The 169,841-nt window shown below is 62.9% G+C and carries 178 protein-coding genes, 2 tRNA genes, 4 pseudogenes and 1 riboswitch (1 of these 185 running past the window's edge); of the genes and pseudogenes, 81 read left to right on the top strand and 103 right to left on the bottom strand.

Going from position 1 to position 169,841, the window contains the following annotated elements; translation table 11 throughout:
* The coding region (locus NKJ15_RS09860) for an integrase core domain-containing protein (protein WP_352815000.1) at nt 1-394 on the top strand (394 nt) is incomplete at its 5' end.
* A gap of 119 nt (nt 395-513) precedes the next feature.
* Here NKJ15_RS09860 and NKJ15_RS09855 read toward each other — a convergent pair.
* The 4 genes from NKJ15_RS09855 to NKJ15_RS09840 all read right to left on the bottom strand — a co-directional run bounded on the left by NKJ15_RS09855 (nt 514) and on the right by NKJ15_RS09840 (nt 4,868).
* Nucleotides 514-1,266, bottom strand: coding sequence for a heme ABC transporter permease (locus NKJ15_RS09855; protein ID WP_352449240.1), 753 nt, complete (start codon nt 1,264-1,266; stop codon nt 514-516).
* Between the two features lie 146 nt (nt 1,267-1,412).
* A complete protein-coding gene (locus tag NKJ15_RS09850; protein ID WP_502906885.1) occupies nt 1,413-2,483 on the bottom strand; it encodes an ISAs1 family transposase in 1,071 nt (356 codons plus the stop codon).
* Between the two features lie 104 nt (nt 2,484-2,587).
* A complete protein-coding gene (locus tag NKJ15_RS09845; protein WP_352814996.1) occupies nt 2,588-3,685 on the bottom strand; it encodes a CobW family GTP-binding protein in 1,098 nt (365 codons plus the stop codon).
* 4 nt (nt 3,686-3,689) lie between these two features.
* Nucleotides 3,690-4,868 carry a D-alanyl-D-alanine carboxypeptidase family protein gene (locus tag NKJ15_RS09840; RefSeq protein WP_352815014.1) on the bottom strand — a complete coding sequence of 393 codons (1,179 nt, stop codon included), beginning with the start codon at nt 4,866-4,868 and terminating at the stop codon, nt 3,690-3,692.
* A 270-nt stretch (nt 4,869-5,138) separates the two neighbouring features.
* Here NKJ15_RS09840 and NKJ15_RS09835 point away from each other — a divergent pair, with 270 nt between their 5' ends.
* The gene (locus NKJ15_RS09835; protein ID WP_352451192.1) at nt 5,139-6,302 is read left to right on the top strand and encodes a M20 aminoacylase family protein; all 1,164 of its coding nucleotides are present in this window, start codon (nt 5,139-5,141) and stop codon (nt 6,300-6,302) included.
* 72 nt (nt 6,303-6,374) lie between these two features.
* Here the strand turns inward: NKJ15_RS09835 and NKJ15_RS09830 are convergent, their stop codons facing one another.
* The 4 genes from NKJ15_RS09830 to NKJ15_RS09815 form a co-directional block, all read right to left on the bottom strand.
* A complete protein-coding gene (locus NKJ15_RS09830) occupies nt 6,375-6,518 on the bottom strand; it encodes a glycine zipper domain-containing protein (protein WP_198023575.1) in 144 nt (47 codons plus the stop codon).
* 41 nt (nt 6,519-6,559) lie between these two features.
* On the bottom strand, nt 6,560-6,850 hold the full coding sequence (locus tag NKJ15_RS09825; protein WP_352451191.1) for a hypothetical protein: 291 nt from the start codon (nt 6,848-6,850) through the stop codon (nt 6,560-6,562).
* 135 nt (nt 6,851-6,985) lie between these two features.
* Nucleotides 6,986-7,516, bottom strand: coding sequence for a hypothetical protein (locus NKJ15_RS09820; RefSeq protein WP_352814994.1), 531 nt, complete (start codon nt 7,514-7,516; stop codon nt 6,986-6,988).
* Between the two features lie 115 nt (nt 7,517-7,631).
* Nucleotides 7,632-7,958, bottom strand: coding sequence for a DUF1330 domain-containing protein (locus NKJ15_RS09815; protein WP_023677873.1), 327 nt, complete (start codon nt 7,956-7,958; stop codon nt 7,632-7,634).
* 339 nt (nt 7,959-8,297) lie between these two features.
* On the opposite strand from NKJ15_RS09815, the gene NKJ15_RS09810 reads away from it, so the two are divergent.
* The gene (locus tag NKJ15_RS09810; protein ID WP_352451189.1) at nt 8,298-8,990 is read left to right on the top strand and encodes a winged helix-turn-helix transcriptional regulator; all 693 of its coding nucleotides are present in this window, start codon (nt 8,298-8,300) and stop codon (nt 8,988-8,990) included.
* A gap of 47 nt (nt 8,991-9,037) precedes the next feature.
* Nucleotides 9,038-9,114: transfer RNA gene (locus tag NKJ15_RS09805), tRNA-Arg, on the top strand.
* Here the strand turns inward: NKJ15_RS09805 and NKJ15_RS09800 are convergent.
* A complete protein-coding gene (locus NKJ15_RS09800) occupies nt 9,109-10,014 on the bottom strand; it encodes an alpha/beta fold hydrolase (RefSeq protein ID WP_352471462.1) in 906 nt (301 codons plus the stop codon). The genes NKJ15_RS09805 and NKJ15_RS09800 overlap by 6 nt on opposite strands.
* A gap of 373 nt (nt 10,015-10,387) precedes the next feature.
* Between NKJ15_RS09800 and NKJ15_RS09795 the strand changes: the two genes are divergently transcribed.
* From NKJ15_RS09795 to NKJ15_RS09785, 3 genes are all read left to right on the top strand, one after another.
* Nucleotides 10,388-10,903 carry a hypothetical protein gene (locus tag NKJ15_RS09795; RefSeq protein ID WP_352814992.1) on the top strand — a complete coding sequence of 172 codons (516 nt, stop codon included), beginning with the start codon at nt 10,388-10,390 and terminating at the stop codon, nt 10,901-10,903.
* An 89-nt stretch (nt 10,904-10,992) separates the two neighbouring features.
* Nucleotides 10,993-11,880, top strand: coding sequence for a DUF1259 domain-containing protein (locus NKJ15_RS09790; RefSeq protein WP_352471465.1), 888 nt, complete (start codon nt 10,993-10,995; stop codon nt 11,878-11,880).
* 224 nt (nt 11,881-12,104) lie between these two features.
* The gene (locus NKJ15_RS09785; protein WP_352471466.1) at nt 12,105-12,878 is read left to right on the top strand and encodes a sulfite exporter TauE/SafE family protein; all 774 of its coding nucleotides are present in this window, start codon (nt 12,105-12,107) and stop codon (nt 12,876-12,878) included.
* 199 nt (nt 12,879-13,077) lie between these two features.
* Here NKJ15_RS09785 and NKJ15_RS09780 read toward each other — a convergent pair.
* Together NKJ15_RS09780 and NKJ15_RS09775 are read right to left on the bottom strand one after the other, a co-directional pair.
* Nucleotides 13,078-13,513 (bottom strand): annotated as a pseudogene (locus NKJ15_RS09780) (YqaA family protein).
* A 24-nt stretch (nt 13,514-13,537) separates the two neighbouring features.
* A complete protein-coding gene (locus tag NKJ15_RS09775) occupies nt 13,538-13,807 on the bottom strand; it encodes a hypothetical protein (RefSeq protein WP_352471467.1) in 270 nt (89 codons plus the stop codon).
* 295 nt (nt 13,808-14,102) lie between these two features.
* Between NKJ15_RS09775 and NKJ15_RS09770 the strand changes: the two genes are divergently transcribed.
* Both NKJ15_RS09770 and NKJ15_RS09765 read left to right on the top strand, forming a co-directional pair.
* A complete protein-coding gene (locus tag NKJ15_RS09770; protein ID WP_352814990.1) occupies nt 14,103-15,092 on the top strand; it encodes a hypothetical protein in 990 nt (329 codons plus the stop codon).
* Between the two features lies 1 nt (nt 15,093).
* Complete coding sequence (locus tag NKJ15_RS09765) at nt 15,094-16,569, top strand: FAD-dependent oxidoreductase (RefSeq protein WP_352814988.1); 1,476 nt, start codon at nt 15,094-15,096, stop codon at nt 16,567-16,569.
* 24 nt (nt 16,570-16,593) lie between these two features.
* Here the strand turns inward: NKJ15_RS09765 and NKJ15_RS09760 are convergent, their stop codons facing one another.
* Together NKJ15_RS09760 and NKJ15_RS09755 are read right to left on the bottom strand one after the other, a co-directional pair.
* The gene (locus NKJ15_RS09760; protein ID WP_352814987.1) at nt 16,594-17,064 is read right to left on the bottom strand and encodes a YbhB/YbcL family Raf kinase inhibitor-like protein; all 471 of its coding nucleotides are present in this window, start codon (nt 17,062-17,064) and stop codon (nt 16,594-16,596) included.
* 49 nt (nt 17,065-17,113) lie between these two features.
* Complete coding sequence (locus NKJ15_RS09755) at nt 17,114-17,551, bottom strand: DUF2267 domain-containing protein (protein ID WP_023677864.1); 438 nt, start codon at nt 17,549-17,551, stop codon at nt 17,114-17,116.
* A gap of 279 nt (nt 17,552-17,830) precedes the next feature.
* On the opposite strand from NKJ15_RS09755, the gene NKJ15_RS09750 reads away from it, so the two are divergent.
* On the top strand, nt 17,831-18,310 hold the full coding sequence (locus NKJ15_RS09750; RefSeq protein WP_352471471.1) for an Hsp20/alpha crystallin family protein: 480 nt from the start codon (nt 17,831-17,833) through the stop codon (nt 18,308-18,310).
* 87 nt (nt 18,311-18,397) lie between these two features.
* Here the strand turns inward: NKJ15_RS09750 and NKJ15_RS09745 are convergent, their stop codons facing one another.
* Entirely contained in the window at nt 18,398-18,826 is a 429-nt protein-coding gene (locus NKJ15_RS09745) for a CBS domain-containing protein (RefSeq protein ID WP_023677862.1), read from the bottom strand.
* Between the two features lie 325 nt (nt 18,827-19,151).
* Between NKJ15_RS09745 and NKJ15_RS09740 the strand changes: the two genes are divergently transcribed.
* The 7 genes and pseudogenes from NKJ15_RS09740 to NKJ15_RS09710 form a co-directional block, all read left to right on the top strand.
* Nucleotides 19,152-19,886: a phosphoribosyltransferase gene (locus NKJ15_RS09740; RefSeq protein WP_352814985.1), complete on the top strand. Its 735-nt coding sequence runs from the start codon at nt 19,152-19,154 to the stop codon at nt 19,884-19,886.
* An 11-nt stretch (nt 19,887-19,897) separates the two neighbouring features.
* Entirely contained in the window at nt 19,898-20,398 is a 501-nt protein-coding gene (locus NKJ15_RS09735; RefSeq protein WP_352814983.1) for a dienelactone hydrolase family protein, read from the top strand.
* On the top strand, nt 20,395-20,571 hold the full coding sequence (locus tag NKJ15_RS09730) for a hypothetical protein (RefSeq protein WP_352814981.1): 177 nt from the start codon (nt 20,395-20,397) through the stop codon (nt 20,569-20,571). Before NKJ15_RS09735 ends, NKJ15_RS09730 begins: the two co-directional genes overlap by 4 nt.
* A gap of 122 nt (nt 20,572-20,693) precedes the next feature.
* The gene (locus NKJ15_RS09725) at nt 20,694-21,194 is read left to right on the top strand and encodes a DUF6496 domain-containing protein (RefSeq protein ID WP_023678569.1); all 501 of its coding nucleotides are present in this window, start codon (nt 20,694-20,696) and stop codon (nt 21,192-21,194) included.
* A gap of 376 nt (nt 21,195-21,570) precedes the next feature.
* Nucleotides 21,571-22,458: an arginase family protein gene (locus tag NKJ15_RS09720; protein WP_352768170.1), complete on the top strand. Its 888-nt coding sequence runs from the start codon at nt 21,571-21,573 to the stop codon at nt 22,456-22,458.
* Between the two features lie 190 nt (nt 22,459-22,648).
* Nucleotides 22,649-25,180, top strand: coding sequence for an NAD-dependent epimerase/dehydratase family protein (locus NKJ15_RS09715; protein ID WP_352768173.1), 2,532 nt, complete (start codon nt 22,649-22,651; stop codon nt 25,178-25,180).
* Nucleotides 25,181-25,405: 225 nt separating this feature from the next.
* A pseudogene (locus NKJ15_RS09710) lies at nt 25,406-25,671 on the top strand (substrate-binding domain-containing protein); the annotation flags it as partial.
* A gap of 20 nt (nt 25,672-25,691) precedes the next feature.
* Here the strand turns inward: NKJ15_RS09710 and NKJ15_RS09705 are convergent.
* The 4 genes and pseudogenes from NKJ15_RS09705 to betI form a co-directional block, all read right to left on the bottom strand.
* Nucleotides 25,692-26,486: an inositol monophosphatase family protein gene (locus NKJ15_RS09705; RefSeq protein WP_352768176.1), complete on the bottom strand. Its 795-nt coding sequence runs from the start codon at nt 26,484-26,486 to the stop codon at nt 25,692-25,694.
* A gap of 314 nt (nt 26,487-26,800) precedes the next feature.
* Nucleotides 26,801-26,992: pseudogene (locus tag NKJ15_RS09700) on the bottom strand (aspartate aminotransferase family protein); the annotation flags it as partial.
* A 12-nt stretch (nt 26,993-27,004) separates the two neighbouring features.
* On the bottom strand, nt 27,005-28,303 hold the full coding sequence (locus NKJ15_RS09695; protein ID WP_352540229.1) for a flavin monoamine oxidase family protein: 1,299 nt from the start codon (nt 28,301-28,303) through the stop codon (nt 27,005-27,007).
* Between the two features lie 76 nt (nt 28,304-28,379).
* Nucleotides 28,380-29,096 (bottom strand): transcriptional regulator BetI, encoded by a 717-nt coding sequence (betI, locus tag NKJ15_RS09690; protein WP_502895733.1) that lies wholly within the window; start codon nt 29,094-29,096, stop codon nt 28,380-28,382.
* A 113-nt stretch (nt 29,097-29,209) separates the two neighbouring features.
* On the opposite strand from betI, the gene NKJ15_RS09685 reads away from it, so the two are divergent.
* Together NKJ15_RS09685 and NKJ15_RS09680 are read left to right on the top strand one after the other, a co-directional pair.
* The gene (locus NKJ15_RS09685) at nt 29,210-29,428 is read left to right on the top strand and encodes a hypothetical protein (protein ID WP_352540343.1); all 219 of its coding nucleotides are present in this window, start codon (nt 29,210-29,212) and stop codon (nt 29,426-29,428) included.
* 2 nt (nt 29,429-29,430) lie between these two features.
* Nucleotides 29,431-29,691, top strand: a complete 261-nt coding sequence (locus NKJ15_RS09680) for a hypothetical protein (protein WP_352814978.1) — start codon at nt 29,431-29,433, stop codon at nt 29,689-29,691.
* 42 nt (nt 29,692-29,733) lie between these two features.
* On the opposite strand, the gene NKJ15_RS09675 is transcribed toward NKJ15_RS09680, so the two are convergent.
* The 4 genes from NKJ15_RS09675 to NKJ15_RS09660 form a co-directional block, all read right to left on the bottom strand.
* Nucleotides 29,734-30,792 carry a dipeptidase gene (locus NKJ15_RS09675; protein ID WP_352814976.1) on the bottom strand — a complete coding sequence of 353 codons (1,059 nt, stop codon included), beginning with the start codon at nt 30,790-30,792 and terminating at the stop codon, nt 29,734-29,736.
* A 186-nt stretch (nt 30,793-30,978) separates the two neighbouring features.
* A complete protein-coding gene (locus tag NKJ15_RS09670) occupies nt 30,979-31,278 on the bottom strand; it encodes a GNAT family N-acetyltransferase (protein ID WP_352451160.1) in 300 nt (99 codons plus the stop codon).
* Nucleotides 31,271-31,906 carry an alpha/beta hydrolase gene (locus NKJ15_RS09665; protein ID WP_352451159.1) on the bottom strand — a complete coding sequence of 212 codons (636 nt, stop codon included), beginning with the start codon at nt 31,904-31,906 and terminating at the stop codon, nt 31,271-31,273. Before NKJ15_RS09665 ends, NKJ15_RS09670 begins: the two co-directional genes overlap by 8 nt.
* 10 nt (nt 31,907-31,916) lie before the next feature.
* On the bottom strand, nt 31,917-32,849 hold the full coding sequence (locus tag NKJ15_RS09660) for a VOC family protein (RefSeq protein WP_352540230.1): 933 nt from the start codon (nt 32,847-32,849) through the stop codon (nt 31,917-31,919).
* A gap of 208 nt (nt 32,850-33,057) precedes the next feature.
* On the opposite strand from NKJ15_RS09660, the gene NKJ15_RS09655 reads away from it, so the two are divergent.
* Entirely contained in the window at nt 33,058-34,656 is a 1,599-nt protein-coding gene (locus tag NKJ15_RS09655; protein WP_352814973.1) for an alkaline phosphatase family protein, read from the top strand.
* Between the two features lie 52 nt (nt 34,657-34,708).
* Here NKJ15_RS09655 and NKJ15_RS09650 read toward each other — a convergent pair whose 3' ends face one another.
* Nucleotides 34,709-36,076 carry a PRC-barrel domain-containing protein gene (locus tag NKJ15_RS09650; RefSeq protein ID WP_352540232.1) on the bottom strand — a complete coding sequence of 456 codons (1,368 nt, stop codon included), beginning with the start codon at nt 36,074-36,076 and terminating at the stop codon, nt 34,709-34,711.
* Between the two features lie 251 nt (nt 36,077-36,327).
* Here NKJ15_RS09650 and NKJ15_RS09645 point away from each other — a divergent pair, with 251 nt between their 5' ends.
* Entirely contained in the window at nt 36,328-37,248 is a 921-nt protein-coding gene (locus tag NKJ15_RS09645) for a diacylglycerol/lipid kinase family protein (RefSeq protein ID WP_352471119.1), read from the top strand.
* A 58-nt stretch (nt 37,249-37,306) separates the two neighbouring features.
* Here NKJ15_RS09645 and NKJ15_RS09640 read toward each other — a convergent pair whose 3' ends face one another.
* Nucleotides 37,307-37,480 carry a hypothetical protein gene (locus NKJ15_RS09640; protein ID WP_292659198.1) on the bottom strand — a complete coding sequence of 58 codons (174 nt, stop codon included), beginning with the start codon at nt 37,478-37,480 and terminating at the stop codon, nt 37,307-37,309.
* 146 nt (nt 37,481-37,626) lie between these two features.
* Here NKJ15_RS09640 and NKJ15_RS09635 point away from each other — a divergent pair, with 146 nt between their 5' ends.
* A complete protein-coding gene (locus NKJ15_RS09635) occupies nt 37,627-39,153 on the top strand; it encodes a sensor histidine kinase (protein ID WP_352613535.1) in 1,527 nt (508 codons plus the stop codon).
* 48 nt (nt 39,154-39,201) lie between these two features.
* Here NKJ15_RS09635 and NKJ15_RS09630 read toward each other — a convergent pair whose 3' ends face one another.
* Together NKJ15_RS09630 and NKJ15_RS09625 are read right to left on the bottom strand one after the other, a co-directional pair.
* Entirely contained in the window at nt 39,202-39,681 is a 480-nt protein-coding gene (locus NKJ15_RS09630) for a hypothetical protein (RefSeq protein ID WP_352540234.1), read from the bottom strand.
* Nucleotides 39,682-39,691: 10 nt separating this feature from the next.
* Complete coding sequence (locus NKJ15_RS09625) at nt 39,692-40,018, bottom strand: ElaB/YgaM/YqjD family protein (protein WP_023678546.1); 327 nt, start codon at nt 40,016-40,018, stop codon at nt 39,692-39,694.
* 110 nt (nt 40,019-40,128) lie between these two features.
* Between NKJ15_RS09625 and NKJ15_RS09620 the strand changes: the two genes are divergently transcribed.
* Nucleotides 40,129-40,620, top strand: coding sequence for a response regulator (locus tag NKJ15_RS09620; protein ID WP_352814971.1), 492 nt, complete (start codon nt 40,129-40,131; stop codon nt 40,618-40,620).
* A 29-nt stretch (nt 40,621-40,649) separates the two neighbouring features.
* On the opposite strand, the gene NKJ15_RS09615 is transcribed toward NKJ15_RS09620, so the two are convergent.
* Nucleotides 40,650-41,201: a sigma-70 family RNA polymerase sigma factor gene (locus NKJ15_RS09615; protein WP_023678544.1), complete on the bottom strand. Its 552-nt coding sequence runs from the start codon at nt 41,199-41,201 to the stop codon at nt 40,650-40,652.
* Between the two features lie 3 nt (nt 41,202-41,204).
* Nucleotides 41,205-41,408 (bottom strand): NepR family anti-sigma factor, encoded by a 204-nt coding sequence (locus tag NKJ15_RS09610; RefSeq protein WP_023678543.1) that lies wholly within the window; start codon nt 41,406-41,408, stop codon nt 41,205-41,207.
* 217 nt (nt 41,409-41,625) lie between these two features.
* Here NKJ15_RS09610 and NKJ15_RS09605 point away from each other — a divergent pair, with 217 nt between their 5' ends.
* From NKJ15_RS09605 to NKJ15_RS09580, 5 genes are all read left to right on the top strand, one after another.
* Nucleotides 41,626-42,420, top strand: a complete 795-nt coding sequence (locus NKJ15_RS09605) for a response regulator (RefSeq protein ID WP_352471123.1) — start codon at nt 41,626-41,628, stop codon at nt 42,418-42,420.
* A 226-nt stretch (nt 42,421-42,646) separates the two neighbouring features.
* A complete protein-coding gene (locus tag NKJ15_RS09600) occupies nt 42,647-42,811 on the top strand; it encodes a DUF1328 domain-containing protein (protein WP_023678541.1) in 165 nt (54 codons plus the stop codon).
* Nucleotides 42,812-43,002: 191 nt separating this feature from the next.
* A complete protein-coding gene (locus tag NKJ15_RS09595) occupies nt 43,003-44,037 on the top strand; it encodes a sensor histidine kinase (protein WP_352451150.1) in 1,035 nt (344 codons plus the stop codon).
* A gap of 125 nt (nt 44,038-44,162) precedes the next feature.
* On the top strand, nt 44,163-44,342 hold the full coding sequence (locus NKJ15_RS09590) for a hypothetical protein (RefSeq protein WP_352814969.1): 180 nt from the start codon (nt 44,163-44,165) through the stop codon (nt 44,340-44,342).
* Nucleotides 44,343-44,686: 344 nt separating this feature from the next.
* Nucleotides 44,687-44,932 (top strand): YMGG-like glycine zipper-containing protein, encoded by a 246-nt coding sequence (locus NKJ15_RS09580; RefSeq protein WP_006328050.1) that lies wholly within the window; start codon nt 44,687-44,689, stop codon nt 44,930-44,932.
* A 98-nt stretch (nt 44,933-45,030) separates the two neighbouring features.
* Here the strand turns inward: NKJ15_RS09580 and NKJ15_RS09575 are convergent, their stop codons facing one another.
* From NKJ15_RS09575 to xylF, 4 genes are all read right to left on the bottom strand, one after another.
* Nucleotides 45,031-46,653, bottom strand: coding sequence for a CHASE domain-containing protein (locus NKJ15_RS09575; protein WP_352814967.1), 1,623 nt, complete (start codon nt 46,651-46,653; stop codon nt 45,031-45,033).
* Between the two features lie 129 nt (nt 46,654-46,782).
* Nucleotides 46,783-47,583: an ATP-binding cassette domain-containing protein gene (locus NKJ15_RS09570; protein WP_352471126.1), complete on the bottom strand. Its 801-nt coding sequence runs from the start codon at nt 47,581-47,583 to the stop codon at nt 46,783-46,785.
* A gap of 15 nt (nt 47,584-47,598) precedes the next feature.
* Nucleotides 47,599-48,963, bottom strand: a complete 1,365-nt coding sequence (locus NKJ15_RS09565; protein WP_352540237.1) for a sugar ABC transporter permease — start codon at nt 48,961-48,963, stop codon at nt 47,599-47,601.
* Nucleotides 48,964-49,104: 141 nt separating this feature from the next.
* A complete protein-coding gene (gene xylF / locus NKJ15_RS09560) occupies nt 49,105-50,145 on the bottom strand; it encodes a D-xylose ABC transporter substrate-binding protein (RefSeq protein WP_352685929.1) in 1,041 nt (346 codons plus the stop codon).
* A 285-nt stretch (nt 50,146-50,430) separates the two neighbouring features.
* Between xylF and NKJ15_RS09555 the strand changes: the two genes are divergently transcribed.
* A complete protein-coding gene (locus tag NKJ15_RS09555; protein ID WP_352685931.1) occupies nt 50,431-51,675 on the top strand; it encodes an ROK family protein in 1,245 nt (414 codons plus the stop codon).
* Between the two features lie 9 nt (nt 51,676-51,684).
* Here the strand turns inward: NKJ15_RS09555 and phoB are convergent, their stop codons facing one another.
* The 6 genes from phoB to pstS are packed head-to-tail and all read right to left on the bottom strand — an operon-like array spanning nt 51,685 to nt 56,896.
* Nucleotides 51,685-52,374, bottom strand: coding sequence for a phosphate regulon transcriptional regulator PhoB (gene phoB, locus NKJ15_RS09550; RefSeq protein ID WP_031212149.1), 690 nt, complete (start codon nt 52,372-52,374; stop codon nt 51,685-51,687).
* A gap of 16 nt (nt 52,375-52,390) precedes the next feature.
* A complete protein-coding gene (phoU, locus tag NKJ15_RS09545; protein ID WP_023678534.1) occupies nt 52,391-53,098 on the bottom strand; it encodes a phosphate signaling complex protein PhoU in 708 nt (235 codons plus the stop codon).
* 32 nt (nt 53,099-53,130) lie between these two features.
* Nucleotides 53,131-53,934, bottom strand: a complete 804-nt coding sequence (gene pstB / locus NKJ15_RS09540) for a phosphate ABC transporter ATP-binding protein PstB (protein WP_352451144.1) — start codon at nt 53,932-53,934, stop codon at nt 53,131-53,133.
* A complete protein-coding gene (gene pstA, locus NKJ15_RS09535; protein ID WP_352814964.1) occupies nt 53,931-54,782 on the bottom strand; it encodes a phosphate ABC transporter permease PstA in 852 nt (283 codons plus the stop codon). Before pstA ends, pstB begins: the two co-directional genes overlap by 4 nt.
* A 3-nt stretch (nt 54,783-54,785) precedes the next feature.
* Entirely contained in the window at nt 54,786-55,775 is a 990-nt protein-coding gene (gene pstC / locus NKJ15_RS09530; protein WP_352634128.1) for a phosphate ABC transporter permease subunit PstC, read from the bottom strand.
* A gap of 59 nt (nt 55,776-55,834) precedes the next feature.
* The gene (gene pstS / locus NKJ15_RS09525) at nt 55,835-56,896 is read right to left on the bottom strand and encodes a phosphate ABC transporter substrate-binding protein PstS (protein ID WP_352814963.1); all 1,062 of its coding nucleotides are present in this window, start codon (nt 56,894-56,896) and stop codon (nt 55,835-55,837) included.
* Between the two features lie 654 nt (nt 56,897-57,550).
* On the opposite strand from pstS, the gene NKJ15_RS09520 reads away from it, so the two are divergent.
* Nucleotides 57,551-57,904 (top strand): hypothetical protein, encoded by a 354-nt coding sequence (locus NKJ15_RS09520; RefSeq protein ID WP_352814961.1) that lies wholly within the window; start codon nt 57,551-57,553, stop codon nt 57,902-57,904.
* Between the two features lie 83 nt (nt 57,905-57,987).
* On the opposite strand, the gene NKJ15_RS09515 is transcribed toward NKJ15_RS09520, so the two are convergent.
* Nucleotides 57,988-58,959: a DUF2865 domain-containing protein gene (locus NKJ15_RS09515; protein ID WP_352814960.1), complete on the bottom strand. Its 972-nt coding sequence runs from the start codon at nt 58,957-58,959 to the stop codon at nt 57,988-57,990.
* 333 nt (nt 58,960-59,292) lie between these two features.
* On the opposite strand from NKJ15_RS09515, the gene NKJ15_RS09510 reads away from it, so the two are divergent.
* A complete protein-coding gene (locus NKJ15_RS09510) occupies nt 59,293-59,508 on the top strand; it encodes a hypothetical protein (protein WP_352768213.1) in 216 nt (71 codons plus the stop codon).
* A 137-nt stretch (nt 59,509-59,645) separates the two neighbouring features.
* On the opposite strand, the gene tolA (NKJ15_RS09505) is transcribed toward NKJ15_RS09510, so the two are convergent.
* The 4 genes from tolA (NKJ15_RS09505) to NKJ15_RS09490 form a co-directional block, all read right to left on the bottom strand.
* The gene (gene tolA, locus NKJ15_RS09505) at nt 59,646-60,050 is read right to left on the bottom strand and encodes a cell envelope integrity protein TolA (RefSeq protein WP_352471136.1); all 405 of its coding nucleotides are present in this window, start codon (nt 60,048-60,050) and stop codon (nt 59,646-59,648) included.
* 364 nt (nt 60,051-60,414) lie between these two features.
* Complete coding sequence (locus NKJ15_RS09500) at nt 60,415-61,281, bottom strand: glutathione S-transferase family protein (protein ID WP_352768216.1); 867 nt, start codon at nt 61,279-61,281, stop codon at nt 60,415-60,417.
* Nucleotides 61,282-61,308: 27 nt separating this feature from the next.
* On the bottom strand, nt 61,309-61,890 hold the full coding sequence (locus NKJ15_RS09495; RefSeq protein ID WP_352540244.1) for a VOC family protein: 582 nt from the start codon (nt 61,888-61,890) through the stop codon (nt 61,309-61,311).
* Nucleotides 61,891-62,297: 407 nt separating this feature from the next.
* Nucleotides 62,298-62,738 carry an SRPBCC family protein gene (locus NKJ15_RS09490; RefSeq protein WP_008873905.1) on the bottom strand — a complete coding sequence of 147 codons (441 nt, stop codon included), beginning with the start codon at nt 62,736-62,738 and terminating at the stop codon, nt 62,298-62,300.
* A gap of 115 nt (nt 62,739-62,853) precedes the next feature.
* Here NKJ15_RS09490 and NKJ15_RS09485 point away from each other — a divergent pair, with 115 nt between their 5' ends.
* On the top strand, nt 62,854-63,921 hold the full coding sequence (locus NKJ15_RS09485) for an adenylate/guanylate cyclase domain-containing protein (RefSeq protein WP_352703759.1): 1,068 nt from the start codon (nt 62,854-62,856) through the stop codon (nt 63,919-63,921).
* Between the two features lie 512 nt (nt 63,922-64,433).
* On the opposite strand, the gene NKJ15_RS09480 is transcribed toward NKJ15_RS09485, so the two are convergent.
* The 3 genes from NKJ15_RS09480 to NKJ15_RS09470 form a co-directional block, all read right to left on the bottom strand.
* Nucleotides 64,434-64,508, bottom strand: a tRNA-Glu gene (locus NKJ15_RS09480).
* Nucleotides 64,509-64,598: 90 nt separating this feature from the next.
* Nucleotides 64,599-65,006 carry a VOC family protein gene (locus NKJ15_RS09475; protein ID WP_352768220.1) on the bottom strand — a complete coding sequence of 136 codons (408 nt, stop codon included), beginning with the start codon at nt 65,004-65,006 and terminating at the stop codon, nt 64,599-64,601.
* Complete coding sequence (locus tag NKJ15_RS09470) at nt 65,003-65,386, bottom strand: fimbrial protein (protein WP_352540246.1); 384 nt, start codon at nt 65,384-65,386, stop codon at nt 65,003-65,005. The genes NKJ15_RS09475 and NKJ15_RS09470 overlap by 4 nt, the downstream gene beginning before the upstream one ends.
* A 26-nt stretch (nt 65,387-65,412) precedes the next feature.
* Between NKJ15_RS09470 and NKJ15_RS09465 the strand changes: the two genes are divergently transcribed.
* The 3 genes from NKJ15_RS09465 (at nt 65,413) to NKJ15_RS09455 (ending at nt 68,498) form a co-directional block, all read left to right on the top strand.
* Complete coding sequence (locus NKJ15_RS09465) at nt 65,413-66,453, top strand: RluA family pseudouridine synthase (RefSeq protein ID WP_352814957.1); 1,041 nt, start codon at nt 65,413-65,415, stop codon at nt 66,451-66,453.
* A gap of 186 nt (nt 66,454-66,639) precedes the next feature.
* On the top strand, nt 66,640-67,551 hold the full coding sequence (rpoH, locus tag NKJ15_RS09460) for an RNA polymerase sigma factor RpoH (protein WP_023678514.1): 912 nt from the start codon (nt 66,640-66,642) through the stop codon (nt 67,549-67,551).
* Between the two features lie 434 nt (nt 67,552-67,985).
* On the top strand, nt 67,986-68,498 hold the full coding sequence (locus NKJ15_RS09455; protein ID WP_352471143.1) for a hypothetical protein: 513 nt from the start codon (nt 67,986-67,988) through the stop codon (nt 68,496-68,498).
* Nucleotides 68,499-68,680: 182 nt separating this feature from the next.
* On the opposite strand, the gene NKJ15_RS09450 is transcribed toward NKJ15_RS09455, so the two are convergent.
* The 4 genes from NKJ15_RS09450 to NKJ15_RS09435 all read right to left on the bottom strand — a co-directional run bounded on the left by NKJ15_RS09450 (nt 68,681) and on the right by NKJ15_RS09435 (nt 71,181).
* Nucleotides 68,681-69,553, bottom strand: a complete 873-nt coding sequence (locus NKJ15_RS09450; RefSeq protein WP_352471144.1) for an MBL fold metallo-hydrolase — start codon at nt 69,551-69,553, stop codon at nt 68,681-68,683.
* Between the two features lie 150 nt (nt 69,554-69,703).
* Complete coding sequence (locus tag NKJ15_RS09445) at nt 69,704-70,363, bottom strand: peroxiredoxin (RefSeq protein WP_023678511.1); 660 nt, start codon at nt 70,361-70,363, stop codon at nt 69,704-69,706.
* Nucleotides 70,364-70,538: 175 nt separating this feature from the next.
* Nucleotides 70,539-70,904 (bottom strand): cell division protein ZapA, encoded by a 366-nt coding sequence (locus NKJ15_RS09440; RefSeq protein ID WP_254816554.1) that lies wholly within the window; start codon nt 70,902-70,904, stop codon nt 70,539-70,541.
* A gap of 4 nt (nt 70,905-70,908) precedes the next feature.
* Nucleotides 70,909-71,181 carry a DUF4164 domain-containing protein gene (locus NKJ15_RS09435; protein ID WP_006200774.1) on the bottom strand — a complete coding sequence of 91 codons (273 nt, stop codon included), beginning with the start codon at nt 71,179-71,181 and terminating at the stop codon, nt 70,909-70,911.
* Between the two features lie 260 nt (nt 71,182-71,441).
* Between NKJ15_RS09435 and tkt the strand changes: the two genes are divergently transcribed.
* From tkt to NKJ15_RS09420, 3 genes are all read left to right on the top strand, one after another.
* Nucleotides 71,442-73,433, top strand: coding sequence for a transketolase (tkt, locus tag NKJ15_RS09430; RefSeq protein ID WP_352814955.1), 1,992 nt, complete (start codon nt 71,442-71,444; stop codon nt 73,431-73,433).
* Nucleotides 73,434-73,591: 158 nt separating this feature from the next.
* Nucleotides 73,592-74,602 (top strand): type I glyceraldehyde-3-phosphate dehydrogenase, encoded by a 1,011-nt coding sequence (gap, locus tag NKJ15_RS09425; RefSeq protein WP_023678507.1) that lies wholly within the window; start codon nt 73,592-73,594, stop codon nt 74,600-74,602.
* A 217-nt stretch (nt 74,603-74,819) separates the two neighbouring features.
* On the top strand, nt 74,820-76,709 hold the full coding sequence (locus NKJ15_RS09420; protein WP_352685952.1) for a potassium/proton antiporter: 1,890 nt from the start codon (nt 74,820-74,822) through the stop codon (nt 76,707-76,709).
* 169 nt (nt 76,710-76,878) lie between these two features.
* On the opposite strand, the gene NKJ15_RS09415 is transcribed toward NKJ15_RS09420, so the two are convergent.
* Complete coding sequence (locus NKJ15_RS09415) at nt 76,879-77,796, bottom strand: polyprenyl synthetase family protein (RefSeq protein ID WP_352457948.1); 918 nt, start codon at nt 77,794-77,796, stop codon at nt 76,879-76,881.
* Between the two features lie 79 nt (nt 77,797-77,875).
* Between NKJ15_RS09415 and NKJ15_RS09410 the strand changes: the two genes are divergently transcribed.
* From NKJ15_RS09410 to NKJ15_RS09400, 3 genes are all read left to right on the top strand, one after another.
* Nucleotides 77,876-78,634 carry a biosynthetic peptidoglycan transglycosylase gene (locus NKJ15_RS09410; protein ID WP_352500827.1) on the top strand — a complete coding sequence of 253 codons (759 nt, stop codon included), beginning with the start codon at nt 77,876-77,878 and terminating at the stop codon, nt 78,632-78,634.
* A 139-nt stretch (nt 78,635-78,773) separates the two neighbouring features.
* Nucleotides 78,774-78,956, top strand: coding sequence for a 50S ribosomal protein L32 (gene rpmF / locus NKJ15_RS09405; protein ID WP_006203806.1), 183 nt, complete (start codon nt 78,774-78,776; stop codon nt 78,954-78,956).
* A gap of 200 nt (nt 78,957-79,156) precedes the next feature.
* Nucleotides 79,157-79,558 (top strand): hypothetical protein, encoded by a 402-nt coding sequence (locus NKJ15_RS09400; RefSeq protein ID WP_352500775.1) that lies wholly within the window; start codon nt 79,157-79,159, stop codon nt 79,556-79,558.
* Nucleotides 79,559-79,568: 10 nt separating this feature from the next.
* Here the strand turns inward: NKJ15_RS09400 and NKJ15_RS09395 are convergent.
* From NKJ15_RS09395 to NKJ15_RS09385, 3 genes and pseudogenes are all read right to left on the bottom strand, one after another.
* Nucleotides 79,569-79,983: pseudogene (locus tag NKJ15_RS09395) on the bottom strand (GlcG/HbpS family heme-binding protein).
* A gap of 97 nt (nt 79,984-80,080) precedes the next feature.
* Entirely contained in the window at nt 80,081-80,311 is a 231-nt protein-coding gene (locus NKJ15_RS09390) for a hypothetical protein (RefSeq protein ID WP_023678501.1), read from the bottom strand.
* Between the two features lie 75 nt (nt 80,312-80,386).
* Entirely contained in the window at nt 80,387-80,911 is a 525-nt protein-coding gene (locus tag NKJ15_RS09385; RefSeq protein WP_352451127.1) for a winged helix-turn-helix transcriptional regulator, read from the bottom strand.
* Nucleotides 80,912-81,008: 97 nt separating this feature from the next.
* On the opposite strand from NKJ15_RS09385, the gene NKJ15_RS09380 reads away from it, so the two are divergent.
* Entirely contained in the window at nt 81,009-81,860 is an 852-nt protein-coding gene (locus tag NKJ15_RS09380) for an alpha/beta fold hydrolase (RefSeq protein WP_352471302.1), read from the top strand.
* A 61-nt stretch (nt 81,861-81,921) separates the two neighbouring features.
* Nucleotides 81,922-82,578 carry a glutathione S-transferase family protein gene (locus NKJ15_RS09375; protein ID WP_352771901.1) on the top strand — a complete coding sequence of 219 codons (657 nt, stop codon included), beginning with the start codon at nt 81,922-81,924 and terminating at the stop codon, nt 82,576-82,578.
* 142 nt (nt 82,579-82,720) lie between these two features.
* Here NKJ15_RS09375 and NKJ15_RS09370 read toward each other — a convergent pair whose 3' ends face one another.
* From NKJ15_RS09370 to NKJ15_RS09360, 3 genes are all read right to left on the bottom strand, one after another.
* Complete coding sequence (locus NKJ15_RS09370) at nt 82,721-83,008, bottom strand: ArsR/SmtB family transcription factor (protein ID WP_023678497.1); 288 nt, start codon at nt 83,006-83,008, stop codon at nt 82,721-82,723.
* 31 nt (nt 83,009-83,039) lie between these two features.
* A complete protein-coding gene (locus tag NKJ15_RS09365) occupies nt 83,040-84,287 on the bottom strand; it encodes an MFS transporter (RefSeq protein ID WP_023678496.1) in 1,248 nt (415 codons plus the stop codon).
* A gap of 96 nt (nt 84,288-84,383) precedes the next feature.
* A complete protein-coding gene (locus NKJ15_RS09360) occupies nt 84,384-84,578 on the bottom strand; it encodes a DUF1192 domain-containing protein (RefSeq protein ID WP_352814953.1) in 195 nt (64 codons plus the stop codon).
* A 124-nt stretch (nt 84,579-84,702) separates the two neighbouring features.
* Between NKJ15_RS09360 and NKJ15_RS09355 the strand changes: the two genes are divergently transcribed.
* The 3 genes from NKJ15_RS09355 to NKJ15_RS09345 all read left to right on the top strand — a co-directional run bounded on the left by NKJ15_RS09355 (nt 84,703) and on the right by NKJ15_RS09345 (nt 87,036).
* Nucleotides 84,703-85,713, top strand: coding sequence for an NAD(P)H-quinone oxidoreductase (locus NKJ15_RS09355; RefSeq protein ID WP_352452476.1), 1,011 nt, complete (start codon nt 84,703-84,705; stop codon nt 85,711-85,713).
* A gap of 132 nt (nt 85,714-85,845) precedes the next feature.
* Nucleotides 85,846-85,986 (top strand): DUF1127 domain-containing protein, encoded by a 141-nt coding sequence (locus tag NKJ15_RS09350; protein ID WP_023678493.1) that lies wholly within the window; start codon nt 85,846-85,848, stop codon nt 85,984-85,986.
* 354 nt (nt 85,987-86,340) lie between these two features.
* Nucleotides 86,341-87,036, top strand: a complete 696-nt coding sequence (locus NKJ15_RS09345; protein ID WP_352814951.1) for a DUF1013 domain-containing protein — start codon at nt 86,341-86,343, stop codon at nt 87,034-87,036.
* A 59-nt stretch (nt 87,037-87,095) separates the two neighbouring features.
* On the opposite strand, the gene NKJ15_RS09340 is transcribed toward NKJ15_RS09345, so the two are convergent.
* The 3 genes from NKJ15_RS09340 to NKJ15_RS09330 form a co-directional block, all read right to left on the bottom strand.
* Nucleotides 87,096-87,815 (bottom strand): helix-turn-helix transcriptional regulator, encoded by a 720-nt coding sequence (locus NKJ15_RS09340; RefSeq protein WP_023678491.1) that lies wholly within the window; start codon nt 87,813-87,815, stop codon nt 87,096-87,098.
* A gap of 18 nt (nt 87,816-87,833) precedes the next feature.
* Nucleotides 87,834-88,241 carry a hypothetical protein gene (locus NKJ15_RS09335; protein ID WP_352471152.1) on the bottom strand — a complete coding sequence of 136 codons (408 nt, stop codon included), beginning with the start codon at nt 88,239-88,241 and terminating at the stop codon, nt 87,834-87,836.
* A 141-nt stretch (nt 88,242-88,382) separates the two neighbouring features.
* A complete protein-coding gene (locus NKJ15_RS09330; RefSeq protein WP_023678489.1) occupies nt 88,383-88,550 on the bottom strand; it encodes a hypothetical protein in 168 nt (55 codons plus the stop codon).
* A 203-nt stretch (nt 88,551-88,753) separates the two neighbouring features.
* Here NKJ15_RS09330 and NKJ15_RS09325 point away from each other — a divergent pair, with 203 nt between their 5' ends.
* Nucleotides 88,754-88,915 carry a hypothetical protein gene (locus NKJ15_RS09325; RefSeq protein ID WP_008873884.1) on the top strand — a complete coding sequence of 54 codons (162 nt, stop codon included), beginning with the start codon at nt 88,754-88,756 and terminating at the stop codon, nt 88,913-88,915.
* 13 nt (nt 88,916-88,928) lie between these two features.
* Here NKJ15_RS09325 and NKJ15_RS09320 read toward each other — a convergent pair whose 3' ends face one another.
* From NKJ15_RS09320 to NKJ15_RS09290, 7 genes are all read right to left on the bottom strand, one after another.
* Nucleotides 88,929-89,660: an SGNH/GDSL hydrolase family protein gene (locus NKJ15_RS09320; RefSeq protein ID WP_352613482.1), complete on the bottom strand. Its 732-nt coding sequence runs from the start codon at nt 89,658-89,660 to the stop codon at nt 88,929-88,931.
* 82 nt (nt 89,661-89,742) lie between these two features.
* Nucleotides 89,743-90,483 carry a DUF899 domain-containing protein gene (locus NKJ15_RS09315; RefSeq protein WP_352471154.1) on the bottom strand — a complete coding sequence of 247 codons (741 nt, stop codon included), beginning with the start codon at nt 90,481-90,483 and terminating at the stop codon, nt 89,743-89,745.
* A gap of 150 nt (nt 90,484-90,633) precedes the next feature.
* Nucleotides 90,634-91,659, bottom strand: coding sequence for a class I fructose-bisphosphate aldolase (locus tag NKJ15_RS09310; RefSeq protein ID WP_352814949.1), 1,026 nt, complete (start codon nt 91,657-91,659; stop codon nt 90,634-90,636).
* Nucleotides 91,660-91,799: 140 nt separating this feature from the next.
* On the bottom strand, nt 91,800-92,996 hold the full coding sequence (locus NKJ15_RS09305) for a phosphoglycerate kinase (RefSeq protein ID WP_352471156.1): 1,197 nt from the start codon (nt 92,994-92,996) through the stop codon (nt 91,800-91,802).
* A 162-nt stretch (nt 92,997-93,158) separates the two neighbouring features.
* Nucleotides 93,159-94,013 carry a transglycosylase SLT domain-containing protein gene (locus NKJ15_RS09300; RefSeq protein WP_352452482.1) on the bottom strand — a complete coding sequence of 285 codons (855 nt, stop codon included), beginning with the start codon at nt 94,011-94,013 and terminating at the stop codon, nt 93,159-93,161.
* Between the two features lie 4 nt (nt 94,014-94,017).
* Nucleotides 94,018-95,271 carry a flavodoxin-dependent (E)-4-hydroxy-3-methylbut-2-enyl-diphosphate synthase gene (gene ispG / locus NKJ15_RS09295; RefSeq protein WP_352814947.1) on the bottom strand — a complete coding sequence of 418 codons (1,254 nt, stop codon included), beginning with the start codon at nt 95,269-95,271 and terminating at the stop codon, nt 94,018-94,020.
* A gap of 200 nt (nt 95,272-95,471) precedes the next feature.
* The gene (locus NKJ15_RS09290; protein WP_023678481.1) at nt 95,472-95,651 is read right to left on the bottom strand and encodes a YdcH family protein; all 180 of its coding nucleotides are present in this window, start codon (nt 95,649-95,651) and stop codon (nt 95,472-95,474) included.
* Between the two features lie 239 nt (nt 95,652-95,890).
* Between NKJ15_RS09290 and NKJ15_RS09285 the strand changes: the two genes are divergently transcribed.
* Nucleotides 95,891-96,094 carry a YdcH family protein gene (locus tag NKJ15_RS09285; protein ID WP_023678480.1) on the top strand — a complete coding sequence of 68 codons (204 nt, stop codon included), beginning with the start codon at nt 95,891-95,893 and terminating at the stop codon, nt 96,092-96,094.
* 33 nt (nt 96,095-96,127) lie between these two features.
* Here NKJ15_RS09285 and NKJ15_RS09280 read toward each other — a convergent pair whose 3' ends face one another.
* The gene (locus tag NKJ15_RS09280; protein ID WP_352814946.1) at nt 96,128-96,931 is read right to left on the bottom strand and encodes an IclR family transcriptional regulator; all 804 of its coding nucleotides are present in this window, start codon (nt 96,929-96,931) and stop codon (nt 96,128-96,130) included.
* 128 nt (nt 96,932-97,059) lie between these two features.
* Here NKJ15_RS09280 and NKJ15_RS09275 point away from each other — a divergent pair, with 128 nt between their 5' ends.
* From NKJ15_RS09275 to NKJ15_RS09220, 12 genes are all read left to right on the top strand, one after another.
* Nucleotides 97,060-97,941, top strand: coding sequence for a transporter substrate-binding protein (locus NKJ15_RS09275; protein WP_031212143.1), 882 nt, complete (start codon nt 97,060-97,062; stop codon nt 97,939-97,941).
* A 66-nt stretch (nt 97,942-98,007) separates the two neighbouring features.
* Nucleotides 98,008-98,673, top strand: coding sequence for an amino acid ABC transporter permease (locus NKJ15_RS09270; RefSeq protein ID WP_023678477.1), 666 nt, complete (start codon nt 98,008-98,010; stop codon nt 98,671-98,673).
* 1 nt (nt 98,674) lies between these two features.
* Entirely contained in the window at nt 98,675-99,325 is a 651-nt protein-coding gene (locus NKJ15_RS09265; RefSeq protein ID WP_352814944.1) for an amino acid ABC transporter permease, read from the top strand.
* A gap of 4 nt (nt 99,326-99,329) precedes the next feature.
* Nucleotides 99,330-100,124, top strand: a complete 795-nt coding sequence (locus NKJ15_RS09260) for an amino acid ABC transporter ATP-binding protein (RefSeq protein ID WP_352613466.1) — start codon at nt 99,330-99,332, stop codon at nt 100,122-100,124.
* A gap of 34 nt (nt 100,125-100,158) precedes the next feature.
* Complete coding sequence (locus NKJ15_RS09255; protein WP_023678474.1) at nt 100,159-100,620, top strand: RidA family protein; 462 nt, start codon at nt 100,159-100,161, stop codon at nt 100,618-100,620.
* A gap of 23 nt (nt 100,621-100,643) precedes the next feature.
* On the top strand, nt 100,644-101,849 hold the full coding sequence (locus NKJ15_RS09250) for an aminotransferase class V-fold PLP-dependent enzyme (protein ID WP_352814943.1): 1,206 nt from the start codon (nt 100,644-100,646) through the stop codon (nt 101,847-101,849).
* 168 nt (nt 101,850-102,017) lie between these two features.
* Nucleotides 102,018-102,962, top strand: coding sequence for a metallophosphoesterase family protein (locus tag NKJ15_RS09245; RefSeq protein ID WP_352815012.1), 945 nt, complete (start codon nt 102,018-102,020; stop codon nt 102,960-102,962).
* An 11-nt stretch (nt 102,963-102,973) separates the two neighbouring features.
* Entirely contained in the window at nt 102,974-103,321 is a 348-nt protein-coding gene (locus NKJ15_RS09240) for a cupredoxin domain-containing protein (RefSeq protein ID WP_352540268.1), read from the top strand.
* A 25-nt stretch (nt 103,322-103,346) separates the two neighbouring features.
* On the top strand, nt 103,347-103,907 hold the full coding sequence (locus tag NKJ15_RS09235; RefSeq protein WP_352817726.1) for a sigma-70 family RNA polymerase sigma factor: 561 nt from the start codon (nt 103,347-103,349) through the stop codon (nt 103,905-103,907).
* Nucleotides 103,904-104,752: an anti-sigma factor family protein gene (locus tag NKJ15_RS09230; protein WP_352767654.1), complete on the top strand. Its 849-nt coding sequence runs from the start codon at nt 103,904-103,906 to the stop codon at nt 104,750-104,752. Before NKJ15_RS09235 ends, NKJ15_RS09230 begins: the two co-directional genes overlap by 4 nt.
* 124 nt (nt 104,753-104,876) lie before the next feature.
* Nucleotides 104,877-105,374 carry a 5-(carboxyamino)imidazole ribonucleotide mutase gene (gene purE / locus NKJ15_RS09225; RefSeq protein WP_023678468.1) on the top strand — a complete coding sequence of 166 codons (498 nt, stop codon included), beginning with the start codon at nt 104,877-104,879 and terminating at the stop codon, nt 105,372-105,374.
* Nucleotides 105,371-106,447: a 5-(carboxyamino)imidazole ribonucleotide synthase gene (locus NKJ15_RS09220; protein ID WP_352814942.1), complete on the top strand. Its 1,077-nt coding sequence runs from the start codon at nt 105,371-105,373 to the stop codon at nt 106,445-106,447. Before purE ends, NKJ15_RS09220 begins: the two co-directional genes overlap by 4 nt.
* Nucleotides 106,448-106,539: 92 nt before the next feature.
* Here NKJ15_RS09220 and NKJ15_RS09215 read toward each other — a convergent pair whose 3' ends face one another.
* Nucleotides 106,540-106,962 (bottom strand): lysozyme inhibitor LprI family protein, encoded by a 423-nt coding sequence (locus tag NKJ15_RS09215; RefSeq protein ID WP_352471167.1) that lies wholly within the window; start codon nt 106,960-106,962, stop codon nt 106,540-106,542.
* A gap of 225 nt (nt 106,963-107,187) precedes the next feature.
* Between NKJ15_RS09215 and ykgO the strand changes: the two genes are divergently transcribed.
* Both ykgO and NKJ15_RS09205 read left to right on the top strand, forming a co-directional pair.
* Nucleotides 107,188-107,313, top strand: a complete 126-nt coding sequence (gene ykgO / locus NKJ15_RS09210; protein WP_006327841.1) for a type B 50S ribosomal protein L36 — start codon at nt 107,188-107,190, stop codon at nt 107,311-107,313.
* Between the two features lie 94 nt (nt 107,314-107,407).
* Nucleotides 107,408-108,007 carry a tetratricopeptide repeat protein gene (locus NKJ15_RS09205; protein ID WP_352471168.1) on the top strand — a complete coding sequence of 200 codons (600 nt, stop codon included), beginning with the start codon at nt 107,408-107,410 and terminating at the stop codon, nt 108,005-108,007.
* 103 nt (nt 108,008-108,110) lie between these two features.
* Here the strand turns inward: NKJ15_RS09205 and NKJ15_RS09200 are convergent, their stop codons facing one another.
* The 3 genes from NKJ15_RS09200 to NKJ15_RS09190 all read right to left on the bottom strand — a co-directional run bounded on the left by NKJ15_RS09200 (nt 108,111) and on the right by NKJ15_RS09190 (nt 111,283).
* The gene (locus tag NKJ15_RS09200) at nt 108,111-109,193 is read right to left on the bottom strand and encodes an NAD(P)H-dependent flavin oxidoreductase (RefSeq protein WP_352814940.1); all 1,083 of its coding nucleotides are present in this window, start codon (nt 109,191-109,193) and stop codon (nt 108,111-108,113) included.
* A gap of 216 nt (nt 109,194-109,409) precedes the next feature.
* Nucleotides 109,410-110,840, bottom strand: coding sequence for a pyruvate kinase (gene pyk, locus NKJ15_RS09195; protein ID WP_352454861.1), 1,431 nt, complete (start codon nt 110,838-110,840; stop codon nt 109,410-109,412).
* Nucleotides 110,837-111,283 carry a DUF1036 domain-containing protein gene (locus tag NKJ15_RS09190; protein ID WP_352815010.1) on the bottom strand — a complete coding sequence of 149 codons (447 nt, stop codon included), beginning with the start codon at nt 111,281-111,283 and terminating at the stop codon, nt 110,837-110,839. Before NKJ15_RS09190 ends, pyk begins: the two co-directional genes overlap by 4 nt.
* Before the next feature lie 286 nt (nt 111,284-111,569).
* On the opposite strand from NKJ15_RS09190, the gene NKJ15_RS09185 reads away from it, so the two are divergent.
* The 4 genes from NKJ15_RS09185 (at nt 111,570) to NKJ15_RS09170 (ending at nt 114,502) form a co-directional block, all read left to right on the top strand.
* Nucleotides 111,570-112,367, top strand: a complete 798-nt coding sequence (locus NKJ15_RS09185; RefSeq protein WP_352814938.1) for an N-formylglutamate amidohydrolase — start codon at nt 111,570-111,572, stop codon at nt 112,365-112,367.
* A gap of 26 nt (nt 112,368-112,393) precedes the next feature.
* A complete protein-coding gene (locus NKJ15_RS09180) occupies nt 112,394-112,720 on the top strand; it encodes a DUF1244 domain-containing protein (RefSeq protein WP_352814936.1) in 327 nt (108 codons plus the stop codon).
* The gene (locus tag NKJ15_RS09175) at nt 112,713-113,174 is read left to right on the top strand and encodes a cupin domain-containing protein (protein WP_352768285.1); all 462 of its coding nucleotides are present in this window, start codon (nt 112,713-112,715) and stop codon (nt 113,172-113,174) included. The genes NKJ15_RS09180 and NKJ15_RS09175 overlap by 8 nt, the downstream gene beginning before the upstream one ends.
* Before the next feature lie 146 nt (nt 113,175-113,320).
* Entirely contained in the window at nt 113,321-114,502 is a 1,182-nt protein-coding gene (locus NKJ15_RS09170) for an MFS transporter (protein WP_352814934.1), read from the top strand.
* Here NKJ15_RS09170 and NKJ15_RS09165 read toward each other — a convergent pair.
* A complete protein-coding gene (locus tag NKJ15_RS09165) occupies nt 114,460-115,371 on the bottom strand; it encodes a LysR family transcriptional regulator (protein WP_352452500.1) in 912 nt (303 codons plus the stop codon). The two genes, NKJ15_RS09170 and NKJ15_RS09165, sit on opposite strands and share 43 nt — an antisense overlap.
* A gap of 93 nt (nt 115,372-115,464) precedes the next feature.
* Between NKJ15_RS09165 and NKJ15_RS09160 the strand changes: the two genes are divergently transcribed.
* Complete coding sequence (locus NKJ15_RS09160) at nt 115,465-116,424, top strand: SDR family oxidoreductase (RefSeq protein ID WP_352814931.1); 960 nt, start codon at nt 115,465-115,467, stop codon at nt 116,422-116,424.
* 66 nt (nt 116,425-116,490) lie between these two features.
* Here NKJ15_RS09160 and NKJ15_RS09155 read toward each other — a convergent pair whose 3' ends face one another.
* The 6 genes from NKJ15_RS09155 to NKJ15_RS09130 all read right to left on the bottom strand — a co-directional run bounded on the left by NKJ15_RS09155 (nt 116,491) and on the right by NKJ15_RS09130 (nt 124,632).
* Complete coding sequence (locus NKJ15_RS09155) at nt 116,491-116,649, bottom strand: DUF3309 family protein (protein WP_023678456.1); 159 nt, start codon at nt 116,647-116,649, stop codon at nt 116,491-116,493.
* 98 nt (nt 116,650-116,747) lie between these two features.
* Nucleotides 116,748-119,924, bottom strand: a complete 3,177-nt coding sequence (locus NKJ15_RS09150) for an efflux RND transporter permease subunit (protein ID WP_352613442.1) — start codon at nt 119,922-119,924, stop codon at nt 116,748-116,750.
* Between the two features lie 2 nt (nt 119,925-119,926).
* Nucleotides 119,927-121,138: an efflux RND transporter periplasmic adaptor subunit gene (locus tag NKJ15_RS09145; RefSeq protein WP_352540279.1), complete on the bottom strand. Its 1,212-nt coding sequence runs from the start codon at nt 121,136-121,138 to the stop codon at nt 119,927-119,929.
* A 281-nt stretch (nt 121,139-121,419) separates the two neighbouring features.
* A complete protein-coding gene (locus tag NKJ15_RS09140; protein WP_352747698.1) occupies nt 121,420-122,550 on the bottom strand; it encodes a patatin-like phospholipase family protein in 1,131 nt (376 codons plus the stop codon).
* 26 nt (nt 122,551-122,576) lie between these two features.
* On the bottom strand, nt 122,577-123,359 hold the full coding sequence (locus tag NKJ15_RS09135; protein ID WP_352767644.1) for a 3-hydroxybutyrate dehydrogenase: 783 nt from the start codon (nt 123,357-123,359) through the stop codon (nt 122,577-122,579).
* Nucleotides 123,360-123,543: 184 nt separating this feature from the next.
* On the bottom strand, nt 123,544-124,632 hold the full coding sequence (locus NKJ15_RS09130) for a citrate synthase/methylcitrate synthase (RefSeq protein WP_352814929.1): 1,089 nt from the start codon (nt 124,630-124,632) through the stop codon (nt 123,544-123,546).
* Between the two features lie 92 nt (nt 124,633-124,724).
* On the opposite strand from NKJ15_RS09130, the gene NKJ15_RS09125 reads away from it, so the two are divergent.
* Nucleotides 124,725-125,873: a citrate/2-methylcitrate synthase gene (locus NKJ15_RS09125; protein ID WP_352452507.1), complete on the top strand. Its 1,149-nt coding sequence runs from the start codon at nt 124,725-124,727 to the stop codon at nt 125,871-125,873.
* Nucleotides 125,874-125,946: 73 nt separating this feature from the next.
* On the opposite strand, the gene phaR is transcribed toward NKJ15_RS09125, so the two are convergent.
* Nucleotides 125,947-126,555, bottom strand: coding sequence for a polyhydroxyalkanoate synthesis repressor PhaR (phaR, locus tag NKJ15_RS09120; protein WP_023678449.1), 609 nt, complete (start codon nt 126,553-126,555; stop codon nt 125,947-125,949).
* Between the two features lie 278 nt (nt 126,556-126,833).
* Here phaR and NKJ15_RS09115 point away from each other — a divergent pair, with 278 nt between their 5' ends.
* The 6 genes from NKJ15_RS09115 (at nt 126,834) to NKJ15_RS09090 (ending at nt 134,822) form a co-directional block, all read left to right on the top strand.
* On the top strand, nt 126,834-128,018 hold the full coding sequence (locus NKJ15_RS09115; protein WP_352452508.1) for an acetyl-CoA C-acetyltransferase: 1,185 nt from the start codon (nt 126,834-126,836) through the stop codon (nt 128,016-128,018).
* A gap of 103 nt (nt 128,019-128,121) precedes the next feature.
* The gene (gene phbB, locus NKJ15_RS09110) at nt 128,122-128,847 is read left to right on the top strand and encodes an acetoacetyl-CoA reductase (RefSeq protein WP_352767641.1); all 726 of its coding nucleotides are present in this window, start codon (nt 128,122-128,124) and stop codon (nt 128,845-128,847) included.
* 731 nt (nt 128,848-129,578) lie between these two features.
* Nucleotides 129,579-132,986: a helicase-related protein gene (locus tag NKJ15_RS09105; protein ID WP_352814926.1), complete on the top strand. Its 3,408-nt coding sequence runs from the start codon at nt 129,579-129,581 to the stop codon at nt 132,984-132,986.
* Nucleotides 132,987-132,998: 12 nt separating this feature from the next.
* Nucleotides 132,999-133,385, top strand: coding sequence for an RNA-binding S4 domain-containing protein (locus NKJ15_RS09100; RefSeq protein WP_352814924.1), 387 nt, complete (start codon nt 132,999-133,001; stop codon nt 133,383-133,385).
* 148 nt (nt 133,386-133,533) lie between these two features.
* Nucleotides 133,534-133,872, top strand: a complete 339-nt coding sequence (gene fdxA / locus NKJ15_RS09095; protein WP_292664799.1) for a ferredoxin FdxA — start codon at nt 133,534-133,536, stop codon at nt 133,870-133,872.
* A gap of 368 nt (nt 133,873-134,240) precedes the next feature.
* Nucleotides 134,241-134,822, top strand: a complete 582-nt coding sequence (locus NKJ15_RS09090; RefSeq protein WP_006327799.1) for a CarD family transcriptional regulator — start codon at nt 134,241-134,243, stop codon at nt 134,820-134,822.
* A 77-nt stretch (nt 134,823-134,899) separates the two neighbouring features.
* Here NKJ15_RS09090 and NKJ15_RS09085 read toward each other — a convergent pair whose 3' ends face one another.
* The 3 genes from NKJ15_RS09085 to NKJ15_RS09075 all read right to left on the bottom strand — a co-directional run bounded on the left by NKJ15_RS09085 (nt 134,900) and on the right by NKJ15_RS09075 (nt 137,246).
* On the bottom strand, nt 134,900-135,673 hold the full coding sequence (locus NKJ15_RS09085; RefSeq protein ID WP_352814922.1) for an amino acid ABC transporter ATP-binding protein: 774 nt from the start codon (nt 135,671-135,673) through the stop codon (nt 134,900-134,902).
* The gene (locus NKJ15_RS09080) at nt 135,670-136,350 is read right to left on the bottom strand and encodes an ABC transporter permease subunit (RefSeq protein ID WP_352471183.1); all 681 of its coding nucleotides are present in this window, start codon (nt 136,348-136,350) and stop codon (nt 135,670-135,672) included. The genes NKJ15_RS09085 and NKJ15_RS09080 overlap by 4 nt, the downstream gene beginning before the upstream one ends.
* A 122-nt stretch (nt 136,351-136,472) precedes the next feature.
* A complete protein-coding gene (locus NKJ15_RS09075) occupies nt 136,473-137,246 on the bottom strand; it encodes an amino acid ABC transporter substrate-binding protein (RefSeq protein ID WP_352768306.1) in 774 nt (257 codons plus the stop codon).
* A 324-nt stretch (nt 137,247-137,570) separates the two neighbouring features.
* Here NKJ15_RS09075 and NKJ15_RS09070 point away from each other — a divergent pair, with 324 nt between their 5' ends.
* Nucleotides 137,571-138,428 carry an RNA polymerase factor sigma-32 gene (locus NKJ15_RS09070; RefSeq protein WP_254816490.1) on the top strand — a complete coding sequence of 286 codons (858 nt, stop codon included), beginning with the start codon at nt 137,571-137,573 and terminating at the stop codon, nt 138,426-138,428.
* 13 nt (nt 138,429-138,441) lie between these two features.
* Here NKJ15_RS09070 and NKJ15_RS09065 read toward each other — a convergent pair whose 3' ends face one another.
* The 4 genes from NKJ15_RS09065 to thiB form a co-directional block, all read right to left on the bottom strand.
* Nucleotides 138,442-139,911 (bottom strand): M48 family metalloprotease, encoded by a 1,470-nt coding sequence (locus tag NKJ15_RS09065; protein WP_352814920.1) that lies wholly within the window; start codon nt 139,909-139,911, stop codon nt 138,442-138,444.
* Between the two features lie 254 nt (nt 139,912-140,165).
* Nucleotides 140,166-140,957 (bottom strand): thiamine ABC transporter ATP-binding protein, encoded by a 792-nt coding sequence (thiQ, locus tag NKJ15_RS09060; protein WP_352814918.1) that lies wholly within the window; start codon nt 140,955-140,957, stop codon nt 140,166-140,168.
* A complete protein-coding gene (thiP, locus tag NKJ15_RS09055) occupies nt 140,954-142,573 on the bottom strand; it encodes a thiamine/thiamine pyrophosphate ABC transporter permease (RefSeq protein ID WP_352814916.1) in 1,620 nt (539 codons plus the stop codon). The genes thiQ and thiP overlap by 4 nt, the downstream gene beginning before the upstream one ends.
* Nucleotides 142,574-143,061: 488 nt before the next feature.
* A complete protein-coding gene (gene thiB, locus NKJ15_RS09050; protein ID WP_352768316.1) occupies nt 143,062-144,075 on the bottom strand; it encodes a thiamine ABC transporter substrate binding subunit in 1,014 nt (337 codons plus the stop codon).
* Nucleotides 144,076-144,118: 43 nt separating this feature from the next.
* Nucleotides 144,119-144,233: riboswitch (TPP riboswitch) on the bottom strand.
* A 127-nt stretch (nt 144,234-144,360) separates the two neighbouring features.
* Between thiB and NKJ15_RS09045 the strand changes: the two genes are divergently transcribed.
* The 4 genes from NKJ15_RS09045 to NKJ15_RS09030 all read left to right on the top strand — a co-directional run bounded on the left by NKJ15_RS09045 (nt 144,361) and on the right by NKJ15_RS09030 (nt 147,459).
* Nucleotides 144,361-145,005, top strand: a complete 645-nt coding sequence (locus tag NKJ15_RS09045; protein WP_352489273.1) for a thiamine diphosphokinase — start codon at nt 144,361-144,363, stop codon at nt 145,003-145,005.
* Between the two features lie 15 nt (nt 145,006-145,020).
* On the top strand, nt 145,021-146,841 hold the full coding sequence (locus tag NKJ15_RS09040; RefSeq protein WP_352768320.1) for an ABC-F family ATP-binding cassette domain-containing protein: 1,821 nt from the start codon (nt 145,021-145,023) through the stop codon (nt 146,839-146,841).
* Nucleotides 146,842-146,917: 76 nt separating this feature from the next.
* Nucleotides 146,918-147,160 carry a type II toxin-antitoxin system CcdA family antitoxin gene (locus tag NKJ15_RS09035; protein WP_254816484.1) on the top strand — a complete coding sequence of 81 codons (243 nt, stop codon included), beginning with the start codon at nt 146,918-146,920 and terminating at the stop codon, nt 147,158-147,160.
* Nucleotides 147,160-147,459, top strand: coding sequence for a CcdB family protein (locus NKJ15_RS09030; RefSeq protein WP_352450813.1), 300 nt, complete (start codon nt 147,160-147,162; stop codon nt 147,457-147,459). The genes NKJ15_RS09035 and NKJ15_RS09030 overlap by 1 nt, the downstream gene beginning before the upstream one ends.
* Nucleotides 147,460-147,490: 31 nt before the next feature.
* Here the strand turns inward: NKJ15_RS09030 and NKJ15_RS09025 are convergent, their stop codons facing one another.
* Together NKJ15_RS09025 and NKJ15_RS09020 are read right to left on the bottom strand one after the other, a co-directional pair.
* A complete protein-coding gene (locus NKJ15_RS09025; protein WP_352814913.1) occupies nt 147,491-149,149 on the bottom strand; it encodes a hypothetical protein in 1,659 nt (552 codons plus the stop codon).
* A gap of 73 nt (nt 149,150-149,222) precedes the next feature.
* A complete protein-coding gene (locus NKJ15_RS09020; RefSeq protein WP_023680654.1) occupies nt 149,223-150,521 on the bottom strand; it encodes an adenylosuccinate synthase in 1,299 nt (432 codons plus the stop codon).
* A gap of 321 nt (nt 150,522-150,842) precedes the next feature.
* Between NKJ15_RS09020 and NKJ15_RS09015 the strand changes: the two genes are divergently transcribed.
* Nucleotides 150,843-151,745, top strand: a complete 903-nt coding sequence (locus NKJ15_RS09015) for a DMT family transporter (protein ID WP_352454884.1) — start codon at nt 150,843-150,845, stop codon at nt 151,743-151,745.
* Nucleotides 151,746-151,804: 59 nt separating this feature from the next.
* On the opposite strand, the gene serA is transcribed toward NKJ15_RS09015, so the two are convergent.
* The 5 genes from serA to glmM form a co-directional block, all read right to left on the bottom strand.
* Nucleotides 151,805-153,403 (bottom strand): phosphoglycerate dehydrogenase, encoded by a 1,599-nt coding sequence (gene serA, locus NKJ15_RS09010; protein ID WP_352814911.1) that lies wholly within the window; start codon nt 153,401-153,403, stop codon nt 151,805-151,807.
* A 183-nt stretch (nt 153,404-153,586) separates the two neighbouring features.
* Nucleotides 153,587-154,762, bottom strand: coding sequence for a phosphoserine transaminase (locus NKJ15_RS09005; RefSeq protein ID WP_352814910.1), 1,176 nt, complete (start codon nt 154,760-154,762; stop codon nt 153,587-153,589).
* A 182-nt stretch (nt 154,763-154,944) separates the two neighbouring features.
* Nucleotides 154,945-155,694, bottom strand: coding sequence for an outer membrane protein (locus NKJ15_RS09000; RefSeq protein ID WP_352613401.1), 750 nt, complete (start codon nt 155,692-155,694; stop codon nt 154,945-154,947).
* Between the two features lie 234 nt (nt 155,695-155,928).
* Entirely contained in the window at nt 155,929-156,768 is an 840-nt protein-coding gene (locus NKJ15_RS08995; protein ID WP_352814908.1) for an outer membrane protein, read from the bottom strand.
* A gap of 226 nt (nt 156,769-156,994) precedes the next feature.
* Nucleotides 156,995-158,347 (bottom strand): phosphoglucosamine mutase, encoded by a 1,353-nt coding sequence (glmM, locus tag NKJ15_RS08990; RefSeq protein WP_352471193.1) that lies wholly within the window; start codon nt 158,345-158,347, stop codon nt 156,995-156,997.
* An 874-nt stretch (nt 158,348-159,221) separates the two neighbouring features.
* Between glmM and NKJ15_RS08985 the strand changes: the two genes are divergently transcribed.
* Nucleotides 159,222-159,884, top strand: a complete 663-nt coding sequence (locus NKJ15_RS08985) for a hypothetical protein (RefSeq protein ID WP_502893708.1) — start codon at nt 159,222-159,224, stop codon at nt 159,882-159,884.
* Between the two features lie 586 nt (nt 159,885-160,470).
* Here the strand turns inward: NKJ15_RS08985 and ftsH are convergent.
* The 9 genes from ftsH to tolQ form a co-directional block, all read right to left on the bottom strand.
* Nucleotides 160,471-162,396 carry an ATP-dependent zinc metalloprotease FtsH gene (gene ftsH / locus NKJ15_RS08980; RefSeq protein ID WP_023677989.1) on the bottom strand — a complete coding sequence of 642 codons (1,926 nt, stop codon included), beginning with the start codon at nt 162,394-162,396 and terminating at the stop codon, nt 160,471-160,473.
* Nucleotides 162,397-162,502: 106 nt separating this feature from the next.
* Nucleotides 162,503-163,936, bottom strand: a complete 1,434-nt coding sequence (gene tilS, locus NKJ15_RS08975; protein WP_352683364.1) for a tRNA lysidine(34) synthetase TilS — start codon at nt 163,934-163,936, stop codon at nt 162,503-162,505.
* Between the two features lie 54 nt (nt 163,937-163,990).
* The gene (gene ybgF, locus NKJ15_RS08970; RefSeq protein ID WP_352540300.1) at nt 163,991-165,100 is read right to left on the bottom strand and encodes a tol-pal system protein YbgF; all 1,110 of its coding nucleotides are present in this window, start codon (nt 165,098-165,100) and stop codon (nt 163,991-163,993) included.
* A gap of 175 nt (nt 165,101-165,275) precedes the next feature.
* Complete coding sequence (gene pal, locus NKJ15_RS08965; RefSeq protein ID WP_023677992.1) at nt 165,276-165,782, bottom strand: peptidoglycan-associated lipoprotein Pal; 507 nt, start codon at nt 165,780-165,782, stop codon at nt 165,276-165,278.
* A gap of 238 nt (nt 165,783-166,020) precedes the next feature.
* Nucleotides 166,021-166,398, bottom strand: coding sequence for a four helix bundle protein (locus NKJ15_RS08960; RefSeq protein WP_352814906.1), 378 nt, complete (start codon nt 166,396-166,398; stop codon nt 166,021-166,023).
* A 58-nt stretch (nt 166,399-166,456) separates the two neighbouring features.
* The gene (gene tolB / locus NKJ15_RS08955; RefSeq protein ID WP_245274748.1) at nt 166,457-167,728 is read right to left on the bottom strand and encodes a Tol-Pal system beta propeller repeat protein TolB; all 1,272 of its coding nucleotides are present in this window, start codon (nt 167,726-167,728) and stop codon (nt 166,457-166,459) included.
* 78 nt (nt 167,729-167,806) lie between these two features.
* Nucleotides 167,807-168,964 (bottom strand): cell envelope integrity protein TolA, encoded by a 1,158-nt coding sequence (gene tolA, locus NKJ15_RS08950; protein WP_352768348.1) that lies wholly within the window; start codon nt 168,962-168,964, stop codon nt 167,807-167,809.
* 7 nt (nt 168,965-168,971) lie between these two features.
* A complete protein-coding gene (gene tolR, locus NKJ15_RS08945; protein ID WP_352522864.1) occupies nt 168,972-169,430 on the bottom strand; it encodes a protein TolR in 459 nt (152 codons plus the stop codon).
* Between the two features lie 9 nt (nt 169,431-169,439).
* On the bottom strand, nt 169,440-169,841 hold the 3' portion of the coding sequence (tolQ, locus tag NKJ15_RS08940; RefSeq protein ID WP_023677997.1) for a protein TolQ. The gene runs 309 nt beyond the window's last position; the window shows 402 of its 711 coding nt (coding positions 310-711); its start codon lies beyond the right edge, outside the window — the gene reads right to left on this strand; the stop codon is at nt 169,440-169,442.

Genomic DNA, 169,841 nt, shown 5'->3' with positions numbered 1-169,841 from the left:
GCGCTTTCACCGCACGCTCAAGGCCGAGGCGCTGCAGGGACCGCCGTTCGAGAACCTGGCGGCGGCCCAGCGGGCCTTCGACCGCTGGCGCCACATCTACAATGCAGAGCGCCCGCACGAGGCGATCGCCGGCGCCGTGCCGCTCGACCGCTACCGGTCTTCCCCGCGCGACTTCAGGGAGACCCAGCAGCCCTTCGACTATGCGCCCGGCGACCATATCCGCAAGATCCAGCAGAAGGGCGCGACCTCGCTGTTCGGCCGCCACTTCAAGATCTGCAATGCCTTCGCCGGGCGCGCCGTCGCCTTCCGTGCGACCGACAAGGACGGCGTCTTCAACGTCTTCTTCCGCCATCAGAAAATCCAAACCATCGACCTCAACCTCGTCGAGAGATAGCATGGAGCACTGTTCGCGATGTCCTCGCACACCTGTTCGCGATGTCTCCGGTCCAAACACCCCCTTGAGGGGGAGATGTCCGGCAGGACAGAGGGGGGCGCGAAGGAACTCGACGGCGGTCAGTTAGCCTGCCTTGCCGCGACGCGCCGCATCGAAATGACTCGGCGGCGGAGGATTTCCGTGCGCATCGCCGCTAGGTGCAGCGCGAAGAAAAGCACGGTGAAGCCGAGTGCCATCACCAGCAATGGCCACAACAGGCTTGGGTCGATGGTCGGGCCGCCGAGCCGGAACACCGACGCCGGCTGATGCAGCGTGTTCCACCAGTCGACCGAAAATTTGATGATCGGAATGTTGATGAAGCCGACCAGGGTGATGATGGCGGCGGCCCACGCGGCGCGCCCGGCATCGTCGAGCGCGCGGGTCAGCGCGATGATGCCGAGATACATCAGGAACAGGATGAAGACCGAGGTCAACCGCGCGTCCCATACCCACCAGGTGCCCCACATCGGCTTGCCCCAGATCGAACCGGTGATCAGTGCAAGGGCGGTGAAGACGGCGCCGATGGGTGCCGCCGATTTCAGCGCCACGTCGGCCAGCGGATGGCGCCAGACCAGCGTGCCCAGTGCCGAGACCGCCATCAGCGTGTAGCACATCATGGCGAGCCAGGCGAAAGGCACGTGGATATACATGATGCGAACGGTGATGCCTTGCTGGAAGTCCTCGGGCGCCGCGAAGCTCATGTAGAGGCCGACAGCGAGGATGATGGCGGCAACGCTCGCCAGCCACGGCACGACCTTGTCGGCCAGCCCGACGAACCGCGTCGGGTTGGCAAGGTCCATCCAGCCGGAGAGGCGTGAAGTCGTGTCGCTCATGCCGCCTTACATAGACCGCCGGCGGAGTTGCGGCAACCGCAGCGGCGGTACGGCGTCTCCCGTTCTCCCCGTGAACGGCGGGGCAATCGCATTTGGATTCTTACGAAGATGGACCCCCTACCCTAACCCTCCCCACAAGGGCAGGGCTATCGCATATGAGTGATGGCATTGATGAGATAGTCGTCGTTCCAGGCGCATTTCTTGATGCGATGGCTGATGGGAACTTTGGCAGCATCGGCGGCCTGAAGGATGTTTCTGGCGAGGCGGTTGAGAAGGGCCGTGTTGGCGGGGGCATTGTCCTTGCGGGCACGGCTGAGATCCTCATCGAGATGGACATCGAGCATCCAATGCAGGCCGTTCTCGATCTGCCAATGAGCTCTAGTGAGGTCGAGCGCCCGCTGCGGCGACATGAGCGTGGAGGCCATGAACAGGCGCATCAACGGCTTGGCCTGATCGCGTCGGCTGGTGATGCGGATGAAGGCCAGGTGGCCGGGCATCAGCGGCTCGGCCGCCGCCACGATCTCGGCCCGCCGCCACTCGTTGCGGCCGTGGCTGGTCTCGGTCCGCTCGGCAATGGAAGGGGTGGCGTCGGCCAGTTGCAGGTTGGCACGGCGCAGCCAATGACGACGGTTGCCCTTCAGCGCAAGCAGGTAATCGCCACCTCTTTGGGTAATGGCCGCAGCCATGCGGGTGTGGCAGTGGAGCGCGTCGGCGGTGACCAATCTGCCCGTAAGATCAATGAGTTCGACGACTTTGAGCGCGGCCTCGACTTCGTTCTCACCATCGCTCGGCGAGACTGCCGCCAGGCACAGCCGGGTCTCGGCGGCGAAGGCCGACACCGTCAACGGCGGACTGGCTGCCAAGCCCTTCTCGTAGGCTCGCCGCAAAGCCTTGCCGTCAAGCGACACCACCTCGGGCGTTTCTCGGCTGGCTCGGGCGAAAGCTGCGGCAAAGGCAGCAAAGGCGCGACCAAAGGCCTCCGGGTCGAGCAGACGCAGCAGCCGCGAGAAGGTGTCGTGGCTGGGAGCTGCGTCATAGTCGATCAGCCGCGACAGCGCCTGCTTGCGCTCCTGCGCGAACAGGGCAAATTCCGTCGCATTGCTGGCGCCGCACAGGCTTGCTGCGATCATCATCACGATCAGGTCGCCAAGCCGGTGTGTGGCGTTGGGCGCGCGTGGATCAGGCACCGCGCCAAAGTAGCTCTCAAGGCAGGAAATGGCAGTCGCTCCTTCGCTCAACTGCCTCTCCAAAGAATCCTTTCTCAGCCTAAACTCAACCCCAAAATCGCCATATGCGATTCCCCTGCCCTCGAGGGGGGAGATCACGATCCGGCAATAGCCAGCGGGTTGCTTTCCAGTGCTGCGCGATCCGGCGTGTCGATCGACGGCCGGTTGGTGAAGGCGGCGAACAGCCGCCGGACATAGTCTTCGGGCATGTCGAGCGTGATCAGCATCAGTCTGGTGCCGCGCTGGCTGTCCGGCCAGGCCGGCAGTTGCACCGGCGGATGCAGGATCTTCTGCACGCCATGGATAACCAGCGGCCGCGACCGGTCTTCTGCAAGCTCGATGACGCCTTTCATCCGCAAAAGGCGCTCGCCATGCGCCGAGCGCAACAGATCGAGGAACATCTCGATTGCCGAAAACGGCACCGGCCCGTCATGAACCAGCGAATACGAACGCACGCGGGAATCGTGCCTGTGGTCATGGTGATCATGGTCGGCATGGTCATGCCCGCCGTGGTCATGGTCGTGGCCGGCTTGTTCGCCCAGCCAACGCTGCACATCGACGGATTTGGTGGCCGGATTGTAGAGGCCGCTATCGAACAGGGTCGCGGTGCTTGCCTCGCCCGCGTCGAGCACCACGGCGCCCGGGTTGAGCTGCCTGAGCCGCGCCCGCAACGCCTCGACATCGCCTGCATCCGTGGTCAGGTCGGCCTTGCTGAGCACCATGCGATCGGCGACGGCCACCTGCTTCACCGCCTCGACATGCGCATCGAGCGTCGCATTGCCGTTGACGGCATCGACCAGGGTGATGACGCCGTCGAGCCGGAAGGCCTGGACCAGGGCGGGGTGTGCCATGATCGACTGCAGTACGGGGGCGGGATCGGCGAGCCCGGTGGTCTCGACGATGACGCGGGCAAGCCGGTCGATGCGGCCGGTCTGCAGCCGGTCGACGAGGTCAGCCAGCGTATCGACCAGCTCGCCGCGCACCGTGCAGCAGAGACAGCCGTCGGAGAGCTGGATGATGCCGTCGGAGGCCTGCTCGACCAGGAGATGGTCGATCGCCACCTCGCCGAACTCGTTGATGATGACGGCGGTGTCGGCGAGCGCCGGATCCCGAAGCAGCCGGTTGAGCAGCGTCGTCTTGCCGGCACCGAGAAAGCCGGTGAGCACCGAAACGGGGATCGGGAAGCCGGCCATGCGGCTAGTTCAGCGCCTTGGCCGGCTGCTGGACCTGCGCGGCGGTGGCGGATCCGGCCACAACTGGCTCGGCGCCGGCCGGCGGCGCCCGGTCCGGCCGCCATGTCGGCAGCGGCACGTCGGCATATTCCTGCCCGGAAGCGTCGACCATCGCCTTCGGCTTCGGCCCCGTGGCGCCGCCGAGGCCGACGGCGATCAGCGTCGGCACATGGTCGAGCTTTTCCTGATAGGGCGATTTCGGCACGTCCTTGCCCTTGTCGCCGACCGCGGGGGCGGCCTCCGACTGCTCCTCGACCGGCTTCTTCTTGCAGATTTCGTCATTCATGTCGTTGGCCGACATGGTGTCCCCATAGGCGGGCAGCGCCGCGACCGTCAGCCAGCTCGGCGCCGGGGTTGCAAAACCCTGGTCGAGCAGTTTTGCCGCCGCCTCGGCGCGGGTGACTGCCGATCGTTCGCCGAGCACCACGGCGACCAGGGTGCGGCCGTTGCGGGTCGCCGAGCCGATCATGTTGAAACCGGACGAGCAGACGAAACCCGTCTTCATGCCGTCGGCACCCTGATAGCGGCCGATCAGCAGGTTGTAGTTGGAGATCGCCTTCTTGCCGACGGCAAGGCCTTCGATCGAGAACCAGGGGGCATATTGCGGAAATTCCTTGCGAATCGCCATCACCAGCAAAGCGAGATCGCGCGCTGTCGTATACTGGTCCGGCGAATAGAGCCCGTTCGGATTGACGAAATGGGACCCGCTCATGCCGAGCCTCTGCGCTTCGGCGTTCATGCGTTCGGCGAAAGCCGCTTGCGAACCGCCGATATTCTCGCCGACCGCCATGGCGATATCGTTGGCCGATTTGACCAGCATCATCTTCAGCGCATTGTCGAGCCGCATCACCGAGCCCGGCTTGAAGCCCATCTTGCTCGGCGGCTCGCCGGCGGAATGTTTCGTCACCTTGATCGGCGAATCGAGCTGGACCTCACCCGCGGCAATCGCACGAAACGCCACATAGGCGGTCATCAGCTTGGTCAGCGAAGCCGGGTACCAGCGCCTGAACGCCTCCTGGTGCTGCAGGATCTTGCCGCTGTTCAGGTCGAACAGGATTGTCGGATTGGCCAAGGCAGGCCCGGCCAGCGACGCAAGCACCACCGTGCCCGCCACCAACAGTTTGAGGAAATGCCTGTAGCGCATCATGAAAACCGAAATAGCCTCTTGCCGCAGTCCCACCTGGCTCCGTAAGATTTCGTTACACGATCGCCAGGATAATGGTCCGGCCCTCTGTTCCCGGACCACAGTCGCGGTGCTATTTACTCTATGTGACGTCAACATGGCAAAGTGCTGCCGATCACAATGTGGAAGCAGCAGCACAATGCAAAGCAGCGTGCATGGTTGCAAGGCAGCAGGCACAATTGCAAAGCAGCAGGCCAAGACCGCCTGCTCCAACAGCGAAATGGAACCATCATGCCGATCCTGAACCGAGCCGCCGAAATGCAGGACGAGGTGGCCGGCTGGCGCCGCCATTTGCACCAGACGCCGGAGCTGAATTTCGACGTCTTCAAGACCGCCGCTTTCGTCACCGAGAAGCTGAAGGCTTTCGGCTGCGACGATATCGTGACAGGTTTGGGCAAGACCGGCGTCGTCGGCATCATCCGCGGCCGCCACGGCGAAGGCTCGACCATCGGCCTGCGCGCCGACATGGACGCGCTGCCGCTCAACGAGATCACCGGCAAATCCTATGCCTCGACCGTCCCCGGCAAGATGCACGCCTGCGGCCATGACGGCCACACCGCGATGCTGTTGGGTGCCGCCAAATACCTCGCCGAAACACGCAATTTCGCCGGTTCCGTCGCGGTCATCTTCCAGCCGGCCGAAGAGGGCGGCGGCGGCGGCAACGAGATGGTCAAGGACGGCATGATGGAGCGCTTCGGCATCTCCAAGGTGTTCGGCATGCATAACATGCCGGGCCTGCCGGTCGGCCAGTTCGCCATCAGGCCGGGTCCGATCATGGCGGCGACTGCCGAATTCACCATCACCGTCAAGGGCCGGGGCGGCCACGCGGCGATGCCGCACGGCACCATCGATCCGATCGTCATCACCAGCCAGCTCGTCGGCGCATTGCAGACGATCGCCTCGCGCAGCACCGATCCGGTCGAGGCGGTGGTCGTCTCGGTGACGAAATTCCACGCCGGCGACGCCTATAACGTCATTCCCGAGACCGCCGAGATCGCCGGCACCGTACGCACGCTGAAGAAGGAAGTCGCCAAGAAGGCCGAAGAGCGCATCCGCGCACTTTGCCAAGGCCTGGGCGCTGCCTTCGGCGCGACAATCGAGGTTGATTACAATGCCAATTACCCCGTCACCTTCAACCATCCGGAAGAGACGGTCTTTGCCAGCGACATCGCGGCCGACGTCGCCGGCGACAGCCATGTGCACCGCGCGATCCAGCCGGTGATGGGCGGCGAGGATTTCTCCTACATGCTTGAAGCGCGGCCGGGCGCCTTCATCTTCATCGGCAATGGCGATACCGCCGGCCTGCACAACCCAGCCTACGACTTCAACGACGAGGTCATCCCGCACGGCATGAGCTATTGGGTGAAGCTGGCGGAAACAGCGCTGGCGGCGTAGCCATTCGGCATCGGCGGTGCGGCAACCGCCGCACCTCTGGGTGGCAAAACCGGGCAGGACATGTTCTGCTGGTCACTTCCGGCCGGACGACTTCCGGGCAAGGCCGAAGGCAATGCCCAGAGCAATACCTATACCAATGCCCGCAACAATGTTGTCCAACACGACGCCGATAGCCACGCCGATCACGACGCCGAGTGTGAGGTGTTTGGCATCCATTATGCCCGGTCATGTAGCGTGGAAGGGAAGAGCCGCAACCGCTACGGTCCGCTCTTCGGATCCTCGACCTCCAGCGCCTCCATGACCGGCGCCAGCTCATTGTCGTCGGCAGCCTGCGGCTCTTCGCCTGTCCTCGCCTTCGTCAGGGCTGCCTCGATCGCCTCCTGGATATTGCCGAGTTCGTCTTCGCGAACCTCGTGGCCATAGCCGGCAGCATCGGCATCCTGCTCGAATTGCTGCGCCAGGACGGCGACGCTCACCTCGCTCTCGGCCGGCAGATTGCCGACATTCTCCTGCAGCCAGGTTTCAAAGAACTCTTTGGTGGCGCTCATGCGGTGTCTCCTTCGGGACACTAAAGCGCGCCGGCATCCCGAAAGTTCCGCTATCTGAGCCGTCTTTGCGCCCGTTGCCGGCTGCCCCGCAATTCAGCGCGGCCAGGCGGCGTCGGCGCCGCCTGGCTCGGCTGCTTACTGGCTGACAGCAGTCGTCGGTTCGCACGACACGTTCGGGTTCATATCGGCGAACGCGCCGGTCGGGTTGCCCTTCCAGGCCCAGACATGCAGCTCGTAGAACGGGCCGAGGCCGTAGCGGTTGGGGGCGCTGTTGAAGTTGAACAGATGTCCATCGAGCGAGGCCGGGCCTTTCGAGGTGATGTATTCGACCGCGATCAGTTTTAGCGTGCCGTCGGCCATCGGCTCGTACATCACCGCTTCCGGCTTGGCGACATCGACAGGGTCGTCCTTGAGGTAGCCGGGATTGACGTAATGGATGCCCATGGCGCCGCCGGTGATGCCGCTGGCGCAGGGGATCGGCGCATAGCCCTCAGCCGTCGCCGCCGCCACATTCTCGAAGCGGCTGTTGGCGGCGCGTACCATGTCGGCCAGCGGATTGGGACCGGACGCGGGCGCTGCCTGATGCGCCTGCGCCAACGCAGTGCAGGCCGACAGCAGCGCCGCGGCAGCGAGAACTCTATTGCGAAAGTTGATTGTCATAGTCATTCCATTCTTCTTGAAAAGCACAGCCCGGCCGGCCGCCGGAGGTAAGGAGGTCCGGCAGGTGGGCGCTGTGGCTGTTGTTGCTGGGAGATCCCTGTCCCGATGCGACGAATGCCGATCATCCCTTCGGCAGATACGGGATGGTTCCGGCCAGATCGGAATTGTCGATCAGCTGGAAACGGCTGTCGCTGCCGCCCTGACGGGCCGAAACGAAGGGTGCGTAGGCAGGATCGTCGGTGAAGGCGCGCGCCGCTGCCTCGGTCGGGAACGCCATCAAGGCGATCAGCGTCGTGTCGAGCGGCTTGCCTTCGAGCGTCTTCACATTGCCGCTGCGCGACAGATATCTGCCGCCGTGCTTGTGAACGAGGTCGTGGACCGACGCGGCATAGGCCGGCATCCACTTCGGGTCCCTCACCTTGATGTCTGCGATAACGTAAGCGGTCATGGGTCATGTCTCCTGGTCGTGCACAGGGGTATCCCGTGCAGCGGCAGAGGGGTCGCATGGCAAGGGTCGCGCCAGCCAGTCCCCGATCTGTACTGGTGTGGCGAATCCGAAATTCGCATTCACTTTGGAGCTACGCAGCGAGCGAATTTCGGATTCAAAAGCCACACCAGCAAGTGCTTGGATTTCCAGTGTGGTTTTGGATTTGAAGTTCCTAACGCTGATGCCACCCAGAAAGCAGGAACGTCGATTCCACCGCACTGGGCCGGTACAGTTTCTGTACTCGCCGTGCCGCCGGAGAAGGCCTATGATCCCGGCTGAGTTTGAGGGGAAGGCAACATCATGACCCAATCCGGATACAAACAGTTCTGCCCGTTATCGATGGCTGCCGAGGTGCTGTGCACCCGCTGGACCATGGTTCTGCTTCGCGAATTGGTGGCGGGCTCGACCCGTTTCAACGATCTGCGCCGCGGCGTCCCCAAAATGTCGCCGACCCTTCTGTCGCAAAGGCTCAAGGAGCTCGAACTGGCCGGGATCGTCGAGCGCAAGGAGGTGCGCGGCGAGAAAGGCATCTTCGAATACCGGATGACCGAGGCAGGCAGGGATTTGCGGTCCGTCGTCGAGGCGATGGGCTTTTGGGGGCAGAAATGGGTCGAGTCGCGGCTGTCGCTGAAGAACCTCGATCCGTCGCTGCTGATGTGGGACATGCGGCGCAATCTCAACGCGTCGCCGCTGCCCGACGGGCGCACGGTGATACAATTTCTGTATCAGGAGCTCCCCGCCTCCAAACGGTCATGGTGGCTGATCGTCGAGAAGCACGGCGAGGTCGACCTCTGCTGGTACGACCCGGGCTTCGATGTCGATCTCTACGTCTCGACCGACCTGCACACCATGACCGAAATCTGGATGGGGCTGATCACCGTCGAGAAGGCAGGGGCGAAAGTCATCTTGACGGGAGACCAGGATATCGCCCGTAAAATGCAGACCTGGCTGGGCCTGAGCCCGTTCGCGGTCGAACCCAAACGAGCGGCCTAGCTGCCTCTTGGCGAAACGATCCGAAGCGGTTATGTGTCGGGCGCGATGGTCCCGTAGCTCAGTAGGATAGAGCGGCAGATTCCTAATCTGTAGGTCACAGGTTCGATTCCTGTCGGGATCACCACGCTTTCAACTGGTTACCTGACGGTCGCGTCGGTGCTCGGCTGTGAACGCGTGCGAGGAAGTCGCGCACCAACGCAAGCGCCTCATCGAAATGGGTTTCCAGTAGCCAGTGGCCGGCGCCATCGAGGAGATGGAGCTCTGCTTGCGGCAAGTCGCGCTTGTAGGCGCGGGCCGATGCGGCCGGCATATAGCCATCCTCGGGACCCCAGACGATCAGTGTCGGTGGTTGCCGTTCGCGCAGATAAGCCTGGTATTTCGGGAACCAGTTGAGGTTCGCCTCCAGCTTCTCCATCAGGCCGACCGCAAGCCGCCGACGGGGCGGCGTGTCCATCAGAGGCCAATGGAGTTTCCACAGATCCGGTGGCACGCGCTCGGCCACGGCCTCGCCAACCTCACCGATGAACTCGTGCCGGAAGCCCTCCTCGCTCACCGCTTCTTCCAGCGGGCGATGCTTGTCGGGCGTCTTGTCGTTCCAATACGCCTTGATGGCTGCGTATTTCGGGCCGAGCACGTCTTCGTAGATGTCGCCGTTTTGGATGATAAGCGCGGCAACGCGCTCCGGATAGGCGATGGCGTGGCGCAATCCGATCTGCGAGCCGTAATCGTGCAGCCAGAGCGCATAGTGAGACAGGCCGAGCGCGTCCGCGAAAGCCGCCAAAAACCCGGCATAGGTCTCGAAATCGTAGCCGAATGCAGCCATGTCGGGCGTAGCGCTGTAGCCGAAGCCAGGAAAATCCGGGGCGAACGTGTGCCAGCGATCAGCCAGTCCGGGCATCAGCCTTCGAAACTGATAGGACGAACAGGGATAGCCGTGCGGCAGCAGAAGCACGGGAGCGTCGGCCGGGCCTTCCTCGCGAAAGAAGACAGTAATTCCGTCAACTCTGATTTGGCGGTGTCGCAACTTTGCCTCCTCGATCGAAAGGCTCCGAAAATGACTGGTAACCCCCGCATCCCGTTGTGAGCGCCTGGATCCGAAACTCATGATCAGGTCGAGGGTTCCCGGTCGCGCCGGTGACAGCGGCCAAGGAACCTGCCGCCGATCAGATCGTTTCGCGGTATCTGGCTAAGGCCAATCGGAGCGGAGGCAGACATGCCGCATGCTCACAATCGCGGGACACCGAACACGGGCCGGCTCTGCCAGTTCGGGGCTTGGCGCGATGCTGCGTGACGATGCTGCGTGACGTCGACTATGTCCTGCAAAAACTCGACTGGATGCGCGCCGAAGGCATCTGGCCCAACGGCTGGCGTTATCTCTGGACCGATGCCTTGGGGTCGTGCTCTACGTCTCGCTTTATGCGGAAACTGGCGAAGAGCGCTGGCTGGGCGAAGCCGCGCGGCTGGTGGCCGATGTCGAGCGTGTGCTCGGCCGCCGGCGCGGACTGAGGATCGGCGAAGCGGCCGATCGCGACGGCCAGTATTTCCACTATCTGGCGATGTGGCTGTTCGCCCTGGCGCGTCTCGGCGATCTGAAGCCGGAATACCGCAAGCGCGGCATTGCGCTGGCGCGCGGCATTCACCCGGCATTTGTGGTCCCTGGCCGCGGCGTGATCTGGAAGATGCAGGAGGATCTGAGCAGCCCATATCCCGGCTACCGTCTCGGCAGCATGGATGCCTATGACGGCGACGTGGCGAAGCGGTTTGCCGAACTGGAAAAATGGGCGAGAAAGAACCTTACGGTCGGCGACGTCGTGGGGCGCTGGTGCAATGAGGATTATGATACGGCCGACAGGATTCCATATGCCCGCGAGCCCGATCCAAAAATGGGCTCGAGCGCGACCCGGCGATCGTAATCATTGCCGCGATCATGCGCGGCGCCGACCCTCCCGCCACGAAGCCAGCAGCCGCATGACAAATTGGGCAGATCACAAGGAGAAATCCCATGCATGCAAAACTCGTGACCGGAGCAATGCTGATCGCGATGTCGGCGCTGCTCCAACCGGCATCGGCGGCACCCGATTGGCAAACAATCGCTAAGGCGCTCGGCAAATCCGGAACCGAGACGCCTGATGGCGTCTACCGGGTCGGGCTGCCGCGAACGGACCTGAAGGTTTCGCTCGACGGCGTGGCCCTGAAACCCGGATTTGCGCTTGGAGGCTGGATTGCGTTCGAACCCATGGGAGATCAGGCAATGGTTATGGGCGACATCGTTCTGACGCAGGACGAGGTGAACCCGGTCATGAAGAAGCTTGAAGAAAGCGGGATCGAGATCACTGCGGTACACAACCACTTGCTGCGCGCGGAGCCGATGACACTCTACATGCACGTCTTCGGCCAGGGCGACCCGGTTACGCTCGCCACAGCGCTTCATGCCGGATTGGCGCTGAGCAAAACACCGATGGGAGGCGGCGCCCAGCCGCAAGCCGCACCACAGATCGAGTTCGACACGGCCGGTGTCGACCAAACCATCGGTTATAAGGGTAAGGCCAATGGCGCGGTCTACCAGTTCACGATCTCGCGCGCTGAGCCGGTCGAGGAAAATGGAATGGAAGTGCCGGCGGCCATGGGCTCGGCAATAGCGATTAACTTCCAATCGACAGGTGGCGGCAAGGCGGCGATCACGGGTGATTTTGTGCTGACAGCAAAGGAGGTCAATCCGGTTATCAAAGCCATGCTGGATAACGGCATCGAGATCACCGCGTTGCATAGCCACATGCTCGATGAGCAACCGCGGCTCTTCTTCATGCATTTCTGGGCGTACGACGATGCGCAGAAGCTGGCGAAAGGACTGCGCGCAGCCCTCGACAAGGTCGCCGTCAAAAAGAGCTAGATTGGGCGTCCGCGCGCGCGTCCAACGGCGGAGTTCGGCCGACTCGGAGCGATCGTCGGCCTTCTTCCCGCCGCCTCGGGAATGGTTCTCTGGCACGGCGTCTCTCCGCCACCAGCATTGCGCCTGAGATCACCTTTCCATCGCACACGAGACTCAAGGGGCGGGCCGGGCTTTTGCGAACTAACGCGTTCGGAACGATCAAAGGTCCGCTTCGTTCTGATCGGATGGACTGGATTAGACTAGGCCTCCTGGCGTTGGCGGGGTTCCTCACCTGGACACTGAACACCCTCTCGGCCGGAGGCGGAGGTCTATTGCTGATCCCCGCCGTGACTTTCATCACAGGGAGCGCGGCGGTTGCGCCGGTCATCACCTTGACCGAGCTCATCGGCAATCCCATCCGCGCCCTGGCCTTCCGGCGCGACATCGATTGGAGCCTGGTCCGTTGGTACCTGCCCGGCGCCATCGCCGGTGCCGCTGCGGGCTCCTGGCTCTTCGCCAACAGTCGGGCGGAATGGCTCCAGATACTCATAGGGATCTATCTGATCAGTGCAGTCTGGGAATTTCGCGGCGGCGCGCGCGAGCGGAGCTACCGAGCCCGCCGCTGGTGGTTCCTCCCGGCCGGCCTGATCGTCGCGCTGTTGTCGGCGCTGATGGGCACGGTGGGACCCGTCTTGAATTCGCTCTATCTGAACTACGGTTCGGAGAAGGAGACGTTGGTCGCCACGAAATCCGTGAACTCGTTTGTGACCGATGTCGTCAAGATCGCGGTATTCACCGGACTCGGCGCGCTCGGTGGTCAGGCGGTCATGTACGGCGCAGCCGCGGGTTTGGGCGCTGCGCTTGCCAATCTGCTGGCCAAGCGCTGGCTCGAACGCCTAAGTGGACGACAGTTCCGCGGCCTTGTGGTCGCGCTCATGGCTGTGAGTGGAGCGCTGATGATCTGGAACCAGCACAGCTTCGTTGTGCAGGCCTGGCGCGCGGCCACAGGAATGTCTTAACAATGTCGATGTTGGCTGGAGCGCTGCGCCGTAGCTTGGTTGACCGGTCGCGCGATACGCAGAAGCTGGCAAAAGGCCTGCGCGCAGCCCTCGACAAGGTCGCCGTCAAAAAGAGCTAGCGCTTCCCGTCCGCGCGCATCATACAGGGCTCTTCGAACCAGCCGACCTAACCAGCTCAGCTTCGAGAAGCTTCGTGAGATTAGATCGCGCTCAGGGTCACGGCGGCAAGAACCAGATAGCGGCCGACCTTGGCGGCAGTGACCAGCAAAAGGAAAACCCGAAAAGGCTCGCGCGCAGGACGCCCGCGACGACGGTTAGCGGATCACCGACAACCGGCAGCCAACTCAGCAGGAGCGACCACTTTCCATAGCGGCGATACCACACTTGCGCGCGGTCCAGTTGCGCTGGTTCATCGGAAACCACCGTTGGCCCCGAAAGCGCTCGATGCCTCGCCCGAGCCGCCAGTTGATCACCGATCCAAGCACGTTGCCGACGCTCGCGACTCCGATGAGCAGCCAGGGCGAGTAATCCGCAAGCACGAGCTCGACCAGCACTGCTTCCGATTGCATCGGCAGGATCGTAGCGGCGAGCAAGGCCGCCAGGAACAGACCAGCACAGGCCGCGAGATCGGTCATTGAACCGCATATCCGCCAGTCGACCTAATGATGGTGACCTTCGGGTTCGACCATCTTGAACGGCAGCACCTGTTCGCGATCTTTCGCGGTCAGCACCAGACCTGCCTGGAACTCATGCGGTTCGGCAGGGGCGACGGTGCTCTCAAGGCGGTGATGGTTGTCGCCGACAGGTTCGAGGCGAAGCGTCTCCGGCCCGCCGGGCCGGTCGATGATCACCGTCGCTGCCAGATCGTCGGCCTGGCGATCGATGGTCAGCCGCGTCCGCTCGCCGGCCGGTGTGTCGACGATTTCCAACGTCCCCGCAGCCAGACCGCAGGCGACCTTAAAGGGCTCCGGCGCAGCGTCAGTTGCGATACCGGTCCGTGGCCAGCGCAGCGCATCATAATTCTGCTGTTCCTTCAGCCTGCAAAGTCTCCGCGAGAATCGTGAGGGTCGCGCCGGTGAAAGCGGCCAAGGAACCTGCCGCCGATCAGATCGTTTCGCGGTATCTGGCTAAGGCCAACCGGAGCGGAGGCAGATATGCCGCATGCCCGCAATCGCATGGAACCGAACATCGGCAAAGTCTGCCGTGGATTCGGGGCTTGGTGCAATGCTGCGTGACGTCGATTATGTCCTGCAAAAACTCGACTGGATGCGCGGCGAAGGCATCTGGCCCAACGGCTTGCGGTATCTGTGGACCGACGCATTCGGGGTCGTGCTCTACGTCTCGCTTTGCACAGAAACTGGCGAACAGCGCTGGCTGGACGCGGCCGAGCGGCTGGTGGCCGATGTCGAGCGTGTGCTCGGCCGCCGGCGCGGACTGAGGATCGGCGAAGCGGCCGATCGCGACGGCCAGTACTTCCACTATCTGGCGATGTGGCTGTTTGCTTTGGCGCGTCTCGGCGATCTGAAGCCGGAATACCGCAAGCGCGGCATTGCGCTGGCGAGGGACATTCACCCGGCGTTTGTGGTCCCTGGCCGCGGCGTGATCTGGAAGATGCAGGAGGATTTGAGCGGTCCTTACCCCGGCTACGGCCTCGGCAGCATGGATGCCTATGACGGCTACGTCTCTTACCGAATGCTCGACGACGAGGAACTGGCGCCCGAGATCGCGCAGATGCGTGCCCTGATGGAGCGCGATTGGCGCAGCCTCGACATCGACCAGGACCTCGGCCTCGGCATGATGCTGTGGCTCGCCCATTTCTCTCCCGACGAGCCGTGGGCCGAGGCCCAGACGAGGCGTTCGCTGCGAACCCTGGAAACGATGTGGGTCGACCCGCCCGGTTATTTCAGCCGCGCGCCATGGCTGCGCGATACCAAGTTCGCCTTCACCAATTACGGCGTTTCGCTCGGCCTGCAGGCCGCCGGTATCTGGCCGGGGCGTGTCGATAGGCTGAACGCCTTCTTCGAGGACTGGCGCTCCGGCGACGAATACGACCGCGAGGCGATCACCTGGGTGATGGCCTGCACCTCGCACCTTCCCGGCGCTTTTCTGACCCGGGGTGGCGAGACAATGATTGAAAGCGACCAAGCTCGGGAACGTTCCTCCGCCGGCGCGGTTGTCGATGGAAGTGCATGGAGACGCAAGGGGCGCGGTTGAAATGGCCATTCTCTTGGGAAAACCGGGAAGCTGTTGGGTGGCGGCAGCCGCCTCCACGAACTATCCCCAGCTCGAAGGTTCGATCCGTGCGGACGCCGTTGTCGTGGGTGCTGGAATTGTCGGGCTGACGACGGCGCTTCGGCTTTGCGAGGCGGGCCGGTCGGTGGTCGTCCTCGAAGGCCTGCGCACAGGCGGCCAGGTGACCGGCCGCTCGACGGCCAAGATCACCACGCAGCATGCGCTGATCTATCGTCATCTCATCGACAGCGTTGGCCGGGACCTGGCGCAGACCTATGCCGATGCGAATTCCGCCGGCGCGCGCCAAATCCGCGATTGGGTTAACAACTGCGCCATCGCCTGCGATTTCGAGAGCAAGGACGCCTATACCTACACCTGCAGTGAAAGCCGCTGCGCGGAGATTGCGGCCGAGGCGGAGGCCGCGCGCCAGGTCGGGCTGGAGGCCGAGATCCTCGACCGCGCACCGCTGCCTTTCGTAACGGCCGCCGCGCTACGGTTCCCCGACCAGGCGCAGTTCAATCCGGCGATGTATCTGGTTGGCCTGGCGGAAGCGGTGACGGCCCGTGGCGGTCGGATTTTCGAAAACAGCCGCGCCACCTCGATCGACGAGGCAAGCCGCTGGCGCATCGTCACCGATGGCGGCGCCGTTGATGCCGGGCATGTCGTCGTCGCCACCAACATGACGGTGAAGAGCCCGATCGGCATGGCGAACCGGACGCAACCGCGCTGCCACACCGCCATGGCCTTTCGGATCGACGATCCCCTCCCTGTCGACGGCATGTTCATCGGCATCGACGACCCGACGCATTCCATCCGCACGGGCCGTGATGCCGAAGGGCCACTGCTGGTCACGCTCGGCCCCAAGTTCAACACCGGCTGGGACGGCGACGTGGCCAAGCGGTTTGTCGAACTGGAAAACTGGGCAAGAAAGAACCTTCCGGTCGGCGACGTCGCCTGGCGCTGGTGCAATGAGGACTATGATACGGCCGACAGGATCCCATATGCCGGCGAACCCGATCCCGCCAAGGCCGCCGGCTTCCACATTGCCACGGGCTTCAACGCCTGGGGCATCACCAACGGGACGGCCGTGGGCGCGATGATCGCCGACCTGATCTGCGGCCGCCCGAGTCCATGGCAAAAACTCTACGATCCGGCCCGGCCCTATCCTGAGGCCTTCCACAAGAACGGCCGCAGTCAATCGATCGTCTCGAGCACCCACGACATTGCGCCTGGTATGGGCGGCGTGATCGTCAGGGGAGACGAAAAGATTGCGGCGTGGAGAGACACCGAAGGCGCACTCCAGGCGGTTTCGGCGATTTGCACCCACAAGGGCTGCACCGTAACCTGGAACAATGCGGACCACACCTGGGATTGTCCCTGCCACGGCTCGATCTTCGCCGCCGACGGTTCGGTCATCCACGGCCCTGCCCGAAAACCGCTTGCCCAGATTACATTGTGAAGGCGGCGACCGACACGGCCCGCGTCACGCCGGCCGTTCGTAGGTTCCGACCAACTCCGTCTCCTCCAATGCGTGTTTCTGGGCTTGCTTCCAGACCTGATGCACGCCCGCCTGTCCTGGTACGCTGAGGCTCGGCACATCGAGCGCGGCCAGCAGGAGGTGGTAATGGTGGACGCCGTGCCCTGCAGGCGGCTGCGGACCATCGTAATACGCATTGCCGAAATCGTTGGTGCCTTGCCTGAGTGCCGACGGGCCGGGCTTGCCGTCTTCGGCCTCGGCTAGTCCCCCGGCATCCGGCGGGATGTTGAACACCGCCCAGTGCCCGAAAATCCCGCTTGGTGCATCGGGATCCCGCACGACAAGAACAAGGCTCTTGGTACCATCCGGGACACCGGACCACTTCAGCGGCGGCGAGACGTTCTGGCCGTCACGCGCATATTTTTCGGGAATTCTTCCGCCTGCCCGGAACGCCGGGCTGATAAGGGTGAGTGGCATTGCTATTTCCCCAAGGAGGTTGCGACCGAGAAGCCCGCGCCTGCGCCGTTCACGCCGCTTGCTGAGCTTCGGCGACGCGTCTTATCTCGCCCGGCAGGGATTCCCAGACCTTGTGCATCTGTCCTTCTCCGACGTGATGGGCGAGTACCTTGGACACGACCCTGAATGCATCCTTGGAATCGACCGGGCGGGTAAATTCCAGCTCCGCCTTGATCTTGGCCAGAAACTCGTCGAGCGACCGCATCTTCTCGGGAGCTTTGGAAGGCTGATATTGGTCATAGAAGGCGCCGCGCACCAGGATCGGCAGCTGCGAGCCGAGGTGGGCTGCAAGATCCGGCTGCATACGGTCGCGCAGGGCGTGCAGCACCGCTCCGAGAACGTGCCAGGCGACCTGCCGATCCGGTCCAATCTCGTCCATGATCTCGTCGAGCCAGATGTTCGTGGTCTGCAGTGTCTTGTCGAATACGTCGAGTCCGGTGGCGTTCATCGAGATCCTCCTTCCGTTCAAATCCGACTAGGTGATGTGACCAAACAGCCGTACCTGCCCGTTGTTCCCCCATGCGCATGTCCTGATGCGCATTTATTGTCGGAGGTCCCGTCTGTTGTCGGCCCGTCATGAGGGGATTCGGGCCGGCTTTTTTGCCGCTGTTTTTCGACCACCTTTCTTGGCCGGCACCGGAACATCCTCATGGGTGGACGAGTTTTGTTTGCCGTCGCCGATCACATGGCGACGAGTGATGCAGACACAAAAAACAGGAGAAGAACCATGGCACATCACGATTTGGCGCCCCGGACGCCATCGCGCAGCCTCTACCCATCCGCGCGCGACCCGCTCACGTCATTCCACCGGCAGATTGACCGCCTGTTCGACGACTTCTTCGCGCCGATGGCCGAAGCGACTACGGCCGGCGATCTTTGGCCGAGCGTCGACGTACATGAAACAGACCAAGCCTATAAGGTCACCGCCGAATTGCCGGGGCTCGAGCAGAAGGACGTTGAGCTCAAGCTGCGCGAAAACACCCTCTTTATTACGGGCGAGAAGCGTTCGGAGCACAAGGAAGGCGAAGGCGGCCGCACCTACAGCGAACGCAGTTATGGCCGGTTTCAGCGGACCATCCCGCTGGAAGCGGAGATCGATGCCGACAAGGTGCAGGCCACTTTCAGAAACGGCATTTTGGCTGTCGAGCTTCCGAAGAACCCCGCTGCAAAGGACAAGACACGCCGCATAGAAGTGAAAGCGCGATAGTTGCCAAACTGAAGGCTGCCTGAGCAGGCGGCGTTCAGCCCAGATGGAGAAGAACGGCGAGCACGGCGGCAACCGCCCAGCGAGCGTCTAGCGCCGGGGATCGTCCGTTGCCTCGGAAACGCCTTCGAGAGCGATTTTGGCGGCTTCCTCATCGGTCCGCCCGAGGTCGGCCAGGGCGATGACGCCGACGAGGCGCTTGTCGTGATTGATCACCGGAAGACGACGCACCTGATGCTTGGCCATGATCTTCGCCGCATCGGTGATATCGGCGTCATCGAAGCACCAATAGACATGCTCGGACATGACCTCGCGAACGGTCGTGTTGCCGGCTGAGCGCTCCTCGGCGACGCCGCGCATCACGATGTCGCGGTCTGTCACCATGCCGACCAGCCTGTCATTCTCGCCGACCGGAAGGGCGCCGAGATTGTCGGCCCGCATTTTCCGGGCGGCATCCCTGATTGTCGTGTTCGGGCCGACCAGTTCGGTCCGACGGCTCATGATCTCCTGAACTTGCATGGGATCTTCCTTTCCCTGATTGCTGAGGCAACAAGTCGCCTCCCTGATTGCTGCGGCAACAAGTCGCCAGACGGACCTGTTGCGACGCATCGCTAGATTGCCAGCTGGCCGGACGAGGCATGTACGGATCACTATCTTCGATCTTCCCGATCCGCGCTGAGGCGCGTGCCGGTGCCGGCACCTCGCGATCGAAACTATTCTTGGAACGTCCAGGCAGCGAGCGAGTTCCAAAATGGTACCGGTGCCGCAGCCATCCCACGGAATGTGGACGCAGGCTGGTGAAAAAACATCCACCGGGAAAACAGATGCACGCGGATTGAAGGTCATGGCTATCATCTTTTCAGATCGCCGCGAGGCCGGGCGGCAACTTGCCGGGGAACTCGTTCGCTTTGCCGGCCGCGACGATGTGATCGTATTGGCGCTGCCCCGAGGCGGCGTGCCGGTCGGCTACGAGGTCGCGCAGGCACTCAAGGCACCGCTCGACGTCTTCGTCGTGCGCAAGCTCGGCGTCCCCGGCCACGAGGAACTGGCCATGGGGGCGATCGCGCCCTCAGGCGTACGTGTCCTGAACGACGAAATCGTCAGCGGTCTCGCGATCCCGCCACATGTCATCGACGCGGTCGCTGCAAAGGAGGAAAAAGAGCTTCTGCGCCGCGAGCACCTCTATAGGGACGGGCGACCCCCACCGCAGTTGAATGGACGAACCATTATCCTCGTGGATGACGGGCTTGCGACCGGATCGACCATGCGGGCCGGGATCAAGGCGCTGCGAAAAAACCACGCCGCCTATATTGTCGCGGCCGTTCCCGTCGGTAGCCCCGACACTTGCGACGCGATGCGGGCGGACGCCGACGAGGTCGTTTGCGCGACGACACCAGAGCCGTTGCTGGGTGTCGGGCGCTGGTACGTGGATTTCTCGCAGACGAGCGATGAAGAGGTCCGCGCGCTCCTCGCCAGGTCCGTGCCCAAGCCTGCGGCTTCCCACAAGCCTGCCGCTTCCGAAGAGGAATTGGCTGGGCGCGCGAGCGCGGGTCCGGCGCCTGGCACCAGATCGACATAGCGGAGGTGGATATGGACCGGGATAGCGAGCACATCGTGCATGTTCCCGCGGGGCTTGTCACGCTTGAGGGCAATCTTTCGTTGCCCCCGGATGCTCGCGGCCTTGTGCTCTTCGCCCACGGCAGCGGAAGCAGCCGCCACAGCCCGCGCAACCGCCACGTGGCCGAAAGGCTGAACGAGGCGAACCTCGCCACCTTCCTCATCGACCTGTTGACGGCCGAAGAGGAGCGGATCGACCAGGTCACGGCCGAGTTGCGCTTCAATATCGGACTGCTCGCCGACCGGCTGGTCGGCGTCACGGATTGGCTCGGCGCCTCGCCGGACACGTCGGGGTTGCGTCTTGGCTATTTCGGCGCGAGCACGGGCGCCGGTGCCGCCCTGGTGGCGGCGGCCGAGCGGCCCGACCAGGCCGCGGCCGTAGTTTCGCGTGGTGGCCGGCCAGATCTTGCAGCACTCGCCCTGCCGCGCGTCCGGGCGCCTTACTCGTCGTCGGAGGCGCGGACACGCAAGTGATCGCACTCAACCGCTCGGCGCTGGCGGCGCTCCTCTGCGAGAAGGAGCTCGCCATCGTCCCTGGCGCGACACATCTGTTCGAGGAGCCCGGCGCCCTGGACGAAGTCGCGGGTCTGGCGAGCCGATGGTTCTTGCGCCATCTGATTTCGGACAGATCGGCGTCGACGTCCTGACAGCTGGGGCTTGGATCACCAGTCCCGGGATCATTTGCGTCCTCAACGCGTTATGATTCTCATAAGACCGCGCGCAGCTGCAACCCGAATGGCTGTCGCAACCCGTATGAGGGAGAAAGACAATGCCGGACAAGAAAACCATCGAGAAGGCCCGAAAGGACAAGCGCGAGGGCAAATCGCCGAGCACACAGGCCGGCGAGTTCGTGCACGAGGAGATCGATAAAATCCGCCGCGGCGAGCACGGCGCGCGCTCGACGCAGCAGGCCATCGCCATCGGGCTTTCCGAGGCAAGACGCGCAGGCGTAGACCTGCCCCCGCCCAAAAAGGGCAAGGTGAAGGAGAGCACGCGCAAAAGCGCCGAATACGCCTATGAGGCCGGCCAGGGTGAACGCACGCCGAAACGCCGCCCGCGGGTGTCGAAAGCCGTCTCCAAGGTGCTCGAGCACGAGCCGAAGAGCACGGCTTCGCACGAGGCGCTGGCGCAGCAGGCCAAGCGTGCGGCCTCGCGCCGGACGGCTGAGGAGCGCTCGGCCGCCGCCAAGAAGGCCGCCGAGACGAAAGGCGCCAGCGGAAGGAAGGCGGCGGCGCAGAAGGCCGCCAGAACGCGCGCGCACCACGCATAGTTCAAAGACGGCAGTTCGCCTCCTGGAAATCCGATATGGCCCAAGCGACCGGTATCGAGATCTGCCCCGGCAGCGCGGGACAACGCCGCTGCCCAAGGCGAACCAGAGCCTGCATCTGCGGGACAACATCGACTTCGAAATCACCGCTGACGACACGGTGGCGCTGAACGAGCAATACGCGTCACTCGCGACGCTGCCTGACGCGTGACACCGACCGGAGGTACTCGGCGGCAAGGGCAGCGGGAGACCGGTCAGGAAAGCGCAGCCTGTTTCTTGAGCATGATGCGTATCGCCCATAACGCGGAGAACTCTGATCATGACCTCAGCTGCCAGCACGACAATGCCGCGAGACACCACTCAGACGAGACATATCGCTTTGCTCGGCGCGCCCTCTAATCTTGGGCTGATGCCGCAGGAGGGTGAGCCGGAGCCCGGCGTGTGGAAGGCACCGGAGACACTTCAATCGCTTGGTCTCGCCGACCGTTTAGGCGCCGGTCCGTTGCGCTCGGTTCGGGCTCCGCCTTATCGGCCTGAGGTGGATCCTGCGACGGGCGTGCGCAATGCCCAGGCCCTGCGCCAGTATTCCAAGACGCTTGCCGAAGCGGTCGACGAGGAGCTGAACTCGGGAGGGTTCCTGCTCATGCTCGGCGGCGATTGCAGTGTGTTGCTTGGCCCTGCGCTCGCGCTGCGGCGTCGTGGCCGCTACGGCCTTATCTTCTTCGATGGGCACACCGATTTCAAATTGCCGGATACCTCGCCGTCAAAGGGAGCCGCGGGCATGGATTTGGCCTTCGTGACCGGCCATGGCCCGACGCTCCTGACCGATTTCGGCGAGCACACTCCTTTGGTCCGTGAGGCCGACGTAGTCGCGTTTGGCTATCGCGATGTGCAGGACCCCGCGACTTACACGTCCAAGGCCGTCTTCGAAACCGATGTTCACCGGATGGATTTGGCTGACGTGCGGCAGCGCGGCTTCGCCGATGCGGCACGCATAGCGCTTGACGCGATCACAGGGCAGGACGTCGAGGGTGTATTCGTTCACTTCGATGTCGACGTGCTGGACAGCGAGATCATGTCGGCTGTCGATTCGCCGGAGGCCGGCGGTGTCTTGCCCGACGAAGCTGTCGAAGCCCTTCGCACATGGTGCAACGATCCACGCGTGATTGGGATGGAGGTGACGATCTATGATCCCGACCGCGATCCGGATCGTCGCTGCGGCAAGCTGCTGATCGACATTCTGGTCGCTTCCCTTCGCGGCCGGTAGACCAATGGGAGTCCTGCACTTGTGCACGAACGCAATCCGCCGGCACGAATGGCCGTCGGTCTGACGGATCGCCGCGCGCACCCATTCTGTGGTGCTACCTCATCGGGAACCGTTCTCAACGAACATGGTTCCGAGTGTGCGACCGAAGCATTCGGCTTCTTCTACCCGGCTATCGCCAAGGAGATTCGCCATGACCGGCAAAACCCGTCCCACCGTCCTGATCACAGGCAGCAGCGGGTTTCTGGGCCAAGCCATCGCTCGCGGCTTGATGGAGCGCTACGACATCATCGGCCTTGATGTTGCCAGACGATCCTTGCCCGGCGTCGAGACGATCGAGATCGACCTTACCTCGGACGCGAGCGTGGCGAAGGCACTGGCCGAGGTGCGCGAGCGGAGCGGCGGCCGCGTTGCCTCGGTAATCCATCTCGCGGCTTATTACGACACGACCGGCGAGGATAATCCGAAATACGGCGCGGTGACCGTCGAGGGAACGCGCCGGCTGCTGAACGCGCTGAGGGGGTTCGAGACGGAGCAGTTCGTGTTTTCGAGCACGTTGCTGGTGCATGCGCCGAGCCCGGCGAAGGGCGCCAGGATCGACGAGCGATCGCCGATCGATCCGGCCTGGGCCTATCCGAGATCGAAGGCCGAGACCGAGACGCTGATCCTGAAGGAGCACGGCGACATCAAGGTTGCGATCCTGCGACTGGCGGGTGTCTATGACGAGGATTGTCACGCGGCCTTCATCGCCCAGCAGATCGCCCGCATTTTCGAGCGCATGCCGACCGCCTATCTTTTCACCGGCGACATCACCACCGGCCAGCCCTACCTGCATCTGGACGATCTCGTCGACGCCGTGGTGCGCACCGTCGACCGGCGTAGCGCGCTTCCCAACGAGACCGTACTGCTGATCGGCGAAGAAGAGACGCCGTCCTACGACGACATGCAGAAGCAGATCGGGCAGCTCCTGCATGGCGAAACCTGGCGGACCCTGTCCCTGCCAAAAGAGGTGACGAAGCTCGGCGCCTGGATGCAGGAGAAGGTTCTCGATCAGGAGTCCGACATCAAACCATGGATGATCGAGAACGCCGACGATCACTACGAGATCGACATCTCCCGCGCCAGGCGCCTGCTTGGCTGGAACCCGCGGCACAGCCTGACCGCTACCTTGCCGGAAATGATCCGGCGGCTGAAGGCGGATCCTACCGACTGGTATAAGAAGAACAAGCTTGAACCGTCGGCGGCCGCCGCTTCCGCGCCCGAGCTCGACCAGGCCGCCGAACGGCTGCAGCGCCCGCTCGAGCGCTCGGACGACGAGGTCGAGGCGGAAACCGAACGCCGCCGGGCCGCAACGCTCTGGGCGCCGCTGACCAACGTTGCGATCGGGCTGTGGCTCGTGGCGTCGCCCTTCACGCTCGGCCTGTTCGATCCCGCTTCAGCACCGATTCCGCCGGCGCTCGGACATGAGATCGCCTCGCCGGAGACGCGCGACGGCAGGCTCGGCATCAGTGAGATTGTATCCGGCCTCGCCATCCTGTCGCTGGCGCTAGTCGGCACGCGCCGGCGCTGGCACGGGCTGCAATGGATCACCGCCTCGATCGGGGTTTGGGTGATGTTCGCGCCGCTGCTGTTCTGGACCACCAGCGCCGGAGCCTACGCGACCGACACGTTGGCCGGCATGCTGATCGTCGCGTTCGCGGTGATGATCCCGCCGACGCCGGGTATCAGCCGGCGTGCCCTTGCCGCCGATGACGACCGCCCGCTCGGCTGGAGCTATTCGCCCTCCCTCTTCACCCAGCGCATTCCCATAATCGGCCTCGCCTTTGTCGGCCTGTTCGTCTCGCGCTATCTCGCTGCCTATCAGCTAGGGCACATCGACAGTCTTTGGGATCCGTTCTTCGGCCCGGGCGAAACGCCGGCCGGCAATGGCAGCGAGGCGGTGGTCACCTCCTGGGTCTCCAAGGGTTTTCCGATCGCCGATGCCGGGCTGGGCGCCTTCGCCTATGCGCTGGATATCCTCGCGGGCGCGATCGGCGATCGCCGCCGCTGGCGCACCATGCCGTGGATGGTGCTTTTGTTCGGCTTGCTGGTCGTTCCGCTCGGTGTGGTCAGCGTCGGCTTCATCATCATCCAGCCACCGCTCATCGGGGCGCTGTGCACGCTCTGCATCGTCCAGGCTGCCGTCACCGTCGTCCTCATCCCTTATTCGGTCGACGAGGTGCTGGCGAGCTGCCAGTATCTTTGGCACGCGAAACAAGCGGGAGAGCCGTTCTGGCGCACATTCTGGTGCGGAGGTCCGGCACTTTCGGAGGACCAGACGCCAACGCCGGATCTCGACCGGCCGCTATCGGCAGTGGCGCGGGACTTCATCACTGGCGGTGTGAATTTCCCCCGGACCCTTGTCGCCAGCACACTCGCCGGCGCCCTGCTGATGATCACGCCGCTTGTCTTCGGCACCAGCCCGCCGCTCTACTTCAGTGACCATGTCACCGGCTGCCTGGTCATCATGATCGCCGTTACGGCGATGGCCGAGGTGGCGCGCGCCGTCCGTTTTGTGAACATAGCGCTTGGAGCCTGGATCGCCCTCTCTCCGTTCATGCTCGCCGGCGGCGCGGCGGCGAGCCTCGCCAATCTGGCGATCGGAGCGCTGCTGGTCGGGCTCAGCCTGCCGCGCGGCACGCGCAGCGCTGCGCATTATGGCGGCTGGGACCGGGCCATCGTCTGAGAATGTTCGGCGGCGCAGGACGGTCGGCCAGGTGGCTGCAAAGATTGATCCGCATCAACCTGTCGAACACATCGAGCGGGAAGTCGGCGAAAGGCGCAAAGGCGGCCGTACCCTTCCAACTTAAATTTTCCGCGTATCTGCATTTCATAAGTCGGCAAATAAATTAGGGAGGAATTTCAACATGATAAAAGGGCAATTCTCTGCGCCGGCATCCTCGCCGCCGGTATGTGGGCCGCGTCGTCATCGGCGTCCGCCGAAAGCCTGACCATGTCTTGCGGCGTTGACGAGGTCTGGTGCCAGCAGACGGCGCGGGCGTTCGAGGAGAAGACCGGCATCACGTCAATATGACCCGCAAGAGCGCTGGCGAAATCTATGCGCAATTGCGCGCCGAGGCCGCCAACCCAAAGGGAGACATCTGGTGGGGCGGAGCCGGCGATCCGCATCTGCAGGCAGCCGAGGAGGGCCTGACAGTGGAATACAAATCGCCGCTGCTCATGCGGACCGGTTCTGATCAAAGCTTGAAGGATTGCACGCAGAGCTGGCGGACCTGGGCGAACACGCCGCTGCCGGCGCAAATCACCAGCGCGCCGTTTTCCAGCACCGTCTTTGGGTCGGGCTTGACTATAGTGCCGCCGGCTTCTTCCACCAGCAGCATGCCTGCCAGGCAGTCCCAGGCGTTCATATGCTCTTCGACATAGCCGAGCAGCCTGCCGGCGGCCGCATAGGCGAGCATCAACGCGCCGGATGCGTTACGGAAAAACACGCCGCCCTTTGAAAACAGCAAGCCGATGAGCGTTGCGACGTTCTGAATTTCGGCGCGGTTGGAAAAGCCGGTGCCCAACGAGCCGTCGGTCAGGCTGGTGGCCGCGCTTGCCCTGATCGGCTTGCCGTTGAGAAAAGCGCCGCCGCCCTTGCGGCAATGGAACGTTTCGCCGGTAGAGGGCTCGTGGATGACACCCACGACAGTGTCGCCGTCCTTGGCGCAGGCGATGACCACACACCAGGCCGGAATGCCCCGCACGAAGTTCGCAGTGCCGTCGATCGGATCGATCACCCATACATGCCCGCTCGATCCGGTGACCGAGGCATGCTCCTCGCCGACAATTCCATCGGTCGGGTAAGCGGCTTTCATTGCCGCACGGATGAACAGCTCGACCTCGCGGTCAGCCTGCGAGACCATGTCCTGATGACCTTTGCTCTCGATGGCGAGGCTGTCGAGGTCGCGAAAATACTTCAGGCCGAGCGCGCCGGCGCGCCGCGCGAGATCGATGGCGAACTGTTCGCGCGTTGCTGTGTCGGGTGTCATGAGATCCTTGGGATGGCGAATGTGATCTGAGGAAAATACCCCAGCCAAAGAAGCTTAGCGGTGAAGCTAAGAGCGTGCAAATGACGAGCCCTGCCTTTTGCGGGGCGGCCCCGAGGCCGACCGGTCTTCCATGCGCCCGACAGCGACAGTCGCGCTCATACGGGTCCGGTCATGTCGCCTTCGATATAGATGATCTGGCCGGTCATGAAGCTCGACGCGTCGGAAACCGGGAAGATCGCAGCACCGCCCAGTTCATCGACCTCGCCCACCTTGCCAGCGGCCGACCAATGCCACGGCTTGCCGGCGATAAACGCCTATCCCCGCCAGACATCTTCGCGGCGCAGATCGTCCATCGCGCGCGAAATGCCTTCGCGCAGGATCGACACCATATCGTCGATCTACTGGCGCTTGATGATTAATGGCGGCGACATCACGCACATGTTGATCAGTAGCCGGACCAACAGGCCGAGCTCGTGGCAATGCGCGTCGATGCCGGTCGGCACCTCGATCCGCCTCGCTTATGACCCTGAGGCTCTGCTGGCGATAACCTGAATAATTTTTTGCGCAGCAGTGCGACCGGCGACGATCGCGCCCTCGACATAGCCCGGAAATGACGGCGACAGCTCCGACGAAGCAAAATGCACCGGCGGGGCGCCCGCCCGGATAATGCATTCGGCATCCGTTGCCGCCGCATCGACGATCGAATCGCTGTAACCGCCGCCGCTCCAGTGATCCCCGGTCCAGTCGCGATAGCTGAGATCGGTGACGCCGGCCGCCTCGATACCGAGCGCATCTTGCAGCTTTGATGTCACCGTTGCGCGTAGCGCCGCGCTGTCCATATCCCGCCAGCGCTGCGCCAGCGGCCCGCCGATGAAGACGACAAGTGCTGCATGATCCTCGTCCTTGCTGGCATCGCAGGCAAAAAGTCCGTGCGGCTCCCGCCACATCACCATGCCGCTCAAGCCCCTGTCGCGCCAGAAAGCCTTGGGATAGCGCACAAGCATTTTGATAACTGCGCCGCTTTCCCAGACGCCGAGGGCTCTCTCCAGCGCAGCCGGCAGCGGTGGCACGAAATCGACTCTCGAGGCCATCATCGGCGGTAGCGCGACCAGTACCGCTCGTGCCTCGGTCACGCCGGCAGGCGAAACGACGCGAACCCCTCCCGGGCCGTGCTCAATAGCCTCGACGGCTGTATTCAGCCGCAGTCGATCGCCGAGATCCCGCGCAAGATCATCTGCCAGCGAATGCATGGTTTCGCCCACGAAATACTGCAGCTCCGACACCTCGTTAGTGATGCGGCGATCATTGTCGATCAAGTACCACAGCGGCAGCCTTTCCATTGCCAGGCACCACAGGCCCTCGATCATCGACCGAAAGGCGGCCTTGGCATCGTCGGGATCGTTCTGGCGATCGAGCCATGCCGCGACTGTCAAGCCGGCGATGGCCGGGTCGGTCGGTGCGATCGCGTTCATCCGCTCGCGCATTCGCATCGCGGTGCCGTAAGTGCGCCCGGCTTGCGCCTCGCTCATTCGCGGCTGCGTGACGAATTCGCCTGCGACATGGGTCTCGACCAATGTCTTGCCGCGCGCTCGCACCAGCGCCATTAATTCCGGCATGTCTTCGCACAAGAACTGGCCGCCGCTGTCGATCCGCTCGCCGAGCCCGTTCTGCACGGCTTCGACGCGGCCGCCGACACGGTCGCGGGCTTCGAGTAGCACGACATCGATGCCGGCGTGGTTCAATTCACGCGCGGCCGACAGGCCGGTGAAGCCGGCGCCGACGATGGCCACATCGGCTCGTTCGATCTTGAACTTCATTAGCCGGCCTTGATCTTCTCGAATGTCAGGCGCCGGATCATTGTCTTCATTGCTGATCCACCCTCTTTTTGATGGTTCACGCCGGCCTGGCACCGCGGGCTGCTGAGTTCGGATAGTGCTTGGGGAATGCCGCAGACAGGAACTCGTTCGCGGCCTGCAGCGCCGTCTCGCGTGTGGCGTCCTCGGTGCCCATCATCAAATGCAGCCACAGACCATCCAGCATGGCGCTGAGCGCCAGCGCCATGACTTGCGGCTCATAGGCATAGAAGCCGCTCTGCTTGAGCGCCGCGCAAAGATCGATGAATATGTTCTGGTAGACGGCATCACGTGCGCTGCTCAGCGCCTGATATTTCGGTCGCGATTTGGCCTCGCCCCAGAAGGCACACCAAGCAGCCAGCTTGCGCTTGTTGCAGATCGAGCGGTTGAAATCGGCTGCCACCAATGCCTGCAGCTGGCGGGCGGGATCATCGCCGGCCCTTTGCAAGGCGCTGCGCCAATGCGCCGAATACTCGTCATGCATGTATTGCAAAGTGGCGACGAGCAGCTTCTCCTTGCTCTCGAAATGGAAATTGACGATGCCGCGCGACAGGCCGGCGCCGTCGGCGACGTCGGCCATAGTCGTTTCCGAATAGCCGCGCTTGGCCAATGAATCGATAGTCGCTTCGATCAGTTGAACCTGCCTTGTCTCTTTCGACGCTTTGCGGCCGCGCTTTTCGGAATCGCTTTTTCGCGCCGGTTCGAGGAGGGCTTCGCGCGCCTCTGTTGTCTTCATCGGGGTGATGGTCTCCAGCATCGCCGGCTAGCCGACCGGCATCGGCCGCGAAGATCAGTGGGACGGTGTTTGCCACTGTCAAGCACCTTCTGCATGGCTGCCCATATTCGAATGTTCTCGTCGAGATTGCATCCTTGGAGAAAACGTCGTCGAAGGCACCGTCGGCGAAGGGCAGCAGTCCCGGCGATGCAAACCAGATCAGCGCCGCCGGGCCCGCCTGCAGCGGACCTTGGCTCGAGATCCACGCCAGGCGCGAGCTGCAATATCAAAAGCTGCTGAAGCGTGCCAAACTGGTGCCGCGGCTGGTCGTCAGGCTCGGCCGCCGCACTGCCAATCCGCCTGCGGATTTCTAAATATGGCCGACGACACCGACAGTCCCAAACTCGCCGCCGAAGCCGCCGAACAGTGGCAGCTGATCAACACACCGCTCGGCGAAAAATGGTCGGGCCGCACCCGCTATGCTGCGGCCATGTTCTTCTACAAACGCGGTGAGATGAGCGCTGAAACGCTGGAGGCCTACCGTATTTGTGCCAGGCTGGATTCGACCGATCCGCTGCCGATCATCCGCGACCGCGGCATTGGCCAGGACTGGCTTAAACGCATGGGTTTCGAATAGTCGGCCTCCAAATCGCATTCCGGTCAAGCCGGCATCACCCGCTTAGCCGATGGTCTTTTCCAGCATGCCGAGCCAGTTGCGATAGGCGATCTTCTCGATCAGCGCGCGCCCGAAGCCGCGAGCCGCGAAAGCGTCGAGCAATCTTGGCAGGCCGGCAACGTCGCCTATCACGGCCGGGATCATGGCGCCGTCGGAATCCGAGCCCAGGCCGACGCCGTCTTCGCCCAGCGCCTGCAGCAGCGAATCGACATGGCGCACCATGATGTCGAGACTGGTGTCGGCGTTCATCCTGCCGTCCTCACGCAGGAACCCGGTGGCGAAATTCAGCCCGACCATGCCGCCGGAGTCGCGGATCGCGCCGAGCTGCCATTCGGTGAGGTTGCGCGAATGGCCGCAGATCGCGTGCACGTTGGAATGGGTCGCGACCAGCGGTGCGTCGCTGATCTCGACGACGTCGCGGAAACCTTTTTCGTTGAGATGCGAAAGATCGATCATGATCTTCAGCTGGTTGCAGGCTTTCACCAGCGCCTTGCCGGCATCGGTCAGCCCCGGCCCTGTATCGGGCGACGACGGGAAACGGAACGGCACGCCGTGGCCGAAGGCATTGGGACGGCTCCAGACGATACCGAGCGAGCGCAGGCCGGCTGCGTGGAGGACATCGAGCAGGGTGAGCTCAGGGTCGATCGCCTCGACCCCTTCGATGTGGAAGACCGCCGCGATCGAGCCTTGCGCCATCGCCTTCCTCACATCGCCGGCGGTGCGGCAGACAGTGAGCGCCGAAGCCCGCTCCAGCCTGAACAGGATCGAGGCCATCGCTATGGTGGAGTTGAGCGCATCGGCGCGCGGAACCTCGGGCGGCATGGGCTCGCTGTCGCTCGGCGCCAGCGGCACCGCGCCGCGCTTGGATTTCTCGACAGGCGGCGGGAAGATCGCGAACATGCCGCCGGCAAATCCGCCTTTCTTCGCGCGCGGCAGGTCGATATGGCCACTCGGCGTCCCCTCGACGAACAGCTTTTCGACGTCCGCATCCTTCGACTGGTAGAGCCTGAGCAGCGTGTCGTTGTGGCCGTCGAAGACGGGAATGAGATCGGATTCGGTCATGGAGGGCCATTCGGTTGAAGTGGTCGGGCCGCGGAGGGCGAGCCGGTTGTTGCCAATACTTAGGCAAGGCGAGCGCTCTGCGCAAATCCCGCATGTTTGCCTTATGTTTGTACGCCGCCAATGGTCGAAGCGGCACGCGGTAAAGCCGCGCACCCTTTGTCCTGTCATTCATCGAGGGGCAGTCTCTTACCGCTTCAGCACGTCCGCCCATTCCGGATGGCGGCGGAACTGAGCATTGGCGAACGGGCAAAGCGGGATGATCGTCTTGCCCGCCGCACGTGCATCCTCGACGGCACGGGTGACGAGGCGAAGTCCCGCGCCCTGGCCGCGAAATGCATCCGGCACTTCGGTATGGTCGATGATGATCTGGTGCTCGCCGACCTTGGTGAAGGTCATCTCCGCCTCGGCGCCGCTCGGCCCACGCAGGAAGTAGCGGCCCTTCGAGCCGCGGTCCTCCAGCTCGATCTCCGGCAATAGGTCAGACATGGCTTGCGGTCCTTTCATCCGGCGCTACGGCGAACAACTGCCGCGCCGCCTCGATCTCGCTCGGCCGCACCTCATGGCCGCCGTCATGCCACTCGACTGTGACATCGGCACCATCGGCGCGCAAATAGGCTTCAAGCCGCGCCGTCAAATCAGGCGGACAGATCGGGTCTCGCCTGCCGGCGGTGACCAGGATGCGGCTGCCGTCAAGGCTGCCCTTGACCTCCGGCTCGAACGGGATCAGCGGATGCATCAGCACCGTTGCGTCGAACAGCGAGGGTTCGGCAAACAGCACCGAGGCCAGGATGTTGGCGCCGTTGGAATAACCGAGGCCTAGCACCAAAGATGGCTTTGCCGCCTCGACATGTGCCTTGACGAAGCCGGCCATCTTGTCCGTCGCTCGCGTGAGATCGCCCATGTCGTAAACGCCCTCGCCGGTACGGCGAAAGAAGCGTGCGGCGCCTTGTTCCGAGACATCGCCGCGCGGGCCGACGATCGTCGCTTGCGGCGCAAGATCGCGCCCAAGCGACAGAAGCTGATCCTCGTCGCCGCCAGTGCCATGGAAGACGAAGAGCAACGGTCCGCCCAGCGAACCGGGCAGCACCTTGTGAATATACGAATCCTTGCTCATAACCCTGCCCTCAGTCTTCCAGTTTCTGCAGATGCTGCTCGAGATAGGGCCGCAAATGCTGGTGTTGCGACGGCAGTTTCAGCGCCTCGCCGAGATGGGCGGTATCCTCGTCGCGGTCGAAGCCCGGCTCGTTGGTGGCGACTTCGAACAGCACGCCCCCCGGTGTGCGGAAGTAGATCGCCCAGAAATAATCGCGGTCGATCACCGGCGTCACCTGATAACCTGTGTCGAGGAGTGCCTTGCGCACTTCGAGCTGCTTGGTGCGGTTCTCGACGGCGAAAGCAACATGGTGGACCGAGCCGGCGCCGAGATTGGCGAAGCCGGCCCCTGGCAGCGATTCGATATCGACGACGTCGGCGCCGTTGCCGTTCTTCACCGCCAGCCGCCTGATGTTGCCTGACTTGTCGACCTCCTCATAACCCATGAATTTCAGCAGCTCTTCGGTGGCGCCGCCATCTTTCAGCCTGAGCGACACCGAGTGAAAGCCGCGGATCGCCACGTCGGTGGGAATGCCACCCTTGGCCCATGGCGCACGGTTGTCCGCTCTGTCTTCGACCAGCGCAAACCCGTCGCCGTCGGGACCGGCGAACGCAAGACGCTTCTCGCCGAACGTCTCCTCGCGGGACAGCCCGGTGACGCCTTGCTCGGCAAACCGTTTCTCCCAATAGCCGAGCGTGCCCTCAGGCACCGAGTAAGCGGTGGTGCCGACCTCGCCAACGCCATGGCGGCCCTTGCCGATGTTGGGAAACGGGAAATAGGTCATCACCGAGCCGGGTGTGCCGACCTCGTCGCCGTAATAGAGGTGGTAGACATCGGGTGCGTCGAAATTGACGGTTTTCTTGACCCGCCGCAGACCGAGCGTCCCGGTGAAGAATTCATTGTTCTGGCGCGCATCGCTGGCCATCGAGGTGACGTGATGCAGGCCCTTGACCTGGTCGAGCATGTTTCTGCTCCTTTCCTTGTGCCGGTGCGGCCCTTGCCGCTGTCCACGCAAATATGAGCATCCGCCTCCTGGCCGCAAAGGCGGCAAACACAGAATGGACTGTGCTGTTAAAGTGAACGACGAAGCAGGTTTTGTTCACCATTCGGCAAACTGGACCGGCTTGCATACTCGCCGAAATTGCGCTCCATGAGCGACGCATGTAGCCAGCATGAGGATACAGCGGTTGAGTGGAAAACGCCCCAATATTCTCCTGATCACCTGCGACCAGTGGCGGGGCGACTGCCTGTCAGCTGCTGGTCACAAGGTGGTAAGGACACCGAATGCCGACGCGCTGGCTGCCGAGGGCGTTTTGTTCCAGAAGCACTATGGCGGCGCCGCACCTTGCTCGCCGGCGCGCGCCTGCCTCTACACCGGCCTCTACCAGATGAACAATCGTGTCTGCCGCAACGGCACACCGCTCGACGCCCGCCACGGCAACATAGCCCTCTGGGCACGCGCCCTCGGCTATGATCCGACGCTGTTCGGTTATACCGACATGGCGCGCGACCCGCGCACGCTGGCGCCTGGCGACCCGCAGCTGAAAAGCTATGAAGGCGTGCTGCTCGGCTTCACCGTGCGCCAGCTTCTGCCCGAGCACCAGAAGCCCTGGCTGTCATGGCTCAAGGCGCGCGGCGTCGATGCCGGCGCCGGCTCCGGCTCCCCCGCCATTCACCGCCCGGCGGGCGAAATCCTGGAAAACGACGGCGCGATCAGCAACGGTCCGCCAATCTATTCGAAGGACGAGACGCCGTCGGCCTTCCTGGCCGGCGAATTCATCCGCTGGCTCGGCGAGCAGGAGCGCGATGCCCCGTGGTTCGCGCATCTTTCCTTCATCAGCCCCCACCCGCCCTTCATCGTGCCGGCGCCTTACAACGCCATGTACGATCCGGCCATCGGTCCAGCTTTTGACCGCGCGGAAAGCTGGCAGGCCGAAGCAGCAAGCCACCCTTATCTCGCCTATGAACTTAACCGGCAGGAACGGTCGAAATTCCGTCCCGGCTCGGAGGGCAAGGTGCGCGACTGGGGCGACGACAATTTTCGCCGCATCCGGGCGCTCTATTACGGCATGATCTCGGAGGTCGACGCGCAGCTTGGCCGTGTCTGGCAAGCGGTCAAGGCGGCCGATGCATGGGACGACACCGTCATCGTGCTGACCTCCGATCACGCCGAGATGATGGGCGATCATTTCATGCTGGGCAAGGGCGGCTTCTTCGACGGCAGCTTCCATATTCCGCTGGTCATTCGCGATCCGCGCCGCCACAAGGCGGCCGGCAGCAGTGTCGACCGCTTCACCGAGGCGGTCGATTTGGCACCGACCTTGGTCGAGCTCACTGGGCTCGAGCTCACTGGCGGCGAAGTCCTGCCGCATCTCGACGGCCGCTCGCTGGCGCCTTTCCTGGACGCAACGGAGCCGGACAATTGGCGCGATGCGGCGCATTGGGAGTTCGATTTCCGCTCGATTGCGGATGGTGATGCAGAACGCTATTTCGGCATCGGTCCGCGTCAGTGCAATCTCGCCGTCATCCGCACCCAAAAGTTCAAATATGTGAATTTCGGCGGCGGCCTGCCGCCCTTGCTCTTCGACCTGGAAAAAGATGCCGGCGAGCTGACCAACGTCGCTGACGACCCAGCCTATCTGCCGGTGCGGTTGGAATTTGCCGAGAAGTTGCTCGCCTGGCGGGCCGAGCATCTCGACCAATCTCTGGCGCTCGCCGAATTGACGGACAATGGCGTTGCCGGCCATGTCGCGGGCTTTCCCTCGACATAAACAAAGCCCGCGCCGTTGCCGGCGCGGGCTTCTCTGTCGGCCTGTGTGCTGCTTAGCGCATGATCATGCGCTGTTTGTCGCGATTTTGCGCATAGCTGGCCTTGTCATAGGGAGCCTGCGCCTCAAGCTGCTCCTTGGTGAAGTTCGTGTAGAGATAGCGCTTGCCGTTCTTGTCGGTCATGAATTTCAGGTTGTCCATGCCGACCGCCACCTCCTTCTCGCCGACGCCAAGGAAGCCGCCAACGTCGATGATGACTGCGTCGACCTTCTTGTCGCTGCCCAGCACGATATCGCCGATCTCGCCGACGTTGACATCGTTGGCGCCATAAACGGTGGTTCCAACCAGATCCTCGGCCCGGATTTCGCCCATCGGCATTTCGGTTAGCGTCGACTTGTCGATCGACCCGGTCTTGGTCTGGTCGGCCGTGGAATTAGCCGGAGGCGCCGCTGCCGGAGCGTTTTGAGCCGTCTTGCCGGCTTGGTCAGCGTTGTTAGTCGTTGCGGTGTTGTCGTTCGGCGCAGTGTTGCTGGCCATCACGGTGGGCGTGACGGTAGCAGGCGCATTGGCATCGTTCGACGCAGTGGTTGCCGGCGCCGGATCATAGGCCTTGCGGTTGAAGTCTGGCTGCGCCTGCAGCTCTTCCTTGGTCGTTTGCGCGACCAGCCAGCGATCGCCGTTCCTCTCGGCCCACTGCGCCTTGTCGAAGTCATAGGCGACGTTCTTTTCGCCGATGCCGAGGAAGCCGCCGACACCGATGATCAGCGATTGCGCCTTGGCTTCCTTGTTGATGACGATGTCGTTCACGTCACCGATGTTTTGGGCGTCGTCGCCGGTGCCGTTATAGACGGTCTCGCCGATGATATTGGTGGCGAGATTGCCTTCGGCGCGCTTCACTGGCTCAGCCGGCGCGGCAGGCGCCGGGGTTGTATTTTGCGCGCTGGTGGAAGGGGCGGCAGGCGCCGCATTATCCGCCGAAGCTGGTGGCGGAGTCGGATCGTAAGGCCTCCGGTCGAAATCCGGCTGAGCCGTCAACTCATCCTTCGTCGTTTGCGCTATCAGCCAACGGTCGCCATTTCTTTCGGCCCATTGCATCTTCTTGTAGTCGAAAACGACGTTCTTGGTTCCTATGCCAAGAAAACCGCCAACGCCGATGACGACGGATTTTACCTCGCCGCGCTCGTCGAAGACGACATCGGTGATCTTGCCGATATTCTCTGCATTGTCGCCGGTGCCGTTATAGACCGACTCGCCGATGATATTGGTGACAAGGCTGCCCTCGGCGCGTTGCACCGGAGCGGCTGGAGCGGAATTCTCTACGGCGGGTGGTTGCGCCGGCGCCGGGGTCGTCGCCGACTGCGCAAATGCACCCGTCGCAATCAATGTTGCGACTGCTGTCGTGGTTAAAAGGGTGCGGATCATCTTAGTGTCTCCTCGTCGGTGATTTCGTGCACGCCATGCCCGCCTGGCGTCACTGCGGGCGCAGCGTCTTCTGCATGTTCACAACGTTGTGACCACACTGTTGTTCCGAAAAAAGCCGTGGTGCACCCGGTGCGATGTCAATGGTTCTCGGATTCGCCGCGTTGGTGAAAGGAACATTTTCTCGGCCGCCCCGTTCCACTCCCGGCTGGGGCTCCGTCCCGGCCCGATAGGTGCTGGAAAATGGAACGGCCATGCGGTTTGCAGCGGTGCTGAACAAGGACGGGGGCACCCTGCGCACCATCGATCTTGAGGCCTTCGCCAGTCGGATGCGCAGCACACTTGAGACTGCCGGCCACTCGATTGATATCGAAATCGTCGCCGGCAAGGATATCGTCGCCACGCTGGACGGCGTAGCTTCCAGGCGCGGCATCGACGTCGTGCTGGCTGGCGGCGGCGACGGCACCATTTCGGCCGCGGCAGCCCGTTTGATGAATGGGGAGAAGGCGCTGGCAATTCTGCCGGCTGGCACAATGAACCTTTTTGCGCGCGGCCTCGGTATCCCGCAGACCCTCGATGCGGCACTGAAATCGTTTGCCGACGGCGAGGTGATGGCGATTGACATTGCAACAGCCAACGGCCGGCCCTTCGTGCATCAATTCTCGATCGGCATGCACGCCAGGATGGTGCAACTGCGCCAGAAGATGGAATTCGGCTCGCGGTTGGGGAAGATGCGCGCCTCGGTGCGAGCCGCTTGGGCGACGATCAACAATCCACCGGCGATGAACGTAACGCTGATGATCGGCGAGGCCGAGATCAGAACCCGGATCACCGGTATCGGCATCACCAACAATCTGTTTGGCGAGGGCCACCTGCCCTATGCCGATAATCCGGCAGGCGGCGTGCTGGGCATCTATGTCACCGTGGCGCGGCGGCGCGGCGAATTGATCAGGTTCCTCTTTGACGTCGCCCGTGGGAAATGGCGCGGCAACGAGCATGTCGAAATCCATCAGGCAAACCGCGCCGTTTTGAAAATCCATTCGACTAACAGGAAAGTTCAGGCCGTCATGGACGGCGAACTGGTAAAGCTCGATCGCGAGACGACCGTCGAAATCCATCCGCGCGCGTTGAATGTTCTCGTCCCGGCGCGCGCTGTCGAGGCAAAGGTTGCCTGACGTGGGATGCGTGATGTGGGGTTGCGTGATGCAAACTGGCGCGAGCGATGGAGAGAACCTAGCCGCTGGGCGTGTTGCCCTGTTCGGTCTTCGGCGTTTCGATCATCCAGCCGTAGATTTCGGCGACGCCCCAGGCGATAAAAGCCAGCAACAGCGCGGCGATCAGGATACGAAGGACATGCCGACCCCGCCGCCCTTGACGGGCTTTGTTTTCAGGAATGGTTTTTGGCATTGTCTGGCTCCATATTTGGCGCCGGCAGGCGTAACTGGCGGGGCGTTGGCTGGTAACGGTCCCCCGCCGCGAAAGTTCCGGCACTGCAAGGCGGCAGACGGGCCGGTTGGCCTGACCAATCAGCGGAGCCGGCCTCCGGGGGCATAGTGGACGACAATAGCCAGAACACGCCGGGCCTGCCGGCCGATATTCGCCGTGTGGTGGGCGCCGCGGACCGTCTTGCCGTGCTGCACGGCCTCGACACGCTGGACGGGGCTGCCGACCCTGATTTCGATCGTATCGGCGGTCTTGCCGCTTCGGCTATGCAAACGTCTGTCGCACTGATCACGCTGGTCGATGCCGAGCGGCAGTGGTTCAAGTCCTGTATCGGCCTCGACGAGACCGAAATCGCAACCGAGACATCGTTCTGCGCCTATACCATCGCAGCCGGCGACGTGCCGATGGTGGTGGCCGACGCGGCGGCGGATCCGCGGTTCAAAGCCAATCCGCTGGTCACCGGCGAGCATCATATCCGCTTTTACGCAGGCGTGCCCATCGTAGTCGACGGCGCGCTGATCGGCACGCTGTGCGTGCTCGACCGGAAGCCGCACGCACGTCCTTCCTCTGTCCAGCTCGACCAGCTGTCGGCGCTAGCCGGCCTCGCCGCGAGCCTGTTCACGCTGAAGGATGCAACCCGCAGTGCGGCGATTGCCAAGGCAGCACTGGTTCGAGAGGAAAAGCGGCGCGCTATCGCGCTCGACGCGGCTTCGCTTGCCAGCTGGGCATGGGATATCCGCAGCGATATGATCGACTGCGATGTCCTGCTGTCCGAATTGTTCAACCTGCCGAAGTCGAACAGGCTGAGGGCGCGCGACATCCTGACCGCCATCGACCCGCGCGACGTTCACCAGACCGAAACACGCTTTCGCGACGCGCTGACCGGCAGCGACGATTATTTTGGCGAATACCGTGTCAAAGGCCTCGATCCGCCGCGATGGATCGCAACACGCGGACGCGTCATAGAACGCGACGGCGATGGCAAGCCGACGCTGATCTTCGGCGTCAACTACGACATTACCGAACGCAAGCTTGGCGACGAACGTCAACGACTGTTGCTGCGCGAGCTCAATCACCGCGTCAAGAACACTTTGGCAACCGTACAGGCGCTGGCGACGCAGACCGTTCGCCATGCCCGCCAGCCAAGCGAATTCCTCGAAGCCTTCAGCGCCAGGCTGCAGGCACTGGGCGTTGCGCACAGCCTGCTGTCGGACCGCGAGTGGCGCGGCATCGGCATCCGCGAGCTGGTGGAGATCGAGCTAAAGCCGTTCCAAGCCGCCGGACAATCGCGCATGGCGATCTCCGGCGCCGATGTCCTGCTCTCACCCGACCAGGCAGTCGGGCTCGGGCTGATCCTGCATGAACTGGCAAGCAATGCACTGCAATACGGGTCGCTCTCGGTTTCCTCCGGAAAGGTCGATCTCGATTGGAGGGTACAAGGCAGGAAGGGCGCACGCCGTCTGTTGCTGGCCTGGCGCGAAAGCGGCGGCCCGCGGGTTGCGCCGCCCGAACGCCATGGCTTCGGCTCGATCCTGATCCGCCGCAGCCTGGCCAAGGTCATTTCCAGCGAGGTGATCCATGAATTCCGGCCGGACGGCGTGGTCGCGGAAATATCGATTCCGCTCGAAGATTTGTGATTTTGCGACCGGCGCCAGAATCGTTTGCCCCGAACTATCCCCTCCGAACTATTCGCGTTTGCCGGTATCCGGATCATCGGAGCCGCGCTTCACGTTCTCGCGGTAGATGGCGTAGGCAGCGAGTGCTATCGCCGGGCCGAGAATCGCGCTCAGTCTGGCCTTTCCCGGGCCATCTTTGCCCTTGAGCAGCGCCGGCAGCACGGCGAGTGCCGCAGTGATGCCGATAGCCTTCATGTCAGCGTTGCGTCGCTTCGCCCGGCGCCTGGCGCGCGAGCCGGCCGACATCCGGTAGACGAGCAGGATGAGACCGGCGATTGCGAGAAAGCCGATCCCGAAGCTCAGGGAAGCTGCCATCGGCCCATAGCGGGCCGCCGTCCAGATATAGGCCGCCCCGACCAGGAAGCCGAGGCCGCACAGCGCTACGACCGCTGCGACCGAATAGACAATTGCAGCCACACGCGCGCGTTGCACCGCCGCAATGGTTTCGCCCGAGGCGAGGCCCGAGATCAGCGATGCAAGCATTCCCATGCGTGCAGAACTAGCGGCGCGCGAGAAGCGCGAAGAGGAACCCGACGCCGGCGGCGATCGCCAGCGACGTCACCGGCTTCTCGCGCATATGCGCTATCATCTGCGCCTCGATGTCCCTGGCGTTGCTGCGCAGGCTGTCGAAGGCTGCCTCGCCCTGGGTTCGCAACTGCTCGACGCTTTCGGCGGCGGCTCGCCGCGCTGCCCCGTAGCCATGTTCGCCAGTTTTGGCCAACAGCTTGGTAAGTTGGTCGATGTCGGCCTTCAGTTGTGCGATGTCGGCCTCAATATCGGAATTCGTACGGGCTTCGTTCGCGGCCTTTCCTGCGGCAGTCGCCATTGCTTCACTCTCCATGCTTTTGCTCGGTCGAAACGCCCGACAGACCCCAAGGTTCCGGCACGAACCTCTTCTAACCCTATCTCCGGCAGCGCGCGTTGCAAATGCCTTGCATGGGCCGACGCATCCGCGCCAGCGCGTCTTTTTTAAATGACAGCATGCCAAATAACGATCATGACTTCCCCCGTTTCACGATCGAGACGAATTTAAGGAGATATTGCTGCGTGCGCGCATCACTTGACGGTTTGCGGATTCTTATCCTGGAAGATGAGTTCCTGATTGCCATGGATATCGAGCAGCTTTGCCGCGACTACGGCGCGCTCAATGTGGTTATCGCCCGTGATCTGACTGAGATCGAACAGCAAGACGTTGCCGCGCAGTTCGATGTGGCCATCGTCGACCTCATGCTGAGCGGCGTTTCGACGCTCCAATTTGCTTCGCGGCTGCGTGAAGCGGGCATCCCGTTCGTCTTTGCCTCGGGCTATTCGGATACGGACGAGATCAAGAAATCCTTTCCCGGCGTCAGACTGGTCACCAAGCCCTATTCGGGAGACGATCTCGTCGAGGCAGTGGCGGCGGCCTGCAGGCGAACGCCTCTCCGCTGAGGCGCGGAGCGGTTCGAACACGCCGCGCTTCACGCAGCCGTCGACCCGGTTACCTGAGCCGAAATTGCGTCCGGGCCATACTCGTCTTCACCGGAGATCTTCAGAATTTCCTGCAGCCGTGTGCGGGCGCGGCTGACGCGGCTCTTGATCGTTCCGACGGCGCAGCCGCAGATCTCGGCCGCTTCCTCGTAGGAGAAGCCCGACGCGCCGATGAGGATAATGGCTTCGCGCTGGTCTTCTGGCAGCAATTCGAGCGCGCCGCGAAAGTCCTCGAGGTCAAGCTGGCCGTGCTGGGCCGGGTGAACGGCAAGCCTGGCCGTCATGACGCCATCGCTGTCCTGCACCTCGCGGCCGCGCTTGCGCATCTGCGAATAGAACTCGTTGCGCAAGATCGTGAACAGCCATGCCTTCAGATTGGTGCCGGGCTGGAAGCTTTCATGCTTATCCCAGGCCTTGACCAATGTTTCCTGCACCAGGTCGTCGGCCTTGTCGGCGTTTTGCGTCAGCGACACGGCAAAAGCCCGCAGGCTAGGGATCGAGCCGAGCAAGTCGGTCTTGAAGCCCTGGGAGACGGCCGCCATGCCTCAGTCCTTCTTTTGTACAGGTTCGGCTTTTTCCAACTGGCTGAGCAGTTGGGCGAAGCGATCCGGCACATTGTCGGAGACCAGCTCGTCGTAGTATTGTTTGAGTTTGCGGCCGATTTCCGAGTTCGGCCCAAGCGGGTCGCGGGAAGCAGCCCGGCGCCCGTTGCCAACGCCACCCATGGTAGCTTTCGTCATGTTCTTCATTTCGCCCTTTTGTCCCAGCCTTAAGCCGCCCTTCAACACATAACGCAAGGCAAGCGGCAGCCTCGTCTGGTTGCCCAACCCGCCCTTAAACGCCAGCCCATATATTTAGTTCCGCATGATCGGAACTTTTTCGCAGAACCCGCGTTTTCAACTCTGGGCTTGCGAACCGTTTTTTAGCTGTAACATGCAATCACGTCATATGAGGGAGACGTCCAATATGAGCCTATCAGCAACCATCGCTCCGCACCTGCCGTTCCTGCGTCGCTTCTCGCGCGCAGTATCCGGATCGCAGGAGAGCGGCGACGCGCTGGTCGCCGCAATGCTCGAGGCCATCATTGCCGATGTCGACATCTTTCCGAACGCATCGAACGACCGCATCGCGCTCTACAAGGTCTTTGCCAAGCTCTTCACCTCAGTGGCCATTCGCGTTCCGCAGGAGCATGCCCAGTCGGCATGGGAACAGCGTGCCGCGGCCAATCTGAATGCAATTGCGCCTCGCCCCCGCCAAGCCTTTCTGCTGGTGGCGGTCGAAGGCTTCAGCGAAGACGAGGCGGCGGAGATTCTCGACGTCGACGAACAGGAATTCTCCGAACTCCTCGCGCAGGCGAGCAACGAGATCTCCCGTCAGGTGGCAACCGACGTGCTGATCATCGAGGATGAGCCGCTGATCGCCATGGACATCGAGGAAATGGTCGAAAGCCTCGGCCACCGCGTCGTCGGAACGGCGCGCACCCACGCCGAGGCGGTGGCAATGTTCGGCAAGGCGCGGCCAAAGATGGTGCTTGCCGATATCCAGCTTGCCGACGGAAGTTCGGGCATAGCGGCCGTGAATGAGATCCTGTCGTCGACCTCGGTACCGGTGATCTTCATCACCGCGTTTCCCGAGCGCCTGCTCACCGGCGAGCGGCCGGAACCGGCTTTCCTGGTTACCAAGCCGTTCAATCCGGACATGGTCAAGGCTCTTATCAGCCAGGCCCTGTTCTTTGACCGGCACGCGAAAGCCGCGGCATGAAACAGCGGGCGGCCGAACTGCGGCCGCCGAGACAGCCGCTCCCTCGGATCAGAGGGGAGTGACGCCGGCTCAATTCACTGGCAACCAACTGGGGCAACCAACTGGACCTTTCCACACACCGCGGCAATTCGGGCCCTGAAGATTTTCAGCATCGTCTTTTTCGGAAAATGGTGGAACAAACGGAGGCGAATCACGTTTTCACCGCAGCATTGGAAGGAGATCGATCATGCTTTACTGGGCGCTCGTATTTCTCGTCGTGGCGATCATCGCCGGTGCGCTTGGTTTCGGCGGCATCGCTGGCACCTCGGCCGGCATAGCGCAGATATTGTTCTTCATCTTTCTCGCCTTCCTGATCATATCGCTTATTGCCGGCCTGATCAGACGAGCGTGAACGCCAAGCGGCCATTCAAGCGAACACTGGAAGCCGCACCCCTCAAACGGTTTCCAGCCACCGCCGGGCAGTGTCCTCCAACGGGATGCCGCTCGGCGGACCGCTTTTTAAGGTTTGATACGAACCTCCTCCTTTTGGAACCCATTTTTCCGCGAACCGTTCAGCCCGACATGGGTTGAGCAAATTGACCGATGCGTTCCAGAGTCGGAAAAATGAAAGACCGCGGCCAGAGTGATGAGATCATCGCTTTGCATCCCGCCGAAAGCGGGATGCAGCTTGGTCGGGCCCTTCTCCATGCACTGCACAATGCCGGGATTTCCGTCCTGTACCAGGATCGCGAGATGAAGACGGTGTGGGCGCGCAACATGCGCGCGCCCTGGACTTCCGATGCCTCCGACAACAACGGCATCTTGCCGCCGGCGCAGGCAGAGCGTATCGGCGCCGCCAAGCACGACGTCATCGTCTCCGGCAATCCTCAACATCTTGAGCTCAGCGTGCCGGCCGATGACGGCGCCCGCTGGTTTCAGGTGTGGATAGACGCCGACCGCAGCGAGACCGGCGCGGTGCAGGGCGTCGTGACCACCATGGTCGAAACAACCGAGCAGAAACGCCGGGAGCAGACGTTGAAGGCGCTGCTGCGCGAAGTCAGTCATCGCTCCAAGAACCTTTTGGCCATCATCCAGAGCATCGCCACCCAGACGGGCCGTTATTCCGGCAGCATTGACGATTTCCTGACGCGCTTCCGGGGCCGATTGCAGTCGCTGGCCTCGTCGCAGGATTTGGTTACGTCATCCAACTGGCGGGGAGCGGCGCTGCGCGAGCTGGTTTCCGGTCAGGTCGGCAGGTACGGCGCGGATCCCTTGCACAGCCTACGCTTCCGCGGCGCAAATCCATATCTCAACCCCAATGCCGCCTTGCACATCGGCTTGGCCATGCATGAGCTCGCCGTCAATTCGGTCAGCTATGGCGCACTGTCGCGCAGCGACGGTTTCGTCGAGGTGACGGCCGATCTGACGGCAGCTTCCGCTGGCGAGCCTGCGCTGTCGCTGACATGGGCCGAAGTGATCGGAGCCAACGACAATCAGCGCAGCGAGAAACGTTTTGGCAGCGTCGCGCTTGAACGCGTCGTGCCCACTTCATTGAATGGAACGGCGACACTCGAAATCACCGGGAACCGCCTCGAATACCGCCTTGTCGTTCCTCACGGCAATTTCGAGACGGATTAACGAGCGGCGGTCGTTGCGCGAAGGCTTGCTGCGCATCGCCATCTTTAACCGACTGTTCACCATAAAGTCCGATCCTGTCCGAACGCACCGATCCACCGGATTGAGTTTGGCACAAAATGAAGGGAATGGGGTCCTTGACGGCTGCCGACTTGAACAGACTGGAACAGGCCGCTCGCGTCTCGATGGGCGGTTTTCAGGATCCCGACGCGTCCACAGCGCCCGCGCCTCGTGCTTCGCCCCTGCGCTTCGCCGCCGTCGCGCTTATGGCCGCGATCGTCCTGACCGCCGCGTCCCAACTGATCTGAATCGAACTCGCCTCTGCTTGATCGCTTTGAAACCACTGCCCGAGTGCTCGGCCGTGCCCGTTCGCGGTCACCGACCTGCAGGGCAGGCCCAACATGTCGTCGCCAGATGCCTTGCCGTCGACCGGCGCTCGGGGACGACTATGACAGGATCGTCTGGAACGTGCGTCCCAGCGGCACGCTCGATGCGTCCTTGGAGATTTCCGGGTTCGTGGTAGCATCAAACGGCGCACGCCCCGAAAAAGACTATCTTAATCAACAATGAAATCGTGCAGGCAAAGGCCGTACTTTCATGCTAAATGGCGGCTGGAGCTTATTAAAGTGAGGACAAAAGTGAGGATGACTCCATGCGGAAGATGATTATTGCCATGGTTGCCGTGGTTGCGGTCAGCGGCTGCACCACCACGGAAGAGAACGTGGGTATCGGCACTGTGGGCGGCGCGCTCATTGGTGGCGCTGTCGGCGGCGGCAAGGGCGCTTTGATCGGCGCCGGCGCTGGTGCGATTGGCGGTCTGCTCGTTCGCCGGCTGCAAAATGGCTACTGCCAATACAGAGATCGTCACGGCCGGATTTACACAGCTCGCTGCAACTAGTTTCGAGCTCCAGGCGAACAGCAAACGCGGAGGCAGGCCACCTGTCTCCGCGTTTGCTCTTTAAAGCGCTGTTGCGATGCGGCCCACGAGACGGCGTTTCAGGCCGGCAGCGGAACCTTGATTTCCACGTTCAAGCCATCTTCGCGAAAATCGCGCCTGATTGTGCCACGCAATTCGCGCGTGACGTTGAGATCGATCAGTCTGGTGCCAAAACCACTCTTTGCCGGTCTCTCAAGCTTCTTCTGACCGGCCTCGCGCCAGTTGAGAGCCAATGTCCGGGTGCCGCTACGGGCTTCGAGCGACCAGTCGACCTTCAGCGCACCGACTGAATTGCCGGCTTCGCCATGCTTCAGCGCATTCGTCGCCAGTTCGTGAAAGACGAGGCCGAGTGCCTGCGTCGTCTTTTCATCGAGAAGAATCTGCGGTCCCGACAGCAGCCCTTCAGGAAGCTCGCTGCCGAACACCTGGCCTAGCTCGATGCGCAGCAGGTCGCCGAGATCGGCTTTCTGCCAGCGTGAGCGCGTCAGCATGTCCTGGGAAGCCGCCATCGCCTGCAGCCGGGCCGAGAAAGAAGCCGAGAATTCCTGGACGTCGGTGGTGTGCGATGCTGTCTGGCGCGCGATTGCCAGCACCCGCGTGATCGAGTTCTTGATGCGATGCTTCATCTCCTGCAGCATCAGGTCTTTTTCCAGCAGGCTCTTTTCGGTCGTTTCGTGAAGCAGCGAGACCGCCTCATAGGCCCGCTCCTGATAGCGGGCCACCAGCGCGATGGCGCCCGCAAGCAGCAGTCCGAACAATCCGAGCATCACCGGGATGGCGCGCGAGGAAGGTTGCGAGAAAGCACTTGTCGGCCTGAACAGGACGACCCACGACCGGCCGGCGACGGTGACCTTGCGGGTGACCAGCAGCCTGTCGCCGAGGCTCGAAACAGGCGGCGTTTCCGATTGGAACAGCAGGTTGTCGCTGTCCACCGTGCCGTCATAGATCTCGGTGTTGACCGGCAGCAATGGTGCCCGGCTGAGCGCAGCCTGGAACAGATCACGGGCGCGGAAGGCCGCATAAAGGAAGCCGGCAGTCGAGGATCTCGTCGCGTTCACGGCGTCCGGCGCGGTTTCGACATTGAGCCGGACGAAGACGAGGAACCCGGTAAAGGTCTGCGCGGCACCCGTATCCTTGCCGAGCTGCACGAGCCCGCTGGCGTGCTGCTGGTCGTCGGCCATCGCCTTTTCGATCGCCTCGCGCAGCGCCGGCCCGGTGAACATGTCGTAGCCGATGCTGGATTTGTTGGACGGATCCAGCGGTTCGAACAGCACGATGGGCGTACGCCACGGTAAGTTCGTGTCGGGATAGATCGGATGGCTTGCGCCGTGATCGTGCAGGATGTCGCGCTCGACCGCCGCCTCGTTGCCAGTTTTCGCCAGGCGGAGGAAACCGATGCCGCGCAGGCCGGCGAAATTATTGTCGATGTCGATCGCGTTGAAGAAAGCCTTGAACTCGCCCTGCGAGATACCGCCATTGCGTGCGTCGAACAGCGCCCGGGTCGAACGCAACAGCGACAGGTCCAGGTCGATGCGGCTTTCGATCCGGTTAAGCGCGTCGTCTGCCGTCGCCTCGAATTTAATGCGGGCCGCCTCCTGAGTGGCAAAATAGGCAAAACCCGCCATCGTCAGGCTGATCAGCGCGACGGCGATAAAAGCGACGGTCGGAAAAAGCTTCTTCAATTGCTGATACGTCCCGTGGACGGTTCGGCATCTTTATGGGCAAGTCCTGACGCCAACACAATGGCGAGGCCAAAGCATGGTGACGGCTGGCACATTTTGGCGGCGTGTGATTAGCCGGCTAATTCTCGTTCATGCGGCGATCTTCAGCGCGCCCGGCCCCGGAATGGCGCCGGGTGGGCACTTGCCGAGGATGATCATGCCGAGCACCTCGTCCTGGGTGACGTCGGTTGTGCGCGCCGTTCCGACAACCCGACCGTTCTTCATGACGCAGACACGGTCGGCAAGCTCGAACACGTCGTGAATATCATGGCTGATCAGGAAGATGCCGATGCCGTCGGCCTTGAGCTGCCTGACCAGTTCGCCGACCTGCGCCGTCTCTTGCGGCCCGAGTGCAGCCGTCGGCTCGTCCATGATCAGGATGCGAGCATTGAACAGGATGGCGCGGGCGATCGCCACCGACTGCCGCTGGCCGCCCGAAAGCTTTACCACCGGCTCCTTGAAGCGTTGGAAACGCGGATTGAGCCTGCCCATGACTTTGCGCGCCTCGGCCTCCATGGCGACGTCGTCGAGCGTCCCCCAGCCGGTCATCAGCTCGCGGCCGAGAAACAGGTTGGCGGCCGCATCGACATTGTCGGCCAGCGCCAGCGTCTGGTAGATCGTCTCGATGCCGTACTTCTTGGCGTCGCGGGGATTGGAGATCGAAGCCTCCTCGCCGTTGACGAAAATCTGGCCCGCATCGCGCTTGTAGGCGCCGGACAGGATTTTTATCAACGTCGATTTGCCGGCACCGTTGTGACCGAGCAAAGCCATCACCTCGCCCGGGAAAAGGTCGACAGAGGCATCGTCGACGGCGCGAATGCCGCCGAAAGCGATGGAGATGTTGCGCATGTCGATCAGCGGCGTGCCCGTGGGAGCGGTTTTGTCTGCCATGATCGTTCCTCCTCCCTACACGCGTTTGCGATAGACGGTATCGAGCCACACCGCGAGCACCAGCACGGCGCCGACAACGATGCTCTGCAGCGGTGAATCGATGCCGAGCAGCACCATGCCGGACTGCAGCGACTGCATCAAAAGCGCGCCGAGCATGGCGCCGAGCACTGTGCCGGAGCCGCCGGCGAGCGACGTGCCGCCGATCACCGCCGCCGCGATGACCAGCAGCTCGTCCAACGTGCCCAGCGCATTGGTCGACGAGTTCTGCCTGGCTGACGAGATCGCCGCGGCGATCGTCGCCAGCACGCCCATGATCATGAACACCTTCATGGTCACCCAGCGCGTGTTGATACCGGCAAGGTTGGCTGCTTCCGGATTGCCGCCGATGGCGAAGACATAGCGGCCGAAACGGGTACGCTTGGCGATGAAGGTCATGATCAGCCCTACGGCTACAGCCATCAGCACGGGTATGGCGATGCCATGGGCGATGAACAGCCCGCCTTCGGGAACCGTTATATTGTTGGCCGCCGCATATCTGTTCACGATGCCGACCGGCCAAGGATAGGAATTGGCAAGCCATATGGCGCCCATGATGACAGCGCAGGTGAGGACACCGAGGAACGTCTCGGCCCAGATCGGGCGCAACGGAAAGCGGAACCGCTTGCGCTGCACCCGCCCGTTGAGCAGCATGAACACAACCGCTAGGCACGCGACAATTCCGACGATCCAGCTCCATCGCGCGCCGATCGAACCCGCCGGCCCGCCCCCCATCAGCTGGAAAGTGGCATCAAGCGGCGCAATCGTCTGACCGCTGGCGACCCACCATGCGGCACCCCGCCAGACCAGAAGGCCGCCCAGCGTCACGATGAAGGCCGGCACCTCGAGATAAGCGATGATGTATCCCTGGAACGCTCCGATCAGAAGGCCAAGCGCCAGGCCGATGGCCAGTGCCAGGATCCAGATCCAGGGATTGCCTAATTGCAGACCGATCATTCGCACCAGGAAATGCACCTGCGCAAAGCCCATGACCACGCCGATCAGACCTTCGGCGGAACCGACCGACAGGTCGATATTGCGCATGACGATAACCAGCACCATTCCGGCGGCCATTATGGCCACGGCGGAAGTCTGCACCGACAGGTTCCAGAGATTGCGTGGCGTCAGGAAGGTCCGGCTGTCGAAGTCGAACGGATTGACGCCGAGCCGTACGCTGGAAATGACATGCAGACCGACCCAGATGACCAGCAGCGCGCCGACCATGCCGAGCATGCGCGTGTCGAGTTCGGTTGCCTTGAGAAATCGGGCAACGATGCCGAGCTCGGATTCCCGTGCCCGGTCTGCCGTGCTGTCGACCGGCGTGTTGGACGTCGTGTCGGTCATGATGTTTCTCCCGCCGGGTTGCCGTCTGCCGCGGATGCCGGAAGCAGCCTAGAAGTTATCCGCCGGAAGCGGAAAAACAACTCTTGTTGAAAAACGCCGCGGCGAGCGGCCACGGCGTTCGGACTTCTCGGAAACGTCGGCTCAGTTGCAGACTGCAACAGTGCCAGCCGTCACGCCGGCGCAGACCTCTTCTTTCTTGATCCAGCCGGCGTCGATGACGACGTTGAGGTTGTCCTTGGTGATGGCGACCGGGGTCAGGAACAGCGACTTGACGGTATTGCCGCCGGGCGTGGTGAAATCCTTCACGCCGGCAATGTCGGTCATCTGCTTGCCGTCGGCCAGCTGCGAGGCGATCTCGGCGGCATTCTTGCCGAGCTCGCGCGCATCCTTCCACACCGACACGGTCTGTGTGCCGAGCGCGATGCGGTTCAGCGCGGCGTGGTCGCCGTCCTGGCCCGAAACCGGAACCGATCCGGCCAGCCCTTGCGCTGTCAGCGCGGCGACGACGCCGCCGGCAGTGCCGTCATTGGCCGCGACCACGGCATCGACCTTGTTGTCGTTGGCGGTCAGGAACTGTTCCATGTTCTTCTGAGCGTTGGCCGGCAGCCAGCCGTCGGTATAGGCCTCGCCGACATTCTTGATCTTGCCGCTGTCTATTGCCGCCTTCAGCACCTCCATCGAACCGGCAAACAGGAAATCGGCATTCGGATCGGAACCCGAACCCTTGATGAAGACATAGTTGCCTTCCGGCTTCACCTTGAAGACTTCCCGGGCCTGCATGCGGCCGACTTCCTTGTTGTCGAAGGTCAGGTAAAAGACGTCCTTGTTCTCGATCAGCCGGTCGTAGCCGACAACCGGAATACCTTCGTCCAGCGCCTTTTGCACGGCCGGCCCGATGGCCGAGGCGTCCTGCGCCAGGATGATCAGTGCGTTGGCGCCCTGCGAGATCAGGCTCTCGACGTCGGTGAGCTGCTTGCCGGGGTTGGACTGTGCGTCGGCGGAAATATACTTGTCGCCTGCGGCCTCGATGGCCGCCTTCATTGCGGCCTCGTCGGTCTTCCAGCGCTCTTCCTGGAAGTTCGACCAGGAAACGCCGATGACCTTGTCTTTAGCCTGCGCCACCGACGCCAGCGCCAGCGTCATGGCGACACCCGCCAGAATGGCGGTCGTGAATTTCTTCATCATATCCTCCCTGCGCCGCGTACGGCGTGACCAATTGGCTCAAAGACCAGCTTAGAAGCTCTAATTTTTTCGAGCCTCGAAAAAATACTGGCCCGATCTCCGGCTGCTGTCAACATCGATTCTGATGGATTTTGATGACTCTGCGAGTTTTTTCGAGCGTCGGAATAAACGATGACAGCGCCACCTGCATCTGACACTATTTGCCTCATCCGACACTATTTGTCGGACATTACCGACGGCTTCCGGTTCATGAGCGGCCGCGGCAACCGGGAGGAAAGCAAAACAATGTCGGTCGGAATCCGCCATGACGATTTGCGCCGGCGCAACCGGGCGATGGTGATCTCGGCGGTGCGCCGGGCCGGCCAGCCATCGCGTACTGAGATCGCAGCTACCACCGGCCTCAGTCATTCGACCATATCGGCGATTTCTTCCGACCTGATACGGGAAGGCATCCTCGCCGAGAGCAAGCCAAGTGAGCCCGTTTCGTTGAAACGCGGTCGTCCGCAAGTCGGCCTCGCCCTCAACCCGGAAGCGGCGGCGGTGCTGACCGTGGTGTTGTCGCTGAATTTCCTTTCGGCCGCCATTATCGACTATACGGGACAGGTGGTCGCCGAGGAACAGCGCCGGCTGGACACGCTGACTATGCCGCGCGACGAGCTGATCCGTGAATGCATGGCCATCGTCCGGCGCCGGCTGCAGGATCCAGATCTTGACGTCCGCAGTGTCGCCCGCATCGCCCTGGCGATTCAGGGCATTACCGACTCCCCTGCACGCGCCATGCTGTGGTCGCCGATCACACCGCAGACCGACATCGCCTTTGCCGACATGCTGGAGGACGAATTCGGCATCCCGGCAACGGTGGAGAACGACTGCAACATGATGGCGGTGGCTTTGCGCTGGCGCAATCCGGATCGCTATCGCGATGACTTCATCGCCATCCTGCTTTCGCATGGCATCGGCATGGGGCTGGTGCTGAAGGGCGAACTGTTCACCGGGACGCATTCCTCGGGCGGCGAATTTGGCCACATGATCCATCGTCCGGGCGGCGCGCTCTGCCGTTGCGGGCGGCGCGGCTGCATCGAGGCGTATGCCGGCAACTACGCCATCTGGCGCAACGCCAGGCAGATGAGCGAAGACAGCGAACCGGTCGCCGACGTCAGCGACGCCGACATGCGCGCACTGGCGGCCCGGGCGCGCGAGAAAGATGGGCCGGAACGCGAGGCCTACCGCAAGGCCGGCGAAGCGCTGGGTTTCGGTCTCGGCTCGCTGTTCGCGCTGATCGATCCGGCACCGGTCGCGATGGTCGGCGCCAGTGCCGCCGCCTTCGATCTGATCGAGCCGGCCTTGCGGAAGGCAATCGCCCAGACCGCCGGCGGCCAGCATTCAGGCTCGATCTCCTTCGATACAGAGCCGAACGAATTGCCTCTGATCCGCGAAGGCTGCGCGATGCGGGCGTTAAGCTTCGTCGACCAGGAGATTTTCGCGCCGGGCGCGCAAATGAGGCCCAGCGTCAGAAAGAACGTAGCCTGACCAGGCGGGTCAATCTTCCCTGATCGCATAGCCGGCGCCGCGGATGGTGCGGATGACATCCGGCATCCGGCCGTTGTTGACGGCTTTGCGCAGCCGCCCGACATGCACGTCGACGGTGCGTTCGTCGATGTAGATTGTCTCCCCCCAGACATTATCGAGTAACTGGCTGCGCGAGAAGACACGGCCCGGATGCCGCATCATGAACTCGAGCAGCCGGAATTCGGTCGGCCCGAGCCTGATTTCGCTCTTCTTGCGATAGACCCTGTGCGATTCGCGATCGAGCACGATGTCGCCGACCTTCAGCACGCTGGACAGCACTTCCGGCTTGGCGCGCCGCAGCAGCGCCTTGACCCTGGCCATGAATTCCGGTGTCGAAAACGGCTTGACCAGATAGTCGTCGGCGCCGGTCGAAAGACCGCGCACCCGGTCGCTCTCCTCGCCGCGCGCGGTCAGCATGATGATCGGCAGCCGCTCGGTTTCGGGGCGCACCCGCAACCGACGACAGAGCTCGATGCCGGAAACCGCTGGTATCATCCAGTCGAGCACCAAAAGGTCGGGCACATTCTCCTGCAAACGGATCTCGGCTTCGTCGCCGCGTGTCACCACCTCGACCTGGTAGCCTTCGGATTCGAGATTGTAGCGGAGCAGCACACCCAACGGCTCCTCGTCCTCCACCACCATTATGCGTGGTGCGATCATCGGCTGGGCACCCCCATCATGTCACCGGTGCGGACATTGTCGTTTCGTCCTGCTTCGGACGATTGACCGGCAATTGCTCGCCGGTCAGCACATAATACGCATTTTCGGCGATGTTGGTGACATGGTCGCCGATCCGCTCCAGATTCTTGGCGCAGAACAGCAGGTGCGTGCAAGCGGTGATGTTGCGCGGATCTTCCATCATGTAGGTCAACAGCTCGCGGAACACGGACGTGTATTTAACGTCGATGCGCTCGTCGGCGGCACGAAGCTTGGCCAACGCGGCCGCATCGCCTGCAGCATATTCCTCGATGACACCCTGCACCTGGATGAGAACCAGCTGCGCCATCGCGTCGATGGAATGCGACAGGTCCCGCGGCGTGGCGCTGAGGCCGACCGCACTCACGCGCTTGGCGATATTCTTGGCAAGGTCGCCGATGCGTTCGAGGTCGCCCGCCATGCGGATCGCTCCGACCACATGGCGAAGATCGTGGGCCATCGGCTGGCGTTTGGCGATCAGGGTGATGGCGCGGTCGTCCAGTTCGCGTTGACGCGCATCCATGATGGCGTCGTCGGAAACGACGCGTTGCGCCAGCACGTTGTCGGAATTCAACAGCGCCTTGGTCGCCCCGCCGACCATCGAACCGGCGAGGTCGGCCATGTCGCGGATCAGCTTGCTGATCTGCTCGAGATCCTCGTCGAAAGAAGCGACTGTGTGTTCGCCCATGGTCCTGTCCTCATATGCATGATCGGAACGGCTCAGCCGAAGCGGCCAGTGATGTAGTCCTGCGTGCGCTTCTCGCGGGGCGACGTGAATATCTTCTCGGTCCGGTCGAACTCGACCAGTTCACCCAGATACATGAACGCCGTCTGGCGCGACACGCGCGCCGCCTGCTGCATGTTGTGGGTGACGATGACGATCGTGTAGTCGGCTTGCAATTCGTCGATCAGTTCCTCGATCTTGGCAGTCGACAGCGGGTCGAGCGCCGAAGCCGGTTCGTCGAGCAGAATGACTTCCGGCTTCACCGCCACGGTGCGGGCGATACAGAGCCGCTGCTGCTGGCCGCCGGACAGGCTCAAGCCACTGGCGTTGAGCTTGTCCTTGACCTCGCTCCACAGCGCGGCGCGCTTCAACGCCTGTTCGACGCGGCCGTCCATCTCGGACTTGCCGAGGTTCTCGTAGAGCCTGACGCCGAAGGCGATGTTCTCGTAGATCGACATCGGGAACGGCGTCGGCTTCTGGAACACCATGCCGATCTTGGTCCTGAGGAGGTTGAGATCCTGCGACCGGTCGAGAATGTTCTTGCCGTCGAGCAGCACCTGGCCCTCGGCCGTCTGTTTTGGGTAGAGCTCATAGATGCGGTTGAACACACGCAGCAGCGTCGATTTCCCGCAGCCCGAAGGGCCGATGAAGGCCGTGACGCTGCGCTCGGGCAGCGACAGGCTGATGTCCTTCAGCGCCTTGCTCTGGCCGTAGTAGAAGTTGAGGTTCTTGACCTCGATCTTCGTCTTCTCGGCGACCGTTTCGGCCATCGTCATGTCTGGGGACAACATCTGTGTCATCTGTCCTCTCTGCGTCCGGTAAGGCTGCGGGCGAGGATGCTCAAGCCCAGAACCGTCAGGGTGATTATGAGTGCGCCGGTCCACGCCAGTTGCTGCCATTCCTCGTAAGGGCTGAGAGCGAACTGGAAGATGGTCACCGGCAGGCTGGCCATCGGCGCGTTGATATTGCTGCTCCAGAACTGGTTGTTGAGCGCGGTGAAGAGCAGCGGCGCCGTCTCGCCGGAAATGCGTGCTATCGCCAGCAATATGCCGGTGACGATGCCGGACAATGCGGTGCGGTAGGCGACCGAACGGATCACCACCCAGCGTGGCGCGCCGATCGCGGCACCGGCTTCACGCAACGCGTTCGGCACCAGGTTGAGCATGTCTTCAGTGGTGCGCACGACCACCGGAATGACCAGGATGGCAAGCGCAACGGCGCCGGCAATGGCCGAGAAATGTCCCATTGGCCGCACCATCAGCTCATAGACAAACAAGCCTATGATGATCGACGGCGCCGACAACAGGATGTCGTTGATGAAGCGGACGACGGTGGTGATGCGCGAAAAGCGTCCATACTCGGCCATGTAGGTTCCCGCCAGCACGCCGATCGGCGTGCCGACGACAACGGCGATGATCGTCATCAGCAGGCTGCCCGTGATGGCATTGAGCAAGCCGCCGGCCTCGCCCGGTGGTGGCGTCATCTCGGTGAAGACCGCGAGCGAAAGCCCGGCTGTGCCCTTATACACCAACGCGCCGAGAATGAGCGCCAGCCAGGCAAGCCCGATGCCGGCGGCGACGACGCAAAGCGCCATCATCACCGAATTCCTGGCTTTGCGGCGGCTGTGGAGCGATGAGGATGTCGACATCGGTCAGGCTCCCGTACGGGCGTCGATCCGCATCAGCATATAGCGGGCGGCGGCGAGGATCAGGAAGGTGATGACGAAGAGGATCAGGCCGAGCGAAACCAGCGAGGAGGTGTAGAGGTCGCCGTCGGCCTCGGTGAATTCATTGGCGATGGTCGCCGAGATCGTCGTGCCCGGCGCGAACAGGGAGGCACTGATGCGATGTGCGTTGCCGATGACGAAAGTCACCGCCATGGTTTCGCCGAGTGCCCGGCCGAGGCCAAGCATGACGCCGCCCATGATACCGATGCGGGTATAGGGAATGACCACGCGCCGGGTCACTTCCCAGGTCGTGCAACCGATGCCATAGGCCGATTCCTTCAGCACCGCCGGCACCGTATCGAAGACGTCCTTGGTGATCGAGGTGATGAAGGGCAGCACCATGATGGCGAGGATCAGCGCCGAGGTCAGAAGGCCGATGCCGTAAGGAGGGCCGGCGAAAAGGCTGGATAGTCCCGGCACGCCGTGGAAGATGTTGATGATGAAGGGCTGTATCGTCGTCTGCAGGAACGGCGCGAACACGAACAGGCCCCAGATGCCGTAGATGATCGAAGGAATGCCGGCCAACAGCTCGACCGCTATGCCGATCGGGCGCCTGAGCGGGCGCGGGCAGAGCTCGGTGAGAAAGATTGCAATGCCGATGCCGATCGGAACCGCGATCAGGATGGCAATGGCCGCCGTCACCAGGGTGCCGTAGATCGGCGCCAGTGCGCCAAATTTTTCCGTAACGGGATTCCAGCTCTCAGTCGTCAGGAAAGAAAAACCGAACGACGACAGCGCCTGCCATGAGCCGGCAAACAGCGAGATCGCGACACCGCCGAGGATGACCAGCACAAGGATTGCGGAAGCGCGGGTGAGTCCGCGAAATATGGCATCTGTGAGCGCGAAGCGCCGCACCGTAGCTTCCCTGGCCCGGGCTGCTGCAGATGATGGCATGGCATCGGAAGCGATGGTCATTGGGTCCTCGCGATTAAAGGCAACAGGGAGGGCGCCATCGACGCCCTCCCTGGAGGAGATTACATAGCCGAGTAGAGCGGCTTGCCGTCGTCGCCGACGACTTCCTTGGCCCACATGGCCTTGACGCTCTCAACCACCTTGTCGGGCATCGGAACGTAGTCCAGCTCGCCGGCCATCTCGTCGCCCTTGTCGTATGCCCAGGCGAAGAATTTGAGCGCTTCGCCGGTGGTCGCGGCATCATCCGGCTTCTTGTAGAGCAGGATCCACGTTGCCGCCGTCATCGGCCAGGACTCGGCGCCCGGCTCGTTGGCGAGGATGACGCCGTAGCCCGGCTGCGAGCTCCAGTCGGCATTGGCCGCTGCCGCCGAGAATGCCGCCGCGGTGGGCTCGACCTTCTTGCCGTCCTTGTTGATCATATCGGTGTGGATGAGCTTGTTCTGCTTGGCGTAGGCATATTCGACATAACCGATCGCGCCGCCGGTCTGGGAGACATTGTTGGCAACGCCCTCATTGCCCTTGGCGCCGATGCCGACCGGCCATTCCACGGCCTTGTCGACGCCGACCTTTTCTTTCCAGTCCGCGCTGACGTCGCCGAGGTAATAGGTGAAGTTGAAGGTCGTGCCCGATCCATCGGAACGGTGAACGACCGCGATCGCCTGCGAAGGCAGCTTGACGTCGGGATTGAGCTTCTTGATCGCTTCGTCATCCCAGCTCGTGATCTTGCCGAGGAAGATGTCGGCCAGCGTCGGGCCGTCGAGAACCAACTCGCCCGGCTTGATGCCTTCGAGATTGACGACGGGAACGATGCCGCCCATCACCATCGGGAACTGAGCCAGTCCGGACGCTTCAAGCTCGTCGCCCTTGAGCGGCGCATCCGAAGCGCCGAAGGTAACGGTCTTGGCCTTGATCTGCTTGATGCCGCCGCCGGAACCGATCGACTGGTAGTTAAGGCCAACGCCGGTGTCTTTCTTGTAGGTGTCGGCCCACTTCGCATAGATCGGGTAGGGGAAGGTGGCGCCGGCGCCGGAGATGTCCGCGGCGAGCGCGGCGGACAGGGTGAGGGTGGTCGTCGCCGCAGCCATTGCAATCGCAACGGCCGCCGAGCGGATGAAATGTCTCATGTGGCCTGCTCCTGTTCGGAATATGGTCTCTCGGCGCCATTCCTCCGGCGCCCGCTGAGGCCAATAGCCCCCGATTATTACAGTCGCATGACAGTTTCATGTCGCTCCGGTAACGACGTCCAGCCGGGTTAAGAAGGAGCGGCCGCGGGCTTTTGTCGGCATGGGCCGCGGTTTGCCGCTGGAATCAGCAGCTTGCGTGAATTCCGGCCGGCATCGTCTGCTCGGCGATCGCAGCCACCGGCTTTAAAAGAAAAAAGCCGGACGGGAGCGCGTTGCATGCAGCCAGAACGTGTCATGGCCGCGCCATCGCCGAAACAGGTCCGTTGGGGTAAATCTGACCCTGTTTCTTGCCGGCGGTCGCTGCTCCCGCCCGTAACTGGAGGAGCGGAACTTCGAATATCCCATTGTCGCCACTGAGCGCGGCTTTGGTATGGTGCGATCGCACCATGGCCTTACGCTGGAAGCGTTGACGAATCGCAAGGTTCTAACTCGCGCCGGACCTCCATCCGCGCCCGACCCGGCGCTCGATCTTCGAGCAACGCCTTCCACTGGAAGTGCGACGACTTCTACTTCACGGTATCTACTCCCTTCGCCCTATTCCGCCGGTTGTCGGTTAGGCCGAAGCAGCGTTATAAGCTTGCAGGGGTATTGCTGATGTCTCGACGGGTTCTGCCTGTCTTCCTGTGCCTGGCGCTGCCTCTGGGAAGCGGCTGCGCGCGCAGCTATGACGGCACCGTCATCATTCCCAAGCCGCTCGATGTTCGCCGTTTCTGGGACAGGCCTTCGCCGCAGGCGCAAGCCGAACAGTCGCAACTGGAGACCGACGTCTTTCCAGTGGCGCCGCAAACGCCGAAAAGGCCGGCGGTGCGCAGGAGCGCGGCTTCCGTTGCAACGCCTCGGAGGAGGGTCACCAACAACCCGCCCATGCTGTCGCCGGAGTCGACGAAGCCGCTAACTTGCAAGAATGTCAGCGAGCCCGGTAAACGGGCCCGCATGGTCTGCGAATAACCAGCCGACGTCGGTCGATGCGCACGGCTCCAGGCCTTGAAGCGGCTATCCGGCCAGCCGTCTCGGAACATCGCCCGCCCTGGTCAGTCCGCCGGGAAAAAGGCCGGCCCGACCACTCTCACCGGCCGCGCGCCGATCGCTTTCTCGATCGACTGATGCTGGGCAGTCCCTGGCACCTCGAAAACCGACGTTTTTGCCCCTGCGAGAGCCGCACCGGCAGTTTCGATCCCGGATTCAGGAATTTCCGCGACGACGCCAAGATCCGGCTTTGCGGTCGGCAACGGAATGATGGCGTTGCTCATGTTGGCCGGTGTCACGGTTCGTGCCCTGAGTTCGGCAACGCGCTGGTAATAGCGCTTGACGTCACAGGCCTTGAAGTTCGCGTCGTCGCGGTACCGGAACGCGGCAGGTAGCTCCACATAGGGTTTTCCCGACTCGAGCGCGACCATCTCCTCGGTCTCGCGAGTGGCGTCGCTCAGCGTATAGAGGTCGACGCCGGCATCGTCGCAGATGTAGCGACACTGATCGACCGTTTCCTTCAGATCGTCGCTCTTGGCGAACTGCGATTTTGGCGCGGGGAAGAAATATCCGTCCGACAAGCGAACGCAAAACAGCATCCGATTGCCGCCAATTGTTGTGCCTGCGGACTGGGCCTTGGGTGCCGGGCGTTGCTGCGCCGGCTGTTTCTTGGCAGCGGGGGCGGCGCAGCCCAGCGCGACAAACCTGGCCTTCAGTCCGGACGTGTCCCTGCTCAAATTCGACAGTCTGGCGATCTGCCGTTGCACCTCCGCCTTGCTGCTGACCAGGTCGGCGCAGGGATTGAAGAAGAAGCCGGCGGTTTTCGCTGCGCATCTGCGTTGTCTCTCAAGCTTTTGAATCGCGGCGAGTTGCCGGCGCAGTTGGGCAAGCTCGGGGCTGGTCCCGCCGCTGCGCCCCGCCGAAAGCAATTGGCTCCTGATGGCACCGCAGCTATCCGCGTAGGAGAAGGATGTGCCGAGCGCAACGGCTATTGCCGACACCAGCATCAGAATCGTGAGGGGCCAGAAGCGTGTCATTGGAACGACCATTATCCTTGTTGCACCGAGAACAGGATTTCTTTGTCGACTATTGATAAGTACTAGCTAAATCAGTTTTTCCTAATTGAAGTAGATCAAACCGCCACCAGAGACTTTAGCTCTAGTGTATTAGATCTACTCGTGTAAATTCAATATTACATTTTTATTTCAAGATTGAGACGAACCGGCAGCAACGCCGGCGGACGCCCGCCACGGCGAAGTTTGATGCGCGCGGCGGGTTCGGCATCGCGATCAATCCGGCGTTACCGGCCGGCCGTCGCTGAAACCTTAGCCCTGGGATCGGCGTTGAGCGGCCAAAGGAGGAGACCGCAAATGTCGATCCACTTCACTGTCGCGGACCTGACCAGGAATCTGTTCCATTCACTTTGGTTGGACCATGAACGCGCACCGAGGCCACTCGACCACGAGCAGAGGCTTTTGCTGGAGTGCTATCTCGCCGGCCAGATACCGGAATCGGCTTGGAGCGACTATGTCTTCGAGGTGCCGGAACTGGCGCGACATGTCGAGGCGAGACGAAGGCGCCACTAAAGCGCATCGCGGTCGACCGGGCGTCATGCGACGCGCTTAGGTTCTTGTCTAATGCATGTCGTTGTCGCAAAACCGCTGCACGCTTTTGCGCGACATGCATTAGGTCCCGAAAAGTGGAATCCGGTTGTCGGAAAAGATCAAGGCGAAGCCTTCACTCGCGGTGCAGCCTGTTCTTGTTTGGGCGAGTTGAATTGCAGAGTGAACACCTTGCCCGGGATGCCTTCAGCCAGCGCCGGTGAAAAGCTCAACGGCAGGCAATGGTCCACGGCCGCGACCGCCGCGTCGACAAAAGCTTGGCGCGTCTTCTCCTCGCCGGCGACGCGGATGGCGGTCGGCTTGGGCCGGCCGATCAGCGTGCCATCGCGCCTGAAGCTGAAGCTCAGGGTGACGGTGGAATTCCCGGCATTCGCCGGAGGGGTCCAGCACGCCTGGATGGCAGCCCCGACCTCCGGCATGGTGTTGAGCGTCGCTGCATTCGATTGACCGGCTGCACCCGCCAGCATGGCGCCTGCAATCACCATCATTCCAGCAATGCTTTTCATGACAGGGCCTCTGTCCTTGAACCGCCATCGAGGACGGGACTACTTCGATGGTAGGGCCCACATCGGCGATGGCAAGATGCCGGCAACGCGCTTCATCAGCCATTCAGGCGTCGTGAAGCGCCGTCAGCCGCAAACTTCGGCAGGGCTGCAATAAGCAAAGGCCGGCGAGCAGCCGACCTTTGCTTTCCATCCGCGCCAGTACATCCGTGGTCGCAAGCTGGAGGTGGATACCAGTAGAAAGGGTTTCGGTTAACGAAACCTTAAGCTCCCCACATCGTGCAAACAGGGGAGAGTAAGAAAGAATTACCTCAGATCACTACCGGCTCCCGCAGAACGTGCGGACGATCGCCGGCCTGCACGTGCCTCAGGCGTTGGCCTGCGACCGCACATAGGCGATATAGCCGCGCACGTCGCCGGCCGGCTCGGCATAGGCCTTGCCGAGCTTCTTCTCGATCGCCGCCATATAGTCTTTTGCCCATTGGGGCAGCGCGTAGTCGATGACGGCGAGGAACTCGAGCGTCGCCGCCAGGCGGATGTCGGCGATCGACGGGTTCTTGCCGCCGATGAACGGCTTGCCGTTCCTGAAGAAGCTGTGAAACACCTCCAGCGGCTCGGCTATCGCTTCTATAGCGGCCTTCTGGGCTTCCGACTTCTTGTCGGGGTGGGCGTCGCTGTGGCCGACCTCGCCGGCATATTGCGGGAAATTCAGCACAGGATATGTGGCGCGCGCCACATAGGGGTAGAGCGTCCCGATCAGGTAGAACATGGCACTGTCGATCATTGCCCGCTTGGCCGGCGCCTTGGGATATAGTTTCTCCAGCCCGTGCTTGTTGGCGAGGTACTGCATAATGGCGCAGCTTTCCCACAAGACACCTCTCGGCAGGCCCTTGTCCTCGATCATCGGCGTAAGATGGGCCGGGTTTCGCGCCATGTATTCGGGCGAGCGCGTGAGACCCCATACGTCGGTCTCGGAATGATCGAGCCCGGCGGCGCGTGCAAACACTCGAACGCTCATATTGTTGACGCTGGGCTTCAGCATGCTGAGCGAGAGCGCGGGCTTTTTCGCCGGTTTCGCCTTGGCCTTCGGCGCCAGCTTCTTGGCGGAGACCTTGGCCGCCGGCTTTGCCACTTTCGCCGCTGACTTGGCGGCGGCTTTGGCCGCCGGCTTCGCTCCTGGCCTGGCTGCCTTGGTGGCGGGCTTTTTCGCACTCTTCGTTGCTGTCTTTGCCATTATGTCCTCCCTTTGTTTGGCGTGTCGTCAGTATGGATTTTTCGGTGCGCGATCCTCCGACAAGGTCGTGCGCGAGCGCTCGACAAGCGCCTGGATCGCATCGGCAAGGTGCACTTCGGCGATGTTGTAGTCGCCGCGCGCGACGCGGATCTTGTGCGCCTGCATCAGCACGTCGGCATGGGTGAAGCCCGCCGGCGGTTCGAAACGGTAGGAGGCGAGTTCGATCAGCAGGCCGAGCGGATCCTCGAAATAGATCGAGTCCATGAAGCCGCGATCCTTGACGCCGCTGTGCTTGATGGCGCGCTCGTCGAGCCGGGCAACCGCCTGCAGAAAGGTGACGCGCGACACCGCGAAAGCGATATGATGGACGCAGCCGGTGTCGGTCGGCGTGCGCCGCTTGACCGGCGTGCGGCTTTCGTCGGTGAAGACGGTGATCAGCCGGCCGTCGCCCGGATCGAAATAGAGATGGCTTTCGCTTGCCTTATCGAGATTGGGCTGCTCGAAGATGAAAGGCATGCCAAGCACGCCCTCCCAGAAATCGATGGAAGTCTGGCGCCCGGCCCCGACCAGCGTGATGTGATGAACACCTTGCGATTGCAGCTTTTGCATCTGACTCCTCCCGGCCACGCCGTCTTGCCGCCGAACGGAAGTTCGGATGCCCAGTCGCGCTTGGCATGTGACCGCGCCCGGCCTCGCTCGCCTGCGCTCCGCATTCCGCATCCTGCAGGAGTGCGGCCGGAGCTTTGATGAACGGATGCTAATTCAATCCGAGGCGTTGCGCCAGAAGCGCTGAGTTTCAAGAACTCCACGCAGGCGCCAAGAGCGGCACCGAGATCGCGGACGCCTTCGCCGAGCTCGCTGAAACGACCCGTCGCCGGCAGCTGTAATGGTGCGGCGGCCCGCAGGTCGCTGGGTTTCCCGAGCGGCCGGTTTGGCGACGGCAGGTCAAAGGGGGCCTCGTTGACGCATGCCGCGCCTGGTTCGGATTACGGGCATCCGCGGCCCTTAGATGAAAATCACATATTCTTCATCGGCACGTCGGGATCGACATGTCCCCCATCGGCAGTGATCTTGAGCCTTGAGAGGTAGTGCTCCCATCCCCTTCGGTGGCTGTCACGCTCCTTTGCGTTCGGCAGTCCGCTGTGCGTGAAGCGGATCAGTGTCCCCGCATCCCTCGCGATCAGGTCGATCTCGACATGACTGGAGCCGGGCGGCACGGTCTCGTTGTCTTCCCAGCCAAAACTGTAGGCAAGACGGTGGACCGGGATCACCTCGGTGAACTCACCGCGCGCCATATGGCGACCACCGACATTGACGAGGAACAGACCGCCCGGCGTTGCATCCAAATTCGCTTCGGTCCCGATCCATCGCACAATCTGGTCCGGATCCGTCAAAAGCGCGAACACGGTCGCTTGTGGCGCCGCGACCTCAATCTCTGTGTAAACCGATTCCGCCATCGCTCACTCCAGGTCACATCCGCAGCGAATACCTGCATGATTGAAGCGAATGTGGGGAGTTGCAAGAAGATGTTCGAGGCGTAAGCATAAGCCGGTGCCGAGTGACCTTCTACCCATGCTTCTCGCAAAGTCGCTTTCATTCCTTCTGGACGACGCCGCGCATATTGGCGACGGTGGGCGACTTCTATTGCAGCTCTCAACGCATTTGATTGAAGACGGCTTGCCGATCATCGCCGGCGCGCTGGCGCAGGATGCTCCCGACCCGATTATCTCACGCCGCATCTGGCTCTGGCGAGCGCCTGGGGGTGAAGTGGTCGAGGCTTTGGGGATAGGCGCCGACCGCCAGAATGCCGATCCCCGGCTCGTGCTGCGGGAGTGGCTTGGCACGACGCGGGCGATCGTGTTCGACGAGCGAGCGGGCGGTGTCGCACCGACTTTGGTGTGGGCGTTCGATCATACTCCGGATGAGGCGCAGTCAGAGCTGCTGCGGCAAATCTCCCGGTTTGCTGCGGCTCCGATGACCGCACTCGCAGAACGGTCCGCGAAACGCGCATTGCTCGAGGCATATTTGGGAAAGCGCAGTGCAGCACATGTGCTCAACGGTCATTCTCGTCGAGTAAAGGGAGAGACGATACGGGCTGCGCTTCTGTGCGCGGACCTTCGAGGTTTCACCGATCTATCCGAGGTTCATGATGCAGACGAGATCGTATTGGTACTTGATGCCTGGTTCGATTGCGTCGCCGGCGCGGTGCACGCATTTGGTGGTGAGGTTCTCAAGTTTATAGGTGATGGCGTCCTCGCGATTTTCCCGATTGGCGAGCGCGATGCAAATGCCGCATGTGACGCGGCGGTACGCGCCGTGAAGGCCACGCGCGCCGGGATAGATCATCTCAACCAAACTCGGCGCCGCAATGGCGGCCCTGAGCTCGGATATGGCATTGGCCTGCATGTCGGCGAGATACTCTGGGGGAATATCGGCACTGCCGGCAGGTTGGACTTCACCGCGATCGGCAAGGCTGTAAATCTTGTCAGCCGCATCGAGGGGCTGTGCAAGCCGTTGGGACGGACGGTGCTCGCGTCGACAGTGTTCGAGGCAGAAACTACCGAGCGGATGATCGCCATGGGCAGTCATCCGCTCGGAGGAATAGCAGGCGCGCAAACACTTTTCGGCTTGCCGGAATAGATCGAATGGTTGAGCCCGCCGTGGATGTGTCGTTCGCAGCATATCTTGGTATCGTGCGAAGCCATGACTGAGAGAAATTCGAACGGCAAAGAAGCTACGATACTGCAACTGGAGTATGGCGCGTTTAGAGCCCAGCCATGCGCGTCGCGCGCAGCTTTCGCTGGCCGGTGCTAAGGGCCTTCCCGGCATCCACCCTTCGAGGGAGAGGCGCCTTCGCCGAGCTCGCCAAAACGATCCGCCGCCGGCAGCTGTAGCTCAGGTCGGCTCCAGGCAGTGCCGACCAGCGTGATGGACGCCTTGCGATTGTAGTTTCTGTATCTGGCTCCTCCCCGCGTGGCATCGACTGCCCTGTTCAGCGCGACGTTCTGCGCGCCGCTAACGCTGTGCCTCAAGACCCACGATGCAGTGCTAATGCAATCGGCTCCGCTGCGCCAGAAGCGGCAATGAGCCAAACCCGCCGCGACCCAAGGCGATGGATCGGATTGATGGTTTGCCGAGAGCTGGGAGAGACTTGGTACGCCCAAGGGGAATCGAACCCCTGTTCCCGCCGTGAGAGGGCGGTGTCCTGACCGCTAGACGATGGGCGCGTTCAAGAACCGGCGATATAGGCTGACGGCTGGCAAAAAGCAACTAGGCTTAAGGCTGCTGATCGCGCCGGTGAAGTATCCGCTGCAAGCCTAGCGTTTTGGCTCGATCAGGTCCCAGAGATTTCCATAGAGATCTGCGAAAACCGCCACAGTGCCATAGGTCTCGTGCCGGGGCGCCTCACGGAACTCAACGCCCTTTTCGAGCATCAGCGCATAGTCGCGGGCAAAATCGTCGGTTTCGAGGAACAAAAAGACCCGGCCGCCGGTCTGGCTGCCGATGGCGTGCCTTTGCGCATCGCCGGATGCCTCGGCGAGAAGCAGGCGCGCACCCTGCCCGTTGCGCGGCGTGATCGTGACCCAGCGTTTGCCGCCGCCGAGATCGACATCTTCGGTGAGGACAAAACCCAGCTGGTCGACATACCACGAGATCGCCTCGTCATAATTTGCGACGACAAGCGCGACCGTGGCAATGCTGCGGTGTTCGGCAAAACCGGTCATTTGTTCCTGATCGAAAAATGGCCAACGATGCGGCGCTCGGTGATGTCATAGACGAAGATGGCGCGGCTGCCGTCGGGCAGCTCTGCGTCGATCGACAGGTGATTGCCGGACAGCGATTGGCTGATCACCCTGGCGCCGACCGGCAGCACGATGTCGCCGTTGACCGTCTCGCCGATCGGCACCTGGATGTCGCTGCTTAGCGGAGGGGCGGCAGGCGGCGCGTTGCGCGCTTTGTAGACAAGTGCCGCGATCACCACCATAAGGGCGAGGAACAGCAGGCCGAGATTGATGGCGACGAAGCGGACGAGCTTCCTCCGCACCTTTTCGACCTCGGGGTCGAGCGGCTTTTCCTCGTCTTCGTCGGCAAGCGGCCGGGCCATGGCAGCAGATTCCGGAACTGTTTTCGATGAGCGCTCATAACGAAGTGGTCAGACAATTAATAGGGGCCGGACCGATCGTCCTGGAGGCGGGCGCTGATGCGGCCGGCCAGCGGCTCGACCAATGGCTGGCGGCCAGGCTCGGCCCCGACATGTCGCGCAGCCGGGTACAGATGCTGATAAAGCAGGGCGCCGTCAGGATCGGCGGCAAGCCAGCCAGCGAAACGAAGCGCAAGATGGCGCAAGGTGACAGCGTGTCGGTTGATATGCCGGAGCCGGAACCAGCGGCGCCGCAAGGCGAAGATATTGCGCTGGACGTCCTCTACGAGGACAGCGAGCTGATCGTCATCAACAAGCCGGCCGGGCTGGTCGTGCATCCCGGCGCCGGCAACTGGACCGGCACGCTGGTCAACGCGCTGATCCATCATTGCAGCGACAGCCTGTCTGGCATCGGCGGGGTGAGACGGCCGGGCATCGTCCATCGCCTCGACAAGGAGACCAGCGGCGTCATGGTCGTCGCCAAGACCGATCGCGCCCACAAGGCGTTGTCGGAGGCCTTTGCCGACCACGGCCTGACCGGCGATCTCGAGCGGGCCTATCTGGCGTTGGTCTGGGGCATACCGGCAAGGCCGACCGGGACGGTCGACGCGCCGCTCGGCCGCGCCGCCGACCGGGTACGCCGCGCCGTGGTGCCGCAAGGCCGCGACGATGCCCGCCACGCCGTCACGCATTTCATCGTCGTTGAGCGCTTTGGCGAGCAGCAGCAGGAATTCGCCACGGCGAGCCTGATCGAATGCCGGCTGGAAACCGGTCGCACTCACCAGATACGCGTCCACATGGCCCATATCGGCCATCCGGTGATTGGCGACCCCGAATACGGCCAGGCTTTCCGCACCAAGGCCAATCGGTTGCCCGAGCCGCTAAGAAGCAAGGTAAAGGCGTTTCCGCGACAAGCTTTGCACGCCCGCCTCCTTGCATTTCGGCATCCCGATACCCATCTAACGATGAGGTTCGAAGCACCGATACCGTGGGACATGGAGGAACTCGTCGACGGCTTCCGCAAGCTCTGAACCAACCACCTGAAAACCTGACCGGCGTTGTTCACTTCAACGTGACACACTGTTTCGTGTTGAACAAATGCCTGTCTTTCTGGTTTTGTTCCTATATATGTCGGTTGGCGCGAATGTGCCTTTGGCATTCGCGCCACATGCCCGCCGCGTTTCGGGGGCATCACTCAATAGAGAGGGGGCGCTATCATGGCCCAGTCATTACCCAGTATCGTTTCCGGCGAAGGCGGTCTCAGCCGCTACCTGGAAGAAATCCGCCGCTTTCCGATGCTTCAGCCGCAGGAAGAGTACATGCTCGCCAAGCGCTATGCCGAGCATGAGGACACCACAGCTGCGCACAAGCTCGTCACCAGCCACCTTCGGCTCGTCGCCAAGATCGCCATGGGCTATCGCGGCTATGGCCTGCCGATCGGCGAGGTGATCTCGGAAGGCAATGTCGGCCTGATGCAGGCCGTCAAGAAATTCGAACCGGAGCGCGGCTTCCGTCTCGCCACCTATGCGATGTGGTGGATCAAGGCCTCGATCCAGGAATACATCCTGCGCTCGTGGAGCCTGGTCAAGATGGGCACCACCGCCAACCAGAAGCGCCTGTTCTTCAACCTGCGCAAGGTGAAGGGCAAGATCCAGGCGCTCGACGAAGGCGATTTGAAGCCCGATCAGATCACCGAGATTGCCACCCGGCTGAACGTCTCGGAAGCGGAAGTCGTGTCGATGAACCGCCGCCTGTCGGGCGACGCCTCGCTCAATGCGCCCATCCGGGCCAGTGAAGGCGAGTCCGGCGAATGGCAGGACTGGCTGGTCGACGACCACGAAAGCCAGGAAGAGATGCTGATCGAGCAGGACGAGCTGGAAAACCGGCGCGGCATGCTGTCGGGCGCTCTTGCCGTGCTCAACGACCGCGAACGCCGCATCTTCGAGGCGCGCCGCCTCGCCGATGAGCCGTTGACGCTTGAAGAGCTGTCGGCCGAGTTCGATATCAGCCGCGAGCGCGTGCGCCAGATCGAGGTGCGCGCCTTCGAGAAGGTGCAGGACGCGGTCAAGGCCGCAGCCAAGCGCCAGACGCAGGCGCTGCGCACCATCGAGGCGCAGCCGGCGGCGTAAGGCCTTCCGGTAGAAACAAATAACGGCGGCGTCAGGTAACTGGCGCCGCCGTTTTTTCTAAAGCGCGTCGCGTTCGGGCCGGCCTTGTGCGGCGCGCTTTAGATTCTTGTTTTTATGCATGTCGTTATCGCAAAACCGCTGCACACTTTTGCGCGACATGCATTAGCGGGTTGCCGGTTCCGCGGCGCCTTCGCGGATGTCCGATCCGTCGCCCTAACTGCTCAGTAGCCTTGCCAGGCGTCCCCAGGACGATCTCATTGATAGCGGCATTGTCGCAATTTTCCCCAAGCCCTGAAAACCGCAAGGCTGCAAGCTGTGGCGGCAATGTTGCGGCGCCGACCGCGGCATTCCACAACCCGGCGCTTGCGGCAGGCGGGCGCGACAACGGTCCGTCGGGCAGTTGAGTTCGTCTATTGGAAACGAAAGGCAGTGTGATGATGACGATTTCTCCGTTTCTGGCCGCCCTCGGATCCGACGGTCCGCCAGCCGATCGAGCGAAAGACATGGCCCTGTATGGATGGCTAATTGGAAGCTGGGAGATGGACTCGGTCCACTACCTCGACGACGGCACAATCCAGAAATGGGATGGCGAATGCCATTTTGGCTGGGTGCTCGAAGGCCGCGCGATTCAGGACGTTTGGATCAGGCCCAAGCGCCCTGCTCCGTCCGCGATGTATGGCACAACCTTGCGCATCTTCGACCCTGGGATCGATGGCTGGCATATCATATGGAACGACCCGCTCAACCGGGATCACTCGCGCCAGATCGGGCGGGCCGAGGGTAAGGACATTGTCCAGCTCGGCAATGACTCGCGCGGTCTGCAAACTCGATGGCGTTTCACCGAGATCACTGCCACCAGCTTCCATTGGATCGGCGAGGAAAGATCTTCCGAGAGCGATCCTTGGCAAATCACGTATGAACATTTAGCCCGCCGAACAAAACCCTGACGCTCGACTGGCTGGCGTCTGCGCTGCTCCTCATCCGGCTGCCGCCACCGTCGTCCCGCATAGACCTATCGGATTCAAACATCGCAAAAATCGAATCAGGATCAATAGCTTGGATGACCATCGCAGAACGATGAGGGCGGCGCCGAGTCTGAATGGCATTGTAGTGCCAGCGACCCATCCTCTCACAGGCAATCGAGCGGAAACTTCAGATAGCGCTGCCCGTTGGATTCCGGTTCCGGCAGGCGTCCGCCATTCATATTGACCTGCAGCGCGTGCAGGATCAGCCGCGGCATCGGCAACGTCCTGTCGCGGGCTTGGCGGAGCGCGACGAAGTCGGCTTCCGTCTTGCAGCCGGCAACATGGATGTTGCCGGCCTTCTGCTCCGCGACCGTGCTTTCCCACCGCGCTTCGCGACCGCCCGGCTGGTAGTCGTGACCGACGAACAGACGTGTCTCGTCCGGCAGCGCCAGGATGTCCTCGATCGAACGCCAGAGCCGCTCGGCACTGCCGCCCGGAAAGTCTGTCCTTGCGGTGCCGCTGTCCGGCATGAACAGCGTGTCGTGGATGAAGGCGGCGTCGCCAATGACGTAAGTGATCGAGGCCAGTGTGTGGCCCGGCGAGAACAGCACTCTTGCCGCAATGCCGCCGACCGAAAAAGTTGCGCCGTTGGCGAACAGCCTGTCCCATTGCGAACCGTCGGCGGGGAATTCCGGCCAGTTGTAGATCACCTTCCACAATTTCTGGACGTCGATGACCTTCTCGCCGATTGCCGTCGGCGCTCCGGTTCTCCCCCTCAGATAATGGGCGGCGGAGAAATGATCCGCATGCGGATGCGTGTCGAGGATCCACTCGACCTCCAGCCCGCTTTCCCTGACGAAGTCGAGCAGGGCGTCGGCGTTTTTCGTTGCCGTTGCACCGGACCTTTCGTCGAAGTCGAGCACCGGATCGATGATAGCGCATTTGCGGGTCGCCATGTCGGCGACCACATACTGGACGGACCCGCTCGGCTTGTCATAGAAGCCGGTGACCTGCGACCTGGCCGATAATGCGTCCAATCCAGCCTCCTTCGCCCCTCACCACGGCAGGAAGGATTTTCTCTGCCACGGCAAATTAAAGGCATGGTTGTCCGTCAACCAGGCATCGTCAAGCACCCCATGCTCACACGGCCAGGAAAACCGAAAACTCTCTGTGCCGCCTCTGCCTGCTCAGGCGGAAGGCTGCTTGGTTTTCCTGAGATATGGCAGGATCGTCTCATAGGCGCCGAAGCGCTTGATGGCATCCTCATTCGAGACGGCAGCGGTGATGATGACGTCCTCGCCCTGCTTCCAGTTCGCCGGCGTCGCCACCTGGTGCTTGGCGGTCAGCTGCATGGAATCGATGGCGCGCAGGATTTCGTCGAAGTTGCGGCCCGTCGTCATCGGGTAGGTGAGAACCAGCTTGATCTTCTTGTCGGGCCCGATGACGTAAACCGAACGCACCGTGGCATTGTCGGCGGGCGTGCGGCCTTCCGAGCTCTCGCCGGCACCCGCCGGCAGCATCTCGTAAAGCTTGGCGACCTTGAGATCCTTGTCGCCGATCAGCGGGTAGTTCACCGAATGACCGGTCGCGGTCTTGATGTCGTTCTGCCACTTTTCATGGCTTTGGACGGGATCGACCGAGATGCCGATGATCTTGACGTTGCGCTTCCTGAACTCGCCTTCGAGCCCGGCCATTGTGCCGAGTTCGGTCGTGCAAACCGGCGTAAAGTTCTTCGGATGGCTGAACAATACCGCCCAGCCGTCGCCGATCCATTCATGGAAGCTGATCGGTCCTTGCGTGGTCTCAGCGGTGAAGTCCGGTGCGATATCGTTGATGCGAAGGCTCATGACGTGTCCCTTACCCTGTGCGTGCAGATCGCAGCCGGCGTTGCCCGGCGCTGCTTTTGCCTTTCTATCACTCCGGCGTCATCCTTCAAACGCCTGTTGCGCCGGCATCAAGGCCGGCGGCGAAATATTTTCATTGCTTCTCGGCAAATGCAGCAGGAATTTTCGCTGCGCTGGTTCAGGCCTTGTTCACTGCCAGCGTCGTCGCCAGGTCTTCCATGCGCTGGGCCAGTGCGCCGAGCGCCCCGGTCAGCACGGAATCGTTCTTGTCGGCCTTGGTCAGTGCGTCGTCGCGCGTCTTGCGCAGCGTCAGCACTTCGCTTTCCATGCCCTTGACCCGCTTCTGCAGTTCCGAAAGCTCGTCCATGACCATGATGCCGGCCATCACGGTCAGCCGCTGGTCGCCGATCTCGCCAAAAGAATCCTTCAGATGCGAGACATAGCGGTCGAAGCGCTCGGCAAGATCGATCAGATGCTCTTCCTGGCCCTCGTCGCAGGCCATCCGATACTGCTTGCCGTCGATGGAAACCGTGACTTGTGCCATTGGCCTACCTGTCCAGTACCGCGCGGATGGTTTCCATAGCTGTCACCAGCCTTCGCGACACTTCCTTGTTGGCATCTTCCAGCCGTTCGGCGCGGGCCTCGGAATTGTCGAGCTCCTGCGCCAGCCGCGAGCGGTCGGCGTTCATCCGCTGCACTTCGGCCTCGGCTTCCGAATAGTCCCGCTCATGCTCAAGCTTGGCCGCGACGGCGTTTTCCAGCCCTTCGATGGCCTTACCCAGCCTGGCAATGACTTCCTTGAGGGTCGTTTCCCCGGTCATGGCTTTCGTCCTGCGCCCTGCCCATCACCGAATCATCCACGTTCAGAACGCGTTATCCCTGAAACATTACGCGTCGTGTGAACCGCACGTCAATAAAGCTGTCGCGACTGTCCCCTGCTAACGCTAATGTAAGTCGCGCACGGCCATCACAAGACCGGCAAAAGCACACCGATTTGTTGACTAAAAGGCCGCGCCTGCTATGTGTCGCGCACCCTTTTCAAGGGCTTTCCCAAGGCCCAAACCCCCATTTTGGAGGAAGCATGACCTCGCGCGAACAACATGACCGGATGGCCAATGCGATCCGTTTTCTCGCCATGGACGCCGTCGAGAAGGCAAATTCCGGCCACCCCGGACTGCCCATGGGCTGCGCCGACATCGCCACGGTGCTGTTCACCCGCTTTCTCAAATACGATCCGAAAAACCCGCATTGGCCGGACCGCGACCGCTTTATCCTGTCGGCCGGCCACGGATCGATGCTGCTTTACTCGCTGCTCTATCTGACCGGCTACGAAGACATCACCATCGACCAGATCAAGCAGTTCCGCCAATTGGGGTCGAGGACGGCGGGCCACCCGGAATACGGCCATGCCGCGGGCATTGAGACGACGACCGGCCCACTCGGCCAGGGCCTTGCCAATTCGGTCGGCTTCGCGCTCGGCGAGCGCATCATGAATGCCGCTTTCGGCAAAGATCTCGTCGACCACTACACCTATGTGCTGGCCGGCGACGGCTGCCTGATGGAAGGCGTATCCCAGGAAGCCATCGCGCTTGCCGGGCATCTGAAACTGAACAAGCTGATCGTCTTCTGGGACAACAACAACATCTCGATCGATGGCCCGGTGTCGCTCGCCGATAACACCGATCAGGTCGCCCGCTTCCAGGCGTCCGGCTGGAATGCCAGCCATATCGACGGCCAGGACCCGGAAGCGATCGCCTATGCCATCGAAGCGGCCCGCCACTCCGACAAGCCGACGATGATCGCCTGCAAGACGACCATCGGCTTCGGCGCGCCGACCAAGGCCGGCACCAACAAGGCGCATGGCTCGCCGCTCGGCGCCGAGGAAATCGCTGGCGCCAGAAAATTCTTCGGCTGGGATTATCCGCCCTTCGAGGTTCCGGCCGATATCCTCGACGCATGGCGTACCGCCGGGCGGACAGGCGTCAAGGCGCGCACCGACTGGGAAAGCCGCCTTGCCAAGGCTGATGCCAAATTGCGCAGCGAGTTCGAACGCCGCATCAGTGGCACGCTGCCGGCCAACTTCGACGCCGTCATTGGCGATTACAAGAAGAAGCTCGCCGCCGACAAGCCGAAGGTCGCCACCCGTAAGTCATCGGAAATGGCGCTGGAGGTCATCAACGGCGCCGTGCCCGAAACCATCGGCGGCTCGGCCGATTTGACCGGCTCCAACAACACCAAGACCAGCCAGACCAAGAACATCACCGCCGACGATTACGGCCAGCGCTACGTTCATTACGGCGTTCGCGAGCACGGCATGGCGGCCGCGCTCAACGGGCTGACATTGCATGGCGGCATTATCGCCTATAGCGGCACTTTCATGTGCTTTTCCGACTATGCCCGTCCGGCGATGCGGCTTGCTTCGCTGATGGGCATCCGCTCGATCTTCGTCATGACCCATGATTCCATCGGCCTTGGCGAAGACGGCCCGACCCATCAGCCGGTCGAGCATCTGGCAGCACTTCGCGCCATTCCGAACCACAATGTCTTCCGCCCCGCCGATGCGGTGGAAACCGCGGAATGCTGGCAGTTGGCCATTGAGTCGGAAAAGACGCCTTCGACATTGGCGCTGACCCGGCAGAACCTGCCGACGGTACGCAACGACTTCGTTGCGGAAAACCTCTCCAGCCGCGGCGCCTATGAACTTGCCGCCGCCAGTGGCGAGGCGGCGGTGACGATCTTCGCGTCGGGCTCCGAGGTCGAGATCGCGCTGGCCGCCCGCGAGGCCTTGGAAAAGCACGGCCACGCGACCCGCGTCGTCTCGGTGCCGTGTTTCGAATTGTTCGACAAGCAGAGCGCCGACTATCGCAGCAGGACGATCGGCAATGCGCCGGCCAAGATTGCCATCGAAGCCGGCATCCGTCAGGGCTGGGATCACTTCATCGGCACCGACGGCATCTTTGTCGGCATGACCGGCTTCGGCGCCTCCGGCACCATCGAACAGCTCTACCCGCATTTCGGCATCACAGCCGAGGCAACGGTGAAGGCGGCGGAAGCCCGTCTGCATGGCAAATGAAAGTGAGCCTCGCCCGGCAAAGGCTGGCATAGCGGTTTTGCCGGGCGGTGGAGCACTAATCGATTTAAATCCACGCCTCGGCGGCTGGATTCTTTGCCCGTCCGCCGTTATGAAGCTGCGGACTTGATCTTCGGCCTCCAACTCCCAGGGAGAGAACAATGACCGTCAGAGTTGCCATCAACGGATTCGGCCGCATCGGCCGCAACATCCTGCGCGCCATCCATGAATCCGGCCGCAAGGATATCGACGTCGTCGCGGTCAACGATCTCGGCCCGGTCGAGACCAACGCGCATCTGCTGCGCTTCGACAGCGTGCATGGCCGCTTTCCGCATGAGGTGACGGTTGACGGCGACCAGATCATCGTCGGCAAGGAAAAATTCAAGGTCACCGCGATCAAGGATCCGACGCAACTGCCCTGGAAGGAGCTTGGCATCGACATCGCGCTCGAATGCACCGGCATCTTCACCGCCCGCGACAAGGCCGTCGCCCATCTGACCGCCGGTGCCAAGCGCGTTCTCGTCTCCGCTCCGGCAGAGGGCGCCGATCTCACCGTCGTCTATGGCATCAATCACGACAAGCTGACCAAGGACCACATCGTCATCTCGAACGCCTCCTGCACCACCAACTGCCTGGCGCCGCTGGCGGCCGTGCTGAATGAGGCGGTCGGCATCGAGAAGGGCATGATGACGACGATCCATTCCTACACCGGCGACCAGCCGACGCTGGACACCATGCACAAGGACCTCTACCGCGCCCGCGCCGCCGCGCTGTCGCAGATTCCGACCTCGACCGGTGCTGCCAAGGCCATTGGCCTGGTACTGCCCGAACTCAAGGGCAAGCTCGACGGCATCTCCATCCGCGTGCCGACCCCGAACGTCTCGCTCGTCGATTTCAAGTTTATCGCCAAACGGCCGACCACCGTCCAGGAGATCAATGACGCGGTGATCGCCGCCTCGAACGGCAAGCTGAAGGGCATCCTCGCCGTTACCCGTCACCCCAATGTTTCGATCGACTTCAACCATGATCCGCATTCCTCGATCGTGGCGCTCGACCAGACCAAGGTCATGGACGGCAACTTCGTTTCGGTGCTGTCGTGGTACGACAATGAGTGGGGCTTTTCCAACCGCATGGGCGATACCGCCGTCGCCTTCGGCAAGACCATCGCCTGATCGCAGAGCCAGCTTCTCGACTTGGAGACGCCCGGCTCAGTCCGGGCGTTTTTCATTGCAGCACGAACCGCCGAGGCACGCTCCGCTGCTCGGGGGTGCCAAAACTTTCGACGATCGGCAGCGTGGGGCAAAAAGCCACGCTGCTGCCTTGCAGCGGCCATGTCTTCGCCCCACTCTCCCGTGATGCCGTAGCATATCGACTAGGGGCGACCAACGAATGGAGCATGGTATCTATCTTGTGACGCTCGTTGGCGCAGCACTTGTCGTTGCCGCCGCGTTTTCAAGCCTGATCGCCTTCCGTTTCGGCGCCCCTCTCCTGCTGCTGTTTCTCTGCATCGGCCTCGCCACCGGAACCGACGGTCTCGGCATCCATTTCGACAATGCCCGAGTTGCTTATTTTGCCGGCTCATTGGCGCTGGCGGTCATCCTTTTCGATTCCGGCTTCGGCACGCCGCTCAACGCCTTGCGGCAGGCGGCCGGGCCGGCGCTGTCGCTGGCCACATTCGGCGTCCTTTTGACCACCGGGCTCTTCGGCGCCGCCGCCTATTATCTGCTCGACCTGACCTGGCTGGAATCCTTCCTGCTCGGTGCCGCCGTCGCCTCGACCGACGCCGCGGCGGTGTTCTTCCTGCTGCGCGCCGGCGAGATCAATTTGCGCGAGCGCGTGCGGTCCACGCTCGAGGTGGAATCCGGCACAAATGACCCGATCGCCATCTTCCTGACCATCACGCTGGTCGAGGTCATCGCCGCCAATACCCACCCCGAGGCCAAGGTGCTGGTCACCGATCTTGCCGTCGGCTTCCTTGTCAACATGGGGCTCGGCGCGGTCATCGGCATTCTCGGCGGCATGGCCATTGTGCGCCTTGTCGATCGCCTCAATCTCGATCACGGCCTGCTGCCGATCTTCGTGCTGACGCTGTCGCTTATGGTGTTCGCTGCCGCCGGTGCCGTCGGCGGCTCCGGCTTCCTGGCGGTCTATCTCGCAGGCCTGATTGCCGGCAATTCCGATATCCGGGCCGTGACCATCCTCAAGCGCTTCCAGGACGGCATGTCGTGGCTGGCGCAGATCATCATGTTCCTGATCCTCGGCCTGTTCGCGACGCCTTCACAATTTCCGGCGATCCTGGTGCCGGCAGTGCTGCTCGGCCTGTTCCTGGTATTTGTGGCACGGCCAATCGCCGTCTGGCTCTGCCTGGTGCCGTTCCGTCTGCCACGCCCGGAAGTCGCCTTCGTCTCGTGGGTTGGCCTGCGTGGTGCCGTGTCGATCCTGCTTGCCATCACGCCGCTGCTCGGCGGTCTTGAGAACGGCCGCCTCATCTTCAACACTGCCTTCATCATCGTGCTGGTCTCGCTGATCATCCAGGGATGGACCGTCGGGCCGCTGGCGCGCCGTCTCGGCCTTATCGTGCCGGCCCGCCTGGGACCGCTCGACAAGGTCGAATTGGAACTGCCGGGCTCCGCCCATCATGAGCTTCTCGCCTACCGCGTGTCACCTGGCAGCCCGGTGGCGCGCGGCGAACGCATTCCGCGCTGGGCGCGGCCGTCGCTGGTGCTGCGCGACGGACGCTCGATGCGCTTCCAGGATATGGGCCGGCTCGCGGCCGGCGACCATGTCTACATCTTCGTGCCGGACCGCTATCCGCGCCTGCTCGACAAGCTGTTCGCCAGCCGTGCCGTGGTCGATCCCGAGGACGCGGATTTCTTCGGCGCCTTCGCCGTCGATCCGTCACGCCCCGCCGAGGAACTGGAAACCGCCTACGCGCCGGGCCTGACCGAAGCGGAACGCAAGCTCAGCATTGGCGACCTGGTCACTACGCGGCTCGGCGGCCACGCCGAATATGCCGACCGCGTGCTGCTCGGTCCGATCGAGCTGATCGTCCGCGACGTCGACGACAAGGGCAGGATCACCGGCCTTGGCCTGTCCTTTGAGCCGACCGCGCCGGTGGCGCGCGTTCCGGTGTTTCTCAGTGCCGGCGAAATCCGCGACCGCATCGCCGCCTTCATCCGCAACCGGCGCAAGCCGGCCGAGGCGCGGGCGGTCGAGGCGGCGGCCGAGATGGAAACGGTTCCGCAGCCCGTGGTGGAAAAGACAACTGGCGAAGGCTGACCGCTGTCCACCCGAGCCGCGGAACCCTGCCGCGAGGCTGAAGAATGGCTCAGCAACTGGTGTGGCGCGTCCATGTGTTCCGACATCGCCGGAAATGATCCCGATCGGCCGGTTGCGAGGACGTTCGGCCGATCAGTCGCCAATTCTCCGGCGCGCCATAGGGGCGCGCTTAATTGTTGCGGGCCGCTACGAACTGCGCCGCTTGTTTCAGAAGCGCAGCTTGCTCGCCAAAAGGTTCGAGCAACGCATGAGCCTGGTCAACGAGGCCATGGAGCTGGCCCCGCGCCCAGTCCGGTCCGTGCAGCGCGACCAGCGTCGCCTTGCCGGCCGCGGCATCCTTGCCGGTCGCCTTGCCCATCTGATGCGCGTCGGCGGTCAGGTCGAGCAGATCGTCGGCAAGCTGAAAGGCAAGCCCGATCGCCGAGCCGAACTCGGCCAGCCTCTCGCGGTCGCCCGACGGCGCGCCGGCAAGGATAGCGCCCGCTTCGCAGGCAAAGCGGATCAGCGCACCGGTTTTCATCGCCTGAAGCCGGATGATGCCGGCCTCGTCCGGCCGGCTTTGTTCGGCTTCGAGATCGAGCATCTGGCCGCCGACCATGCTTCCCGCCCCGGCGGCGCGGGCCAGTGCCAGCACCAGCGTTGCCCTGCGCTCGGCCGGCAGCATTGTCGCCTCGTCGGCAAGGATGTCGAAGGCAAGTGTCAGCAAGGCGTCGCCCGCAAGAATGGCGGTCGCCTCATCGAAAGCCCTGTGCACGGTCGGCTGGCCGCGGCGCAAATCGTCGTCGTCCATGGCCGGTAGATCGTCATGGATGAGCGAATAGCAGTGCACGCATTCGAGCGCCGCCGCGACGCGCAGCGCCGCCTCGCCGTCGGCTGAAAACAGTGCAGCACTTTCCATGACCAGGAAGGGACGCAGTCGTTTGCCGCCGTTCAGCACGCCATGTCGCATTGCCGCCATCAGGCGTTCGGGCCGCGCGACCTCGCCCGAAAGCGTCCGTCCGTCGAGCAACCGCCTCAGCAGCGCCTCGAGCGGAACTGCCCGGGCAATAAGTGCAGCTTCGAACGCCATTTGGTCGTCTTTCGTCATGGTCGGGAGCGGTAGCCGACACTCAGACATTGCGCAAGAAGCCAAGCGCCATTATGCCGGGGGCAGGGAGTAGCGCGGACTGGGTGGCTTGGCGGAACCGATCGTCGATCACGAAACCGAAGGGTTGGACATGGCGAGACCGAGACGCGGCAGCCGCATCGGTCTTCAACGCCGAGTCCGGCGCGGCATTGCCGTCGCCGTTGTGCTGGCGCTGGTGCCGGTGGTGCTGACCTTCCTGTACCTGCCGTCATTCGTGCATCCGGTGTCGACATTGATGCTGAAGGACCTGGCGACGTTTTCCGGCTACGATCGGCGCTGGGTTTCCATCGACGATGTCGCGCCGGTGCTGGCATATTCGGTAATCATGTCGGAGGACGGGCAGTTCTGTTTCCATCGCGGCGTCGATCTGGGCGAGTTGCGCGGCGTCGTCGACGATGCGCTCGCCGGCGAGATGACACGTGGCGCCTCGACCATCACCATGCAGACGGTAAAGAATCTTTATCTATGGTCGCGGCCGTTGGGCTCGGTCCGTAAGGTCGTGGAACTGCCGCTGGCCGTCTATTTCGATGCGGTGCTGTCGAAACGGCGGATCATGGAGATCTACCTCAACATCGCCGAATGGGGACCGGGCATCTACGGCATCGAGGCCGCCGCCCAGCATCATTTCGGCGTCTCAGCAAAACAGCTGTCGCGGCGGCAGGCAGCGCTGCTTGCCGTCACCTTGCCGAATCCGATCGTGCGCAATCCGGCGAAGCCCGGGCCGGGACTGAGGCGGCTTGCCGCGTTGATCGAACGGCGCGCCGGCCGCGCCGGCGCCTATGTCGGTTGCCTGCGATAGTGTCAAAAAAAAACACGGCGACGCTGGCCAAAACGCTGTCGGGCGTGTATAGGCACCCGACTTTCTCAGATTCCGGCCCCTGATGTGGCCCTTTCACGAGGGCCGCCGGGGCGTTTTGACCATGTAGTGGAGCATATCCATGGCCGTTCCGAAACGAAAAACCTCTCCGTCGAAGCGCGGCATGCGCCGTTCTGCCGACGCACTGAAGGCCCCGACCTATGTCGAGGACAAGAACTCCGGCGAGATGCGCCGTCCGCACCATATCGACCTGAAGACCGGCATGTATCGCGGTCGCCAGGTTCTGGAGCCGAAGGAAAGCTGATAGAGCTTTCGACGGTTTATTGGGTTGCGAAACGACCGGCCATTGGCCGGTCTTTTTGCGTTTGCGACAACTGATCGTATCAGCCGGGCCTGACATTGTTGTTTCACGCCGTCTTTGTCCGTGTTTATCGGCCGCACGAAAATTCTTGACGGCGAACGCCGGGCGCACTCTACAAAGATCAGTCCAACCGGAGCCGCCACATGTTCGGTGCCATCCCGCTGCTGATCGTGCCTTTCATCCTCTACAATCTTGGGCTTCTGGGAATATTCGGCAGCGGCGACGATCCGTGGGCCACCGAAATGTTTTCGGTCCGGATGATGTCGGGTGGCGTGTTCTCGATGACCCTCGGCGACCTCATCGTGCTGATCGCACTGATCTTCTTGTTCGTCGAAGTGGTGAAGTCGACGCGCACGACAAGTGCCTCGATCATGGACCATCTTTTGTCGACCTTCGTCTTTGTGGCCTATCTGGTCGAGTTCCTGCTGGTGAAGGGCGCCGCCCATTCCGTCTTCTTCACACTGATGGTCATAGCGCTGATCGACGTGCTGGCCGGCTTTTCGGTGTCAATGCGGTCGGCCACCCGCGACATCAATATGAATTAAGGATCCCGGCTCAGCCCGGGTCAGCGGTGAAGCCAGCCGCCTCGAGCCGGCGATGGCTGCCGTTTCATCATTGTCGAACGTGTCGCCGGAAATACCGATGGCGCCGATGATCGTGCCGGCGTTGTCGCGGATCAGCACGCCGCGCGCGCGCCCGACACGTCGGAGCCGCCGGCGATCAGATGCGGGCGCTCCTTGGCGAAAGCTTCCACCCGGCGCGGGCCCATGCCGATAGCGAGCGCGCCATAGGCCTTGCCGGCCGACATTTGCGGACGCAGGAACGAGGCGCCGTCCTGACGCTGGAACGCGACCAGATGGGCGCCGGCGTCGAGCACCGAGACGCCAAGCGGCCTGAGCTTGAGCTAGGCACCCTTGGCAAAGGCGGCGGCGTTGATTTCAAGGGCTTCGTCGAGCGTCAGTGCGGTCATGGCCGTCTCCTGAACGCGCCAGTTATCAGCCGTCAGAACAGACTCCGAGTGAACTGTTTCGCGTGCGGAAGGAAGCATGGATTCTGGGAGCGCCGGCCTATTTCTTCTTGGCCCGAGGCTTCTTCACCGGGGCCGGAGGCGCATTGGCCAGGTCTTCCGCTTCCTTGGCGAGGCGCAGCGCCCGCAGCTTGTTGGTCTTGGCTTGGCGAGCGTCGCTCTCGGCGACATATTCCGCCATCGCCTTCTGGCGAACCGTGGCTGCCTCTTCCTGTTTCTTGAAACGCAAATCGGCCCGCGCACGGGCAGTGTCCTTAGAGTTCTCGACCAAGAGCGTTATCCAATCCGTAAATTATCTTCAGTCCCTTGATAGCAGAGCCAGCCCGCAATTGGGAAAATAAGTTGGTCATGGCGCCGGATCGCAGCCAACTCGCTCCGCCTTGCGGGCGACTACCGCATCGTATCCGGCCTGCAAAGTCGCGCGGACGGTGGGTCCAGATGGGGCGGGAGACGCACCCAGATGCTCGTGGCGCAACTCGTTCATGAACTTATCCCACATCGGCGGGCCGCCTTTTTCCAGAAGCTCGGCACGGATAGAGAGCTCTTCGCTGACCGGCAGCCAGACGCGGCCCCAGGCGCCGAGATGCGCCAGGATCGGCACCAGCGTAATCGCCATTTCGGTCAGGCTGTAGATCGCCTTTTGCTTGTGGGAGGGATCGTCCGCCTTGGTCAGCATGCCGAGCTCCATCAGCCGCTTCAGCCGGTCGGCGAGGATGTTGGAGGCGATGCCCTCCATCGAGCCGTTGAGCAGTTCGCGAAAGTGGCGTCTGCCGCCGAAGATGATGTCGCGAAGGATGATCAGGCTCCACCGGTCACCGAACACTTCGAGCGACAGGTTGATGGGGCATCCGGACCGACGATCGATGTTCATGCGAATCTCCAAAAACCGGTTGCATTATCGTATCGGTTTTAATATCGTGCAACTGATTGCAAAATGCAATCGGATTGGAAGCCCAAGGAGGAAAGCCATGAAAAACGCCGAACACCCCGAAATCGCATCCCAGACGTTCGGCGATCCGGCCCATCCGGCGGTGTTGTTGATCATGGGCGCGATGGCTTCCATGCTTTGGTGGCCCGAAGCGTTTTGCCGGAAGCTGGCCGGCGAGGGTCGCTTCGTGATCCGCTATGACAATCGCGATACCGGCCGTTCGACCAAGTACGCGCCGGGCGAGCCGCCTTATACATTTGACGACATGGCGGACGATGCTATCCGCGTCCTTGACGACCATGGAATCCGAAAGGCGCACGTGGTCGGCATGTCGATGGGCGGCATGATCGCGCAGCTTGTTGCGTTGAAATACCCGGCGCGTGTCACTTCGCTGACGGTGATCAGCAGCTCGCCCCTGGGCATCGATACTTCGCATCTGCCCGGAACCACCGAGGCCTATAGGAACCACTCGGCTGAAGGCGCCAAGGTCGACTGGGCGGACCGGGGCCAAGTGGTCGATTTCATCGTCAAGGACGCGCATGCGCTCACCGGTGCGGCGCACTCTTTCGACGAGCAGCGAACACGGGCTTTCGTCGAACAGGATTATGACCGGTCCGGCGGTTTTCTAAGTGCGACCAATCATTTCATGCTCAAGAGTGGCGAAGATGGGAGCGGCGAGCACTGGACGGGTCGGCTGCGCAACATGAAAATCCCGCTCCTCGTTATCCACGGCACCGACGATCCCATCTTTCCAGTCGAGCATGGCGCCGCTCTTGCCGACGCGGTCGCCGGTGCAAGGTTGCTCCGGATCGAGGGCGGCGGCCACGAGCTGCATCCCGACGACTGGGCCGCGATCATCGATGCGATCGTCGCCCACAGCCGGGCCACGTAGCAGCGGGCCGAACCTTGACACCGGATGCCCGCGAGACGAAGCACCAAAGATAGGAGCAAAAATGTCCCTGATTATGCACCTTCATCCACTGGCCTCCTTCTGCTGGAAGCCGCTGATCGCGCTCTATGAGAACGGCACGCCATTCACATCCGTCGTTGTCGATCTCGGCAATGAACAATCGCGGGCGGCGTTTCTGAAATTGTGGCCGCTCGGCAAGATGCCGGTGCTGCGCGATGAAGCGCTTGACCGGACCGTGCCGGAATCGACGATCGTCATCGAATATCTCAACGCGTATTATCCTGGGCCGGTCGAACTGATCCCCGCCGATCTCGATCTCGCTCGCCAGACCCGGCTCGCCGACCGCTTCTATGACTTCTACGTCCAGGAACCGATGCAGAAGATCGTTGGCGACCGGCTGCGGCCGGAGGGCAAGACCGATCCGTTCGGCGTCGAGCAGGCCCGCGCCCAGCTGCGCAGCTCCTACGCCATCATTGAACAGGACATGCGGTCGAGGACATGGACGGTGGGTGCGAGCTTCACCATGGCCGACTGCGCTGCCGCCCCCGCGCTGTTCTACGCCAACAAGGTCGAGCCGTTCGGAGACGAATATCCTGCGGTCAGGCGCTATCACGACCGGTTGCTGCAACGCCCCTCGGTTGCCCGTGTGATCGAGGAAGCGCAGCCGTATTTCAAGCTCTTCCCCTACAACAATGGCTAGAGTGGTTCATCGTTCACGGAAACGCCGAACCGCTCTATCTCTTTGTTTTTGCGCAATTCCGGACGGAAAACCGTTTCACACTTTTCCTGGAATTGCTCTAGGCCCGATGCTGCCTAGTTGCTCGACGCGCTGACGATGCCTCTCAGCTTCCGGGTGAACCGAGCTGCTCCGCATCCCAGAACTGGTCAAGCCAGATGTTGAGCTTCAGGAAGCCGGCATTGCTGACCGTATAGACGCGCCTGGTGCCTTCCGGCTTGGCGTTGACCAACCCCGCATCAAGCAGCACCTTCAGGTGCTGCGAAACGGCCGGGCGGGACACCGGCAAGCCGGATGCCAATTCGTTGACGGTCTTCGGTCCGCGCCGGAGCTCTTCCAAGAGATGGCGCCGGTTGGGATCGGCAATCGCCATGAAGGCGTCGGAAAGCATCATGCCTTATTTGTGGGGCAAAGCGCCTCGAATCTCAACTGTCGGCTTCAGCTTTTCTACGCGGGTCGAGCCGCAACGCTTCCGGCGTCACCGAGCGATCGGCGGGCTGGGTCTTGAAGGCATCGCGGCCTTCGATCGGCACCGGCGCGCGACGGCTGATGCGCAGCAGCGTATAGCCAGCCAGGCTGAGATGCGCGAGCGCAGTGGCCAGGAACAGCCCCTCAGGGCGCATCCAGCCCATCAGGCCGGCGGCCACCAGCGGACCGATCATCGTGCCGAAGCCATAAAGCAGCAGCAGGCCGCCCGACACTTTGACGAAGTCCTCCGATCGCGCATGGTCATTGGCATGCGCCACCGCGATCGAATAGAGCGTGTAGGCGAAGGCACCGTAGGCGGCGGTGCAGACGATGACGAAGACGCCGGAGCGCGGTTCGAACAGGAAGATGGCGATGGCAAACAGCGCAGCGCCGAAGGCCGCGCCCGCCAGCACGAAACGACGGTCCGTCGTGTCGGAGAGCCGCCCGGCCGGAAGCTGCATGGCGGCGCCGGCGATGACCACGAGGCTCATCATCAGCGCGATCTCGGCTGTCGAGATGCCGATGCGCGCTCCATAGACGGCACCAAGTGTACCCCAGGCGCCGTTGGCGATGCCGATCAGCACGCAAGCGATCGCCGACACCGGCGAATTGACGTAGAGCCCCTTGACGTCAAGCGACACGTCCTGCAGCGGCTTGGGGTGAGACGCCGTCGAGACCGCCGTCGGGATCAGCGACAGGCAGAACAGAATGCCGGTGATCATGAACAGCGACGCCGATCTCACATCGCCGCCGGCAACGATCATCTGACCGCCCATGATCGAGGCATAGGTGACCATCATGTAGAGGCCGAAGACGGTGCCGCGGTTTTCGTTGGTGGCCTTCTCGTTGAGCCAGCTTTCGATGACCATGAAGGCGCCGGCCATGGTGAAGCCGGTGAAGGCGCGCAGCAGGATCCAGGTATATTCGTCGATGATCAGGCCGGTGAGCAGTGCGACGATCGCTCCCGATGCGGCAAAGGCGCCGAAAGCCCTGACATGACCGGCGCGGCGCACGATGCGTGGCGCAAAGAAGCAGCCGGTGACGAAGCCGCCGGCCCAAGCCGTGCCCATCAGGCCGAGCGATGCCGTCGAGAAGCCCTCCACCTGGCCGCGCAACGGCAACAGCAGACCGTGCAGTCCGGATGCCGCCAACAGGAACGCGGTGCCGCGCAGCAGCGAGAGGATCGGTCTGTAGCTTGCGAACATTTTTCAATCCGGCTGGGGTTTAGGGCACAAGTCTGGAGACAGCGGCATTCGGGCTTTTCGGCGGCGTGCCCGAGCTTTTGGAATTACCCGCAGTAACTACCCGCGGCGAAACAGCGCCTCTGCCGCCGACTTGGTCGAGCCCTTGGTCTTGAGCTCGGCTTCCAGCCGGGCGATCTCGTCGCGCAGGATGCCGATCCGTTCGGACAATTCATCGACGGAAAGCAGCGACAGATCCTGCCCGATCTCGTACGGGCGCGCTTTCTTCTTGGGTTCGTCGTCGAAGATCGCCATCGTCGCTCCTCCGTGATTGCCCATTTGCCTGATTTGCCAATGAGCATACATAGGGCAAGGGTATGGATGCAAATGGCGGGCAAGAGCTGGCACGAGAAACCGGCGGAGCACGACGGGAAAATTCATGGCGAACGCACAGAAAATTCCGGCGAAGATGATGGCGATCGCCATATCGGAACCGGGCGGGCCGCGGGTGCTGAAAGCGGAAACCCGCGACGTACCGGTTCCCGGTCCCGGCGAGATCCTGATCCGGGTGCGGGCCGCCGGCGTCAACCGGCCGGACGTGCAACAGCGCAAGGGCGCCTATCCGCCACCGCCGGGAGCGTCGGATCTGCCGGGCCTGGAAGCAGCAGGCGAAGTCGCTGCCCTTGGTGACGAGATATCGCGCTGGCGCGTCGGCGACCGGGTCTGTGCGCTGACGGCGGGCGGCGGCTATGCCGAATATGTCAGAGTGCACGCCGGCAGCGTGCTGCCGCTGCCCGCCGGCTTTACTTACACCGAAGCGGCGGCGCTGCCGGAAAACTACTTCACTGTTTGGCACAATGTCTTCGAGCGCGGCGGCCTGAAGAGCGGCGAGACACTGCTCGTGCATGGCGGCTCGTCGGGTATCGGCACCACGGCGATCCAGCTTGCTGCCGCTTTCGGCGCCTATGTCGTCACCACCGCCGGCAGCAAGGAGAAATGCGACGCCTGCCTCAAGCTCGGCGCCGACCGGGCGATCAACTACCGCGAGGAGGACTTCGTCGCCGCAGTCAAGGAGGCAACCGGCGGCAAGGGTGCCAATGTCATCCTCGACATGGTCGGCGGCGACTATGTGGCGCGAAACTATGAGGCTGCAGCCATGGAAGGCCGCATCGTCCAGATCGCGACGCAGGGCGGGGCAGTGGCGAGCGCCGATTTCTTCAAGATCATGGCCAAGCGGCTCGTGCACACAGGATCGCTGCTCAGGCCACGCACCGTGGAGTTCAAGGCGGCAGTTGCGGCTGCGCTCGAGGCGCAGGTTTGGCCGCTGCTCGGCACGCGCAAGGTTGCGCCGGTGATGGATACGATCTTCCCGCTCAAGGAAGCGTGGCGGGCGCATGAGCGGATGGAGGAGGGTGAGCACATCGGCAAGATTGTGCTCGATGTCGCCTGACGGCCCGCAAACAGGCTGAACGAAAGCTTAATGGTGCAATGCAACAAACGCATTGCGGCCATGCAAAAGCGTCTGTTCAATTTTTCATCGCCGATGCCTATTTACGCGGCATCAAAACGATGGAGGACTATCATGAACCCGATCCGCGCTTTCCGTAACTGGCGCATGTACAACGAAACCGTGCGCGAACTGAACCGGCTGAATGCTCGTCAGCTCAACGACCTCGGCATCAACCGCGGCGACATCGAGAGAATCGCCCGCAAAGGGCTTTGATCTCGAGCACGATCCCGCTCGAAGACCGGGCGCCGCTTTTCGGCAACGCCGAGCCGCGGTTCGGGATCAAGCTTTAGAAGCCAGAGCCGCAGCAGACGGATTTCCGTCGCCGGTTCCGAGCCCGCCCGACCTTGGTCTGGCGGGCTTTGTCTTTTTGAAGGTTTCGACTGCATGGCGTCATCTGCCGACCCTTCGCGGTCTGCTGGTCGCGCTGCCGTGCCGTCCTTGACGCGCGCCTGCCAAAAACATTGCGAAACGGCGAGCGAGCGGTTATATAGACCGCGATTTTCCCATTTTGGTGGCTCTAAACCACCGCCCGCGCGGGAACGCGGGCGAACGAGAAGGATTTTTGTAATGGCCAATACGCTGCTGATGCCAAAGGCGACCGCCGTCTGGCTGGTTGACAACACAGCGCTTTCCTTCGAGCAGATTGCGCAGTTCTGCGGACTGCATCCGCTTGAGGTCAAGGCGATCGCCGACGGCGAGTCGGCGCAAGGCATCAAGGGCATGGACCCGATCATGACCGGCCAGCTCACTCGCGACGAGATCACGCGCGCCGAGAAGGACGCCAACCACCGGCTGAAGCTCTCCGATCCCAAGGTGCGGGTGCCGGAATCCAAACGCAAGGGTCCGCGCTACACGCCGCTGTCGAAGCGCCAGGACCGGCCCAACGCCATCCTCTGGCTGGTGCGCAACCATCCCGAGCTCAAGGATGCGCAGATTGCCCGCCTTGTCGGCACAACGAAGTCGACGATCGACCAGATCCGCGACAGAAAGCACTGGAACTCCGCCAATCTCCAGCCGATGGATCCGGTGACGCTCGGCCTGACGTCGCAGATCGACCTCGATATGGAAATCAACCGCGCCTCGCGCGGCCGCGAGCAGGCGCAGCCGGTCGGCGATACGCTGCTGCCGGCCGCCTTGACCGAACGGCTGGTGCCGGCGCCCGAAAAGCCGAAGGACGAGGACCGCGAACTTGACGCCAACGCCGTCTTCGCCAAGCTTTCGGCGCTGAAGTCGAAGGACAAGGACGCCGACGAAGAGGAATAGGTCTGGCATCCAAAACTAAAAGCCCGCTTTCAAGCGGGCTTTTTTTGTGATCTTCCGTGTCAGCTTCGCGCCGCCCGGTCCGGCGCCATGCCGTAATCCTCGCTGCGCTCCACCGCGCGATAGAAATCAGCGAGCTGCTTGCCGCGCTCCGGCTTGAAGGTGCGGCCGGCGATGACCACCGAGGCGATGCGGTCGATGCGGAAGGCGCGGAAATCGCCGCGCATCTCACACCAGGCGACCAAGGTCCACACCTTGCCCCAGAACCACAGGCCGAGCGGGCGGATGTCGCGCGCGGTGCTGCGGCCGGCCTCATCCGAATAGTCGATGGTCAGCACCTGACGTTTCTCGATGGACCGCTCGATCAGGTCGATGGCTTCGCGGGCGGCATCGCTTACCACCCACATCGGCGTGTGGATCTCGGTACGGGCGATGCGGTCCTTTTCGGCGTCGGGCAACACGGCGCCTATCTTGACCAGCGCCTCGTCGGCGGCTCGCGCCATGGCCGCGCCGCCAAAGGCGCGCACCATGCGGGCGCCGGCGACCAGCGCGACGATCTCGTCACGCGTGAACATCAGCGGCGGAAGATCGAAACCCTCCCTCATCATGTAGCCGACACCGGCCTCGCCGTCGATCGGCACGCCGGTCGACTGCAGGTCTGCGATGTCGCGATAGATCGTCCGCTCGGAAACCTCGAGCCACGTGCCCAGCTTCTGGGCGGTGACCAGACGACCACCACGCAGATGCTGCACGATCTGGAAGAGCCTGTCGGCGCGGCGCATCGTATGGTCCCTCGGCGTCTATCGTTCCAGCCCTTCGCGCTTGCGCTGCGCGGCGACGAAGGCCGCGCCGAAGGACAGTTTCCTCGTTGTCGGCGTGTTTGCGTCGACCACCCGCCAGAACGGCGCAAAGTCGCCCAGCGCCATGCCACGCTCAAGATCCTCGTTGGCGGCCTCGGCGACGGTGCGCAGATGATAGCCGATGGTGACCGGACATGTCATCTCGGCACCGTGCTCGATGGCGAGAGCGGTGCGCAAAGCGCGGATATTCATGTCCATGCCTTCGGGGATAGAGCGGATGAATGCATGGACCTGGCGAGCTGTAGGAACCAGCATCGGCTGGCCTTCGACGACGTCGCCGATGGTGCGTGGCGACGGTGTTATGCCGTTGATGCCAGGCGTGTTCAGCCTGTCGTTCCAGCTTTTCATCGATCGTCCTCTCGGCCATCCGGCTCCGGCGGCCATTGCACTATGGCACGAGCCTCCTGACACCATACTGTCAGGAGGCTTCAGCATGCCCATTTCAGCTCGTCGCCAGGTTGCATCCAAACGCCACGCGGAAAGCTTGCCTCAATTGCCGCCATTACGGCGGTCGCCATACATGTCCGGCCAACCAATATCCTTGCGGATGTCCGCCGGCAGGGTGTTCATGAATCGCTGGGTGCGGATCTCATTGCGGATCGTCCGGATCTTGCCGACATAGTGCTGCACGCTACGCAGAATGGTAATACCGTTCATGGCTGGTCTCCTCTCTTTCGATGCAGGCACTATCGCACACCCCTGCTGACAGCAGTCTGTCAGGAAGGTGCGTCTCTCCTGACCGGCGTTCCGATTTGTCGACCGAAGTGATCAGGCAGTGCTGAAAAGAGGCCTGCTGCACTGGAAAGACGGCGATTCCGGAGCCGCTTTGACAGCCAGCCGCGATGCTGATCAAAGGCTGCATGTCGAAACTTCTCGCGCTCGTCATCATCGCCATGATGGTCATCCAGCTCATCAAGCCGCTTGGCTGGCCCGGGCTGAAGCGGCGCAGCGATTTCTGGAAGCTGGCGCTGCTGGCGATGGCGGCGATTTCGATTACGGCGGTGCTCGGGCACTGGACGTAGTGCGGGCGGCCCGCTACGCGACGCCCGGTTCGTTGGCGAGCACCAGGCTGACCAGATGTTCCGCCCAGGCTCGGTAGCCGGCTTCCGAAGCGTGAAATCCATCCGATGCGAAGCCGGCATCGGCATCCGTGATCGGCAGCCGGGGCGCCGGTATGGCGCCGCGTTCGAGGCAAAGGCGCTCGCCCATCCGGTTCATTTTGACGGCGCGGATTTCGAGGATCTTGCCGAGCAGCGGCGGCATTGCCGGAGCCCGGGTGAACTCCAGCACCGGCGACCACACGACGCGCGCTTCCGGCCATTTGGCGCGCAGCGCGTAGAGCAGGCCGCCAAACTCGCGCTTGAAGCGCGGTACCGAATGAAAATTCTTGGTGTCGTTGGTACCGATGGCCAGCACGATATGCGTCCACGGATCGGCCGATAGATTGGGCAGCACATGATCGCGGATCTGGCCAGAGGTTGCCGAGTTGAAGCCGGCCGCCCGCCAGCGCACGGTGCGGCCGGTGCGTTGCGCAATCAGAACTGCCAGTTGCGCGGCCAATCCGTTTTCGGAATTGCCGATCCCTACCGAAGCGGCGGAGGAATCGCCAAGCACCAGAACCGAGATTGCTGGCACCAGGCCAGATATCTCGTGCATGACCGGACCTTGTGCCGGCAGCATGCGGGCGGTGCGGCGACGCACGCCAAGTCCTTGCCAGACATAAACCGGAAAGGCGAGCCAGGTGAGAAGGGTCGGAAAGCGCCGCATGGCAAGTCCCTTTTAGGGCATAGCGAACAGCACTTAGCGCATGTCGGGCCGAAGGCGAAAGACCTTGGGTGACCGCCCGTCGTCAATGGCAGCAGCTGTCCTGCATCTCGGGCGTATCCGCATATTCGTCGTGCAGCCGCACCCAGTCCACCAGGCTATGGTGGGGACCGGTTTCGTTGCGGCCCTTCGGCGTCAGATCGAGATAGTGATAGGCGCCGATCAGCGGATCGCCGCCTCGCGAGCGCGAGATGAAAGTCAGGAAGATGTCGCCTTTCTCGTCGCGATAGAACACGCTGGTGCCGGGAAGATCCTTCGATTGCCGCGCGCGCCGCTCGAAATTGTAGGTCGTGTCGCCGGCCGCGATCTGCTTGTCGGTGAATGACACCTGCATGTCGAAGTTGAAGTCCGAGGCGTAGGACGACACCCAGTCGAATTTCCAGCCCATGCGCTGCTTGTAGGGCAGAAGCTCGGCCAGCGGCGCCCGCGCCACCACCACGAGTGAGACGTCGTGATGCCTGAGATGCTGGTTGGCACCGTCGATGTGGTCGGCAAGGAACGAGCAGCCCTCGCAGCGATAATCGGCGCCCGGCCCGAACATGAAATGGTAGACGATCAGCTGGCTGTTGCCGTCGAACAGGTCGGGCAGTTTCTTTGGCCCTTGCTCGGTCTCGAAGACATAGTCCTTGCGGATCTTCAGCCACGGCAATTCGCGGCGTTCGGCGGCGACGCGGTCGCGAAAGCGCGTCAATTCCTTTTCGCGCGCCAGATGCGCCTTGTGCGCCTGAAACCATTTTTCCTGCGATACGGTCTTGTTGTTTGGCATAGGTCTGCTCCTCTTTTCACGGAGGACGATCGGCAGCGAGGAATGCCGACACAGAGCTGCATTTTTAGTTGCAGGAAATCGCAGACCTTGCTGCTTTCAAACAAACCCGGGCACATGGCCCGGGTCGGAGGGAACGCAACCTGAATTCCGTCAGGCGGCTTGCTCCAGCGTCGGCTGCCATTGTCCAAGCGCTGCCAGATGGTTCATGTGGGCGCGATGGGCGAAGGCGGCCTGTGCGGCGGCGACGTTCGCCGGCTTGCCGCTCCAGGCCTTCTGCGGAGCGGCCTGCAAGGCGCGGCCGTAGGAGAAGGTCAGCTTCCACGGATGCGGGCCGATAGCGTTGATGGCATTGAGGTTGGCGGTCGCCTGCTCGTCCGTTTGTCCGCCTGACAGGAAGGCGATGCCTCCGATCGCGGCCGGCACCGTCTCGCGGAACAGTTTTATGGTCTTTTCGGCGACTTCGTCGGGGCTGCTGACCTTGCCTGATTTCTTGCCGGCCAGCACCATGTTCGGCTTCAGGATGGTGCCTTCGAGCACGACGCGAGCCGCATAGAGCTCGGTGTACAACTTTGTCAGTGTCGCCTTGCTGATCTCGTAGCAGGTGTCGATGTCGTGGGCGCCGTCCATCAGCACCTCCGGCTCGACGATCGGCACGATGCCGGCCTCCTGGCAAAGCGCGGCGTAACGGGCGAGCGCATGGGCGTTCGAGCCGATCGAGGTGGCGGAAGGCACGCCCTTGGCAACATCGATGTCGATCACCGCGCGCCATTTGGCGAAGCGGGCGCCGAGCTTGTAATAATCGGCAAGGCGTTCGCGCAGGCCGTCCAGGCCCTCGGTGATGGTGTCGCCGGGAAAGCCGGCCAGCGGCTTGGCGCCGGCGTCGACCTTGATGCCGGGGATAGCGCCTGATGCCTTGATGATGTCGACCAGCGGTGTGCCGTCGGCGGCCTTCTGGTGAATGGTCTCGTCGTAGAGGATGACGCCGGAAATGTACTTGGTCATTGCATCGCTGGCGCGGAACATCATCTCGCGATAGTCGCGGCGGCTGTCGGCGGTCGACTCGACGCCGATGACGTCGAAGCGCTTCTTGATGGTGCCGGAGCTCTCGTCGGCAGCCAGCAGGCCCTTGCCATTGGCCACAATCGCGGCGGCAATGTCCTCGAGACGTTCGCTCATCGTGCTTCTCCTGAAAGAATTGATCCGTGCCCAGCAGACCACCAGAGCAGCGCAGGTTCAAGTCGAACAATTTCGCCGGGTAAGCGCGAATCGATTGAAAGTCGCGGGCGCCCTCTTTCGCGCTGTTATTGCGGCCGATCTCAGCGCTTCAGCACGTCGACGCCAGGCAAGGGTTTGCCTTCCATCCATTCCAGGAAAGCGCCACCGGCCGTCGAGACATAGGTGAAATCGTCGGCGACGCCGGCATGGTTGAGTGCCGCTACCGTGTCGCCGCCGCCGGCGACGGAAACCAGTTTGCCGGCCTTGGTGCGCGCTGCCGCGTGCCTGGCCGTCGCCACCGTTGCGTGGTCGAATGGCTCGATCTCGAAGGCGCCGAGCGGCCCGTTCCAGACCAGCGTCGCGGCGCGGTCGATCCATTCGGCAATGGTTTTCACGGTCTTTGCGCCGACGTCGAGGATCATGCCGTCGGCCGGCACGTCTGCTATGGCGACGGTCTCGCTGGCGGCGCCGGCCTTGAACTCCCTGGCGACAACGCCGTCGGCGGGCAGGATGATGGCGCAGCCGGCCTCGGCCGCCTCGATCATGATCTGCTTGGCGGTGGTCGCGAGATCACGCTCGCACAAGGATTTCCCGACATCGGTGCCGCGTGCCGCGAGAAACGTGTTGGCCATGCCGCCGCCGATGACCAGCGCGTCGACCTTCTTCACCAGGTTCATCAACAGGTCGATCTTGGTCGAGACCTTGGCGCCGCCGACGATGGCGACAACCGGACGGACGGGATTTCCAAGACCCTTTTCCAACGCGTCGAGCTCGGCCTGCATGGTGCGGCCGGCGAAGGAAGGCTGCACATGCGCCAACCCTTCCGTCGACGAGTGGGCGCGGTGCGCAGCGGAGAAGGCGTCGTTGACGAAAATGTCGCCGTTGGCGGCGAGCTTTTCGGTGAAGGCCGGATCGTTCTGCTCCTCGCCCTTATGGAAGCGGGTGTTCTCGAGCAGCAGCACGTCGCCATTATTCATGGCAGCAATGGCATTTCCCGCCTTGTCGCCGATGCAGTCGGCGGCAAAGCCAACCGGGCGGCCGAGCACTTCCGCCGTCGCCTTGGCGATCGGCTCGAGCGAGAATTCCGCCGCCGGTCCATCCTTCGGCCGGCCGAAATGGGCAAGCAGGATGACCTTGGCGCCCTTGCCGGAGAGCTCGGCAATGGTCGGCGCAATGCGCTCGATGCGGGTGGCGTCGGTGACCTTGCCCTCGGCGACGGGAACGTTGAGGTCGACACGCACCAGCACACGCTTGCCGCTGATATTGCCGATGTCGTCCAGTGTCTTGAAGCCGGCCATGCTGATCCCTTTCGCGAAAAATCGCGGGGACCTTACCCCGCATCGACGACGATGCAAGACCTGCCTAACAGTTCACCGAAAATATGATTCACGTATCGAGGACGAAGTGCCCACGGGGAGCGAGATGGGCAGCAATGGCGCAAAACGCACCGACATATGGCTTTACCGGTTGCGCACCACGATGCAGGCGCCGCCGACGCTTTGCAGCTTGTCGCAGATCGTGTCGGCCTTGGCTCTGCTATCGGCGCCGATCCGCACGGCATAGATGCCGCGCCTGCCGATCGGTGTGCGGACCCGGCTGACCACCGGATCGTGGCCGGCAAGCAGTGCCGGGAACCGGCTTTTCACTCTCAGCCACTGGTTGAGCGCCGCGGCGCGGCGAAAATTGCCGGCCACCTGCACGCCCCACGGCTTGATGTTGATCGACGACATCGGCACGGTTCTGGACATGATCACCGGCAGCTCGCGGCAAGCAGCAGCGAAACTCGCCTTCTTGTCGAGCGGCCGGATGACGCCGGCGTAGGCGGTATTGGTGAAGTTGTCGGCCGGCTCGCCCATGACGTCCAGAACGTAGCTTTCGGTCTCCATCGGCAAGAAGCCGCCCGAATTCAGCCAGCGCGTCACCCGGCTCTCGCCGGCATTGTAGGCTGCGGCGGCGAGGCCGAGATTGCCGAAACCGGATTTCATTTCGGCGAGGTATTTTGCCGAGGCCGGGATCGCCTGTTCGATGTCGAAGGAATTGGCGAGCCCGCGCATCTTGGCGGTACCCGGCATGAATTGGGCGATACCCTCAGCGCCGACGGGGCTGACCGCATTGGGATCGAAACGGCTTTCCTTCCAGATCAGCCGGGCAAAGAAATCCCGGGGCAGCCCGTTCTGGTCGGCATGCGTCTCGATCAGGTTGCAAACCTGGTCGATCAGCTTCTTTTTGGCGGGCCGTGGTGGATCGGCCTGAACGGCTGTCGCCCAGATCAGCCCGCAAATGACAACCAGCGCCGCGCCCAGCAAACGCCGCATCGAACTACTCCGCCGCGGCTTTGTCGTGCTGCCCGAACCGCCGTTCGATATAGTCGGCGACCATCTTCTCGAAATCCGCGGCAATCGATGGGCCGCGCAGGGTCGCCGCCTTCTTGCCGTCGACGAATACCGGGGCGGTCGGCGTCTCGCCGGTGCCGGGCAGCGAAATGCCGATATCGGCATGTTTGGATTCGCCCGGACCGTTGACGATGCAACCCATCACCGCGACTTTGAGGTTCTCGACGCCGGGATATTGTTCACGCCACACCGGCATGTTCTTGCGCAGGTCGGCCTGGATGTTCTGGGCAAGCTCCTGGAACACGGTCGAGGTTGTGCGGCCGCAGCCCGGGCAGGCGGCGACGATTGGCACGAACTGCCGGAAGCCCATGGTCTGCAACAGCTCCTGCGATACCTGCACCTCGCGCGTGCGGTCGCCGTTCGGCTCCGGCGTCAGCGAGATGCGGATTGTGTCGCCGATGCCTTGCTGGAGCAGGATGCCCATGGCCGCGGACGAGGCGACGATGCCTTTCGAGCCCATGCCGGCCTCCGTCAGGCCGAGGTGCAGCGCATGGTCGGATCGGGTGGCAAGCTCGGTGTAGACGGCGATCAGATCCTGCACGCCGCTGACCTTGGCCGACAGGATGATTTTCTCGCGCGCAAGGCCGATCTCTTCGGCCATTTCGGCCGACAGGATCGCCGATTGCACGATTGCCTCGCGCGTCACTTCCTGCGCCGTCAGCGGAAAGCCCTGGGCCTGGTTGTCGTCCATCAGCCGGGTCAGCAGCTCCTGGTCAAGCGAACCCCAATTGACGCCGATGCGCACCGGTTTGTCGTATTTGATCGCCATCTCGACGATCGCCGCGAACTGCCGGTCTTTCTTGTCCTTGAAGCCGACATTGCCGGGATTGATACGGTATTTGGCCAGTGCCTCGGCACAGGCCGGGTGGTCGGCCAGGAGCTTGTGGCCGATATAGTGGAAATCGCCGACCAGCGGCACGTCGATGCCGAGCCGTTCCAGCCGCTCGCGGATAGCCGGTAGGGCCGCAGCGCTTTCGTCGCGATCGACGGTTATGCGCACGATCTCGGAGCCGGCACGATGCAGCGCCGCCACTTGCGCGACCGTCTGGTCGACATCGGCCGTATCGGTGTTGGTCATTGACTGGACGACGACCGGCGCACCGCCGCCGACCATCACGCCGCCGACATCGACACCGACCGACCTGCGGCGTGGGAAGGGTGAGGAAAAATATCCGGTCATGCCGGCTGCCTTTAATCTTGAAGGTCCGGGCATGAGGTGGAGGAGCAAAGATGGCTTGTCAATGGCGACTGGCGCGCAGGCCCAGCAAATCGGAAATGACAAGACGGCAGCTTGCCGCAAATCCACGAACGTTTCCGGTAGCATAGCGATGCCACCGGAAAGATCGCGCGCCGGGCGGCGCTTCTAGTCCTGGAAGGGCTTCAGTGCGTCGTCGGTTTCGCCTTCAGTTTTTCAATCTCGTCCTTGAGCGCCAGCTTGCGCCGCTTGAGATTCACGATTTCGAGGTCGTCTACCGATGGATGGGTCATCGCATCATCGATTTCGCGTTCGATGTCGCCGTGTTTCCGCTGCAGCTCATCAAGATGGGATGCAAGAGACATGATTGGTTCTCCCTTTCATGGTTTCCTCGGATTGCAGCCGTCATGGCACGTCCACCGCAGGCTCGCTTCTATGACGGCATAATGACAGTGTGCCACCATCGCGCACCGATGTCGAATGCTGCGTGGTAGCATTCCACGCCAATATGAAATGTGATATGGGCTGCGCGCCGGTGCAAGAAGACCCGGTCCCGCCCAATCAGGCCCATAGTTTGGGCGCCGCAGACGTGCAGACGGTAAAAATGTCCGATCAGGAACAGGCAGATATCCGCCTCGAATATTCCCGGCTGAAGCAGGAACACGCCGATTTCGACGCCGCCATCAATGCGATGATCGCCATGAATTGCGACCCGCTGCAGATCCAGCGCATGAAGAAAAAGAAGCTTTTCCTGAAGGACAGGCTGATGGCGCTGGAAGACAAGATCATTCCAGACATTATCGCTTGAACGGACGCCGGCGCCGGCCTGCTGGAAAAGCGGTTATGCCGCGATCGAAAGCCGTGCGGCGCGCTCGCGCAACAACGCTATCAGGTCGTCGGTCTTTTCGGTCGAGGTATCGATCGGAACCACCAGGCACATCGTCGCCTCGACCCTGCCCGGCGCTGAAAAGACCGGCGCGGCCAGGCATTTGGTGTAGGCATCGACAAGGCCGGAGGTGACGCAGTAGCCGGCCGACTTGGCGACGGCGATGTCGGCTATGAAATCGTCGAGACGCAACCTGCGGCCGTCGGGCAGTACGAGATCGTCTTCCGAGACCATATCCTCGATCGCTGCCCTGTCGAAGCCGGCGAGGAGCAGCCGCCCGGAAGCTGTCCAGGGGAGCGGTATTTGCAGACCCGTCGCCGAGCTGATCCGGAATGGCCTCGTTCCCGGGCTTGAATGGACGATGGTGTAGCGGCCGCTTTGCAGCATGCAGAGCTCCGAGGTCTCGCCGGTCTCGCGCGACAGATGGTCGACTTCCTGGCGCCCTCGCCTGAGCAGGTCGTTGCCCCGCACATAGTCCATTCCGTAGAGATAAAGCTTCTTTCCGAAATAAACCCGATTGCCGTCTCCGGCCATCTCCAGCAGACCTGCGTCGACCAGCGAGCGCACCAGCGTATAGGTCGTCGACCGCGGTGCATTCACCCCTCTGGCAAGATCGCCGACGCCGATCGCGCGCTGGGTCGTGTGGAGAAACTCCAAAATCTGGAGGACCCGGTTGAGACCCTTCTCCCGAGAGCCCGAGTGCTTGTCTTCGTCCAGACCGGCGTCCGGTCGAGCGGCCAAGGCATTGCCATCTTGCATTATCGATCCCTGATGTTAATCTGTCTTGTACAGAGTACAGGCGTCTCTTGTAAGGGACAATGACGTCAGTTGCAACCGATGCCTGTACTGCTGCTCCAAAGGGGAACACAACACGAAAGGAGGTCGCCGTGAACGACACATCCAAAAGGCGTGAATTTCTGAAACTGGGAATGGCCGGGCTTGCAACGGCCGGAGTGATGAGCGCCGCTACCGCGGTCGACGTTCAGAAAGCGGCGGCCCAGGCAGCGCCGGACAGCCTGCTGCGCACCGTCCTCGAGCGCGGCAAGGTGATCGTCGGCACCGGCAGCACCAATGCGCCCTGGCATTTCGAGAACGACGCCGGCGAACTGGTGGGCATGGACATCACCATGGGTCGCATTCTTGCCAAGGGGCTTTTCGACGATCCGACCAAAGTGGAATTCGTCATGCAGGATCCGGCTCAGCGCATTCCGAACGTGACCACCAACAAGGTCGACATCACCATCCAGTTCATGACCATGACCGCCCAGCGCTCGCAGCTGATCCACTTCTCCCGACCCTACTACGTCGAAGGCATCGCCTTGCTGACCCTTCCGAACGCCGAAAACAAGACCTTCGACAAGCTGCTTGCCGGCGGTTCGGCGACGCGGATTTCCATCCTGCAAAATGTCGATGCCGAGGCTAACGTGCATATCGTCCTGCCGGAGTCGCAGGTGATGCAGATAGACACGCAGGCCAACGTGCTGCAGGCCCTGGAATCGAAGCGCGTCGACGCCGCCGCGGTCGATCTGTCAACGGTGCGCTGGCTCGCCTCGCGCAATCCGGACAAATACTTCGATGCCGGCAAGAGCTGGTTCTCAATGCTTTATGGTGCCGCGCTTCGGCAGGGCGACCTCGACTGGCTGACCTTCGTCAACCAGACCTTCACCATCGCCATGTTCGGTCATGAAACGGCACTCTACGACGCTGCGTTCAAGGATTATTTCGGACAGGAGCCGCCGGCGCGCCATCCCGGTTTCCCAGTCATTTGATGCAAGCGGGCGGAAGGACAACGTCCTTCCGCCTTCTCTCATCACAGCCCTCCATGACGAGGACGCATGGGTTATACTCTCAACTTCAACCTTATCTGGCGGCATTTCGACAAGCTCTGGGGCGGACTGCTGCTAAGCCTCGAACTGGCCGTCATCTCGATTGCGATCGGCATCGTCATCGGGCTCGTTCTGGCGGTCTGGTACGTGTCGGCCGGACGTGCGGTGCGGACCATCATCGCGGGGTATGTCGAGTTCATCCGCAACGTGCCGCTGATCCTGCTCGTCTATCTGGTCTTCTACGGCTTGCCGACGGTGGTCGACATTGCCTACAGCGCGCAAACCTCATTCATTGCCACGCTGTCGCTCTACAGCGGCGCCTACCTGGTCGAGGTGTTTCGCTCGGGGCTCGAGGCGGTGCCGCGCGGTCAGCTCGACGCCGGCAAGGCAATCGGCCTGACGCCATGGCAAAGGCTGCTCGATGTGCGCCTGCCGACGATGCTGCGCATAACCCTGCCGGCGCTTTCCAACACATTCATATCGCTCTTCAAGGATACGTCCGTGGCGTCGGTCATCTCGGTACCCGAACTCACCTATGGCGCCCAGTGGATCAACTTCAACACGTTCCGCATTGTCGAAGTCTATCTGGTGGTGACGGCAATGTACCTGTTGACCGGCTACACGCTGCTTTTCGCGCTGCGGCTCGTCGAGCGCCGGTTCAAGGCGGCGCGCTGACATGCTGAGCCAGATCATCTACGCCTTGCCGTTCCTCGCCGAAGGCTTTGCCGTAACCTTGTGGGTGTCGCTGCTGGTCGTGGTGTTATCGCTCATCGCCGGCGTGCTGATGGGCGTCGGCCTTGTCTATGGTCCTTTTCCGCTGCGCTGGGCAGTGCGCATCTTCAGCGACACCATACGCGGCATTCCGATCCTGGTGCTGATCTTCTTCGTCTATTACGGCCTGCCCGCGGTGGGGCTGCATCTGGAATCCTTTTGGGCGGCCGTGTTCGCTCTCACCCTCTTCAAGACCGCACAAGTCGTCGAGTATCTCAGGGGCGCCGTCGGCTCGATTTCCAAGGGTCAGTCCGAGGCGGCAATGGCGATCGGACTGACCTTTCGCCAGCGGCTGGCCTACGTCATTTTTCCGCAGGCGTTCAGGCGCTTCCTGCCACCCTGGATCAATGGCGTCACCGACGCGGTGAAGGGCAGCGCGCTGGTCTCGCTGCTCGGCATCACCGACCTCATGCAGGCAATCAACCAGGTCATCGGCCGCACCTATGAGGCGATGCCACTCTACATTCTCGGTGCGCTCGTCTACTTCGCCGTCAACTACGCCCTCTCCTTGGCCAGCCGGCGCCTGGAGCGGCGTTTCTCCTTCATCCGGGAATAGCACGATGTCCAACGCCTCGCACCAGAATCCGGCACTTCTCGATGTCACCGAGGTTTCCAAAGCCTTTGGATCCGTCGAGGTCCTGCGCTCCGTCAGTCTCAAGGTGACACGCGGCGAGGTCGTGACTGTCATCGGTCCCTCCGGCAGCGGCAAGACCACGCTGCTGCGCTGCGTCAACTTCCTGGAGAGCTACGACAGCGGCTCGATCCGTATCGACGGCAAAGAAGTCGGCTATCGCGAGACGGGAACGCGCCAGCGACGCAGCGAGCGCGACCTGGCGGCGATGCGAGCCGAGACCGGAATGGTGTTCCAGAGCTTCAATCTGTTTCCGCATTTGACTGCGGCCGGCAACATCATGCTTGGCCTGCGCAAGGTGCGCGGCAAGAGCAATGCCGAGGCCCGCACCATTGCCGAGCACTGGCTCGGCCGCGTAGGCCTCGCCCACAAAGCCGACAGTCTGCCGGCCGAGCTTTCCGGCGGCCAGCAGCAGCGCGTCGGCATCGCCCGCGCCGTGGCGATGGAGCCGAAGATATTGCTTCTCGACGAGATAACCTCGGCGCTCGACCCCGAACTGGTTGGCGAGGTGCTCGAGGTCGTGCGCAGCCTCGCCGAAGACGGCATGACGATGCTGATGGTCACGCATGAAATGGCTTTTGCGCGCGACGCATCGAGCCGCATCGTTTTCATGGCGGATGGCGGCGTCAGTGCCGTCGGACCACCCGCCGAGATTCTGGCGGCGGGGTTCGACAATGAACGCCTTCGCAGTTTCCTGGCGCGGTTTCGCGCCTCGCATTTTTGACATCGGACGGCGAAAGCTGTCGCAAGGAGCTTTTATGACGCCTTACATCCGGCTCGCGGAATTGGGCCTGACACTGCCCGAGCCGCCGAAGCCCATCGCCAACTTCGTCACCTATGCCGAGAGCGGACGGCTGATCTTCCTCTCCGGCCAGGGGCCGTTGCGCGCCGATGGCGCGCTCTGCACCGGCAAGGTCGGAGAGGATGTCAGCGTTGAAGAGGCCTACGGGCATGCGCGTCTGACCGGCCTGAACCTGCTCGCCGTCATGCATGCGGCGGCCGGCGACCTCGGCCGCATCGTGCGCGTCGTCAAGCTGCTTGGCTTTGTCAATGCGACGCCGACATTCAGCGAGCACCCCAAGGTGGTGAACGGCTGTTCCGATCTTTTCGCGGCCGTCTTTGATACGCTTGGCGGACATGCCCGTTCCGCGATCGGTGTCGGCTCGCTGCCGGGCAACATCACAGTTGAAATCGAGGCGGTCGTCGAGATCGCCGCCTGAAATCTTAAACAGGATCTACAGAGATGACGACCTATGCCGCTGACCGTTCCAACACGACAATCCGCGAACGGCTTGGCCTTCGCCCAATCATCAATGTCTCCGGCACGATGACGGCACTCGGTGCTTCGATCATCGTGCCAGAAGCGATTGCCGCAATGTCGGAAATGGCCTCGCAATGGGTCGAGATGGACGATCTGCAGCGCGCCGCAAGTAGGGTGATTGCACGCCTCACCGGCGGCGAGGCCGGCTTCATCACCGCATGCTGCGCCAGCGGCATAACAATGGCGATTGCCGGCGCGATGACCGGGACCAGCCTTCTTGCGATCGAGCGGCTGCCGGACGACACAGAGGGCCTCAAATCGGAGGTCATCGTTCAGCTTGGTCACATCGTCAATTACGGCGCGCCGATCGACCAGTCGATCCGGCTTGCCGGAGCCAAGGCAGTGCCTGCCGGCACGGTCAGCGTCACCCAGGATTATCATGTTGCCGAGGCGATCCGGGACCGGACGGCGGCAGCCCTCTACGTCGTTGCGCACCACACCGTGCAATACGGCATGCTCTCGCTTGAGGAGTTCTGCGAGATTTGCCACGCCAAGGGCGTGCCGGTGATCGTCGACGCCGCCTCGGAATACGATTTGCGTGGCTTTCTGGCGCGCGGCGCCGACATTGTTGTCTACAGCGGGCACAAATTTCTCTCAGGGCCGACAAGCGGCATCGTTGCCGGCCGCAAGGATCTGGTACGGGCCGCCTATCTCCAGAACCGGGGCGTTGCGCGCGCCATGAAGGTCGGCAAGGAGAGCATTGCCGGCACTATGGCGGCCCTGGAAGCCTGGGAGCGGCGCGACCATGCCGGCATTCGCCAGCGGGAAGAAGCCGCACTGCATCTGTGGCAAACCGCATTGCAGGGCCTGCCTGGCATCGAGGCACGTATCATTCCAGATCCGACCGGAAATCCTCTCGACCGCCTGCAGGTGTTCGTTGCGCCGGAAAGCCGCTTCACCGCCGCCGGCCTCGCCTCGGCGCTTGCGGCGGGTTCACCGCCCGTGATCGTGCGCAACCACGAGGTCGAGCGCGGTCACTTCTTCCTTGATCCGTGCAATCTCCATCCCGGCGAGGCGGAGATCGTTGCCGAACGCCTGCGGGCGGTGTTGAGTGCTGCCGATCGGCCCGCGGATGCGATGAAACCCGCTCGCAAGCAGTCCGCCGGAGCGCTGCGCTGGCCGGACTAGACATCGCCAGAGCGTGGTCGAGCCAGTGCCTTCCAGCACCGGCTTCGCATCGGGCCAGTGCGCCATCACGGCAGTGTGAATGAACTTTTAGTCTTCGGGCGGAATAAACCACCCCGCCCATTGGTCTCCCAAACAGACGCCATTTCCGGCGTGCAGGAGACCGGTATGATCCACCACCACGACAATGAAGCTGACGGCATCAGCCGCCGTCATGCACTGGAATGCATGATCTGGGCCGGCACGGGAGTGCTGTGGACAATTTCGGCCGGCGTGCCGGTCTCGCTCAGCCTGCTGGGTGCGTCGCAAGCCGCCGAGGCCTTGGCCACCGGCTTCACTTTCCTCCAGATCTCCGACAGCCACATCGGCTTCGACAAGGCTGCCAACCCGCACGCCATCGACACGCTGAAGGAGGCCATCGGCAAGATCCAGGCGTTGCCGCAAAAGCCCGCTTTCATGATCCACACCGGCGACATCACCCATTTGTCGAAAGCCGCGCAGTTCGACAACGCTGCCCAGATCATCGGCGGCGCAGGCTTCGACGTGCATTATGTGCCCGGTGAGCACGACCTGATCGATGACGGCAATGGCCAGGCCTATCTCGACCGCTACGGCAAGGGCACCAAGGGCGCTGGCTGGTATTCGTTCGACCAGAACGGCGTCCATTTCATCGGGCTGGTCAACGTCGTCAACCTGAAGGCTGGCGGGCTGGGCAATCTCGGCGCCGACCAGTTGGCATGGTTGGCCGATGATCTGAAGGCGGTCACCGCCTCGACGCCAATCGTCGTCTTTGCCCATATCCCGCTATGGGCTGTTTATCCCGAATGGGGCTGGGGCACCGACGACGCGGCGCAGGCCTTGGCCCTGCTCAAGCGCTTCGGCTCTGTCACCGTACTCACCGGCCATATCCACCAGATCATGCAGAAGGTCGAAGGCAACGTTACCTTTCATACCGCGCGCTCGACCGCTTTCCCGCAACCGGCGCCGGGCACCGCAGCCTCACCCGGGCCGATGACGGTACCTGCCGGCCAGTTGCGCAGCCTGCTCGGCACAAGCAGCGTGACAGTCAAGCAAGGCGGGCAGGACCTCGCCATCATCGACAGCACGCTGGCCTGAGGGGAAATGCGATGATCCGCTTCCCATCCCGCGTCTTGGTCGTATCCCCTGTCACGTTCGGTTTGGCGGCGATCCTGATAATGGTTGCCATGCCACTGAACGCAGCAGGCCAGCCAATGGTCAAGATCGAGAACTTTGCCTTCACGCCGGCGGTGCTGACGGTAAAGCAGGGCACTACCGTGACCTTCGAGAATGACGACGACATCCCGCATCTGGTGGTCGCCAACGATGCCTCGTTTCGCTCCAAGGCGCTTGACACCGGTGACACATACGCCTTCACCTTCACCAAAGTGGGCGACTATGCCTATTTCTGCGGGCTTCACCCGCACATGCAGGGCAGGATCACCGTCGCTCCATGAGGATTTTCGGAAGGTTCTGCCCGGGATGCCGGGCGATGCGACGGTGTTGAACCAAGAGGCCGCGACCGAGCGCTTTCGCGAGGTGGTTCTGCCCCATCTCGCGGATGCGCTTGCGCTTGCCCGCTGGCTGACCGGCAACGCCGCCGACGCGGAGGATGTGGTGCAGGAGGCCTGTTTGAAGGCGCATGCGGGCATCGCCGGCTATGCCGGCGGCAATGCGCGCGCCTGGCTGCTGGCGATCGTGCGCAACGCCTCTTACTCCTGGCTGGCGCGCAACCGGCCGCGCAGTATCGTCGCCGTCGGCGACCTGAGCGACCTCGATGACATGACGGCTGCATATGGCGCCGGCCTGCCGGATACGGATAGTCCTGAGGCAAGCCTGATCGCCAAGGCCGACACGGCCGCACTCGAGGCGGCGATCGCCGCGCTGCCGCACCAATTTCGCGAGACTGTGGTGCTGCGCGACATCAACGGCCTCAGCTATCGCGAGATCGCGACGCTGCTTGGCGTGCCGCTAGGCACGGTGATGTCGCGGCTGGCGAGAGCGCGCGGTCTGCTGATATCCCAACTTGGGAGGGCGCCATGAGCGCGCACAACGATGGACTGCCCGATGACCCGGCGGGCGTGGAACTGATGATCCATGCCTTGGTCGATGGCGAGCTCGACGCAGCGGCAGCATTGGCGGTCGAGCGGCGCATTGCCGCCGATCCGGCGCTCGCGGCCGAGCATGCTCGCATCGTGGCGCTGCAGTCCGCTGTCGGCAGGCTGGCGCTGCCACAGGTCAGCGACGCCCTCAATGCGCGCATCGCGGCGATCGGCGCGACTGGCGAGGCACAGGCTCGGCCGGCGCCGACGCGGCCGCCGCAAACCGTGCCAACCCACATGCGGCCAACCCAAACGCGGCCGGGCCGCTTCGGCGCGTTCGACTGGCGCGCAATGGCGGCATCGATCCTCGTCACCGCCGTGCTGGCCAGCGGCGTGACGCAATGGGTGATGCTCAGCGGGGCGCCCGACAGCTTTGCCGCCGCGGTCGCCAGCGGCCATCGCCGCAGCCTGCTGGCAGCCAGCCCCGTGGACGTCGTCTCGTCGGACCGGCACACGGTCAAACCCTGGCTGGATGGCAGGGTCGGCCTGTCGCCGCCGGCACCTGACCTTGCCAGTGACGGCTTCGCGTTGCTCGGCGGCCGGGTCGAGGTGATCGCCGACCAGCCAGTGCCGGCACTGGTCTACAGGCACCGCGAGCACCTGATCACTCTCGTCGCGGCGCCCGAGGAAACCGGCTCGACAGCCGGACCGGTCGATCTTTCTGCTGGTGGCTTCTCGCTGGTCCACTGGAGCGACAGCGCTTTTTCCTACTGGGCGATTTCCGATGTCGAACGGCCTGAACTTGACGACTTCGTCAACCGCTTCCGAGCAGCGGCCACCCGATGACAGACCGCTCCTGTGCATGTGCGCAGCGACGGAGACGACACAAGCGGCTTTGCCGTTTCCGGCCATCCTTGCGGCTCCCCTCGATTTCAGCTAATGCGCGCTTTTGCCGCCGGAGAGCAGAAGCTTGGACGATCACCGCGCCGACGTCGCCATCATCATGGGCAGCCAGTCCGACTGGGCGACGATGCGCCACGCCGCCGAAACGCTGGAGGCGCTTGGAATTCCGCACAAGCGGCTGATCGTCTCGGCCCACCGCACGCCCGACCGGCTCTATGACTTCGCCAAGGGCGCCAAGGCGGCCGGCTACAAGGTGATCATCGCCGGTGCCGGCGGTGCGGCGCATCTGCCCGGCATGACGGCGGCGATGACGCCGCTGCCGGTGTTCGGCGTGCCGGTGGAATCAAAGACGCTGTCGGGCCAGGACTCGCTGCTATCAATCGTGCAGATGCCGGCCGGCATTCCGGTCGGCACTTTGGCCATCGGCAAGGCCGGCGCTGCCAATGCTGCCCTTCTGGCCGCCGCGGTGTTGGCGCTGAGCGACGAAAAGCTCGCCGCCCGGCTGGATAGCTGGCGCGCCGCGCAGACCGCCAAGGTGGCCGCCGAGCCCACGGACGCGCCGTGAGCCTGCCGGCGGGATCGAGCATCGGCATCATCGGCGGCGGCCAGCTTGGCCGCATGCTGGCGATGGCCGCGGCCCGCCTCGGCTACCGCATCGTCGTGCTGGAACCGCAGCCGGATTGCCCGGCGGCACAGGTTGCCAACTGGCAGATCGTCGCCGCCTATGACGACGCGGCCGCGCTTAGCGAGCTGGCTGCGGCCAGTGCCGTCGTTACTTATGAATTCGAGAACGTACCGGTCGCGGCCGCCGCGGCACTTGCCTCTACGGTGCCGGTCTATCCGCCGGCACGCGCACTGGAAGTGGCGCAGGACCGGCTGGCGGAAAAGAAATTCCTCAACGGCATCGGCATACCGACCGCGGATTTCAGCCCCGTCGACAATGACGAGGAACTGACGGCTGCGCTGAAACAGTTCAACGGCAGCGGTATATTGAAGACGCGCCGCATGGGCTATGACGGCAAGGGCCAGCGTGTCTTCCGCAACATGGAAACAGGCGGCTTTGCCGGCACTTGCGAGGCGATGGGCAACGTGCCGTTGATCCTGGAATCCTTCGTCACCTTCGAGCGCGAGATTTCGGTGATCGCCGCGCGCGGCAGCGACGGCTCGCTCGCCGCCTACGATCCAGCGTGGAATGTCCATCGCAACGGTATTCTTCACAGCTCGACGCTGCCGGGCGGAGTAAAATCCGAGACGGCGGCTGCGGCTCAAACGGCGGCGGCAGAGATCCTTGCAGCGCTCGACTATGTCGGCGTCATCGGCGTCGAATTCTTTGTCCTTGCCGACGGTTCGCTGTTGGCCAACGAGATAGCGCCGCGCGTCCACAATTCCGGCCACTGGACGGAGGCCGCCTGCACCATCTCGCAATTCGAGCAGCACATCCGCGCCGTCGCGGGCCTGCCGCTGGGAAATCCCGCCCGGCAGTTCGACTGCGTCATGGAAAACCTGATCGGCGACGATGTCAGGCGCGTTCCTGAGCTGCTCGCCGAGCCCGATCTGATGCTGCACCTCTATGGCAAGGCCGAGGCGCGGCCCGGCCGCAAGATGGGCCATTTTACGCGCGTGAGCCGCCGCAGCTAGAGCATGATCCCGAACCGAAGGTCCGCGCTAGCGAAAAGTGGAATCCGGATTTCGGAAAAGATCATGCTCAAACACAACGTTAGAACCTACGCTTACTGGATTTCGCCGCTCTCGTCCTCGTCGGGGCTGGCGCAGCTAACATCGCCTTCCGCGCAGGTCGAATCGGCGGTGAGCTGCTTGGTGCGATCGTCGGTCAGCCGCGTCAGGCATTCCGATATCAGCATCGGATAGATCGAGCCGCCTTCGCTGTCCGCGGCCGAATAGCTGCATTCCGCGTCGCGAAAAGCGATCCAGGCGCGCTGCGCCGTCTGCAACAGCTTCCTGGCTTTTGCGTCACTTCCGCCGATGATATCCTGGTAGGCCTTGTTGAGCTTGGCGTCGGCGGATTTGTAGTCCGCGTCGGCGCAGATGTTCATCATCTGCTGGCTGTCGTCGTTGCGATCGCATTCCTGCGCATAGGCAACAGAACCTGCCGCGAGGACGACAAGACAGGCGGACACAAGAATTCGGCGCATGACGATCTCCAATTCGCAACCGCATCATTCCAGCCGTCTCAAGCCTGCGCAACGCCAGTGACGGATATTTGATGATACGAAACGGTCCGTATCGTTTAGGCAACGCGCTTGCGGTTGACACGGGCAACGCTCCTCGTCTATGAGCCACGCACAGTTCAAAGGCGCGTCTGTGGGCGCGCCTTAATAATTCGGCCCGTGACCGGGCCCAGACCGACGGGCAAGACCATGAAAATCAAGAATTCGCTCAAGGCGTTGAAGGCGCGTCACCGCGACAACCAGCTGGTTCGTCGCAAGGGCCGCGTCTACATCATCAACAAGACCGCGCCGCGCTACAAGGCGCGCCAGGGTTGAGTTTTCGACGGAGGCTGCGCGCCTCCGTTCGCATGATACGACTCTCACGCTAAATTCAGTTTGACGATCCGGCGTCGGGGGCTAGATTCCCGCGATGCGGATTCTTTTTGCATTTTTCACGGCTTTCCTCGTTTCCGGCGCTGTCTCGCTGCCGGCGTGGGCTGAAGATCCGACCACAACTCCGCCGACAGCACCTCCGGTCGTCAAGACGAAACAGGCGCGGCTCGATCAGCTGTTTGCCGATCTCAAGCGCGAACGCAATGAAAAGGCGGCCGAGCGCATCGCCGGACGCATCGGCAGCGAGTGGTCCCAGTCGGGCAGCGCCTCTATCGACCTGATGATGCAATGGTCGCAGAAGGCGATCGAAACCCAGAAATTCGATGTTGCACTCGATTTCCTCGATCAGGTGGTGACTTTGCAGCCGACCTATGCGGAAGGCTGGAACCGGCGCGCCACTGTTCATTTCATGATGAAGAACTACGGGAAGTCGATGGCGGACATCGACCGCACCCTGCAGCTCGAACCACGCCATTTCGGCGCGCTTTCGGGCCTGGCTCAGATCATGGCCGAAACCGGCCACAAGCAGTCGGCACTTGAGGCCTGGCAGCGCGTGCTCGGCATCTACCCAATGATGCGCAGCGCCCAGGACCAGGTCGCCGCACTTTCCGAGGAGCTTGCCGGCGAAGGCATTTGAGACCAGTAAGGGAGTAGGGGGAATAGGGTAGTATGTGAGAGGTGCAGATTGCACTGTGGAACACATGCGCCCTACTCCCCTACTCCCCTACTCCCCTACTCCCCTACTCCCCTACTCCCCTATAGGCCCGATCTATGCCGTTTGCTTCCGTGACGAGTTTCTCCACAAGGGCGGCGGCCGGCATCTCCCGCAGCTTCGCAACGCCCTGCCCGGCCCAAATAGGCAAAAAGTCAGCCCGCTTGCTTTCATCCTTTGCCATCGAAAGCGGCATGACCAGACTCGCCTGTAGCGGAAACGCCAACACTGCATCTTCCTCACCAGCCATTTCCATCACAAACCGGTTGCGCACCACGCGCGCTGGGCGGCCAGTGAAGCAGCGAGTCACCGACGTGCTCTCGTCGTTGGCCGAGCGCAATGCTACGCGATAGACTGGCTGCACATTGGCTTCAGGACAGGCCAGGAAAGCCGTGCCGATCTGCACACCAGATGCACCAAGTGCAAAGCTGGCAGCAATGCCGCGACCGTCGAAGATACCGCCAGCGGCAATTACAGGCACCCGCACGGCATCAACAATCTGCGGTACGAGTGCCACAGTGCCTGCTGTGCCGATAGCAGGGTCGCCAGTGAATGTGCCGCGATGCCCACCCGCCTCGTATCCCTGGGCGATAATGGCGTCCACCCCTCCTGCCTCAAGCTGGCGCGCTTCCGAGACGGTGGTGGCCGAACACAAGACAGTACAGCCGGCCGCCTTCAACTGCTGCACAATTGCGGTGTCGGGTAGACCGAAGTGGAAGCTGACCACCTTGGGGCGCAGCTCGAGCACAATTTCGAGGCGCTCACGATCGAAGGTGGGGAAGGGCTCGCCCGGCTCGGGCACCGGTCCGAGACCGACCTCCTCATAGCAGCCGCGAAGGCGGTCTCGCATACTTTGGGCTGCCGCATCATCGTGTATCGGCGCCGGGTGCGCAAAGAAGTTGACGTTGATCGGACGATTGGTGGCGTGCTGTGTCGCCGTGAGCTGCTCGCGGATAGCCGCCGCAGGCAGAATGCCGCATCCGAGCGAGCCAAGCGCCCCGGCATTGCTGACTGCCGCCGCCAGTTCCGGCGTGGTGATGCCGCTCATCGGCGCCTGGATTATCGGGTGCTCAATGCCGAGGAGTTCCAGAAGATCAGTGCGCATCCACATTGGATCACCCTCCTCTTTCTCCCAGGAGAGATTACCTTAACTGACTTCCAGCTCAAGATCGGATAGGGCCTTCGAACCGCTTCACGGCCGGCCACAGGCTGATGCAAGCTGGCGGAGTTCGGCGTTGATCGCAGCCCAACTGCCGTCAATGCACCGGGCTGCCGCCGCGTTCACGACGCGCCATGCAGCCGGCCTATCCGGCAGCCGCGGCCGACATTAGCGGCCGACTTCCGATCCGACATAGGCGATGCGCAGCATGTTGGTCGAGCCCGGCGTCCTCAGCGGCACGCCGGCCGTGATGATGACGCGGTCGCCCGGCTTGCCGAAACCTTCATCGAACGCGATGCGGCAGGCGCGGTCGACCATGTCGTCGAGGTCGCTGGCGTCGGGGGAAACGACACAATGCGTGCCCCACAACAGCGACAGCCGCCGCGCCGTGTTGAGGATCGGCGACAGCGCCACGATCGGCACTTGCGGCCGCTCGCGCGCGGCGCGCAAGCCGGTCGTGCCGGACGCGGTATAGGTGATGATCGCCGACAGCTTCAACGTCTCGGCTATTTCGCGGGCGGCGAGCGAGATCGCGTCGGCTCCGGTCGCTTCCGGTTCCGAGCGTTGCGCGTTGATAATGCCGGCATAGGTCGGGTCGGTTTCGACCTTGGTGGCGATCCGGTTCATCATCGCCACCGCCTCGACCGGATAGGCGCCGGCGGCGGACTCCGCCGAAAGCATGATCGCGTCGGCGCCTTCAAACACGGCGATCGACACGTCCGACACCTCGGCCCGCGTCGGCACCGGCGCGGTGATCATCGATTCCAGCATCTGCGTGGCGACCACCACCGGCTTGCCGGCACGGCGCGCGGCGCGGGTGATCTGCTTCTGAATGCCAGGCACGGCTTCGAGAGGCATCTCGACGCCGAGATCGCCGCGGGCGACCATCAGCGCATCCGAAAGCTCGATGATCTCGGCCAGCCGGGCGACGGCCTGCGGCTTTTCGATCTTGGCCATGATCAGCGCCCGGCCGCGTGCGATCTTGCGCGCTTCGGCCAGGTCCTCGGGCCGCTGCACGAAGGACAGCGCCACCCAGTCGACGCCGGTCGCCAGAACCGCGTCGAGATCCCGGCGGTCCTTTTCCGTCAGCGCGCCGACCGGCAGGTCGGTGTCGGGCAGGCTGACGCCCTTCTTGTCGGAAATGGTGGTGCCGGCGACGACGGTGCAGACGATCGCCTTGCCGTTGCTGCTGACCGCCTTGAGCTCGAGCTTGCCGTCGTCGATCAGCAGGCGATGACCAGCCTCGACCGAACGCAGGATTTCGGGATGCGGCAGGTAGACCCTCGTCGAATTGCCGGGCTCGGGATTGTCGTCGAGCGTGAAGGTCTGACCGACGGTCAGCACCTCTTTGCCGTTGGCGAACTTGCCGACGCGCAGCTTTGGCCCTTGCAGGTCGGCGAGAACGCCGATCGGCCGGCCGACCGCCTCCTCGACGGCACGAATGCGGCCGACAAGCGTACGCATCAATTCATGGTCGGTGTGGCTCATATTGATGCGGAACACGTCGGCGCCGGCTTCGAACAGCTTCTTCAGCATCTCCTCGGACGAGGAGGCCGGACCGATGGTGGCGAGGATCTTGACCTTGCGGCTGCGTCTCATTGACTGTTTGTTCCCGGGGCGGCTGGAGCGCCATCCGTTGCGGGCTCGTCAGTCAGCTGGACCATCCAGCTTGCCTGCTCGCCCGTGTCATATTCCTGGAATCCGGCGCGCTGAAAGCCTCGGGCGACGCAATCGGTAACGCCGGCGATCTTGAACTCTTTTTCGGCCACGCACATGTTGATCGGGCCATCCCAGCGTCCGCCGCGCTCGGCGTCTTCTGCATAAAGATAGTAAAACCTTGATGACAACGGTCCCTCGATCAGCGTCTTGCAGCTCGAGCCTTCGATGTGCCACCAGCCTTCGGTGATCCAGCCGGCCTTGGCGCGATAGCCGATGCCGACGCCGACCAGGTTCTGCGTGGCGTTGCAGACCCGGAAATCGGCCCGTGCCGGCGAGGCCGAAATCACCGCGAAAAGAGCCGTGGCCGGTACCAGGAGCGGCATGGCCAAGGCGTGGCGCACACGCAGCCTGCCGGCGAAACCCATCCTGAAACCCCTCAAGAACCACATTTGCATCTCTCAACGCCCCTTTTCGGAAAAGTCCGTACGCATGTCAACGCGCCGATCTGTCCAATTCCAATCGATTTAGAAGGCTCTGGCGCGCTTGCCGTCGCCCCTGCTCAGTTTTTTGGCAGAAACCGTGGCCAAACAACGGCATTGCGCAAGCGTTCTCTTCGTGGAATGACGATACCACCCTCCCCGAAAGCCAGCGAACAGACCTTTCCCGCCAATGACCCGATCCACAGTTTTCGCGCCTTTCGATATCGTCGAAGGCGATCGCAAGCGCGGCATGGTGCTTCTGGCCGATCACGCCCGCCGCGAACTGCCGGAGGAGTATGGCAGTCTCGGCCTGCCGGCGGCGGAGTTCGACCGCCACATCGCCTACGACATCGGCGTCGAGACTGTAACCCGCGAACTCGGAAGTCTGCTCGGCGTTCCGGCGGTGCTTGCCAATTTTTCGCGACTGCTGATCGACCCCAATCGCGGCGAAGACGATCCAACGCTGATTCGCCAGCTCTATGACGGCACCGTCATCCCGGGAAATTACCCCATCGCGCCGGAGGAGCGCGAAAGGCGGCTGGACCGCTTTTACCGCCCCTATCATGATGCCGTCGGCGCCATGATCGCCTCTGTGGCGCGAGCATCCGCGCAGGCACCCTTCATCTTTTCGGTGCATTCCTTCACACCGACCATGCAGGGATTCGTGCGGCCGTGGCACGCCGGCATATTGTGGGACCTGGACGACCGCGTTGCGCGGCCGCTGATCGACATGCTCGCCGAGGACAAGAGCCTCATCGTCGGCGACAACGAACCCTATGACGGCGCACTGCGCGGCGATACCATGTTCAGGCACGCCATCGTCAACGGCTTTGCCCATGCGCTGCTCGAGGTCCGCCAGGACCTGATCGCCGACCGCAAGGGTGCCCTCGCCTGGGCCGAACGGCTGGCGCCGATCGTTGACGCGATAGATCGACGTGCCGATATACATGCGGTGAAAATATTCGGCTCTCGCACCGGGCCGGTATGATGAGGCCCAAGGGAGGCCAACATGACATGACCGAACTCAGCGACGAACAAAAGCGCGATTTCGAAGCCGCTGCCTTCCGCCGGCTGGTCGCGCATCTGCGCGAGCGTTCCGACGTACAGAACATCGACCTGATGAACCTCGCCGGCTTCTGCCGCAACTGCCTGTCCAACTGGTACCGCGATGCGGCGCAAGCCGAAGGTGTCGAACTCAGCAAGGAACAGTCGCGCGAGATCATCTACGGCATGCCCTATGCCGAGTGGCAGGCACGGAACCAGATCGAGGCCTCCGACGCCAAGAAGGCCGAGTTCGAGGCAAGACGCCCTAGGGATCACTGGGGAGGACGCCGTGCCTAAGATTGACGTTGCCGACGTGCCCGGACGCAAGGGCTCATCCTATCCACCGCCGTTCGATGCACCCTGTGCCGAACGCGTGCGCCAGCGGCTAGGCAACGCAGGCGGGCTCACCGACTTCGGCATCAATCTCATGCGCCTGCCGCCGGGCAACTGGTCGAGCCAGCGCCACTGGCATTCGCACGAAGACGAATTCGTCTACGTGCTTGAAGGCGAGCTGACGCTCGTCGAAGATGCCGGCGAGACGGTGCTGCGCGCCGGTGATTGCGCGGCCTTTCCGAAAGGATCAGGCAACGGCCATCACATGATCAATAAATCGGGCGGGATGGCGATCTATCTCGAAGTCGGTTCGCGCTGGCCCGACGACGTCGCCACCTGCTCCGACATCGACATGATGAGCACCAACGCTGACGGCCGGTTTGTGCACAAGGATGGCGCGCCTTATCCCGAGCCGTAGGGATTTCGGAGTGGACCGCCGAGATGGTTGGCCGATGCGAGAGGACGTAGCGTCTGGTCCAAGCACTTTCGGCGAAGAGCGCTTGACTGTGAATTGAATCGATCTAATTTGCCGCGCAACGCCATTTCCGGACCGGATTCTACCCGATGGACGCGCAGAAAATCACGCAGATCGCGATTCGTGGACGCTGGGCAGTGGCCGGCATCTTCCTCGCCAACGGCTTCTTGACCGGCAGTTGGGCGCCGCAGATCCCGGTGTTCCTGACGCGACTCGACATTTCGAAGTTCACGCTCGGCTTGCTGATTCTGTTGTTCGGTGCCGGCGCCGTCACTGCCATGACCTGGTGCGGCCATCTGATCTCGAAGCATGGCTCGCGCACGGTGCTGCGCTGGTTCGGACTTGCCGGCAGCTTCGGCCTTTTGGTTGTGGCTCTGGCCCCCAACGTGCCCCTTGCAGCCATCGCCATGTTCATCTTCGGCGGTTCGATCGGCGGCATGGACGTCGCCATGAATGCCAATGCAGTGGCAGTCGAACGGCGGCTGTCCCGTGCCATCATGTCGTCCTCGCACGGCTTCTGGAGCCTTGGCGGTTTCGCTGGCGGCGCTTTGGGCGGTTTCGCCATCCAGAACTACGGTCACCTCGCCCATGCGACAGTGGTGACGGCTCTTGCCTTTGCCGTAATCGCCGTAGCGATCCGCTACCTGATCGCCGAGGACAAGCACCCGGTCGCCGAGCACCACAAATTCGCGCTGCCGGCAAACCCGCTGGTCTATCTGGTCGGGCTGATGGCGCTGCTGACGATGATCTCCGAAGGTGCGGTACTCGACTGGGCGGCGCTGTATCTCAGGCAGGAGCTCGGCGCCGATCTTGCCGTCGCAGGCCTGGCCTATGCCGCCTTTTCCGGAGTCATGGCCATCATGCGCTTTCTCGGCGATGGCGTCCGCAACCGTTTCGGTGCCGTTACGACGTTGCGCGCCTCGGCCCTTGCCGCTGCTGCCGGCATGCTGGTGGCCGGGCTGGCTCCCTCGCCTTGGCTGGCCATTGCCGCCTTCGCCTTTTGCGGCCTCGGCATTGCCAACATGGTGCCGATCATCTTTTCGGCCGGCGGCAACCAGGAGGGCATGGCGTCCGGCACCGGCATGAGCGTCGTCACCACAATGGGTTACTCAGGCATTCTGGTGGCGCCGTCGGCGATCGGCTTCATCGCCGAACACTCGAGCTTCGGCCCGATCTTCGTCGCTCTGTCCGGGCTGCTGGTCGTCGTGCTGGTGATGGCCGGCCTCGCTCACCGCGCCGAATTCGCTGCCGAGCCTGCACCGGCTGAATAGCGCTTGAACTCTTCGTAGAGGAAATCCGCGACGCGGCGGATGCGGACGCTGGTACGCACGTCGCGGTGCATGGCCAGCCACACCGGCAGCGTCGGCAGCGGGAGACCCGGCAGCACTGTCTCGACCAGCGGATCACGGTCGGCGAGCGGCTCCTGGCCAAAGCCGATGCCGTTTCCCGCCCGCACTGCTTCCCACAGCACGATCTGATTATCGGTCCTGAAGCGGAAGGCATTGCGGGCGAGCGGGACGCCGAACTGGGCGAAGCCGCGAATGATCTCATCGCCGCGGTCGAAGCCGACCAGATCGTGGCCGGCCAGATCGCGGGCCTCGCGCGGACGGCCACGCCGGTCGAGGTAGGATTTTGCCGCGCAGGCGCGGAGCGGAATGTCGGTCACCTTGCGCGCGACCAATTCATTCTGCGCCGGCTTGACCATGCGAATGGCGATATCGGCGTCGCGACGCAGCAGATTCTCGACCTGGTTCGAGGCGACGATCTCGACCTCGATGCCCGGCTCCTCGGTCCCAAGCCTCGCTGTGATTTCCGGCAGCACATAGGCCGCCACCACTTCGCTGGCGGCAATGCGCACCGTACCCTCGATCGCCTCGACCGATCCCAGCGCCAGCAGCGAAAAGGCGCTCGCCTGCTCGCTCACCGCGCGACCCCGTTCAAAGAGCGTGCTGCCTGCTTCCGTGAGCGCATAGCCACGCCGCCCGCGCCGGAACAGGGTGACGCCGAGCGCCTGTTCCAGCTCGGCGATGTGGCGGCCGAGCGTCGGCTGGCTTGCGGCAAGTTTTCGTGCGGCCGCCGACAGGCTGCCGGTCTCCGCCACCGTGACGAAACTCTTGATCAGGTTCCAGTCAATATCCATTCAAAATTGAATATCACATTGCCAATCGTAGTCAATTTCCATTCGTTTGCGGAGAGACAATATTGGGGTCGTAACGCAACACGGAGACGAACCATGACCACGATCGCAATTCTCGGCGCCAATGGCCGCCTCGGCCGCACGGTGGCCAAGGCCTTCATCGATGCCGGCTACGATGTCCGTGCCATCACCCGCAGCGGCAAGGTGCCGGCCGAGCTCAAAGGCGCCACGGCGATCGCCGGCGACGCGCTCGACCGTGCTGCGCTGATCCGCGCGACCGAAGGCGTCAATATCATTTTCAACGGCCTCAACCCGCTCTACACCGACTGGAGCAAATGCCTGCCGATGGCCGAGAATGTGATGGCTGCCTGCCGGGCGAACGGCGCGCTGCATCTCTTCCCGGGCACCGTCTACAATTACGGCTCGCAGATGCCGGCGGTGATCGCCGAAGACACGCCGTTTCGCCCGACGACGGAAAAGGGCCGTATCCGCGTCGCCATGGAAGATCTGTTTCGCCGCGAGGCCGACGCGGGTCTGGTGCGCACGATCCTGTTGCGCGCTGGTGATTTCTTCGGCGGCACCGGCAGCGGATCGTGGTTCGATCTGGTTGTTGCCGCCAAGATGACCAAGGGCGTCTATACCGCCCCAGGGCCGGTCGATCTCGTGCATGAATGGGCCTATCTGCCCGACCTGGCCAAGGCCTTCGTCGGGCTGGCTGACAATCTCGACAAGCTCGGCTTCTACGAGGCGCTGAACTTTCCTGGCCATGCGGTGACCGATCTGGACATCAAGGCGGCCGCGGAGAAGGCGCTCGGACGCACGCTGAAACTGACGTCGATGCCGTGGTGGGTGCTGCGTGCCGGCGGCCCGTTCGTGGCGATGTGGCGCGAGATCGTTTCGATGTCCTATCTCCGCTTCGAGCCGCACCGGCTGGTTTCAGGCAGGCTGGAAAGCGTCATCGGTACGATCCCGCACACGCCGCTGGAAAATGCGGTGTCGGAAGCGCTCGAGGATATCGGCATCGCCACGATCAAGACGACGCAAAAAGCTGCCTAACAACAAACCAAAAAAAGGCGGATGGCCTCACGGTCATCCGCCGCTGGTCGGGGAGGAAGGTTGCGCTCAGATCCGGCCCATCAACAGCAGCACCAGGACAACGATCAGGATGACGCCGACGATGCCGGATGGTCCGTAACCCCAGGACCGGGAATGCGGCCACGCCGGAACCGCGCCGATCAGAATAAGAATAAGGATAATGATGAGAATGGTGCTGATCGTCATCAGAAAATCCTCGCTTTGAGGTTGCAATGACGGAACAATGCAGAAGGCCGCCCATTGTTCCCGGGCGGCCTTGCTTGATCAGGACGGCGAGCCGGACTCTATTCGGCGGCCTTCGGGAAGGCGATCGCCGGTTCGGCGCCCAGATCGGCGTCCAGGCCTTTCGACGGGATTTCGGCCTTGCGACGCCCGAACAGGCGGCTGAACCAGCCCCGACGCGCACCGGGTTTGACCTTGGCGCGAGTGAACACCATCAGCATCGACGGCGTCACCACCAGCGTCAGCACGGTGGCGAAGGACAAGCCGAAGACGATCGCCGAGGACAGCGAAATCCACCATTGCGTCGACGGCGCGTTGATCGTCGTCTCGTGATGGAAGATTTCGAGGCCGAGGCCGAAAGCAATCGGCAGCACGCCGAGGATCGCCGACACCGCCGTCAGCACCACCGGACGGGCACGTTCGCGGCAGGTCTGCAGAACGGCTTCGTATTTGTCCCAGCCCTCTTCGCGCAACCGGTCATAGGTGTCGATCAGCACGATGTTGTTGTTCACCACCACTCCGGCCAGCGCGATGACACCGATGCCCGACATGACGATGCCGAATGCCTCTCCCGTCAGCAGCAGCCCGAGGAACACGCCGATCGTCGCCATGACCACGCAGGACAGCACCAGCCAGACGCTGGTGAACTTGTTGAACTGCGCCAGAAGCACGATGAAGATCAGGAAGATCGCCGCACCGAAGGCTTTGCTGAGGAAGGCACCAGCCTCTGCGCTGTCCTCATTCGAACCGGCAAGCTTCCAGCGAATGCCGCTGCTGAGGTTCATGTCGGCGACAGCTTTGGTGACCTCCTGCTGGACGGCAGCCACCTGGGCGCCGGCAGCGACGTTGGCCTGGACGACGACCGTTCGCGCACCGTCGATGCGGTTGAGGATACCGACCGTCGGCTCCGGCTTGCGCACGACGAAGTTCGAGATCGGCACCGAGCCTTGCGCGGTCTGCACCCTGAGTTCGTCGAGCGTCGACAGCGTGCGCCGATCTTCGGGCAGGCGCAGTCTGATGTCGACCGCATCGTCGGCGCCGGCGGGCCGGTACTCGCTGAGCTTCAGCCCGTTGGTCACCAATTGCACGACCGTCCCGACCGCGGTCGGGCTGATGCCGTACTGCGCCGCCTTGGCGCGATCGACCTCGAGCGCCCAGTCGACGCCGGGCGGCGCCAGACCGTCGGAAATATCGATGACGCCGGGCACCTTGGCAATGCGCGCGGCGACGGCGCGGGCCTTGTCGTCAAGGCCCTTCGGATCGACGGCCGAAAGCCTGATCTGGATCGGCTTGCCGGTAGGCGGGCCGGCTTCCGGCACGCGAACCTCGACGTCGACACCGGGAATGCCGGCCATAACGCCGCGCAGTTCGTCCAGGATTGAGTTCGCCGATTTACGCTCGCGCCAGTCGACGAATTCGTACTGGATCACGCCAACCACGTCTTCCGGAACATCCTGGCCGCCGCCCTGCGTCTTGCCGACACGGGTATAGACAGACTTCACGCCCGGCCAACCGAGCAGCCGATTTTCCGCGGTCTTGGTGGCCGCGTCCATTTCGGCAAGCGAAAGATTGCCGCGGGCGTGGACATAGAGCAGGCCGTAGTCAGGCTCGACATTCGGGAAGAATTCGACGCCGGCGCCGAATTTCGAATAGGCGTAGCCGACGCCGAACAACAGCGCCACAGTGAGGACAAGCACGGTGATGGGATAATGCACCGCCTGCTTGACCACGGCCATGTACCAGCCGTCGCGATTGTCGTCGGGGTGATGGGCCGGCGCCTTGGCAAATATCGCGCCCAGCGTCGGCGCGAAGACCAGCGCATAGAGCATCGAGGCCGAGAGCGTCACGATCAGCGTGATCGGCATGTATTTCATGAAGTCGCCGATGATGCCCGGCCAGAACAACAGCGGCGAGAAGGCGGCAATGCGCGTCATCGTCGCCGCGATGACCGGGCCGGCCATGCGCTTGGCGGCAAGCGCGAACGCTTGCTCCTTCGGCATGCCCTCGCTCATGCGGCGCTCGGCGAATTCGGTGACGATGATGGCGTCGTCGACCAGCATGCCGACCGCCAGGATGAGGCTGAACAGCACGATCATGTTGATCGTGTAGCCCATCATTGCCAGCAACAGGATGCCGATCAGGAAGGATGATGGGATGGCCAATCCGATCAGCAGCGAGGCACGGCCAGACAGCGCGTAGAGAATGACGATGAACACCAGGATCACGGCGATCATCACGTGGTTCTGCAGGTCGCCGAGCAACTGGTTCACGAAGACCGACTTGTCTTGCGTGTAGGTGACGTGCATGCCCTCCGGCATCGTCTTGATGAAGGCGTCGGACACCTCCCTGACCTTGCCAATCGTATCGATCAGGTTGGAGCCGATGCGCTTCTTCACCTCGATGGCGATCGCCGGCTTGCCGTCGAGGCGGGTGACCGTCTCGGCGTCCTTGAATGTGGAGCGGATGGTGGCAATGTCCTTGGCCTGCACCACCGCATTGGGGCCGGCGACGACCGGAAGCGCCGCCACATCCTCTGGTGTCTCGATAAGCGAGGGCACCTTGACCGCGTATTTGCCCTCGGATCCTTCGATGTTGCCGGCGGCGACAAGACTGTTGGAAGCGCCGACCGCACCGATCAACTGGTCGAGCTGCAGCCCGTAGGAAGACAGCTTCATCGGATCGATGACCACTTCGACGAGGTCGTCGCGCGCACCCTGCAGCGAGCCCTCGAGCACGCCAGGCACTTCCTCGATGCGGTCGCGCAGCTCGCGCGCCGCCGCCGTCAGCACACGCTCGGGCACCTCGCCCGACAGCGTCACGACCAGGACGGGGAACTCGGAGATGTTGACCTCGGAGACCACGGGCTCCTCAGCCGCTTGCGGCAGGTCGGCCTTGCCGTCCTGCACCTTGCTGCGCGTGTCCTGCAGCGCCGTGGCGAGATCCGTCTGTGGCTGGAATTCGACCAGCACATAACCGCCGCCCTGGAAGGCGGCCGAGCGCATCTCCTTGAGGCCTTTCAGGCTCTTCAGCTTGGCTTCCATCGGCCGCAGCAGGAGGCGCTCGGAGTCTTCCGGCGAGATGCCCTGGTAGATCAGACTGACATACATCATCGGAATCGGAACGTCGGGTTCCGCTTCCTTCGGCGTCGACTGGTAAGCGACCGCACCAGCAAGGATGAGAAAGACCAGGACCGAAATGGTCAGCCGGGCATTGCTGATTGCAAGTTTGACGATGTCCATGATTACTGCGTCCCGGCCGTCGCTTCGCCCAACAGCTTTTGAATGGTCGCCTGGTCGGCTTCGACCGGCTTGACCACTTCGCCTTCCTTCACCAGCTCCTGGCCGGCGACGATGATGCGGGCGTCGGCCGGAATGCCGCCGAGCACCAGGCCGGTCGGCGTGTCGTCGACCAGGTCGATCGGGAAGAACACGACCTTGTCGTCCTTGTCGACGGCGCGAATGCCGAGATCGCCCTTGTCGCCGAGCGTCACCACCGAGCGCGGCAGCATGACGGCGTCGGTCGGCTGGGCGCTGAGCGCAATTTCTGCCGTCATGCCGGCCGGTACGGAACCATCGGCGTTGGGGATGGCGACTTCGACGCGGAAGGTACGGGTTGCCGAAGATGCATCGCGGCTGATGTAGCGCACCGTGCCCTCGACATTCTGGCCGCTGACCAGACGCACATTTGCCTTGTCGCCGATCTTCAGATAGCCGAGATCGCGTTCGCTGACTTCGCCGCGGGCGATCACCGGATCGAGCTTCAGAATGGTCGCCACTTCGCCGCCCTGCATGACGGAACTGCCAAGCTCCACTGGCACCCGGTCGATGACGCCGTCGAAGGGCGCCTTCACCTCGTTGCGGTCGAGCTCGGCTTGCACGGCCTCCAGTTGCGACTTGGCCAGCGTCAGGTTGGAGCGGGCCGTGTCGAGCTGCAGCTTGGGCAGATTGCCGGTTTTCATCAGCCGCAGGGCAGCTGCCAGCTCTGCCTCACGTTGCACGACAAGCTGCTTGGCGTTGTCGACCGCCGAGATTTTTTCCTCGGCGGCAAGCATCAGGATCAGGTCGCCGGTCTTGACATGCTGACCCTGCTTGACCGGCAGCTTGTCGATGACGCCGGCGACGCGTGTCGCCAGGACGGCGCGCTTGTCGGCTTCGGTCAGTCCGGAAATGCGGATAGCGCGTGCATAGGTGCGCCGCGGCGGGGTTATGATCGCGACCGTGCGTAACGGCGCCTTGGGCTGTTCCGCCTCGGCAGTCCCCGGCTTGGCAGCCCCCTGTTTGCCAGTTTGGGGCTTGCCTGCGTCGGCTGCCTTGGGCTGCTCGACCTCTCCTGCCTTGGGCTTGTTGTCGGCGGACGCGCTGCCGACGGACGAGAACTCGCCTGTCGCCATCCAGCCAGCGAACCCGATGAGCACAACAATGGCTGCAAGCTTGTGAAACCTGAATTTCGGCATCGTCATTTTTTCCAGTGCGCGGGGTTCGGCCAGGCCGCATCTTCTACTTGGGGCGCGTCGCCGATATGGGTGCGCGCGAGGCCGTATTCAAATTGCCGTGATCGGCGAAGCGCGCTTCTACCTCAAAGTTGCATTGCAATATAGTCAGAAAAGTTGATGGGTTGTTGCTTTGTCCGCAAAGATGCGGCTGCAGCATCGGCTGTTGATCGCCAAAACAGCAGTATGGCAGCAAGTGTCAGGATGATTGGACAGATTGCGAATGCCATCTGCTTGCGAAGCAGCTAGGCCGGACGGCGGGCAGCCTCGGGCTGCTTGCGCGCCGCAAGAAATTCCTTGACCCGCCGGCCCGGCGCCGGCCCGCGCACCGGCTTCAAGCCGTCGTCGAGTTCGCCGGACAGATCGATCGTCGGCCGCTTGCCGACGGCGTCATAATTTTCTTCCAGCCAATCACTGGCTGCGGTGCGGCCGAGGTCGCGCAGATAGACAAGGAACGCCCATTCGGCATTGACCTTGGACGATGCCGACAGATCCTTGAACGCTTCGTCGGCATCGATGCGGTGCATGCGGATGTCGCGATATTCGCCGTGCGGCAATCGGCCGGCGGCGATCAGTTCCTTGACGAAGGCGATCGAGCGGAATTCGCGCAACAGCCCGGCATTGAAGGTAATCTCGTCGATGCGGTTCTGGATCTCATTGGCGCTCTTCGGCGTCCCCTCGCGGACCACCGGATTGATCTGCACCAAAAGCACGTCCTCGGTGGCCGCCGTCTTGAAGAACGGGAACAGTGCCGGGTTGCCGCCATAACCGCCATCCCAATAGGGCACGCCCTTGATCTCGACGGCACGGAACAATTGCGGCAAGCAGGCCGACGCCATCACCGTGTCGAGGTCGATCTCGCCGTCCGAGAAGACCCGCAACTGGCCGGTCTCGACATTGGTAGCGGAAATGAACAGTTCAATCGACTTGCAGGCGCGCACATTGTCGAAATCGATCTCACGTTCGACCACGTCGCGCAGCGGATTGATTGCGAGCGGATTGGCGACATAGGGCGAAAATACCCGAGACATCGTATCGAACAGGAAATAGCCGGGCGTGTTCTCGATCGACCAATTGCCCCAGGCGACGTCCCAGGGCATGCGCTGTACCGGGCTGAAGCGGCCCTTTGCCGCCACCGCACGCCAGAAATCGTCGAGCTTCCGCCGCGCGCCCTCGACACCGCCGCGGACAAAGCCGTCGGCCAGCGCCACGGCATTCATGGCGCCGGCGCTGGTGCCCGAAACCGCCGTTATGTCGAGGCGCCCGTCCTCGAGCAGCCGATCGAGCACGCCCCAGGAAAACGCCCCGTGCGAGCCGCCGCCTTGCAGCGCGACATTGATCTTCTTTGGCTCTTCCGCCTTGCCGTTTTTCGGCATGGCGTGGCCCTTGACCGCTGGAAGCCTCACTGAGCGGTCCAGCCGCCGTCGACAGAGATGTGCGTGCCGTTGATCTGCGCCGCCGCATCCGAGCATAGGAACACTGCGGCCGCCGCAACCTGCTCGACGGTGACGAACTCCTTGGTCGGCTGCTTTTCGAGCATGACCTCACGGACCACCGTCTCGCGGTCCATCTTGTTGGCCTTCATCTGGTCGGGGATCTGCGCCTCGACCAGCGGCGTCAGCACATAGCCCGGACAAATGGCATTACAGGTGATCTTGTCGCGCGCCAGCTCCAGGGCGACAGTCTTGGTCAAGCCCATAATGCCATGCTTGGCCGAGACATAGGCCGACTTGAACGGCGAGGCGACAAGGCCGTGGGCCGAGGCGACGTTGACGATCCGGCCGCCACCAGCCTGTTTCATCAACGGGATGGCGGCTGCGATGGTGTGGAAGGCCGATGACAGGTTGATGGCGATGATCGCATCCCATTTCTCGATCGGGAAGCTTTCGACCGGCGCGACATGCTGGATGCCGGCGTTGTTGACCAGGATGTCGACCGAGCCGAATGCCTCGGCTGCCTTTGCCACCAAAGCCCGGCACTCGGCCGGCCTCGACATGTCGGCCTTGACGTAGACGGTCTTCACCTCGTGGTGCTTCGCGATCGCGTCGGCGATGGCGTGATCGTCGGCGGTGTCGGAAAAGGAATTGACGACGACGTTGCAGCCTTCGGCCGCGAGCGCGTGGGCAATGGCCAGGCCGATGCCCGAGGTGGAACCGGTGACGATGGCGGTTTTTCTGGCGGTCAAGGCGGCTTTATTCCTTTCGAGGCGGGCTCCCGTGGAACCATGCTGCACTGCAACATATAGGCTCTCTGTCACCCAAGAACAGCGGATGTGTGGAGCAATGACATGAAATTTTTGTCATGTAGACCGCTCTCGTCCCCTAAGAGAGGTCGTTGCCTCGTTTCGCAAAGCATGCGCTGAAAGCTCGTCAGGCGACGAGGTCCGGCACCGTCCCGATATAGCGCGACTGCGGCCGGATCAGCCGTCCGCTCGTTTGCTGCTCGCGCGCATGGGCAATCCAGCCGGCGACGCGCCCGGCAGCAAAGACGTTGGTGAACGCCTCTTTCGGAAAGCTCGCCGCTTCCAGCAGGAGCGCTGTGAAGAACTCGACATTGGTCTGGAGCGAGCGCGACGGCTTGGCGATGCGAAGCACTTCGAGCGCCGCTTGCTCCACGCTTTCGGCAAAGGCCAGGCGGTGGCCGCTTTCGCCCCTGGCGCCGAGCTGGCGCACCACCGCTTTCAGCACGTCGGCACGCGGATCGCGCACGCGATAGATGCGATGGCCGAAGCCCATGATGCGGCGGCCGCGCGCGATCTCGCCACGCAGCCAGCCGGCGGCGTCGCCATGCGCCTCGATCGCATCCAGCATCTCGATCACCGGACCTGGCGCGCCGCCATGCAGCGGCCCCTTGAGCGCTCCGAGCCCGGCCAGCACCGCCGAAGTAAGCCCGGCCTGCGTCGAAGAGACCACGCGCGCGGCGAAGGTCGATGCGTTGAGGCCGTGGTCGCAAACCGTCACGAGATAGGCATCGAGCGCCTTCGCCAATTTAGGCGAGGCCGCAATGCCGGTCAGCATCCGCAGCATGTCGGCGGCATGATCGGCCTTGCTATCGGGCGCAATCGGGCGTTCGCCGCGCTGCAAGCGCAGCAAGGCCGGCGTCAGCACGGCAGGTGCCGCAACCAGCCGCAGCGCGTCCGACAATTTGTCACCATCCGGCAGCAGGGCAATACCGGCGCGCATCGCGCTGTAGATATCGACGGATGTGAGAAACGGCAGCAAGGGTTTGATCTGCTCGAACACTTCGCTGCGCGCCCGACCGATCGCGTTCGCCAGCGCGCTGCCGTCGGGAAGATCGTCGAAAAAGCCGTCGAACAGCAGATGAACCACCTCGGCGTATTTCCAGCGACCTGCCAGTTCGGGCAACGAATGGCCCCGGATGGTCAGGCGGCCACCAAGACCGTCGACATCGGAGAGCACCGTTTCCGCCGCCACAACATCATCGAGCCCATTCGCCATCGGTTTTCTCCTTGACCCTTTCCGGGTGGTAGATAAGGGTTGGTGACTGGACCATCAATCTTGATCAACGGAATCAACATGACAAGGCTGACATGACGGAGTGGCTGACGCGGGACGAAGCCCTGAAGCGTCTCAAGGTGCGAGCCCAGACCCTCTATGCCTATGTCAGCCGCGGGCGCATCGGCGTGCGGCCGGACCGGGCGGATCCACGCCGCAGCCAGTATCGCGCCGACGACATCGCGGCGCTGGCGAGCCGGCGGGCTCGTGGCCGAAATCCGCAGGCAATCGCCGAAAGTGCAATTGCCTGGGGTGAGCCGGCGATCGCCACCACGATCTCGACCGTTTTGCATGGCCGCCTTGTCTATCGCGGCCAGGATGCGGTTGCTCTCTGCGAGGCTGCCACGCTGGAGCAGACGGCAAACCTGCTTTGGGCATCTGACGCACCGGTGTCGTTCGTCTCGGCGAGCCGCCATGGCAACGGCGCAACTGGCCGGCCGGCTGCCTTCGCGGAATTGGCCGCGTTGGCGGCCAACGGCCGGCCTTCGCTCGGCCGAAGATCGGCTTCGCTCAACCACGATGCGGCCGGCGCCATCGCCGCTTTGGCCCAGGCGCTCGGCGCGATTCCCGGAACTGGTGCCGTGCACGAAAGGCTGGCGCGGGGATGGTCGCTCGATGCGGCCGGCGCAGACTTGATCCGCCGCTCACTGGTACTGTTGGCCGATCACGAATTGAACGCATCGACCTTCGCCGCACGGGTCGCCGCGTCCACCGGCGCACCTGTTTCGGCCTGCCTGCTTGCCGGCCTCGCCACGCTCTCCGGGCCGCGTCATGGCGGCGCCGCGGAGGCGGTCATGATGCTGGCGGAAGATGCGCAGAGATTGGGGCCGGACGCGGCTGTCGGACGCTGGCTCGGTCACGACAGGCCGCTGCCCGGATTTGGCCATCCGCTTTATCCCGACGGCGATCCGCGTGCGGAACCGTTGCTGGCCGCGATAGATGTCGATGATGGGCTGTTACGGCTTTGCGATGCGGCCTTTGCGGCAACGGGCATGCGCCCGAACGTCGATTTCGCTTTGGCCGCGCTGACGCGCGGTCTCCGTTTGCCGTCCGATGCGCCGTTCCGCCTGTTCGCGCTCGGCCGCAGCGTCGGCTGGGCCGCGCATGCCGTGGAGCAGGTGACGAGCAACGGCCTGATCCGGCCACGCGCCCGCTACCAGGGACCGCTGCCGGAGCAGCTCTAGTCTAGCCGCGCTGCTTGCGAAGTCTCAGCAGCACCTGAAGGAAGGTCCGACGCTGCACTTCGCCAGCCGGCAGTCAGGACATCGTGTCGAGCTTGCGCTGCATCGCGGCGATCTGCTCCTTCAGCTCCTGAAGGTCGTCGGGTTTTTCCGGCGTTTCCTTCCTGGCCGGTTCGGCCGGCGCTGCTGCCGGCGCCGAGCCCGCGGGCGGGAACGGCGTGAACAGCCGCATGGCGTTCTGGAACATTTCCATGTTGCGCCGCGTCTGCTCCTCCAGCACCTTGATTGGTGTCGCGATCTTCATCATGTCCATCGGCGACTTGCCGAGCGCATCTTTCATCTGCTCGCGAAAGCGCTCCTGCTCCTTCGAGAAGGCCAGCATCGACTGTTCGAGAAAGCTCGGCACGATCATCTGCATCTGGTCGCCGTAATAGGCGATGAGCTGACGCAGGAACGGGATCGGCAGCATGTTCTGCCCGTCCTTGTTCTCCAGCTCGAAGATGATCTGGGTCAGTACCGGATGCGTGATGTCGTCACCGGTCTTGGCGTCCTGGACAGTAAAGTCCTCGCCTCTTTTGACCATTTCAGCGAGATCCTCGAGCGTCACATAGGTGCTGGTGCCCGTATTGTAGAGACGGCGATTGGCATATTTCTTGATAACAATAGGTTCGTCTTTTGCGGCCATCTGCATCCTCCCCGGACACCGGGCAGCTTAAGTAAGCCGCCGATAACGATTGCGCCTTTTTAAAGGATATGCGCAAAAGCGTCATGAATCCAAGCAGTTTGTGCAGTGCGGGAACATTTTATGCTGCGCAGCACGGACGGGCCGCCGTTGCAGCGACGGGCGGCATACTTGCGGGAGTGGGACGCCATGCCCATTTCGGGTTTGACTCGGGTTGTGGAAAGGGCAAGAAAAGTCCCCGACGGCACCCGAAATCATTCCCCGAAAGCCTGGAGAAGAACATGTCCGCTTCCAACGCCATCGTTGTCGCCAGTGCAGCGCGCACGCCCGTCGGCTCCTTCAACGGCGCCTTCGCCAACACCCCAGCCCATGAATTGGGTGCCGTCGCCGTCAGGGAAGCGCTGGTCCGTGCCGGCGTCGACGGCAAGGAGGTGGACGAGGTCATTCTCGGCCAGATTCTGACCGCGGCTCAAGGGCAGAACCCGGCGCGGCAGGCGGCAATGGCTGCCGGCGTACCGCAGGAGGCGACCTCCTGGGGCCTGAACCAGCTCTGCGGCTCGGGCTTGCGCGCTATCGCGCTCGGCATGCAGCAGATCGCCCAGGGCGATGCAAAAATCATCGTTGCCGGCGGCCAGGAATCGATGTCGATGGCTCCGCATGCGCAACATCTGCGCGGTGGCGTCAAGATGGGCGACTTCAAGCTGATCGACACCATGATCAAGGACGGCCTGACCGATGCCTTCTACGGCTATCATATGGGCAACACCGCTGAGAACGTCGCCCGCCAGTTTCAGATCACCCGCGACGACCAGGACCAGTTCGCACTGGCTTCCCAGAACAAGGCCGAGGCCGCGCAGAAAGCCGGGAAATTCAAGGACGAGATCGTTGCCTTTACAGTCAAGGGCAGGAAGGGCGACACCGTAGTCGACCAGGATGAATACATCCGCCACGGCGCGACAATCGATGCCATGACCAAGCTCAAGCCCGCCTTCGACAAGGAAGGCACGGTGACGGCTGCCAATGCTTCCGGCATCAACGACGGCGCCGCCGCCGTGGTGCTGATGACCGAAGCGGAAGCCGCAAGGCGCGGCATCACACCGCTGGTGCGTATCGTTTCCTGGGCGACCGCCGGTGTCGACCCGCAGATCATGGGGACGGGACCGATCCCCTCCTCGCGCAAGGCGCTGGCCAAGGCCGGCTGGTCGGTTGGCGACCTCGATCTGGTCGAAGCCAACGAGGCCTTTGCCGCGCAGGCCTGCGCCGTCAACAAGGACATGGGCTGGGATCCGGCCATCGTCAACGTCAATGGCGGCGCCATCGCCATCGGCCATCCGGTCGGCGCCTCGGGCGCCCGCATCTTCAACACGCTGGTCTACGAGATGCGCCGCAGAAGTGCCAAGAAAGGCCTTGCCACGCTGTGCATCGGCGGCGGCATGGGTGTTGCCATGTGCGTGGAAGCATTGTGATGAGATAAGCGATACGAATAGGATGCTGGCGCAAAGCGAGTAGGGAAAGAGGGCAAACCCCACCGCTTCAACGCTCAGTCATCTGCATTTCCCGGGAGGACATATGACAAAGGTTGCAATCGTCACAGGCGGGTCGCGCGGCATCGGCGCGGCGATATCGGTCGCCTTGAAAAGCGCCGGCTATTCGGTCGCCGCAAACTACGCCGGCAATGAAGAAGCGGCGGCAAAGTTCAAGGCCGCGACCGGCATCCCGGTCTATAAATGGTCGGTCGCCGACTACGAGGCCTGCGCCGCCGGCATCAAACAGATCGAAGCCGATCTCGGTCCCGTCTCGGTGCTGGTCAACAATGCCGGCATCACTCGCGACGCGATGTTCCATAAGATGACGCGCGAGCAATGGAAGGAGGTCCTCGACACCAACCTTTCCGGCGTCTTCAACATGACGCATCCATTGTGGGGCGGCATGCGCGACCGCAAGTTCGGTCGCATCATCACCATCTCCTCGATCAACGGTCAGAAAGGCCAGGTCGGCCAGGTCAATTATTCGGCCTCGAAGGCCGGCGATATCGGCTTCACCAAGGCACTGGCCCAGGAAGGCGCGCGCGCCGGCATCACCGTCAACGTCATTTGCCCCGGCTACATCGCCACCGAGATGGTCAAGGCAATGGACGAGAAGGTCCTCAACGAGCGCGTCATCCCGCACATCCCGGTCGGCCGTCTCGGCGAGCCGGAGGAGATCGCGCGCTGCGTCGTCTTTCTCGCTTCCGACGATGCCGGTTTCATCACCGGCTCGACCATATCAGCCAATGGCGGCCAGTACGTCGCCTGATCGTTTATCTTTACGTTGAGACAGATACGCACTTGGACGAACGGGCCTGCAAAACGGCCCGTTTCTATAGCGGTCTTCCCGTTGCAAGATCTCGATGCAGCACGCTGCCCCAATCCGGCACGCAAAGGTTAACGGCAAACTCGCAGCTTGTGCAAAAGCCGCCCGGCAGCCTGTGGATTCTCGGTGGAAAAGCTGTTCACAACACAACATGTTGCGGTGAACAAACCAAGAAACTTCGGCTATCTCTGATTCGTCGCCGATTCGTTCCGGCTTTGAGCGGAACGTTAACGGCGAGAGCTGAAAACACCCGCGAAATGATTAAAACGCATTAGGAAACATCAATAATTTCATAATGTTGTGCGAAGCAGATTGGCCGGCCACGACCATTCGCCGGCAAAGGTTAACCGCAGTGCTCGCTTGGATGCCGCTTGCATAAATCGGGCCAGTTTCCGTGATTCAGCATGTGGTGAGGTACGCCGACAGAAAACCCAGATGTAGCCGTGAACAAACCCTGAATCAGCGCGAGTCAGTGATTCGTCGCTGATTCGTTCCAGACTCGTTCCAACTGTTAATCGGGAACAGATTTTCTGGCTTCGAACCAACCAATCGGCCTGCCCTCGGCATATTCCGCTTTCGCTTCGCGCCCGAAATCCCTATGTGTCGCCTGTCATACGCGGCCAATATGGGCGCGCTCCCGACAATGCGAGGCAGAGAGCCTTATTTCCAGGCCGATGAACATCCATCCGAAACACACTGAACCGCTGATCCTGTCGGGTCGAGACGTGACGGCCGTGCTCGGCCCGACCAACACCGGCAAGACCCATCTCGCCATCGAACGCATGGTGGCGCACGAAAGCGGCGTCATCGGCCTGCCGCTCAGGCTGCTTGCCCGCGAGGTCTATACGCGCGTCTGCGAGAAGGTCGGCGCCCATAAGGTGGCGCTCATCACCGGCGAGGAAAAGATCCAGCCGGCGGGCGCGAAATACTCGGTCTGCACCGTGGAAGCGATGCCGCGCGAGACCGACGCCGCCTTCGTTGCCATCGACGAGGTCCAGCTCGCCGGCGATCTCGAACGCGGCCACATCTTCACCGATCGCATCCTGCATCTGCGCGGCCGCCAGGAGACGCTGCTGCTGGGCGCGGCCACCATGCACGGCATTCTGCAGCGCCTGCTGCGGGGCGTGTCGGTGGTGACGCGACCACGCCTCTCGCATCTTGCCTATGTCGGCTCGAAGAAGCTGACCCGCCTGCCGCGGCGCACGGCGATCGTCGCCTTCTCGGCCGACGAGGTCTATGCCATCGCCGAGCTGATCCGCCGCCAGCAGGGCGGTGCCGCCGTCGTGCTCGGCGCACTCAGCCCGCGCACCCGCAACGCCCAGGTGGCGCTGTTCCAGTCGGGCGACGTCGACTACCTCGTCGCCACCGACGCCATCGGCATGGGCCTCAACCTCGACCTCGACCATGTCGCCTTCGCCCAGAACCGTAAATTCGACGGCTACCAGTACCGCAACCTGACGGCGGCCGAGCTCGGCCAGATTGCCGGCCGCGCCGGCCGGCATCTGCGCGATGGCACCTTCGGCGTCACCGGCCAGGTCGGTCCGCTGGATGATGAACTGGTCAACAAAATCGAGGCGCATGATTTCGACCCGGTGAAAGTACTGCAGTGGCGCACCGCGCATTTCGATTTCGCCAACCTTGATGCGCTGAAGCGCTCGATTGAGACCAACGCCCCGGTCGAAGGCCTGACGCGCGCGCTGCCGGCAGTAGACGCGCAGGCGCTCGAGCATCTGTCGCGCGACGAGGACGTCCGGGCACTCACCACCGATGCCAGGCGCGTGGCGCTGCTGTGGGAAGCCTGCGCGCTGCCCGACTACAGGAAGATCGCGCCGGCCCAGCACGCCGACTTGATCGCCTCCATCTACATGGACCTTGCCAGGCACGGCCATGTCGACGAGAACTACATGGCCGAGCAGGTGCGCCGTGCCGACACCACCGAAGGCGACATCGACACGCTGTCGCACAGGATTGCCCAGATCCGCACATGGACCTTCGTTTCCAACCGGCCCGGCTGGCTGGCCGATCGGGCACACTGGCAGGAAAAGACGCGCGAAATCGAAGACAGATTGTCGGATGCGCTGCATGAGCGGTTGACGAAACGTTTTGTAGACCGCAGGACTTCCGTCCTCATGCGGCGCCTTAGAGAAAACACGATGCCTGAAGCCGAAATCAGCCCAACCGGAACCGTCCTCGTCGAAGGCCATCACGTCGGCGAGTTGCAAGGTTTCCGCTTCACCGCCGACCAGAGCGCCGGCGGCGAAGACGCCAAGGCGGTGCGGGCGGCGGCGCAGAAGGCGCTTGCCGCCGAGTTCGAGGCGCGGGCCGAGCGCTTCGGCGCCTCGGCCAATGGCGACATCGCGCTGGGTTCGGATGGCACGCTGCGCTGGATCGGCGCGCCGATCGGCACGCTGGTCGCCGGCGAAGACGCTTTGAAGCCGCGTCTGGTTCTGCTGGCCGACGAGCAACTCACCGGCCCGGCACGCGACAAGGTTGCGGCGCGCGCCGAGCGCTTCGTAAACTTCCAGATCGAATCCCTGCTGAAGCCGCTGGTCGACCTCAAGAATGCCGAGCAGATCACCGGCATCGGCCGCGGCATTGCTTTCCAGCTCGTCGAGCATTTCGGTCTCATCAACCGTCGCGACATCGCCGACGAGATGAAATCGCTCGACCAGGAAGGCCGCGCGGCGCTTCGCCGTCTCGGCGTGCGCTTCGGCGCCTACCATGTCTTCGTGCCGGCGCTGATCAAGCCGGCGCCGGCCGGGCTGGTAACGCTGCTGTGGGCGCTGAGAAACGACGGCAAGGACAAGCCCGGTTTCGGCGATGTCGTTCACGCACTGGCCTCCGGCCGCACCTCGGTGGTCATCGATCCGACCTTCGACAAGACCTTCTACAAGCTTGCCGGCTACCGCAATCTTGGCCGGCGTGCTGTACGCGTCGATATTCTCGAACGGCTGGCCGACCTGATCCGGCCGGCGACCAACTGGAAGCCGGGCCTCGGCCCTCGGCCCGACGGCGCCTATGACGGCCAGTCCTTCATGGTGACGCCGCCGATGATGTCGATTCTCGGCGCCACCGCCGACGACATGGAAGAAATCCTGAAGGGACTCGGCTATCGCGCCGATGCCAAACCGGCGGCCGAGGTCAAGGCGCGGCTCGAAGCACAGGACAATGCCGCGCGTGAAGCTGCCGCTGCAAAGCAGGCGGCGGAAGAGACTGCGCGAGTCGAGCAGGCGAGGATGGCGGAAGCATCTGCCGCGGCAGAGCCGCCGGCGGAGGCTTCGGAACCTGTGTCGGATGCGGCTCCTGTTGCGGAGGCGGCGGCCGAAGCTGTGACCGAAGCGACGGCAGAGCCTGTCGCGGAAGCTCCAGCCCCTGAAGCTGCGGCAGAAGTCACGCAAGAGACCCGGCCCGCCGCGGAGGCAACTGCTGAAGCGCCTGCGGAACCAGCGGCCGAGCCAACGGCGGAACTTGGGGCGGAAACTGAGGCTGCGGCACCGGTAGAGCCGCCGGTTCTCGAAACTACGGAAGCATCGCCGGCCGAACCTGCAGCAACGACGGAAGCCGTCGCCGGCGAAGCTGCTCCAGAAGCCGAGGAGCCAAAACCTGTCCTGTTATGGCGGCAGGGTCGTTTCGACCAGCGCCCGCGTCATCGCCAGCATGACAACCGCCCCCGGGACAATCATCGGGACAATCGCGCGCGCAGTGGTCAAGCTGCGCCGGACAGCCGCAGCGATGCGCCGGTAGATGCCGGCGGGCAAGCGACGCCGGGCGACCGGCCCGCCCGTCAGGGGCGCCACGACCAGCGCGACGGCGCCGGCAAGCCGCGCTTCGATCGCAGCAAGTTCAAGCCCAGGCCGCAAGGCGAGGCGGTAGAGCAGCGCGCCGGCAAGCCGCAAGGTGAACGCCCGGACCGGCGCGAAAACCGGCCCGACTGGAAGGCTGGCCGGCAGGACGGCAAAGGCGGCGCCCAAGGCGCAAAACCCGCCTTCCAGCCAAAGCCGCGTGAGGAACGCCCGGTCCGCTTCGACCCGGACTCGCCCTTCGCCAAGCTCGCCGCGTTGCGCGACCAGCTGAAGAAGTAAGCTGCTCGTCCAATGGTCACTGATGCCCGCCAGCGCATCGACAAGTGGTTGTTCTTCTCGCGCGCGGTAAAATCGCGCACGCTGGCAGCCAAGCTGGTCCTCGCCGGACGCGTCCGCATCAATCGCGACAAAGCAGCGCAGGCCTCCGACACGGTCCGGCCGGGCGACGTTTTGACCATCACGCTGGAGCGGCGGATCTTCGTCTGGAAGGTCCTTGGCACCGGCGTACGGCGTGGCCCGGCCGAAGAGGCCCGCCTGCTCTACGAGGACATGTCGCCGCCCCCCGCGCCCAAGGGCGAGGCGCTTCCGGACGCGGTGCCGCCGTTGCGCGAGGCCGGCAGCGGTCGCCCGACGAAGAAGGAACGCCGCCAGACCGACCACCTGCTCGGCGACGATTGAGCAAGGTCGAACGCCCGCTTTGCCGGCCTTCCGGAATTCCATTCCGGAAACCGCGGCACCGCTGGCAGGGGCCGCCCTTGCCACCAGCGGACAAAGGCGTTACCTCACCAAAAAAGCCCAACAAAATGGCACGTCCCGGAGCCGACCAATGACCTATGTCGTGACCGACAATTGCATAAAATGCAAATACATGGACTGCATCGAGGTCTGTCCGGTCGACTGCTTCTACGAAGGTGAGAACATGCTCGTCATCCACCCGGACGAGTGCATCGATTGCGGCGTCTGCGAACCGGAATGCCCGGCCGACGCAATCAAGCCCGACACCGAGTCGGGTCTCGACAAATGGCTGCAGATCAACACCGAATATGCCGAGAAATGGCCCAACATCACCGCCAAGAAGGAGCCGCCGGCCGACGCTAAAAATTTCGATGGCGAAACTGGCAAGTTCGAGAAATATTTCTCCCCGGAGCCCGGCGAAGGCGACTGACGAGCCTGCCGGCTGCGGTGGCCTGACGCCGCGTAACAGACGTGATACATTAACTGCCTTGACAGGCGGCGACGGCGCGCGGCCTTCGCGCGTGCAGCAAAACCTTGATTCTTCCGACTTTTTGTGTTATATCAGCCAAACATGCCGGTGACACAACGTCGATTTATGGCGCAAACGCCCCAAATCACTGAAAGGTGAATTTCTCAATCCGGACCAGAGCGATCTGGGGCAGGCGGTCGCAATGTTGCGATTTGCCGGTCCTGGCCTTTCCGGTGAGTTCATCGTTGTGTGGCTAAGGACCGGTCACCCCGGTCGCACGAGTTCGGGCCGGCACGATGCCGGTACCACAACAAGGAGTTCAGGGCGTAATGGCAACGATCACCCCGCAGAAGAAGTCCACCGCAGCGCGCCACGGTTTCAAGACCGGCGAATACATCGTTTATCCGGCGCATGGTGTCGGCCAGATCGTCTCGATTGATGAGCAGGAAGTCGCGGGCCACAAGCTGGAGCTGTTCGTCATCGACTTCCAGAAGGACAAGATGCGCCTCAAGGTGCCGGTCGCCAAGGCGACCTCGATCGGCATGCGCAAGCTGTCGGAAGAGGATTATGTCGAGCGCGCGCTGAAGGTCGTGCAGGGCCGCGCCCGCGTCAAGCGCACCATGTGGTCACGCCGTGCCCAGGAATATGACGCCAAGATCAACTCCGGCGATCTGATCTCGATCTCGGAAGTGGTGCGCGACCTTTACCGCGCCGATAACCAGCCGGAGCAGTCCTATTCCGAGCGCCAGCTCTACGAGGCGGCCCTCGACCGCATGGCCCGCGAGATCGCGGCCGTCAACCGCATGTCGGAGACCGAAGCGGTCCGCCTCATCGAGGTGAACCTCAACAAGGGCCCGAAGCGCGGCGCTAAGGCCGACAACGAGGAAGCCGAGCAGGAAGAAGCCGCCTGAGTTTTTTTGCTTTCGAATCCAGAAAAACCCGGCCTCGCGCCGGGTTTTTTGTTTTGGCTGACCGGCGACGGGCATATCTAACCTTCGCCGCCGCCTTCCCTCTCCGCCTCGTGCTTCAGCGTGGCGATGAACCGCTTGGTCCGCTGGCGCTCCGGATTGCTGAACAGCACCGCGGCCGGCCCTTGTTCGACGATGTTGCCGGCATCGAGGAACACCACTTCCCGCGCGATCTTGGAGGCGAGCCGCAGATCATGCGTCGCCATCACCATGGTCGTGCCCTCACTGGCGAGCTTGCCGAGCACATCGACCACCTCCTGCGCCAGTTCCGGATCGAGTGCCGAGGTCGGCTCGTCGCAGAGCAGGACTTTCGGCGAAGGCGCCAGAGCCCGGGCAATCGCCACGCGCTGCTGCTGGCCACCTGACAGCGTCGCCGGCCAGGCATCGGCCTTGTGCGCCATGCCGACCTTTTCGAGCAGGGCCAGCGCCCGTTCGCGCGCCCTCTCCTTGGGCCATCTCAGCACCGTCACCAGCCCCTCCATGATGTTCTCGATCGCGGTGCGATGCGGAAACAGCTGGAAATTCTGGAACACCATGCCGGTCTGCAGCCGCAGCCGCTGGATATCCCTGGTCGAGACCCTGCCGCCGGGGCGGAATTCGAGTGCATCGTCGCCGATCCGTACCGTGCCTGAAGTCGGGAGCTCGAGCAGGTTGATGCAGCGCAAAAGCGTGCTTTTCCCTCCGCCCGACGGTCCGACAAGCGCCGTAACGCTGCCTTCCTCGATGGTGACGGTCACGCCCTTCAGCACAAGATTGTCGCCGAAACGCTTTTCGATGTTGGTGAGGCCGATCATGCGCGCGCCTCCAGGAAGCCGCCATAACGGTTGAGCCGCGTTTCCAGCCGCGCCTGCAAGGCCGACAGCACGGAGCTCATGATCAGATAGAGGGCCGCTGCCTCGACATAGAGGATCAGCGGCTCATAGGTGGTGGCGACGATGCGCTGCGCTGCCTGGAACATCTCCGGCACGGTGATGGCGGCGGCGAGCGAAGTGTCCTTGACCAGCGAGATGAAGGTGTTGGACAGCGGCGGCACGGCGACGCGCCCCGCCTGTGGAAGAATGGTGCGCCGCATTGCCTGGGCCCAGGTCATGCCGATCGAATAGGCCGCTTCCCACTGGCCCTTGGGCACCGAACCGATGACGGCGCGGATGATTTCCGATGAATAAGCACCGATGTTCAAGGTGAAGCCGATCAGTGCTGCCGGAAAGGCGTCGAGCAGGATGCCGACCGATGGCAGGCCGTAGAAGATAAGGAACAGTTGCACGAGAAGCGGCGTGCCGCGGAATATCCAGACGTAGAAGCGGACCACGGCGACCAGCGGTTTGGGACCGAACAGCCGGACAAGCGCCACAACCAGGCCTAGGACAAGACCGAATGCAAACGACAGCAGCGTCAGCGGCACGGTGAAGATCAGTGCAGCCCATAGCAGCGTAGGCAGGGATTCCAGCATCAATTGCAGCCAGTGCGGCACGAAGGCTCCTCCTTGCCAGATTGCCGTCGCTCATATCACGCGAAAGCGGCGGGCCGTCAAAAGACAGCTCGCCGCGATATGAACGACGTGGGCCTGCGTTCGGCCCACACGAGAAAGCCGTTTTACTTCGAAACGTCCTGGCCGAAATAGGTGTCGGCGATTTTCTTGTAGGTGCCGTCGGCCTTGATGTCGGCCAGCGCCTTATTGATGGCGGCCACCAGTTCCGGATCGCCCTTGCGCACGATGACGCCGGAATAGTCGGCGTTTTCTTCCTGGGCGGCAATCTTCACATTGGCGTCGGGCTTGTGCTTCTTGAAGTCGAGGAAGGACAGGCTGTCATTGATGGTGGCGTCGGCGCGGCCCGTAAGAAGCAGCTGGATCGACTGGTCGAAGCCGTCGGTGCCGACGAGCTCGGCGCCATTGGTTTCAGCCAGCTTGCCGAAATTCGAGGTCAGCGATTGCGCCGCCTTCTTGCCCTTGAGATCGGCGAAACCCTTGATGTCGGTGTTGTCGCCGCGCACGATCAGCACCGCCTTGGAGGCGATGTAGGGATCGGAGAAAGCATATTTGGCCTTGCGCGCCTCGGTGATGCCGACCTCGTTGATGACGGCATCGTAGCGGTTGGCGTCGAGACCGGCGATCAGCCCGTCCCATTTGCCTTCGAGGAACTGGGCTTTGACGCCGAGGCGCTCGGCGATGGCGCGCGCGATCTCGACGTCGAAGCCGACCAGCGCGCCGGAAGCATCATGATAGGTGAAGGGCGCATAGGTTCCTTCTGTGCCGACCTTGAAGACGCCGGACTGCTTGATCTGGTCGAGATTGGCGCCGGCGTGACCGGCGGCGATGGCCAGAACCTGCAGCGTTCCGGCGATGATGAGCGATTTGAGCCATTTCATTTTTCTGTGATCCGTCCTTGGCCGGTGTCCGGCGTCATTGCGAGTGCCGGAAAATGACAGATGCGCGATGCCAGAATAAGAAACTGAATTTCAAAAATCCCGCGCCCTTGAAATCCAATTCTCAACCAGCATCTCCCGGCGCCATCCGGCTGAGTCAAGGCCGGCGGCGAATCGCCTGGAACAGCGCAATCGACATGACAGTCCGGGGGAACATTCCCCCGCATGGCACGTTCTTCGCTGTTGTAGGGCGCGGCGCCGCCATTTCAACCATCGGCGCCAACTCACGATTCGATCGCACCGCAACGCCTGAAGCAGGAGCGCGGCATGATGGAAGACAGTGCAGGACGGACCATGGTTCGCGCGGCGATGAAAGCCCCTTATCTGGAACGTGACGAAGAGCATCTCCTGGCGCTGCGCTGGAAGGAAAACAATGACCAGCACGCGCTGCACCGCATCACCGTCGCGCATATGCGGCTGGTCATTTCCATGGCGTCGCGGTTTCGCCACTACGGCCTTCCGCTGGGCGACCTGATCCAGGAAGGCCATGTCGGGCTGCTGGAGGCCGCGGCCCGTTTCGAACCCGAGCGCGAGGTGCGGTTCTCGACCTACGCGACTTGGTGGATTCGCGCCTCGATGCAGGACTATATCCTGCGCAACTGGTCGATCGTGCGCGGCGGCACCAGCTCGGCGCAAAAGGCGCTGTTCTTCAACCTGCGGCGTCTGCGCGCCCGCCTGGCAAACGGCGCCGAGCAGACGTCGAATGCCACGCTCTACCGCGAAGTGTCGGCGGCTCTCGGGGTATCGGAAGCCGATGTGGCGATGATGGATTCCCGCCTTTCGGCGCCGGACAGCTCGCTCAACACGCCGCTAGCCGACGATGCGGGCGCAACCGAGCGGATGGAGTTCCTGGTTTCGGATGACCCGCTGCCCGATGAGGTCGTCGGCGATACGATCGACGTCGAACGCCGCTCGGTGTGGCTGAAGACGGCACTCGGCGCTCTCAATGCGCGCGAGCTCAGGATTATCGAGGAACGCCGGCTGAGCGACGAGGGCGCGACGCTCGAAGCGCTCGGCGAGACGCTCGGCATCTCCAAGGAACGTGTCCGGCAGATCGAGGCGCGCGCCATGGAAAAGCTCAAGGCGGCGCTGGTAAAGCAGAATCCGGAATTTCTCGCAGCCTGAATCGCGTCGCCTGCTATTTGTCGGTGACGATCTTGACCTTGTCGCCGGCCGAAACCGCGGCACCCGGCGACAGCGCGTTGAGCACCCTGAACAAATCCAGCTTGCGGTCGACGCCGACCATCTGCGCGGCCAGGGAGCCCATTGTCTGGCCGGGCTGCACCGTGACGATGCGGATACGCAGCGGCTTCAACGCCGCCTTCTCGGCAGCACTCAGGATGCGGAACGAGCCGCTGACCGAGCGCGCCACCGTGCTCAGCGAGGTGCTGGCCGACGGTGCAGCAGTCAACAAGCGGTAGACCTGGCCGCCGGCGCGGATCACCGCAATGTCGAATTGCCAGCCATCGGCGCCGGCATGCGCGGTTGCCGCTTCGTTGCCGTTGATCGTCTCCTGGCGCACGCTGCTGTCGTCGAGGCCGGCAACCCAGCCGCTGCGGATGTAGTCGGTCAGCGAGCGGTCCTTGTCGATCGAAACGCCGTCGAAGCGGATTGCCATGTCGCCCGGGCCTGTGGCCGTCACCGCCGCCGCCGAATTGTCGATGACGAAACCGTTGGGCACCGAGAACGACACACCGAGGCCAGGGTGCAGGAAGGTTTCGCCGCGCACGTAGCCTTCCTCCGGCGTGTCGCCGTAAAGCAGCCCGTCTACGCCGGCAAGAAATGAATCGCGGTCGCGCGACCCGACACCAGGCGCGCCGAACTGGCGGGCGTGGCGCTGCGCGAGATCGATACGCTGCGGCGTGTTGGGGTGCGTCGCCAGGAAGTCGAGGCTGGCGTCGGTGGCGCCGCTGATTGAGCGGAAATCGGTATAGGCCGACATCGACTGCAGGAAGCGGCCGGCGGCGTAGGGGTCGAAACCGGCTTCGCCGATCGACTTGATGCCGATGGCATCGGCCTCCAGCTCCTGATTGCGCGAGAACTGGGCCAGCCTCAGCTTGCCGCGGATCAGCGCCGCCTTGGCCGTCGGGTTGTCGCCGAGCACGTCCGAAACGACCTTGGTCGCCAACCCCTCTTCGGCTTCCAGCTGCTGGCGCTGCAGGCCGTGGTTGGCCGTAACGTGGCCCATCTCATGCGCGATGACGGCGGCAAGCTCGGCGGAATCGTTGGCCAGCGCCAGCAGCCCGCGGGTGATGTAGAGATAGCCGCCCGGCAGCGCGAAGGCATTGACGTTGGGCGAGTTGAGGATGGTGATGCGGTAGGTCTGGGTTGGGTTGGCCGACACCACGGTCAGTCTGCCGACGATCTTGGCCACCATGCGCTCGAGCTTGGGGTCGGAATACTCGCCGCCATAGGTGGCGAGGATGCGCGGGTGCTGCGCCTTCGCCAGTTGGGCGAGCTTGCTGTTGGCGGCGACATTGTCGACCGTGATCGGCTTGTCGGAGGGCTGGAAGCCCGATTCCTGCACGTCGGGAGGCGTGAACATCTGGCAGCTTGCCAGCGCCACGGCAAGACCGGCCAGCGCCAGAAAGCGCGCCAGCGGTTTCACCCTCCGATTGTCGATGCCGGTCGGCAGATCGGCTTCCTTTCAAGTCCTGGCACGTGACCGCGAAAATCGGGCGCGATTTCCGAAAAGCATCACGCGCAAAGTCAAGTGCTATGGCGTCCTTCGTGCGTCCGACGGATACGAGACAGCAACGGCAAATCACGCTCTAGGCCGGACCAGCTCCTGGCGGACCTAGCCACACTACCTCGACCATGGCAAGCAAGCGCCGCTTCGCCTTCCGCCGGTTTGACCATAAATTATGTCCGCTTCCGGGCAACATCTCGTGATCCAGCCGCAAACGGACCCGAGCCGATATAGCGTCGGAATGCCTCCGGTCCAGCCCCGACGAAAAAATCGGCGGCGGTGCCCGTCGCGGCAACCGTGCCACCATCCAGGAAAACCATGTTTTGGCCGATACGGCGCGCATCGTCCGGCTGGTGCGTGACGAATAACACCGTCATGCGCTGCTCCGAATGGACGTCGGCCACCAGGTCGAGCATGTCGTCGCGCAGTGCCGGTCCGAGCGAAGCGAACGGCTCGTCGAGCAACAGCACCGGCCGGTCGCGCACCAGGACCCGGGCGAGCGCGACGCGCTGCCGCTCGCCGCCGGAGAGTTCGCGCGGCAGCCGGCTTTCCTTGCCGGCAAGACCGACGCGCTTCAGCGCTGCGGCGATTGCGGCGCGGTCAGCCTCGCTCAGCCTGAGCGAAGGCGAGCGGCCGAGCCCGACATTCTGCTCGACCGACAGATGGGCAAACAGGTTGTTTTCCTGGAACACCATCGATACCGGCCGCGCTGATGGCGGCGCAGTGCTGACGTCGGCGCCGCCGATCAGCACGCGGCCCGACCGCGGCGTCTCGAAGCCGGCCACCAGATTGAGCAGCGTCGACTTTCCCGAACCGCTCGGCCCCATGATGGCGGTGATTTCCGACGCCGGGAAATCGACATCGCATATAAGCGGCGTTTCACCATAGCTGAACGAGACATTATCGAGCCGCACGGCCGCGCCTTTTTCCACCGAAATGGACCGTTCCGGGCTGATCGGCATCATGATTTCTCCCTCCTTCCCAGCCAGTCCGCGGCCAACACCAGCGCCAGGCAGACAAGGCCGAGCAGCAGCGCCAGGCCGGCGGCATCCTCGGTGCGGTAACTGCCCATGCGCGCCAGCAGCAGATAGGGCAAGGTCTGCACGGAATCGCTGCCGAACAGCGCAATGACGCCGAGATCGCCGAGCGACAGCGCCATGGCGAACGCGAAGCCGGTGGCGAGCGGCCGCCGCAGCGACGGCCAGTCGACCAGCCGCAACCGGTTCCAGCCCGAGATGCCAAGCTGTGCGCAGAGCCGTTCGTGGCGTTCGCTCGCCGCGTCATAGGCAGGGCGGATGGCGCGGATGGCGAACGGCATCGCCATCACTGCATTGACCGCAATGACCATGACAGGGGCGATCGCAAAGACATCGCCGACGGTGCGCAGGAGCAAGAACCAGCCGGCACCGATGACGATGGGCGGCACCACCAGGACGAACCCCGCACCGGTGTCGGCCAGGTGTTCGAGCAGCGTCCTCCTGCCGCTCCGCCGGGTGAGCGCCAGCGCCCGGCGCGCCATCACCAGCGACAGCGACAACGCCACAGAGAGCAGCGCCGACAGGAGGGAGAGCACGGCACTGGTCGCCGTCGCTTGCCGCACCGCGCTCTCGCCGGCCAGGCGGCCGAGATCGGCGCCAAGCCCGGCTGCCAGCGTGGCCGCCATCGGCCCGGCGACAAACAGCAGTGCGAGCCCGATCGCCAGCGCGTTCAGCACGGTCTCGGCCGCACCGGCTGAAAAATACCGGCGCGGCGCCACCGGCAGATTGGCGTCGCCGGTCATATTGGCGCCAAGCCGCGTCAAGGCCAGCACGACGACGAAGGTCAGGGCAATCTGCAGCAAGGTCAGCGTCACCGCCCGCGCCGGGTCGAAGTCGAAACGCAGCGCCTGGTAGATGGCAACCTCCAGCGTCGTCGCGCGCGGCCCGCCGCCGAGCGTAAGCACGATGGTGAAGGAGGTGATGCACAGCATGAAAACGAGCCCGGCAACGCCCGGCAGGGCCGCACGCAACGGCGGCCATTCGATCAGCCGGAAGGCCGGCGCAGCCCCCATGCCAAGCTGGCTCGCCAGCCGCCATTGGTTAGCCGGCACGGTCTGCAACGCCTCCAGGAACAGCCGCGTCGCCAGCGGCAGGTTGAAGAAGACATGGGCAACGAGTATGCCCGACAGGCCATAGATGCCGGGCCAGCTCTGGCCGCCTAGCGCGCCCAGCGTGCCGGCAAAATAGCCGGCGCGGCCATAGAGCGCCAAGACACCGAGTGCGGCAACAATGGCCGGCAGCGCCAGTGGCACGGCGAAAAGCTGGAGGATGAAGCCTCGCCCGAAAAAACGCGGATGCCGCGACAGGGCGCGCGCGACGAACAGCGCCGGTGCAACGGAGAGCAGGGTCGACAGCAGAGCCTGCCAGAGCGTGAAACGGACGACGCGCAAGAGATAGGAATCGAAAGCGGAGGCGGCGCCGGACAGGTCGCGTGTGGCTTCGACGACGAGCCCGGCGAATGCACCGCCGATCAGCAGCGCGATGGCGGCGAGCGCGACGATGCCGGCAGTGACGCGGGGATCGGCCGGATGACGCGTAGGCATGTCGCGCTACCCGACACTACGACAGGCGTAGATCGAAGGAAATACCTGGCAAAGGCCGAGCCCACCCCTCTCTGGCCTGCCGGCCATCTCCCCCTCAAGGGGGGAGATTGCGCACTCAGCCGCCTTCGCCAATCTCACAAGTGGCAGGACGAGGAGAGGCGACAAAGCTGCCGATCTCCCCCTTGAGGGCAGGGCTATCGCATTTGGATTCTTACGAAGTTGGACCCCCACCCTAACCCTCCCCACAAGGGGGAGGGAACGCTGCCGCATGCCCTTACTTCCCCTTTTGGCGCCGAAAGGCAGACAATTTGCCGAGGTCAGTGCCAACGGAAGTCTCCCTCCCCCTTGTGGGGAGGGGTTAGGGGTGGGGGTACGTCGTAGAGCGAAAGCCTCGGCGTTCCATCTGCGATAGCCGTGCCCTTGAGGGGGAGATGGCCGGCAGGCCGGAGGGGGGTGGCTTGGCGCAAACATCCGACGAGGCTTGAGCCCTACCTGCTCATCGCCGCAAGCCACTCATCGACCCAGGCCTTGCGGTTGGCCGCGACGTCTTCCGGGCTGAACAGCAAGGTCTTGGTCGGCTTGACCAGCTTGTCGAACGCCGGGTTGAGCGGCTTGTCGGTTTTGCCGGCCGGGAACATCCAGTTGGTTTCGGGAATGACATCCTGGAATTTCGGTCCGGTCATGAAGGCAATGAACTTTTCCGCCAGCGGGTTCTTCGCGCCCTTGGTGGTGATCCCCGCAACCTCGATCTGCAGATATTCGCCCTCCTCGAAGGACGCCGCCTGGTAGCGCTCGGTGTTTTCGGCGACCATGTGGTAGGCCGGCGAGGTGGTGTAGGACAGCACCATCGGCGCCTCGCCCTTGGTGAACAGGCCGTAGGCCTCGCTCCAGCCCGGCGTTACCGTCAGCACCTTCGCCTTGAGTTTGGCCCAGGCTTCCGGCGCCTTGTCGCCATAGACCGACTTGACCCACAGCAGCAGGCCAAGGCCCGGCGTCGAGGTGCGCGGATCCTGGATGACGATCTTCTCTCCGGCATCGCCCTCGACCAATTCCCTGAGGCTCTTCGGCGGGCTCTTCAGTTTTTCGGTGTCGTAGACGACGGCGAAATAGCCATAGTCGAACGGCACGAAAATATCGTCGCTCCAGCCGCCCGGTACATTGACGCCCGAGACGGCGCCGTGCGGCGAAAACAGGCCGGTTGCCTTGGCGTCGGCGGTTAAGTTGGTATCGAGGCCAAGTACGATATCGGCCTTGGTCGCGGCGCCTTCCAGCTTCACACGGTTGAGCAGCGCCACGCCGTCGGCGACCGAGACGAATTCGACGACGCAACTGCATTCGGCCTCGAAGGCCTTCTTCACTGCCGGTCCCGGACCCCAATCGGCGGTGAAGCTTTCATAGGTATAGACCGTCAGTCTATCCTGTGCCGATGCCTGCCCTGGCAGGGCGAGCGCGGATGCCGCAACCAGGACAATTGAGACAAGAGAGTGGAAAAAACTGCGCATCGGCGCCTCCTTCGTTCGCGTTGAAAGGAATTGAGGCGTCGGGCTGTCCGAAACGTCTAATCCCTCCGCCGGTACAAACCGGATCAGGTTCAGCGGGTTGGCAGTCTTGCCTCTCAGCCGGTCCGCGAAGATCGCGTCCGGCACCCCGTTAGAGCGTTGCGACACATAGGCCCGGCCGAAGTGCTGCGCAAGCGGAAGTTTGCCGGACATCCAAAGCCCAGCCTTCCGTTTCGTCTGCCGTTTCATCTTCCGTTTCCGGGGCAGGGCTGGTAAGGGCCACGAGATATGAGCACATTCACCATCCTGCTTGGCGGCGATCTCATCCGCACGCCGCTGCTCGACCGCCAGGTCGAAGGCTCGCGCGTCATCGCCGCCGACGCCGGCATCGGCCATGCCCGTATGCTGGGCCTGAGGCCGGAACTCTGGGTCGGCGATTTCGATTCGGTGCCTGCCGAGTTGCCGGAGGATCTGGCCGCCGTGCCACGGCAGGTGTTTCCTGCCGAAAAAGACAAGACCGACGGTGAACTCGCTATCGCCGCCGCGCTCGAACGCGGTGCGACCAGCCTTGTGCTCGCAGGCGCCTTCGGCGGCAAACGTACCGACCACATCTTCCTGCATCTGGCGCTGAGCGTCCGGCTGGCGGAAGGCGGGACGGAAGTGCTTTTGACCAGCGGCGCACAGGAAGGCATTCCCTTGCTGCCGGGAAAGACTGGCTTCGACTATGCCGACGGCACGCTGTTTTCGGTGCTCGGCTTCTCCGATCTCGCCGGCCTGAGCGTCACCGGCGCCAAATGGCCGCTCGACCATGTCGAGGTTGCGTTCGGCTCGTCGCTGACCATTTCCAACGAGGTCAATGGCCGGCTCGAAATCGCGCTGGCCAGCGGCCGCGCGCTGCTGCTCGCGCATCCCTACCCTCTTCCGGAAAGCTGAGCCCAGAAAGCTGATATGGCGCCGCCACTTCTCAATCTCGACGGGATAAAGCTGACCTTTGGCGGCACGCCGTTGCTCGACGGTGCCGCCCTGACGGCCTCGGCTGGCGACAAGATCGCCCTGGTCGGCCGCAACGGCTCTGGTAAGTCGACGCTCCTCAAGATCGCCGCCGGGCTGATCGAACCGCAGGATGGCGAAGTCTTCCGCCAGCCCTCGGCAACCGTGCGCTACTTGCCGCAAATGCCCGACATGGACGGTTTTGCGACCGTCCGCGCCTATGTCGAGGCGGGGCTCGGGCCCGCCGACGATCCCTACCGCGCCACCTATCTGATGGAGCATCTCGGCCTGACCGGCGAGGAACGGCCGAACGACCTTTCCGGCGGCGAGGCGCGGCGCGCCGCCCTCGCCCGCGTCATGGCGCCGGAGCCCGACATTCTCCTCCTCGATGAGCCGACCAATCATCTTGACCTTTCGGTCATCGAATGGCTGGAGGAGGAGCTTGCCCGCACCTCCTCGGCACTGGTCGTCATCTCGCATGACCGCCGTTTTCTCGAGCGCGTGTCACGCGCCACAATCTGGCTCGACCGCGGCCAGACCCGCCGTCTCGACAAGGGCTTTGGCTATTTCGAGGAATGGCGCGACACGGTGCTGGAGGAGGAAGAGCGCGAGCAGCACAAGCTCGGTCGCCAGATCGTGCGCGAGGAGCACTGGCTGCGCTATGGCGTGACAGCGCGGCGCAAGCGCAACATGCGCCGGCTCGGTGAGTTGCAGACCATGCGCCAGCGCTTTCGTGGTCATCGCGGCGCCGAGGGTGCGGCGACGATGACAGCCAGCGACGCCGCCGAATCCGGCAAGCTGGTGATCGAAGCCAAGAACATCGAGAAGACCTTTGGCGATCTGACCGTGGTCAAGGGATTCTCGACCCGAATCCAGCGCGGCGATCGCGTCGGTCTGGTCGGGCCGAACGGCGCCGGCAAGACGACGCTGTTGAAGATGCTGACCGGCGAATTGAAGCCGGACGCGGGCACGGTGCGGCTCGGCACAAATCTGGAGATCGCCACGCTCGACCAGAAGCGCGAAGCCGTCGACCCGCAGGAGACATTGGCGCAGTATCTCACCGACGGGCGCGGCGAGAACCTCGTCATCAATGGCGAGCAGCGCCACGTCGTCTCTTACATGAAAGACTTCCTGTTCAAGCCGGAACAGGCGCGCACGCCGGTGCGCGAGCTTTCGGGCGGCGAGCGGGCGCGGCTGATCCTCGCCCGCGTTTTGGCGCGGCCGGCAAACCTGCTTGTGCTCGACGAGCCGACCAACGACCTCGACATGGAGACGCTGGAGCTGCTGCAGGAATTGGTCGCCGGCTTTGCCGGCACGGTGATCCTGGTCAGCCACGATCGCGATTTCCTCGACCGCACCGTGACCAGCATCATCGCGCCGGATGGTGACGGCCGCTGGATCGAATATGCCGGCGGCTATTCCGACATGCTGGCGCAGCGCGGCGGCACCAGGCTGGACGACCGCAAGGCGCGACCAAAGGCCGAGACGGGCGACGCGACGGCGGCAAGCAGGAACGAAGCGGCCGCAACGAAGGGCCCGGCCAAGAAACTGTCGTTCAAGCAGAAATTCGCGCTGGAAACCTTACCCAAGAAGATCGAGGCGGTGTCGGCCTCGATCTCGCGGCTGGAGAACAACATCGCCGATCCGGCCTATTACGAGCGCGACCCGGCCTCGTTCCAGAAGACGATTGCCGCGCTCGACAAGGAGCGCGTCACACTGGCAGCGCTCGAGGAGGAATGGCTGGAACTGGAAATGCTGCGCGAGGAGATGGAGGGGTAATTCGCGAGTTCAAGCACCTTGTCATTGCGACTAGAGAGGAATGCGCATATGTTATGCGCATACTGTGGAGGTGATCATGCGCAAGATAGCTGTGAATGCGGTTCGCCAGCCGGCAAATCTGTCGATCGACTCAAAGCTCATGAAGGAAGCCAAGGGGCTCGATGTGAATGTCTCGCGCGCCGCTGAAGCCGGCATCGCCGAGGCCGTGGCCGCCGAAAAGACGCGGCTGTGGAAGCTTGAGAACCGCGCGACGATAGATGCGTGGAACGAATATGTCGAAAAACACGGTATTCCGCTGGCAGAACATCGGCAATTCTGATGGCGCGCTACGACGTCTTCGCGGGTAGCATCGAAGGCGGCTATCTCCTCGACGTCCAGGCCGATCTGCTAGACCATTTCAAGACCCGGGTGGTCGTCCCGCTTCTGCCGGCTGCGATGGCGCCATCACCAATGCGAAAGCTCCATCCGATTTTCGAGATCAATGGTCGGAAATTGGTCATGGCCACCCATTTGATCGCCACGGTTGCGGCGACGGAACTGGGCGAGAGCCGACTGAATCTGACGAGGCATCACGACGAGATCGTGGCCGCGCTCGATATGCTGTTCCAGGGCTTCTGAGCCAGAGAGGCGTTGGGCTGGTGAGCCGACCTCACCCCGCCGTCTTTGTCTGCCAGGCCTTTAGCGCCTCGTCGAACACCTTCTCGCCTGGAATGCCCTTTTCCATGGTGAGCAGCGCCCGCCGCCCGGTCTTGTAGACGACCGGCACGTCGATCCAGTCCTGACCTCTGAGCAAGGTCAGATTGGCGTCTTCATCCGCCTTGGTATCGTTGAGCGCAACCAGGAAGAAACCGTCGGCGATCTTGGCCGGGATGCCGATCAGCGGGCTTCCGGCATCCTGCTCGGAGCCCTTCATGGCGACACGCAGGATGTTGTCGACGCCGCCGCCCTCGAAGCCGTCAGGCGTCAGGAAGATCATCTCGATAATATGGCTGGCCGGCAGCGTCTGGTCGGTGTTGCGACGGATCGTCATGCGCAACTGGATATCCTTGCCTGGAATGGTCGCCTCGGCGCGGATCGCCGGCTCGGGCGGCAGGTCGCCGCCGGGCGATTCCTGCACCAGCGACCAGACGATATTGCCGGGCTCGGCCGAGCCTTGAGCGGTGCTGGTGCGCTCCTCATAGAAGATCGCCTTCTGGCCGACGGCCAACGTGGCTTGCGGCGGAACTGCCGTTGGTGCCGCTGCCGGTGCTGGCGGCGGGGCGGCCGCTGCAGGCGCTGCTGCCCCGTTGGCGGGCGGCGTTGCGGGAGTTGGTGCAGCGGACCCATCGACTGCTGGAGCATTGGCCGTGGCTTGCGTGTCGGCGGGTGCGGCCGGAGCCGGCGCGGCCGGTGCCGGGGTGGTCGGTGCCGGGGTGGTCGGCGCTTGTGCGGCCGATGGCGGCGTGGTCAGTGCGGCGACGGATTCGCCTTCGCCGATGCCCGCCTGCCCGGCCGCGGGGCCGGGATCGACTTCGTGGCCCTCGGGCGTCAGGCGCTGCGTGAACTTCGCGCCCTCGCCGGAATCCGTCGGAGGCGCGGCGGCCGGTACGGCCGCATCGGCCACCGGCTTGGCCGGGGCTGGTTTTACCAGCGGTTCGGTGGCGACGGCTGTGGTCGAGTCGAGGCCGAGCATGCTGCCGAACGCATCCTTGTTCAGCCAGATGCCATAGCCACCACCGGCAATGACGAGCAAAGCAATGGCGGCGGCGATCACACCGCCATAGCTGCGCCTGCGCTCCGCAGGATAGAGCCGCTGGAACCTGTCCTCCGCGGGGCCGCCGTCGTTGGAAAAGTCGTCGCCCGGAAAAACGCCGTCTTGGCCGTCAGCCGTCGGAAGTTCCATATCGGACGGCGGCGGACCAGCGCGCTCCTGAGAAAGAGCGACGGGCTGCGGCTTTTGCCAGTTCGGCGCCGCCTTGGCGGGCGTGGGCTGCCAGGCCGGCCCAGTCTTTGCTGGCTCCGTCTTTGCCGGCTGTCGGATATGGCTGGACTGGTTCTTGTTGCGGTCGATGGAGGAGAAGATGTCCTCCAGTTCCGCCAGCGGGTCGGGTGGCGGCGCAGGCTTGGCATAGTCCCGCTCGACTTTGGCGATGGCGTCTTCCAGTGCACGCATCTGCCGGTCGACATCGGAAGGCGTCATCGTGGCCTTCTCTGCGAGTTGTTTCGCGATTGACGAACGGGCCCTGTCATAGACCCTGGCGCGCACTTCCGCCGACGGCTCACCGAGTTTATCGAGCGCCTTTTTCAGAATAGGAACAAAATCTACCATACGTCAGTCGACCTGCATTTGTTTCTGGGCCGGCCCCCGCAAATCAGCCGCAATGCCCGGAAAGGCTGAGAAACTAGTCTTGAAACGGATCGGTCACAAGTATCGTGTCGTCCCGTTCAGGGCTGGTGGAAAGGAGTGCGACCGGCGCGCCGATCAGCTCCTCGATGTAGCGGACGTACTTCACCGCCTGGGCCGGCAGGTCGTTCCAGCTGCGCGCACCGGCGGTGGTGCCTTTCCACCCCTCCAGCGTCTCGTAGACCGGTTCGACGCGGGCCTGCGCACCCTGGCTGGCCGGCAGGTAATCGATCGCCTCGCCGTCGAGTCGGTAGCCGGTACAGACCTTGATCTCGTCCAGCCCATCGAGCACATCGAGCTTGGTCAGCGCAATGCCCTTGATGCCGTTGACGGCGACGGCCTGGCGGACCAGCACGGCATCGAACCAGCCGCAGCGGCGCTTGCGGCCGGTGACGACGCCGAATTCATGGCCGCGCGTGCCCAGGAACTCGCCGATCTCGTTCTTCTGTTCGGTTGGAAACGGGCCTTCGCCGACGCGCGTCGTATAGGCCTTGGTGATGCCGAGTACATAACCGATGGCGCCCGGCCCGACACCCGACCCGGCGGCGGCCTGGCCGGCAACCGTATTGGACGAGGTGACGAACGGATAGGTGCCGTGGTCGATGTCGAGCAACGTCCCTTGCGCGCCCTCGAACAGGATGCGCTCGCCGGCGCGGCGCTTGTCGTCGAGGATTTTCCAGACGCGGTCCATATAGGGCAGGATCTCGTCGGCCACCGAGATCAGCTCGCTCATGATCGCCTCGTGCGTGACCTCGGCATGGCCGAGCCCGCGCCGCAGCGCATTGTGGTGCGTCAGCAGCCTGTCGACCTTCAAGGGCAGCGTTTCCAAATCCGCCAAATCCATCACCCTGACCGCGCGCCGGCCCACCTTGTCTTCATAGGCGGGACCGATGCCGCGACGGGTCGTGCCGATCTTCGTTCCGGAATTGGAAGCGGCGTCCTCGCGAAATCCGTCCAGCTCCCGGTGCAAGGACAGGATAAGCGCGGTGTTTTCGGCTATTTTCAGGCGGTCTGGCGTCACCTCGACGCCCTGCGCCTTCAATTTCGCAACCTCCGCGACGAAAGCGTGCGGATCGAAGACGACGCCATTGCCGATGATGGACAGCTTGCCTTGCCGCACCACGCCGGACGGCAGCAGCGACAGCTTGTAGACCTTGCCGTCGACGACCAGCGTGTGGCCGGCATTGTGGCCGCCCTGGAAGCGCACGACAACATCGGCGCGCTCCGACAGCCAGTCTACGATCTTGCCTTTGCCCTCATCGCCCCATTGCGAGCCGACGACCACCACATTGGCCATATTTCTTTTCCCTTGAGACGCCGCACGAGCAGCTTGAAACAGTTCGAAACGACAGGCCTCTATCGCATCGGCCCCCAAAATCGGAATCGATTTTCGGAAAGCACGACGCGAGGATTAAAGCCTTCCGACGCGTACTTTGTAGCGTCCAATTGCACGCACGTCGTTCTATAGCGTCAAGACCCGGCGAGTGCGACCACTCTTTGCCGCCGAAAACGCTCCGAGGCACAACAATTTTCGCCTTTGACATCATTTACTTGGGCTGGCGGTCGCAATAGGCCCACACCGACCGTCAAATTCCCTCTGCCTGGCCGGGAGTTCACGATGCATCGAGCCGCCTATCTGTTCCTGCTGTTTACCACCTTGCTGTGGGGCGGCAACTCCGTGGCGGGAAAGCTGGCGGTCGGTCATATCTCGCCGATGACGCTGGTCTTCCTGCGTTGGCTGCTGGCGGTTCTGATTCTGCTGCCGATCGGCTGGGGAACGCTACGCCAAGACTGGCCGGTGGTGCGCAGGCACTGGTTGCTGCTTGGCGGGCTCGGCGCTTGCGGCTTCGCCTTTTTCAATGCGATCTTCTACACGGCGCTCAACTACACCACGGCGATCAACGTCTCGATCGAGCAGGCGGCGATACCGATCGTGATCATCATCGCCAATTTCGTGCTGTTTCGCCTGCGGGTGAACCGGGTGCAGATCGCTGGCGTCGTGCTGACCATCATTGGCGTCGCGGTGACGGCGAGCCATGGCGACCTGCGCCAGCTTCTCAAGCTGGATCTCAACTTTGGCGACGCGATCATGCTGGTCGCCGTGCTTTGCTACTCCTTCTATTCGGTGGGGTTGCGGCTGAAGCCGGTCATCCGCTGGCAGAGCCTGATGCTGGCGCTGTCGGTTGCCGCACTCGTCACATCGCTGCCTTTCTTCCTGTGGGAGATTGCCGCCGGCAAAGTCATCGTCCCCGATGCCCGCGGCTGGGCGGTCGCGTTCTATACCGCCATCGGTGCTTCGGTCATCTCGCAGATCTTCTATATCAGGGGCAATGAGCTGATCGGCGCCAACCGCGCCGGCCTGTTCATCAATCTGGTGCCGATCTTCGGCACGCTGCTATCGGTGCTGATTGTCGGCGAGACATTCCAGCTCTATCAGGCGCTGGCTCTCGCGCTGGTGCTCGGTGGCATCAGCCTCGCCGAATACAGCGGACGGAAGATGGCGGCATCCGCTGCTGAATGAAGTCGCTTGCCGCGACGTTCCACCGCCCCGCGTGCTGCTGCACACGGGGCGACCGAATTTCAGGCTATCCCAACATCGAAATGCAGCCGCTTGGCAGAGTCGATCGACTTGTGCGAGCGCACCTGCGCCAACACGTTTTCCGGGAATGGCGCATCGAGATAGAGCAATGCGATGGCATCACCGCCCGGCCGGTTGCGGCCGAGCTGGAAATTGGCGATGTTGACGCCGTTCTCGCCGCACACCGTGCCGAGCAGACCGATGATGCCGGGCGCGTCGGCATTGGTCGTGTAGAGCATGTGCTGGCCAACCTCGGCGTCGAGATTGATGCCCTTGATCTGGATGAAGCGCGGCTTGCCGTCCGAAAAACACGTGCCGGCGATCGAGCGCGTCCTGTGCTCGGTCTTGACCGTCAGCTTGATATAGCCGTCGAACACGCCCGACTTGTCGCGCTTGACCTCGGCGACGATGATGCCGCGCTCCTTCACCATGATCGGCGCCGACACCATGTTGACGTCGGCGACCTGCGGCCGGATCAGCCCGGCAAGAGTGGCGCTGATCAGCGCCCGCGTGTTCATCGTCGCGGTCGAGCCGTCGAACAGGATCTCGACCTCCTTGATCGGATCCTCGGTGACCTGGCCAACAAAGGCGCCGAGCACTTCAGCGAGCTTGACGAAAGGTTTCAGCCGCGGCGCTTCCTCGGCGGTGATCGATGGCATGTTGATGGCATTGGAAACGGCGCCCTTGATCAGATAGTCCGACATCTGCTCGGCGACCTGCAGCGCGACATTCTCCTGCGCCTCCATCGTCGAGGCCCCCAGATGCGGCGTTGCCACCACGTTCTCCATGCCGAACAGTGCGTTGCTCTCCGCCGGTTCGACCTCGAACACGTCGATGCCGGCGCCGGCCACCTTGCCGCTCTTCAGCGCCGCGATCAGGTCGGCCTCGACGATCAGCCCGCCACGGGCGCAGTTGATGATACGCACGCCGGTCTTCATCTTGGCGATCGCCGCGGCGTCGATGATGTTGCGCGTCTTGTCCGTCAGCGGCGTATGCAGCGTGATGAAGTCGGCGCGGGCGAACAGCTCGTCGAGCTCGACCTTTTCGACGCCGAGCTCCTCGGCGCGGCTGTCCGACAGGAATGGATCGAAGGCGATGACATGCATCTTCAGGCCGACGCCGCGCGTAGCGACGATCGAACCGATATTGCCGCAGCCGATGATGCCCAGCGTCTTGCCGGTGATCTCGACACCCATGAAGCGGTTCTTTTCCCATTTGCCGGCATGCGTCGAGGCGTTGGCCTCCGGTATCTGGCGGGCCAGCGCGAAGATCATGGCGACGGCATGCTCGGCGGTGGTGATCGAATTGCCGAAGGGCGTGTTCATCACGATGATGCCCTTGCGGCTCGCCGCCGGTATGTCGACATTGTCGACGCCGATGCCGGCGCGGCCCACGACCTTCAGCCTGGTCGCAGCATTGATCAGCTTCTCCGTGACCTTTGTCGCCGAGCGGATGGCCAGCCCATCATACTGGCCGATCACTTCGAGCAGTTTTTCCTTGTCCTTGCCGAGATCCGGCAAATAGTCGACCTCGATGCCGCGATCCCTGAAGATCTGCACGGCGGTGGTGGAAAGTTTGTCTGAGACGAGAACGCGGGGCATTGGCTTGGTCCTTTGCGATTGGCGTCCCTCCCCCTTGAGGGGAGGGTCGGCGCGAAGCGCCGGGGTGGGGTCGTTGCGGCCGGATGCGGCCAAATCTTTTTCTTTCTGGATGGCGGATCGTTGAACGGGTGGAGGCGACCCCACCCGGCCCTTCGGGCCACCCTCCCCTCGAGGGGGAGGGAGTCAGGCCGCCGCTTTGAGCGACGCCTTTTGCGCCGCAAAGGCCCAGTCGAGCCAGGGCAGCAACGCTTCGAGATCGGAGGTCTCGACTGTCGCGCCGCACCAGATGCGCAGGCCGGGCGGTGCATCGCGGTAGGCACCAATGTCGTAGGCGACGCCTTCCTTGTCGAGCGCCGAGACAATTGCCTTGGCGAACGCAGCCTGTCCATCGGCGTCGAGTGCAGCGACTTGCCGGTCGGTGAAGGAAAGGCAGACCGACGTGTTCGAACGCGTCGCCGGGTCTACGGCAAGATGGCCGAGCCAGGAAGATTTTCTGACAAAGCGATCGAGAACAGCGGCATTGGCATCCGCTCTGGTGACCAGCGCGTCGAGGCCGCCGATCGACTTCGCCCAACGCAGCGCGTCGAGATAGTCCTCGACGCACAGCATCGACGGCGTGTTGATAGTCTCGCCCTTGAAGATGCCTTCGATCAGCTTGCCGCCCGAGGTGAGGCGGAAGATTTTCGGCAACGGCCAGGCCGGCTTGTAGCTTTCCAGGCGTTCGACGGCGCGCGGGCTGAGGATCAGCATTCCGTGCGCGCCCTCACCGCCCAGCACCTTCTGCCAGGAGAAGGTGACGACGTCGAGCTTCCTGAAATCGAGCTGTTGCGCAAAGGCCGCCGAAGTCGCGTCGCAGATGGTCAGGCCCTTGCGGGTGGCCGGGATGAAATCGCCGTTCGGCACGCGCACACCCGACGTCGTGCCGTTCCAGGTGAAGACCACGTCGCGGTCGAAGTCGATTCTGGTCAGGTCCGGCAGTGCGCCGTAGTCCGCCTCTAACCTGCGAACATCGGCGAGCCTCAGCTGCTTGACCACATCGGTGACCCAGCCGGAGCCGAAGCTCTCCCAGGCGACCATGTCGACGCCGCGTTCGCCGAGCAGCGACCACAGCGCCATTTCGACCGCGCCGGTATCCGAGGCCGGCACGATGCCGATGCGGTAATCCGCCGGAACCTGGAGGATTTCCCGGGTCAGCTCGATCGCTTGTTCGAGCTTGGTCTTGCCGATCTTGGCGCGGTGCGAGCGCCCGAGCGCGGCATTTTTGAGCGCCTCGACCGACCAGCCGGGGCGTTTTGCACAGGGACCTGAGGAAAAATTGGGATTTGCCGGACGGAATCCGGGCTTCGCATGCGTGGTCATCGTGGTCTATCCTTCCAGATAGTGGCCCCTCGTTGGGGAGGGGTGGCCCACGGATGGCGATATGCGTTCAGACTTTCGGCGTCAAGGGGAAAGTTTTTGTCGCTGTCAGGATATTGCCGGGGGCGAAACGCAAACGGCGGGCCTGCGACCCGCCATTGTCAACGCCTCGGCTTCGATCGAGCCTACCAGAGATCGTAGCGTAGTCCGACTTTGACTTGATGATTGTTGATCCCTTTGCGGATCGGAAAAGAAGTCAGACTCTCGGCAGTCACATATTCGGCGTCTGGCGCGGAAAAATACTGATAGCCCAGATCGACCGAGACGTTCTTGGACACTTGGTACGCAAGCCCGGCATTCAGCGTGTAGGCGAAGGAGTACTGGGTCTTGTTGTCACGCCGGACGAAATCGTCGGTGGGGTCGGCGTTGTCGGTGAAGTAGCTCGCCGACAGGCGACGCTTGCTCTGCACGACACCGACACCGGCGCCGAGATAAGGTGTGATTCCGACATAGGTGCCAAGGTCGACATAGCCGTTGAGTATGCCTGAGAAGGCATAGTTCTTCAGGGTCGCCGATGCCACGGTCGTTCCGTCGTTATAGCCGACGTCGATCTTGTTGCCGGGAAGATAGCCGACATTGAGATCGGCGCGCAGATAGTCGTTGAAATGGTAGCCGAAGCCGATGCTGGCGAAGATGGGATCTTCCTTTTCGTCGAAGCTCGCGGGTGTAAAGGCGAAATGCTCATCCTTGAAGCTCTTCTGCACCAGATAGGAGACATCGCCGCGCAGATACCATCCCGAGCCAACCTCGACCGGTACATAGTCGGGCGCCTGGTCGACATAGACCGGCGGTTCGTAATCGGCGCCAAGCGCCGGCGTCAGCGGCACCAGGACGACTGCTGCAAGCGCCAGTGCTATAGGCGATTTGAATGTCATGGTCCTCGGCTCCCGAACTTGGCGCATTCGCGATCGCGCGCGCCGTTTCAGACAGCATTGTTAACCATAGTGGTTAAGTGCGGGTTAAGGATAACAAGGCGTTAGCAATTGATTTGATCCGTTTTCGCTCCTCGAGCCGGACGGTGTTACAGGGCAACGCAGCATCTTTAGGCAGCCAAACGAAACCGCCCGGCATCAGCCGGGCGGTCGACGAATTCCTCGATTTCGAAGCGACTACTTCGTGTAGACGGGCTCGGGTTCCGGGACGTAAGGCTCCGGCGGCGCACAGTCCGACCTGCCGAACTGGTAGCGCAGGCCGCCGCGCACTTCGTGAACGTTGATACCTTTGTCATAGCCGGGGCCGACATTGGGGAGGGAGGCATAGTCGAACATCTTACCGCCGTTGATGTGGCTGAAGCGGTAGCCGACATCTAGTTTGACGCGGTCAGTCAGGCAGTAGGATGCGCCCGCCATGGCAGCATAGGCAAACCGCCAGCCCTTGCCACCGGCATGATCAAATGAACCGTCGCTGTCCACGTTGTGCAGTTCATCCCACTTGACCCAGGCACCGCCGATGCCGGCGCCGACGTAAGGCGTGATCCCATGCCAGGTGCCGATATCGACATAGGCGTTGGCCAAGAGCAGCAGCGCCGAATAGGACGAGGTATCGACGGACGTGCAAGGCGTTTGCTGTGGGCCGCAGAAGCCGTTGGTCGAGCCGCGGAATTTGGACTTGCTCATCCAGTCCAGGGTGAGATCGGTGCGGAAATGCTCGTCGATCTGGTAACCAACACCGCCGCCGGCCGAGAAGGCGCCATCCAGCTTGCCTGTATCGAACTTGCCGGGATTCTGGGGCGCCACACCGTAGGTGATGTACTCGCCACCACGAAACTTCGACCAGTGATAGTCGATGTCGCCGCGGATATACCAGCCGCCGAATTCGGCCGGCTGCTCATAGGCAACCGGTGGCGGTGCCTCCTCGACGACGGGCGGCTCGACGAAATCGGCGGCGAATGCCGGTCCGACGCCGGCAAACAGCGCGGCCAGAAGAGCCATTCTAGCTGTGTTGAACATGCTTATCACCCCTGAGAACCCTCGAACGGCGAACGCGCCCGAAATGTGATTGACCTCAGTTGTGGATAATGAATCGGAAAGGTTAAAAGGCGTTTAACCGTATTGATTAACCACGAATCTCTAAAAGTGGAGCAATCTGGCGGCCGTTGCTGCAGGCGGAGCTGGCCGCGACCCAATAAAAAAGCCCGCCGGCAAGGCGGGCTTTTGAACCGATGTTGGAGGGAGATCAGGCGGCGCTACGCGTTTCCGAAATGACCTCGACGATGTCGTTGACCACGGACTCGACAAGCTGCGGGTCGTCGCCCTCCGCCATGACGCGGATGAGCGGCTCCGTGCCGGATGGCCGGATGACCAGGCGCCCGGCCTTGCCGAGGCGATTGCGCGCATCTTCGATCGCCGCCTTGACCGGCGCCTCCTCCAGCGGCTTGCCGCCGGAAATATGCACATTCTTCAAAAGCTGCGGCACCGGCTCGAATTTCTTCGACAGTTCGCTGACCGGTCGGTTATGCCGCTTGATGCAGGCGAGCACTTGGAGCGCCGAGACGAGGCCGTCGCCGGTGGTCGAGAAATCGGACAGCACGATGTGGCCCGACTGTTCGCCGCCGACATTGAGTCCATGGGCACGCATGTGCTCGACGACATAGCGGTCACCGACCTTGGTGCGATGCAACTGCAGGTTCATGTCGCCGAGGAAGCGTTCGAGGCCGAGATTGGACATCACCGTCGAGACGACGCCGCCGCCGGCCAGCCGTCCGCTCTGCTGCCAGGATTCGGCGATCAGCGCCATGATCTGGTCGCCATCGACGATCGCGCCGTTCTCGTCGACAATGACGACACGGTCGGCATCGCCGTCGAGCGCAATGCCGATATCGGCGCGCACCTCGTGCACCTTCTTTTGCAGGCCGGCCGGATGAGTCGAGCCGCATTCCTTGTTGATGTTGAAGCCGTTGGGCTCGACATTGATGGCAACGACCTCGGCGCCGAGTTCCCACAGCGCGTCGGGCGCCACCTTGTAGGCGGCGCCATTGGCGCAATCGACGACGATGCGCAGGCCCGACAGCGACATCGAGCGCGGCAGCGTGCGCTTGGCGAATTCGATATAGCGGTCATGCACGCCGTCGACGCGTTTGGCGCGGCCGAGCCCATCGGAATCGGCGAGCGCCAGTTCGATATCCTTGTCGAGCATCCCCTCGATACGCTCCTCGATCTCATCGGACAGCTTGTAGCCATCGGGGCCGAACAGCTTGATGCCGTTGTCGTAATAGGGGTTGTGCGAGGCAGAGATCATCACGCCGATATCGGCGCGCAGCGAGCGCACCAGCATGGCAACAGCCGGCGTCGGGATCGGGCCGAGCAGGAAGACATCCATGCCGGCGGCGCACAGGCCCGACACCATGGCGTTCTCGATCATGTAGCCGGAAAGCCTGGTATCCTTGCCGAGCACGACGCGGTGGCGGTGGCTGCCGCGCTGGAACGAGAGGCCGGCGGCCATGCCGACCCGCATGGCGACCTCCGCCGTCATTGGAAACTTGTTGGCGCGCCCACGAATGCCGTCCGTACCGAAATAATGTCCTGCCATGTTCGCCAGCTTCCCGATGGTTCTTTCCGAGCATCTCATGCCATAAAATGGCCCAAGCCCCGTCATCACATTGTATGATTATGGACGACCAATCCTTAGAAAATTGTTGTTTTGTGTGTTTTACGTCACGCTAGTGTGTTGATTTTCAAGTTCCGAGCCCTTGTTGCGGCAGCAGCATCAGAAACATCAACTCAAACCTCATCTGGATCCTTTGGGCTGTGGCAGTGTGGCCTTGAACCCGAATCCGCATCGTGCTGCTCCAGACAGCGGTGGGCTCAGGTCCGCCGCAGCCGCCGATTTGACTGGCTGTCATTCGACGCAGTGTCCTCGCTGGGAACCAGCCATAGGCGCGCGCTCCGTGCAATGCACCCGGACGAACTTGGCGGGGAGACGGTCCCGGCAACGAATTCATCACCTTAAAGAAAAGAATGCACTTCTAAATTTGTCTCTACGCTACTTAGCATCTGGCGCAACCAGCCGTTGAGCGCTATTGCTGCACTGGGACATATCATGAACCGCCGTAGGGAGAAAACGCATGCTCATCCACCGACTTGCCACTTTGACGGGTCTTGCCGTCGCGACCTTATTCCTGGCGGCGCCTGCCAGCGCGCTGACCATGGCCGAGTGCAGCACCAAGTATAACACGGCCAAGGACGCGGGAACGCTTGGCGGGCAGAACTGGAACCAGTTCCGCAAGGCCCAATGCGGCACCGATGCTTCCGCCGCTACAACCGAACCTGCGCCAGCCAAAGCCACGGCCAAGGCTGCCGACACGACCAAGGCAGCCGCCGCCGACGATGCGGCGCCGGGCCTGACGGCGAAGGAGTGCAGCACCAAATACCAGGCCGCCAAGGCTGCCGGCACGCTCAACGGCATGAAGTGGAACGATTTCCGCAAGACCCAGTGCGCCGCCGGCGCGACGGCAGCCGCACAACCCGCCGCCAAGACCAAAGCAGCGGCGGCCAGCAGCGATGACGCAGCGCCTGGGCTGACGGCCAAGGAATGCAGCACCAAATACCAGGCCGCCAAGGCTGCCGGCACGCTCAACGGCATGAAGTGGAACGACTTCCGCAAGAGTGAATGCGCCGCCGGCGCAAGTGCAGCCGCACAACCCGCCGCGGCACCTGCCAAGGCGACGACAGCCGCCGCGACCGATACCGGCAAAGGCGTCAGCATGGCGGATTGCAGCGCCAAATATCAGGCTGCCAAGGCCGGCAACACGCTGAACGGCATGAAGTGGAACGACTTCCGCAAGAGCCAATGCGGCGCCGGCGCAGCCGACGACGACACCCTGCCGGCTCCCGATGCCAAATACACCGGCGATCCGCAACCGCCGACCATCACCGCCCCCCAGGGCGTGAAATTCCCGACGGCGATCTCCAAGAAGTATGCAACCGAGACCCCGGCCAAGGGCCGCATGCACACCTGTCTCGACCTCTACTACGCCAACAAGGACGCCAACACGCTGGGCGGCCTCAGGTGGATCCAGAAAGGCGGCGGCTTCTACAGCCTCTGCAACGCCAAGCTGAAGAGCTGACCGGCGCCACCATCCGACGACATGAGCCCGCGAGCCGCAAGGTTCGCGGGCTTTTTTGTTGCTGCCGAACACTTGCGAGGAGCGCCATCCGCGCGCAAGCGGCGCCGCTGCCAATCTGCCCCTCGTGGGGGAGATGTCCGGCAGGACAGAGGGGCACTGTCCAGGGGACTGTCCCGCCGACATCGATGGTCGCCAGCACGCGCGACGCTCGGTCGAAAAGGAGCCTGAAATAAAAAACCCGCCTCGGCGGGCGGGTCGTCAGCGCCAATTGGCACCATACCTAAATTAGTAGCATAGCTGCCGGCACAAAGCAAGAACAAAACGTGGCGCCGCCGGCAAAAAATGCGAGCTTCATTCTCCGGCGCGCCTTGTCGATCTTCCCGAAATCGTCAACGAGGCCGATAGAAGGCCCCATTCCTTCGCGCCTCTCTCTGTCCTGCCGGACATCTCCCCCGCGAGGCGGGAGATTGGCCGTCATCGTCACTTTCGCCAATTTCCTGCGATGCAGGAAGCGTCGCATTCCCCAAGAGAAAACGCCGCGGTTAGAGCCGCGGCGTTTCGAAGTCGATCTGTGCCGGGCCGGAGCCTAGCTTGACGGCTGAGGTTCCATGCCGCCTTCGGGCTCGGGGCCTTTCTTGCGGCGGCCGGACTTCGGCACGGCCGAGCCGCGGCTCGGCGGCGTGTCGTCGCCAAGGTCGCGCGCGGGCTTATTGCCGGCGATCAGCTGCTTGATCTCCTCGCCGGACAGCGTCTCGTATTCGAGCAGGCCCTGCGCCAGCGCGATCCATTCCTTCTTTTTCTTGGTCAGGATGGACCTTGCCGTCGAATAGGCCTCGTCGATCAGCCGGCGCACTTCGGCGTCGATGATTTGCGCCGTCTCTTCCGAGATGTTCTGCGTGCGCGCCACCGAATGGCCGAGGAACACCTCCTCCTGGTTGTCGCCATAGGCGACATGGCCGAGCTTGTCGGAGAAGCCCCAGCGCGTCACCATGGCACGCGCCAGCTTGGTCGCCTGCTCGATATCGGAGGAGGCGCCGGAGGTGATGTTCTCCTTGCCGAACTTGAACTCCTCGGCGACACGGCCGCCCATCATGATGGCGAGGCGCGAGATCATGTATTTGTAGCTCATCGAATAGCGGTCGCCTTCCGGCAGCTGCATGACCATGCCGAGTGCCCGGCCGCGCGGAATGATGGTCGCCTTGTGCAGCGGATCGGCCGACGGCACGTTGAGCGCCAGGATGGCATGACCAGCCTCGTGATAGGCGGTCAGCTCCTTCTCGGCCTGTGTCATCGCCGACGAGCGGCGCTCGGCGCCCATCATGATCTTGTCCTTGGCGTCCTCGAATTCGGCCATGGTGACGAGGCGCTTGTTGCGCCGCGCCGCCATCAGGGCGGATTCGTTGACCAGGTTCATCAGATCGGCGCCGGAAAAGCCCGGCGTGCCGCGCGCGATCACCTTGAGGTCGACATTGGGCGCCAGCGGCACGTTGCGCACATGCACTTTCAGGATCTTCTCGCGGCCGACGATGTCGGGGTTCGGCACCACCACCTGGCGGTCGAAGCGGCCCGGCCTCAGCAGCGCCGGATCGAGCACGTCTGGCCGGTTGGTGGCGGCGATCAGGATGATGCTTTCGTTGGATTCGAAGCCATCCATCTCGACCAGCAACTGGTTCAGCGTCTGCTCGCGTTCATCATTGCCGCCGCCCAGGCCGGCGCCGCGATGGCGGCCGACCGCGTCGATTTCGTCGATGAAGATGATGCAAGGCGCGTTCTTCTTGGCCTGGTCGAACATGTCGCGAACGCGGCTTGCGCCGACGCCGACGAACATCTCGACGAAGTCCGAGCCCGAAATGGTGAAGAACGGCACGTTGGCTTCACCCGCGACCGAGCGGGCGAGCAGCGTCTTGCCGGTTCCAGGAGGACCGACGAGCAGCACACCGCGCGGGATCTTGCCGCCCAGCCGCTGGAATTTCTGCGGGTCGCGCAGGAACTCGACGATCTCTTCCAGATCTTCCTTGGCTTCGTCGACGCCGGCGACGTCCTGGAAGGTGACGCGGCCATGTGCTTCGGTCAAAAGCTTGGCCTTCGACTTGCCGAAGCCCATGGCGCGGCCGGAACCGGACTGCATCTGGCGCATGAAGAATATCCAGACGCCGAGGATGAGGATCATCGGCAGCCAGGAGATCAGGGTGCCGAACAGCGAATTGGAGCCGTCGGATTCAGGACGCGCATTGATGGTGACGTTCTTGTCCTGCAGCCGCGAAACCAGTGACGGGTCCCCAGGCGAATAGGTCTGGAAGCCGTTGGAACTGTCCGTGTAATTGCCGGAGATACGGGCGCCGGCGATGGTCACCGACTTGATCCGTCCCGCCGCGACTTCCTGCAGGAACTGCGAATAGGGAACATCGCTCGAGGCTCCACGCGTCTGCGGCGTCTGGAAAAGATTGAAGAGAGCGATGAGCAGGACCGCTATGATCGCCCAGAGCGCGAGGTTGCGATAATTCGGATTCATCAATTGTCCCGTTGGCGCCCGCTGGGCGGACACGCGTCGTGAGAGGAAACTTGGCCCTAACATAGGGAGAGCGTCTCCCATTGCCAAGCATAACAGCAGGTCTCGGTTAAGCTTTCGCCCGTGGTAGGCCGGCATTGTGGCCGCCGAACGGCACGGCTGGAACGGGCGCCGCGCCAAGCAACGCGGCGACGGCATCGGCCGGCGCCAGATCGAAGGACGGCAGGAAACGGGCGAAGGGCGCGACTGCCGGATATGCGGCGACAGCCGCCTGCATCGGGCCTTCCCCGGGCAAACCCCGGCCTTCCCCGAGCAAACCGAGGCATTCGCCGTCCCGCCAGAGCGCCGGCTCGGCGGCCAAGGCGGCACGCACAAGGCTTGCCGGCGTGCCATGCCCTTCAATTGCCCGCTTTGCGGCAAGAGCCGCCCCGAGCGGTGCTACCAACAGCGGCGCGATCAACAATGCACCTGGGCTGTCGCCCAATGTGATCCGTCTGCGGCCGTCCCACAGGGCATTGCCGGAAACCGCAACAGCGGGCGGCAGATCGCGCAATTCGCGGTGCAGAAAGATGCCGGTACGCCGGGCATCGACCACGGTCCGCGACAATGTGGCACAAAGCGGCCCGGTGCGGAACCGGCCGAAAAGGGCTTCGCTGCGGGCCTGGTCGGGAAGGAAGGCGGTGCCGCCGGTCGCCGCCAGCAGGATGCGCAGCGCATAAATGGCCGACCGGCTGTCGGCGGCCGTCGCAAAATCCCGATCGAGCCGGACGAGGCCGGCGGCCGGCCTGGAGGCCAAGCTGCGGATCAGCATGGCCGCGCGATGTCCCAGCTGCTCACGCTCGACCGCCGCCTTTCTGGCCAGCGCCATAGCTTCAGCCATGCGAGGCGCATCGTCGCCTTCAACAAGTGCTGCGCGGACGCGCGGCCGCTCGAAAGCGGTGTCGGCATTGGTCGGATCTTCGATCCAGACAACCTGTTCACGCCGCAGGAATTCGCGCAGCTCAGCACGCCTTACGCCGAGCAGCGGCCGCACGATCCAGTGCCGCCACTCGTAGAGGGTTGCCGGCGCCATGCCGGCAAGGCCCCGCCCTTCCTCGCGCGGCCTCTCCTCACCTGGCCCGTCGTCACGTGCTTGCCTCATCAGCACGGTCTCGGCCTGGTCGTCGGCGGTGTGGCCGGTCAGGATCAGGCCGATGCCTGCCGCTTCGGCGGCCTCGGCGAGCAGCCGGTAGCGCGCCTCGCGCGCGGCGGCGGGCAGGCCGGTCGATGGTTTGTGCCCCGACCAGGCGAGGATGCGATGGGCAATGCCGCGCGCCGCGCACAGCCTGGCCACGGCTTGCGCTTCCGCTGCCGCTTGCGGCCGCAATTGATGATCGATCGTTACCGCCAGCAATTTCGTTGCCGGGGCGTTACGATCGAGATGGGCTTTGAGGAGGAGGAGAAGGGCGGTCGAGTCGCTGCCGCCGGACACGGCCGCAACAGCGCCGTTGGAAAAGTCGATCCGCGAAAAATCCGAAAGGTCAGGCTCGCTGTCGAGCGTCATGCATGTCGCCCAAGCGTGGGCCCGGTTTTGCGGCAACGACACGCAACGGAAAAACTAGCACGCCGCGAGTGCCCTTTCCTGCTTGACCCGCTCCTTGAGCGCGCCGGAAATATCGGGGTAGCGCTTGCCGATCTCGCTGAAAGTGGCACAGGCCACGTCGCGCTGCTTCAGCCCGACCAGTGAAACGCCGAGCTTCAGCAGCATGTCTGGCGCCTTCTTGGCCTTGGGATAGTCCTTGCTGGCAGCGAGGAAAGTCTCGGCCGCATCGCGGTATTTCTGCTGGCCGAGCAGCGATTCACCAAGCCAGTAATGCGCGTCCGCTGCTTTGGCGTCCTTGGGAAAACGGGCGATATGGTCGCGGAAGCCCTGTTCGGCGGTGCTGTAGTCGCCCGACAGGATGAACTGGTAAGAATTGCGGTAAAGCTCTTCCGGATCGTTGGTCGACGGGAGTGCCGCGACCACCGTATCATCGGATTTACCGGCCTTGTTGCCGGCTGCGCTGGCGCCGTTGGCTGGGGCCGTATTCTGCCGCGGCGCATTCGCTTGCGCATTGCCATCGGCTTCGACGACATTGCCGTTTTTGTCGACGGTGATGGTGCCGAACGTCTTGGGCGGCGCGCCGGGGATCAGCTTGCCGGGATCGCCGTTGGGCGATTCGACGATGACGTCCTCGACGCTCTTATCGCCTGCTGGCGGCGCGTCCGCAGCGGCTGGAGCCGGCGTTGCCGGCGCCTCCGCCACGTTACCGTCGCCATTGGGGCTGTCGCTGCTGGGCGCGGCCTCGGACTTCTTCTGCTCCGCCGGCTGCTGCGCGCCTTGCGGACCGCCTTCCAGCTGCTGGAAGCGGAATTCGTTGTCTTCCTGCTGCTTGCGGATCTGCTCCTGCATCTGCAGGACCTGGAAATTGAGTTCCTCGATCTTGCCATTCATCTGCCGGAGCTGTTCCTCCAGCGCCGGAGTGCCGGTACCATCCTGTTGCGCGAATTGAACCTGATCCGGCTTTTTCTTTTCGCCGAAAATGCCGGGCAGTTTGATCGTCGGCAGGTGGAAGGAAAAACCGCTTTCCGATGACTGCCCGGTGCCGTTTGCCCCGTCAGCAAGTGCCGCGATACTTGATACGAGCAGCAGCGCAAGCGTGCCGCTCAAGACCGATCTGAAATGCATGTGCCTCTCGCCGTGAAACCGTTAGCCTGTTGCGCGCCCTTTCCAACCGAAGTGGCCAGGCGCCCTCGGCTCTTAACAGGACGTGAGACTTCGGCCAAATTTTGTTTGGAGCGGGCAGATATGAAAAAGGCGGCCTTTTGGCCGCCTTTCGCACCAGGTGTTGCATTTATGCCGATCAAGAACCGGCGCCGCCCAGTGTGGTTACGGCGCGGCGGTTCTGCGACCAGCAGGAGATGTCGTCGCAAACCGCGACCGGACGCTCCTTGCCGTAGGAAATGGTCTTCAGGCGCTGCGCCGAAACGCCCTTGGCGACCAGGAAGTCGCGTGTGGCGGCAGCACGGCGGGCGCCGAGCGCCAGATTATATTCGCGCGTGCCGCGCTCGTCGGCATGGCCTTCGATGACGATGGCATACTGCTTGTACTGGTTCAGCCACTGCGCCTGGCGCGACAGCGTCGTCTGCGCATCGGCGCGGATCGAGGACGAATCGGTGTCGAAGAAGATGCGGTCGCCGATGTTGACGGTAAAGTCCTGGGCCGATCCGGGCGTTGCCGCGCCGGCGCCGTTGAGGCCGAGATCGGCGGCGCTGTTCGGCGTCTTCTTCGAGGCGCAACCGGTGATCGCGAGCATCGCGACCAGCGCGATCATGACCGGGTTTGTGGTAAGTGCTGCGATACGGCCCATGCCGCCTCTCCTTCGCAATTCGAGTGATTTCATTGATCGTCCAGTAACCACGTTTGGGTTAACCGGCGCTCAAGAAACACGGTTAAAATTTGGTTTTCGGCTGCCGTCCGCAACCGTTCTGCCGAGGGGCGACAATGAGCGCGGACCGTAGGCGGAAATGCGGCTAAAACATGAAAAAGAGGGAATTGAGGAACTGAAGAACCGAGGAATTGAGGAATTGAGGAATTGAGCAAAGAGATCACCTCAGCTTCTCTCTGAGATTGACCAGCATTCCGTAGATACGGGCATAGGATTGCAACCAATCGTCGCGTTGCGCCTGTGTGATGTACTCGAGGTCGAACGCATACGAAATCCAGGTCTCCACCTCACTGTATGATCCTATGGCCATCGAAATGAAGCGTGCGAATTCGGGCTTGGAGTGAGTCTGTTTAGCAAAGCCTTCGGCGAAATTGGCGCAGATCGCCTTGCTGGAACGACGTAGTTGATCGGCGAGCGCGTATTGCTCCATTTTCGGAAAAGCAAGGGTGGCTCTGTGTACCCCAAGGGAAACCGCATAGGCACGCTTATAGACTTCTAAATCCCTCGCGTGCTCGATGTAGACCCCTGCCTTCTCCATTCTTCAGTTCTTCAACTCGTCAACTCGTCAGTTCTTCAATTCCTCAGTTCTTCTTCCATCACTCCAGCAGCGGCGACCAGGCCGGATCCGAGGCGAAGTTCGCCGTCGGGATCGACTGTTCGTTGCGGCCGGTGAGATCGACCGAAACAAGTTTTGGTCCACCATTGGAATCGCGGAAGAACATCAGCACCCGGCCGTTGGGCGCCCAGGTCGGCCCTTCCTGCTGAAAGCCGGTGGACAGGATGCGCTCACCCGAACCGTCGGTGCGCATGACGCCGATCTGGAATTCGCCGCCGGTCTGCTTGGTGAAGGCGATGAGATCGCCGCGCGGCGACCACACCGGCGTCGAATAGACGCCGTCGCCAAACGAGATGCGGGTCTGGCCCGAGCCGTCGGCGCCCATCACATAGATCTGCGCGCGGCCGCCGCGATCCGAGGTGAACACCACCTTGCTGCCGTCAGGCGAGTAGGACGGTGAGGTGTCGATGGCGGTCGAATTGGTGAGCCTGGTCGTCGAGCGGCTTCTCAGATCCATGGCGAAGATGTTGGAATTGCCGTCATCGCGCAGCAGGCTCATGATCACCTTCTGGCCGTCCGGCGAAAAGCGCGGCGCAAACGTCATGCCGGGGAAATTGCCGACCAGCTCGCGCTGCCCCGTCTCGATCTGCAGCAGGTACACCCGCGGCTGACCGCTTTCATAGGACATGTAGGTGATTTCCTGCCGGTTCGGCGAGAAGCGCGGCGTCAGCACGATCGATTTGCCGTTCGAGAGATAGCGGACGTTGGCGCCGTCCTGGTCCATGATGGCTAGCCGCTTCTTGCGCGCATTCTTGGCACCGGACTCGTCGATGAAGACGACGCGCGTGTCGAAATAGCCCTTCTCGCCGGTCAGCCGCTCGTAGATCGCATCGGCGATGATATGGGCGACGCGCCTGGTATTGGCGTCGTTGGCGAAGAACTGCTCGCCCGACATCTGCTGGCCGGCAAACGTGTCCCACAACCGATACTGGGCGCGAATGCGGCCGTCAGCCTCCTTGCCGACACTGCCGGTGACCAGCGCCTGCGCATTGATCACCTTCCAGTCTTCGAAGCGCGGCGTGGCATCCGGGTTCGAGATCTTTTCGATGAAAGCGCTTTTGTCGATCGGCGCGAACAGGCCGGAGCGTTTCAGGTCGGCACTGACGATGCCAGAAATCTCGGCGCCGAGCGCATCGCCGCCCTGGAAGTCCGTGATGGCGATCGGCAACGGCTCGACATTGCCCTTATTGACGTTGAGCTCAACGAGCGCCCGCGCCGGCAGGGTGACAGCAACGGTCATACCCAGCGCCATCGCTGCAATCGTCAGGAGCGGCTTGAGGATGGATTTCATGTCTTCTCGCTTCTTTCGCTGATTCTGTGAGCGCCAGGCCTAAAGACCGAGCATCTCCCTGGGGTCAAAAGTGACCCGAACGTCGGACCAGATGTCTTGCTTGCCCGCCGGAACCTGCAAGCCGGCCACATCGCATTTCTGAACCGCGCGCACTGCACTTTCGTCAAACGGGCGGTTTCCGCTCGACTTTTCAACGCTCGGCCGGCCATCCAGCTTGCCGGAGGCGTCCAGATTAAACCGGACCACGACGACGAAATTCTCCGAACCCTCGAGCCCTGCCGGAAGCGTCCAGCAACCACCAAGCTGGGCCTCCAATGCCCCCTGCTCCGATTTCGAAAGCTTCTGGCCCTGATCCTTCTCGCCGCCGAGCGATGCCTGCTGGGTCGAGCGCTTGGCGCCGCCGCCGGACGGCTTCCGCTTGTCAAGCAGAGCCGAAATCTCGTCGGCGTTGAATTGCTTGTCGTCCGATTTCGGCCTGGATGAGGCTTCCTTGACCGGCTTGTCGGCGTCCTTGCGCTCCGGTGCCTTCGCGCTCTCGGCCTGGGCCGGCTGCGGCTTTGGCCGAGCCTCGGGTGCCGGCGCCGAGTCGGGAAGCTGCGCCTCCTCGGTTGGCGGTTGCTTGGCAATCGCCTCGGCGACGGCATCCGGCTTGACCTCGGGCTGCGGATCGATCGCGGCAGTCTTGTCCTGCGGCGGCGTGGGCGTCGGCTCCTTGGCCGGCGTCGGCTTGGGCTCGGTCTGCTTGACAGGTTCGGGCTTGACCTCTTCCTTCGGCTGCGGCACCGGCGCCACCTCCGTAGCAGGAATAGGCTTCGGCTCTTCCTTCGGCTTCGGCACGTCCTCGGGCTTGGGCTTTTCGACCGGCGTCGGCGCGGGTGGCGGAGCCGCCGTCATGTCGACTGGCTGGGGCTTGGGCTCAGGTGTCGGCGGCTTGTCGGTGTCGACGCTGTTATCGCCGACTTTCTGGGCATCGGGAACGATGTCGGGACGCTGCGTCGGTACCGGCGCCGGCTTGTCGTGCATTACAGCTTTCTTGTCGCCTTGCAGGACCTGTGCCGTCGCTTCCATCGGCACGATCTCGACCGACACCGATTCCGCATCGGACGCAGGCATCGCGGGCGGCGAGGACAACGTGAACAGCCCGAAGGCGATCGCCACCGTATGCAAGATCACCGATGTGGTGAGGCCGGTCCTCATCTTGCGTCTACTGATCCTGTTCCTGCAGTGAAACCAGGCCGATATTCTTGTAGCCAGCAGCCGAGATGCGGGCCATCACCTTCATGGCAGTGCCATAGTCGGTGGACTTGTCACCCCTGATGAAAATGCGCTCGTCATAGCCGGTCTTCGAGATCGCCTGCAGCTTTGCCACCAGCTCCTCGATCGGGATCTCGGTTTCCTGGAGGTAGATCTGACCGGCCGAGTTGATGGACACGGTTATAGGCTGCGTATCGGCGTTCATCGCTTTGGCCTGGGTATCCGGCAGGTCGATCGGCACGCCGACCGTCAGCAACGGCGCCGCGACCATGAAGATGATCAGCAGCACCAGCATCACGTCGACCATCGGCGTGACGTTGATCTCCGATATCAAGGCGTGATGGCGGCCGCGCCGCCTGTGGCCGCGCCCGCCGCGTCCTCCGCCACCTGCGCTTACGGACATTCCCATGATCGTCCCTCAGGCCTTCTGCGCGACTTTTTCATCGATTTGGCGCGAGAGTATGGCGGAGAACTCATCCGCGAACCCTTCCATGCGCACCGCGATCTTGCTCGCGTCGGACGACAGCTTGTTATAGGCGATGACGGCCGGGATGGCGGCGAGCAGGCCGATGGCCGTCGCCAGCAGCGCTTCGGCGATGCCGGGCGCGACCACCGACAGGCTGGTGTTCTTCGAAGCGGCGATCGCCTGGAACGAGGTCATGATGCCGATCACGGTGCCGAACAGGCCGATGAAGGGCGCCGCCGAGCCGGTGGTGGCGAGGAAGCCGAGCCGCCCTTCCAGCTTTTCCATCTCGCGGGTCAGCGCCAGATCCATAGCCTTGTCGATGCGGGTCTGCAGGCCGAGCGGCGATTTTGCGCC

The organism is Mesorhizobium sp. M0207, from assembly GCF_040321995.1.
Classification (GTDB): Bacteria; Pseudomonadota; Alphaproteobacteria; order Rhizobiales; family Rhizobiaceae; genus Mesorhizobium.
This window is presented reverse-complemented; position numbering and strand designations above follow the sequence as displayed.

Coding starts and splice junctions, on each gene's coding strand:
- tolA (WP_352471136.1), bottom strand. CDS start 60,050: ATGAAAAGCATTGCTGGAATGATGGTGATTGCAGGCGCCATGCTGGCG.
- pstS (WP_352814963.1), bottom strand. CDS start 56,896: ATGAGACATTTCATCCGCTCGGCGGCCGTTGCGATTGCAATGGCTGCG.
- NKJ15_RS09840 (WP_352815014.1), bottom strand. CDS start 4,868: ATGCGCTACAGGCATTTCCTCAAACTGTTGGTGGCGGGCACGGTGGTG.
- NKJ15_RS09665 (WP_352451159.1), bottom strand. CDS start 31,906: ATGAGCAAGGATTCGTATATTCACAAGGTGCTGCCCGGTTCGCTGGGC.
- NKJ15_RS09415 (WP_352457948.1), bottom strand. CDS start 77,796: ATGACGAAAGACGACCAAATGGCGTTCGAAGCTGCACTTATTGCCCGG.
- NKJ15_RS09675 (WP_352814976.1), bottom strand. CDS start 30,792: ATGACCGAATCCGATCTCATTCCCGTCTTCGACGGCCACAACGACACG.
- NKJ15_RS09520 (WP_352814961.1), top strand. CDS start 57,551: ATGTCTCGACGGGTTCTGCCTGTCTTCCTGTGCCTGGCGCTGCCTCTG.
- NKJ15_RS09490 (WP_008873905.1), bottom strand. CDS start 62,738: ATGGCGGAATCGGTTTACACAGAGATTGAGGTCGCGGCGCCACAAGCG.
- serA (WP_352814911.1), bottom strand. CDS start 153,403: ATGCCCCGCGTTCTCGTCTCAGACAAACTTTCCACCACCGCCGTGCAG.
- NKJ15_RS09595 (WP_352451150.1), top strand. CDS start 43,003: ATGCGTTCCAGAGTCGGAAAAATGAAAGACCGCGGCCAGAGTGATGAG.
- NKJ15_RS09570 (WP_352471126.1), bottom strand. CDS start 47,583: ATGGCAGACAAAACCGCTCCCACGGGCACGCCGCTGATCGACATGCGC.
- phoU (WP_023678534.1), bottom strand. CDS start 53,098: ATGGGCGAACACACAGTCGCTTCTTTCGACGAGGATCTCGAGCAGATC.
- NKJ15_RS09555 (WP_352685931.1), top strand. CDS start 50,431: ATGTCGGTCGGAATCCGCCATGACGATTTGCGCCGGCGCAACCGGGCG.
- phaR (WP_023678449.1), bottom strand. CDS start 126,555: ATGGCCGCAAAAGACGAACCTATTGTTATCAAGAAATATGCCAATCGC.
- thiQ (WP_352814918.1), bottom strand. CDS start 140,957: ATGATGCCGATCAGCCCGGAACGGTCCATTTCGGTGGAAAAAGGCGCG.
- NKJ15_RS09270 (WP_023678477.1), top strand. CDS start 98,008: ATGGGTTATACTCTCAACTTCAACCTTATCTGGCGGCATTTCGACAAG.
- NKJ15_RS09755 (WP_023677864.1), bottom strand. CDS start 17,551: ATGAACGCCACCGGACTCGACGTATTCGACAAGACACTGCAGACCACG.
- NKJ15_RS09670 (WP_352451160.1), bottom strand. CDS start 31,278: ATGTCTGACCTATTGCCGGAGATCGAGCTGGAGGACCGCGGCTCGAAG.
- NKJ15_RS09205 (WP_352471168.1), top strand. CDS start 107,408: ATGCGGATTCTTTTTGCATTTTTCACGGCTTTCCTCGTTTCCGGCGCT.
- NKJ15_RS09355 (WP_352452476.1), top strand. CDS start 84,703: ATGGCGAACGCACAGAAAATTCCGGCGAAGATGATGGCGATCGCCATA.
- NKJ15_RS09085 (WP_352814922.1), bottom strand. CDS start 135,673: ATGATCGGCCTCACCAACATCGAAAAGCGTTTCGGCGACAATCTTGTG.
- NKJ15_RS09645 (WP_352471119.1), top strand. CDS start 36,328: ATGCGGTTTGCAGCGGTGCTGAACAAGGACGGGGGCACCCTGCGCACC.
- tolA (WP_352768348.1), bottom strand. CDS start 168,964: ATGAGGACCGGCCTCACCACATCGGTGATCTTGCATACGGTGGCGATC.
- NKJ15_RS09260 (WP_352613466.1), top strand. CDS start 99,330: ATGTCCAACGCCTCGCACCAGAATCCGGCACTTCTCGATGTCACCGAG.
- NKJ15_RS09090 (WP_006327799.1), top strand. CDS start 134,241: ATGGCAACGATCACCCCGCAGAAGAAGTCCACCGCAGCGCGCCACGGT.
- NKJ15_RS09680 (WP_352814978.1), top strand. CDS start 29,431: ATGGCCGACGACACCGACAGTCCCAAACTCGCCGCCGAAGCCGCCGAA.
- NKJ15_RS09465 (WP_352814957.1), top strand. CDS start 65,413: ATGAGCGCTCATAACGAAGTGGTCAGACAATTAATAGGGGCCGGACCG.
- pstB (WP_352451144.1), bottom strand. CDS start 53,934: ATGACACAGATGTTGTCCCCAGACATGACGATGGCCGAAACGGTCGCC.
- NKJ15_RS09325 (WP_008873884.1), top strand. CDS start 88,754: ATGTCGAAACTTCTCGCGCTCGTCATCATCGCCATGATGGTCATCCAG.
- NKJ15_RS09115 (WP_352452508.1), top strand. CDS start 126,834: ATGTCCGCTTCCAACGCCATCGTTGTCGCCAGTGCAGCGCGCACGCCC.
- NKJ15_RS09370 (WP_023678497.1), bottom strand. CDS start 83,008: ATGATGCTTTCCGACGCCTTCATGGCGATTGCCGATCCCAACCGGCGC.
- tkt (WP_352814955.1), top strand. CDS start 71,442: ATGACCTCGCGCGAACAACATGACCGGATGGCCAATGCGATCCGTTTT.
- NKJ15_RS09335 (WP_352471152.1), bottom strand. CDS start 88,241: ATGAAAAGCTGGAACGACAGGCTGAACACGCCTGGCATCAACGGCATA.
- NKJ15_RS09075 (WP_352768306.1), bottom strand. CDS start 137,246: ATGAAATGGCTCAAATCGCTCATCATCGCCGGAACGCTGCAGGTTCTG.
- ispG (WP_352814947.1), bottom strand. CDS start 95,271: ATGACCGGATATTTTTCCTCACCCTTCCCACGCCGCAGGTCGGTCGGT.
- NKJ15_RS09280 (WP_352814946.1), bottom strand. CDS start 96,931: ATGCAAGATGGCAATGCCTTGGCCGCTCGACCGGACGCCGGTCTGGAC.
- NKJ15_RS09440 (WP_254816554.1), bottom strand. CDS start 70,904: ATGGCACAAGTCACGGTTTCCATCGACGGCAAGCAGTATCGGATGGCC.
- NKJ15_RS09785 (WP_352471466.1), top strand. CDS start 12,105: ATGGACTGGATTAGACTAGGCCTCCTGGCGTTGGCGGGGTTCCTCACC.
- NKJ15_RS09630 (WP_352540234.1), bottom strand. CDS start 39,681: ATGGGAATGCTTGCATCGCTGATCTCGGGCCTCGCCTCGGGCGAAACC.
- tolB (WP_245274748.1), bottom strand. CDS start 167,728: ATGGCGCTGGGTATGACCGTTGCTGTCACCCTGCCGGCGCGGGCGCTC.
- NKJ15_RS09620 (WP_352814971.1), top strand. CDS start 40,129: ATGGGCCGACGCATCCGCGCCAGCGCGTCTTTTTTAAATGACAGCATG.
- NKJ15_RS09140 (WP_352747698.1), bottom strand. CDS start 122,550: ATGCCGAAAAACGGCAAGGCGGAAGAGCCAAAGAAGATCAATGTCGCG.
- NKJ15_RS09030 (WP_352450813.1), top strand. CDS start 147,160: ATGGCGCGCTACGACGTCTTCGCGGGTAGCATCGAAGGCGGCTATCTC.
- ybgF (WP_352540300.1), bottom strand. CDS start 165,100: ATGCATTTCAGATCGGTCTTGAGCGGCACGCTTGCGCTGCTGCTCGTA.
- NKJ15_RS09515 (WP_352814960.1), bottom strand. CDS start 58,959: ATGACACGCTTCTGGCCCCTCACGATTCTGATGCTGGTGTCGGCAATA.
- NKJ15_RS09305 (WP_352471156.1), bottom strand. CDS start 92,996: ATGGCCGGCTTCAAGACACTGGACGACATCGGCAATATCAGCGGCAAG.
- NKJ15_RS09750 (WP_352471471.1), top strand. CDS start 17,831: ATGGCACATCACGATTTGGCGCCCCGGACGCCATCGCGCAGCCTCTAC.
- gap (WP_023678507.1), top strand. CDS start 73,592: ATGACCGTCAGAGTTGCCATCAACGGATTCGGCCGCATCGGCCGCAAC.
- NKJ15_RS09105 (WP_352814926.1), top strand. CDS start 129,579: ATGAACATCCATCCGAAACACACTGAACCGCTGATCCTGTCGGGTCGA.
- NKJ15_RS09125 (WP_352452507.1), top strand. CDS start 124,725: ATGACGGAGTGGCTGACGCGGGACGAAGCCCTGAAGCGTCTCAAGGTG.
- NKJ15_RS09300 (WP_352452482.1), bottom strand. CDS start 94,013: ATGCGGCGTTTGCTGGGCGCGGCGCTGGTTGTCATTTGCGGGCTGATC.
- NKJ15_RS09830 (WP_198023575.1), bottom strand. CDS start 6,518: ATGGATGCCAAACACCTCACACTCGGCGTCGTGATCGGCGTGGCTATC.
- NKJ15_RS09170 (WP_352814934.1), top strand. CDS start 113,321: ATGGACGCGCAGAAAATCACGCAGATCGCGATTCGTGGACGCTGGGCA.
- NKJ15_RS09715 (WP_352768173.1), top strand. CDS start 22,649: ATGACCGGCAAAACCCGTCCCACCGTCCTGATCACAGGCAGCAGCGGG.
- NKJ15_RS09475 (WP_352768220.1), bottom strand. CDS start 65,006: ATGACCGGTTTTGCCGAACACCGCAGCATTGCCACGGTCGCGCTTGTC.
- NKJ15_RS09485 (WP_352703759.1), top strand. CDS start 62,854: ATGCTTCTCGCAAAGTCGCTTTCATTCCTTCTGGACGACGCCGCGCAT.
- NKJ15_RS09035 (WP_254816484.1), top strand. CDS start 146,918: ATGCGCAAGATAGCTGTGAATGCGGTTCGCCAGCCGGCAAATCTGTCG.
- xylF (WP_352685929.1), bottom strand. CDS start 50,145: ATGAAGAAATTCACGACCGCCATTCTGGCGGGTGTCGCCATGACGCTG.
- NKJ15_RS09100 (WP_352814924.1), top strand. CDS start 132,999: ATGGTCACTGATGCCCGCCAGCGCATCGACAAGTGGTTGTTCTTCTCG.
- NKJ15_RS09615 (WP_023678544.1), bottom strand. CDS start 41,201: ATGGCGGCCGTCTCCCAGGGCTTCAAGACCGACTTGCTCGGCTCGATC.
- NKJ15_RS09365 (WP_023678496.1), bottom strand. CDS start 84,287: ATGTTCGCAAGCTACAGACCGATCCTCTCGCTGCTGCGCGGCACCGCG.
- NKJ15_RS09340 (WP_023678491.1), bottom strand. CDS start 87,815: ATGCGCCGCGCCGACAGGCTCTTCCAGATCGTGCAGCATCTGCGTGGT.
- NKJ15_RS09420 (WP_352685952.1), top strand. CDS start 74,820: ATGGAGCATGGTATCTATCTTGTGACGCTCGTTGGCGCAGCACTTGTC.
- glmM (WP_352471193.1), bottom strand. CDS start 158,347: ATGGCAGGACATTATTTCGGTACGGACGGCATTCGTGGGCGCGCCAAC.
- NKJ15_RS09215 (WP_352471167.1), bottom strand. CDS start 106,962: ATGCGCCGAATTCTTGTGTCCGCCTGTCTTGTCGTCCTCGCGGCAGGT.
- NKJ15_RS09165 (WP_352452500.1), bottom strand. CDS start 115,371: ATGGATATTGACTGGAACCTGATCAAGAGTTTCGTCACGGTGGCGGAG.
- NKJ15_RS09230 (WP_352767654.1), top strand. CDS start 103,904: ATGAGCGCGCACAACGATGGACTGCCCGATGACCCGGCGGGCGTGGAA.
- NKJ15_RS09200 (WP_352814940.1), bottom strand. CDS start 109,193: ATGTGGATGCGCACTGATCTTCTGGAACTCCTCGGCATTGAGCACCCG.
- NKJ15_RS09600 (WP_023678541.1), top strand. CDS start 42,647: ATGCTTTACTGGGCGCTCGTATTTCTCGTCGTGGCGATCATCGCCGGT.
- NKJ15_RS09745 (WP_023677862.1), bottom strand. CDS start 18,826: ATGCAAGTTCAGGAGATCATGAGCCGTCGGACCGAACTGGTCGGCCCG.
- NKJ15_RS09650 (WP_352540232.1), bottom strand. CDS start 36,076: ATGATCCGCACCCTTTTAACCACGACAGCAGTCGCAACATTGATTGCG.
- NKJ15_RS09130 (WP_352814929.1), bottom strand. CDS start 124,632: ATGGCGAATGGGCTCGATGATGTTGTGGCGGCGGAAACGGTGCTCTCC.
- NKJ15_RS09735 (WP_352814983.1), top strand. CDS start 19,898: ATGGACCGGGATAGCGAGCACATCGTGCATGTTCCCGCGGGGCTTGTC.
- NKJ15_RS09045 (WP_352489273.1), top strand. CDS start 144,361: ATGAGCACATTCACCATCCTGCTTGGCGGCGATCTCATCCGCACGCCG.
- NKJ15_RS09320 (WP_352613482.1), bottom strand. CDS start 89,660: ATGCGGCGCTTTCCGACCCTTCTCACCTGGCTCGCCTTTCCGGTTTAT.
- NKJ15_RS09345 (WP_352814951.1), top strand. CDS start 86,341: ATGGCCAATACGCTGCTGATGCCAAAGGCGACCGCCGTCTGGCTGGTT.
- NKJ15_RS09155 (WP_023678456.1), bottom strand. CDS start 116,649: ATGACGATCAGCACCATTCTCATCATTATCCTTATTCTTATTCTGATC.
- NKJ15_RS08995 (WP_352814908.1), bottom strand. CDS start 156,768: ATGTTCAACACAGCTAGAATGGCTCTTCTGGCCGCGCTGTTTGCCGGC.
- NKJ15_RS09145 (WP_352540279.1), bottom strand. CDS start 121,138: ATGCCGAAATTCAGGTTTCACAAGCTTGCAGCCATTGTTGTGCTCATC.
- NKJ15_RS09815 (WP_023677873.1), bottom strand. CDS start 7,958: ATGACCGCTTACGTTATCGCAGACATCAAGGTGAGGGACCCGAAGTGG.
- NKJ15_RS09310 (WP_352814949.1), bottom strand. CDS start 91,659: ATGAGCGAACGTCTCGAGGACATTGCCGCCGCGATTGTGGCCAATGGC.
- NKJ15_RS09770 (WP_352814990.1), top strand. CDS start 14,103: ATGCTGCGTGACGTCGATTATGTCCTGCAAAAACTCGACTGGATGCGC.
- fdxA (WP_292664799.1), top strand. CDS start 133,534: ATGACCTATGTCGTGACCGACAATTGCATAAAATGCAAATACATGGAC.
- NKJ15_RS09000 (WP_352613401.1), bottom strand. CDS start 155,694: ATGACATTCAAATCGCCTATAGCACTGGCGCTTGCAGCAGTCGTCCTG.
- NKJ15_RS08960 (WP_352814906.1), bottom strand. CDS start 166,398: ATGGAGAAGGCAGGGGTCTACATCGAGCACGCGAGGGATTTAGAAGTC.
- NKJ15_RS09695 (WP_352540229.1), bottom strand. CDS start 28,303: ATGAAGTTCAAGATCGAACGAGCCGATGTGGCCATCGTCGGCGCCGGC.
- pstA (WP_352814964.1), bottom strand. CDS start 54,782: ATGTCGACATCCTCATCGCTCCACAGCCGCCGCAAAGCCAGGAATTCG.
- NKJ15_RS09360 (WP_352814953.1), bottom strand. CDS start 84,578: ATGGCGATCTTCGACGACGAACCCAAGAAGAAAGCGCGCCCGTACGAG.
- NKJ15_RS09625 (WP_023678546.1), bottom strand. CDS start 40,018: ATGGCGACTGCCGCAGGAAAGGCCGCGAACGAAGCCCGTACGAATTCC.
- NKJ15_RS09350 (WP_023678493.1), top strand. CDS start 85,846: ATGAACCCGATCCGCGCTTTCCGTAACTGGCGCATGTACAACGAAACC.
- NKJ15_RS09380 (WP_352471302.1), top strand. CDS start 81,009: ATGAAAAACGCCGAACACCCCGAAATCGCATCCCAGACGTTCGGCGAT.
- NKJ15_RS09250 (WP_352814943.1), top strand. CDS start 100,644: ATGACGACCTATGCCGCTGACCGTTCCAACACGACAATCCGCGAACGG.
- NKJ15_RS09835 (WP_352451192.1), top strand. CDS start 5,139: ATGCCGATCCTGAACCGAGCCGCCGAAATGCAGGACGAGGTGGCCGGC.
- tolR (WP_352522864.1), bottom strand. CDS start 169,430: ATGGGAATGTCCGTAAGCGCAGGTGGCGGAGGACGCGGCGGGCGCGGC.
- pstC (WP_352634128.1), bottom strand. CDS start 55,775: ATGACCATCGCTTCCGATGCCATGCCATCATCTGCAGCAGCCCGGGCC.
- NKJ15_RS09330 (WP_023678489.1), bottom strand. CDS start 88,550: ATGAACGGTATTACCATTCTGCGTAGCGTGCAGCACTATGTCGGCAAG.
- NKJ15_RS09510 (WP_352768213.1), top strand. CDS start 59,293: ATGTCGATCCACTTCACTGTCGCGGACCTGACCAGGAATCTGTTCCAT.
- betI (WP_502895733.1), bottom strand. CDS start 29,096: ATGCTGGAGACCATCACCCCGATGAAGACAACAGAGGCGCGCGAAGCC.
- NKJ15_RS09820 (WP_352814994.1), bottom strand. CDS start 7,516: ATGACTATGACAATCAACTTTCGCAATAGAGTTCTCGCTGCCGCGGCG.
- NKJ15_RS09385 (WP_352451127.1), bottom strand. CDS start 80,911: ATGAACATCGATCGTCGGTCCGGATGCCCCATCAACCTGTCGCTCGAA.
- NKJ15_RS09015 (WP_352454884.1), top strand. CDS start 150,843: ATGCATCGAGCCGCCTATCTGTTCCTGCTGTTTACCACCTTGCTGTGG.
- thiP (WP_352814916.1), bottom strand. CDS start 142,573: ATGCCTACGCGTCATCCGGCCGATCCCCGCGTCACTGCCGGCATCGTC.
- NKJ15_RS09845 (WP_352814996.1), bottom strand. CDS start 3,685: ATGGCCGGCTTCCCGATCCCCGTTTCGGTGCTCACCGGCTTTCTCGGT.
- NKJ15_RS09605 (WP_352471123.1), top strand. CDS start 41,626: ATGAGCCTATCAGCAACCATCGCTCCGCACCTGCCGTTCCTGCGTCGC.
- NKJ15_RS09495 (WP_352540244.1), bottom strand. CDS start 61,890: ATGCAAAAGCTGCAATCGCAAGGTGTTCATCACATCACGCTGGTCGGG.
- NKJ15_RS09040 (WP_352768320.1), top strand. CDS start 145,021: ATGGCGCCGCCACTTCTCAATCTCGACGGGATAAAGCTGACCTTTGGC.
- NKJ15_RS09290 (WP_023678481.1), bottom strand. CDS start 95,651: ATGTCTCTTGCATCCCATCTTGATGAGCTGCAGCGGAAACACGGCGAC.
- NKJ15_RS09855 (WP_352449240.1), bottom strand. CDS start 1,266: ATGAGCGACACGACTTCACGCCTCTCCGGCTGGATGGACCTTGCCAAC.
- NKJ15_RS09765 (WP_352814988.1), top strand. CDS start 15,094: ATGGCCATTCTCTTGGGAAAACCGGGAAGCTGTTGGGTGGCGGCAGCC.
- phoB (WP_031212149.1), bottom strand. CDS start 52,374: ATGATCGCACCACGCATAATGGTGGTGGAGGACGAGGAGCCGTTGGGT.
- NKJ15_RS09580 (WP_006328050.1), top strand. CDS start 44,687: ATGCGGAAGATGATTATTGCCATGGTTGCCGTGGTTGCGGTCAGCGGC.
- NKJ15_RS09660 (WP_352540230.1), bottom strand. CDS start 32,849: ATGCTCGACCAGGTCAAGGGCCTGCATCACGTCACCTCGATGGCCAGC.
- NKJ15_RS09240 (WP_352540268.1), top strand. CDS start 102,974: ATGATCCGCTTCCCATCCCGCGTCTTGGTCGTATCCCCTGTCACGTTC.
- NKJ15_RS09455 (WP_352471143.1), top strand. CDS start 67,986: ATGATGACGATTTCTCCGTTTCTGGCCGCCCTCGGATCCGACGGTCCG.
- NKJ15_RS09255 (WP_023678474.1), top strand. CDS start 100,159: ATGACGCCTTACATCCGGCTCGCGGAATTGGGCCTGACACTGCCCGAG.
- NKJ15_RS09005 (WP_352814910.1), bottom strand. CDS start 154,762: ATGACCACGCATGCGAAGCCCGGATTCCGTCCGGCAAATCCCAATTTT.
- NKJ15_RS09790 (WP_352471465.1), top strand. CDS start 10,993: ATGCATGCAAAACTCGTGACCGGAGCAATGCTGATCGCGATGTCGGCG.
- NKJ15_RS09180 (WP_352814936.1), top strand. CDS start 112,394: ATGACCGAACTCAGCGACGAACAAAAGCGCGATTTCGAAGCCGCTGCC.
- NKJ15_RS09400 (WP_352500775.1), top strand. CDS start 79,157: ATGTTCGGTGCCATCCCGCTGCTGATCGTGCCTTTCATCCTCTACAAT.
- NKJ15_RS09315 (WP_352471154.1), bottom strand. CDS start 90,483: ATGCCAAACAACAAGACCGTATCGCAGGAAAAATGGTTTCAGGCGCAC.
- NKJ15_RS09235 (WP_352817726.1), top strand. CDS start 103,347: ATGCCGGGCGATGCGACGGTGTTGAACCAAGAGGCCGCGACCGAGCGC.
- NKJ15_RS09610 (WP_023678543.1), bottom strand. CDS start 41,408: ATGAAGAACATGACGAAAGCTACCATGGGTGGCGTTGGCAACGGGCGC.
- NKJ15_RS09265 (WP_352814944.1), top strand. CDS start 98,675: ATGCTGAGCCAGATCATCTACGCCTTGCCGTTCCTCGCCGAAGGCTTT.
- NKJ15_RS09285 (WP_023678480.1), top strand. CDS start 95,891: ATGTCCGATCAGGAACAGGCAGATATCCGCCTCGAATATTCCCGGCTG.
- rpoH (WP_023678514.1), top strand. CDS start 66,640: ATGGCCCAGTCATTACCCAGTATCGTTTCCGGCGAAGGCGGTCTCAGC.
- ykgO (WP_006327841.1), top strand. CDS start 107,188: ATGAAAATCAAGAATTCGCTCAAGGCGTTGAAGGCGCGTCACCGCGAC.
- NKJ15_RS09435 (WP_006200774.1), bottom strand. CDS start 71,181: ATGACCGGGGAAACGACCCTCAAGGAAGTCATTGCCAGGCTGGGTAAG.
- rpmF (WP_006203806.1), top strand. CDS start 78,774: ATGGCCGTTCCGAAACGAAAAACCTCTCCGTCGAAGCGCGGCATGCGC.
- NKJ15_RS09705 (WP_352768176.1), bottom strand. CDS start 26,486: ATGACACCCGACACAGCAACGCGCGAACAGTTCGCCATCGATCTCGCG.
- NKJ15_RS09565 (WP_352540237.1), bottom strand. CDS start 48,963: ATGACCGACACGACGTCCAACACGCCGGTCGACAGCACGGCAGACCGG.
- NKJ15_RS09160 (WP_352814931.1), top strand. CDS start 115,465: ATGACCACGATCGCAATTCTCGGCGCCAATGGCCGCCTCGGCCGCACG.
- ftsH (WP_023677989.1), bottom strand. CDS start 162,396: ATGAATCCGAATTATCGCAACCTCGCGCTCTGGGCGATCATAGCGGTC.
- thiB (WP_352768316.1), bottom strand. CDS start 144,075: ATGCGCAGTTTTTTCCACTCTCTTGTCTCAATTGTCCTGGTTGCGGCA.
- NKJ15_RS08985 (WP_502893708.1), top strand. CDS start 159,222: ATGAAGTGGAACGATTTCCGCAAGACCCAGTGCGCCGCCGGCGCGACG.
- NKJ15_RS09020 (WP_023680654.1), bottom strand. CDS start 150,521: ATGGCCAATGTGGTGGTCGTCGGCTCGCAATGGGGCGATGAGGGCAAA.
- NKJ15_RS09185 (WP_352814938.1), top strand. CDS start 111,570: ATGACCCGATCCACAGTTTTCGCGCCTTTCGATATCGTCGAAGGCGAT.
- tilS (WP_352683364.1), bottom strand. CDS start 163,936: ATGACGCTCGACAGCGAGCCTGACCTTTCGGATTTTTCGCGGATCGAC.
- pal (WP_023677992.1), bottom strand. CDS start 165,782: ATGGGCCGTATCGCAGCACTTACCACAAACCCGGTCATGATCGCGCTG.
- NKJ15_RS09825 (WP_352451191.1), bottom strand. CDS start 6,850: ATGAGCGCCACCAAAGAGTTCTTTGAAACCTGGCTGCAGGAGAATGTC.
- NKJ15_RS09190 (WP_352815010.1), bottom strand. CDS start 111,283: ATGCCGCTCCTGGTACCGGCCACGGCTCTTTTCGCGGTGATTTCGGCC.
- NKJ15_RS09470 (WP_352540246.1), bottom strand. CDS start 65,386: ATGGCCCGGCCGCTTGCCGACGAAGACGAGGAAAAGCCGCTCGACCCC.
- NKJ15_RS09150 (WP_352613442.1), bottom strand. CDS start 119,924: ATGGACATCGTCAAACTTGCAATCAGCAATGCCCGGCTGACCATTTCG.
- NKJ15_RS09740 (WP_352814985.1), top strand. CDS start 19,152: ATGGCTATCATCTTTTCAGATCGCCGCGAGGCCGGGCGGCAACTTGCC.
- NKJ15_RS09590 (WP_352814969.1), top strand. CDS start 44,163: ATGGGGTCCTTGACGGCTGCCGACTTGAACAGACTGGAACAGGCCGCT.
- NKJ15_RS09445 (WP_023678511.1), bottom strand. CDS start 70,363: ATGAGCCTTCGCATCAACGATATCGCACCGGACTTCACCGCTGAGACC.
- NKJ15_RS09760 (WP_352814987.1), bottom strand. CDS start 17,064: ATGCCACTCACCCTTATCAGCCCGGCGTTCCGGGCAGGCGGAAGAATT.
- NKJ15_RS09025 (WP_352814913.1), bottom strand. CDS start 149,149: ATGGTAGATTTTGTTCCTATTCTGAAAAAGGCGCTCGATAAACTCGGT.
- NKJ15_RS09070 (WP_254816490.1), top strand. CDS start 137,571: ATGATGGAAGACAGTGCAGGACGGACCATGGTTCGCGCGGCGATGAAA.
- pyk (WP_352454861.1), bottom strand. CDS start 110,840: ATGAGACGCAGCCGCAAGGTCAAGATCCTCGCCACCATCGGTCCGGCC.
- NKJ15_RS09500 (WP_352768216.1), bottom strand. CDS start 61,281: ATGGCAAAGACAGCAACGAAGAGTGCGAAAAAGCCCGCCACCAAGGCA.
- phbB (WP_352767641.1), top strand. CDS start 128,122: ATGACAAAGGTTGCAATCGTCACAGGCGGGTCGCGCGGCATCGGCGCG.
- NKJ15_RS09640 (WP_292659198.1), bottom strand. CDS start 37,480: ATGCCAAAAACCATTCCTGAAAACAAAGCCCGTCAAGGGCGGCGGGGT.
- NKJ15_RS09810 (WP_352451189.1), top strand. CDS start 8,298: ATGACCCAATCCGGATACAAACAGTTCTGCCCGTTATCGATGGCTGCC.
- NKJ15_RS09655 (WP_352814973.1), top strand. CDS start 33,058: ATGAGGATACAGCGGTTGAGTGGAAAACGCCCCAATATTCTCCTGATC.
- NKJ15_RS09375 (WP_352771901.1), top strand. CDS start 81,922: ATGTCCCTGATTATGCACCTTCATCCACTGGCCTCCTTCTGCTGGAAG.
- NKJ15_RS09725 (WP_023678569.1), top strand. CDS start 20,694: ATGCCGGACAAGAAAACCATCGAGAAGGCCCGAAAGGACAAGCGCGAG.